The organism is Micromonospora sp. M71_S20, from assembly GCF_003664255.1.
Classification (GTDB): Bacteria; Actinomycetota; Actinomycetes; order Mycobacteriales; family Micromonosporaceae; genus Micromonospora.
Map to the genome: position 1 here is coordinate 4002118 of NZ_RCCV01000001.1, position 226648 is coordinate 4228765.

A 226648-nucleotide genomic window follows, 5' to 3' on the forward strand; every position below is an offset into this window, starting at 1 on the left:
TTCTTCAACGGGCCGCACCCGGCGTGGCACCTGCACGTCGGCGACGTCGCCGGGTGCGCCGAGACCGGCTTCGACCGGATCATCCTCGACATGCTCACCCCGTGGGAGACCCTCGACATGGTCGAGCGGGCACTGGTGCCCGGTGGCGTGTTCATCGGCTACGTCGCCACCACCCCTCAGCTGTCCGAGCTGGTCGAGGCGCTGCGCGAGCGCGGGGGCTGGACCGAGCCGCGGGCCTGGGAGTCGCTGGTGCGCGACTGGCACGCCGAGGGCCTGGCCGTGCGACCGGACCACCGCATGATCGCGCACACCGCGTTCCTCGTCTCCGCGCGTAAGCTCGCCCCCGGCGTCACCGCACCGCCGCGGCGCCGCAAGCCCAGCAAGGGCGCCGAGGCGTACGCCGAACGCCGCCAGGCCCTGCGCGAGGCCGAGGCCGCCAGGCAGGCGGCGGCCGCCTCGGCACAGCAGGCGGCGGCCGAGGACACGGAACGGCCGTGACGGCGCGGCGGGGCGACGAGGAGTGAACGGACGGATCCCGCCCGTCGGCGCGTGCCGGCGGGCCGGGCACGGGGAGGTGGCATGAGCCGGCCCGGCTTCGGCGGGGGTGACCTGCCGGCGGTGTTCCCGGACTGGTCGCCCTACCAGGACCTCGAATCGGCGGCCCGGGCGTACCTGCGCGACCCGGACGTCGCGCTCGAGGCGCTCGGCGGGGTGCTGCGCGGCGCTTCGGTGCTGGGCTTCACCCTGGAACGCTTCGTCAACGAGGTCAACGGGGTGTGGCAGGAGGTCGTGGTCTGCGACGGCAGCCGCCTCGTCCTCTGGCACGGCGAGGACGTGCCGCCGGAGGACGGGCCGCCGGGGTCGATGACCTCGTCGCTGCGGGTGGTGCCGGTCTCCACGGTGACCGAGGTCGGCTGCCGGCGCCGGCTGACCCGCGCCGACGACGGCGGGATCAGGGTCGACAGCATCGACGTCTATCTGCTGCTCACGTCGCTGGACGAGGCGCCGCCCAGCGACGAGGCGGTGGGCGCGCCCCGGCACGACGCCCTGCGCTTCGGCAAGACCCTCGACGACGGCGGCGCCGGACAGATCGCCCGCCTGGAGGAGTTCGCCCGCCTCGTCGCCTCGGTGGTCGGCCGCCCGATGCTCTGAAGCCGTACGCCCGGGTGGGCCGCGCCGAGCGGGGTTCCCGGACGTGTCGGCGCGGACCCGGCGCACGGCGCGGGCCAGCGAGACCGACTCGTCCTCCCGCGCCCGACGGCGCGGGAGGACCGGGCCGTCAGTCCTCCTCGGCCTCCGGGCCGGCCACCTCGACGCCGTCGCTGCCGCGCACCACGTGGATGCACTCGCCCGGGCACTCCTTCGCCGAGTCGATCACCTCGAGGCGCAGGTGCTCCGGCACGTCGACCCGGCTGCCCGGCGCCATCCGCAGCTCGCCGTCGGGGCCCTTGACGTACGCCAGCCCGTCGACGTCGAACTCGAAGACCTCGGGCGCGTACTGCACGCAGAGCCCGTCGCCCGTGCAGAGATCCTGGTCAACCCAGACCTGCAACTCGTCCGTCATGACCTCCGCCACGGCGCACCCCCCATGTTCTCCCGTCCCACGCCCCGACGGTACCCGAACGCCCGTACCGGCCCCCCGGGCCACCCTTCGCGATCAAGGTTCGGTGACGAGCGCGTTGCGTGGGACCGAATCGGCCTCATAGCGGCTAGTGTTAGGGCAGAACGTTCAAGCCCCCCGGGGAGGTGGGACGTGGCACGCAGCGACGACGCGGACTCGCGCGCCGCACGGTGGGAGAAGGAGGCCCACGATCTCTCCACGCAGGTCGCGTTCCTTCAAGAGGAACTCGCTCTGGTGCGGCGCAAGTTGACCGAAAGCCCCCGACACGTCCGGCAGCTCGAAGAGCGGCTGGCGGCCACCCAGGCACAGTTGGCGCGGCTGACCGAGAACAACGACCGGCTCGTGAGCACCCTCAAGGAGGCTCGCGCGCAGATCGTGACGCTCAAGGAGGAGATCGACCGCCTCGCGCAACCGCCGAGTGGTTACGGCGTCTTCCTTGCGCGGCACGACGACGGCACGGTGGACGTCTTCACCGGCGGACGCAAGCTCCGTGTCGCCGTCTCGCCCTCGCTGGACGTCGCCGAACTGCGGCGCGGCCAGGAGGTCCTGCTCAACGATGCGCTCAACATCGTCGACGCGTTCGGTTTCGAGCGGGTCGGCGAGGTGGCGATGCTCAAGGAGATCCTCGCGGGTCCCGACGGCAGCCCGGGCGACCGGGCCCTGGTGGTCTCGCACTCCGACGAGGAGCGCATCGTGCACCTCGCCGACACCCTGATCGGTTCGCCGATCCGGGCCGGCGACTCGCTCATGATCGAGCCCCGCTCGGCGTACGCGTACGAGCGGATCCCGAAGAGCGAGGTCGAGGAGCTGGTCCTGGAGGAGGTGCCCGACGTCGACTACACCGACATCGGTGGCCTCCACTCGCAGATCGAGCAGATCCGCGACGCGGTGGAACTGCCCTTCCTGCACGCCGACCTGTTCCGCGAGCACCAGCTCCGCCCGCCGAAGGGCATCCTGCTCTACGGTCCGCCCGGCTGCGGCAAGACGCTGATCGCCAAGGCGGTGGCCAACTCGCTGGCGAAGAAGATCGCCGAGCGGGAGGGCAAGGAGAAGCACACCAGCTTCTTCCTCAACATCAAGGGCCCGGAGCTGCTCAACAAGTACGTCGGCGAGACCGAGCGGCACATCCGACTGATCTTCCAGCGGGCCCGCGAGAAAGCCGGCGAGGGCACCCCGGTGATCGTGTTCTTCGACGAGATGGACTCGATCTTCCGGACCCGCGGCTCCGGCGTCTCCTCCGACGTGGAGAACACCATCGTCCCGCAGCTGCTCAGCGAGATCGACGGCGTCGAGGGGCTGGAGAACGTCATCGTCATCGGCGCCTCCAACCGGGAAGACATGATCGACCCGGCGATCCTGCGCCCCGGCCGACTCGACGTCAAGATCAAGATCGAGCGGCCGGACGCCGAGGCGGCCAAGGACATCTTCTCCAAGTACATCCTCTCCGGGCTGCCGCTGCACCCGGACGACCTGGCCGAGCACGGCGGCGACCCCCAGGCCACCGTCGCGGCGATGATCGACGCGGTCGTGCTGCGGATGTATTCGGAGACCGAGGAGAACCGCTTCCTCGAGGTCACCTACGCCAACGGCGACAAGGAAGTCCTCTACTTCAAGGACTTCAACTCCGGCGCGATGATCCAGAACATCGTCGACCGGGGCAAGAAGATGGCCATCAAGGAGTTCCTCACCTCCGGACGCAAGGGCCTGCGCCTGCAGCACCTCCTCGACGCCTGCGTCGACGAGTTCCGGGAGAACGAGGACCTGCCCAACACCACCAACCCCGACGACTGGGCCCGGATCTCCGGCAAGAAGGGCGAGCGGATCGTCTACATCCGCACGCTCGTCTCCGGCGGCAAGGGCGCGGAGGCCGGCCGGTCCATCGAGACCGCCAGCAACACCGGCCAGTACCTCTGACGGACACCCGCACGGGGCCCGTGACGCGACGCGTCACGGGCCCCGTCCCGTCCGCGCCCGCCTCTCTGCCCCCGTCGCCCCGGTCCGCCGCGCCCCCTTCCGCCGCGCGGCCGACTACGCTCGACGTGACGGGGGACCGGGTCGGGCGAGCGAAGCGGGTAGGTCGATGAGCGTAAGACGGATCATGGGCACCGAGGTCGAGTACGGCATCTCCGTTCCCGGCCAGGCCGGGGCCAACCCCATGGTCACCTCCTCCCAGGTGGTCAACGCCTACGGGGCGCGCCCGGAACTCAACCGGGGCGGCCGCGCCCGCTGGGACTACGAGGAGGAGTCGCCGCTGCGGGACGCGCGCGGCTTCACCTACTCCGGCGCCGCGTACGACCCGGCCGAGGCACTCGCCGACGAGGACCTCGGGCTGGCCAACGTGATACTCACCAACGGCGCACGCCTCTACGTCGACCACGCCCACCCGGAATACTCCACACCGGAGGTGACCAACCCGCTGGACGTGGTGCGCTGGGACAAGGCGGGGGAGCGGGTGATGGCCGAGGCGGCCCGCCGCGCCGCCACCATCCCCGGCACCCAGCCGATCCACCTCTACAAGAACAACACCGACAACAAGGGCGCCAGCTACGGCTCGCACGAGAACTACCTGATGCGCCGGCAGACGCCGTTCGCCGACATCGTCGCGTACCTGACGCCGTTCTTCGTGACCCGGCAGATCGTCTGCGGCGCCGGCCGGGTCGGCATCGGCCAGGACGGCGGGCAGAGCGGCTTCCAGATCTCCCAGCGTGCGGACTTCTTCGAGGTCGAGGTCGGCCTGGAGACCACCCTCAAGCGGCCGATCATCAACACCCGCGACGAGCCGCACGCCGACGCCGACAAGTACCGCCGGCTGCACGTCATCATCGGCGACGCCAACCTGTCGGAGATCTCCACCTACCTCAAGGTCGGCACCACGGCGCTGATCCTCACGATGATCGAGGAGAAGGCGCTCGGCCCCGACCTCGGCATCGCCGACCCGGTCAGCGAGCTGCGCGCCGTCAGCCACGACCCGAGCCTCACGCACCGGATGCGGCTGCGCGACGGGCGGCGGCTGACCGCCCTGGACGTGCAGTGGGCCTACTACGAGCGGGTCCGGTCCTTCGTGGACGACCGCTACGGCACCGACGCCGACGAGCAGACCCTCGACGTGCTCGCCCGCTGGGAGCGCGTGCTGGACAGGCTGGGCCGCGACGTCATGCTCTGCGCCGACGAGCTGGACTGGGTGGCCAAGCTGCGGCTGCTGGAGGGCTACCGGGAGCGGGAGCAGCTCGGCTGGGGCTCGCACAAGCTGCAACTGGTCGACCTCCAGTACTCCGACGTCCGCCCGGAGAAGGGCCTCTACCACCGGCTGGTCTCCCGGGGCGCGATGAAGACGCTGCTCGACGACGAGCAGACCCGTACCGCGATGACCGAACCGCCGGAGGACACCCGGGCCTACTTCCGCGGCCGCTGCCTGGCCCAGTACGCCTCCGAGGTCGTCGCGGCCAGCTGGGACTCGGTCATCTTCGACGTCGGCCGGGAGTCGCTGGTGCGGGTGCCGATGATGGAACCGGAGCGTGGCACCCGCAAGCACGTGGGCGCCCTCTTCGACCGCTGCCCCAGCGCGAAGGACCTGTTGGAGACCCTCACCGGCGGCTGAGGCGTCGTCGACGGATTCCCGCCGTGCGCCGAAGCCGGCGCGCGGCGGGCTTTTCGTCGCCTCCGCGAGGTAAGTTGATCGCAGGGCGATCGTGGAGGAGGCAGCAATGGCCACTCGTGACAGCGGCGGGCAGTCGCAGTCGGGCAAGTCGCGTCAGGGCGAGGAGATCGAGGACGTCACCACCGAGGCGAATCCGGAGGTGGCGGAGCGGCACGCCGAGATCACCGAGGACGTCGACGACCTGCTCGACGAGATCGACTCCGTCCTCGAGGAGAACGCCGAGGAATTCGTGCGCGGTTACGTCCAGAAAGGGGGGGAGTGATACTTTATGCCCGATTTGCCTCAGGCGTCGGGCAAGGTATGCCCCCAGTGTGACCGATTGCTGCCCGCCGCCGGGTTCCACCGCAACCGGCAACGGGCGGACGGGCTCGCCTACTACTGCAAGTCGTGTGCGGCGGCTCGCTCGACGGCGAGCCGCCGCAGGCGTGGCATCGGGCCGCAGAAGCGGTCGGCCACCCCGGTCGGCGAAGGGCTCAAGTGGCGCCCGGACTGCGACCGGGTCAAGCCGGTCGACGAGTTTCCGCGCACGACCAAGAGTGGCGGCCGGCACAGCTACTGCAAGCCCTGCCACAACGCGCGTGGCAGGGAGACCGCTCAGCGCCTGTACGGCGGCACGCGCGAGTACCACCTGCGGCGGCGCTACGGCATCGGGGAGAAGGAGTTCCAGGAGCTCCTGGCCGAGCAGGGCGGGGTCTGCGCGATCTGTGGCGGTGTGGACCCGCAACATCTCGACCACGACCATCGCACCGGGTGGGTGCGCGGGATATTGTGCTTCAACTGCAACGGTGGTCTCGGTCAGTTCCGTGACGATCAGTCGCGGCTGGCCGGGGCGATCACATATCTGAGAGGAACCACGTGGCAGCGGGTTTTGATCCATCCGGGCGTCTACCAGATGTGTTCACCAACGCGGGGACGTCCTCCTTCACCTCGTTCCTGAGCAAGGTGGCCCCCGAGATGCTGCCCGGCCGCCGGCCTCTGCCGCCGGGCATGGCCGCTGACATGGCGCCGCACGCGACGACCATCGTGGCCATCTCGGCCGCCGGCGGTGTCGTGATGGCCGGCGACCGGCGGGCGACCATGGGCAACCTGATCGCCCAGCGCGACATCGAGAAGGTGCACCCGGCCGACGCGTACTCCCTGGTCGGCATCGCCGGCACGGCGGGGATCGGCATCGAGCTGATGCGACTGTTCCAGGTGGAGCTGGAGCACTACGAGAAGATCGAGGGCGCGATGCTCTCGCTCGACGGCAAGGCCAACCGGCTCGCCTCCATGATCCGTGGCAACCTGGGCGCCGCGATGCAGGGTCTCGCGGTGATTCCGCTCTTCGCCGGCTACGACCTGGCCGCGAAGGACCCGGCGCGGGCGGGCCGCATCTTCAGCTTCGACGTCACCGGTGGCCCCTACGAGGAGACCGGCTACGACGCTATCGGCTCCGGCTCGCTCTTCGCCCGGTCGGCGCTGAAGAAGCGCTTCCAGCCGGGGCTCTCCATCGACGAGGCGGTCCGGCTCGCGGTCGAGGCGCTCTACGACGCGGCCGACGACGACACCGCGACCGGCGGCCCGGACCTGATCCGGCGGATCTACCCGGTGGTGATGACGGCGACGGCGGAGGGCACCCACCGGCTCAACGACGAGGAGATGTCGGCCATCGCCGAGAGCGTGGTCTCCGGCCGGATGGAGAACCCGGGCGGTTGATCCGCTCCCGCCCGCACCAGTCAGCAGCCGTCAGCACAGCGCCCTAAGGAGAACCGCCGCCGTGGCCATGCAGTTCTACGCCTCGCCCGAGCAGATCATGCGCGACCGCTCCGAGCTGGCCCGCAAGGGCATCGCCCGGGGCCGCAGCGCGGTGGTCCTGAGCTACGAAGGCGGGGTGCTCTTCGTCGCCGAGAACCTCTCCAGCGCCCTGCACAAGGTCAGTGAGATCTACGACCGGATCGGCTTCGCCGCCGTCGGCCGCTACAACGAGTTCGAGAACCTGCGCCGCGCCGGCGTGCGGATGGCCGACCTGAACGGCCTCAGCTACGACCGGCGTGACGTTACCGGCCGGGCCCTGGCGAACGCCTTCGCGCAGACCCTGGGTGCCATCTTCACCGAGCAGTCGAAGCCGTTCGAGGTGGAGATCTGCGTGGCCGAGGTCGGCACCACCGCCGAGGACGACGAGCTCTACCGGCTCACCTACGACGGATCCGTCAACGACGAGCCGGGCCGGATGGCGATGGGCGGGCAGGCCGAGGCGATCACCGGCGTGCTGAAGTCCCACCACCGTCCGGACATGTCGCTGGGCGAGGCGGTGAAGGTCGCGATGCAGGCGCTGAGCAGCGTCGGGGGAGAGGGCGGCGCCGCCCGGACCATCGCCGCCAACCAGTTGGAGGTGGCGGTCCTGGACCGTCGCCGGGTGGGGCGGACGTTCCGCCGTATCACCGGGGCCGCGTTGACCGCGCTGCTCGACGGCGACAAGGCCGAGGAGCCGGTGTCGGCCCGCCCGGAGACGCCGACCTCGCCGACCGAGGAGGCGAAGAAGCCCACCACGTCCGCCGGCTCGGCGGACCTGGAGGGCCGGGACACCCCCGAGGCGTAGCGGGGCACGTGCCGGGAGGGCGGTCCGGGCGTGGACGCGCCCGACCGTCCTCCCGGGCGGCTTGCCAGCGGGTCGGGTCCGGCCCGCGCGTCGCAGGGGCCTTCCGACGCCGACGTACGAAGCCCGGCCGGTTGGCGGATCCGCAGCGCCGAGGGTCCAACGGGGACGCTCCGCGCGGTAGGGCGGCGTGGCGGCGCCCCCACCCGGCGGGCGTACGGTGAGCGGCCGTGGCCATCCCGCGCCTCGTGGCCGCCGCGCGCTCGCCGGGCCTGTCGCTGTGGTGTCCCGGGCCGACCGTCGCCGATCCCGTGTGAGACGGGCGCGGTGTGCGCTGCCCATCTGGGGCCTCGGGCGGCTAATGTCTCATCATGGAGCGGCGAATCTTCGGCCTCGAGACCGAGTACGGCGTCACCTGCACCTACCGTGGGCAGCGGCGGCTGTCCCCTGACGAGGTCGCCCGGTACCTCTTCCGCCGTGTGGTGTCGTGGGGCCGGTCGAGCAACGTTTTCCTGCGCAACGGCGCCCGGCTCTACCTGGACGTCGGCTCGCACCCGGAGTACGCCACCCCGGAGTGCGACTCGGTGGTGGACCTGGTCGCGCACGACCGGGCCGGCGAGCGGATCCTGGAGGGTCTGCTCATCGACGCGGAGAAGCGGCTGCACGACGAGGGCATCGCGGGCGAGATCTACCTGTTCAAGAACAACACCGACTCGGCCGGCAACTCGTACGGCTGCCACGAGAACTACCTGGTGTCGCGGCACGGGGAGTTCGGCCGGCTGGCCGACGTGCTGATCCCGTTTCTGGTCACCCGGCAGTTGATCTGCGGCGCGGGCAAGGTCCTACAGACGCCGCGCGGGGCGGTCTACTGCCTCTCGCAGCGGGCCGAGCACATCTGGGAGGGCGTCTCGTCGGCGACGACCCGGAGCCGGCCGATCATCAACACCCGCGACGAGCCGCACGCGGACGCGGAGCGCTACCGCCGGCTGCACGTCATCGTCGGCGACTCCAACATGAACGAGGTCACCACGCTGCTCAAGGTCGGCACCGCCGACATCGTGCTGCGGATGATCGAGGCCGGGGTGGTGATGCGTGACCTGACGCTGGAGAACCCGATCCGGGCGATCCGCGAGGTGTCGCACGACATCACCGGCCGGCGCAAGGTGCGGCTCTCCTCCGGCAAGGAGGTCAGCGCGCTGGAGATCCAGCAGGAATACCTGGCCAAGGCGACCGAGTTCGTGGAGCGGCGCGGCGGCGACCAGACCGCCAAGCGGGTGGTGGAGCTGTGGGGCCGGGTGCTGCGCGCGGTGGAGACCGGCGACCTGGAACCGGTGTCCCGGGAGATCGACTGGGTGACCAAGCTGCGGCTCATCGAGCGCTACCAGCGCAAGCACGACCTGCCGCTGTCGCACCCACGGGTGGCCCAGATGGATCTGGCCTACCACGACCTGCGCCGGGGCCGGGGCCTCTACGGGCTGCTGGAGCGGCGCGGCGAGGTGGACCGGGTGGCGACCGACCCGGAGATCTTCGAGGCCAAGGAGACCCCGCCGCAGACGACCCGGGCCCGGTTGCGCGGGGAGTTCATCCGGCACGCCCAGGAGAAGCGGCGCGACTTCACCGTCGACTGGGTGCACCTGAAGCTCAACGACCAGGCGCAGCGCACTGTGCTCTGCAAGGACCCGTTCCGGGCGTACGACGAGCGGGTGGAGCGGTTGATCGCCAGCATGTGACCGTGCCGCCGGCCCGGTGCGGTGCTGACCGCCGCCCGGGCCGGCCGGGCCGGTAGGCTGACCGCGCCATGACGACTTCCGAACCTCCCGAGAGCGGCCGCCAACGGCAGAACTGGGCCGAGCGCCGCCGCGAGAAGATCCGCGCCGAGATCGAGCGCAACCGGCGCGGCGAGTACACGGTGCCCACCTGGGTGCTGGCGCTCGCGCTGGTGTTGATCGTGGGCGCCTGGCTGGCCCTGATCTTCCTGTCCTGAGCCGCCCCGGCGCCGTTCCCGCCGGCCCGGCAACTCCGCAACATCGAAGTTGTGCCGGCCGCGCGAAGCTGGCACCGTCGTGCCCGTTCGGCATTGTCGGGTGACCGGCCGCGTGCGCTGCGTGGTCGCGGCAGGGAGGGTGACCGCATGGCACACATCGACCTCGGTCTCGACGAGCGGGCGCATCCGGGCATCAGCGGCCCGATGCGGTTCCGCCCCGAGACGGCCAAGCCGCTCAACGAGCTGGCGGAGACGCTGCTGCGCGCCCCGCACCCGACGCTGACCCCGGGGGAGCGGGAGCTCATCGCGGCGTACGTGTCGGGGCTCAACGAGTGCCGGTTCTGCTGCGCGTCGCACTCGGCGTTCGCGGCGGCGCAGCTGCCCACGGGCATGCGGCTCGTCGACCAGGTCCGTGCCGATCCGGCGACCGCCGAGGTCGACGACAAGCTGCGGGCGCTGCTGGAGATCGCCGGTGCCGTGCAGCGCAGCGGCCGGGACGTGACGGCGGAGCTGGTCAAGGCCGCCCGGGGTGCCGGCGCGACGGATCTGGAGATCCACGACACTGTCCTGATCGCGGCCGCGTTCTGCATGTTCAACCGGTACGTCGACGGGCTGGGCACGCTGGCTCCGGAGGACCCGGCGGTGTACGAGCGGACCGCCGAGCACATCGTGCGCTACGGCTACGGCGCGAGCTGACCGGACCGCCGCCGGGCCGGCCTGCGCCCCGCCCGCCTGGAAACCGACCCCACCCCCGTCCGCCGAAGCGTTGACCCCGCCCCGCCGCCGAGGAGCGTCGCGGCGGCACCCGGGGGCAGGGCGGCTCAGGACAGCAGGCGCGCGGCGTGCCGGCCGGCCGCGGCGGCGGCCAGGAAGTAGGCGTGGTCGGCGTCGAGGCCCCGGCCCATGGTGGACAGCGGCACCGGCGCGGCCCGCAGCGCGGCGTCGAGCCCGTCGGTCGGCACCCGGACGACGGTGTGCCGCGCCGTGAGGGGCGCCAGCGCCGCGTCCACCTCGCCGGCCAGCGCCGGCGCCAGGCCGTCGGGCACGACCAGCTCGGCGGGGGCGAGGGCCACCCGGCCGTACGCGGTGAGGCTGTGGTGCGACACGCCGCGGTGGCGGGGGCGGGGGTCCGCGTCGGAGATCCGCAGCGAACCGATCGGGCGCCCGCCCAGCGTGGCGACGGCGTTGACGGCCTCGCCGACGGCCACCCCGGAGAAGCCCCACCGGGTGCCGGTGCCCAGGTTGCCCGGCCCTTGGGCGACGATCGCCACGTCGGCGCGCAGCACGTGCCGGGCGGCCAGCAGCCCGCTGTGCACGGTGCTCGCCTCCAGGTCACCGCCGAACGCCTGGCCGACGGTGACCGTGCCGACGAGGTGGTCGCGCACGGCGGCGAGGGTGCGGGAGAACCAGGCCGGCAGTGCCCCGCCGTCGGTCAACAGGTACGCCACCCGGGCGGCGGGGGCGTCGACGTGGATGCCGGCCAGGACGGCCGGCAGCGCGGAGTGCAGGTCGGCGGTGACGACGGGCAGGCCGGCCAGGTCGTCGGCGGCTGCCATGATCTCCCGGTGCGGGGAGGCCTCCTCGTCGACGCCGAGCAGGATCGGCTGCAACGGGGTGTAGCGGGCCTTGACGAGATGGCCGGCGTCGCGGCTGTCGAGGGCCTGCGGCGGGTCCGGGGGCAGCCGGTCGGGCAACGCCACGACCAGGGCGTACCCGCCGGTGCCGAGGCCCATCAGCAGCGCGCCGGCGTTGAGCAGCACCCGGTCGCCGGGCTCGGGCCGGCCGACGAGCGCGGGGTAGGCCAGGGCGCGTACGGTGCCGCCGTCGGGCAGGTCGACGTCCAGTTCCACCGCCCCGGTCCACTGCCGCCGCAGCGCCGTCACCGTTCCCGACCGCCATCGCACCATGCCCGGCACGCTAGCGTCGCCGCCCGGAGCGGGCGCGCCCGGGGCGGCACGGCCGGACGGCGGTCAGCCGCCGGGGCCGCCGGGTTCCGGGGCGTCGCCGCTGCGGGTGGGGTCGAGGAAGACGTACCGGATCTGCGGGTGACGGGCGGTGAGTCGCCGCTCGGCCTGGTCGGCGGCGGCCTCGATGGTCGCGCCGCTCGCCTCGTCGTCGAAGTCCACCTTCGCGGCGACCAGGACGTCGCTCGGGCCGAGCTGCATGGTCAGCAGGGTGTCGATCCGCCGCACGGCGGGCAGGCCGGCGAGTTCCTCGCTGATCTCGCCGCGCAGCCGTTCGGGCACCGCCCGGCCGACCAGCAGCGAGATGTTGCTGTGGGCCAGGACGGTGGCCACCACGAGCAGCAGCACGCCGATCAGGACGGAGGCGGCGCCGTCCCAGAGCTCGTCACCGGTGAGCTGGGACAGAGCGACCCCGGCGGCGGCCAGCACCAGCCCGATCAGGGCCGCGCTGTCCTCCAGGAACACCGCCTTCAGGGGAGTGTCGGAGGTCAGGTGCAGGAACCGGCGCGGCGTGGTGCGCCAGCGCCGGGACTCGGCGCGGACCTGGCGCACGGCGCGGGCCAGCGAGACCGACTCGATGGCGAACGACACCGCCAGCACGACGTAGGTGATCAGGTAGTCGCCGCTGTGCTCGTGCACCAGGATGGTGGTGACGCCGTGGGTGATGGCGAAGCCGGCGCCGGCGACGAACGTGAACAGCGCCGCGAGGAACGCCCAGACGTAGCTCTCCTTGCCGTACCCGAAGGGGTGGCGGGCGTCGGCGGGCCGCGCCCCGCGGCGCAGCGCGAGGTACAGCAGCACCTCGGTGGTGGTGTCGGCGACGGAGTGCACGGCCTCGGAGAGCATCGCCGCCGACCCGGAGATCACCCCGGCGACGAGCTTGGCCACCGCGATGGCGAGGTTGGCGGCCCCCGCCACCACGACGGTGCCGACGCTCTCGGTCCTGACCTCCGGCTGGGCCACCACGCCACTGTAGGGTCGTCGGCGGCGGGCCGTCCGGCGACCGGTGAACCGGCCGGTCGCGACGCGGGACACGTCCTGCCCGCGTGGGTGCACGGACGCGGCGCGCGGGCTGCTAGCGTCTACCGCGTGTCGCGGACCCGCACCGAACGCCTGGTCAACCTGGTTATCTGCCTACTGTCCACACGACGGTTCCTGACCGCCGCGCAGATCGCCGCGACCGTGCCCGGCTACGAGCACGATCCCGACGACGCCCGCGACCACGAGGCCTTCCAGCGTAAGTTCGAGCGGGACAAGGCCGAGCTGCGTGAGCTGGGCGTGCCGCTGGAGACCGGGACGGCGAGCGTCTTCGACGCGGAGCCCGGCTATCGGATCGCCCACCGGGAGTACGCGCTGCCCGACATCCCCCTCGAACCGGACGAGGCCGCCGCGGTCGGCATCGCCGCCCGGCTGTGGCAGCACGCCGGCCTGGCCGCCGCCGCCTCCTCCGGGCTGGCGAAGCTGCGCGCCGCCGGCGTCGACGTGGACCCGCAGGCCACGCTGGGCCTGGAGCCGATGGTGACGGTGGACCCGGCGTTCGCGCCGCTCACCGCGGCGGCCCGGGACCGGCGCGAGGTCAGCTTCGACTACCGGGTGCCCGACCGCGACGACTCCACCCGCCGCCGCCTCCAGCCGTGGGGCGTGGTCTGCTGGCGGGGCCGCTGGTACGTGGTCGGGCACGACCTCGACCGCGATGCGACCCGCTGCTTCCGGCTGTCCCGGGTGGTCGGCGCGGTCCGGGCGACCGGCGCCCCCGGGGGCTACGAGCCGCCGGCCGGGGTCGACCTGATCAGCCACGTGGCCCGCTGGTCGGGGCCGGCGGAGCGCACCGGGCGGGCCACCGTGCTGGTCGCCGCCGGACGCGCCGCCGGGCTGCGCCGCTGGGCGGTCGACGTCACCGCCTGCCCCGACGGCGACCGGCTCGTCCTGCCCTACGCCGACGCGGACGTCCTCGCGGGCCAGCTCGTCGGCTACGGCCCGGACGTGCGGGTGCTCGATCCGCCGGAGGTGCGCGACGCGGTGATCCAGCGGCTCAAGGAGATCGCCGCCCGGCACGACGATCTCGCGGTCGCCGGGGGTGTCCGGTGACCCGGCCGGCCGCCCGGGGCGGCTCCCGCGCGTCGGCCGACCGGCTGGCCCGGCTGCTGAACCTGGTGCCCTACCTGCTGGCCCGGCCCGGCATCGAGCTCGCCGAGGCGGCCGGGGACCTGGGCGTCACCGAGCGGCAGCTGCGCGAGGACCTGGAACTGCTGTGGGTGTGCGGGTTGCCCGGTTACGGCCCCGGTGACCTGATCGACATGGCCTTCGACGGCGACCGGGTGACGATCACCTACGACGCCGGCATCGACCGGCCGCTGCGGCTCACCCCGGACGAGGCCCTCGCGTTGGTGGTGGCGCTGCGGATGCTCGCCGAGACGCCGGGGGTGACCAACCGGGAGGCCGTCGAGCGGGCGCTGGCCAAGATCGAGCACGCGGCCGGTGACCTGGTGGCGGCGCCGGTCGAGGTCCGGCTGCCCGCCGACACCCGCCGGGTGGCGGAGCTGCGGGCGGCCGTCGAGAGCGGCCGGGCGCTGCGCATCACCTACTACACGGCCGCGCGGGACGAGACCACCGAGCGCGTCGTCGACCCGCTGCGGATGCTTATGGTCGGCGGGCGGGCGTACGTGGAGGCGTGGTGCCGCCGGGCGGAGGCGGTGCGGCTGTTCCGGGCCGACCGCATCGACGCGGTCACCGAGTTGGACGAGCGGGCGGTGGTGCCGCCGCAGGCCCGCCCGCACGACCTCACCGAGGGCGTGTTCCGCCCGTCGCCGGACCTGCCGCTGATCACCCTGCGGATCGGTCGGGGCGAGCGGTGGCTGACCGAGTACTACCCGTGCGAGCGGGTCGAGGCCGGCGGCGGCGACCACTGGCTGGTCTCGCTGCGGGTCACCGACCTGGGCTGGGCCCGCCGGTTCGTGCTGGGCCTGGGCCCGGACGTGGCCGTGGTCGCCCCGGTCGAGCTGGCCGAGCAGGTCCGGGCCGCGGCGGTCGCCGCCCTCGACGCGTACGCGTCGCCGCCGCCCGTGCCGGTCGGCGGGTCGGACACGCCGCGGGCGGTGTCCCCAGCCGACCCGGCGGTGACCGCGGGCACGCAGTAGGCTGGCCGCCGTGGTGAAGTGGATCGTGCTCGCGGTGGTGCTGTTCGCGCTCGTCGTGTTCGCCCTGGCCCTGCGGCCGGTGCTGGCGCGGCTGCCCCGGCTGCGTCGCGCGGCCGTGGCCCTGCAACGCCGGGCGACCGAGGCGGAGGCGCTGCGGGAGACCGCCGAGACCCTCCAGGCGCGGGCGGAGGCTCTCCAGGAGCAGCTCGACACCACCCAGCGGCGGCTGGCCGTGATCAAGGCGAAACGCGGCGGCTGATCGGTCGGTGCCCGGTCCCTGCGCGTTCCGGTCCGGTTGCGCGCAGGAATGATCCTCCGGCAGATGGTTGACGGGACGTCCCGCGTTGGTCAAGACTTCACCGGCCGGGACGAACCACCACCACCCGGCGGGTGGCAGCGGCCGTCGGCGGACGTACGATGGGCTGCGGTACACCCCACACGACGACACAGAGCGACTGGAGCTTCCCATGGGTGCCCTCAAGCCGTGGCACATCGCCGTACTCGTGGTCGTGCTGATCCTGCTCTTCGGCGCGAAGCGGCTCCCTGACGCGGCCCGTTCGCTGGGCCGTTCGCTGCGGATCATCAAGGCCGAGACCAAGAGCCTGCACGACGACGACCGCGACCTCGCCGAGAAGGCCGACGCGCAGTCCGGCTACCAGCCGCTCCCGCCGCAGACCGTTCAGGGCCAGCCGTACGCGCCGCCGCCCGCCGGGCAGCAGCCGCACGTCGCCCCGCAGCAGCAGCCGTACGCACCCCCGGTCAACGACCCGGTGCAGCGCGTCCGCGACAACTGACCGAAGGGCCCGAGACCCGTGGCCTTCGCCCTCAAGAAGCGCGGTCCGAGCAACTTCGAACGGGCCGCCGACGGCTCGATGACGCTCATCGAGCACATCCGCGAGCTGCGCAACCGGTTGTTCCGCGCCTCCCTGGCTATCGCGTTCGGGCTGATCATCGGCTTCCTGCTCGCCCAGCCGGCGTTCGACCTGCTCAAGCAGCCGTACTGCCGGCTTCCCGGCATGATCGTCGACGGTGAGTGCCAGAACTTCCTGCAGCTCGCGCCGACCGACGGCTTCGTCCTCAAGCTGAAACTGGCGCTCTGGATCGGGTTGATCATCGGCGCGCCGGTGTGGCTCTACCAGCTCTGGGCGTTCATCGCGCCCGGCCTGCACCGGCACGAGCGCAAGTGGGCGTACGTCTTCGTGGCGATCGCGGCGCCCCTGTTCGCCGCCGGCGCGGTGCTGGCCTTCTTCGTGGTGGACAAGGGCCTGGCCTTCCTGCTGGAGGCCGGCGTCACCGGCACCGACTCGCAGCTCGAGGTGACCCGGTACATCTCGTTCGTCACCAACATGATCCTGCTCTTCGGAGTGGCGTTCGAGTTCCCCCTCACCCTGCTGATGCTCAACTTCACCGGGGTGGTGAGCGCCCGCCGGTTGCTCAGCTGGTGGCGGGCCGTGGTCTTCATCTGCTTCGCGTTCGCGGCGATCGCCACCCCCGATCCCGGGCCGTTCGGCATGACCCTGCTGGCGCTCTGCCTGTCGCTGCTCTACTTCGTCGCCGTCGGGGTGGCGTTCCTCAACGACAAGCGCAAGGGACGTGGCAAGGAGGTCTACGCGGGCATCGGCGACGACGAGGTGTCGCCGCTGGAGTTCGACCCCGACCCGGTGGAGGCCGGCCAGCGGGTGGACGCCAGCGCGCCGATCGCCGCCCCCGAGCCGGTCGCCGCGCCGGCGCCGATCGAGCGCCGCTACGACGACATGACCTGACCGGCGGGTCGTCCCCGTCGACGCAACGGAACAAGCCCTCCCTCGCCGGGGGGCTTGTTCCGTTGCCGCCCCGGTGCGTACGGCACCGCGAAACGCGCCCCTAACGCACGGCGCGTCAGCCGTCAGCACCCAGTCGGCAATCCGTCACGAGACATCCACGAGCTGCAATCGGGTAAGCAGATCTTTACGATGTGTCGACGTGTCCGACGAGGGAGGTCGCTGTCCAGTGCGTCGCCCGACGTGTCGTCGTCCACCCGTCACCGGCCCGGAGGCCATCTCCCCGCCGCCGCGGCCCGGGGTGCCCGTCGCACGGTTCCTCGTGCGGCAGGGAGCCGCGGTGGGGGCGGGCGTGCTGAGTGCCGCCCTGCCGCGCGAGCCGGCCGCCGCCGCGGACCGGGCCGCCGTCGCCCCGGCAGCGGCGGCCCCGGGTGACCGGTCTCCCGGGGTGAGTGCCCGCCCCGGCTGAGCCCGGGCGGGCCCGCCCGCGCGGTCGTCCGGTCCCTCCGCCCCCACGCCGGGCCACCCGGATGCCCCACCGTCGGTCGTCGTTGTCGCGCTTCATGATCCAGCCGTTTCCGTCCGGCCAGCCTGCGCGGTCCCGTCAACGGGACCGCTCGCCGCCCCGCACCCCCAGATCGGAGCCACGCGTTGATCCGCGTCGTCGTTGTCGAGGAGATGGGCCTGCTGCGTACCGCGCTGTGCGCGGCACTGTCGAGCGAGGAGGACATCGAGGTCGTCGCCGAGGTGACCGGGATGGCGGAGCTGCCCGCCCTGGTGCGTCGGCACCGGCCGGACGTGGTGCTGGTGGACCTGGCGCCGGACGCCCCGGACCCGGTCGAGGTCGTCGCCGAGATCACCGGAGCGGTGCCCGACACCGCCGTGCTGGCCATGGGCCGCCGGTGGAGCCAGCGGATCGTCGGGGACCTGCTGGCCGCCGGCGTACGGGGCCTCGTGGGCAAGGACGCCTCCCTGGAGGCGCTGGTCGGCGCCGTCCGGGAACTCGCCGCCGGCGGCAAGGTCATCGACGCCGACGCCGCCGTGACGGCGCTGCGCCCCACGTCGGGCCCGCTGACGCGCCGGGAGGTGGAGGTGCTGCGGGTGGCCGCGGAGGGCCTGCCGCTCAAGGAGATCGCCCGCCGGCTCTACCTCGCGCACGGGACGGTGCGCAACCACCTGTCGGCGATCATGCGCAAGACCGGCGCCCGCAACCGGATGGAGGCGGTGTGGCGCGCCCGCCGCGACGGCTGGATGTAGCGGGCCGGGCGCCCAACCGGCCGGGAGGTGCCGGTGCCGGCCGCCCCCGTCCGGCCTGGACGGTGCCGGATCGCTCGCCGAGCGGAACCCGGCGGGGCGTGCTTGAATTCTGACGGTCCGTGATCTGTCTGACGACGCTCCGGAGGGGTCAACGTTGATCCGTACCCTGCTCGCTCTCGACGGCGCCCTGGTCCGTGGCGCCCTGTCGCTCGTGCTCGCCGCCGAGGCGGACATCAGCGTGGTGGCGGAACTGGACCGGGGCGACGCCCTGCCGCCGGCGGTCCGGACGCAGCGTCCCGACGTCGCGGTCGTGGACCTCGACCTCATCGGCGAGGCGGGCGTGGCGGGGCAGTGCCCGTTGCTGGTGCTCGCCGACCGGCGCCGGGCGCGCAACCTGCACCGGGTCTTCGTGCCGGGGCGCACCGTCGGGATCCTCGGCAGCGACGTCTCACCGCACCGGGTGCTGGACGGCATCCGGCGCCTCGCCCGCCGCGAGTCGGTGGTCGACGCCGACCTGGTGATGGCGGCACTGAACCGGGACAGCCCGCTCACCTCGCGGGAGACGGAGATCCTCGACCTGACCGCGGCCGGGGCGCCGGTCGTGGAGGTCGCCCGGACGCTCGGGCTCGCCCCGGGGACCGTGCGCAACCACCTCGGCCGGATCGCCCGCAAGGCGGGCGCGCGCACCAGGATCGAGGCCGTGCGGGTCGCCCGCGAGGCCGGCTGGATCTGACGCCCGGCGCCGGGCCCCGCGGCGGTCAGGAGCGGCCGAGTGGTACGCGGTCCGGCGGCGCCACGTCGTCCCAGTGCCCGACCAGCTCGCGGTAGGTGGGCGAGCGGGTCAGCAGGTCGTCGTGGGTGCCGACGAGTGGCCGGTCGCCGTCGAACACCAGCACCCGGCGGGCCCGGGTCGCCGAGCTGATCCGGTGCGCGATCACCACCAGGGTGCCGCCCCGGCGGGCGAAGGCGTGCTCGACGGTCGCCTCCAGGGTCGGATCCAGGTGACACGTCGCCTCGTCGAGGATCACCAGCGGCACCGGGGCGAGGTAGGCCCGGACCGCGGCGACGAGCTGACGCTCCCCGGCGGAGAGGGCGGCCGGGTCGAGTTCGGCGTCGAGCCCCCCGAGACGGGCCACGAGGGGACCGGCGCCGAGGGTGCGCACGGCGGCGTGGACCGTCGCGTCGTCGGCGTCGGGGTGCAGGTAGCGGAGGTTGTCGCCGACGGAACCGGTGCGCACGTACGCCTCCTGCGGCACCAGCACCCGCAGCCGGGCCAGTGCCTCCGGGGGCGTGCCGTCGACCGGTACGCCGGCCAGGTGGACGGTGCCCGACTCCGGTGCCGCCAGCCCGGCGACCAGCGCGGCCAGGGTGGACTTGCCGGCGCCGCTCGGCCCCACCACGGCCAGGTGGTCGCCGGCCGGCACCGTCAGGGTGAGGTCCGCCAGGACGGGTCGGGCGTGCGGGCCGTACCGGAAGGTCAGCCCCCGAAGCGCGACCGCCGGCGGGTCGCCGACGGCAGCGGCGGCCCACGGCGCCGGGCGGACGGCCGGCGGCGACGGGACGGCGGCAGGGTGGGACGGCGGGGTGGCGGGCGGCCGGAGGTCGGGGGGCGGGCTGGTGCGCAGGATCCGGCCCAGGGTGACGGCGTAGCGCAGGCCGCCGCCTCCGACGCCCTGCACGACCGCGTGCAGGGCGGGTTGCAGCCCGGTGGTGACGTAGACCAGCGCCCCCAGCACGGCGCCGGCGCTCAGCCCCTGCCGGACCAGCCACGGCGCGGCCAGCACCAGCACCACCACGGGCAGCCAGCCGCCCACGCCGAGGCTGAGGCTGCGCAGCGCCGCCATCCGCGCGAGGGTCCGCTCCGCGTCGGCCTGCGCCCCGACCCGCCGGCCCACGTCGGACACCACGCGCTCCTGCGCGCCGCAGGCGACGACGTCGCGGTGCCCGGCCAGCGCCGACGCCGCCGACCGACCGAGCCGCTCGCCGGCGGTCACCTGCGCCCGCTGGTGCGCCACCATGGCCGGCAGCGACGCCCCGAACACGGCCAGCCCCACCACCAGCGGGGCGGCCACCGCACCCGCCAGCGGCGGGGCCAGGGCGAGCAGGCCGAGCAGCGCCGCGCCGGCGGTGAACAGGAACCCGCGGACCACCAGCAGCAGCCCGCCGAAGGTGTCCCGGACCACCTCGACCTGGTGGGTCAGCCGGGCCACGGTGGCGCTGTCCGCCCGGCCGCCGGCCCGGGTGGCGTCGCGCAGCGCCCCCTGCACCACCCGGGCGGCCAACTCGTCGCGGAACGGTTCGACCACGGCCCCGAGGCTGCGGTACACCTGGCCGGCGGCCGCCGCGCCGACCAGCACCGCCGCGGCGAGCCCGGCCAGCCAGGCCAGGCCGGTGCCGAACTGGCCGGCCAGGAAACCCCGGTCGACGGCCCGGGCCACGAGCACCCCGGCGAGCAACGCCGGCAGGGCCTCCACCGCCGACCAGGCGGCCAGCCGGCCCAGGGCCCGGCGGCGGGCCCGCAGCGCCGCCCAGGTGGTCCGGCGTACGCCGGGGCCGCTCATCGGGCGTCTCCGCCGGGCGTGAAGACCGCCCGGTAGGCCGGGTCGGACCAGAGCTGCCGGTGCGGTGCCACGGCCCGCAGCCGCCCGCCGTCGAGCCACGCCACCAGGTCGGCCGCCGCCGCCGTCGTCGCGCGGTGGGTCACCACGAGTCGGGTACGCCCGCCGGCGCCGGTCGCCACCGCGCGGGCGATCCGGTGTTCGGTGGCGGTGTCCAGGCTGGACGTGGCGTCGTCGAGGACGAGCAGCCGCTCGGCGGGGAACGCGCGGGCCAGTCCGAGGCGCTGCGTCTCGCCGCCGGAGAACGGCGCGTCGGCCAGCCGGGTGCGGAAGCCCTCGGGCAGCCGGGCGACGACGTCGGCGACCTGCGCCGCCCGTGCCGCGGTCAGCACCGCCGGGGTGGCCGGGGCGGCGCCGGCGGGCGGTCGCGCCGAGTCGGCGGTCAGCCCGAGCCCGATCGCGTCGTGCACCGTCTCGCCGACCAGGACGGGCCGGTCGAAGGCGTGGCCGACGGCCCGGCGCAGCGCGGGCGGGTCGAGCCGGCGCAGCGGCACCCCGTCCAGCAGCACCTCGCCGGTGTCCGGGTCGTGCAGCCGGCCGGCCACCGCGGCGAGGGTCGACTTGCCGGCGCCGGAGCAGCCGACGACGGCCACCGTGGCACCCGCCGGGACGGTCAGGTCGATCCCGTCGAGGACCGGCCGCCCGTCCTCGGCGCGCACCCCGACCCCGCGCAGCCGCAGTTCGCCCCGGCCGGGCGGCAGCGCCTCGGTGCCGTCGGGGCGTACCGGGTGGGCCAGCGGCTCGGCGATCCGGCCGGCCGCCGCGCGGCTGCGGACCAGCCGGTTCAGGGTGGCCAGCACCGCGCCCAGCCCGGCGCCGAGGGCCGCGTACTGCACGGCGGCGACGAGTTGGCCGGGGGTGAGCCAGCCGACGGTCAGCGCGTACCCGCCGACGGCCACGACGGCCACCTGGAGCAGCGGCCCGACGGCGGCGGTGCGGGCGCCCGCCCGGGCCAGCAGCCGCCAGCTGAGCAGTCCGTACCCGCGCAGTTCCGGCAGGGCCGCCAGCACCCGCTCGCGTTCCCGGTCGACGGTCGCGGCGGCGGCGATGGTGCGGGCGCCGCCGAGCGCCTCCAGCAGCCGGCCGGCGATCACGCCCAGCACCCGCTGGTAGCCGGCCACGGCGGCGGAGGCGTCGGTGACGAAGGCGCGCATGAGCAGCGCGAGCAGGGCCAGCCCGGTGAGAAGGGTGACGCCGAGCAGCGGTTCGAGCAGGGTGAGCGCGACGACGCTGCCGACCGGGGGGAGCAGCGCGACGACGCCCAGGACCACGGCGGTGCCGGCCTGCCCGGCGTCGGCGGCCTGCGCGGCGAGGCGGCTGACCAGGTCGCCCACCGGATAGCGGCGGACGGTGCGTACGTCGCAGGCGAACAGGTGGCGCAGCAGGCGTAGGCGCAGCCGCGCGGTGGCCCGGGCCGCGCCGTACCCGCTGGCCACGTCGGTGAGGATGTCGGTGGCCATGAGGACGGCGATCAGGCCGCACGCCGCGGCCGGCCACCGGACGCCCCCGTCGCCGCCGACGGCGGCGTCGACCGCGAGCCCGAGGACGGCGGGCAGGGCGAGTTCGGCGGCCGCGCCGGCGAGCGCCACCGCGCTGAGCAGGACCGTCCAGCCGCCGCCGTCGCGGACCACCCGCCGCAGCAGCTGGTCGGAGCCGGTCGCCGTCCGCATCGGTCCTCCCGCAGAAGACGTGCGGCCCTGGGCGGACACGTCCGTCCGCCCAGGGCCTCGCGTGATGACCTGATCAGTTGCAGGTCGTGACGGACAGCGAGCTGTCGCCGCAGAGCAGCAGGCTCGCCCGGCTGCCACCGCCGGTACGGTCGGCGGGGGCCATCTCCATGCCCTGGAGGTCGAGAAGCGCCATGTCGAGTCATCTCCTTCTGTGCTGGTCTATCGGGTGGTCTTGTCCTGACGTCGCCGGTGAAGGCGAACGGATCAGTTGCAGGTCGTGACGGACAGCGAGCTGTCGCCGCAGAGCAGCAGGCTCGCCCGGCTGCCACCGCCGGTACGGTCGGCGGGGGCCATCTCCATGCCCTGGAGGTCGAGAAGCGCCATGTCGTGTCACCTCCTTCCGTGCTGGTCGGTCGGATCGGTCGCCCTCGCCGAGGCGGGGGAGTCGGGGGCGCCCGCCAGGGGCGCGAGGAACGGCAGGCTCACCGGGGTGTCGGGCCGCGCGGCGGCCAGCGCCAGCAGCACGCCGGCGGTGCCGGTGCCGAGGTCCATGGACAGCCGCAGCAACTGCTCGCCGGGGAAGGCGGTGCCGTCGCGGTAGGGCAGGGCGTGCCAGGCCAGCCGGGCCACCTGGGCTTCGCGTTCGCGGCAGCGCTGCGGATCGTCGGGGTACGCCGCCAGGTAGGCCACGATGCCGGCCCGTCCGGTGAAGAGGCCGGACTGCGCGTAGAACGGGGACCGCGCGGCACGGCGCACGCCGGCGCTGGCCTCGGCGAACCGCTCGTCGGCGCGGTGCCGCAGGTACTGGTCGAGCACCAGCCCGATCCCGACGCTGCCCTGCCCGAGGTAGGGCATGGTGCGCCAGCCCTCGTTGACCTCCAGCGCGCCGTCGGGGCGTACCACGCAGCGGCGCAGGTCCTGGCACAGGGCCGTGGCGGCGTGCTCCAGCAGCGCCTGCTCGCCGGTCAGCTCGTGCAGCCGCACCAGCAGCAGCGCCGGTCCGGTCCGGCCGCGCAGCAGCCCGGCGTACGGGTTGCGCCCGCCGCTGATGTCCGGCCCCGGGTCGTCGGCGAGTTGGTCGACCACCCGGTCGGCGGCCCGCCAGGCCGCGTCGCGCAGGGCCGTCTCGCCGGTGCGCCCGGCCAGGTCGGCCAGGTTGAGCGCGATCCCGGACAGGCCGCCCGAGAGGCTGTGGTCCAAGCCGTCGAGCGGCTGGCGCAGGCAGATGTCGAGCACGTCGAGGGCGTCCTGGCGGCGGCCGAGCGCCTCGAGGGCGTACGCGACGCCGTGCAGGCCGTCGTAGAAGCCGCACCGGGTGCCGGAGGCGGGCGCCGTGGCCCGGCGGACCAGCCACTGCTCGTGCTCCGGCCACCGTCCGGCGCCGCTGACGTGCAGGGCGTACAGGACGCCGGCCGCGCCGTGGGCGAGGTTCAGCCCGCCGCTGCGGAACTGCTCGATGTCGCCGGGGAAGAGCCGGTCGTCCCGCTCGGGTGTCGCGCTGGCGAGGATCGCCCGGGCGAGCCGGTCCCGGTGGGCCGCTCCGACGTCGACGGTGAGGTCGGGTGCCGGCCCGGCGTCCGCCGGGGCGGTGCCGGTGATCTCCTGTACGGCGTCGTCGAGGAGTTCCCTCGGCACCGGGAAGTGCTCGGCGATCACGTCGGCGAGGTGCGCTGCCTTGTCCGGCCCGAGCCGGACGAGCTGGGTCAGCGGCAGGAACAGCGCCAGCCGCAGGCAGGCCAGGGCGTACCGGTCGACGGCGGGACCGGTGCGGTCCCGGGGTGCGGCGAAGCCCTGGTTGCGCAGCCCCGGCCGGCGGTGGCCGTCGATCGGCGCGGCGACCTCGAAGTCGACAAGCGCGATCCGGTCGTCCGGGCGGACCATGACGTTGAACAGGTGCAGGTCGCCGTAGACCAGGCCGCGGTCGTGGATCGCCGTGACGACCTCCTCGACCTGCCGGTGCACGTCCAGCGCCCAGCGGGTGTAGTCGGCGCGGTCGGCGTCGGTGGCGTCGGCGTCGATCAGCGGGTACCGGTCGACGAGGACCTTGTTGAGCGCGCGGCCCTCGATGAACTCCAGCGCGAGGAACCGGTGCTCGCCGAGGGCGAACTCGTCGTGCACCCGGGGCACCTGCGGCAGGTCGGCCAGCCGGCGCAGCGCGTCGGCCTCCCGGGCCAGGCGGGCCACCGCGTCGGTGCCGTCGGCGTCGAGACCGGCGTGCGGCCGGGCCTCCTTCAGCACCACCTGGGTGTCGGTCCGCACGTCCCGACCGACGTAGAGGCCGCCGCCGTTGGAGAAGTGGATGACCTTCTCGATCCGGTACGGCACCTCGTCGGTGCTGGTGGCGTTGCGGGCGGCCAGGTGCGGGCCGAGGAAGTCGGGCAGCGTCACCCAGGACGGCACGTGGAACACCGGGTCGCGGCGGTCGGGCACCAGCGTGCCCGTGTCGTCCTCGATCGCCGGCACGACCTGGCCGTCGGGGGAGTGGCAGTAGCGAGCGGCGAAGCCGCCGTAGCGTACGTGCACCGGGCCAGCGCCGTGGCGCAGGTCGCTGAGGATGTACGGGCCGGGCTCGCCGGCGAGCAGCTCGTCGAGCTCCTTGCAGACCAGCTCCAGCTCCGCGTCGTCGCGGGGGTAGACGGTGACGAACTTGCCGCTGGCCGCCCGGGAGGCGTACTTGGAGTTGCGCAGCAGCAGGGTGCGCGGGCCGCGCAGGAACTTGAAGGACAGTCCACGCGGGACGCAGTAGTCCCAGACGGCGTCCAGCACCCGCTCGGCGTTGTCGAGCGTCGCCGACACGTGGATCTTCCAACCCTGCTGCGGCAGCGTGCCACCCTCGGGAGCGTAGATCAGCCAGTCGTCGAGCGGCTCGGAGCGCCAACCGTCGGGGACGGGCCGCTGGGCCGCGGCGAAGGTGGGTTGCTCGACCGCGCTGCCGAGGGAGTCGTAGAAAAGCCGGTCGGCGGCGCAGTAGCTGTCGTAGCGCTCGTCCACCCTGACCACTCCCTCCGCTGTTCGGTCGGTGCCTTTGCCGATCGGCCGATGCCCCCGGCCTGTCGATGGATACGAGTCTGTCCGTTCGGGCTATGGCGGCTCCAGTGCGTTCAGTCATGACGACGAATGCGTGCCGCACGGGTCGCCGTGACAAATGTCAGTTGCGCCCCGGGGCGCGCGATGCCGCCGGTGGTTCGCCGGCCGTGGGGCCGGGCGGTACGCCCACCCGGGCCGGTGGCGGTACGGTGCTCGCCGTGACCGCAGACGATCACCCCTCCGTCGCCGGCGTCGGGCCCGTCGCCGTGCTGGCCAACCCGACCGCGGGCCGGGGTCGGCACCGAGGGTTGCTGCCGCAGGTCCTGCACCGGCTCGCGGCCGCCGGCCGGCCCGTACGCCCGCTGCACGCGCGCACTGCCGACGAGGCCGAGGCGGCCTGCCGTGCGGCGGTGCGCGACGGCGCCTCGGCCCTGGTCGCGGTCGGCGGCGACGGGACCGTGCACCGCGCGGTGCAGGCCATCGCCGGGACGGGCGTCCCGTTCGGCCCGGTGCCCGCCGGCACCGGCAACGACTTCGCCGCCGACACCGGCTTCCCGGCCGACCCGCTCGCCGCCGTCGACGTGATCGCGGCGGCGCTGCGCGACAACCGCACCCGCCCGGTGGACCTGGCGCGGATGACGGGGGCCGACGGCGGGGACCGGTGGTACGGGGCGGTGCTCGCGGCCGGCTTCGACGCGATCGTCAACGAGCGCGCCAACCGGATGCGCTGGCCGAGCGGTCCGCGCCGCTACGACCTGGCGATCCTGGTGGAACTGGCCCGGCTGCGCCCGCGCCGCTACACGCTGCGCCTCGACGGGGTGGCGCACGAGGTGGACGCCGTGCTGGTGGCGGTGGGCAACTGCGCCAGCTACGGCGGCGGCATGCGGATTTGCCCGGACGCGGACCCGACCGACGGCCTGCTCGACGTGGTGGTGGGCGGCCGGTTCGACCGGCGCACCCTGATGCGGGTCAAGCCGCGCATCTACCGGGGCACCCACGTGACGCATCCGCTGGTACGCAGCTACCGCGCCCGTACCGTCGAGCTGAGCGCCGAGGGCATCACCACGTACGCCGACGGCGAGCGCGCCCTGCCCCTCCCCCTGACGGTCACGGCCACCCCCGCCGCCCTCCACCTCCTCCGCTGACCTTTTCGCCCCCACCCCACCCCGGCGTCGATCATGCAGTCGTGGTGCCCCGCACAAGCCGCGTGAGCGGACGCAACCGGCACCAGAAGTCCATGATCGACCCGCGCGGGGCGGCGCGGGGTGGGTTAGGAGGGGGTGTGGGTGATGCGGTCCAGCCATTCGGCCAGCAGGGCGCGTTCTGCGGGGCTGAGGTCGGTGCTGAGGGTGTCGAGGGCGGCGCGCAGCGCCACCGCGTGCCGGACGGGTCGGTCGGCCCGGGAGGTCGCCCGGGCGGCGGGGGAGTCGGTGACCAGGGCGGCGAGCACCGCCTCGCGGGTGCGGGTCGACAGGGCCGGGTCGCGTTGCGGCGGCGGGGTCCGGATCAGGGTGAGGGTGACCCCGCAGGAGCTGGCGTGCAGCATCTCGGTCGCCTGGTCGACGCCCGTGCGCAGCCGGCCCGCCTCGGCCACCCGGTGCACGAGTTGGCGCAGGATGTCGGCCGCGACCCGGGTCGCCGTCGGGGTCACGCCGGGGCGCGGGTCGCCGTACATGAGGGCGTGGAACGCCGGATTGGCCACGCCGAAGCCGACGTGCAGGTCCCAGCCCCGGCGCAGGTCGTCGACCGGGTCGTCGACGAGGTCGCGGGCCGCCTGGGCGTGCAGGTACGCGGCGAACCCGTAGCTGGCCGCCGCGTCCAGCAGGCCGCGCATGTCGCCGAACTGACGGTAGATCGTGGGCGCCTGCACCCCCGCCGCCCGGCTGACCGCGCGGGTGGAGACGGCCTCCCGGCCACCCTCGGCGAGCAGCGCGGCGGCGGCCCGGACGATTCGGTCCCGGGGCGACGTCTCGGTGATCATGGCAGCGACGATAACGCCTTCGCGTTAGCGCCGCGTGTTAACGGCGCTGTCGGCGTGCCGTTAACTCTGCTTCTCGATGCCGGCCAGGTCCAGCACGGCACCCAGTCCGTTGGCCCGACCCGCCTCGGCGGCCGGCAGCACCAGCACCGCGCACCCGGCCGCGACGGCCCCCGCGTCGGCCGGGGTGTCGCCCACCATCAGCGTCCGCTCCGGGTCGACGCCGAGCATCCCGCAGGCGCGCAGGAAGATCCCCGGGTCCGGCTTGCAGCGCCCCACCTCGTACGAGAGCACGAACGCGTCGACCAGCCCGGCCAGCCCCCAGGCCTCGAAGTGCGGCCGGATGTCGAAGCCGATGTTGCTGACGACGCCCACCCGGACGCCCCCGGCCCGCAGCGCGGCCAGGGTCGGGGCGGTGTCCGGGTAGGGCACCCAGCCCTCGGGCACCAGCACCCGCTCGTAGAGCGCCTCCGCGAAGCCCTCGATGCCCGCGTCCACGGTCTCGGCGAGCCCGGTGTAGGCACCCCGGTGGGCGTGCGGGTAGAGGTCCCGGTCGGCCCAGAGCTCGGTCAGCCGGGGCGGCACCCGGGTCGGCAGCGGCCCGCCCGCCCGGCCGGCGGTCAGCAGCCGGTCGGCCAGCGCGGTGGCCCGCATCCGCTCCAGGGTCACCCCGCAGGCGGCCGCGGCCGCGAGCACCCAGTCCCGGGGCTCCTCCACCTGGGCCAGGGTGCCGTGGAAGTCGAGCAGGACCGCCTCCACCGGCCGGCGGGACGGACCCGGGCGGACGGCGTCGTCGGCGCCGCGCGAGGCGTGGGGCGGTTCGGCATGATCCGGCACGTCGTGCACCCTACCGACCGCCCCCGACCCCGCTGCCGGTCGGCCTTGTCCGGTGGCTGTCGGCGGTACGCATTAATCTTGGAGGTATGTCGAGCCCCGCCGAGCGGTACGCCGCGGCGCGCCGCCGGGCCGCGCAGGCCTCACAGTTCCCGGCACTGGACGAGTTCGCCCTCGATCTGGGGTTCGATCTCGACGACTTCCAGCGGGAGGCGTGCCAGGCTCTGGAACGGGGCAGCGGCGTCCTGGTCTGCGCTCCGACCGGCGCCGGCAAGACCGTGGTCGGCGAGTTCGCCGTGCACCTGGCACTGCGCGGCACGCCGGCCGGCGACGCGACGGCGCCCGCGGCCGGCGACGGGGGCGCCCCGCCCCGCCGGCGCAAGTGCTTCTACACCACTCCGATCAAGGCCCTGTCGAACCAGAAGTACCACGACCTGGTCGACCGCTACGGCGCCGAGCAGGTCGGGCTGCTCACCGGCGACAACGCCATCAACGGCGACGCCCCGGTGGTGGTGATGACCACCGAGGTGCTGCGCAACATGCTCTACGCCGGCTCGGCCACCCTCGACGGCCTGGCCTACGTGGTGATGGACGAGGTGCACTACCTCGCCGACCGGTTCCGCGGCGGCGTGTGGGAAGAGGTGATCATCCATCTGCCCGCCTCGGTCACCCTGGTCTCCCTGTCGGCCACCGTGTCCAACGCCGAGGAGTTCGCCGACTGGCTGGTCACCGTGCGCGGCGAGACGGCCGTGGTGGTCAGCGAGCACCGCCCGGTGCCGCTGTGGCAGCACATGCTGGTCGGCAAGCGGATGTTCGACCTGTTCCACGACGCCGATGCCGCCCGCAAGCACGACGTGCACCCCGAGCTGCTGCGCTACACCCGCGACACCATGCGCCGGCTGGAACTCGGCGAGGGGCGCAGCGCCGGCCCCGGCGGCGGCCGGCGCGGGCCCCGCTGGCGCGGCCCGATGCGCCCCGACATCGTCGACCGGCTCGACCGGGAGGGGCTGCTGCCGGCGATCCTGTTCATCTTCAGCCGCGCCGGCTGCGCCGCGGCCGTGCAGCAGTGCCTCGCCGCGGGCCTGCGGCTCACCTCCCCCGACGAGCGGGCCGAGATCCGTCGCGTCGTCGAGTCGCGGGTCACCGCCATCCCCGGCGAGGACCTGACCGTCCTCGGCTACTGGGAGTGGCTCGACGGCCTCGAACGCGGGCTGGCCGCCCACCACGCCGGCATGCTGCCGGTGTTCAAGGAGGTCGTCGAGGAGCTCTTCGTCCGGGGCCTGGTCAAGGCGGTCTTCGCTACCGAGACGCTCGCCCTGGGCATCAACATGCCGGCGCGCTGCGTCGTGCTGGAGCGGCTGGTCAAGTACAACGGCGAGGCGCACGTCGACCTGACGCCGGGGGAGTACACCCAGCTCACGGGCCGCGCCGGCCGGCGGGGCATCGACGTCGAGGGGCACGCCGTCGTCGTCTGGTCCCCGGAGACCGACCCCCGGCACGTGGCCGGTCTCGCCTCCACCCGCACCTACCCGCTGCGGTCCAGCTTCCGGCCGTCGTACAACATGGCGGTCAACCTGGTCGGCACGGTCGGCGCCGAGCCGGCCCGCGCGCTGCTGGAGTCCTCGTTCGCCCAGTTCCAGGCGGACCGCTCGGTGGTCGGCCTGGCCCGCCAGGTGCAGCGCAACACCGAGACCATCGAGGCGTACGGCGTGGAGGCGGCCTGCCACCACGGCGACTTCGACGAGTACTTCGCGCTGCGGGTGGCGATCGGCGAGCGGGAGCGGGCCATCGCCCGGCAGGGGCAGAGCCAGCGCAAGGCCGCCGCGGTGGCCTCACTGGAGCGGCTACGGGTCGGCGACGTGATCCGGGTGCCGTCGGGCCGGCGGGCCGGCCTGGCCGTCGTGCTCGACCCGGCCACCGGCGGCTTCGGCGAGCCCCGGCCGCTGGTGCTCACCCAGGACCGCTGGGCGGGCCGGGTCAGCCCCGGGGACTTCACCGCCCCGGCCGAGGTGCTGGCGCGCATCCGGGTGCCGAAGCACTTCAACCACCGGTCCCCGGCGGCCCGGCGTGACCTGGCCGCCGAGGTCAGCGGCACCGGGCTGGACCGGCACGGCGGCCGCCGGGGCGGCCGGTCCCGGCAGGCCGTCGGCGAGGACCACCGGCTCAGCCAGCTCCGCACCGAGCTGCGCCGGCATCCCTGCCACGCCTGCCCCGACCGCGAGGAGCACGCCCGCTGGGCGGAGCGGCGCCGCCGCCTGGAGAACGACACCGAGGAGCTGCGGCAGCGGGTGGCCGGCCGGACCGGGTCGCTGGCCCGCACGTTCGACCGGATCGTGGCGCTGCTCACCGCCCGGGGCTACCTGACGCCCGACGGCGCGGTGACCGACGCCGGCCGGATGCTCGGCCGGATCTGGACCGAGGCGGACCTGCTGGTCGCCGAGTGCCTGCGGCGCGGGGTGTGGGACGGGCTCTCCCCGGCGGAGCTGGCGGCGGCGGTCTCCGTGGTGGTCTTCGAGGCCCGCCGCGACGTCGACGAGCGGGCGTCGCTGCCGCGCGGCCCCGTGGCCGAGGCGGTCGACGAGACGCTCAAGCTGTGGAGCGAGATCGAGGCCGACGAGGCGGCCCGCGGCCTCACCGTCACCCGCGAGCCCGACCTCGGCTTCGCCTGGCCGGTCTACCGGTGGGCGCGGGGCGAGGCGCTGGCGAAGGTCCTCGGCAGCGGCCACGAGATCGACGGCGAGATGCCGGCCGGCGACTTCGTCCGCTGGGCGCGGCAGGTGGTCGACCTGCTCGGCCAGCTCGCCGACTCCGGCGGCGCCTCGGCGGAGCTCAGGTCGACCGCCCGGCAGGCGATCGGCGCCGTGAACCGGGGCGTGCTGGCCTACCACACCCCGGCCTGACCGTCACCCTCCGTCACCGGACATCGAAATCGACGCATCGCAAAGTCATCGCGACGGCACCCCCCGAATTCTCCGGGGGGTGCCGTCGTGCCTGGTGGCGGCATCCCTGATCATTGCTCCGGCGCGAGATCGCGCGTCGGTGGATCGATCTGGGAGAAGGCCGCCGTGGCGGAGATCAATCACTTTGAGTACGGGTGGATCACCCCCGCGCTCAGCTACGCGCTGTCGGTGCTGGGTTCGGCCCTGGGCCTGATCTGCGCGATCCGCATCCGCACCGCGGGCAGCGCGGGCCAGCGCGCCTGGTGGGGAACCCTGGCGGCCTGGGCCATCGGCGGCACCGCCATCTGGACCATGCACTTCATGGCGATGCTCGGCTTCGCCGTCCAGGGCACCCGGATCCGGTACGACGTGCCGATCACCGTGGCCAGCGCGATGATCGCGGTGATCGCGGTCGGCATCGGCCTGGCCATCGTCGGCACCGGGCGGTTCTCCGCCGTGCGGCTGCTCGCCGGGGGCCTGTTCACGGGCGCGGGGGTCGCCGCGATGCACTACACCGGCATGGCGGCCATGCGGCTCAACGGCCGGATCGACTACGACACCACCCGGGTCGTGCTCTCGGTCGTGATCGCGGTGGTCGCGGCCACGGTGGCGCTCTGGCTGGCGATGACCGTCCGCCGGGGGCTGGCGATCGTCGGCTCGGCGCTGCTGATGGGCGTCGCCGTCAACGGCATGCACTTCACCGGGATGAGCGCCATGTCGGTGCATCCGCACACCGGGCAGGGCGAGGTGTCCGGCGCCGGCGTCAGCACCCTGCTCGTGCCGATCATCCTCGCGGTGGTGTTCGGCGTGGTCGGGCTGGTCTACGCGCTGCTGGCCGCCCCCACCGCCGAGGACCGGGTCGCCGCCGCGTACTTCGACAACCTGCGGGGCCACGAACCGGCCGAGCCGGCGCCCGCGGCGCCGGACCCGGTGGGGCTGCGGGCCCGGTCCACCCTCGGCCAGCCGGGCACCCCCTTCCCGTCCCGCCGGGGCGACCCGCCGCGCTGACCCGTCCAGCGGGTCGCCGCCGCCCGCCGGGTGCCGGCCCGGTGGGCGGTGTCAGGACCGCTGGGCGAGGGCGTCGACGAGCCGGCGTGCCGAGCCCGCCAGGTTCCACTCGCCGGCCAGCTCCAGCAGCCGGTCGGGATCGGCCGGTGCGGTCGGCAGCTCGGTGGCCAGCTCGGGCAGCGGCACGTCGAGGGCGACCCGGACCACCTGCGGCGCGACGGCCAGGTAGTCGCGCGCGGCGGCGAGCTTGGTGCGCAGCCCGGGGGCGAAGCCGGAGCCCGGCTCGTCCAGGGCGGCCAGGATGCCCGCGATGTCGCCGTACCGCTCGACGAGCCGGGCGGCCGTCTTCTCGCCCACGCCCGCCACGCCGGGCAGTCCGTCGCTGGGATCGCCCCGCAGGGCGGCGAAGTCGGCGTAGCGGTCCGCCGGAACCCCGTAGCGGGCGCGCACCGCGGCGTCGTCGCAGTCGTCCAGCTTGGCCACGCCCCGCCCCACGTAGAGCAGGCGCACGGGGCGTGCGTCGTCGACGAGCTGGAACAGGTCCCGGTCGCCGGAGACCACCTCCACCGGCGCCGGCTGGGTCACCGAGAGGGTGCCGAGCACGTCGTCGGCCTCGTAGCCGGCCGCGCCGACGTGGGCGATCCCGACGGCGTCGAGCACCTCCAGGATCAGCGGGACCTGCGGGCTGAGGGTGTCGGGCACCACCTCGCCGCCCTCGGGGGCCACCCGGTGCGCCTTGTAGGACGGCAGCAGCGCCACCCGCCAGTCGGGCCGCCAGTCGTGGTCCATCGCGCAGACCATCCGGTCGGGCCGGCGGGTGCGGATCAGGCTCGCCAGCATGTCGAGGAAGCCGCGCACCGCGTTGACGGGGCTGCCGTCGGCGGCCCGGGCCGCCGACTCGGGTATGCCGAAGTAGGCCCGGAAGTAGAGACTGGGCGCGTCGATGAGCAGGATGGGGGGTCGCTGTGCCACGCCCGACAGCCTGGCACATGCCACCGACGATCAGGGGGCACGGCGCGGCCGGTCAGGGGCGCTCGTGGTCGCGGTGGAGCGTCTCGCGGCGGACCACGTACTGCAGGCCGTAGCTGATGAGCAGCAGCACGATCGCGACCGTCACCTCGATCCACGCCGCCGTGCCGTCGGCGACGGTCAGGCCGACGGCCAGCAGCACCAGGCCCGCCACGGCGAGGATGCCCGCCCAGAGCAGCCGGCGGCGTCGGGTCGCGGCGCGCTCCCGGTCCGTCGCTGCCACGGCGGTCGGTCCTCTCCGTCGGCGACCCGGACGAGCCGAGCCTATCGGCGCGTACGGCCGCTGGCGGCGGAACCGGGCTGCGGGCCCGCCGCTGCGCGGCGCAGACTTACCGGTGTGACGTTCGTTGCGGGCCTGACGCTCGGCCGCCGGTTCCACGACGAGGTGCTCGCCCCGATCCTGCGTCGCCGCCTTCCCGGTCTGAGCTACGCGGCCGGCCTGCTCGACGGCGGCTCGGAGCTGCTCGGGCTGGACACCACGCGCTCCACCGACCACGACTGGGGGCCGCGTGGGCAGCTCTTCGTCGCCGCGTCCGACGCGGCCCGGATCCCGCACCTGCGCGCGGCGCTGGACGTCGACCTGCCGGCGGAGTTCCTAGGCTGGCCCACCCGCTTCAGCGGGCAGGGCCGGCTGGGGGCCGCCGACCCGGCGGGCAGCCGTCACGGCGTCACGATCGACGAGCTGGGCGGCTGGTGGCGCGATCGGCTGGGCTTCGACCCGGCCGCCGGCGTCAGCACGGCCGACTGGTTGGCCACGCCGACGCAACGGCTGGCCGAGGTGACCGGCGGCGGGGTCTTCCACGACGGCCTCGACGGCGCGCTGACCGGTGCCCGGGCGGCGCTGGCGTGGTACCCGGACGACGTGTGGCGGCACGTGCTCGCCGCCGCGTGGACCCGCGTCGCCCAGGCCGAGCACCTGCCCGGCCGCTGCGCCGAGACCGGCGACGACCTGGGCAGCCGGGTGGTCACCGCCGGGCTGGCCCGCGACCTGATGCGGCTCGGCCTGCTGCTGCACCGCCGCTGGCCCCCGTACGACAAGTGGCTGGGCACGCTGTTCGCCCGGCTGCCCGACGCGGCGCCCCTGGTCGCGGCCCTGGCCGACGCGCTCGGCCCGGGCGACTGGCGCCGGCGGGAGGACGGGCTGGTCCGGGCGCTGGAGGCCCTCGCCGCCCGCACCGACGACACCGGCCTGGCGGCCCCGGTGCGCGCCCGGCCCCGGCCGTTCCACGGACGTCCGTTCCTGGTCCTGGACGCCGGTCGGGTCGCCGCCGCGCTGCGCGCCGCCATCACCGATCCGGCGCTGCGCGCACGCGCGCCCCTCGGCGCGGTCGACCAGTACGTCGACAGCGTGGACGTGCTGACCCACGCGCACCGTGCCCGCCGGCTCGCCGCCGCGCTGCCGGTGGCGGCGCACGGAGCGGGCTGACACCGGACGGGCCGGGCCGAAGACCGGTGGCGGCCGGCGCGCCGGACCGGCGGTGGACGGTGCCGGGGCGGTCGGGCCGGCGTGCGGCTGGTGCCCGAGGGGTCGACCGGCGGCGGGCGGTGTCGGCGCGGGCCCCGCCCCGCCGAGGCGGTGGCGGGGCCCCGTGCCGCTCAGGCGGGCAGTCGCCAGACCTGGTTGGCGCCGCCGAAGCAGTCCCAGATCTGCAGCCGGGTGCCGTCGGCGGAGCTGTTGCCGGTGGCGTCGAGGCACCTGTTGGACGCCGGGTTGCGCAGCGTGCCGTTGGACTGGGCCTGCCAGACCTGCGCGCCGGTGCCGTTGCAGTCCCACAGCTGCACCTTGGCGCCGTTGGCGGTGGAGGCGCTGGTCACGTCGGCGCACTTGCCGAGGGCGCGCAGGGTGCCGTCGGTGCCCACCGTCCAGGTCTGGGCGTTGGTGCCGTTGCAGGCGTAGAGCTGCACGGCGGTGCCGTTGGCGGTGCCGGCGGCGGCCACGTCGACGCATTTGCCGCCGATCCCGGTGATCGGGCCGGTACGCCCGACGGGCGGCGGGGTGGTGCCGCCGGTGGCGGTGTCGTAGATGGCGCTGACCAGGGAGGTGGCCCCGGTGGTGTCCTGGCTGAGTTCCCAGTTCATCATGCCGCCGGCGTTGGCCAGGGCCCACTGGGTCTTGCGCTTCACCGTCGGGATGCCGTTGTAGCACTGCTGGGTCCCGCCGACGGTGGTGCAGTCGCGGTTGGCGTTGGCCGGGTCCATGGCGACCAGCGAGGCGTAGGTGTGGTATCCGGGCCGGCTGTAGAACGGCACGCCGAGCACCGCCTTGCGGGCGGGCAGGCCCCGGGACTTCCAGAAGTTGACGGCGTTGATCGACCAGTCGTAGTTGGCGTGCGGGCTGCCGCCGTCGTACGCCATGATGTTGAGCCAGTCCACGTGGCCGAACACGGCCGGCTGCACGCCCTCGGCGTACCAGCCCTCGGAGACGACAGCGGCGGTGAGCAGCTTGCCCCGGCTGTGCAGGGCGCCGGCCAGCTGCTGCATCAGCGCCGTGTAGTTGGTGGCCGAGGCGCCCGGGTCCGGGTACTCCCAGTCCATGTCGACGCCGTCGAGGTTGTACTGGTTGACGAAGTTGACGACGTTGTTGACGAACGTCGTGCGGGTGCCGGCGTTGGCGGCGAGCGCCTCGAAGGCGGAGTCGTCGCCGTTGTTCCAGCCGCCGATCGCGATCGACACCTTGACGTTGCTGGCGTGGCCACGGGACACCAGTTGGGAGAGCTTGGCGGGGTTCTCCACCGGGCGGAGGCTGCCGTCGCCGTTGGGCAGCACGAACGCGTAGTTGACGTGGGTCAGCTTGGCGTACTGCACCGCGTTGACGTCGCCGGTCCAGGACGGCAGGTAGCCGACGCTGCGGAAGCCGTTGGGCAGCACGGCGGCCTGCGCGGGGGCGGGGACCAGGGTGAGGGTGGTGGCGGCGGTGGCCAGCGTGAGCAGGCCGGCGGCGAGGGCCGACCTGAGGCGGGACAGCGATGAGGGCATCGGGGGCCTTCCCGTGGGCGGTTGGTGGCGGCCGTGCCGCCCGCGTCGGCGGCGTGGCGCCGGTGGCGGGCGTACGGGGGACGGGTCGGGCATCCTAGAGGCAGCCAAATCCTAAGGAGTGTTAACTGTCGCGTCAACGATGATGTTCGATGGATGAGCGACGCTCCCGTCCCCGCCGGGCGGGCTGGGTCCGTCCCCGAACGACCGTTAAGCTGACCGGGTGGGAATCGATGAGCTGTATCCGCCCCGGCGGCTGGCCGAGGCCCGGCGCGCCACCGCCGCCGCGGGCCTGGACGCGCTGCTGCTGACCCCGGGCTCCGACCTGCGGTACCTGACCGGCTACGACGCGCACGAGGGGGAGCGGCTCACCTGCCTGGTGCTGCCCGCGCAGGGCGAGCCCACCCTGATCGTGCCCACGCTGGAGCGGCCGGCCGCCGAGGCGTCCCCGGCGCCGGCCACCGGCGTACGCATCGTCGACCACGCCGACGGCACGGACCCGTACCCGCTGCTCGTCGCCGCGCTCGGCGGGCCGGTGGCGACGGTCGGCCTGGCCGACCGGATGTGGGCCGAGCAGGTCTTGGCCCTGCGCGCGGCGCTGCCCGGCGCCACCCAGCGGCTGGCCTCCGAGGTGCTGCGCGAGATGCGCCTGCGCAAGTCCCCGGCCGAGGTCGCGGCGCTGGCCGAGGCGGGCGCGGCGATCGACGCGGTGCACGAGCGGATGGGGGAGTGGCTGCGGCCGGGACGCACCGAGGCGGAGGTGGGCGCCGACATCGCCGCGGCGATCCGGGCCGCCGGCCACGTGAGCGTGGACTTCGTGATCGTCGCCGCCGGCCCGAACGCCGCCAGCCCGCACCACGGCACCTCCGACCGCCCGATCGGCGCCGGCGAACCGGTCGTCGTGGACATCGGCGGGACGATGCCGTCGGGCTACCGCTCCGACTGCACCCGCACCTACGTCGCGGGCGCCCCGGCGCCGGCCGAGTTCGTCGACTACTACGCCGTGCTGCACGCCGCCCAGCGGGCCGCGGTGGCCGCGGTCCGCCCCGGAGTCGCCGCCTCCGACGTCGACGCGGCGGCCCGGGAGCCGATCGCCGCCGCCGGCTTCGGCGCGGCGTTCCTGCACCGCACCGGCCACGGCATCGGCCTGGACGGCCACGAGGATCCCTACGTGGTGGCCGGCAACGCCCGCCCCCTGGAGCCGGGGATGGCGTTCTCCGTCGAACCGGGCATCTACCTGGCGGGCCGGCACGGCGCCCGCATCGAGGACATCGTCGTCTGCACCACGGACGGCGTGCAACGGCTCAACACCACCCCCACGGAGCTCATCGCGCTATGACTGTCGACCGGATCCTCCCCACCGACGAGGCCCACGACCTGCTGGACCTCGCCACCGAGCTCGCCGACCGGGAGCTGGCGCCGCGAGCCGCCGGGTTCGAGGAACGCGCCGAGTTCCCCCGCGAGGTGCTGCGCACCCTCGGGCGGGCCGGCCTGCTCGGCCTGCCCTACGCCGAGGAGCACGGCGGCGCCGCCCAGCCCTACGAGGTCTACCTCCAGGTGCTGGAGATCCTGGCCAGCCGCTGGCTCGCGGTCGCCGAGGCGGTCAGCGTGCACACCCTGTCCTGCTACCCCCTGGCCCAGTTCGGCACGGACGAGCAGCGCAAGCTGCTGCCCGACATGGTCGGCGGGGAGCTGCTCGGGGCGTACTGCCTGTCGGAGCCGCAGGGCGGGTCGGACGCCGCCGCGCTGACCACGAAGGCCGTGCGCGACGGCGACGACTACGTGGTCGACGGCACCAAGGCGTGGATCACGCACGCGCAGGTGGCGGACTTCTACAACATCTTCTGCCGCACCGGCGGGCCCGGCCCGAAGGGCATCTCCTGCCTGCTGGCCGACCGCGCCACGCCGGGCATCGCGCCGCAGGCGGCCGAGCGCACGATGGGGCTGCGCGCCTCCCCGGTGGCGCAGATCGCCTTCGACTCGGCCCGGGTGCCGGCGGAGCGGCTGATCGGCGGGGAGGGGGCGGGCTTCACCATCGCCATGTCCGCCCTCGACTCGGGGCGGCTCGGCATCGCCGCCTGCGCGGTCGGGCTGGCCCAGGCGGCGCTGGACTACGCGGTCGGCTACGCCCGGGAGCGCCAGCAGTTCGGCAGGGCGATCATCGACTTCCAGGGGCTGGGCTTCACGCTCGCCGACCTGGCCACCCAGATCTCCGCGGCCCGGGCGTTGACGCTGGCCGCCGCCCGGCTGCGCGACGCCGGGCGGCCGTACTCGATCGAGGCGGCGAAGGCGAAGCTCTTCGCCACCGACGTGGCGATGCGGGTGACCACGGACGCCGTGCAGGTGCTCGGCGGGGCCGGCTACGTGGCCGACCACCCGGTGGAGCGGTACATGCGCGAGGCCAAGGTGCTCCAGATCGTCGAGGGCACCAACCAGATCCAGCGGCTGGTCATCTCCCGGGCGCTGGCGAGGGGCTGACGGGCGTCGCCCCGCCGGCGCCGCGTCGCGTCGGCGGGCCGCGTCGTCGCCGCGACGCCGTTTTCCCGGTAGGTTGCACGCCGTGGAGGAGATCGACCGCGCCATCATCGCCGCGCTGACCGCTGACGGTCGGCTGTCGTACACGGATCTGGCGGAGAAGGTGGGCCTGTCGGTCTCCGCCGTGCACCAGCGGGTGCGCCGCCTGGAGCAGCGCGGCGTGATCAAGGGGTATGCCGCCCGGGTCTCCTTCGAGGCCCTCGACCTGCCGCTGACCGCGTTCGTGGCGATCCGGCCCTTCGACCCGTCGCAGCCCGACGACGCGCCGGAGCGGCTGGCCCACCTGCCCGAGATCGACTCGTGCTACTCGGTGGCGGGGGAGGACTTCTATCTCCTGCTGGTGCGGGTGGCCAGCCCGGCCGACCTGGAACGGCTGCTCCAGGAGATCCGTACGGCGGCGAACGTGACCACCCGCACGACGGTGGTGCTGTCGACGCCGTACGAGAACCGGCCGCCGAAGATCAGTGCCGAGCCCCAGACTCGGGTGCGGTCGCGGGCGTCGGGGGAACCGGCTGGTTCCAGCGCAGGATGACCCGCCGGCCGTGCTCGTGGCCGAGCACGCTGACCGTGGCGGTGTCCAGGCGCAGCAGCCCGCCGGCCGACGGCGGCAGGCCGACCCAGCGGGCGCCGAGCACGCGCAGGCTGTGGGCGTGCCCGACGAGGGCGACGGTGCCCCGGTCGAGCAGCGGGTGGACCCGGGCGAGCACCCGGTCGAGGCGCTCGCCGACCTGGTTCGAGGACTCCCCGCCGGGGCAGCCGTCGGCCCAGATGGACCAGCTCGGGTGGTCGTCGCGGATGTCGGCGGTGGTGCGCCCCTCGTACTCGCCGTAGTTCCACTCGGCCAGGTCGCCGACCGTGCCGGTGACCGTGAGACCGGCGAGCCGCGCGGTGTGCAGTGCCCGGGCGCGGGGGCTGGTCAGGACCGCGGCGAAGCGCCGGCCGGCGAGGAAGCGGCCGAGGGCGCGGGCCTGCCGCTCGCCGTCGGGGGTGAGCTGGAGGTCGGTGTACGAGGTGTGCCGGCGGCTGGCGCTCCAGGTGGTCTCGCCGTGCCGGATCAGCAGGAGCTCTCCCATTCGCCCAGTCAACCAGACGACCCGCCTCCCGTCGTTCACCTAGTGTCCTAGGATGCCCTAGCGGGTGTGCGGGCCGCCACAGACCACGAACGGCACACGACCGACAAGGCCCAGAGCCCACAGAACGGGTCGGAGGATTGAGCTGGCCGGAGGACGGCCGCGAGCGACGTGGGTGTGCCCAGAGACGTCGCCGCGCCCGGCGGGGGAGACGTGGCGGGAGTCGCGTGCCGGGGGCGGGTGGTCCGGAAACGCGTCACCCCCGGAGCCGGTGCCGGCTCCGGGGGTGACGGTGCGCTGGTGGTCAGTCGTTGCGGTGCGCGGCCCACCACTGCTGCCCGGTCTCGGGCAGGGTGTCGATCGGGTCGTAGTAGGCGTGGCGCTTGTTGAGCGCCTCGGCGTCGGCGGACTCGATGGAGGTGCGGTAGTTCTTCGTCCAGTACGAGATGCCGCGGTCGCGGTCGTACTCGGTGAGCATGTGCACCCAGCGCTTGCCGACGAAGGGGACGTCGCAGACGATGCGTGGGGTGGCGTAGCCGGGCAGGTAGCCCATGATGTCGTGCTGGAGCTGCTGGGCGTGCCAGACCGGGACCCGCCAGTGCTCGGCGTTGGGGATCATGTCGCACATGTAGAAGTAGTACGGCAGGATGCCCGCCTCGCCCTGGAGGGCGAAGCAGAGGTCGAGCAGGTCGGGGGCGGTGGCGTTGACGCCGCGCATGAGCACGCCCTGGTTGCGCACGTCGCGTACGCCGACGTCGAGGGCGGTCTGGGCGGCCCGGGCGACCAGCGGGGTGAGCGACTGGGCGTGGTTGACGTGGGTGTGGATGGCGAGGTTGACCCCGCGTCGGGCGGCGGTGCGCGCGACCCGTTCGAGGCCCTCGACGACGTCGGGCTGGAGCCAGTGCTGGGGCAGGCCCATGAGGGCCTTGGTGGCGAGCCGGATGTCGCGGATGGTCTCGATCTCCAGCAGCCGCATCAGGTAGGACTCGAGGTTCTTCCACGGGACGTTGGCCACGTCGCCGCCGGAGACGACGACGTCACGGACGCCGGGGTGGGCCTTGAGGTAGCCGATGTGGGCGTCGTAGCGGTCGACGGGCTTGAGGGTCAGCTTGAGCTTGTCGACGGCGGGGGTGGAGTTGCCGACGAGGTCCATGCGGGTGCAGTGCCCGCAGTACTGGGGGCAGGTGGAGAGCAGCTCGGCGAGGACCTTGGTGGGGTAGCGGTGGGTGAGGCCCTCGGCGACCCACATGTCGTGTTCGTGCAGGGAGTCGCGGCTGGCGTACGGGTGGGAGGGCCAGTCGGTGCGCCGGTCGGAGGCGACGGGGATCATGTAGCGCCGGATGGGGTCGGCGAAGAACGCCTCGGTGGTCATCGGGGCGAACGGGACCATGGTGTTGATCATCTGCGGCGGCACCAGCATGGACATGGTGGCCAGGGCCTTCTGGTCGGCCTCGAGGTCGGCGTAGAAGGTCTCGTCGACCGCGTCGCCGAGGACGGTGCGCAGCTGTTTGATGTTCTTGACGCAGTTGACGCGCTGCCACTGTGCGTTCTCCCACTGGTCGCGGGTGACGTGGCGCCAGCCGGGGAAGCGGGTCCAGTCGGGTTCCACGAGGGGCGCGCGGCGGTATTCGTAGGGCTGTCCGGCGGTGGGGACCGCGACCGGCGCCGGGCGGGGCGGGGACAGGGTCTCCACCGGTTGGGTCTGGGTCACGGCCCCTCCTCGATGTGGTGCGGTTGATCAGCGACCCTGAAGGCTACTGGAAAATATTCGGTGAAGAAATTAGTCTGCCGTAAGTTTTCCCGCTACGCGAGCCCTGGTCGGGGCTTCGAGCGGCGTGACAGGGGAGGTCGGCGTGACGTCACCGGTGGGTCTGCACCGCGTTGTCGAACCGGCGGGGGTGCTGCCGCAGGCCGCGTGGCGGCTGGACGCGAGTCCGGAGATCGCGCCGAACGAGGTGCGCATCCGGGTGGAGCGGTTGAACCTGGACGCGGCGAGCTTCCGGCAGCTGTGGGAGAAGCACGGCGGGGACGGCGACGCGGTCCGCGCCGAGGTGCTCCAGATCGTGTCCGCCCGGGGCAAGATGCAGAACCCGGTGACCGGGTCGGGCGGGATGCTGATCGGCACGGTGGAGGAGGCGGGGCGGCGTTCCCCGCTGGGGCTGCGGGCGGGGCAGCGGGTGGCGACCCTGGTGTCGCTGACGCTGACGCCGCTGACGATCCTCGACGGGTTGGCCCGCTGGGACGGGCGCAGCGAGCAGGTGCCGTGCGACGGGTACGCGATCCTGTTCGCCCGGTCGATCGCGGCGGTGCTGCCGGCGGATCTCGATGCGCAGCTGTCCCTGGCGGTGCTGGACGTGTGCGGGGCGCCGGCGCTGACGGCGCGGGTGGTGTCGCGCTACGTGGCGGAGCGGGAGCGGGCGGGGGATGCGACGCCGGTGCGGGTGGCGGTGGTCGGTGGCGCGGGCAAGAGCGGGTCGCTGTCGCTGGCGGCGGCGCGGCGGGCGGGTGCGGCCCGTACGGTCGGGGTGGTGCCGGTGGTGGCGGAGCGCGACGCGCTGGCGGCGGTGGGGCTGGCGGACGCGGTGGCGTTGGCCGACGCCCGGGATCCGGTGGCGTTGTCGACGGCCGTGACGACGGCGCTGGAGGCGCCGGCGGACGTGACGGTGGTCTGCGTGGACGTGCCGGGCTGTGAGCACGGTGCGGTGCTGGCGACGGCGGACGGCGGCACGGTGGTGTTCTTCTCGATGGCGACGAGTTTCGCGGCGGCGGCGTTGGGGGCGGAGGGCCTGGCGGCGGACGTGACGATGCTGGTCGGCAACGGTTACGTGCCGGGGCACGCGGAGTTCGCGTTGGGTCTGCTGCGCGCGGAGTCGGGGGTGCGGGCGTTGTTCGAGGCGCGTCTGGCGGCAGACTGATGGTCATGACGAACCCCTCGACTCTGTACCGCGGCGGGACGCTGCACTGCCCGGCCGATCCGAGCGCGACGGCTCTGCTGGTCACCGACGGCCGGATCTCCTGGTTGGGGGTGGACGCGGACGCGCCGGCCGCCGATCGGGTGGTGGATCTGGACGGGGCGTTGGTGACGCCGGCGTTCGTCGACGCGCACGTGCACGCGACGGACACGGGGTTGGCGTTGTCGGGGCTGGACCTGTCGGGGGTGCGCTCGGCGGCGGAGTTGCTGGACGCGGTGGCGGGGTTCGCGGCGGGGTTGCCGTCGGACGCGGTGGTGCTGGGGCACGGTTGGGACGAGTCGAGCTGGCCGGTGCCGGAGCTGCCGGACGCTGCGGTGTTGGACCGGGCGGCCGGGGGGCGGCGGGCCTATCTGTCGCAGGCGTCGATCCATTCGGCGCTGGTGTCGGCGGCGTTGCTGGCGGCGTGTCCGCAGGTGGTGTCGGCGGCGGGGTACGACGCGTCGGGGTGGTTGCGGCGGGACGCGCACCATGTGGTGCGGGCGGCGGCGTTCGCGTCGGTGACGCGGGCGCAGCGGGCGGCGGCGCAGCGGGCGGCGTTGGCGCATGCGGCGTCGCTGGGTATCGCGGCGGTGCACGAGTGCGGTGGTCCGGAGATCTCCGACGAGGAGGACTTCACGGGTCTGTTGGCGTTGTCGGGCGACGGTGTGGCGGAGGTGTACGGGTACTGGGGTGAGCTGATGGGGGCGGCGCGGGCCCGGGAGTTGGGTGCGGTGGGGGCGGGGGGTGATCTGTTCGCCGACGGGGCGTTGGGGTCGCGTACGGCGCACGTGTCGCGTGACTACCTGGACGGTGACGGGGGTTGCGGGCACGGCTACCTGAGTGCGGAGCAGGTGCGGGAGCATCTGTTGGACTGTGCGGCGCACGGTGTGCAGGGTGGGTTCCATGCGATCGGTGACGCGGCGATCTCGACGGTGCTGGAGGGTTTCGCGGGGGCGGCGGAGAAGCTGGGCACGGACCGGGTGCGGGCGGCGCGGCACCGTATCGAGCACGCGGAGATCATGAACAAGCGGTTGATCGCGGGGTTCGTGGAGTACGGGATCGTGGCGAGCATGCAGCCGGCGTTCGACCGGTTGTGGGGTGGCGCGGGTCGGATGTACGAGTCGCGGCTGGGTTTGCAGCGGTCGTTGGAGTCGAATCCGATGGGGGCGATGCACGGCGTCGGGGTGGCGTTGGCGTTCGGGTCGGATTCGCCGGTGACGCCGCTGGATCCGTGGGGTTCGGTGCGGGCGGCGGTGTGGCACCACAGCCCGACGCAGCGGATGAGTGTGCGGTCGGCGTTCGCGGCGCACACCCGTGGCGGGTGGCGGGCGGTGCGGCTGGACAACGAGGGTGTGCTGGCGTTGGGGGCGCCGGCGACGTTCGCGGTGTGGTCGACGCCGGCGGGGGTGGACCGGGGGTTGCCGGTGTTGTTGGCGGCGGAGGTGGAGGCGCGTGGTCCGCTGGACCCGACGCCGCTGCCGGTGTGTCGGCGCACGGTGTTGCGCGGTGACGTGATCTACGAGGAAGGGTCTTCGTGAGCGAGCGAACGATCGGTACGGCACGGGGGGCGCGTGGCGCCGTCGCCGGGCGGAGCGGGGTGACGGTGTGACGGGCAAGCTTGACCTGGATCCGCGGCTGGTGGCGCGGGCGCGGGAGTTGGCGCGCCGGGCGGGGCAGCCGGTGGTGGATCTGGCGCGCAGCCACACGACGGTGTCGGTGGAGCGTGCGGTGTTGCGGCTGGCCGGGGTGAGTGGTGCCGATCCGGACGGGATTCCGTGGGTGAACCGGCTCGTGGACGCGGTGGTCGCGGACGTGGGGTTGGGGCACGGGGTGGCGTTGCCGGTGTTCGACGCGCTCGCCCGGGAGCAGCTCGGTGACGTGACGTTGCTGGCGCAGAAGGCGGCGGCCGGGTCGGTGCGGTTCGAGGTGCCGACGAGGAAGGCGGCCACGGCGGCGCGCAAGGCGGCGCGGCGGGCGGTGGGTGCGGGGATCCGGGCGATCGACCGGCGGCGGGCGGAGCGGGACCGGCTGGTGAGGCGGTTCGGGGATCCGAAGCAGCGGCCGTGGATCTATCTGATCGTGGCGACGGGGGACATCTACGAGGACATTCCGCAGGCGCAGGCGGCGGCGCGGGCGGGTGCGGACGTCATCGCGGTGATCCGGTCGACGGGGCAGTCGTTGCTGGACTACGTGCCGGAGGGGGCGACGCGGGAGGGCTTCGCGGGCACGTACGCGACGCAGGAGAACTTCCGGTTGATGCGGGCGGCGCTGGACGAGTCGTCGCGGGAGTTGGGCCGGTACGTGCGGCTGACGAACTACGCGTCGGGTCTGTGCATGCCGGAGATGGCGACGTTGGCCGGCCTGGAGCGGCTGGACATGATGTTGAACGACTCGATGTACGGGATCCTGTTCCGGGACATCAACCCGATCCGGACGTTCGTGGACCAGCGGTTCTCGCGTCAGGTGCACGCGCGGGCGGGGATCATCATCAACACCGGTGAGGACAACTACCTGACCACTGCGGACGCGGTGGACGAGGCGCACACGGTGACGGTGTCGCAGTTGCTCAACGAGTTCTTCGCGCACGAGGCGGGGTTGGCGGACTGGCAGTTGGGGTTGGGGCACGCGTTCGAGATCAACCCTGATGTGCCGGAGTCGTTGCGGTTGGAGTTGGCGCACGCGTTGCTGGCGCGGGAGTTGTTCCCGGACGCGCCGTTGAAGTGGATGCCGCCGACGAAGCACATGACCGGCGACGTGTTCCGGGGGAACCTGCTGGACGGGTTCTTCAACCTGGTGGGGACGGTGACCGGTCAGGGGATCCTGCTGGTGGGGATGATGACCGAGGCGGTGGTGACGCCGTGGTTGTCGGATCGGGACATCGCGCTGCAGAACGTGCGGTACGTGCTGGGTGCGGCCGGTGGGTTGCACGAGGACTTCGTGCCGGCGCCGGGCGGGTTCATCCAGCAGCGGGCCAACCGGGTGCTGGGTGAGGCGGTCGAGCTGTTGGAGCGCATCGGTGAGCAGTCGTTGTTGACGGCGATCGCCGAGGGCACGTTCGGGATCATGAAGCGGCCGGCGGACCGGGGCAAGGGGCTGGCGGGGGTGGCCGCGCACGAGGCGGACTACTTCAATCCGGCCACGGAGATCCTGGAGGCGCCGGCGGTGGCGGGTGGAGAGGTGGCACGGGCGTGAGCGCCGTCGAGGCCGGCGGGGACGCCGGGAAGAAGATCGTGCGGCCGTACGGGGACACGACGGGCGACGGCATGGTGCAGGTGTCGTTCACGTTGCCGGTGTCGCACGACAAGCGGGCCGAGGGCGCGGCGGTGCAGTTGGCGAACAAGATGGGCATCGATCCGGCGATGTTGGTGCACGCCAAGCCGATGAGCGACGGGTTCACGTTCTTCGTGGTGTACGGGCGGGTGAACCATCTGGTGGACCTGTCGGCGGTGCAGGTGGTGGAGCGTGACTTTCCGCTGCTGAGCGCCAAGGAGGTCAACGCGGTGGTGAAGCGGCGGTTGCGGCGCAAGTTGTCGGTGGTGGGGGCGTGCATCGGTACGGACGCGCACACGGTCGGCATCGACGCGATCCTCAACGTCAAGGGCATCGCCGGGGAGAAGGGCCTGGAGTACTACCGGGAGTTGAAGGTCACGAACCTGGGTGCGCAGGTGAGCGTGCCGGAGTTGGTGGAGGCGGCGCGGGTGGAGCGCGCGGACGCGGTGCTGGTGTCGCAGGTGGTGACGCAGCGCGACGCGCATCTGCACAACACGCGGGAGATGTCGGCGGCGTTCCGGGAGGCGATGCCGGCGGGGCGTCGGCCGTTGCTGATCGTGGGTGGGCCGCGTTTCGACGAGTCGATGGCCGGCGAGTTGGGTGTGGATCGGATCTTCGGCCGGGGGACCACCCCGGGTGAGGTGGCGAGTTTCCTGGTGCACGCGTTGATCACGGACAAGAGGGCGAAGGCATGAGTGATTCCCGGGTGGGTCTGACGGTCGTGCACCGGCGGTATGTGCCGTATTCGCACGCCCACTACGCCGGCAACCTGGTCGACGGGGCGTACGCGTTGGGGTTGTTCGGGGACGTGGCCACGGAGGTGTGTATCCGCACCGACGGCGACGAGGGGCTGTTCGCGTCGTATTCGGACGTGCAGTTCCGGGCGGCGATGCGGGCGGGTGACGTGTTGGAGGTGACGGCGACGGTGACCCGGGTGGGCACGCGCAGCCGCACGATCGACTTCGCCGCGAGGGTGGTGTGCCGGGGGCGCCCGGATCGGGGTGAGTCGGCGGCGGAGGTGCTCGACGAGCCGATCGTGGCGGTCACCGCGACCGGCACGGTGGTCGTTCCGCCGGTGGCGTGAGGTACGCGGTCTGCGCCGACGTCGGGTCCACGTACACGAAGGTGGCGGTGGTGGATCTCGACGCGGGCGCGTTGGTGGCGTCGGCGTCGGCGCCGACGACGGTGGGCACGGACGTGCTGCACGGCCTGGACGCGGCGGTGGCGGCGGCCACCGCCGGCCTGGCGGTGGGTCGGGTGCCGTGGTACGTGTGCTCGTCGGCCGGTGGTGGGTTGCGCCTGGCGGTCGTGGGCTACGAGCGTCTGGTGACGGCGCAGGCGGGCCGGCGGGTGGGTCTGTCGGCGGGCGCGGACGTGGTGCACGTGGCGGCGGGTCGGCTCGGTGCGGCGGAGCTGGCCGGGTTGCGGGCGGCCCGCCCGGACGTGGTGCTGCTGGTGGGCGGCACCGACGGCGGTGACGCCGAGACGTTGACGCACAACGCGACGCGGCTGGCGAGGGCGCGCTGGCGGGTGCCGGTGGTGTTGGCGGGCAACGCCGACGTCCGCGACGACCTGCACGGGGTGCTGGCGGGGGCGCGGGTGCCGGTGACGGCGGCCGACAACGTGTTGCCGCGCATCGGGGTGTTGGCGCCGGCGTCGGCGCGGGCGGCGATCCGGGAGGTGTTCCTGCGGCACGTGATCGGTGGGAAGCGGCTGTCGCGGGGGTCGCGGTTCGCGCGGCTGGTGCGGGCGGCCACCCCCGACGCGGTGCTGACCGGCGTGGAGGTGCTGGCCGACACGCTGGGTGGTGATCTGGTGGTGGTGGATGTGGGTGGCGCCACCACGGACGTGTATTCGGTGCTCACGCCGGACGAGCGGGCCACCGGGCCGGGGCGGGAGGTGGCGGGGTCGCTGTGGCGGGCCCGTACCGTCGAGGGGGACCTGGGCATGCGGTGGAGCGCGCCGGGGGTGGTGCGGGCGGCCGTCGAGGAGCGGTTGCTGACCGACGGGCAGGGCGACGACCTGGCGGCGGGGGCGGCGGTGCGCGCCGGCGATCCGGGGTTCCTGCCGGCGGGGGCCGCGGAGCGTGCGGTGGACGCCCGGATCGCGGCCCTGGCGGCGACGGTGGCGTTGCGGCGGCACGCGCGGGGGGCGGCCACGGGTGAGCGGGCCGGGCGGGACCTGCGCGACGTGCGGCTGCTGGTGGGTTCCGGTGGGGTGCTGCGGCACGCCGCGCCGGCGGACGCGGCGGGTGTGCTGGGTGCGGTGCTGGCCGATTACGCCGGTGGGTGGCCGTTGCCGCGGGCGGCGCGGCCGGTCGTCGACGTGGACTACGTGTTGGCCGCCGGTGGGTTGCTGGCCGCCGAGCATCCGGCGGCGGCGGGGGCGTTGCTGCGGCGGCACCTCGCCACGGATTGAGACTCGCCGACGCGACACGCCGTGGTGCATCACACGACAGGCCCGGGTGGGTTGACAGCGGCGGGGGTCCACGCCGTACCGTCTTTGAGTCCTACTACGGGAAGCGGCTGTTGTTCGCTTCGTCCCTTCGTCCGCTGGCCGAGCGACATTGTGAGCAGTGCGTCGCGGCGGCCAGGTCCAGCGGGCGGGGGTCGGCGGGGCGGCGCGAACCGGCCGCGGTTACCGGTGTACGGGCAGGGTGAGGTGCACGGCCAGTAGACAACGGCCAGGCGGGGGCAGCCAGTCCGCGTCGGGTCGGTCCGAAGGTCGGCGCAGCTCATTCTCGCCCCACCGGCCGGGAAGGGCCTGGGAGCATCGGGGCGCGGCGCGAGCCGCGCCCCGATTTGTGTCCGAGCCTCCTTCGGTTCGAGGTCGGCGGACGGAATTCGCCCGCAAGGGCCGTGACGGGTCGTGACGTCCGGGCGGGCGGGGCGGCAACGATGCCGGCGGGTAGCCTTCGGCCCGTGATCGTGGGGAAGGTGCCGGCGCCGACCGGGGACGACAGCGGGCCACCTGCCGGGCGGGCGGGTGTGCCACGGGCGCTGCCGTTGCCGGTGGCCGCGCCGATGGCGGTGGTGGCCGGGCTGGCGTTGCTGGCGGCGTTCCCGCCGTACGGGCTGTGGCCGCTCGCGCCGCTGGGGGTGGCGTTGCTGGCCGCGGCGACGCACCGCCGCCGGGTACGCGCGGGCGCCGGGTTGGGTCTGCTGACCGGGGTGGCGTTGTTCGCGCCGCTGCTGAGCTGGACGAATCTGCACACCGGCTACCTGCCGTGGGTGTTGCTGTCGCTGTTGCAGGCCGGCTACCTGGCGTTGCTGGGCGCGGCGGGCGCGTACGCCTCGCCGCTGGTCGACCGGGTGCGGTGGACTTGGCCGGCGGTGACCGGGGTGTTGTGGGTGGGGCAGGAGGCGCTGCGCGACCGCACTCCGTTCGGCGGGTTCCCGTGGGGGCGGCTGGCGTTCAGCCAGGACGGCTCGCCGCTGCTGCGGCTGGCCGCGTGGGGTGGCGCGCCGCTGGTGACGTTCGTGGTGGCGCTGACCGGTGGGCTGCTGGTCGCGGCGCTGTGGCGGCCGTGGGGCGGGCGCCGGCGCTGGTGGGTGCCGGTGGCCGGGTTGGCGGCCGGGGCGGTCGCGGTGCCCGTGGTGGGGCTGCTGGTGCCGGTGTCCGGTGCGGGGGGCGGCGACGCGGTGACGGTGGCGATCGTGCAGGGCAACGTGCCCCGGCTCGGGTTGGACTTCAACGCCCAGCGGCAGGCGGTGCTGAACAACCACGTCGACGCCACGATCGAGCTGGCCGGGCAGGTGTCCGCCGGTGTGCGGCCCCGCCCCGACCTGGTGGTGTGGCCGGAGAACTCCAGCGACATCGACCCGCTGCGCGACACCGACGCCGGGGCGCGCATCTCGCAGGCCGCCGACGCGGTCGGCGCCCCGATCCTGGTCGGTGCGGTGCTGCGCGGCCCCGAGGAGGGGCAGGTGCGCAACGCGGGGATCCTGTGGCGGCCCGGCAGCGGCCCGGACCTGGAGCAGCTGTACACCAAGCGGCATCCGGTGCCGTTCGCCGAGTACGTGCCGATGCGTGATCTGGCCCGGATGGTCAGCAAGCAGGTCGACCGGGTCCGCGCCGACTTCGTGCCGGGCAGCGAGCCGGGGGTGCTGCGTACGGGGGCGGCGGTGCTCGGCGACGTGATCTGTTTCGAGGTCGCCTACGACGAGGTGGTGCGTGACACCGTCACGGGCGGGGCGCAGTTGCTGGTGGTGCAGACCAACAACGCCACGTTCGACGTGGCCGAGGCGCGTCAGCAGTTGGCCATGGTGCGGCTGCGGGCGGTCGAGCACGGCCGGCCGGCGTTGATGGCCTCCACGGTCGGGGTGTCCGGGTTCGTTGCCCCGGACGGGCGGGTAAGCGACGCCACCGGGTTCAACACCCGAGCGGTCGTGGTGCGGCAGCTGCGGCTGGACGACGGGCGCACCCTGGCCACGCGGGTCGGGTTGTGGCCGGAGGTGGCGCTGGCCACCCTGGCCGTGGTGGCCCTGGTCGGCGCGGGCGTGCTGCGCCGCCGGCCGCACGCCGGGTGACACCAGCCGGTACGCCGGCGGAGGGGGAGCGACGGTGGGCGAGACGACCGGCACCCGGACGGAAACCGGTCATCCGGGGGTGGGTCGGGTGCTCGTGGTGATCCCGACCTACAACGAGGCCGACAACGTGGCGCGGATCGTGGCGCGGGTGCGTCGCGCCGCGCCGGCGGTGGAGGTCCTGGTCGCCGACGACAACAGCCCGGACGGCACCGGTGCGGTGGCCGACGCCCTGGCCGGCGACGACCGTCGGGTGCATGTGCTGCATCGCGAGGGCAAGCAGGGCCTCGGCGCGGCCTACCTGGCGGGGTTCGCGTGGGCCCGCGAGCGCGGCTTCGACGCGGTGGTGGAGATGGACGCCGACGGTTCGCACGCCCCGGAGGACCTGCCCGCGTTGCTGTCCGCCGCCCGCGACGCCGACGTGGTGATCGGTTCCCGGTGGATCGCGGGGGCGCGGGTGGTGAACTGGCCGCTGCGGCGGCTGCTGTTGTCGCGCTGCGGCAACCTGTACGCGCGGCTGGTGTTGGGCATGCCGTTGTCCGACGCGACCGGCGGCTACCGGGTGTACCGGCTGGCGGCCCTGGACGAGATCGACCTGGCGTCGGTCTGCTCGCAGGGCTACTCGTTCCAGGTGGAGTTGTCCCGGCTGGCGCACCGGTCCGGGGCGCGCATCGTCGAGGTGCCGATCACGTTCGCCGAGCGGGAGCGCGGCAGCAGCAAGATGAGCCCGCTGATCGTGGCGGAGGCGTTGTGGCGGATCACGGCGTGGGGGGTGCAGGACCGGCGGCTGGCGGTGCGGCGGGGCCTGCACGGTACCCCCACCGGTCAGGTGCGGTGGCCCTGAGCGGCGGCGTGTCATGCTGGACGGGGCGCCGGCGCCCGCGCGGGGTGGCCCCGCCGCAGGCGCCGCTGATGGCGAATGGGGTGAGATGCGCCGAGGACTGAGGTTTGTGCCGTTGGCCCTGTTGGCGGCGACGCTGCTGGAGCTGGTGGTGTTCGTCGTGGTGGGGCGGGCTATCGGGTTCGGCTGGGCGCTGCTGGCGGTGTTCGCGGTGTCGCTGCTGGGGCTGGTGCTGCTGCGTCGGGAGGGGATGCGCGCCTGGCGTGGCTTCAAGGCCTCCGCGCAGGCCGGTCAGCCGCCGGGCCGGCAGGTCACCGACGGTCTCGTCGGGCTGCTCGGCGCGCTGCTGCTGGCGATGCCGGGCCTGCTCAGCGGCCTGGTGGGGGTGTCGTTGCTGGTGCCGCCGGTGCGCCGGCTGGCCCGCAACGGGGTGCAGCGGGCCGCGGAGCGGCGGGTGTCGTCGATGGTCGCCGGTGACCTGTTCGGGCCGCGCCGGGTGCGGGTGCGTCGGGGTGCGCCGCAGCCGGCACAGCCGCAGCCGGCTGCCGAGCCGACCGTCGTTGTCGACGGGGGTCGTGCCATCGAGGGTGAGATCGTCGAGCCCGGCCGGAACTGATCCGGACACGACGGCGCCCCGGGAGCGGATGCTCCCGGGGCGCCGTGGCGTCCCAGGTGCGGCTCAGGCGCGACCGCGACGGGTGCGGACCTCCTGCAGCCGCTCGGCGAGGATGTCCTCCAGCTCGGCGATGGAACGCCGCTCCAGCAGCATGTCCCAGTGGGTGCGCGGCGGCTTGGCCTTCTTCTGCTCCGGCTCGTTGCCGTCGACCAGCCGGGCCACGCTGCCGTCGAACTTGCACTCCCAGGTCGTGGGGACCTCGGCGTCGACGGCGAACGGAACCTCGAACTGGTGGCCCTTGGCGCACAGGTACTCGCGGGTCTGACGCGGCGCGAGCTCCGTGTTGCGGTCGGATTCGTAGCTGACCGCGCCCAGACGGCTGCCACGCAGCATACGCTCGCCCATGATCGACTTCCCCTCGTTCGTGGTGCTGGTCTTCTCGGTGTAACGGTCCGTTCCCGCCGGGCCATTCCCGCCCGGACGCCGGGCGGGCCTGCACAAGGGTAGCCGGCCACGCCAGCCGCCCGACGGGGTCGCCCCGGGCCGGGCCGGGCGGGTGGCGTGTTTCCGCTGTGCCACCGGCGATGGTAGCCGCCCCGAGGCGGCGCAGGTCGCGGCGGCCGGTGACGCGCCGGCCGCGCCGCGTGGATGCGCACCCCGACCGACGCTGCGGCCGCTCACGTGAAAGCCCGGCCCGCTCCTCCGCGCGGCGACGGCACAGCGACTCTCGCGGGGAACGGCACAGCGACGCGGCGGCCGGCTCAGGCCGCCGGGGTCGGTGGCAGCGGCAGCGGCAGGCCCGGCAGCCCGTCGATGCTGCGGGCCACGTGGTCCTTGCCGGCGAAGTAGTCGCTCAGCGACGCGTCGTCCTCCCGGGCGAAGCGCCGGGCGTGCAGGTCGCGGTCGGCGTCGTAGGACATGAACGGCACCGCGTAGCCGCAGGTGTCGCGGATCAGTTCGGCGCGCACGACGATGATCGCCCGCAGGCCGTGGACGCTCGCGTCGATGTCCGGGAAGTAACCCACCAACTCGCCCCAGCGGGGGTCGTCACGGAACACCGGCTCACCGCGCCCGTGCACCCGCACGATGTTCGGCGGCCCGTCGAACGCGCACCACATGAGCGTGATCCGGCCGTTCTCCCGCAGGTGCGCGATCGTCTCGGCGTTGCTGCCCGCGAAGTCCAGGTAGGCCACGGTGTGCGCGTCGACGACCGCCCACGAGCCACGCAGTCCCTTCGGCGACAGGTTGATGGTGCCGTCGCCCGACAGCGGGGCGGTGGCGGTGAAGAACAGCGGCTGGTCCTCGATGAAGCTGCGCAGCCGGCCCTCGATGCGCTCGTATGTCTTTCCCACCTCCGCATCATGGCCCGGTGACGGTCCCTGCGCTGCCCCCGGGTGGTGCGGTGCTCAGGGCGTGGACGCGGCGATGCGTACGCGGTCGCTGTCGTCGTCGGAGAGGAACGACGCCAGCGCCCGCCCCTGCTCGGCCACGGCGGCGCGTTCGGCGCGGGAGAGGCGGCGCAGCGGGGCGACGAGCACGGTGTCGGCCGCGACGCTCCAGGTCGCGGCGACCCGGCCGTCGACCAGGACGACGCGGGCGCCGGCGACGGACAGGCCACGGTGGGCGTCGTCGACGATGCGGCTGCGGTCGTGGTAGCCGAGCAGCGCGTTGTCGAACGCCGGCAGGAACCGCACCGGGGCGGGTGTGTCGGGGTCGGGGCGCGGCGCGTCGGGCAGGTCCCACAGCCGCCGCCCGCGCTCGTCGCGGAAGGCGACGAGTTCGTCGCGGATCGCGGCCACCGTGGCCGGCAGTCCGGCGAGGCCGCACCAGGCGCGCAGGTCGGCTGTCGAGGCCGGACCGAAAGCGGCCAGGTAGCGCCGCACGAGCGCCTCGCCGACCGGGTCGCAGCCGGGCGGGGCCGGCGGGTCGATCTCGCGGCCCAGCCAGGAGGAGAGCAGCACGTTGCGTACGCCCGCGGTCGTGCGCCACAGCCCGCGCGGCGGCAGCTGCACCACCGGGACGAGGGCGGCGAGCAGCATCTCGCCCAGCGCCCTCGGTCCCGGTGCCGGCCACCGGTCGGCCAGCTCCCGCGCGAGCCCGGTCATCGAGCGGGGCTCGCCGTCGGCCAGCACCTCCCGGCCCGCCGTGGCGAGCTCGTCGAGGTCCACGTCGGCGAGTTCGTGACGGTAGACCCCGAGTACCCGCTGGCGCAGCATGCCGTCGTGGCGGGCCCGCCACGCCAGTGCGTCGTCGGCGGTGACGAGGTGCACGGTGCGGCGCATGAGGTGCATCCGCACCACACGCCGGCCGGTCAGCAGGCCCGACAGTGCCGCCGGGTCGAACCCGCGCACCCGGGACCAGAGCCCGACGAACGGCTCCTGCGGTTCCTGCGCCTGTAGGCCGCACAGGTGCGCGACGGCGTCGAGGGCCGGCACGTCGGCGCGGTCGAGCAGCAGCTGCCGGGCCAGGGTGGCGCGGTTGAGCGCCCGGCTGTCGAGAACGGTCATCGGGTGCACGTCTTCCCTGCGGATCCACGGGACGGGTTCGGGCGGGTCCTGCTCAGGTGGTCGGGACGCCGGGCGCTCAGGTGGCCCGCTGCCCGTCGAGGCTCTCGCGCAGGATGTCGGCGTGCCCGGCGTGCTGGGCGGTCTCGGCGATGACGTGCATCAGCACCCCGCGTACGCTGAGCACCCCCGTCACCTCGTGCCACGGCGCCGGCGGCAGCGGGTGGGTCGTCGACAGGTCGGCGACGGCGGCGACGGTCTCCTCGGTGCGGGCGGCGACCTGCGCGTAGTGGTCGAGGATCCCGGCCAGGGTCTCGCCGGGCAGCATCTGGAAGCCGGCCTCGTGCTCGACGAGCCACTGCGGCACCTCGCGGGCCGTACCGGCCGTGATGTCGGCCCAGGTGACCCCCTCGGGCAGGGCGAAGGACATGGCCGAGGGGCCCTCGACCACGAAGCGCAGCCACGACTGCTCCATGGCCGCGACGTGCTTGACCAGCCCGCCCAGGCACAGCGCGCTGACCGTCGGGCGCTGGCCGAGCTGCTCGTCGGTGAGGCCGCGGACGGTGCCGGTCAGGGCGGATCGGGCGGTCGAGAGCGCGGAGAGCAGGTCGGCCCGCTCGGGGTCGAGGGTCGACGGGGGCGTGGCGGTGGCGGTGTCGGTCACGGCGTTCGGGTCCTTCTTGTCGTCGGTGGGCACGTGACCTACGTTCGCAGTCGAAGCGGACAGGATGTGTCCGCTTCTGCGGGCACCATGGGGGAATGCCGAAAACTTCCGCGCGCCTGCTGGCGTTGCTGTCGCTGCTGCAGGCCCGCCGGGACTGGCCGGGGGCGCTGTTGGCGGCGCGGTTGGATGTGAGCGCGCGCACCGTACGGCGCGACGTCGAGCGGCTGCGCGAGCTCGGCTATCCCATCGCGGCCGTCAAGGGACCCGACGGTGGCTACCGCCTCGTCGCCGGTGCGCAGCTGCCGCCGCTGCTGTTCGACGACGAGCAGGCCGTGGCCCTGGCCATCGCGCTGCAGAGCGCCACCACCGCCGGCGCCGGCATCGAGGAGGCCGCGGCGCGCGCACTGCACACGGTCCGGCAGGTCATGCCCGCCCGGCTGCGCCACCGCATCGACGTCCTCCGGGTCACCGCCGTCGAGCGGTCCCCGACGCGAGCGGGCCGGCAGGTCGACAGCGGCGTGCTCATCGCGCTCGGCGCCGCCGTGCACGCCCGCGAGGTGTTGCGCTTCGACTACACCCCCGTGACCCCGCCGGAGGCCGACGGCGACGGTGGGTTGCCTGCGCCGCGCCGGGTGCAGCCGCACCACCTCGTCACGTGGGGCGGACGCTGGTACCTGGTGGCGTGGGACCTCGACCGCGGGGACTGGCGCACCTTCCGCGCCGACCGGATCAGCCCGCGTACCCCCACCGGGCCCCGGTTCACCCCGCGTGAGCTGCCCGGAGGTGACGTGGCGGCCTTCGTGACCAGCCGGTTCCGGGGCTCCGGGGGCGCCGACGGCTGGCCCTGCCGCGGGGAGGTGATCCTCGACCTGCCGGCCGCGGTGGTGTCCGGGTACCTCCACGACGCGCTCGTCGAGGAACTCGGCCCGCACCGCTGCCGGCTCGTCCTGGGTTCGTGGTCGTGGGTGGGTCTGGCCGCCTCCATCGGCCGTTTCGACGTCGACATCGAGGTCGTCGGCCCGGCCGAGCTCAGGGACGCCTTCGCGCGGCTGGCCCGCCGCTACGCCGACGCCGCTGCCCCGTCGTGAGGTGCGCGGCGACGACCACGTGGCCGGCGGGGCAGGTGGCCGACAATGAGCCAACCACAGCGCCAGATTGATAAAATCAAGGTCGACATCTTCAAAATTGAGGTTTTGGCAGATATAACTTTAGGCATGACAGAGCGGGCGATGGACTGGCAGGAACTGACGAACCTGACCCGGGGCCAGCCGTTCGTCGTCGAGCGGGTGCGCCTGGCAGGCAACGGCGTCGCGATCGAGGGCGAGTTCGAGCTACCGCAGCTGGCCCAGCTCAACGTCGAGGACCAGGTCTTCGTCACGGCGTTCGTCCGGTGCCACGGCTCCATCAAGGAGATGGAGCGGATCTTCGGGGTGAGCTACCCGACGGTCAAGTCACGACTCAACCGGATCACGCAGATGCTCGACTTCGTCGAGACCGATCCGGCCCCGTCGCGGGCCGACGTCATCGACCGGCTGCGCCGCGGCGAGATCACCGCGCAGCAGGCGGTCGCCGAACTGGAGGGACGCGCGTGATGCTGCGGTCGGTGACCGTACGGGTGCGCCGCCCGTCCGGCCGTCCCGTCCGGATCCGGGTCCCGGTGCTTCCCGTCGTGCTCGTGTGCGCACCGCTCGTGGTCCTGGTCGTGCTGGTGGCGGCCGTGGCCTGTCTCGCGTACCGCGTCAGCGTGGCGCGCGCGCTCGCCACCACCTGGCACGTCGTGTCCGCGCTGCCCGGCACCCGGGTCGACATCGAGCAGGGCCGCACGGCCGTGCTCGTCGCCATCCAATAGGAGGAGAACCGATGACCGAACAACGCAAGGACATTCTCGACATGCTGGCCGAGGGCAGGATCACCGCGGCGGAGGCCGAGCAGCTCCTCGCTGCGCTCGAACGCGACCACCCGCCGGCGGCCTCAAGAGTCGACGCCCGGCCCAGAAACAAGGCGAAGTACCTGCGGGTGGTGGTGGACACCGTCGAGGACGGCGAGCCAGGCCGGGTCAACGTGCGGGTGCCGCTGCAACTGTTGCGGGCCGGCGTGCGGCTGGCGGCCCTGGTCCCGCCGCAGGCGCTGGGTCAGGCCAACGCCGAGCTGCACAGGTCGGGTGTGCCGCTGGACCTGACGCAGCTCAAGCCGGAACAGCTCGAGACGCTCGTGGAGCACCTCGACGAGATGACCGTGGAGGTCGACCAGCCCGATGCCAAGGTGCGTGTCTTCTGCGAGTAGCCGCCGTCGCAGTGCGACGGACCCTCGGCGAGGGTGCGGGAACACCCTCCCGAGGCCGCGTCCGCTAACGCAGAGCACGGTTGAACTGCGAACCTGAATTTTAGCCGCGCAGCCGGCCGGGTCGACGTCGACACCGGGCGGACCCGCGCCGGTGCGGGGCGTGCGCCTCGCTCACGGCGCCCGCCGGGCGGGGCCGGGGGCGCCGAGGTTGGCCAGGGCGGCGGCGAGGTGGCTGACCTGGTCGGCCAGCTGGGCGGTGCGCCGCTGCGCCTCGTCGCGGTCGGTCTCGGCGGCGCGCAGCCGTACGGTCAGGTCCTCGACGCGGCCCTCGGCGGCCTCGCGGGCGGCGGCCAGGTCGGCGCGCAGCGTGTCGTGCCGGCCGGCGAGGTCGGCCAGCTCCGCGCGGGCCTGCTCGGCGGTCGCCTCGGCGCGCTGACGGGCGGCCTCGGCCTCCCGGTGGGCGGCTGCGGCGCGCTGGCGGGCCGTGTCGGCCTCGGCGGCGGCCGTGCGGGCGGCGTCGGCCTCGACGCGGGCCTGTCCGGCACGCTCGCGGGCCTGCTCGGCCTCGGCGTGCAGGCGCTGCGCGCGGTCGAGGGCCTCGGTGGCGGCGCGCGTCGCCCGGTCGGCGTCGGCGCGGGCGGCGTCGCGTTCGCCGGTGAGTTCGGTGGCGCGGCGGCGTTCGGCGTCGATCTCGGCGCGAAGCGCACGCAGCTCGTGGCGGGCCATGTCGCGGTCGCGTTCGGCCTGGGTGCGCAGGGCCTCCGCGGCGCTGGCCTGCCGGCGGGCGTCGTCGCGGGCGGCCTCCGCGCGGTCGGCGCGTTCGACCGCGGCCGTGGCCCGCTCGGCGGCGCGCCGGGCCTCGTCGTGGGCGGCGTCGCGTTCGGCGGCGGCGGACCGGGCCTCCTCGCGGGCCCGGACGGCGGCCGCGGCGGCGTCCTCGGCGTCGCGGCGGGCCTCGTCGCGCTCGGTCTGGGCCGCCGCGACCTGCGTCGCGGCGTCGGCGCGGGCCTGCGCGAGCTGGCGTTCCACCCCGACCGGGGACAGCTCGGCGTGCAGGGCGTCGGCAAGGGTCTCCGCGACCTGCTCCAGCCGGTCCACCGCCTCCCAGGTGCGGGCCACCTGACCGGGCAGGCCGGGGGCGTTGCGGTGCCGCATCCGGCTGTTGCGCGAGGCCCGTTGGCAGGCGCCGTCGTTGTCGCGGCAGTAGCGGAACGGCCGGCCGGCGCCGACGCGCTGCGGCACCTGGCGTCCGCAGTGGGCGCAGGGGCGGGTCTCGGCGGGGGTGGGCTCGGCGTCCATCGAGGGCGGAGTCTACTGCCGGGCCCGGTGGCCCTCGGCGCAGCGCCCCGCGCCCCCGGGCATGAGCGACCGCCCCCCGGGGCCGGAGCGACCCCGGCCCGCCCGACGCGCGGCGGACCGCCTGCGGCGTGGGCGGTGCGGGCCGGCGCTGCGGGGCGGGCCGCCGGCGGTGCGCACCGCGCGGACTTGTGTGTGGGGATGCTCAGCCGGCCGTGCGGGCCGTGCGGTCCAGGGTGTAGCGGCGTTGCAGCAGCAGCGCGGCGAGCATCGCCGCGGCGGGCAGCAGCCCGAAGCCCCAGCGGATCGCGGTCAGCGCGCCGTCGGGCTGCGTGACGCCCTCGCCGGCGGTGGAGGCGACGAACCCGCCCGCGGCCAGGCACAGCGAGTACGCCCACGGGCCCAGCGCCGCGCCGGTGGCCTCGGTGGCCGTCCAGACCCCGGTGTAGGTGCCGGCGGCGCCGCCGCCCGCCCGGATGACGTCGGGCACCATCGAGAACGGCAGCAGTTGCATGCCGGCGAAGGCGACGCCGAGCACCGCCACGGCGGCCACCAGCACGGGCAGCCCCGCGGGGCGGCCGACGGCGAGGACCAGCGAGCCGGCCGCGAAGGCGCCCTGGGCGCCCAGCAGCGCCCGCTGCTTGCCGACGCGGCGGGCCAGCGTCAGCCAGGCCGGGGTGACCAGCAGCGCCGGGGCGACGAAGGCGGCCACCAGCACGGTGGTCAGCCCGGGGCGGCCCAGCTCGTACTCGGCGTAGTAGGGCACCGCGGCCAGGACCAGGTGGGTGGTGGTGGACATGGCCAGGTACGCGGCGACCAGCCAACGGAACTGCCGGTCGCGCAGCGCCACGACGAGCCCCCGCCAGCCGCCGCCGTGCGGTGCGGGCGTCGCGGCGGCGGCCCGGCGCAGCCGGGCGATGCCGGCCACGCCGACCAGCATGGCGGCCAGCATCCCGACGGCCAGCAGCACGCCCATCCGCTGGTAGCCGGCCCGGGTGGCGTCCTCGCCGCCGGCCAGCAGGGGTGCCAGCAGCCCGGAGGCGAGGATGCCGAGGGTCAGCACCACCATCCGGAAGGCCATCAGCCGGGTCCGCTCGTGGTAGCCGATCCGCAGGTCGGCGGGGGTGGCCAGGTAGGGGACCTGGTAGGCGGCGAAGAGCAGGTTGCCGGCGACGAAGGCGAGCGCCACCCAGGCGGCGGCCGGCGCGCCGGTGAGCGCGCCGGGCACGGCGAACAGGGTGGCGAAGGCCAGCGGCAGGGCGCAGCCGAGCAGCAGCAGCCGACGCCGGTCGCCCCGGCGTGCCTGTTCGACGTCGCAGCGGTGCCCGATCCAGGGGTGCAGCAGCACGTCGGCGACCTTCGGCAGCAGCAGCGCCAGGCCGGCCAGCCAGGGGGCGACGGCCAGCACGTCGGTGAGGAAGTAGAGCAGCAGCAGGCCGGGGACCGTCACCCAGACGCCCATGCCGAGGGAACCGGCGGCGAAGCCGAGCAACGGCCCGCGGGGCAGGGCGGTGGTGGTGTCCGTACCGGCCGGCTGCTGGTCGAGCCCGGTCATGGCGGCCTCCTCGGCGGGCACGCCGCCCGCAATCCAACGGATGCTGGATTGTAGGGGCAGAATGGCGGCCATGACCATGCCCCGCCGTCGACCCGGGCGGCCCCGCCGCGACGAGACCCGACCGACCCGGGAGGTGGTGCTCACCGCCGCGACCGCGCTGTTCGCCCGGCGGGGCTTCGACGCCGTCGGGCTGCGGGAGGTCGCGGCGGCCGCCGGCGTCGACGTGGCCACGGTCTCGCACCACACGGGTACGAAGGCGCAGCTCTACGACGCCTGCTTCGCGCGGGTCTTCGCCGCCGAGCGGGAGGCGCTCGAGGCGGCGGCCGGGCGCGCCCGGCAGGCGCTGGACAGCGGGCCGGCCGAGGTCCGGCGCGCGCTGCACGACCTGGTGGACGTGTTCGTGGACTTCCTGGAGGACCGGCCGGAGACCACCGCGTTGTGGCTGCGCCGCTGGCTGGAGCCGCAACGGCACGCCGAACTCGACGAGCGGTACGCGGCCCCGCTGTACCGGCTCGTCGCCGACCTGCTCGCCGCCGCCGCGGCGGCCGGGGCGCTGGTCGAGCCGACGCCGCACGTGACGGTGCGCAGCCTGGTGTGGGCGGTGCACGGGCACGTGGTGGCCCTGGCCGCCGGCGGGGGGTCGCAGGCGCGCGAGCGGCGGGAGTTCCGCACCTTCGTGCACCGCTTCCTCGACGGGCTGTACGGGCCGGCGACGCCTTGACGTACCGCCCGCACCGGGCCATTATCCAACGCACGTTGGATTAATGGGAAGGAGTCGGCGATGGGTGCGCAGCCGTCCGTGGCGGTCATCGGCGCGGGCGCGGCCGGACTGGCCACCCTCAAGGCGCTCGCCGACGTCGGCGTGCCCGCCGTCGGCTTCGAGGCGGCCGACCGGGTCGGTGGCCTCTGGGTGTACGGGGCGCCCGGCTCGCCCGCGTACCGGACCCTGCACCTGAACACCAGCAAGGCACGCACCGAGTTCGTCGACCACCCGATGCCGGCGCACTGGCCGGACTACCCCGACCACGCCCGCGTCGCCGGCTGGCTCACCGACTACGCCGACCGGTTCGGGCTGCACGACGCGGTGCGGCTGCGGCACACCGTCGACGGGGTCGAGCGCGGCGGCGACGGCCGGTGGACGGTGCACGCCGACGGACCCGACGGCGGCGTCGAGGTCAGCGTCGACGCCGTCGTCGTCGCCAACGGCCACAACCGGGTGCCGAAACCGCCCACTCCCACCCCGCCGGGCGCCTGCACCGCCGAGCAGCTGCACAGCCACGCCTACCGGGGGCCCGAACAGCTCGCCGGCCGGCGGGTCCTGGTCGTCGGCGGCGGCAACTCCGCCATGGACATCGCCGTGGACGCCTCGTACGCGGCCCGGCGCACCCTGCTGTCGCTGCGCCGGGGCGTCTGGGTGGTGCCGAAACACCTCCTGGGCCGCCCGTCGGACACCCTCAACGGCGCCCTGGCCCGGCGGTTGCCGTGGCGGCTGCGTCAGCGCATCACCCAGCGGCTGCTCACCGCGACCGTCGGCGCGCCCACCCGCTACGGCCTGCCCGCCCCCGCGCACGGCTTCCTGCAGGACCACCCGACGCTGTCGGACGGGCTGCTGTCCCGGCTGACCCACGGCGAGATCGAGCCCCGCCCCGGCATCGCCGCCTTCGACGGCGAACGCGTCACCTTCACCGACGGCCGCGTCGACGAGGTCGACCTGGTGATCTGGTGCACCGGCTACCGGGTGGAGATCCCGTTCCTCGACCCCGCGCTGCTCGGCGACGGGGCGGACACCCTGCCGCTGTACCGGCACGTGTTCCACCTCGACGCGCCCGGGCTGGCGTTCGTCGGGCTGATGCAGTCCACCGGCGCCGCGTTCCCGCTCGTCGAGGCGCAGGCCAAGCTGGTCGCGGCGCAGCTGTCCGGCCGCTACGCGCTGCCCGAGCCGCACGCACAGCGCGCCGCCTGCCGGGCCGAGCTGCGCGCCGCCACCGCCCGCTGGGGACAGCGTCGACCCGCCATGCGGGTGGACTTCGACGCGTACCTGGCCGAGCTGAGGCGGGAACTGACCGCCGGCGCCCGCCGCGCCCGCGCCACCGGAGCCACGGCATGAGCGGGCTGGTGCACCGCCGGGTGCTGGTCACCGGGGCCAGCGGCACCTTCGGCCGGCACCTGTGCGCCGCGTTCACCGCCGCCGGGGCGCGGGTCGTCGGCATCGACCGCCGGCCGGGCACCGTCGGCGGCGTGCCGGTGCTCGGCTGCGACCTGACCGACCCGGCCGCCGTGCCGGCCACGGTCGCCGCCGCCGTGGACCGGCTCGGCGGGCTGGACCTGCTGGTCAACAACGCCGGCGTCGGCGGCCCCGCCCCGGCCGAGCTGGCACCGGACGCGGTGGTGCGCCAACAGCTGGAGGTGAACCTGCTCGCCGCCTGGCGGGCCACCGCCGCCGCGCTGCCCGCCCTGGAGGCCGCCCGCGGCCGGGTGGTCTTCGTCGCCAGCCGGATGGCCCTGCTGCCGCTGCCGCTGGCCGCCGCCTACGGGGTCAGCAAGCGGGCCCTGGTCGCCTACGCCGACGCGCTGCGCCACGAGGTGGGCACCCACGTCGGGGTGAGCGTCGTCTACCCGAGCATGGTCGCCTCGCCGATCCACGACAGCACCGCCGACGCCGGCCTGTCCCTGCGGGGCGTGTCCCGCCCGGAACCGGTGCAGGGGGTCGTCGCCGCGATCCTGCGCGCCGCCACCGCCCGGCGGGCGCCCCGGGACGTGGCCACCACCCGGCGCGGACGCCTCGAACTGGCCCTCGCCCGGCACGCTCCGGCGCTGGCCGACCGGCTCGTGCGCCGTACCGTCGCCGCCCGGATCGCAGCCGGCGACCTGGACGCCGCGCCGCTGGCCGCCGGGATGCTGCGCCGGCACCGCGACGCCACCGGCTAGCGTGGCCGGCGTGGCCATCTCCCCGTACGTCGCCCGGCTGCGCGCCCACGTCGGTCACGACCTGCTCCTGCTGCCCGGGGTCAGCGCGGTCGTGCGCGACGACGCCGGGCGGGTGCTGCTGGCCCGACGCGCCGACAACGGCCGCTGGTCGGTGCCCGCCGGCCTCATCGACCCCGGCGAGCAACCCGCCGACGCGGTCGTGCGGGAGGTGTACGAGGAGACCGGCGTGCACGTGCGCGTCGACGGGGTCGCCGGCGTCGCCACCCACCCCGTCGTCTACCCCAACGGCGACGTCTGCGAATACCTGAACGTGTGGTTCCGGTGCCGGGCGGTGGGCGGCGAGCCGCGCGTCAACGACGACGAGTCCACCGAGGTGGCCTGGTTCGACCCGGCCGACCTGCCGGAGATCGACGAGTGGGCGCGGCTGCGCGTCGACACCGCGCTGCGCGAGGACGCCCCCGTCTGGCACGCCGCTCCCGGCGAGCGGCACCCGGCGCTCGACCGGCCCGACGCGCTCTGACCACCCGCCGTCGCAGGGCGTGCGGGCACGGCCCCCGGCCTCGACGTCGAGCGCCGCTCATCCGGGGGCGTCGAAGGCCACCTCCGCCGGCGTCGCCGCGGCCAGGTCCACGTCCCGTCCGCCGTACGGGCTGCGCACGCTGATCCGCTGCGCGACGGGGGAGAGCAGGCGGGCCCGCACCCGCCCCGGCGACCAGGACAGCTCCTCGACGGTGACGCGCCCCCGGCAGGCCACCCCGCGCAGCGCCCCGGCGTCCAGTCCCGGCAGGACGGCCGGCAGCAGCCGCAGCAGCCCCGGGCGGGACTGCACCAGCGACTCGATCAGCACCGTCGGCAGGGCGTGCGCGGCGTCGGCGTTGTACGTCACCAGGCCCGGGTTGTGCGCGCTCATCAGGGACCGGAAGAACATGTCGTTGCCGAGGATCTTCAGCAGGTTCCCGGCGGTCAGCGCCCCGTCGTGCAGCCGGGCGGCGGCCAGCGCCCGGTGCAGGCTGCCGTGCGCGGAGAGGTTCTCGTCGCCGCGGCGCGTCAGCGCCCGGTGCGCGGCCCGGGCCAGCTCGGGGGTGTCGTCCGGGTTGATCTCGTCCAGCGGCCACACCGGGTAGAGGTGGCTGACGTGGCGGTGGTCGTCGTCGCCGTGGTAGCCGGGCCAGGCCCACTCAGCCAGCGCCCCGCGCCCGTCCACCCGGTACGCGGGCAGCCGCGCAAGCAGCCCCGCCCACCGGTCCGAGCCGGTCACCTCGGCGGCGGTACGCAGGGCGTGCCGGGCGGCGGCGATGTCCATCGTGGCGTTCACCGCCACGTGCACCGCCCGCCCCCGCTCGTCGTACGGGCCGGTCTCCGCCGAGTACGACGGCACGACGACCACCGTGCCCGTCTCGTCGGTGACGGTGAGCAGGTCGGCGAAGAAGTCCGCCACCTCCGCCAGCCAGCCGGCCACCTCCCCGAGGGGCGCACCGGTGACCAGGTGGTGCTCGTGCAGCGGGTGCAGCAGCCAGTCCGCGCCGGGCAGCCACGCGGCGAAGGGCCAGTCCTCGTGCAGGTGGAACAGATGGCCGTGCTCGCCGTCGGTGCGGCTGGGCGCCAGCAGGCCCCGGGCCCCGTAGATGGCCCGCGCGTTGCGCCGCCAGTCGTCGACCTGGCCGCGTACCAGGTTCGCGTGCGCGGCGGTCACCTCCGGCAGGGCGCCGAGGTTCGCGCCGGCCAGTTGCAGGTTCAGGTTGGCGTCGGTGGTGAAGTCGCCCGCCCAGGCGGCGTCCCACGAGCCGAGCCACAGCCCGGTCAGCCGGGGCGGCAGCACGCCGCTGGAGCTGAGCAGCAGGTACCGGCCGGCGTGGAACAGCCGCTCCAGCAGCGCCGGCCGCAGCATGCCCGGGTCGGCGTTCTGCGCCGCGACCAGCTCGCCCACGGGCCGCTGCCGCTGCGCGTCCGGCACCCGCAGGTCCAGGCTCACCCGCCGGTAGGCGCGCCCGTGCAGGGCGGCGTGCCGGGCCAGCAGGGTCTCGTAGTCGTCGCCGGCGTGCGCCGCCAGCCGGTCCTCCAGGTCGCCGGTGCGCCACGGCGGCGTGTCGGGGCGGTCGAGCACCGTGGTCAGCAGCGCCGGGCCACGCACCGCCACCCGGTCGTCGCCGACGACCGCCACGTCGCCGCACAGCAGGGTGAGCCCCTCGAAGCCGTACGCGCCGCCCGCGTCGGGGTAGCGGCCCCGCACCCGCAGGAAGACCAGATCCCCCCGGCGGTACGCGGTGGCGCCGTAGCGCACCGACTCCGGCCGGCCGGGCAGGTCCCCGGTGACGCCCACCTCGCAGGGGCCGGTGTCGACGTGAGTGACCACCAGCGCGTCGGCGCGGGAGACGAACGAGCGCCGACGGCCGCCCGACCACTCGACGACGACCTCCCCGGTGGTGAACTCGGTGCGGCGCCGGTAGTCGCCGACCGGGCCGGGCGCGACGGCGTCGACGGTGAGGGCGAAGCCGGGGTGGAACGACTGCGTCCAGCGCAGCACGCCGTCGCCGGCGAGCAGCCGGCTGGCCTCGGCGCGCCGGCCGGCGAGGATCAGCTCACGGATGCGCGGCAGCAGGGCGGCCAGCTCGGGCGGCCGGGCGTCGCGGGTGCCGTTGGGCAGGACGAAGCGGTGGTGGTTGACGATGATGCGTTCGGCGTGCGGCCGGCCGTACACCATGATCCCGGCCTCGCCGTTGCCGGAGAGGAACGCGTCCTCCCAGCGGGCGGCGGGGGCGGTGTCGACGATGCGGTGCGCGGCGAGGGACGGCCCGGCCGTCACCGGCCGGCCCTCGCCGTCGGGGCGGGGGCGGCGGTGCTGTCGCGTACGGTCAGCCGGGGTGGCAGCAGGGTGACCTCCGGCACGGCCTCGCCGTCGAGCTTGCGCATCAGCAGCGAGACGGCCTGCGTGCCGATCTCCTCGGCGGGGACGGGTACTGCGGTGAGCATCGGGCTGGCCTGCTCGGCGAAGCGGTCGGGGCAGACGGCCACCACCGACACGTCCTGCGGCACCCGCCGGCCGAGGGCGGGCAGCGTGGCCAGCACCGGGTCGACGGCGGCCTCGTTCTGCACGATCAGCCCCGACACGTCCCGGTGGCGCTCCAGCAGGTCGGTGAGGCTGCGGCGCACGGCCACGGCCCCCTCCTCGCAGGGCAGCGTCACCGCGTCGACGCCGTGCCCGGCGGCGGCCTCGACCACGCCGGCGCGGGTGCGGTGCGCGAAGCCGGTGCCCCGGTCGTAGACGGCGGCGGGCGCGCCGAGCAGGGCGACGCGCCGGTGTCCCAGCCCGGCCAGGTGCGCGACGCAGGCCCACCCGGCCCGGTGGAAGTCCAGGTCCACGCAGGTCAGGCCGGTGGCGTCGGCGGGCAGGCCGATGAGCACGCTGGGCCGGGCCAGCTCCCGCAGCAGCGGCACCCGCGGGTCGTCCAGCTCCACGTCCATGACCAGGACGCCGTCGACCAGGGCGGTGGCGGCGACGCGCCGCAGGCCGGCGGGCCCCTCGTCGGAGGTCACCAGCAGCACGTCGTGGTCGAAGCGGCGGGCGGTGGTGACCACGGCCATGGCGAACTGCATCACCACGGGCACCTGCATCCCCGCGCGCAGCGGCAGGACCAGCGCGATCACGTTGGCCCGCCGGCTGGCCAGGGCCCGCGCGCCGGCGTGCGGGTGGTAGCCGAGCAGGCGGATGCTGGCCAGCACCCGGTTGCGGGTGACCTCGGAGATGGCGCGCTTGCCGCTGAGCACGTACGACACGGTGCTCACCGCGACCCCGGCGTGCCGGGCGACGTCGGCGATGGTCGGCTGCTCCGGCGACGGGCGCCCGCGCGACCCGCTCACCGCGCCCGCCCCGACGCCGGCACGGCCGCCCGGCCGTCGGTCGCCTCGTCGCCGCGTACGGCGAGGGCGCCGACCAGCCGCACGTCGCGCGCGGAGCGTCCGACGAGCACGGTGTGCGTGGCGTCCTCCACCACGCGGCGGCCCCGGGTCTCGTCCCACCAGCTCAGCTCGGCGGTACGCAGCCGCAGCCGGACCACCTGCCGCTGCCCCGGCGCGAGGCTGATCCGGGCGGAGTCCCGCAGCTGGCGCAGCGGCTGCTTGACGCGGGAGCGGCGCTGGCGCGTGTAGAGCTGGACCACCTCCTCGCCGTGCCGGTCGCCGGCGTTGGTGACCTCGACGCTCACTTCGACCTCCTCGCCCGCGCGGGCCTCGGCGACGCTCAACCGCAGGCCGGCGTAGTCGAAGCGGGTGTAGCTGAGCCCGTGGCCGAACGGGTACAACGGATCGCCCCGGTGGTACAGGTAGGTCGCGTCGGAGCCGATCACGTCGTAGTCGAGCAGGTCGGGCAGCTCGGCGGCGTCGGCGTACCAGGTCTGGGTGAGCCGGCCGCCGGGCTCGGCGTCGCCCAGCAGCACGTCGCCCAGCGCGGTGCCGTGCTCCTGGCCGCCGTGCGCGGACCACAGCACCGCCGGCAGGTGCGTGCCGGCCTCCCCGACGGCGTACGGGTAGCTGCTGGTCAGCACCAGCACGGTGCGCGGGTTGGCGGCGTGCACCGCCCGCAGCAGCGCCTCCTGGCCGGTGGGCAGGGCCAGGTCGACGCGGTCCTCGGTCTCCCGGCCGTTGACCATCGGGTGGTTGCCCAGCGCCACCACCGCCACGTCGGCGGCGGCGGCCAGGGCGGCGGCCTCGGCGGCCCCGTCGACCAGCAGTTCCACCGTGAACCGGGCCGCGTCGCCCGGGGTCGGGGCATCGGCGCGCAGCCGCCCGTGCGCGTCGACGGCGACGTACCGGTCGGTGGCGAGGTGGTGCAGCAGCACCGTGCCGTCGAGGCCGTCGTGGAAGCGGAAGGTCTCGCGCACCACCCAGCCGCCCGGTCCCGGGCGGTCGTTGGCGAGGGTGCCGGCCTCGTCGGCTCCGACGTGCCGGCCGTTGCCCGCGGCGCGCAGCGCCACCACATCGCGTCCCCAGTCGAACACGTCGAACCCGGTGGCGTCGGCGCCGACGGTCAGCGGGCCGCCGTCGGGGCTGTCCGGGCAGCCGACGTACTTCCCGCCGACGCGCAGCGCGATCCGGTCGGTGCCGGGGTGGGTGGTGACCGTGGACAGCCGCTCGGCCAATCCCTGGTACGCGGTCACCGCGTACGGCAGGGTGCCGCTGTACCAGTCGGTGTGCACGGCGTCGGCCAGCGGGCCGAGCACGGCCACCCGCAGCCCCGTGTCGGTCAGCGGGAGCAGCCCGTCGTTGCGCAGCAGCACGATCGACTGGCGGGCGGCCTCGCGGGCCAGGTCCCGGTGCGCGGGGCGGTCGACGACGTCCGGCGCGACGCCGGCGAAGGGGTCGTCGCGCGGCGGGTCCAGGTCGCCGAGGCGGACCCGGACGGTGAGGATCCGCCGGACCGAGCGGTCCACGTCGGACACGCTGATCAGTCCCCGGTCCAGCGCCTCGGTGAGTCGCGCGATGGTCGGGGCGCTGTCGGCGTCGTCCTCGGTGAAGCTGTCGATCCCGGCGCGCAGGGCGGCGGCGAAGCCGCTGACGTGGTCGGGCAGGTGGCCCTGCACCCCGGCGATGTTGGTCACCGCGCCGGCGTCCCCGACCACCATCAGCTCCTCGGGCGTCCAGCGGCGCAGTTCGTTCTCGATGAGCGGGCTCAGGTGCGCCGGCACCCCGTCGACCAGGTTGTAGGAGGCCATCACGGCGACGGCCGCGCCGGCAGCGAGGGGGGCGCGGAAGGCGGGCAGCTCGTACTCGTGCAGCACCCGGGGGGACAGGTCGCTGGAGGTGGTGGCCCGGTCGGTCTCGTTGTTGTAGGCGAGGAAGTGCTTGACCGTCGGCGCCGTACGCAGCCGCTGCGGGTGGTCGCCGCGCAGTCCCTGGGCGTACGCGGTGGCGAGCCGGCCGGTCAGCCACGGGTCCTCGGACCAGCCCTCCTCGTTGCGTCCCCAGCGGGGGTCGCGCAGCGGGTTGACCACCGGCGCCCAGACGTTGAGGCCGACCCGTTCGGGGTCGGCGTGGTGCTTGGCGCGGACCTCGTCGCCGACGGCGGCGCCGACGGCCCGGACCAGCTCGGGGTTCCAGCTGCTGGCGAGCCCGACGGCCTGCGGGAAGACGGTGGCCTTCCCGAGCCACGCCACGCCGTGCAGCGCCTCGGTGCCGGTGCGGAACGGGGGCAGGCCGAGCCGGGGCACGGGCGCCTGCCACTGGTGCAGCAGGCCGAGCTTCTCCGGCAGGGTGAGCCGGCCCAGCAGGTCGTCGACGAGGGCTTGCGGGGAGGGGGCGGGGTGGTCGGTCATGGTCGGTGTCGCCTTCCGTGGGTCCGCGTCGCGACCGTGTCGAAGCGCTTCGACGAACGGTGGCGCGAGCGGCGTCGCGGTGGAGGATGGCGGTCGCCGGCCCGGAAGCGTTGAAGCGCTTCGACGACTGCGCGAGACATGCCGCCCCGGGTGCCCGAGCCACAGGGCGGCGGTTCGAGGTTGGCACCACCGGGCCGGTCCGGTCAAGGCCCGGCGGCCCCGGGTCACGCCGCGGGAAGCCGGCCCGACTCGACGGCGGCGAGCGCCGCGGTGGCGCCACCGAGCGCGGTGGCCGCCGAGTCCAGGGTGGAGGCGTCGAGCCGGCAGCCGCCGGCACTCGGGGCGTGGGTGCGCGCGGCGAACTCCGTGCGGGCCGCCGGCAGCAGCCACGGGGCCAGGGTCGCGAAGTGCCCGCCGACCACCACGGCCTGGGGGTTGAGCAGGTTGGCCAGGACGGAAGCGGCGTGCCCAAGCCGGCACCCGAGGTCGGCCAGTCCGGCCAGGACGCCGGGGTCGCCCTGGCGGGCCAGCGCCTGGATCCGTTCGATCTCCGGCAGGAAGTCGGTGACCGGCCCGTCCTGCTGCGTGTCGGGCAGCAGGACGCCGACCACCGCCGGCAACCCGGCGTACGCGGCCAGGCAGCCGCGCCGCCCGCACGCGCAGGCGGGGCCGGCCGGGTCGAGCGTCAGGTGCCCGATCTCGCCCGCGAATCCCAGTCCGCCGCGCAGCAGCCGGCCGCCGGCGACGATCCCCGCGCCGACGCAGGCCCCGCCGGTGAGGTGGACCAGGTGGGCGGCCCCGGCGTACGCGCCGTGGCGGTGCTCGGCCAGGACGGCGAGGTTGGCGTCGGTGTCGACGTCGACGGTGAGGCCGGGCTCGCGCAGTGCGGCGCGCAGGTCGGCGGCGAGGGCCACGTCTCGCCAGCTGAGCGCGGTGGCCCGGGGGACGGCGCCGTCGGCGTCGACGAGGCCGGGCACGCCCACGGTCAGGCCCAGGACGCGACGGTCCTGCCCGGTCAGCCGGGTGATCGCCCGCCGGGCCAGGGCCGCCAGCGCGCGGACCGTCTCGGCGGGGGAGGACGACGGCGCGGCGAAGGCACGCCGCCAGGTGAGCAGCCGGGTGCCGGCCAGGTCGACGGCGACCACCACCAGTTCGTCGGCGGCGATCTGCATGCCCAGGGCCGCGTACGGGGCGCCGTCGAGGACGAGCATGGTCGCGGGGCGCCCGACCCGGTTCTCGGTCAGCCCGGTCTCGCGCAGCAGCCGCCGCTCGATCAGCTCGCCGACCAGGCTGGACACCGTGGCCTTGTTCAACCCGGTGTGCGCCGCGATGTCGGCCCGGGAGCAGGGGGCGTGCCGGCGGACGTGCCGCAGCACGACGGCCCGGTTGGCCGTCCGGACGTCGCCGAGGTCGCTCGGCCGCGGTTCGTTGTGGCTGCTGATCACGATCTGTCCGCTCCCTGGGCGACGGTGCGCGATCCCGGTGGTGCCGCGCGCCCCATCATCGCGTACGTCGCCGGGGCCGCTGTCTTGTGGGACGGATCACCGTCGGTTAGTTTGTTCGGCTAGAACCCAAACTAATTCTAGCCGGACACGCGCGGTCCGCGAAACCGCCACCGAAGACGAAGGGAGTGCGCCGTGAAGCCGTCCCTGCCGGGCGCATCCACCGACCGCCGGTCCCTGCTGCGCCTGCTCGGCCTCGGCGCCGCCGCGACCATGGGCGGCACCACCCTGGCCGGTTGCAGCAAGCAGGCCGGGAGCAAGGGCAGCGCCACGAAGGCCGACGCCATCCGTGCGGTGCTGCCCACCCACAAGCCGGCCGAGCTGCTCGCGCCGGACATCCCCGGCGAGGGGCCGATCCCCGACGGCTACCTCAGCTACCCGCGCAGCCTCGTCGACGCGGTCACCGAGCAGCCCGGCCGGGGCGGCCCGCCGATCCGCACCATGAGCCCGTGGTGGGGCCCCGCCCCGCCGACGGCGGGCCGCAACTCCTACCTCGCGGCGGTCAACGCCAGGCTGGGCGTCGAGGTGCACCCGAGCCTGCAGGACGGCACCACGTACGCCGACAAGCTCAACGCGATGCTCGGCGCCCGCGACGTGCCGGAGCTGCTCAGCGCCCCCAACTGGGAGGTCGACAAGGTCGCCCGGTTCTCCGACGCGGTCAAGGCGCTGTTCGAGGACCTCACCGACCACCTCAAGGGCGACGCCGCCGCGAAGTACCCCTACCTGGCCGCGCTGCCCACCGGCGCCTGGGAGTACTCGGTCTGGGGCGGACGGTTGTACGCCGTGCCGTTCCCGACCGACGGGCCGTTCGGGTACGCCCTGTTCCACCGCGCCGACCTGCTCGCCCAGGCCAGCCTGGCGGCGCCGACGTCGCCGGAGGAGCTGCACGAGTTCGGCCGCAAGGTCACCGACCCCGCCAAGGGGGTGTGGGCCTTCGGCAGCGTCTTCGAGATGGTGCAGCAGTTCTTCGGCTGCCAGCAGTACTGGCGCAAGAAGCCCGACGGCGGCCTGGAGCACAAGTTCGAGAACCCCGCCTTCGCCGCCGCCCTGGAGTTCACCGCCAAGCTGTTCGCCGACGGGCTCGTGCACCCCGACACCGTGGCCAGCAAGGGCGCCGACGAGAAGCAGCTGTTCAAGGCCGGCAAGGTCCTGATGTACCAGGACGGCCTCGGCGCCTGGCAGGGCATGCAGGGCGAGCGGGTCAAGGAACTGCCGAGCTTCGACATGCAGCCGCTGCCGGTCTTCGGCGTGGCCGGGGCCCAGCCGGTCATCTGGGGCAGCGAGAAGCCCATCTTCTACACCTTCCTCAAGAAGGGCCTGGGCGCCGAGCGCGTCGACGAGCTGCTGCGGGTGCTGAACTGGTGCGCCGCACCCTTCGGCAGCCGGGAGTTCGAGCTGCGCGAGTACGGCGTGGAAGGCAAGCACTTCACCCGCTCGGCCGACGGCAGCCCCATCCCCACCGAGCTGGGCCGCAAGGAACTGGGCGCGCAGTACACGCACATCGGCGGCCGGGTCCCGGTCAAGGTGCGCAGCGGGGACACCCCTGACTACGTGCGCGACTACCTGGGCTACTACCAGAAGAACATCGCACTCATGGAGAAGGACCTCTTCGCCGGCATCAAGCTGGAGCTCCCGGCCAACTGGTCGAAGATCATCCAGCCGACCGACGACAAGATCCGCGACATCCTGCGGGGCCGCCGCCCCGTCAGCGACCTGGACCAGGTCCGCAAGGAGTTCCTCGCCTCCGGAGGTGAGGAGGGGCGCGCGTTCCACGAGAAGGCGCTCGCCGACAACGGCCGATGAGCGGCCCGGGCACCGCGGGCTCGGTCGACGCGGCGGCGGCCACCGGCCAGGCCACAGCCGTCGGGCAGGACACGTCTGCCGGCCGCCGGCCGCCCGTGCGGCCCCGACGCACCCTGCGGGACCGGCTGCGCCGGGACTGGCCGCTGCTGGTCATGACGGCGCCAGCCGCCGCGCTGCTGCTGGTCTTCCACTACCTGCCGACGCTGGGCAACGTCATCGCCTTCCAGGACTACAACCCGTTCGTCGGCGACGACCCCGTCGAGGCGTTCTGGTACAGCGAGTGGATCGGCTTCGGCAACTTCGAGGCGCTCTTCGGCGACCCGCTGTTCTGGGACGCGGTCCGCAACACCCTGAGCATCACCGCGTTCCAGCTCGTCTTCTTCTTCCCGCTGCCGATCCTGCTGGCCGTCCTGCTCAACAGCCTGGTCTCCGGGCGGGTGCGGGGTTTCGTGCAGAGCGTGGTCTACCTGCCGCACTTCTTCAGCTGGGTGCTGGTGGTCACGTTCTTCGTGCAGATGCTCGGCGGGGCCGGGCTGCTGGCCCAGGAGATGCGCGAGGCCGGCCTGCAGCCGTTCGACGTAATGACCAACCCGGACACCTTCATCGTGCTGGTTACCGCCGAGGCGGTGTGGAAGGACATCGGCTGGGGCGCCATCGTCTTCCTGGCCGCGCTGTCCGCGATCGACCCCAATCTCTACGAGGCGGCGGCGGCCGACGGGGCCGGGCGGTGGCGGCGGCTGTGGCACATCACCCTGCCGGGCCTGCGCCCGGTGATCGTGCTGCTGCTCATCATGCGCCTCGGCGACGCGCTGTCGGTCGGCTTCGAGCAGTTCATCCTGCAACGCGAGGCGGTCGGCCGGGAGGCCGCGGAGGTGCTGGACACGTTCGTCTACCACCAGGCCATCAGCACCCAGCAGTGGGGCCTCGGCGCCGCCGCCGGACTGTTCAAGGCCGTGGTCGGGCTGGTGCTCATCCTCACCGCCAACAAGGTGGCGCACCGCCTCGGCGAGCAGGGGGTGTACGCAAAATCATGACCGCGCAGCTCAGCGGTGCCGGACCGGTGCCGGCCCGCCCGAAACCCGACCCGCCGCCGCCGCGACGGCGACGGTCCCGGCGACCCCCCTGGGAGGAGCCGCCCACGGTGCCGGGCACCGTGGCCAAGGGCGCGGTGCTCACGCTGCTCGTCGCGGCCGTGCTCGTGCCGCTGTGGGCGGTGCTGGTGACCAGCCTCGCCTCGCGGGACACGATCGACGCCGCCGGCGGAATGGTGATGGTGCCCCGCGAGATCGACCCGTCGGCGTACGTCACCATCTTCAGCGGCGGGCAGATCACCCAGGCGGTGTGGATCAGCACGCTCGTCACGGTGCTCGGCACCACCGTGAGCCTGGTGCTCACCGTCCTCGCCGCGTACGGGCTGTCCCGGCCCGGGTCGGTGGGGCACCGGGGACTGCTCTTCTTCTTCCTGCTGACCTTCCTGATCTTCCCCGGCCTGGTGCCCAGCTACCTCGTGGTCACCGGCCTCGGGCTCAAGGACAGCATCTGGTCGCTGATCCTGCCGAGCGCGATCAGCGTGTTCAACCTGGTGGTGATCCGGGCGTTCTTCATGAACGTCCCCGGTGAGCTGCTCGACAGTGCCCGCATCGACGGCGCCGGGGAGTTCCACATCCTGGTGCGCATCGTGCTGCCGCTGTCCAGGGCGGTGATCGCCGTCGTCGGCCTCTTCTACGCCGTCGGCTACTGGAACGCCTACTTCAACGCGGTGCTCTACATCGACGACAACGACAAGTTCCCGATCCAGCGGGTGTTGCAGAGCTACATCCTCGCCGGACAGTCGCCGAACGTGTCCGGGGCGGCGGTCAGCCTGCCCGGCGTCACCGCGTACCCGCCGACGCTGGCGGTGAAGATGGCGGTGGTGGTGGTGACCGTGATCCCCGCGGTGATCGTCTACCCGTTCGTGCAGCGGCACTTCACCAAGGGCGTCATCACCGGCGCGGTGAAGGGCTGAGCGGACCCGTGCGGCGCCCGACCCGTCGCGGGTCGGGCGCCGCGGCGCGTCAGGCCGGGTCGGGCAGCCATCCGGCGAAGGGCGCCGGGGCCACCGGCTCGCCGTTGAACAGCAGCCGGGCGGGGGAGTCCGCGCCGACGACGCTGACGTGCGTCACCCGCAGCGGCCCGTCGGTGTCCACGCGCAGGGTGTCGCCGTCGCGGACGGCTGCCACGACCGTGTCGCCGTCGACGTCGTGCAGCACCCTGCGGGCGTCGGTCCCGCCCCAGCTCACCAGCGTCACGTCGCGGAACGGCCCGTCGCCCACCGTGTCGCCGGGCGCGACCACCGGCACGAGCGCGCCGTGCCGGACGTAGAGCGGCAGCCGGTGCGGCGGCACGTGGACCCGCAGGTGCCGCCCGCCGGGGTGCCGCTCGCCGGTGGCGGCGTCGATCCAGTCGTCGCCGACCGGCAGGTAGACGTCGCGCCGCCCGGACGGGTCGGTGACGGGGGCGACCAGCAGGTCGGTGCCGAGGCGGTACTGCAGGTCCGTGGTCCAGGCCGTCGGGTCGTCGGGGGTGTCCACCAGCAGCGCGCGCATCATCGGCGCCCCGCCGGCGGCCGACTGCACCGCCGCCGACCACAGGTACGGCATCAGCCGGTAGCGCAGCCGCAGGGCGGCCACGGCGTCGCGTTCGGTCTCGGCGGGGAAGTCCCACGGCAGCCGGCTGGTGGTGCCGTGCAGGCGCACCAGCGGCGACAGCGCGCCGAACTGGGTCCAGCGGACGTAGAGCTCGGGCGTCGGGGTGCCGTGGAAGCCGCCGGTGTCGTGGCTCCAGAACGGCACGCCGGACAGCCCGTGCGACAGCCCGCCGCGCAGGGTGCTGGCCAGCCCCGGCCAGGTGGCGTTGACGTCGCCGCTCCACTGGGCGCTGTGCCGCTGCCCGCCCAGGTACGACGAGCGCGCCCACACGGTGCGGTGCCCGGTCACCTCCTCGGTCACCTGGGCGACCACGTCGTTGAACAGCAGCGCGTACACGTTGTGCAGCTCGACGCCGGTCATCCCGTTGTGGGCGACGGCGTCGACGGGCACGCCCTCGGCGAAGTCGGTCTTGAACACCGCCACCCCCTGCTCCAGCAGGGGGCGCAGCAGCCCGGTGAACCACTCGACGGCCGCCGGGTTGGTGAAGTCCACGATGGCGCTGGCGGGGTGGCTGCCGTGCCAGACGTCGGCGACGTACGGGCTGCCGTCGGCGTGGCGCAGGAAGTAGCCGGCCTCGGCCGCCCGGGCGTAGAGCGGGCTGCCGGTCATCAGGTACGGGTTCATCCAGAGGCAGACCCGGAACCCCTGCGCGGCGAGGGTACGCAGCATCGCGGCGGGGTCGGGGAACGCCTCGTCGTCCCACCGCAGGTCCGACCAGCGCCCGGCGACCTGCCAGTAGCAGTCCAGGTGCAGCACGTCGCAGGGGATGCCGCGCTCGCGCAGCAGGCGCCCCCGCTCGAGCACCCGCTCCTGCGAGTCGGGGAAGAAGCCGGAGGAGACCCAGGCCCCGAACGCCCACTTCGGCGGCAGGTACGGCCGGCCGGTGAGCCGGTCGAAGCGGTCGAGCACCTCGGCCGGTGTCGGGCCGGCCAGCACGTAGTAGTCGAGCAGGTCGTCGGGGACCAGGAGCTGCACGCTGCTGTGGGTGGACTGGCAGACGTCGAACTGCATCGGCAGCCCGCTGTCGACCAGCACGCCGTAGCCGCGGTCCGACAGGTAGAACGGCACGTTCTTGTGGGAGCGGTCCGACTCGCCGCCGAAGGCGTCGAAGTTCCACATCAGCGGCCGCTGCCCCCGCTTGTCCAGCGCGGTGAACTTCTCGCCGAAGCCGACGAAGCGTTCGTCGCCGGGTGCGACGAAGCTCTCGTGCCAGGCGACGGGCGCGCCGTCGACGGTGGAGCGGCCGAACGGCAGGGTGCGCCGCCGGCCGCTGATGTCGCGGGTGCCCGGGTCCTGGTCGAGCAGCAGCCGCCCGTCCGCGCCGAGGAAGCGCAGGTGCCACGGGTCCAGCCGGATCTCGGCGACCACCGCGCCGGCGGAGACCCGGACGCGGGCGTCGTCGACGGTGACGGTGGCCGGGTGGGCGCCGGGGTGCACCAGCGGCAGCGCCCGGGCGGAGCGGCTGCGGGCCTGCGGGTCGTCGGACAGGCGTACCCGGATCACCCCCTCGCCGGCGGCATCGACGCGTACCACCATGCTCGCGCCGTCGGAGAGGGCGGCCTTGAACGTCACCCCGTGCGGGTCGGTCGCGACGACCTCGGCCCGGCCGACGACGGCGGCACCGTCCTCGCCGGGGCCGCGCACCGGCAGGTCGGGTGGGTCGGCCACGAAGGTCTCGTACGGGACCAACGGCGGTCGGTAGGGCATCGGCGTCTCCTCCGGGATGGTTCCGACGGTCCCGTCAGTTTCTTTGCCTTCCCAACTAACTGTCAACGACAACCTTCACTGGGTCGGCGCGACATCGGCGTTGACAGGCGGAAACCTGATCAATATTTTGGACGCCTCCCCAACAAACTGGCGGTGGACGATGTGGGGCGACGGCGCGGGACTCCGCTACGGCGGCGACTACAACCCCGAACAGTGGCCGGCCGAGGTGTGGCGCGAGGACGTCGCCCTCATGCGTCGCGCCCGGGTCAACCTGGTCACCGTCGGCGTGTTCGCCTGGTCGCGACTCGAACCGGAGCCCGGCCGGTACACCTTCGACTGGCTGGACCGGGTGCTGGACCTGCTGCACCGGGGCGGCATCGGCGTCGCCCTGGCCACCCCGACGGCGTCGCCCCCGCCCTGGTTCTCGCTGGCGCACCCCGACGCGCTGCCGGTGACCGCCGACGGCGTCCGCCTGCACCACGGCAGCCGGGACACGTACTGCGCCGCCGCGCCCGCCTACCGGGCCGCCGCCCGGCGCATCGCCGCCGCCCTCGCCGACCGCTACGCCCACCACCCGGCCCTCGCGCTGTGGCACGTGCACAACGAGTACGGCACCACCTGCCACTGCGCGCACACCGCGCGGGCGTTCCGACGTTGGCTGGCCGACCGGCACGGCGACCTCGACGGGCTCAACGCCGCCTGGGCCACCAGCTTCTGGAGCCAGCACTACACCGACTGGACGCAGATCGACACGCCCCGCGCCACGCAGTACCTGGCCAACCCGGGGCACCTGCTGGACTTCCGGCGCTTCTGGTCGGACACCCTGCTCGCCGCGTACGTCGAGCAGCGCGACCTGCTGCGGACGGTCAACCCGGCGGTCCCGGTCACCACCAACCACGTCCTCGCGGACTGGGTGCCCGTCGACCACGCCCGCTGGGCCGCCGAGGTGGACGTGGTGGCGATCGACCACTACCCGGACGCGATCGACGTCGGTGCCGAGGAACAGACCGCCCTCGCCGCCGACCTGGCCCGGGGCTGGGCCCGCCACGGCGCGGCTCGCCGCACCGGCGACGGCGACCGGCCGGCGTCGTGGCTGCTGATGGAGAGCGCCCCCAACCAGATCCACAGCGGCGGGCGGATGCACGCCAAGGAACCCGGCCGGATGACCCGGCACAGCCTCTCCCACGTCGCCCGAGGCTCGCGGGGCGCCATGTTCTTCCAGTGGCGGGCCCCGGCGGGCGGGGCGGAACGCTTCCACTCCGCGCTGGTGCCGCACGCCGGCCCCGACACCCGCGTGTTCCGGGAGGCCGTCGACCTCGGCGCGGCGCTGGAGCGGATCTCGGAGGTCGACGACGGCACGGTCGACGCCGCCGTCGCCATCGCCTGGGACGCCGCCAGCGGCTGGGCCCTGGGCCACCCGGGGATGCCGTCGCCGCACCTGCGCCACGGCGACGAGGTGGCCGCGGCGCACCGGGCGCTGTGGCACGCCGGGTTCGGCACCGACATGGTGCTGCCCGGCGACCGGATCGACGGGTACCGGCTGCTGGTGCTGCCCGCCCTCTACCTGGCCTCCGACGCCACCGCCGACTGGGTGGGCGGGTACGTCCACGGCGGCGGTCACCTGCTGGTGACCTGGCTCAGCGGAGTCGCCGACGAGCACGCCCGGGTCCGGCTCGGCGGTCACCCCGGGGCGTTCCGCGACGTGCTGGGCGTACGCGTCGAGGAGTTCCACCCGCTCGCCGACGGCGAGACGGTGCCCCTGTCCGACGGCGGGACCGGTCGCCTCTGGGCCGAGACGGTACGCCTCGCCGGCGCGGAGCCGGTGGCCTCGTACGCCGGTGGCACGCTCGCCGGGCTGCCGGCGGTCACCCGCCACCGCAGCGGCGCCGGCACGGCCTGGTACCTGTCCACCCGGCCCGACGACGCCACCTACCGGCGGCTGGTGACGGACGCGGCGCGGGCGGCCGGCGCGACAGCCGTCTGCCCGGCGGCGCCGGCCGGGGTCGAGGCGATCCGGCGACGCGCCGCCGGGGCGAGCTGGCTGTTCCTGCTCAACCACACCGACCGGCCGCAGCGGGTCCCGGCGGCCGGGGTCGACCTGCTCACCGGCACGACGGCCGCCACGGAGGTGCACCTGCCCGCCGGCGGAGCCGCCGTGCTCCGGGAGAACTGTGCCGCCGGCCGCCGGGGCGCCCCGGATCGCGCCGACGGCTGACCCGCCGCCCGGCGAACCCCGACGCCGCTCGCCGCCGGCGTCCGGCCCGCGGGCTTCGGGCGCGCCGTCGCCGGCGGGCTCGCGGTCAGGGCATGGCGACGGCGGCGCGCGACCGGTCGGCGGCGATGCGCACCGCCAGCCCCGCCAGCACCGTGCCCATCACCAGGCGCTGCACCCGCAGCCAGAGCGGCCGGCAAGCGAAGAACCCGGCGAGCGCGCCGGCGCTGAGCACGATCAGCGCGTTCACCGTCAGCGCCACCGCGATCTGGGTCAGCCCCAGCAGCAGGCTCTGCGCGGCCACGTGCCCACGGGCCGGGTCGATGAACTGCGGCAGCAACGACACGTAGAGAATCGCGATCTTGGGGTTCAGCAGGTTGGTGACCAGCCCCATGGTGAACAGCCGCCGGGCCGGGTCCGGCGGCAGCGGCACCGGGGCGAACGGCGACTGCCCGCCCGGTCGCAGCGCCTGCCACGCCAGCCACAGCAGGTACGCCGCGCCGGCCAGCTTGACCGCCGTGTACAGGGCGGGCACCAGCACGAACACCGTCGCGATGCCGGCGACTGCGGCGGCCAGGTAGACACCGAATCCGGCGGCGACGCCGAGCAGCGACACCAGCCTCGCCCGCCGGCCCTGTGTCACCGACCGGGACACCAGATAGACCATGTTCGGGCCGGGGGTCAACACCATCCCCAGCGCCACCAGCGCGATGCCCACCAGCGCACCCGTACCGACCATGCCGTCCCCCCGTTGCACCCGACTCGCGCCGACCCTACGCCGTACGCCACCGCGCCGCCGACCCGTTTCGGCGTGCCCCGCGCCGCCGCTCGCCCCCACCGCCGACGCGGCGACGGGCACACTGTGCCGATGCTGCACGCCCCGGCCACCCCGACCCTGCCGGAACTCCTGCTGCGCCCGTGGCGCGACGACGACGCCGACGCCCTGATCGCCGCGTACCGCGACCCGGTGCTGCGGCGCTGGACCCGGGCGCCGGTGACCACGGCCGCCGAGGCGCGCCGGTTCCTGGCCGCGGCACACCGGGACTGGGACGACGGCAACCGGTTCAGCTTCGCCGTGCTGGAGCCGCACCCGGCCGGCGAGACCCTGGTGGCACAGGTGATCCTCAAGAACGTCACCGAGGGCGGCGGGGACGCCGAGGTCGGCTACTGGACCGCCGCGCCCGTGCGGGGCAGGGGCATCGCCCCGCACGCCCTGACCGCTGTCACCGACTGGGCATTCGCCCGGTTCGCCGGCCTGCGGCGGTTGGACCTGCTGCACCAGGTCGACAACCCCGCGTCCTGCCGCGTCGCGGAGAAGGCCGGCTACCTCTTCCAGGAGGTGCTGCCGGCCCGACCGCCGTTCCCCCGCAACGGCCACCGGCACGCCCGGGAATGCCCGGCCCGGTCGGGGCGCTGACTTCTCCCGTCGGCCACGACGCGGTGGCCGCGTTACCGTGGGGCCGGGGGAGGTGTCGGCAGGTGGACAGCTGGGAAGCGACGGTCGAGGCGCGCATCCGCGCGGCGCAGGAGCAGGGGGAGTTCGACAACCTGCCCGGCATGGGCAAGCCCATCCCCGGTCGCGGCCAGCCGTACGACGAGTCGTGGTGGATCAAGAGCTTCCTGGAGCGGGAGAAGCTCCCCACCGACCTGCTGCTGCCGACGCCACTGCAACTGCGCCGCCGCATCGAACAGGTGCCCGACGAGGTGCGGGACCTGCCGACCGAGGAGTCCGTGCGCGCGTTCGTCGCCGACCTCAACGCCCAGATCCTGTCCTGGCTGCGTACGCCCACCGGCCCCCGGGTCGCGGTGCGCCCGGTCAACGCCGACGAGGTGGTCCGCCGCTGGCGGACCGAGCGGGAGGCCACCGCCGCCGCCACCCCGCCCCCGGCGCCGGCGGCTGCACCGCGCCGGCGGGGCTGGCGACCGCCCTGGCGGCGCCGGGCGGCGTAGTCGCCGTCAGTCCACCGCCGCCCGCCACGACCAGGACGTGCGCCGGGCGCGGCCGGGCAGCTCGCCACGGCCGGTCAGCCACCGCAGCACCTGCGGCGCGGGCCCGGCGGGCGCGTCCGGGAACAGCCGCCGCACCACGGCGGCGCTGAGCCGCTGCGGCGGCTGCCAGGGCACCCCGAGCCCGCGGGCGATGTCGTCGGTGTGCAGCAGCGTCTCCGCCACCCCCATCGCCGCGAAGCCCGCCGGGTCGCAGGGACCGTAGTGCCACGCCCGCGTGTCCGGCCCGGCGGCGTCGACGGCCGCCCGCAGCAGGCCACCGCAGGCGACGACGACCCGCAGCACCTCGGCCGGGCCGGCGGCGGGGGAGACGACCAGGTCGAACGGCAGGTAGCCGTCGTCGGGCCGCCCGCTGACCTGGCCGGCGTACGCCAGCAGGTCGTGCGCGACGTGCGCGGCGGTGGTCCAGCAGCTCCACTCCAGCCCGCCGGCCGGCACGCCCCAGTCCCGCCCGGTGTGCGGGCCGAGGACGGCGGTCATCTCGGTCACCGCGCGGTCCACGTCGACGCCGGTCAGCTCGGGCATCTCCCGACCGTGCCATCCGCACCGGCTGCGGCAACCGGATGACGCTTGCCCGCCGTGACCCCCCGGCACTAGGGTCGGATCCGTGACTGCCGGGTCGGCCATGGGCCACGAGCGGACAGGGCACCCGGCCGCCAGGTGAGCCGGGGGCGGGCCCGCGGCCCGCCGACGCCCCGCACCTGCCGGTGTCGACGCCACGTCCACCGCGTCACGCTTTCCCTCACCGTCCACGCCGCCGGTCGTCCGCCGGCGTATCCGCATCCTCGCCGCCACCGGTCGCCGGGCGGGCGATCCACCGTGGCCGCACCCTCCTGCCCGAGCAGAGAGCAGAGCATTGCCCAACGACTTCAACCAGCAGATCATCGACGAGTTCCGCGCCAACTCCGGCCGGGTCGGCGGCCCCTTCGAGGGGGCCCGGCTGATCCTGCTCACCACCACCGGGGCCCGCTCCGGCGCCCCGCACACCACCCCGGTCGGCTACCTGCCCGACGGCGAGGAACGCATCCTCGTCATCGCCTCGGCCGGGGGCGGCCCGAAGCACCCGGACTGGTACCACAACCTGCTCGCCGACCCGCTCGCCACCGTCGAGGACGGGGTCTTCACCTACCAGGCCCGCGCGGTCGTGCTGATCGGCGCCGAACGCGACGAGATCTTCGCCCGGGCCGTGGAGGCCGACCCCGGTTGGGCCGCGTACCAGGCGAAGACGACACGGGTGATCCCCGTGGTGGCCCTGCACCAGGTGGCGGGCGGGCCACCGGAGGCGGCGTCCTGGGGCGCGGCGCTCAAGCTGGTCCACGACGCGTTCCGTCGGGAGCTGGCGTTGATCCGCGACGAGGTCGCCCGTTCCGGTCCAGGTCTGGGCGCGCAGTTGCGGGTCAACTGCCTGACCTTCTGCCACGGCCTGCACCACCATCACCGCAACGAGGACGACGGCATGCTCACCGGGTTGGAGGGGCAACGTCCGGACCTCGCCCCGACGCTGGCACGGCTGCGCGAGGAACACCGTCGCATCGCGGCGCTCGTCGAACGCCTCCAGCAGGTCGTCGCTGACCCCGACGCCGACCCGGCCCAGGCCCGCCGGGAGGTCGAGCGTCTCACCACCGAACTGGAGGCCCACCTGACGTACGAGGAGGAGCAGCTCATCCCCGTCCTCGACGGCACCGGCTGACGGCGGCGCCCGCGACCGGATCCGGCGTGAGCCGGACCCGGTCGCGGGCGGAGCCCGGCGCGGGTGGTGGTACCCCGATTTGAGGGCTCATGGCGCATGGTTAGTGGAGATCGGGCGTAAGCCTCAAGAAGCACTTCAATGAAAAACTTGAGGCATGGACGTTGAGGACATGAGGCGGTACGTCCGCGAGACCTTCGACGGGGTGAACGCCGTGCAGGCGAACGGGGACACCTTCTACATCTACGACCCGGGTCGGGACCTGCCTGCCGAGCGACAGCTGCCGTTCGCGACGATCGTGACCGGCGACCACTACGACGACGCCTCCGCCCTGGACAGGCCAGGTACGTGGCGGCTCAACATCGGGTTGACCCGCTCGACGTACGGGGCGCTGTTCGCGCAGCGGCACGGGCCGGACGTCGACCACACGGTGCCGGACACCGTGCTGCCGCATCCGGTCTACGCCCCGCAGCACTGGGTGTGTGTCGTGAATCCCGGCGAGGCGAGCGTGGACACGGTGCGACAACTACTGGCCGAGGCGTACGACTTCGCGGCCCGCAAGCACGCCAACCACCGGTCCCGGCGGGCCCCGTCCTGACGTGCGTGACGGCCGGCGCGTCCCACGGGCCGGCCGTCACACCACGGGGTTAGCGTCGGCAGGTCTGCCATCGGGCAGGCCCGCCGAGACGAGGGGACACCACCTGATGTCGCGCAACACCAAGACCGTCGAGACCTACCTGGACGGCTTCCGGAAGAACGACCACGCGCAAATCCTGTCCTGCCTCACCGACGACATCGAGTGGACGGTGTTCGGCGCCTTCCATCTCAAGGGCAAGCAGGCGTACGACGCCGCGATCGAGGGGCCGGGTTTCGTGCCGCCCCCCCCACCTGGAGGTCGTACGCATGGTGGAGCAGGGCGACACCGTCATGGCGGAACTCGTCGGCTCGGTGCGACGCGACACCGGCGAGGAGATGCGCATGTCGATGGCCGAGGTGTTCGTCATGCGCGACGGCAGGATCGCCGAGCGGCGCGCCTGGGTCATCGAGCTGAAGGAGAACGACCACCGCTGACGCGCGACGGGGCGGGTGCGGTCTCGCGCAGCACCACGCGGAACTTGCTAGAGGCCGAGTTGGACCGGCTGGTCCGGCGTCCCCGCTGTGAGAAGCGCTGTCAAGGGTGTGGTGAGGTCGCGGGGCGAGAACAGCTCAGGTCCCTTATAGCCAGCGATCTCCGAGAGCTGCCACCACCGGAACGCGGCGAGGTTCTCCTCCGCAGCGAGTTGGTCGTCTGTCAGCTCGCCGCGGGGCTGGAAGTGGTTCGCGCGGATGAGGAAGTAGTCGTTGATGATGCCGTCGAAGCCCGGGGCATGGTCGGCGGCCACGACTTCCTGGTGCCAGACATGCGGTGGATCGGCGGTGATCGCCAGACCGGTCTCCTCACGCAGTTCACGGCGCAAAGCCGTCAGCCGGTCCTCACCGGGCTCGATGCCGCCGCCCGGGGCCGCCCAGACGGCCTTCGCCTGCTCTGGCACAACCGGGTGAGGAAGGACGAACCGGCAGAGCAGGATGCGGTCGTCCTCATCAAGGATGATCGCGCGGACGGAGTGGCGCAGGTTCGGCGTCATGGCATGCCGGACGTGGCGGCGAGGCGGATGATGACCGGCACCGCCGCAGACTATCAACCGCCCGCTGGCACCTCGGTCAGCTCTGCTGGTAGTTCACCGCCGCGACGCCGCAGGGCGCGTGCAGGTGCAGGTAGTAGGCGCCCTCACCGAAGTCCACGTCGGCTCCGCCGACCAGGCCAAGGTAGTCCATCGGCTGCCGGCAGGCGGGGCAGTCGACGTGCTCGGCGTCCTGGATCCAGTCGGGATGGCCGCCCAGGGTGGAGCCGCCTTCGTCCCACGCGCTGGCCTCGAACGGTGAGGCCCGGCGAGGGCCGACGGCCGGAAGCACGGCCGGCGGGTCCTCCGGTTCGGTGGTGACCGGCGCGTAGTCCGGGCGGTAGTTGTCCGCCCACCAGACGGCGTCGCCGTCGGGCGTGACCTCGCAGCACAGCGTCGTGTAGCAGGCGCAGATGTGGCAGGTCACGATCCTCAGCCGGCCGGCCCAGCCGGTGTGGGCCAGGACCTCACCCACCTCCGGGGTGTCGGTGTCGAGGTCGGCGACGGTCCACAGCGGGGAGGCGCACCACGGGCAGGCAGGGCCGTCGGCGGGCCTTGGCACCTCGTTCGGAATCAGCCGGTACGCCGTAGGTGCGCACAGCTCCCGGCGGCTGCCGTCGGGAGCGACCGTCCAACCTGCCTGGTGGGCGTAGGTCAGCGCCCCGACGTGCAGTTTGTCCGCACCGGCCGGCGGCTGCTCCTGCCATCTCCGCAGGGCCTGTTCAGCGCGCGGGTCGGAGGCGTGCGCGAGGATGAGCAACAGATGGTTGAGCCGGTGCGGCGCCCGGCCGGCATCGACGTCGTCGACGATCCGGCAGACCACGTCTCCGGTCGCGCCGCGATACAAGGTCGGCGGCCAGAGTACGCCCGCGTCGAGCAGTTGACTCAGGTGTCCGACGAGGCGTGCCGGCTTGGCGGCAGCGATCTCGATCAGTTCCTCGAGCGCGGCGTCGTCGCCGGCTCCGGCCGCCCGGACCAGTTCCTCGATCATCGCAGCATGGTAGCCAGGCGGTCCGTCGACCAGGCGTGGTGACCATCGGGCCGCCGCAGGTCGGGTTCAGGTCCGCCAGCCGACCCACTGCCTACGCGGGCAATCCCCGGCTCAGCGGTTGTCGCCGCTGCCACCCAGCACGCCACGGCCCTGGCGGCTGGCCAGCTTGGCCAGGTTGGCGGTCGCGATGTCGTCCAGCGTGAGATCGAGGTAGTCGGCAAGAACTGCCACGTACCAGAGGACGTCACCGAGTTCCTTGGCGATGTCGGCCCGGTCGATGCGTGACTCGTCGCTGTCGAGGTCCCGGACCCACTTCTTGAACTTCTCGGCGATCTCACCAGATTCGCCGACCAGTCCGAGTACGAGGTGGAGCAGTTCGTTCTTCTTGTCACGCGGGGCGGCCGTGCGAAGGGCCCCGCGCTGGTACTCGTCCAGGTCCATGGCGGACCAGTATGGACGAGCCCTCTCCCACTCGCCCAGTCGGATCCCCGACGACAGCGGCAAGGGCGCCGCCTCAGCTCCCTGAGACGAGACGGCGCCCCCGTCGCGGATTATCGGATTACCGGTAATGACAAACCAGTAAAGAGCCTGCACGAAAGCCGCAAATCGGCCGCACATCATAATGACTGTTATGCGCGGCGCGGCTGCTCGGCGGGGTGCGAACATGGATCAGGCGCCGGAGCACCACGAACTCGCCGGCGGAGTTCCGCACCCGGGACGCGAGGCGAGTCCGGTATCGGACCCCACCCCATTACGCTCACGTCCATGACCGTGGCCATGATCGAGTTGGATGACGGTGCACAGCTACGCACCTGGACCACAGGCTCGGCGATCCCGCAGACGTTTCCTCTGGTTCTGGTGCACGGCGGTCCGGGGGTCCCCGACTATCTGGCCCCGGTCGCCGACATCATCGACGACCTGTGCCTGATCCATCGCTACGACCAGCGCGGCACCGGCGGATCCTGGTGGGAGGGAGAGCACACGATCGCCCGCCACGTTCACGACCTGGCGCTGTTGCTCGATGCGTGGGGACACGACCGGGTTGTTCTGGTGGGGCACTCGTTCGGAACCAATCTGGCCAGCTACTTCCTGCTGGCCCATCCCGAGCGCGTGGCCGGACTGATTCAGCTCGCCGGGCCCTTCCTTATTCCTTGGCGGGAAGCCGACCGAGCAGCACAGCGGGCCCGACGCACCGACGAGCAGCAGGCCAGACTCGATGAACTCGATGCGATCGAATCCCGCACCGACGCCGAAGAAATCGAGTACCTCACGCTGTCGTGGTTCACCGACCACGCCGACCAAGCCAGAGCATGGGAATGGGCGCTGGCGTCAGCCCGTGCGCTGCGGCCCATCAACTACGCGATGAACCGCCAGCTCAACGCCGCGAAGAAGACCGACCCCCTCGAATCACACGTGGACGAACTCCGCGAGAACCTACCGGCAGGCGCGATGATCATCGGCGGGGCCGGCGACAGTCGCCCTGCCGGTGCCCTGCGGCGTCTCGGAACACGCCTCAACTGCGAGGTCGTCATCGTCCCGAACGCGGGTCACTATCCATGGCTGGAAGCACCAGACCTCTTCACTGCGGCGTTCCGCGCCGCAGTGAAGAGGCAGATTCATTGGGGTCAGCTGACGAGTTGACGGTTCCCTGAACCGGACGCGGTTCGAGGGCCCCGCGCAAAGTCCGGACGGTGCCGCCGCGCTGAGAGCGCCGCTGTCACCCAGGATCGTGCCGTTCCCGTCCCACACGATGTGCTGCATCCGCGGGCCCACAACCCGGCTGCGGTCATCGGTGATCTCCCGCGATCGGACTGGTCGTCGCAGTCGAGCGACACGAAAACGCCTGGAGATAGTCGTCGATCTCAGCCAGCACGGCGGCCTTGTCCGCAGCGACGAGAAACGAGTACCGCACGGCCTGGCGGGCCAACTCGGCGACGCCGCGCTCGTCGAGGTCGAGCAGATCCGCGGCCACCTGGTATTCCCTGTTGAGAGTGGTGGAGAACATGGGCGGGTCGTCGGAGTTTACGGTGACCGGCACACCGGCGGCCACCAACTGCGGCAGCGGATGCTCGGCCAGCGACGGCACCGAGCGGGTACAGGCGTTGGAGGTCGGGCACACCTCCAGGGCGATGTCGTGCTCGCGCAGGTAAGCCATCAACTCGGGGTCACGGGCGGCGGCTATGCCGTGGCCGATGCGTTCCGCGCCGAGATGGCGTACCGCGTCCCACACGGTCTGCGGGCCGGTCGACTCACCGGCGTGCGGAACGCTGCGCAGCCCGGCTGCCCGCGCGGCGGCGAAATGCCCGGCGTACCGGGCGCGGGGGATTCCGGACTCTGGGCCGCCCAGCCCGAAGCTGACCAGCCCGTCCGGGCGCTGCTTGAGCGCCACCTCCAGGGTGACGTCGGCGCCGGTCATCGTGGGCTCGCCTGGGATGTCGAAGCACCAGCGCAGCTGGATGCCGTGGTCGCGGGCGGCCCGCAGCCGTGCGTCCTCCACCGCCTCGCAGTACGCCTCGGCCGGGATACCACGCACGATCGAGGAGTACGGGGTCAGCGTCAGCTCGGCGTACCGCACCGACTGGGCGGCCAGGCCGGCGCCGATGTCGTAGGTGAGCGTGGCCAGGTCCTCGGCGTCGCGGATCAGGTCCACCACCGACAGGTACACCTCGACGAAGTGCGCGAAGTCAGTGAACGTGAAGTACTCGGCCAGCAGCGCCGAGTCGGCCGGCACCGCGGTGGTCCCGGAGTGCCGTTCGGCCAGCCGAGCCACGGTCTGCGGTGTCGCCGACCCGACGTGGTGAACGTGCAGTTCCACCTTGGGCAGGCCGGCGATGAAGTCAGTCAGGTCCGTTGCCATATGAACAACCCTCACCGTGCGAGTGATCCGCCGGAAGGACGGCAACCTCCCAGCGGGAGGCGCCCTTGGACCAAGGGACGGGCCGAGCGTGGCGGATAGTCATCCGTCGCAGCGCCTCTCGACCCGCATCGGCACGCTAACAAGACCGCTCGGTGACGACAACCCTCCGCGACGCGCCAAGATCGCCCTTAGCGGGACTCTCTCGAGCATTGGTCCCCGAGCGCCTACCCTGGCGGTGCCGCGCCTGGGGTACGGGTGCCGGACGGCGAACGGTCGGTCGTCGTGGCGAGCGCTGCGACCCGTTGTGAGAAGGGAGCTGGAGTGGTCGCGCAACGGCTGCGGGTCGCCGCGTACGGCGTGTGTCTGCGGGACGGACATCTGCTGCTTGCCCGGTACGTGTCGCCCGACGGATCCCAGCGACACTGGACGCTGCCCGGCGGGAAGGTCGAGCACGCCGAGGATCCGTTCGACGCGGTCGTCCGCGAGGTGGCCGAGGAGACGGGCTACGAGGTTCAGGTCGAGCGGTTGCTCGGTGTGGACTCGCGGGCGAGGCACGTCGAGTGGGGCGGCCCCGACGGCGCCGAGTTGCACAGCGTGGGCGTCTTCTATGGAGTGCGCGTCATCGGCGGCGAGCTTCGTGATGAGACGGGCGGTTCGACCGATCTGGCGCGGTGGGTCCCGATGACGCGGGTCAGTGCCCTGGACCGCTCCGTCGTCATCGACGTCGGGCTCGAGTTGCACCGTCGGGCGCCGCTCACCGGGCACGTGGAGCCGATCGAGGTCACGGGACCGCTGCGGCATTGACCGCGGCCGTGCCGAGGAATCCGCCGGACTGCCGCGACCACAGGTCCGCGTAGAGCCCGCCGCGTTCCAGCAGCTCCGCATGGGTGCCCTGCTCGGCGATCCGGCCGGCGTCGAGGACCACGATCCGGTCCATGCGGGCGATGGTGGAGAGCCGGTGGGCGATCGCGATCACCGTACGGCCGGTCATCACCTCGCTGAGCGTGTCGTGGATGGCGGCCTCCGCCTCGGAGTCGAGCGCGGACGTGGCCTCGTCCAGGACCAGGATCGGCGCGTCGCGGTAGAACGCGCGGGCCAGCGCGATCCGCTGCCGCTGGCCACCGGACAGGCGTACGCCGCGTTCGCCGACGTGTGCGTCCAGGCCGGTCCGGCCGTCCGCGTCCCTGAGCGTGGCGACGAACCGGTCGGCGGACGCCCGGCGTAGCGCTGCTTCGATCCGCGCGTCGTCGGCGTCACCGGGGCCGGCGATGTTCTCCCGGACCGAGCGGTGCAGCAGGGTGGCCTCCTGTGCGACCATGGCGATCCGACGCGCTCACCGGCGGCGACGTCGAGGCTGAGCCGGTCGAGCCCGCCCCCGCCGCGGCCGTAGTGGTGGCTGACCTGTGCGAAGGTGATCGCTCCACCGTGTACCCGCAGCTCGGTCGCCCCGGGTTTGTCCGCGACCGCGAGCGGTTGCGCGACGGTCCGCAGGGCCCGCCGCAGCGTGCCGACGGACCCGAACAGCGACGACACGGCGTCCAGGAGCCACTCCGCCATCGCGGTGATCCGGAAGCTGAGCGCCAGCGCGGCCGCGACGAGACCCAGGGGCGCGGCATCGGTACGCCACAGCACGATCCCGTATCCGACGAGTCCGACGAGCAGCGCGCTGCTCAGCGCCATCATGGTGCCGTTGATCGTCACCTCGACCCGCTGCAGGTCCAGATGCGCGCGCCGGGACAGCGCGAACACCCGGCGGTCGTGCTCGGTGCGGGTGTCCCGGCCGCCGAGCAACGCGAGCGTGTCGACGTTGCCGTACGAGTCGACGAGCAGGCCGGTCAGCGTGGACTCCGCGTCCTGCAGGCGCTCCGACGCGCGCCGGTAGCGCGGCACCACCCACCGCATGAGCGTCGCGTACGCCAGAATCCAGGCGCCCAGCGGGAGCAGCAGGCGCACGTCGATCGTGGACATCAGCCACACCGAGCCGGCTGTGTAGGCGATCACGAACACCAGCGTGTGGACGACCGAGTACGCGGCGGTGCTGGCGGCATCGCCACCGTCGCGGACCGAGGTGGCGATGCGTCCGGCGAGGTCGTCGCGGAACCAGCCGACGGACTGCCGGGACACGTGCCGGTGTGCCCGCCAGCGGGCGAGGGGGCGGGCGTTGGCGCGGAACGCGATGTCGTCGAGCGCCTCGCCGACCACGTGGATCAGCGGCCTGACCAGCAGCACGAACAGGGCGACGGTGAGCAGCCCGGTGCCGTGGTCGGCCCAGAGCCGCTGCGGACTCGCGGCGGCGAGCGTGTCGACGAGGCGCCCGGCGTACCCGATGAGCCAGACCTCGATCGCGGCCGCCAGGACGGTGGTGGCGACGGCCGCCGTCACGACCGGTCGTAGCGGTCGCAGCTCCTCCAGGAGGAACCGGCGGGCGCCGGCGGCCGGGGTGCGGTCGTCGCCGGTCGGGAAGGGATCAACAGGGTTTTCGAACAGACCGAACACGAAGTGCCTTTCCGGCGGGGGAGACGGACGGGGAGCCGGGGAAACCGCCGGACGTCCTCATGATCGATCTCCTCTTCGTGTCGGTGGGTGTCGTCGCGAGGCTAGGCGACATCGCGGGGCGCCGCCTTCCATTTAGCGGCGGGGGCCCGCCGAAGAGCCGCCCGGGTCAGGGCGCCTCGGTGCGGGTGCGGCGGGCGTAGGCGCGGGCCGCGCGGGCGCGATCGCCGCAGCGGACCGAGCACCAGTGCCGGCGGGCGTGGGTGCGCAGCAGGTAGCGGGTGCAGGGGGCGGAGCCGCAGGCGGCGAGGCGGTCGGCGTGGGGGCCGCTGAGCACGTCGGCCGCGTCGGCCGCCAGGACCGCCATGGCGTGGTCGACGATCTGCGTGACGGGGTGCGCCGGGGCGCGGTGCAGGCCGCGCGCCTCGTCCCAGTGCAGCAGGTCGGCGGCGGGAGCCATGGTCAGGGCGTCGTTGACCGCGCGCAGGGCGCCGACGGGGGCGGGTCGCGCGTCGATCCGGGAGGCGATCAGGGCTCGGATCTGATCGCGCAGCGCGCGCAACCGCTGCGCGCACACCTCCCGCAGCTCCGCCTCGGGCGGGGCGAGGTGGCGTTCGGCCAGCCATCGCGCTGCGGCCTCGGGGGTGCCGAGGAGGTCGAGAGACTGGCCGCCGGGCAGCGTCGGGGCGCTGTTGGCGAAGTCCAGCGCGACGTGCCGCTCCGCTCCCGGCGCCGGTAGCAGCGCGGGAGGGCCGCTGGCCTCGGTGGTCGCGGACTCCGTCACGGTTCTCATGGTACATCTTGCGTTTATCCGTGAGAGTCGATTACGGTTCCTCACGGCAAAGCCATTCCCCAACCGTGAGGAACAGTGGTGACCGACACCAGCACGACGACCGTCCCCGTCCGCGTCTTCGGCGGCCCGACCGCCCTCATCGAGTACGGCGGGCTCAGGTTCCTGACCGACCCGACCTTCGACGCCCCCGGCGACTATCCCCTGGGTCCCGGCATGGTCCTCACCAAGACGGCCCCCGCCACCGCCGGCCCGGCCGACCTCGGCCCCGTCGACGCGGTGCTGCTCTCCCACGACCAGCACCCCGACAACCTCGACCACGCCGGTCGGGCCCTGCTGGCCGCCGTCGCCCTGACCGTCACGACCCCCAGCGGGGCGGGTCGCCTCGGCGGCACCGCCCGGGGCCTGGCGGCGTGGGCGTCCGTCGAGCTGGACCGCCCCGGCGGTGGCACCGTGACCGTGACGGGCGTGCCCGCCCGGCACGGCCCGGAGGGCTGCGAGCCGCTCACCGGCGAGGTCGTCGGGTTCGTCCTGACCGCCGCCGACCTGCCCACCGTCTACGTCAGCGGCGACAACGCCTCGCTGGATCTGGTCCGGCAGATCGCCGAGCGCTTCGGGCCGGTCGACACCGCCGTGCTGTTCGCCGGGGCCGTGCGTACCCCCATGTTCGACGGCGCGCTGCTCACCCTCGACGGCGCCCAGGCCGCCGAGGCGGCCCGCATCCTGGGCGCGCGGCGGGTCGTGCCCGTGCACGTGGACAGCTGGGCCCACTTCACCGAGGGGCGCGACGACGTGGTCGACGCGTTCACCCGGGCCGGCCTGGCCGACCGTCTCCAGCTCGGCTGAGCTGAGAGCCGCCGGCGTCCGCCCGGAGGACGGCCCGGGGCAGGTCAGGTCCGCGCGCCGCCGAGACCGAGCAGGACGGCGAGGCCCAGGGCGCTGCGCGGGGCGTACGGCACCCGCCACAGTCCACCGTGCGCGGCGCCGTACGCCTCGTCCTGCCACGGGTGCGGCAGTGCCGGGCCGCCCGTACGCAGGTGGTGCACCAGGAGCGCGGCCATCAGCGTGTTGCTGGTCGCCGGGTCGAACACCTCGATGCCGAAGCGGTGCGCGCCGGCGTACGCGGCGGCCAGCGCCCGGTTGCGCAGCACCGAGCGGGTGCGGGTGGGCGGGGCGACGGTGAACGACACGGTCGCCCCGGCGTCGCGGGCCACCGTCGCCCGCCACCGTTGCAGGCGTTTCGCCAGCGCGTAGTTGGGGCCCTGCTGGGGGACGAGGCTGTCGTTGACGCCCGGGTCGACGCCCGGCGGGTAGTTGCGGTGCAGGAGCCTGCCGCCGGAGGCGACCCGCAGCGACCGGCGGAGGATGCCGCGCGCCGCGTAGCCGCGTTCGGCGTCGCGCACCGCGTCGCCGGGGACGGCGAAGACGTCGGTGGGGGTGGCCAGGAACGCGAGCGCCACGTCGTCGCGGCGCTCCTGCAACCGAAGGGTGAGGGCGTCGACCGCCGTGGCGACCCGGACGTTGGTCGCGCCATCGGCGTAGACGTAGTTGCCCAGCACGAGCCGACCGTCGACGCCGAGCAGCCAGTCGGCCACCTGCGGAAGGTTGTGCAGCAGGTCGGCGCCGGCGCGGGCGGCCAACGCGCCGTCGTCGGGGTCGGTGCCGGCGGGGACGGGCAGGTGGAGCCGGCCGCCGGAGCGGCGCGTGGTGTCCAGCAGCCGCCGCCAGATCTCCGGGCGTGGCAGGTCGACCGCGACGACGTCGCCGCCCCAGCGCAGCACGGACGGCAGTGGGCCCATCTCCGCGCCCGCGCCGAGCACCACGATGCGCTGGTCGCGCAGGTCGAGCCAGTCCGGGTTGGCCATGACGGCGCGTACCGCGTCGGCGCAGGACGGCTCGACGACACCGGCGCCCACCCACGCGTCGAGCCGGCGATGCAGGCCGTCGCCGCGCAGCCGCCGGCCCCGGTACGGCAGGGACAGCTCCCGGTCGACCTCGCCGGTGCCGGCGACGGTCGCCGTCCGCAGCGGCGCGACCTCGGCGGGCGTGCCGAACGCGTCGGCGAGGCCGATCTCGGTGCCGTCGGCGCGCAGCACGGTCATCCGGCGGTGCAGCGAGGCGAGCCCGTCGCGGGCGATCGTCACCGCGGCCTCGCGGGAGAGCAGGCCGGCCTCGACGAGCCGTCGGAAGTGCCCGAGGTATCCGTGGCGCCAATTCGTCTCGTGTTCCGCCGAGCGCGCGCCGACCGGATCGACGGCGCGCAGGGCGTCGGCGACGACCGCCCGCCCGAGCGCGGACGTACTGCGTCCCGCGTCGGTCTTCGGAAACACCACCCCGGTCGGACCCTCCACGCGCACCGCCCTCCCTCGCCTGCCGCCAACGGTGTCACTCTGCCGCACCGGGCGACGCCGTGCAGCGCTGGCCCTCGGGCATGACGGGTGGTGGCGCGCGGTCGCGGCCCCGCCCGGGCCAAATGGGCGCTGGGCACACAATTGGTCCTGTGACGATGCCGTTTCCCTCGCCAACCGTCCCGGCCGCCAACCGCGCCGAGGTGGTCCTGGGCTACCTCGACTTCTTCCGTGACAGCGTGCTGGCCAAGGTGTCGGCGCTGCCGGAGGAGGAGCTGCGCCGCACTCGCCGGGGGCCCGGTCGGGAGGTGACCCGGGCTCCTACCCGGGCCGGGCGGCCGATCTCGCCGGGAGCGGCCGTGGAGGCGGTCAGCCTCGGTGGCGTACCTCGGTGTCCCAGATCTCGACCCACGGACGTCGCAGGCCACGGCAGACCCAGATCGGGCCGCCGTTCTCGTCGTTGTCGACAGCGACGCGCTGGTCCACCCGCCCGGCGAGGGTGACCTCGGTGAACCAGCCCCGCAGCCGGTCCGGCCGCGCGAACCCGACCGCGATCACCACGTCCGCGTCCTGCGGCGGACGGCCGAAGTCGACCATGCTGTTGTGGCCGGAGTACGCGCGCGGCAGTCCACGCGCCGGACCGAACCGCGCCACGGCGCCGGCCTCGCCGTAGTTGCCGGCGAGGATCACGGCGCGCTGCCGCTGGTCGACGGGCAGAGCACGATGGACGGCGGCGAGCGAGTCCGCGAAGGCGGGCCAGCCGATGGTCTCGCCGGCGTCGTAGTTGGCGGCGACGACGAAGCCGGGAAGCCGGTCGGCCGGCAGCACGGGCAGCAGCAGCACCATGCTGCTGGCGGCGGTGAGCACGGCGCCGACCACCAGCAGGCCTCGGCGGGCGACGGCGCGACCTCGCGACGCCCAGCCTGAGGCGACGACGGCTCCGGCGGCGGTGAGCACCAGCAGCAGCGGGGCGTCGTAGTAGCCCTTGCCGCCGGCGAGCAGCACGATGCCGAACACCACCAGCCAAGCCCATCCGACGGACCGCCAGGCGCGCCAGGCCGGCCGCCGCAGCAACGCCACCAGCCCGGCGACCCAGATCGGGACCGTGAACGGGCTGATGATGACGAACTGGAGGACGAGCGCGTCGAGCCGGCCACTGTAGGAGCTGTCGCCGTCGGCGATCGCGGCGGCCACCGACAGCTGCGGGAAGTCGTGCGTTGCCTGCCAGATCAGGCTCGGCGCGGCGAGCAGCAGGAAGACGGCGGCGGCCACGAGCACCCACCGGTCGCGCAGCAGCCGCCTCGGTCCGGCGATGGTGATGCCGGCCAGCAGGCCCACGGCGAGCAGTGCCGGCAGCAGTTTGTTGAGCATCCCGACGCCGAGCGCGAGCCCGACGCCGAGCGCCCACCGGCTGTCGGCGGTGCGCAGCAGCCGCACCACGCAGAATGCGGCCGTCAGCCAGACCAGCAGGTCGACGGTGGTGGTGCTGAGCAGGTGCCCGCCGGCGAGCACGATGCCGGCGGTGGCCGCGAGGAAGGCGGCCCAGGTCTGCGCGCCGCGACCGGCGCCGAACTCGCGGGCGATCGCGGCGACCAGCAGAACCGCCACGCCGCCGACCACCGCCGACGGGGTGCGCAGCGCCACCAGGCTGCCCGGGGCGATCGTGTCGGCCAGCCGGGCCAGCGCCGGCACCAGGGGGCCCTGGTCCACGTAGCCCCAGTCGAGGTGCTGGCCGCAGAGCAGGAAGTACAGCTCGTCGCGGTGATGACCGTAGCGGCCGGAGAGCAGGAGCAGCACCGCCGTCGTCGTCGCGGCGACCGCCCACGGGCCGGTGGCGCGGGGGCCGGCGGCGGTGGGTCGCCCATCCGTGGGCGTCGCACGCCGCCGCGCCGGCGCGGCGAGGTCGGCGACGGGTTCGGTCACCTCTCCATCATCGCCCGTGAAGGCCGGCCACACCGCCCCGTCGTCCGGTGCACTTTCCGGCGCACCCCGCCGCCGGCCGCACGTGAACAGCCGCCGACGCGTGTTCAGGCCGCCACGGTCAAGACGCACCTGGTACACGTCTACGGCAAGCTCGGCGTCGATTCCCGTACCGCCGCTGTCGCCGCCGCCAGGGCCGGCGGGCTGATCCGTCTGTGAGGGGGCCGTGCCGGCCGGTCACGCGCTCGCTGCGTTCACCGCGCGGCGGATCGCCTCGTCGGCGGGCGGCACCGGTGACGAGGTGAGCCGCCGCACGCCGGGCACGGCGGCGGTGCCGGCGCAGGCGACGAGGACCAGAGCGCCCGCCGTGAGCAGCGGCACGGACTCGCCCCAGGCCCGGGCGGCCATCGGCGCGAGGGCGTAACCCAGCGGCATCGCGCCGAGGGAGACCAGCCAGTCGTACGAGGTGACCCGGGCGAGGACGTGCGGCGGGAACTGTCCCTGCACGACGGTCTCCCACACGGGGTTGAGGTAGCCGAGGGCGGTCAGCGCGACCCCGTAGGCGGTGACGACCAGCGGGGCGGGCGCGGCGACGGCGAGCAGGGCCAGCGGCGCGGCGTAGCTGGCCAGCCCGAGATTGGCCGTCAGCACCGGTCGGCGGGGGCGGATCCGGGCGGCGAGCAGCGAGCCGGCGAGCATGCCGACCGCGCCGGCCTGGAGCATCAGCACCCAGACGCCCTCGCCGCCGAGGCGACGCACGGCGACCGCCGGGCCGAGGGTCATGAGGACGGCGGCGGCGCCGTTCCACACGCCGTGGCCGAGCAGGCTGGTCCAGAACCAGTCGCGGCTGCGGACCTCCCGCCAGCCGTGTGCGAGGTCGGCCAGGACGCTCCGTCTCGGCATCGGGACGTGGCGGACCCGGACGAGCGCGAGCAGCAGCGCGCTGAGCGCGAACGTCGCGGCGTCGAGGACGAACGCCCAGCCGGGCCCGGCGGCCCAGATCAGCGCGCCGGCGAGGGCGGGGCCGGCGAGGCGGCTGGTGTTGGCGGTGACGCCCATCAGGGCGTTGGCCTGCTGCCGTTGGGCCGGCTCGACCGTGCCGGCGACCAGGGGCGAGGCGGTGGGCAGGGCGAACGCGCCGGCGGCGCCGCCGGCGGCGGCGGCCACCGCGATCACGTCGAGCGACGCGGCGCCGAGGAGTTCGACGCCGACGGCGAGTTGCGCGAGGCAGCGTACGAGGTCGGCGAGGATCGCGACGCGGCGGGCGTCGAGGCGGTCGGCGAGCACGCCGCCGAGGGGCAGCAGGAGCAGGCGGGGCACCAACGCGCAGGCCAGCACGAGGGCGAGGGCGCCTGTGGAGCCGGTGGCCCGCAGCACGGCCAGGGCGAGCGCGGCGGGCACGACCGCGTCGCCGACGGTGGAGACGGTGCGGCCGAGGAAGAGCAGCCGGAACTCGCGTACGCGGAGGGGATGGGTCACCCGGGCAATGTACTTCGACGTCGAACTTTTCGACAACGAATAGTTTGACGTCGCATAGGCTGGGCCGCATGAGCGACCGCGACCACGTCGACCGGCACGTCGAGCGCTGGCTGCCGATCCTGCCGACGCTCGACCCCGAGGTCGAAGGAGCGGTGACCCGGATCCAGTTCCTCACCCGCCACCTGCGCGAGGTCAAGGAGCGGACCCTGCTCGCCCTCGACCTGCACGGCCACGAGTACGACACCCTGCACGCCCTGGCCGGGCGGGGCGGCCGGGCGGCCCCCTCGGACCTGGCCCGCGACCTGGCGATGGCCCCCGCCTCCGTCACCGCCCGCGTCGACGCGCTGCTGCGGCGCGGCTTCGTGCGCCGGATCCCGTCCACCACCGACCGGCGGCGCGTCGACGTGGAGCTGACCGAGGCGGGGCAGGCGGCCTGGCACGGGGCCATGGACGTCCGGGGCGCCGAGGAGCACCGGCTGCTGGCCGCGCTCGCCCCGCACGAGCGGCGGCAGCTGTCCGACCTGCTGCGCCGCGTGGTGCTGCGCGCCGAGGCGGCCGGCGAGTAGCACCACCGGGCTCGCGGCGGCGTACCTCTGCCGGGGCGGAAATGGGGGTGCGGCCCGCGTACGGCGGCTGGCAGGGTGGCCGCATGACAGCGCAGGCTCTGGCGGGGGCACTCGCCGACGACGTACGGCGGCAGGTCTTCGCGGCGATCGCGCTGGGCGACGCCGACGCCCCGGCGGTGGCCGACCGGACGGGCCTGCCGGCGCGGCAGGTGCTGACCGCGATCCGCCGGCTCGTCGACGCGGGCCTGGTCGCCGGCGGCGACGGCGACCTGCGGGTCGACGTCGAGCGGCTGCGGGAGGCGGCCCGGACGCCGGCGGCGCCCCGTCCGGCCGGCGACGCCACGGACCGCGTGCTGCGCACCTTCGTGCGCGACGACAGGCTGACCGGCCTGCCGGCGCAGCGCGGCCGGCGACGGGTGGTCCTGGCGCACGTGGCGAAGTCCTTCGAGCCGGGGGTGCGCTATCCGGAGCGGGAGGTGGACGAGGTGTTGCGGCGCTGGTGCGAGCGCGGCGGCTCCGACCACGCGGCGCTGCGCCGGTACCTGATCGACGAGCAGCTGCTGGCCCGTGAGCAGGGCGTCTACTGGCGCATCGGCGACTGACCGGCCGCGCCGGGCTCGCCCCCGTCGTGACCGGCGGATATCCCGTTGACCCGACGGCGAGGATCGACGGGTGAGCGAGACAGCCTGGACGACTGCCCCGACCCATCCCGACCGGCCCGAGGCGACGGCCCTGCTCGAGGAGTACTTCGAGGAGATGGTCCGCCGCTACCACGGCCGCCCGGTCAGGCCGGGTGAGGTCGCGGCGGCGATGGCCGACGACCCGAGCGACGACCTGGCCGCACCCACCGGGATCCTCCTGGTCGCGCACCTCGACGGTCGTCCGGCCGGCTGCGCCGGGCTGCGGTACCGGCCGGGCTGGGCGGAACTGACCCGGGTGTACGTGCGCCCCGCGCACCGCGGCCACGGCGGCGGGGCGGTCCTGCTCGCCGCCGTGGCGGAGCGGGCCCGCGCCGCCGGCGTCGACCGGATCCGGCTGGACACCCGCGGCGACCTGGTCGAGGCCCGCGCCCTGTACGCCCGGCACGGCTACCGGGAGATCCCGGCGTACAACGACGGCCTCTACGCCGAGCACTGGTTCGAGAAGGTCCTGAGTTGACGACGCGGCGGAAACGCGCTAAATACAGAGGAGGAAGTTGAGTCGCCTCGGCTCAACTCAAGGACCTTCGGCCAGGAGAACCGAGGAGGCAGGCCATGTTGATGCGTACCGACCCGTTCCGTGAGTTCGACCGGATCACCGAGCAGTTCTTCGGCACCGCCGCGCGCCCCGCGGTCATGCCCCTGGACGCCTACCGCGACGGCGACTGGTTCTACGCGGCGTTCGACCTGCCCGGCGTCGACCCGGACAGCATCGACTGCACCGTCGAGCGCAACGTGCTGACCGTGCGCGCCGAGCGCCGCCGGCCCGCCGGCGACAACGTCGAACTCGTCGCCGCCGAACGCCCGATGGGCACCTTCACCCGGCGGCTCTTCCTCGGCGACACCCTCGACACCGACAAGCTCGAGGCCGGCTACGACAACGGCGTGCTGACCCTGCGGATCCCCGTCGCGGAGCGGGCCAAGCCCCGCCGGGTCACCGTTACGGCCACCGCCAACGGCAACGGCCGCAAGGAGATCAACGCCTGATCCCGGCGGACGGGGGCGGGACGGCCGGTGCGGCCGCCCGCCCCCGTGGCGTTTGCGGGGGCGCGGCCGAGAGCCGGCGGCGACGACGGGGGTGTACGCGGCGTCGCGCCGGGAGGGGCAAATCGGTGGCGGGGGCCGTGGGCCGGTGCCACACTCGACGCGGTCCCACAGCCGAACCGTCAGGAGTCGACCGGACGATGTGATCCCGCAGGACGCGGCAGGGCAGCGCCCCGCCGCCGCCGGTTCCGGCCGTCCGCCCGCCCGGGCGTCGACGGCCCCGCCCGTCGTCCCGCGGAGGAGCACCCCGTGTTGAAGGTCGCGTCCGTCAGCAAGCACTACGACACCGAGCCGCTGTTCACCGACGTCGAGCTGGTCCTGAACGCCGGCGACCGGGTCGGCCTCGTGGGCCCGAACGGCGTGGGCAAGTCCACCCTGTTGCGGGTGCTCACCGGCGAGGAACCACCGTCGGGCGGGCACGTCGCCCTGGCTCCCGGCGTGCGGGTCGGCTACTTCGCCCAGCAGGTGCCGGACCCGGACGCCACCGTCGGGCAGTTCCTCGCCGCCGGGCTCGGCGAGCTGCAACCCCTGGCCGAACTGCTGCGTGATCTGGAACGGCGGATGGCCGACGGCGACGGCACGGCACTCGCCGAGTACGGCGACGCACAGGAACGGTGGGCGGCGCTGGACGGCTGGCGGGCGCAGGCCCGGCTGACGGAGGTCCGCCAGCGCCTCGACATCGACCATCTGCGCGACGACACCCCGCTGCGCCGGGTCAGCGGCGGCGAGCAGGCCCGGCTCACCCTCGCCCGGGTGCTGCTGCACGCCCCGGACCTGCTGGTGCTCGACGAGCCGACCAACCACCTCGACGCCGACGGGATCGCCTGGCTCGGCGACTGGCTGGCGGCCTTTCCAGGCGCGGTGCTGGTGGTCAGCCACGACCGGGCGTTCCTGGACCGCACGGTGACCAGGATCGTCGAGCTGGACGGCATCCACGAGGCGCCGCAGACCTACACCGGCGGCTACAGCGACTACCGGGCGGAGAAGACGCGCCGCTGGCAGCGGCTGCTGCTGGACTACGAGGCACAGCAGAAGGACCACCGGCGCTGGCTTGCCGACATCGACCGCACCAAGGAGCAGGCCCGCGGAGTCGAGGAGACCGTGCGCAGCGGCCTCGGCGCCGACCAGCAGCGCCGCTACGCCAAGAAGGTGGCGAAGAAGGCCAAGGCCCGCGAGCGGCGGCTGCGCCGGCAGATGGACTCGATCCGTTGGCTCGCCGAGCCCCGTACCCGGCCGCCGCTGACGCTGGCGTTCCCCCAGCAGGGCACCGGCGGGCGGGAGGTGCTGCGGTCGCGGGGCCTGACGCTGCGCGCCGGCGGCCGGGTGCTGCTCGACCGCGTCGACCTGAGCGTCCGCGCCAGCGACCGGATCCTGCTCACCGGCGCGAACGGCGCTGGCAAGACCACCCTGCTGCGGGCCCTCGCCGCCGAGGACCACCCCGCCGGGGGCGAGGTCGTCGCCGACGAGCCGGTCGCCGTGCTGCCGCAGACCCACGACGCACTGCGTACCGACGTCACCGTGCGCGACTACTTCCGCTCCCGGGTGCCCGTGTACGTCGACGACGCCGAACGGCTGCTCGACGCCCACCTGTTCGGCCCGGAGCGGTGGGACGTGCCGCTGCGGATGCTCTCCGCGGGTGAGCTGCGCCGGCTGCTGCTCGCGGTGCTGGTGAACAGCCCAGCCGAGGTGCTGCTGCTCGACGAGCCGACGAACTATCTCGACTTCGACGCACTCGACGTGGTGGAGGAGGCGCTGCGGCAGTTCCGGGGCACCCTGGTGATGGTCAGCCACGACGCCTGGTTCGCCGAGGCGGTCGGGGTCGACCGGCGCTGGCGGCTGGCCGACCGGCGGATCGTCGAGGAGCCGGCGGTGGCCACGATCGCGTAGGGCGCGCCTCCTCCCGTTCCCGACCCGAAGCTGAGAACCTTTTTCACATGCTCTCCCCGAACGCTCCGGCGCGGCCAAGCCGGCCCACCCCGCTGGCCCTGCCCGGGGGACCCGCCGACTTCACCGAGGCGTGGCTGCGCAACCGGCGGCTGTCCGAGCACACCCGCGACGCGTACCGGCGCGACGTCGCCGGCTGGCTCGCGTGGTGCGCCGCCCGCGGACTGGACCCGTTGCAGGCGAACTTCCTGCACGTCAACGAGTACGGCCGGGCGCTGGAGGCCACGCTCGGCGCGCGTACCGGCAAGCCGCTCACCCCCGCCACCGTCGCCCGCCGGCTCTCCGCCCTGTCCAGCTGGTACGACTTCCTGGTCAAGCTGCGCGCGGTCGAGGCCAACCCGGTCGCCGGCGCCGACCGCCCCCGCATCGACCGGGACCACTCCGCGACGGTCGGGCTCACCCCCGAGGAGGTCGACGCGCTGCTCGCCGCCGCCGAGGCCGACACCGGGCCGACCGCCGCGCGCAACCGGGCCGCGCTCGCGTTGCTGGCCGACCTCGGACTGCGCGTGGGGGAGCTGGTCTCGCTCGACCTGGCCGACCTGGGCGCCGAGCGGGGCCACCGCAGCGTGCGGTTCGTCGGCAAGGGCGGCAAGTCGCGCCGCCGCGCCCTGACCCCCGGCACTGCGTACGCGGTCGACGCGTACCTGGCCCAGCGGGCCGCCGCGCAGGGCGTGGCGGTGCACGAGCTGACCGGCCCGCTGCTGGTCACCGCCAGCGGGGCCCGGCTGGACCGGCACGCGATGTTCCGGCTGGTGCGCCGGCTGGCCCGCACGGCCGGCATCCCGGCCTGGGCGAGGCTGTCGCCGCACTCGCTGCGGCACGCGTTCGCCACCACCGCCCGCGCCGAGGGCGTACCCCTGGAGGACGTGCAGGACGCGATGGGCCACGCCGACCCGCGCACCACCCGCCGCTACGACCGGGACCGGCACAACCTCGACCGCGATCCCGCGTACGCCATCTGGGCCGCCCGGGCCCGCCGCCGCGGCTGAGGTGCGCTGGCCGGTGGACGCCGCACGTACGTGGCATCCACCGGCCGGTGACCCGCGGCCTACGGGTCCGTGTGGATCAGCGCCCGGCTCAGCGCCTCGATGCTCTGCTGGCCCCCGGCGACGATCAGGACGTCGCCGTGGGCGAGGACGTGCCCCAGCCCCGGTGCGGTGATCGTCCGTCCGTCGCGCACGACGGCGACGACGCTCACGCCGTGGATGCGCGCGACCGCCTCGGCCAGGGTCCGGCCGTCGTACGGCGAGGCGGCCGTGACCGGCAGCTCGACGACGCTGATCGCCTCCCGGTGCCGTTCCAGGTGCGTGACGTGGTCGATGGTGGCGACGGGGTGCAGCAGTTCGGCCACCTCCTGCGCCTCGGTCGCGCTGAGGGTCACGGACCGCTCCACGGTGTCCGGGTCACCGGGCGCGTAGACGACGACGTCGCGCCGGCCGCCGCGGTGGCAGACGACCCCGATCACCTGTCCCTCCCCGGTGTGCAGGGTGTAGCCGACACCGATACCGGGCAGCGGCACGCGTTCTATCTGCATCATTGCCTCCTGTCGTCAGGTGGAGCGAAATGGCCGGCCTCGCCGAACCAGGTGGCCAGCCGCCCGGCGCGGGAAACGGCCCGCAGACGCCGTTCGGTGGCGTCGCGTACGGGTGGGGTGGTGAGCACGACCAGTTGGTCACCGACGCGCAGCCGGGTGTGCTCATCGGGCACGAACGAGTCGTCGCCACGCACGACGAGGGTGGTCGCCGCCGGCGGCGGCAGCCGCAGCTCGGGCAGGTAGACCCCGTGCAGGCGGGAACCGGGTTCGACGGTGACGTGGATGAGGTCGGCGTCCATGGCGTCCAGCGGCGCCAGCTCGATCTGCAGGTCGGGTCCCAGGTCGTGCGAGTCGAGGCGTAGCCGCCGTGCCAGCCAGGGCAGGGTCGGGGCCTGGATGAGGGTGAACACCACGACGAGCACGAAGACGATGTTGAAGACCTGTTCGCTGCCCGGCGCCCCGCCGACGACCGGGATGGTGGCCAGCACGATCGGCACGGCACCGCGCAGTCCGGCCCACGACAGGAACGCCTGTTCGCGCAGTGGAATCCGGAACGCGGCCAGCGCCACCAGCACGGAGGCGGGCCGGGCGAGCAGCAGCAGTGCCGTACCGACCACGATCGCGGGAACGATCGCGGCGGGCAGTTCGCTGGGCGTGGCCAGCAGGCCGAGCATGACGAACAGGCCGATCTGGGCGATCCAGCCCAGCCCTTCGGCGACCGAGTGGGTGGCCCGGCGGTGCGGCAGGCCGGCGTTGCCGAGCACCAGTGCGGCCAGGTACGCGGCCAGGAACCCGCTGGTCTGGGCCAGGCCGGCGACGGCGAACGCCAGCACCCCGCAGGCGACCGTCGCGATGGGGTACAGGCCGGAGGTGGGCAGGGTCAGCCGCCGCAGCAGCCACACGCCGGTAGCGCCGGTCACCACGCCGATCGCGCCCCCGGCGATCAACTGGTAGGCCATCGTGGCGACCAGCGGCAGGGGCTCGACCGCGTCGAGGGTGGCGGCGCTGAAGGTGAGCACCAGGATCAACGTGGGAGCGTCGTTGAGTCCGGACTCGGCCTCCACCAGGCTCGTCAGCCGCCGGGGCAGCGGCACCGCCCGCAGCACGGAGAACACCGCCGCGGCGTCGGTGGACGACACGACGGCTCCCAGCAGCAGCGCCATCTGCCAGCCGATGTCCAGCAGCAGGTACGCCGCCGCGGCGGTGACGGCGACGCTGACGAACACGCCGACGGTGGCCAGCACCGACGCGGGCGCCAGCACCTCGCGTACGTCGCTGAACTTGGTGGTCAGGCCGCCCTCGACCAGGATGACCGCCAGCGCGGCCAGGCCCAGGGCCTGGGCCAGGGCCGCGTCGTCGAACGGGAAACCGGCCAGGTCCTGGCCCAGCAGCAGGCCGACGGCCAGGTACGCCAGCAACACCGGCATGCCCAGCCGGGTGGCCAGCCGGGCCGCGCCGACGCTGGCCAGGACCACGCCGGCGCCGACGGCCAGCGTCACGTACAGCTCACCGAGATCCACGGCGGCCCCCTGACCCGCGGTTTCCGGCTACGCCGCGACGAGGCGCGGCCACACGTACACCCGGGCGTTCACCGTGGTCAGAGACATCGTGAAGGCGACGGCTACCGGCGAGATGACGATCGCGGCGGGGGCGGGCCGCGCGCTCACGGGCATCCGCCCGGCGGGCCGTTCTCCGCGTTGGTGGGCCGGTAGGCGCAGGCGGGCGTGTCGGTCTCGGGTGGTGTGGGCTCGACCACCATCAGGTGACGGTTCACAAGATCCTCCGGGGTCTCGGCGTGACGGGCGACGTCCGCGCGGGCGGCGACAGGTGGAGCCGGGCAGCAGGAAGCGGAGCCGCAGGGGCTCCCTGGCCCGGGCTCGCCTTCATGGTCATCGGAGCGGGCCGGGTCGACATCGGGGCTGACACCCATTTGGCGCCGCCGCTGCCGCAGGGGCTCTGCGCCGGCTGCCCGGCGCGGTGCGCCCGCGTCCCCGCCCCGACTGCGGGCGCGACGGATAATGGGTGCGCGCACGCATTTACAGGACGCACCCGGGCCGACAGGCTGACCATGATGAGGGTGATCACCGCCGCGGGACGGGCCGGCCTGGCCCCTGGCGGGCCGCAGAGAACGGCCGACGCCGGGCGGAGTCGGGCAGCGAGGGGAGGAACCGTCGTGTCGCTGTTCTGGCGGATCTTCCTGCTCAACGCCGCCGTACTCGTCGCCGCCACGCTGCTGCTGCTCGGCCCGGTCACGGTGTCCACCCCCGTGCTGCTCACCGAGGCCGTCGTGCTGACCGTGGGCCTCGCCGCGATGCTGGTCGCCAACGCCGCGCTGCTGCGCGTCGGCCTCGCGCCGCTGCACCGGCTGACGCGGGCCATGACCACCATCGACCTGCTGCAGCCCGAACCCCGGCCGGTCCCGGCCGGGCAGGCCGGCATCGCGGACCTGATCCGCGCCTTCAACGCCATGATCGACCGGCTGGAGGCGGAGCGGGCCTCCAGCGCGGCCAGCGCCCTGTCCGCCCAGGAGGCCGAGCGCCGGCGCGTCGCCCAGGAACTGCACGACGAGGTCGGCCAGACGCTGACCGCGGTCCTGCTCGAACTCAAGCAGGTCGCCCGGCACGCGCCCGAGCCGGTCCGCGCCCAACTCGCCCAGGTGCAGGAGACCACCCGCGACAGCCTCGACGAGATCCGCCGCATCGCCCGCCGGCTGCGCCCCGGCGTACTGGAGGAACTCGGCCTGACCAGCGCCCTCAAGGCGCTCGTCACGGAGGTCACCGGGCACACGGACCTGTCGGTGCGCCAGCACCTCGACGCGGACCTGCCCGCCCTCGACGGCGAGGCCGAACTGGTGATCTACCGGGTGGCGCAGGAGGCCCTCACCAACACCGTCCGGCACGCGCGGGCCACCACCGTCGAGCTGTCGCTGACCCGCCGACCGGGCCACGTGCAACTGCGGATCCGCGACGACGGCCGGGGCATCGGCGACGCCGCCGAAGGCGCCGGCGTACGCGGCATGCGGGAGCGCGCCCTGCTCATCGGCGCCCAGCTCAGCGTGGGGCCCGGCCCGGACGGCGGCACCGAGGTGCGGCTGCGGGTGCCCGTCGGCGACTCCGAGGCCCGGCCGTGACCACCCGCATCCTGCTCGCCGACGACCACGCCCTCGTGCGCCGTGGCGTGCGCCTCATCCTCGACAGCGAACCGGACCTGACCGTCGTGGCCGAGGCCGGCGACGGCGCGGAGGCCATCGGCCTGGCCCAGACCGAGCGCCCCGACCTTGCCATCCTCGACATCGCCATGCCGCGGCTGACCGGCCTCCAGGCGGCCCGGGAGCTGTCCCGGCAGCAACCGGGCCTGCGCATCCTCATCCTGACGATGTACGACAACGAGCAGTACTTCTTCGAGGCCCTCAAGGTCGGCGCCAACGGCTACGTGCTCAAGTCCGTCGCCGACCGCGACCTGGTGGAGGCCTGCCGCGCCGCCGTACGCGACGAGCCGTTCCTCTATCCCGGCGCCATCAACGCCCTCATCCGCACCTACCTGGAGCGCAGCGCCCGGGGCGAGAGCCTGCCGGCCAGGGCCATCACCGAGCGCGAGGAGGAGATCCTCAAGCTCGTCGCCGAGGGCCACTCCTCCAAGGAGATCGCCCGCCTGCTGTTCATCAGCGTCAAGACCGTCGAACGGCACCGGGCCAACCTGCTGCAGAAGCTCGGCCTCAGGGACCGGCTGGAACTGACCCGCTACGCCATCCGGGCCGGGCTCATCGAGCCGTGACCGCGCGCGGCGGGGGTGACGGGCGCCGGCGGCGACCGCGGCCCGGACAGCCGGTACGGGGACGACAGGGCCGACTTTCCTGCGGGCGGGCCCGCCGGTTCTCTACGGTCGACGGGTGGGCGCTGAGCAGCCGTGGAGCCGGCCGGCCCGTCGGGGCCGCCCGGTGCGTACCGGGTTGGTGTTCGCGGGCGTGACCGTGCTGCTGTGCTGCGTCGGGGTGGCCGGGCTGGGCGCCTGGAACGTGCAGGTGGTCACGCAGGCCAGCGGTCCGGTGCGGGAGACCGCCGACGGCTTCCTGCGGTCGGTGGCGGCGGGCGACACCGACGGCGCGTACGAGCGGCTCTGCGCCGACACGCGCAGCCGGTGGAGCCCCATCGGGTTCACCAGCTGGCTGCGCACCCCGCCGGTGGTCGACGGCTACGAGATCGTCGACGTGTCGGTGGCGACCCGGGGTGGCAGCCCGCGCGGCACCGTGACGGTCCGGCTGACCCGCGACAGCGGCCTCACCGAGGAGCGGAAGCTGTCGGTGGTGCGCGAGGACGGCGACTGGCGGGTGTGCGGTGACCCGTACTGAGGCGTCAGCGGCGGGGGCCGAGTTCGCCCGCGCGGTAGTGCCGGCGGCAGAGCACCTGGTAGCGCACCTCGGCGCTGTCCACGGTGTCGCCGATGACGACCTGCAGGCCCTCGCGGACCACCCGACCGTCGACGACGCGGGCGTTGAGCAGCCCTTCCCGGCCGCACCAGCAGAGCACCTCGACCTGGATGCGGGCCACCTCGTCGGCGAGTTCGAACAGCCGCTGCGCGGCCGGGAACAGGCACGAGCGGAAGTCGGTGGCCAGCCCGAACGCGTACACGTCGACGTCGTAGCTGTCGACCAGCTCGGCCATCTGCTCGATGTGCTCCAGGTTGTAGAACGACGCCTCGTCGCAGATCAGGTAGTCGACGCGGACGCCCTCGGCCCAGGTGTCGCGCACGAGGGTGCGCAGGTCCAGCTCGTCGGTGACCTCGACGGCCTCGTGCGCCAGGCCGATGCGGGTGGTGACCTGCGGGCCCAGCGAGCGGTCGATGCGGGTGGTGACGAGGCCGCGGCGGCCCTGCCGGGAGTGGTTGTGGTTCATCTGCAACGCCATCGTGGACTTGCCGCAGTCCATCGGCCCCCAGAAGAACTTCAACGCCGCCGCGTGCAGCGGACGCCCGTCCACGCCCCGCGCCGCGGCGCACCCGGCGGGGGAGTCGTCGGGGCCCAGCGGCGGGCGCGCCAGGCAGGTCGGGGCGGCGGCGTGGTCGGTCACGGTCGGGCAGCCTAGCCGATCGACGTCGGCTGATCCGGCCGGTGCGGACGGGCGCGCGTCGCTCAGAGCACCCGGGGCGGGGTGTTGCCGGCGGCGACGATCGCCCGGCGGATCGGCACGGCCAGCAGCAGCAGGAACCCGACGACGAAGAAGATCAGCAGGGAGACCAGGCCCACCCGGTAGGAGTTGGTGAGCTGGAACACGATGCCGAAGGCCAGCGGGCCGAGCCAGCTGGTGCCCTTGTCGCTGATCTCGTAGAAGCCGTAGTACTCGCCCTCCTTGCCGGCGGGGATGAGCTGGCTGAACAGCGACCGGCTCAACGCCTGGCTGCCGCCGAGCACCAGGCCGATGGCGGCGCCGAGGATCATGAACGGCAGCGGCGCCTCGGCGGGCAGCCGGAACGCGCCGAGGATCACCCCGGTCCACAGCACCAGGCTGATCAGCACGGTCTTCCAGGCGCCGATGCGCTTGGCGAGGGCGCCGAGCAGCAGCGCGCCGCCGAAGGCGAGGAACTGCACCAGCAGGATGGTGACGATCAGGGTGCTCTGCCCGAGCTTCAGCTCCTCGGTGCCGTACTGGCTGGCCAGGGCGATGACGGTCTGGATGCCGTCGTTGTAGACCAGGAACGCCAGCAGGAAGAACAGCGTCAGCGGGTACGCCTTGATCTCGCGCAGGGTGCGGCCGAGCTGCCGGAACCCGTCGGTGAGCGGGTTGCCGCCGGCCAGCGCGGCGGCCGTGGGGTGCTCGCGCAGCCAGCGCAGCGGGATCAGGGTGAACACCGCCCACCACACGCCGGCGGACACGATCGACCAGCGGGCCAGGTCGAGGGTGCGCTGGTGGTTGCCCTCCTCGCCGAGCATGCTGACCGCGACGAGGTTGAGCGCCAGCAGCAGGCCGCCGCCCAGGTAGCCCAGCGCCCAGCCGCGGCTGGAGATGCCGTCGCGTTCGTCGGGGCCGCCGAGCCGCGGCAGGAACGAGTTGTAGACCACGACGCCGGCGCCGAAGGCGATGTTGGCGACCATGAACAGCGCCCCGCCGAGCAGGTACCGGTCGCCGGTGACGAAGAGCATGCCGACGGTGGCGCCGGCGCCGGTGAAGGCGGCGGCGGCGAGCAGCCGCTTCTTGTGCGCCGAGCGGTCGGCGATCGCCCCGACGACCGGCAGCGCGAACACGGTGAGGAACACCGACAGCGACACCAGGTACGGGAAGTACGAGCCGGCGGCGACCTTGACGCCCAGCGGGTAGACGTACCCGGAGCAGGTGTCGGCGCCGAGTTCACAGCCGGCGGCGAGTTCGGTGACGGTGGTCAGGAACGGGCCGAGGAAGACGGTGATGACGGTGGTGGAGAAGGCGGACATCGCCCAGTCGTAGAAGTACCAGCCGCTGCGTTCGCGGCGGGTGCTCGCCGGGGCGGGGGTGTCGTCCACGGCGGGGGTGACGGTCTCGGCCATCGGGGTCCTTCGAACGGGTTCAGGCGGCCCAGTGGCCGCGGCTGCGGTAGACGTCGCGCAGCACGCCGACGTGATCGGTCATGATGCCATCCACTCCGAGGTCGAGTAACTCGTGCATCTCGGCAGGTTCGTCGATCGTCCAGACATGCACGTGCAGTCCGAGTCGGTGGGCGTGGCGCAGGAACCTGCGGTCCACCACCCGCACCCGCCCGTAGCGCACCGGCACCTGCGCGGCGACCACCGACGGGGGCAGCCGCAGCGCCCGCCCGGTCAGCGACGCCATCCGCAGCCGGGCCACCCCGCGCATGCCGAGGCTGCTGGCGACGCGCCCCTGGGTGAGGGCGCGCAGCCGGGCCAGCCGGGCGTCGCTGAACGAGGCCAGCAGCACCCGGTCGCCGGCCCCGACGCGTGCGACGGTGGCCACGGTCGGCTCGACGCCGCCGTCGGCCTTGACGTCGATGTTGAACCGCACCTGCGGCCAGGCGTCGAGGACCTCGTCGAGGCGGGGGACGACGGCGGCGCCGCCGACGCGTACCGAGGCCAGGTCGGCCCAGCGCAGGTCGGCGATGCGCCCCGGCTCGCCCGTGACCCGGGTCAGCGTGGCGTCGTGGAAGACCACCGCGACGCCGTCGGCGGTGCCGTGCACGTCGGTCTCGACGTACCGGTAGCCGAGCCCGATGGCCCGGGCGAACGCCGCGGCGGTGTTCTCGTCGCCCTCGGCGGCGCCGCCCCGGTGGGCGAAGGCCAGCGGTGTGGGGCCGTCGAGGTAGGCGTGGGTCACGCGGGGAGTATGCCCGGCGCCGTTGGCCGCCGGGTGGCCGCCCGGTTGCCACCGCGACGCCGTGCGGCTGGCGGATGTCGGACAGTGACGACGGTGTCGCGCTGCGGTGCGGTGAAGATGTCCGGGTGATGCCATGGATGCCTTCTCCCCGGCCGGGAGGGGCCGAGGAGCCGCCGGCGTCCGCGCCGGGGGTGGCGGCCCGGGCGTTGGACCCGCTGCCGGCCCGCATCGCGCTGCCGCCGTCGCAGCGCCCGCACCGGCGCGTCCCGCCGCAGGCCCGGCCGCTGCTCTGGCTGGTCCTGCTGGTCGGTAACCCGTGGGCCGCCCGGCTGCTCATCGAGTGGCGCTATCGACTGCCCCGGGGCGACGGACTGCCGGGGCTGGTGGGGGCGCTGGGCGAGGCGATGCTGGCGGGGCTGGGCTGGCCGAGGTGGGACGTGCGGCCGCTGCGGGCCGACCATGTCGCCTGGTGGCTGGCGGAGAACGCCCGCACCGTGCTGTTCGTCGTGATCGCGGTGGCGCTGCTGCGTCGGCTTGCCACTCCGGCGTTCGCGCCGCGGCGTACGCACCGGGTGCTCGCGGTGATCGGCGCGAGCGTGACGGCGGCGGTGCTCGCGGCGGTGGGCGGCGTGACGATGCACGTCCTCACCGACAGCGGCATGCTGCGCGGCGTGGACCTGACCTCGGCGGTGCTCGGCGCGATCTCCGGGGCGCTGTACTGCGGATTCGTCGTGGGTGTCCTGCTGGCCTGGGCGGCGGTGCGCGGACCGGGGCCGCGCCGTGGGGGGTTCCCGGCGACCCGGCACGGAGGTGGCTGACATGGTGGTACGGCAGCACAGCGGCCCGCGCGACGAGGCGCCGTCGGCACGCTCGCACCCGGACGCCGGCAGCGAGGCCACCCGCTACCTGTGCGCGGCCGCCCACACCGACGACGCGTTCACCGAACGGGTGCTGGCCGAGGTGTTCGACGACGACCTGCGCGCGGTCGCCCCGTCGGTGGGCTTCGACCTGGGCACGGTGCTGCGGCACTGCCTGTCCGCCCGCCGCCGGCGCCGTCTGCGGGACGTCGGGCTGCTGGTCGCCGGCGGCCTGGCGGTGCTGCTCGCCCCGCTGGCGACGGTGCTGGTCGGGGTCACGATGGCGGTGGGCAGCTCACTGGCCCCGCTGCGGCCCGGCCGCAGCGGCCCGGTGGGCCCGTTCCTGTCGATGATCGCGATCGCGACGGTCTCGCTCGTGCTGGTCTTCCAGCTCGGCGCGGCCACGCCCGGCGACGACCCGGCGGGCCTGCCCGGTTGGGTCGTCGGCCGGCCGTGGCTGGCGCTGCCGGCCGGCCTGGTCGCCTACCTGGTGCTCGTGGGGCACCTGCTGGGCACCCGGCGGCTGCTGGTGACCCGGTTGCGCCGGGCCCGGTTCCGGCCGGAGCCACCCGACGTGGCGTCGCTGCCGGCGCGCGACGCCGAGCGGCTCGCCGCCGTCGACCGCGCCCAGGGCGGCAACGTGACGGTCTACGGCGGCTACACCCCGTTCGTCGGGCACGGCACGCCGGTGGCGGGGTGGTCGTTCGCCCTGCCGATCCTGGCCGACGCCCACGGGCCGGCCGGGACCGCCCCCACGGGCGACGTGTCCGCCCCCGCGCCGTTCACCGTCGTGGAGCTCATCGACCACGTGCGGGCCCGGCTGGCGGCGATCCGGCTGGACCAGGCCGGCGATCCCACCCCGGCGCGGCTCGCGGGGCTGCTGCTCGAGGACCGGGTGTTCGTCTGCGGCGACCGGCTCACCGGCGACACGCGGTTGCTGCCGCACCGGGAGCGGATGCCGCGCCAGCGGTGGTCCGACGACGAGGTACGCGAGGTCGCCGGCCGCCCGCAGGGCGCGGCGCGGCACTACCTGTGCGCCCTGGTGCCGTCCTGGGGCGGGGAGGTCGTCGCCTCCACGTTCCTGCACTTCTCCACCGACGGCCAGGTGCTCTACCTGGAGTGTGCCCGCACGGTGCTGGAGCCGCCGCGGCAGGGGTACCACGACGTGGACCGGCTGACCGAGTGGCTGCCGGTGAGTCAGCTCGCGCAGGCGCTGGCCACCGGCACCGAGCGGTTGCTGCCCACCGCGCTGGGCGCGCCGGTGCGGCTGCTGCGGGACCTGGTGCGGGGCGTCGCGCGTGGGCGGCGTCAGGCGCGGCTGCGGCAACTGGCCCGCGAGGACCTGGGCTACGACTACGGTGCCCGGGTCGGCGTGCGGGAGGTCGCCTCCGGCGCCGAGTACCACAACTACTTCCAGGTGCTCGACGCCGCCAAGCACCTGAAGGTCGTCGAGCGGCACGTGCTGGCCGCCATCATGGACTTCCTGGACGCCCGTGGGGTGGACACGGCCGAGTTCCGCAACCGGCAGACGACGATCCTCAACCAGGGCGTCATCCAGACCGGCGGCCTGAGTGTGGTCGGCAACCAGGCGGTGGGCCAGGGCGCCCGGGCCGAGCAGCAGGCCGAGGGGGCGCCGCCGCGCAGCCGTCGGCCGCGTGACGACTGAATCGCAGGGGAGGACGGGCATGCCCGAGGGGACCAACTACGGCATCCAGCAGTTCGGCGGGGTGAGCCAGGTGGGAAACCAGGCGGTGGGTCCGGGCGCGTACGCCAGCGGCGGCAGCCTGTGGGCCGCCGCGCCCGCCGGTGTCGACGCCCCGGCGCTGGTCCGGCAGCTGCTCGAGGTGCTCGACCGGCACCGGGGCGAGCTGTCGGAGCCGGCCCGGGTGACGGCCGCGCAGTTGCGTGCGGAGCTGACCCGTCCGGACGCCGAACCGGGCCGGGTCACCGGGTTGTTGCAGCGGCTGGCGGTGGTGGCGGCTCCGGTGACGCCGGTCGCGACGGCGGTCGGCGAGCTGCTGCGCCTGGCGCAGGCGCTCTGACGGCGCGCGCGGGCACCGGCGGTCCGGCGGGTCAGCCGGGCGAGCGGTGCCGGCGGTGCGCGCGGCTGGTGTCGCTCGGGCGGCCGGGGTCGACGTGGCGGGGGCGCTGCGGTTCGTCGGGGCGCAGCGGCACGAGGGCGTCGGTGATGGCGTCGATGATCCGGTCGGTGGCCTGCCGGGCGGCGCCGGGCGCGCCGTGGGCGAGGTCGGTCAGGTCGACGGGCTCGCCGAAGTGCACGCGCAGCACCGGGCGGCGCCACACGGCGCGGGCGACCCCGCGCAGCAGCCCCTTCGGGGCGCGGTAGGGCAGCACCTCGTGGGAGCCCCACTGGGCGACCGGGATCACCGGCGCGCCGCAGGTGAGGGCGAGGCGGGCGGTGCCGGTCTTGCCGCGTTCGGGCCAGATGCCGGGGTCCAGGCCGATGCGGCCCTCCGGGTAGACCAGGATCACCGAGCCGCCGGAGACCGCCGCGGCGGCGGCGTCGAGGGCGCGGCCGACGGCGGCGGTGCCCCGGTCGACACGCAGGTGCCCGGCGCGGCGCATCGCGGCGCCGAGGACGGGGGTGCGGAACAGCCCGCCGGTGGCCATGATCCGGGGGGCGACGCCCCGGGCGCGGCAGGCGGCGGCGAGCACGACGGGGTCGAACGGGCTGATGTGGTTGGCGGCCAGGATCAGCGGGCCCCGGCGCAGCGCCTCGGGTACGTCGCCGCTGACCTCCAGGCGGGCCAGGAGCGCGACGACGACGCGGGCGAGCAGTTGCGCGGCACGCCAGATCAGCGGTGGCTGCCAGGTCGGGCGGGTGGTGTCCATCAGCGCGCAATGGTCGCACGCGCAGGCCGGTCGGCGTGGCGCGGGGCGCGCGGCGGCGGGCCGTCCGGCAGAGGTGATCAGGGTCATTGGTCCCGGGCCGCTTCGGGCCCCCCGCCCCTGCCGCATTCTCTACGACGCGCAGTAGTATTTACTACGTCTCGTAGTATGCACAGCCTGGGGGTTACTGGTGGACGCGTTGGACGTCGCCCGCTGGCAGTTCGGTGTCACCACCGTCTACCACTTTCTCTTCGTACCGCTGACCATCGGCCTGTCCGTGCTGGTGGCGATCCTCCAGACGATGTGGCACCGCACCGGCGACGAGAAGTACCTGAAGCTCACCAAGTTCTACGGCAAGCTCTTCCTCATCAACTTCGCGATGGGCGTGGTGACCGGCATCGTGCAGGAGTTCCAGTTCGGCATGAACTGGAGCGACTACTCCCGCTTCGTCGGCGACATCTTCGGCGCCCCCCTGGCGATCGAGGCGCTGGTCGCGTTCTTCCTGGAATCCACCTTCATCGGCCTGTGGATCTTCGGCTGGGACCGGCTGCCCAAGCGGCTGCACCTGGCCAGCATCTGGGCCGCCGCGATCGGCAGCAACCTCAGCGCGTACTTCATCCTCGCGGCGAACTCGTTCATGCAGAACCCGGTCGGCTACCGGATCAACCCCGACACCGGCCGCGCCGAACTCACCGACTTCGTGGCCGTGCTGACCAACAAGGTCGCGATGATCACCTTCCCGCACACCATCGCCGGCGCGTTCCTGGTGGCCGGCTCGCTGCTGGTCGCCGTCGCCATGTGGCACCTGGTGCGCAACCGCGACTCCGCCGACACCCCCGCCTACCGCTTCGCCGCGAAGTTCGGCTCCTGGGTCACCCTGGTCTCCGCCGCCGCCGTCGCCATCACCGGCGACATCCAGGGCAAGATCATGACCCAGGTGCAGCCGATGAAGATGGCCGCCGCCGAGGGCCTCTACACCACCGAGAGCCCCGCCTCGTTCTCCGTACTCACCGTCGGCAGCCTCGACGGCAGCCGCGAGCTGTTCGCCCTCAAGATCCCGCACCTGCTGTCCTGGCTGGGCACCGGCGACCCGAACGGCACCGTGCAGGGCATCAACGACCTGCAGGCCCAGTACGCCGCCCAGTACGGCGCCGGCAGCTACACCCCGATCATCCCGGTCACCTACTGGAGCTTCCGCTTCATGATCGGCTTCGGGATGGCCGCCGCCGCCATCGCCCTGCTGGTGCTCTGGAGCCAGCGCAAGGGCCGCACCCCCACCAGCAAGTGGCTGCTGCGCGCCGGCCTGGTCATGCCCCTGCTGCCCCTCGCGGCGAACTCCTTCGGCTGGATCTTCACCGAGATGGGCCGCCAGCCGTGGATCGTCTTCGGCGAGATGCTCACCCGCGACGGCGTCTCCCGCAGCGTCTCGCTGACCGAGGTGCTCACCTCCTTCACCGCCTTCACCCTCATCTACGCCGCCCTCGCCGTCGTCGAGGTCAAGCTGCTGTTGCGCTACGCCAAGGCCGGCGTGCCCGACCTGACCCCGAACCCCGACATCGACGACACCCACGACGACGCCGAGCGCCCGCTCGCGTTCGCCTACTGAACACCGGAGACACACCGTGGAACTCACCACCATCTGGTTCCTGCTCGTCGCGGTCCTGTTCACCGGGTACTTCATCCTCGAGGGCTTCGACTTCGGCGTCGGCATGCTGCTGCCCGTGCTCGGCCGCGACGACCGGGAACGCCGCGTCCTGATCAACACCATCGGCCCCGTCTGGGACGGCAACGAGGTCTGGCTCATCACCGCCGGCGGCGCCATGTTCGCCGCGTTCCCCGAGTGGTACGCCACCCTGTTCTCCGGCTTCTACCTGCCGCTGCTGCTGATCCTGCTCGCCCTGATCATCCGCGGCGTCGCCTTCGAGTACCGCCACAAGCGCCCCGAGGCGACCTGGAAACGCCGCTGGGACACCGCCATCTTCGTCGGCTCGGTGGTGCCGGCGGTGCTGTGGGGCGTGGCGTTCGCCAACATCCTGCGCGGCGTGCCGCTCGACGCCGACCACGAGTACGTCGGCGGCCTGCTCGACCTGCTCAACCCGTATGCCCTGCTCGGCGGCGCGACCACCGCGGCGCTGTTCCTCACCCACGGCGCCGTGTTCATCGCCCTCAAGACCGTCGGCGAGGTACGCGAGCGCGCCGCCGCCCTCGCGGTGCGCGTGGGCGTGGCCGCCGCCGCCCTCGCGGTGGCGTTCCTGACCTGGACGCTGAACATCCGCTCCAGCACCGCCGCCGTCGTCTTCGCCATCGGCGCGGCCCTGGCGCTGCTCGGCGGCCTCGCCGCCGCCCGCGCCCGCCGGGAGGGCTGGGCGTTCACCGGCACCGCCGTGGCGATCGCGCTGGCCGTGGCGACGCTGTTCGCGGCACTGTTTCCGAACGTGCTGCCCTCCACCGGTGACATCGCCGGCACGCTGACCGCCACCAACGCCGCCTCCACCCCCTACACCCTGAAGATCATGACCTGGGTGGCGGTGGTGTTCACCCCGATCGTGCTGGCCTACCAGGGCTGGACGTACTGGGTGTTCCGCAAGCGCATCGGGGTGGCCCACATCCCGCGGCACTGACCAACCCCGCCGGGTGGCCGCGGGCCCCGCCGCCGCCACCGGCACCCACCACGGGGCCGACGCGACACACCTGCCGCGCCGGCCCCGTGGCCGTGCCCACCGCCCGCGTCAGTGCGCCTCGCGCAGCTCCGCCAGGCGCGCCTCGATCTCCGCCAGCTCCGCGCGCAGCTTCTCCGCCTGCTGCTCCGCCTCGGCCCGCTCGGCGGCCATGATCTGCTCCACCGCCTCCTGCACCCCCGGCACGTCCACCAGCGCCACCATCCGCAGCGCCTCCGCCGGCTTCACCACGTACGGCTTCGCCAGGGACTTGCTGCCCTGCTGCGCGGCGACCGTCCACTCGCCGTCGGCGTACGCCAGCGTCACCGTCAGCCCCGCCGGGCCCTTCGGCTTCACCGCCTTCACCGGCCGCCGCGCCGGCGCCGGCTTCGCCTCCACCGTCTCCACCTTCGGCTCCTCCCGCCGCTGCTGCGGCACCCGGTCCAGCACGAACTCCGGCTCCGCTGGCGCCGCCTCCACCTGCTCCTGCGGCTCCGGCTGCGGCTCCGGGGCCTTGCGCCCGGCGCCGCGCGGCGCCACCGCCACGTCGGCGGGGGAGAAGGGCAACTCGTCGCGACCGAAGCGGACCACCACGAACTCGTCCGACACGGCCGGATCGGTCAGCTCCACCACCTGCCCCACCTGCCCGGCGATCTGACCCGCCGAGGCGGTGAACACCACCTTCGGCTTGCGGCCCGCCGCCAGCGCCTCCCGGATGCTCTGCACCTCGTCAGTGGACAAACCCTGGCCAGCGGCACCCATCAGCAACCTCTTCCGTCGTACACCTGTTCAGATGCCTGCCTTGATACCAGCCCACGCCGACAAGCGGAAGATCAACCCCCCAGCGCCCGCAACGCCGCGTCCGCGTGGTCGTTCATGTTCAGCTCGCTGTGGACGACCTCCACCACCCGCCGGTCGGTGTCGATCACGAACGTCATCCGCCGCGTGCTCAGCGCGCCCAACGGCAGCCGCCGCCGCACCCCGAACAGGTCCGCCACGACCCCGTCCACGTCCGACAGCAACGGATAGTCGAACCCGTGCCGCCGGGAGAACTCCGCCTGCTTCGCCACCGGATCCCGGCTGATCCCCACCCGGGTCGCGCCCACCGCCGCGAACTCCGCCGCCAGGTCCCGGAAGTGGCAGCTCTCCGCCGTGCACCCCCGCGTCATCGCCGCCGGATAGAAGAACAACACCACCGGACCGCCGGCCAGGAACTCCGACAGCCGCCGCGGCGTACCCGTCTCGTCAGGCAGCTCGAAGTCCTCCACCACGTCGCCGACACCCACACCCGCCACCGCGCACCTCCACGTCACCGTCCACCGACGCGCCCGAGCCTATGCGCCGGCCCACGAGCCCGCCCCGGTAGCGTCGGCTGCGCAGCCACGACAGGGGAGAGGCACATGCGACCGGTCACCGTGATCACCGGCGGCAGCCGCGGCATCGGCGCCGCCACCGCCCGCCGCCTCGCCCACGCCGGCCACCACGTCGCCTTCAGCTACCGCCGCGACCGCGCCGCCGCCACCGCCGTGCTCGCCGACATCGACGCCACCGGCGTACGCGGCCTCGCCGTGCCCGCCGACACCCGCGACCCCGACCAGGTCACCGCCCTGTTCGACGCCGCCGCCGACCTCGGCGCGATCACCGGCCTGGTCAACAACGCCGGCGTCACCAGCCCCATCGGCGCCTTCGTCGACCTCGACCCGGCCGACCTGCGCCACGTCGTCGACGTCAACCTCATCGGCTACGTCCTCTGCGCCCAGCAGGCCGCCCGCCGCATGGACCGCGGCGGCGCCATCGTCAACGTCTCCTCCGTCGCCGCCACCCTCGGCAGCCCCGGCGAGTACGTCCACTACGCCGCCGTCAAGGCCGCCACCGACACCCTCACCACCGGCCTCGCCAAGGAACTCGCCCCGCGCGGCATCCGCGTCAACGCCGTCGCCCCCGGCATCATCCGCACCGACATCCACGCCCTCTCCGGCCAACCCGACCGACCCGACCGGGCCGCCGCCCGCATCCCACTGGGCCGCCCCGGCGAACCCGACGAGGTCGCCGGCGCCATCGCCTGGCTGCTCGGCCCCGACGCCAGCTACACCACCGGCACCGTCCTGCGCGTCGCCGGCGGCCTCTGACCCCCGTCCACCGCGCCCCGAACCGTCGCCGTCCGTGCGACGATGCGCGCTGTGACCGGTGTCTTCGGCGACGTCGCCGACCTCTACGACGACGCACGTCCCGACTACCCGAGCGCCCTCGCCGACCTCATCCGCGACTACCACGGCGGCACCCCCACCGCGGTCACCGAGATCGGCGCCGGCACCGGCAAGGGCACCGCCGTGCTGCTGCGCCTCGGCGCGCCCGTCACCTGCGTCGAACCCGACCCCCGCATGACCGCCCGACTCACCGCCACCTTCCCGCAGATCCACCCCGTCACCGACACCTTCGAACGGTGGCAGCCACCCACCGGCGGCGTACCCCTGCTCGCCTGCGCGTTGGCCTGGCACTGGCTCGACCCGGCCACCCGCAACCCACGCGCCCACGACGCGCTCACCCCCGGCGGCACCCTCGCCGTCTTCGGCCACGAGTACGGCTACGCCGACCCCGAACAGGCCCGCGCCGTCGACACCACGCTGCGCGGCGTCGACCCCACCGCCACCCGCCGCCGCACCGACTGGTTCCACCAGGACATCACCGACAGTGGCCTGTTCACCGACGTACGCGCCCACACCCTGCACCGCGACCTCACCCTGACCACCGACGGCTACCTGCGCCTGCTGCGGACCTTCGGCCCGTACCGGCAGCGCAGCGCCGAACAGCAGACCCGGGCGGCCACCGCGATGCGCACCCTCGTGGACGGCTTCGGCGGCAGCGTCGTGCTGCGCCTGCGCACCACCCTCGTCCTCGCCCGCCGCCCCCACCGGCCCTGATGCCACCGACCGTCCACCCGGCACCCCAACGGCGATCCCGCCGGCCACGCCCGCACGCCGGATTGCTGTCGGTGGGCTCCTCTACCGTCCGCGAACGTGAGCGCAACGCAGACGTACCGGTACCTCGGATCCTCCACCCTCGCACGCGGCGGCCTCGGCCTGCAGACCAGCGGCGGGCCCGCACCCCACCCCCGGTTCTTCACCGGGTTCCTCACCACCCCACCGGCGGCGGCCGTCGGCCTGCTCGCCGTCGCCGAGGTCGCCCGGACCCGCTACCACCGACCCGTCAGCGCCGCCAGCCTCGACCCGGTGGTCACCGGCAGCCGCGACCGGCTCCGGTTCGAATCCTTCTCCGGCTGCTGCGGCGTCTACGCCCGCCTCGACACCCTGCCCGCCGGCCTCGACGGCGACATCGTCGAGCACGGCACCACCAACGTCGACGTCAACAACCCGCTGCGCGAGGCACTGGCCCGCGTCGGCGGCCTCGACCCGCTGCACCTGTCCGTCGGCCCCGACGACCTGACCGTCTCCACCATGGACGGCCCGATCGTGGAGAAGAAGGTCCCCCTCCCGGCGCGCTGGCTGCGCGGCTTCGCCGAGGTGCAGATCCTCTCCGCCGCCTTCGAACCCCGCGCCGAGATCCCCGCCACCGAGGCGGCCACGTTCCTGCGCCGGCTACCCACCACCAGCGACCGGTCGGTCCTCTGGGCGGTGCCGGCCGGCCGGTCCCTGCGACTGACCTCCCGACCCGTCCCCGGCGCCGTCTGCCTGGCCGGAGCGAGCCGACTGACCGCCCTACGCGGCATGCTGCGCTTCGCCGAGTCCCTGCGCGTGTACGGACCGACCGTCGCCGCCGGCTCGGCACCCGTGCCGAGCACCTGGGAACTGGACACCGGCGCCCTGCGCCTCTCCCTCACCCTCTCACCCGAGCCGTACCGCGGATTCTCCGGCGAAGGCGCCGCCCTCACCGCACTGGCCGGCGACGACGTCGTCGACGACGCCGACCTCGTCGCCGCCGTACTCTCCTGGGACCCCACCATCGACGTCGACCGGCTGGCCACCGACACCGGCCTCGACCCGACCCGCGTCCGCGCCGCGCTCGCCCAACTCGGCACCGCCGGCCGCGTCGGCTACGACGTCTCCGAGGCCGCGTACTTCCACCGGGTCATGCCCTACGACGCGGGCCGCGCCGAACGCGACAACCCCCGCCTGGTCGGCGCCCGGGCGCTGCTCGACGCCGGAGCCGTCGAACTCGACGCCACGACCGCCACCGTCCGCAGCGGCGACCAGGTCTACCGGGTCCGCCGACTGCCCGACGGCGACTTCACCTGCACCTGCCCCTGGTGGGCCAAGCACCGCGGCCAACGGGGACCGTGCCGGCACGCGCTGGCCACCCGGATGCTGACCGTCGACCGGGCGCAGGAGCGGGTGTGAGACACGCACAGCAGGTGTTCATGAAGAGCGCCGCACGGCGGCAACGGGAACTGGCCGCCGGCGGCACCAGCGACCTGTTCGACCTCATCCAGAACGCCTCCGCCGGCCTGATCGTGGCGGCTCTGGCCGGGCTGCCGGAGCAGCGCCGCCGGGAGATCGGCGCCGAGGTGACGACCTGGTTCAAGCAGCGGCAACGCACCACCTGGTGGACGGCCGGCTCCGGCACCGCCCTGGCCGTCGCCGTGGTCGGCTGCCTACCCACCGCCGCGCAGGCCGCGACGATCCTCGCCCGCAACACGGTCAACCCCGACGGCGAACGCGCCGCCGCCCTGATGTCCACGGTCGCCGAGGAACGCGGCATCACCTGGCTCGGCGACCTGGCGCACCGGCTGACCACGAAGATCAACCAGCAGACGGGGATCGAACACTGGGGGTTCGTCGCCGCACTGCTGCGCGTCACCGGGACGACACCACCGGCCAACGACCGGTTCGTCGAACTGTGGCTGGACTCGGTGCAACTGCCCGACCGGCGACGCGCCGGCCGACCGGCACCCCTGATCGAACGGCTCCGCGACGACCCGTTCCTCGACGCCATGCTGCCCCGACTGTTCGAGATCGACGGCCTCGGCCTGCGCATGACGTTCGACGAGGTCACCACGACCTGGGACGAACGACGACGCCACGTCCTGCCCACCGCGCTGGCCCGGCTCGCCACCGAGGCGACCATCGACCGGACCACCCTGATCGACGGCGCGATCCGCCGGCTGCTGCGCGGCGACCGGGCGGCCGCCCTGCGCGCCTTCACCATCCTGCTCACCGAACTCCAACCCACCACCACCGAGGTCGCCACCCGCGCCACCGACTACCTCCGCCTGCTCACCGACGCGCCGGCCCCGGCCGCCACCATGGCGCAGAAGGCACTACGAGACCTGCCCGACCTCGAGATCGACACCGTCCTCGACACCTCCCGCGACGTGCTGCTGCGACCAGACAAGGCACTCGTCAAGGCCCAGCTCACCTGGCTCGACCGCCTCGCCCGCCAACACCGCGACCGGGCGGCCCAGGTCGCCGAGGTCATCGCCGTCGCCGCCGAACACCCCGCCGTCGAGCTACGCGACCGCGCCAACACCCTCGCCACCCGCCACGGACACGACCCGACACCGGGCGGCACCGGCCAGGCGTTCGCCGGGCCACGCGGCGACGACCTGCCCCCGCCCGCACCACCGGCACCGGCACCCACCCCCATCACCGACGTCGACGAACTCGCCGAGGAGGTCGCCGCCCTGCTCGGCACCCCGTCGCAGGGCACACCGCTGGACCGCATCCTCGACGCGCTGGTCCGGCTCACCGCCACCGACGGCGCACGGGTGCACACCGCCCTCGCCCCCGTCATCGAACGCCGGCACTGGTCCTGGGGCAACGAACACCGCCACGACCCCCTCTGCCTGTGCAAGATGGTCGTCGACATCCTCACCACCGCCGCAACCACCGACCAGCAGGCCCGCCGACGCAGCCGGTGGGACACACTGCTCGCCGCGCTGCGCCGCACCGACCGGCAGACACCGCAGTCGGAACTGGTCACCACCGACCCCCGCGTGCCCGCACCGCACCGGCTGCTCCGAGCCCGCCTCGCCGAGATCGGCGCCCACCTCAACGAACCCGGACACCCCGGCCTGCTCGCCACCCCCACCCACGCCAACGGCGCCCTCGACCCGCTCGCCCTGATCGAGCGCCTCGCGGCCCTCGGCGACCGCACGCCCTGGCACTGGGACCTCACCCAGGCACTGCTGCGCCTGCCCGGCGACACCGACGAGGCGGTCGCCGGCAAGGCGGCGGCGCTGGGCACCCCGGCGGGGGAGCGGCTCGCCACCTGGCTCCGCGCCGGCGGACTGCCACCACCCGTCATGCGCGTCACCACCCTCACCCGGCGGCCCCGCAGGAACGGCTACGACTGGGAGCACGACCAACTACCGCCGAAACGCATCGCGGTCGAACTGCGCCCACCCGACGGCTACGACGACCGGTACGGACTACTGACCGCCGACCCCGCACCGATCGGCGTCGAACACTCCGCCTGGGCGAACCTGTGGCCGTCGATCCTGCCAGGGCACAGGGCGGTGGTCGCCGCGTACGCCCTGCCGAACGTGGCCGCCACCGCGGACATGGACCAACGCGGCGGCACGACCATGCTGCCGCTGCTCGCCGAGAGCACCGGCCCCGGCGCAGCGGCCCTCGACCTCGCCCTGTCCTACGGTCTCGCGGCCCGCCACGGCACCGACCGGATCGCCGCCCTGGACGCCCTGCTCACCCTCGCCGCAGCCGGGCAGCTCGACGCCACCGCGACCGGCGGACACCTGGGCCGACTCGTCGCCGGGCAGCTGGTGAAGCTGTCCAGGGCACTCGAACCCCTACGCGACGCCGCCCTGGCCGGAGCACCGCTGACCGTGTGGCGACTGATCGCCGCCGCACTGCCCCCGGTACTCGCCGCGCCCAGACCCCCACGCGGCCTGCCGGACCTGCTGAGCCTGGCGGCCGAGACGGCCGGCACGACCGGCGTCCGCATCGAGGTGCCCGGCCTGGCCGACGTCGCCGGCCGGGGCGGATCGAGCCGCCTCGTCACCGAGGCCCGACGCCTACGCCGCGCGCTCGACACGGCCTGACCCGTCGCTCGTCCCCAGCACGCGGGAACCACCCGCCGCAGCCGCTCGGGGCGTACGGCGTGCCGTCGCGGCGGCACGCCGTACGGTCCTGCTGGGCAACCCCGCCGCCACGTGGCACGATCTTGCAGGTGACCAGCAGAGACGCCGCCGAACAGCACCTACGCGACCTCGCCCGGCTGCGCCGCGTCCGCGACCGCATCGACCGGGAGTACGCGCAGCCACTGGACGTCGAGGCACTCGCCCGGGGCGCCAACATGTCGGCCGGACACCTCAGCCGCCAGTTCCGGCAGGCCTACGGCGAGTCGCCGTACGCCTATCTCATGACCCGGCGCATCGAACGCGCCATGGCACTGCTGCGCCGCGGCGACCTCAGCGTCACCGAAGTCTGCTTCGCGGTCGGCTGCTCCTCGCTGGGCACCTTCAGCACCCGCTTCACCGAACTGGTCGGCGTGCCGCCGAGCACCTACCGCGCCCGGACAGCCCAGGCGACGGCGGAGATGCCACCGTGCATCGCGAAACAGGTGACCCGACCGATCAGGAATCGAGAAGCACGCCGCACGCGGCCGCAACTAGCCTGACCGGCATGGACATCACCATCCACTACGCCTTCCTCCCGCACACCGACGCGGACGCCGCCCTGAACTTCTACCGCGACACCCTCGGCTTCGAGGTCCGCAACGACGTCGGATACGACGGCATGCGCTGGCTCACCGTCGGCCCCGCCAACCAGCCCGGCACCTCCATCGTCCTGCACCCGCCGGCCGCCGAACCCGGCATCACCGACGACGAGCGCCGCACCATCCTCGAACTGATCGCCAAGGGCAGCTACGGCGCCGTCACCCTGGCCACCGACGACCTCGACGGCCTCTTCGACCGGCTGCAGGCCAGCGGCGCCGACGTCGTCCAGGAGCCGACCGAGCAGCCGTACGGCGTGCGCGACTGCGCCTTCCGCGACCCCACGGGCAACCTCATCCGCATCAACGAACTGCGCTGAACCCACCGGCGCACCCAGACACCGACCAGGCAACACCGCGACGCCGGCCCCCGCGCCACAGACGATGGAGACACGATGAGCACCGCCACGAGGACGGACACCCAGGCACCCGCGCACGTCGCCGACAGCCACGACCTGATCCGCGTGCAGGGCGCGCGCGTGAACAACCTCAAGGACGTCAGCGTCGAGATCCCCAAGCGCCGCCTGACGGTCTTCACCGGCGTCTCCGGCTCGGGCAAGAGCTCGCTGGTGTTCGGCACCATCGCCGCCGAGTCACAGCGGATGATCAACGAAACCTACAGCGCCTTCCTGCAGGGCTTCATGCCGTCGCTCACCCGACCGGAGGTCGACCTGCTGGAAGGGCTGACCACCGCGATCATCGTCGACCAGGAACGGATGGGCGCCAACCCCCGATCCACCGTCGGCACCGCCACCGACGCCAACGCCATGCTGCGCATCCTGTTCAGCCGCCTCGGCCAACCCCACATCGGCTCGCCCAACGCGTACTCCTTCAACATCCCCACCGTCCGGGCCAGCGGCGCGATCACCGTCGAGCGCGGCAACAAGACCAAGGCCGAGAAGGCGACGTTCCACCGCCTCGGCGGCATGTGCCCCCGCTGCGAGGGCATGGGCACCGTCAACGACATCGACCTGACCGCCCTCTACGACGCCAGCAAGTCACTCAACGAGGGCGCGCTCACCATCCCCGGCTACAGCATGGACGGCTGGTACGGCCGCATCTTCCGCGGCTGCGGCTACTTCGACCCCGACAAGCCGATCAGCAAGTTCACCAAGAAGGAACTGCACGACCTGCTCTACCGCGAACCCACCAAGATCAAAATCGACGGCATCAACCTGACCTACGTCGGAATCATCCCGCAGATCCAGAAGTCCTTCCTCGCCAAGGACGTCGACGCCCTCCAGCCCCACATCCGGGCCTTCGTCGAGCGGGCCGTGACCTTCCAGACCTGCCCGGACTGCGACGGAACCCGACTCAGCCCGGAAGCCCGCTCGTCGAAGATCAACGGCAAGAGCATCGCCGACGTCTGCGCCATGCAGATCAGCGACCTCGCCGAATGGGTACGCGACCTCGACGAACCCTCGGTGGCCCCCCTACTCAAGGGGCTGCAACACCTCCTCGACTCGTTCACCCAGATCGGCCTGGGCTACCTCTCACTCGACCGGCCCTCGGGCACCCTGTCCGGGGGAGAGGCACAACGCACCAAGATGATCCGCCACCTCGGCTCATCCCTCACCGACGTCACCTACGTCTTCGACGAGCCCACCATCGGCCTGCACCCCCACGACATCGAGCGGATGAACACCCTGCTGCTGCAACTACGCAACAAGGGCAACACCGTCCTCGTCGTCGAACACAAACCCGAAACCATCACCATCGCCGACCACGTCGTCGACCTCGGCCCCGGCGCCGGCACCCACGGCGGCACGGTCTGCTTCGAAGGCACCGTGGAAGAACTGCGGGACAGCGACACCGTCACCGGTCGCCACCTCGACGACCGGGCCGCCGTCAAGAAGACCGTACGCACGCCCACCGCCGCACTCGAGATCCGCGGCGCGACCGAACACAACCTGCGCGACGTCGACGTCGACATCCCGCTCGGCGTACTCTGCGCCATCACCGGCGTCGCCGGCTCCGGCAAGAGCTCACTGATCCACGGCTCCGTCGCCGGCCGCGACGGCGTCGTCGTCATCGACCAGGGCGCCATCCGCGGCTCACGACGGAGCAACCCGGCGACGTACACCGGCCTGCTCGACCCGATCCGCAAGGCGTTCGCGAAGGCCAACGGCGTCAAGCCCGCACTGTTCAGCGCCAACTCCGAAGGCGCCTGCCCCACCTGCAACGGCGCCGGCGTCATCTACACCGACCTCGGCGTCATGGCGACCGTCGAGACCATCTGCGAGGAATGCGGCGGCAAACGCTTCCAGGCGGCAGTCCTGGAGTACACGCTGGGCGACCGCAACATCGCCGAGGTGCTCGCCATGTCCGTCGCCGAGGCCGAGGAGTTCTTCGGCGCCGGCGACGCCCGCATCCCCGCCGCCCACACCATCCTGAACCGCCTCGCCGACGTCGGACTGGGCTACCTCAGCCTCGGCCAGCCACTCACCACGCTCTCCGGCGGCGAACGGCAACGCCTCAAGCTCGCCACCCACATGGCCGAGAAGGGCGGCGTCTACGTCCTCGACGAACCGACCACCGGCCTGCACCTCGCCGACGTCGAACAACTGCTCGCCCTGCTCGACCGCCTCGTCGACTCCGGCAAGTCGGTCATCGTCATCGAGCACCACCAGGCGGTCATGGCACACGCCGACTGGATCATCGACCTCGGCCCCGGCGCCGGCCACGACGGCGGCCGGATCGTCTTCGAGGGCACACCCGCCGACCTCGTCGCCACGCGCTCCACCCTCACCGGCGAGCACCTCGCGGCCTACGTCGGCACCTGACCGGAGGCGGCCCGGTCGGTACCGCGGCGGGTGCCCGGCGCTCGCCACGGTACCGACTCGGCCGCACGTTCCGGCGCACGGCAGGAAGACAGGCCAGGGGAGTGCGCCGTCGTGCCCCATCACGCAATGGGATGCGGCCATCATCCTGAGTTGCCATCGACACAGATCGACTGGATTGACTCATCGTGACCGCGCCGACACGGTGAGTCCACGAGACTGCGACTCTTCCTTACCGCCGCGTTCGCCGCCGCCGCCACGCTGGCGGCGCCCGCAGCCGCCCACGCCGGCCCCAACGACAACCTCAACGCCAGCGTCTCCGGAGTCTCCTCGCAGGCCGCCGGCACCTCCTTCTGCCTCTACAGCGACACCTACTTTCAGGGGCGGATGTCGTGATGTACGCATGCGGCGACTACGCGCTGTTCAACTGGAACGGGCACGGGTCCGTCGTCAACAACCAGACTCCGGGCACCTGGGCCGACCTGCTGGACCAGAACCGCAACCCGATCCACGGCTTCGCCTACCGGAGCGACGCCCCGTACGTGGACTTCGATCCGTACTGGTACGCCCAGCCGTGTTAGGGGAGTGCTGAGGCGCCCTGACTGCTCCGTGTGCGCCCGATTCAGGCGAGCACCAGCTTCTTCAGGCGAGCGCCAGCTTCGGCCGCGACGGCCCCGGACCGCCGCCCGCAGAACTCACCGGCTCGGGCGGCGGTCTTACGGTGGAGTCGACCGCAACGAGCCGAGTCCACTCAGGCGTAAAGAGCACTACGGGTCGGACCGCCATCACGACGGCGACCGCGCGGGCCCGCCACCGCGCAGGCATGCGTCGCCGATCGCCCAGAACCCCAACTTGTCGCCACGCGAGTCCATCCTTGGGCCGCCACCAGCGCGACGCTACAGGTTCGATAATTGACATTATGTCAAGTAGACCGGATCGGGCATTCCCTCGGCCCGCTCGGACGGCAGGTCGCCGAGGCGCCGTAGGTGCGCCTCCACCAGCGCGACCCGTGCCCGCACCGGCGCGGGCGGCACCGCGATCAGACGATGGCCGTGCGCCCGGTAGACCTCCACGTGCATGCGGGCGAATGCCAGCGACTCCGCGTAGCCGATCCGGCGGGCAGCGCTGGGCGTCACGAAGCCCAACGGCTCGACCAGGAACACCTGCCGCTGGTAGGCGCCGTCGCGGAGCACCCGCCGCACCTCTTCGGTGAGCACGCGCCCCGGCGGGCGTCCCAGGTACCGCGCGAGCGCCAGCGTGCACAGGGGCGACCGGTCGTGGACCTGCACCGACCCGTGCAATCCGTGCGCCTCGCGGCGCTCCCGCTGGAGCCCTGCCACCGCGTCGACGAAGCCCGCCTCCTGCCACGGTTCGGCCACTCCCCGCTCCTGCCCCGCCGCGATGACGTCGGTGGCCGCCTCGGCCACGACGTCCCATCCGCGCCAGCGCAGCGCGTCGGCGAGTGTCGTCTTGCCCGCCCCCGGCGCACCCGTCAGTACGTACCGCCGCATGCTCTCCCCCTTCCTCCACGGTTGGCTGCCAACCCGAAATTCATGCATAATATCCCTTATGCATGACAAACAGGACGAATCGGTACAGCGGCTAATCGAGGAGTTCCTGACGGCCCGCGCGACCCGCAAGCCCTCCCCCCACACGCTGGAGGCGTACCGGCGGGACCTGCGCGCCGTCGCCACGCTGGCGGCCGAGGAGAGCACCCCTCCCCTCCCCCTCGACGCGCTGCCCGTCGCCTCCCTCACCGCCCGCGTCATGCGCGCGGCATTCGCCCGGTTCGCCGCTCCCCGCGCGGCCGCGTCGGTGCACCGGGCGTGGTCCACCTGGAACAGTTTCTTCTCCTTCCTGGTCGCCGACGGGGTGGTCGCCGGCAACCCGATGCCGGCGGTCGGCCGCCCCCGGGCACCTCTCCCCCAGCCCAAGCCGCTACGCGGCGCGGACACCCCCGAGCAGTTGCTCGCCTCGGTGGCCCGGCAGGAGGGCCGGCAGCGCGACCCGTGGCCCGAACGCGACCTGGCGGTGCTGGCGTTGGCGCTCTGCGCGGGGTTGCGACTGTCGGAGCTGCTGGCGCTGCGGGTGGGGTCGTTGACGGGCCGCGCGGGCGAGCGGCGGGTCGACGTGGCGGGCAAGGGCGGGCGGCCGCGGGTGGTGCCGATCGAGCCGGAACTCGACGGGGTGCTGGTGGGCTACCTGGACAGCCGGGTGCGCCGGTTCGGATCGCGCACGGTGCGGCCGGACGCGCCGCTGCTGGTGGACCGGCAGGGTGAGCCGCTGCGTCGGGGTGGGTTGCAGTACCTGGTGGAGTCCTGCTACCGGCGGGCGGGCATCACCGACCGGGTGCCGCGTGGGGCGCGGTTGCACGCGCTGCGGCACACCTTCGCGACCCGGTTGGCGGAGGACGGGGCGAGTGCGGCGGAGATCATGCGGTTGCTGGGTCACGCGTCGTTGGCGTCGTCGCAGACGTACATCGAGGTGACGGCCGGGCAGCAGCGCGCGGCGGTGCGGTCCAACCGCACCAATCGGGCGTTGGCGGGGTTGGTGGCGGCGGAGGGCGACGCGCGGTCGTGAGGCGGTACGCGGCGGGCGTCGCGGTGCCGGCCGGCGGGCTCGTCGGACCGCGCGCCGATGGCCCGCGCGGGTGTCGGCGTGGCCGCCCGAGGGGCGGTCGGCCCGGCGTCGGGGTCCCCGACGCCGGGCCGGGGGCGGTCAGGCGTGGCCGGTGGCGCGGCGGGCGGCGTCGAGGGCGTTGCGGAAGAGCATGGCGACGGTGGTGGGGCCGACTCCGCCGACACGGGGGGTGATGGCGCCGGCGACGTCGGCGCAGGTCTCGGCGACGTCGGGTAGGAGGCGTCGGCCTTCGTAGCGGACGCCGCCGCCGATGACGACGGCGCCGGGGCGGACGTGTTCGGGTTGGATGATGCCGGGGACGCCGGCGGCGGCGATGAGGATGTCGGCGCGTCGGGTGTGGGTGGCCCAGTCGGGGACGCCGGTGTGCACGACGGTGACGGCGGCGTTGGCGGTGGGTCGCTTCTGGGTGAGCAGCAGGGCGAGGGGGCGGCCGAGGGTGGCGCCGCGGCCGAGGATGACGACGTCGCGGCCGGCGACGGGGATGTCGTGGAAGGCGAGCAGGGCTTCGATGCCGGCGGGTGTGCAGGGCAGGGGTCCGGGCAGGCCGAGGGCGAGGCGTCCCATGTTGAGCGGGTGCATGCCGTCGACGTCGAGGTCGGGGTCCATGGTCTGCAGGGCCCGGTCGTAGTCGAGGTGCGCGGGGATGGGGTGCTGGATGAGCAGGCCGTGCACGTCGGGTGCGGTGTTGAAGTCGGCGATGGCGCGGTGCAGGTCGGCCTGGGTGGCGGTGGCGGGCAGGTGTACGTGGGGTGAGGCGAAGCCGAGTTCGCTGGCCTGGCGTTGCTTGATGCGGATGTAGCCGGCGCTGGCGTCGTCGTCGCCGACGAGGATGGTGGCGAGGCCGGGGGTGGTGCCGGCGGCGCGCAGTGCGGTGACGCCGGCGGCGACGTCGGTGAGGATGCGTTCGGCGACGGGGGTGCCGGGCAGGAGTCGGGCGGTGGGCATGGTGCTCCTCTGCCGGCGGGGCCCAGGCGGTCGACCTCCGCGCGTGGAGCTCCCCGATGGTTTGGTGCCCATCCTCTGGCCGCCAGTCGCGTCTGGGTTCAGCTTGCCACAGGGGTCGGGTGCGGTGTGTCCCGGTGCGGTCGGGCTGGCGGGTCGGCGTACTGACTGTGGGTGTCCCGTTGGTCACTGGTTAGGGCTACCCTGTCGGCCTGTCCGTGTCGGGCGGTCGCCCGGGGTGTCGTGAATGGAGGCCATGGTGCCGGTGCAGGTCGGCGGGGATGGTGTGGCGTCGGGTCCGCGGTTGGGGGTGGAGGAGGAGTTCCTGCTGGTCGATCCGGTGAGTCGGTGTGTGGTGCCGGGTGCGGGTGCGGTGGTGGATCGGGCGGTGGCGCGGTTGGGTGCGCGGGTGTCGGGTGAGATCACGACGCTGCACGTGGAGACGAGGACGGATCCGACGTCGTCGGTGCGGGGGTTGTTGGCGCAGTTGGTGCAGGCTCGTCGGGTGGTGGCGGAGTGTGCGGCGGTCGACGGGTTGCGGATCGTGGCCACCGGTACGCCGGTGTTGCCGGGTGCGACGGCGCCGCCGGTGACGCGGGGGCCGCGGCAGGATCGGGGTACGGCGACGTTTCGGGGGTTGCACGACGAGTTGGCGATCTGTGCGTTGCACGTGCACGTGGAGTTGCCGGATCGGGAGCGGGCGTTGCTGGTGAGCAATCATCTGCGGGCGTATCTGCCGCTGTTGATCGCGTTGACGGCGAATTCGCCGTTCTGGGAGGGGCGGGATTCGGGTTATGCGAGTTGGCGGTCGATGATCTGGCCGCGGTGGCCGGTGGCGGGGCCGCCGCCGCGGTTCACGTCGCTGGCTCACTACGAGCGGGTGGTGGAGATGTTGTCGGCGGCGGGGGCGGTCGTGGATCCGGGGACGTTGTTCTGGGACATCCGGCCGTCGGTGACGCATCCGACGTTGGAGGTGCGGGTGTCGGACGTGCCGGTGTCGGCGCAGGAGTCGGCGTTGGTGGCGGCGTTGGTGCGGGCGTTGGTGGTGCGGGGGTTGGAGGCGGTGGATCGGGGTGATCACGGTCCGGAGGTTGCCGGGGAGTGGTTGCGGGCGGCGTACTGGCGGGCGGCGCGTGACGGGTTGGAGGGGTCGCTGCCGGAGGTCGGTTCGGGTCGGTTGCGTCCGGTGCGGGAGGTGTTGGGTGAGGTGGTGGGGTGGTTGGCGCCGGTGTTGCGGGCGTGTGGGGACGAGGCTCTGGTGCGGGGCTGGTCGGAGCGGTTGTTGGCGGTGGGTGGTGGTGCGGTGCGGCAGCGGGCGGCGGCGGGTCGTCGGGGTCGGTTGACGGATGTGGTGGATTTTCTGGTGGCGCAGACGGTGGTGGATGAGCGACTGCCGGTGTAGGTGGTGCGGGGTGGTCCGGTTCGTCCGGTCAGCGGTCGCGGTGCAGTTCGCGGGCGAAGTAGTCGCGCAGGGGTGTCACGTGGCGGTCGGGGCGGCGCCATTCGGCGAGCAGGTCTTCGAGCAGGTGGAGTTCGTCGACGAGGGTGTCGCCGTGGTAGCGGCGGATGACGGGGTGGATGAAGGCGCTTTCGGCGGCGCGGTCGGGTTGGGGGTGGCGTTCGATGGCGAAGACGTCGCCGTAGTCGTCGCGGCCCCAGCGCAGGCTGACGGTGTAGTAGTGCGGGTGGTCGTGGAAGCGGGCGCGGACGTGGTCTTCGGGCAGGTCGGTGTAGTGGCGTAGCTGTCCGTGGGGGTCGACGACGAGGGCGTCGCAGAGGAATTCGAACTGGGTCCACAGGGCGGAGCTCCAGTTGACCCGGTCGAGGACGAGGGTGGTGAGGGTGTCGGCGTCGCGGTCGACGGGGGTGTGTGGCAGGGGTACGCCGTCGTAGCGTTCGCGTAGCAGGGCGGTGAGGGTGCGCAGGTTGTAGCGGAATCCGTCGATGAAGGCGGAGGAGGCTTTCTTGAGGTCGCGGTCCTGGGCGAGGGTGCCGGCGAAGTAGAGGCCGTCGACGTTGGTGGACTGCCAGTCGCCGGTGGTGGTGGGCATGCGGCCGCTGGGGACCATGTCGGGTCGGCAGGTGGGGTCGAAGGGGGTGGTGTCCATGGTGAAGCCGGTGCAGCGCAGGAGGGTTTCGTATTCCATGACGGCGGTTTCGCCGTCGGCGTGGGTGTAGGTGAGGTGTACCTGGTAGCGGTTGTCGAGGGGGCGGATCTCGTCGATGACGCAGTCGAGGACGGAGTGCAGGGTCTTGAACTGGTAGCTGTCGAGGACGGCGCCGTGGTGGCCGCGGACGTCTCCGGGGTGTTTGGTGTTCCAGGCCAGGCGCAGTGGGCGGGGGCTGGCGAGGTGGATCATGGCGGCGTGGCCGAGGATCGCGGAGGCGGTTTCGAACGCGGAGTTGCCCTTGCCGAGGATGAGGACGCGGTGGCCGGCGTAGGCGGCGGGGTCGGTGTGCATGTCCTCGTAGCCGGTGGCGTGTTCGATGCCGGGGATGTCGGGGATGTTGGGTCGGCCCCAGCCGGTGGCGACGATGAGGCAGCGGCAGTGCAGGACGCGGTCGGGGGTGTGGACGAGGAAGCCGTCGTCGAGGCGTTCGATCCGGTCGGCGGGGGTGTCGAAGCGTACGGCGAGTTGGTGGTAGCGCTGGAAGTCGGTGAGGTAGCGCACCATGTCGTCGGCGTGGGGGAAGTATTCGCTGCTGTACTTGGCGAAGGGCAGGTCGGCTGGTTCGTGCAGCAGGGAGTTCCAGTCCCAGCGCAGGCGGATCTCGGGGTCGGTGCTGGTGGTGTGGACCTTGTTGAGGGAGATGAGCCGGCGGTGCCGGGGGAAGTGGCGGAAGAACTCGGCGGGTGCGGGGGCGCGTTCGAGGGTGACGTAGTCGCAGCCGGCCTGTTGGAGGTAGTAGCTGAGTTGGAGGCCGGCTGGTCCGGCTCCGATGATGACGTACCGGTGGTGTTCGGTGGTGGCGTCGTGGTGGCTCGTCGGGCCTGGGGTGGGTGCCGTCACGCCAGAGACCTTCGCCGATGCGGCGGGGTGGTGTCAACGCTGGGTGGGGTGATGGTGACGCCACCGGTGGTGAGGTGTCCTCTCCCCCGCCGGTGTGTCAGCCGAGGTCGACCAGGAGGGGGCGGTGGTCGGAGATGGTGGACACGGGGGTGTGCACGGCGGTGACGGGTGGCAGCTGGTCGAGGCCGTGGCGGTCGGCGAGGATGTGGTCGAGTTGGACGCGGGGTTGCCCGGCGGGGTAGGTGGGGCGGCGGCCGAGGGGGCGCCAGCCGGTGAGGAGTCGGGCGGGGCCGGCGGGCAGGTTGAGGTCGCCGAGGAGGATGCGCGGGGCGGGCAGGGTGCGTAGGGCGCGGACGGTCTGGCGGAGTTGGTGGGCGTTCCAGCCGGGGACGAAGGACAGGTGGGTGGCGGCGACGGTGATGCGGCCGTGTGGGGTGTCGAGGACGGCGGCGAGGACGACGCGGGGTTCGTCGCGCAGGAGGATGAGTCCGCCGCGGGGGCCGGGGACGTAGACGGGTGAGCGTACGGGGGCGGGGCGTAGTCGGGTTACCTGCCAGGTGTGGACGCGGTGGCGGGTGACGAGGCCGACGCCGTAGCAGGGTTCGCCGTGTCCGTCGTCGTCGTGGGTGAGGGGGCGGAACTGTTCGCCGGGGGTGCCGACGACGGCGGCGGCGAAGCGGTGTTCGTCGGCGTCGAGGGCGCGGGCGGCGATGGCGGTGAGGTCGAGTTTGCCGCTGCGGCTCTGGTCGCGGTCGACCTCTTGCAGGGCGAGGACGTCGGCGTCGAGGGCGGTGACGGCGGCGGTGAGCCGGTCGGGGTCGACGAGTCCGTCGGCGAGGGACCGGCCGTGCAGCAGGTTGAAGGTGGCCAGGCGCACGCTTGCACCCTACGTGGCCGTGGGAGGGTTGCCCGGTGTTGAAGGTGTTGTTGTGTTCGGTGCTGTTGTTCGTGGCGTTGGCGGCGGTGGGGGTGTGGCTGCGTCGGGCGCGGGGTCGGTGATGCGGTGGCGCCGGTGAGGCTGGCCACAGGGCGGGTCGTGGGGCGGGTGGTGGTGGGCAGAATGGCGGCCCGTGGATGTGGATCCCCTGTCGTTGACGACCCTGCTCGCCGCGGCCGCGATGGCCGGTTGGATCGACGCGGTGGTGGGTGGTGGTGGGCTGCTGTTGTTGCCGGCGTTGCTGGTGGCGGCCCCCGGGATGCCGGTGGCGTCGGCGTTGGGCACGAACAAGTTGACGGCGATCGCGGGTACGGCGACGGCGGCGGTGACGTACGCGCGGCGTACGAAGATCGACTGGGCGGTGGCGGGGCCGGCGGCGGGGTTGGCGATGTGTTGCGCGGGGGTGGGTGCGGCGTTGGCGGGGGCGGTGCCGGCGTCGGCGTACCGGCCGGTGGTGCTGGTGGTGCTGGTGTCGGTGGCGGCGTTCGTGGTGTTGCGGCCGCGGTTGGGGGTGGTGGCGCAGCCGCATCGGCGTACGCGGGTGCGGGTGGGTGTGGCGGTCGCGGTGGCCGGGGTGGGCATCGCGTTGTACGACGGGCTGGTGGGTCCGGGTACGGGGACGTTTCTGGTGGTGGCGTTCACGGCGCTGGTGGGGGCGGACTTCGTGCACGGCTCGGCGATGGCGAAGGTCGTGAACGTGGGCACGAACCTGGGGGCGTTGGCGGTGTTCGCGGCGACGGGGCATGTGTGGTGGTTGCTGGGGGCGGCGATGGCGGTGTGCAACATCGCCGGGGCGGCGTTGGGGGCGCGGATGGCGTTGCGGCGTGGTTCGGGTTTCGTGCGGGTGGTGCTGTTGGTGGTGGTGTTGGCGTTGGTCGGCAAGTTGGGTTTCGACCAGTGGGTGGCGGCCTGACGGGTCGCCACCCACTGGTCGTGGGTGGGTCAGGCGTGCCGGACGACGTCGGTGTAGTCGAGGCGGGGCAGGCGGGGGAACCAGGCGTTCTCGCCGGGGCGGCCGATGTTGACCACGAGCAGGGTCTTCCAGGTGGTGTCGGCGAAGAACTCGCGGTCGATGGCGGCGGCGTCGAAGCCGGCCATGGGTCCGGCGGCGAGGCCGGCGGCGCGTACGGCGAGCAGGTAGTAGCCGATCTGGAGGGTGGCGTTGAAGCGGGCCATGCGCTCGCGTGCCTCGGGGTTGCCGGCGAGGCTGTCGCGCATCTGGGGTCGGACGGGGAAGATCTGCGGGATGAACTCGTGGAAGTCGGTGTCGGCGGCGAGCACGGCGACCATGGGGGCGGTGGCGGTCTTGGCCTGGTTGCCTTCGTTCATGTGGGTGACCAGGCGGGTGCGGGCCTCGCCGGGGCGTACGTAGAGGATGCGCAGGGGCTGGGTGTTGGCGGCGGTGGGCGGGAACTTGGCGAGTTCGAAGATCGCCCGGAGTTGTTCGTCGGTGACCGGCTCGTCGGTGAAGGTGTTGGCGGTGCGGGCGTCGGTGAACAGCAGCGCCTGGGCCTCGGGGTCGAGGTTGATCAGGGGCGAGTGGACGTCGTTCATCGGGGCGTCTCCATCGAATCGGCTGGTCTGCTTCGCTAACGGTAGCAGCTAGGTTTTTAGTAGTCCCTTGTTCGGGGGATGTCCCCCGTATCCTGGGGTCATGACGGTCAGGCCGCAGGTGGGCGACACGCCCCGCACGTGTGACGGGGGCGTCGCCCGGGCCTTCGCGTTTCTCGGCAAGCGGTGGAACGGCATGCTCCTGAGCACCCTCGCCGACGGGCCGGCCGGGTTCGCGGAGCTGACCCGCGCCCTGCCCGGCATCAGCGAGTCGGTGCTGTCGGACCGGCTGGGCGAGCTCGTGCGGCTCGGGCTGGTCACCCGGACGGTCCGGCAGGGTCCCCCGGTGGGGGTGAGCTACGAGCTGACCGGGGCGGGCGCGGCACTGCTGCCGGTGCTCGAGGCGTTGGGCCGGTGGGCACACGAGAACCTTCCCGCCGAGCCGGAGACGGCCGCGCCGCCGGGCTGCTGAGGGGCGCCGGCGCCGGGCGGAGCGTTTCGCGCCGGGCGGATGTGTGATTATCGGCGGATGCCGGTGCGCGCCGAACACGACCGGACCGTCCTGGCCGCGCTGCTCGGGCGGGACCCGGTGCTGCACGCGTACCAGCTGGGTGACCTGGATGACTTCTTCTGGCCGTACACCTCCTGGTTCCGCCGCGACGAGGAGGTCGCGTTGCTCTACCACGGCGCGGACCCGCCCACGCTGCTGGCGTTCGCGGCCCCGTCACGGGTGGACCGGCTGGAGGCGCTGCTGCGTCAGCTCGCACCGGTGCTGCCGGCCCGCCTGTGGGCGCACCTGTCCCCCGGCCTGGAGCCGGGGCTGGCCGGGGCGTTCCGGATGGACGCGGCCGGCCCGCACCACCGCATGGCGCTGACCGATCCGGCGCGGCTGGACACGGTGGCCCCGGCGGGAACCGTGCTGGACGCCGCCGACCTGCCGGCGCTGCGCCGGCTGTACGACGTCGCCTACCCGGGCAACTGGTTCGACCCGCGGATGCTGGACACCGGCCAGTACGTGGGCGTGCGCGACGGCGGTGAGCTGGTGGCGGTCGCCGGGGTGCACGTGTTCTCCCCGGCGTACCGGGTGGCGGCGCTGGGCAACGTGAGCACCCATCCCAGGCTGCGCGGGCGGGGGCTGGCCGGCGCGGTGGTGGCCGCGCTGTGCCGGCGGCTGCGCGAGCACGTCACGCACGTCACGCTCAACGTCAAGGCGGACAACGCGGCGGCGTTGCGGCTCTACGGGCGGCTGGGCTTCACCCGGGTGGCCGACTACGGCGAGTACGCGCTGAGCGCCCACGGTCGGTGAGCGCCCGTGCCGGCCGGGTGCCGCGGGCGACGTCCCGGCCGGCGGCCCGCGCGTGCGCGGTGCGATCAACTGCGGGTTGGCCGCGTCGGCGCCGACCGCCGGGATGACGTTGTCTCAGCCGCGGCGGCTGGGTGAGTCGAAGCGGCCGGCGCGGATCTCCCGCAGCGCCCTGCGGCGGGTGTCGCCGCGCAGGGTGTCGACGTAGAGACGGCCGGCGAGGTGGTCGGTCTCGTGTTGCAGGGCGCGGGCGAGGAATCCGCTGCCCGAGATGGTCAGCGGCTCGCCGTGCTGGTCGAAGCCGTGGGCGGTGGCGTGCAGGGCGCGCGGCGTCGGGAAGTAGAGGCCGGGGATGGACAGGCAGCCCTCGTCGTCGTCCTGCAGTTCCTCCGACACCTCCAGCGTCGGGTTGACCAGGTGGCCGCGGTGCCCGTCGGCGTCGTAGACGAACACCTGGGCGTTGACGCCGATCTGGGGGGCCGCGACGCCGGCGCGGCCGGGGGCGCCGAGCAGGGTGTCCATCAGGTCGGTGACCAGGGCGCGAAGCTCGGCGTCGAAGCTGGTGACGGGCTCGCTGGGGGTGCGCAGCACGGGGTCACCGATGATCCTGATGGGGCGCATCGTCATGCCGGCAAGGTTATCGGTCGCCGGTGGTGCCGGCGGCGTCCGGGCGGGCGGCGACGAGGACCTCGATGCCGTCGAGGATGCGGGCCAGGCCGAACTCGAAGGCGCCGTGGGGGTCGGCGGCGGCCTGGTACTCCTGGCCGGCGGCGGTGCCGACGCGGGCGGCGAGGGGGTAGCGGCGCGGGTCGAGGGCCTTCTCCAGGTAGGGGGCGTGGGCCTGCCACCACTGTTGCTCGGTCATGCCGGTGCGCGCGGCGGCCTGGGCGGCCTCCACGGCGCTGCGTACGGCGCCGTGGACGTAGCCGGAGAGGAGGGTGACGACGGCGTCCATCTCCAGGTCGGTCAGGCCGATGCCGTCGACGGCACGCAGTTCGTACTCGTAGCGGGCGATGACGTTGGGGCCCAGCGGGGGGCGGGTGGTGGCGACCTGCAGCAGCCAGGGGTGGCGCAGGTAGAGCGCCCAGGTCTCGCGGGCGATGTGGGTGAGCCGGCCGCGCCAGCCGCCGGGCACGTCGTCGGGGCGGGCGGTCTCGCCGTAGACGGTGTCGAGCATGACGTCGAGCAGTTCGCCCTTGCCGGGGACGTAGGTGTAGAGGGACATGGTGCCCACGCCGAGCCGCTCGGCGACGCGGCGCATGGACAGGGCGGCGAGGCCCTCGGCGTCGGCCACGTCGATGGCGGCGCGCACGATGCGGTCCACGGACAGGTCGGGCCGGCCCTTGCGGCTGGTGCGTTCGCGGGTGCGCCAGAGCAGGGCGAGGCTGCGCGCGGGGTCGCCGGTGCCGCTGTACTCGGTCGTCATCCCGGCACTGTAGCGTGCGCCGTACCGTATGCTGTACGGTACGGCGTACGACACGAGTGGGACGGGGGCGCCGATGCACGACGACGGACCGGCCATCGAGGCCGAGGGCCTGCGCAAGCGCTACGGCGGCACCCAGGCCCTCGCCGGCCTGGACCTCGTGGTGCCCGCCGGCACCGTGTGCGGCCTGCTCGGCCCGAACGGGGCGGGCAAGACCACGGTGGTACGGGTGCTGAGCACCCTGCTGCGGCCCGACGCCGGCACGGCCCGGGTGGCCGGCGCCGACGTGCTGCGCCACCCGGAGCGGGTCCGCGCCCGCATCGGCCTGGTCGGCCAGCACGCCGCGCTCGACGAGGTGCTCAGCGGCCGGCAGAACCTGGTGCTGTTCGGCCGGCTGCACCACCTCGGGAGCGCGCGGGCCCGTGCCCGGGCCGCCGACCTGCTCGCCCGCTTCGACCTGAGCGACGCCGCCGACCGGCCGGTCGGCACGTACTCCGGCGGGATGCGCCGCCGCCTCGACCTCGCGGCGAGCCTGCTCCTCGACCCGCCGGTGCTCTTCCTCGACGAGCCCACCACCGGCCTCGACCCGCGCGCCCGCGCTCAGGTGTGGGACGCGGTGCGTCGGCTCGTCACCGACGGCACCACCGTGCTGCTGACCACGCAGTACCTGGAGGAGGCCGACCAGCTCGCCCACACCGTCCGGGTCGTCGACGCCGGCCGGGTGATCGCCGACGGCACCCCGGAGCAGCTGAAGTCCGCGCTCGGCGGCGACCGCGTCGAGGTCGTGCTGACCCGCGCCGACGACCTGGCGAAGGCGGTACGCGTCGTCGGCGCCGCCGTCACCGCGACCCCGCTCGTCGACGCGGCGGGCCTGCGCCTGAGCGTCCCCGTCACCGGGCGGGTGACTGCGCTGGCCGCCGTGCTGCGGGCCCTGGACGACGCCGGGCTGACGGCCGCCGACGTCGCGGTGCGCCGCCCCACCCTCGACGAGGTGTTCCTGCGGCTCACCGCCGACCACTGCCCCACCCGCCCCGACCGGGACAGGGTGGGCGCATGAGCACGACGGGCGTGCACCCCGCGCCGCGCCGCCTGCGCTGGGCCGTCGCCGACGGCGTCACCCTCACCGGCCGGGCGCTGGCGCACTGGCGGCGCCAACCCGGGCAGTTCGTCGTCGGGCTGCTCTTCCCGGTGCTGATGGTGCTGATGTTCGGCTACCTGTTCGGCGGCGCGATGAGCGTGCCCGGCGGCGGCGACTACCGCGAGTTCCTGCTGCCCGGCATGTTCGCCATGACGGTGCTCTTCGGCATCGAGTCGACGTACGCGGCCGTGGCCACCGACACCGCGCGCGGCGTCACCGACCGGTTCCGGTCGCTGCCGATGACGTCCTCGGCGGTGCTCACCGGCCGCGCCGCCGCCGATCTGCTGCACTGCGCCGCCGGCCTGGCCGTCATGCTCGCCTGCGGCGTCGCCGTCGGCTGGCAGTGGCGGGCCGGGGCCCCGGCGGCGCTGGCCGCCGTCGGGCTGCTCCTGCTGCTGCGCTTCGCCCTGATCTGGGTCGGCATCCACCTGGCGCTGGTGCTGCGCAGACCCGAGTCGGTGGTGATGCTGCAGATCCTGGTCTGGCCGGTCGGGTTCACCTCCAACGCGTTCGTCTCCCCCGACACCATGCCCGGCTGGCTCGCCACGATCGCCGGGTGGAACCCGCTGTCGGCGACCGCCGGGGCCTGCCGGCAACTGTTCGGCAACCCCGGCTGGGGCGGCGAGTCGTTCGCCGCGCAGCACGCCGTCGTGCTCGCCGTGGCGTGGCCGCTGCTGCTGATCGCCGTGTTCGGGCCCCTGGCGGTACGCCGGTACCGCAGGCTCGGCCGGTGACCCCTGCCGCCGACCCCCGGGACGAACGCCACCGGCTTTCGCCACGCCCCCGCGCCCGCCGAGGACCGACCACCCACCCGGAAGGACGCCCGTGACGATCGGCTTCCACGCCGTCACGTTCACCCTCGCCGACCCGCCCCGCGCCGGGACGCTGCTCGTCTGGTCCCCCGACGGCGACGCCCCGCCCGACGGACCCGGCGACGCCGTGCGGGTGACCCTGGCGACGCCGCCGGCCGGGCACCCGGCGCCGGTTCCCGCCCGGCGGATGAGCGTCGCCGCCGGCGTACCGCTGCTGCTGGCCGGGCAGGCCACGGACCCGGCGGCGGCGTTCTGGGCCGCGGCGGCCCGCGAGGCCCTGCACCTGGCCGCCCGTGGCCTGCTGCTGCCCGCGGTGACCCCCGCCGGGTACGACACCTGGCAGGTCGGGCCCCTCACCGCCGACGACGAGGCCCGCCAGGCGCGCCTGGCCGCTGCGATGCCCGCCACCGCGCGCGCCACGCCGGTACCCGGGCGCACCCCGCCGTGGCTGCCCGACCCGACGCGGCTGCTGCGCGACTTCCTCGACGCGGTCGCCGACACCCTGCCGCGCGACGACGCGGCCGGCGGGGCATGGTCGGCGCTGCCACCCACCCCGGTCGGGCGGCTACGCGACTGGGCCGCCCGGGTCGCCGCCGACGCCGACGCGGCGGTACGACTGTCGCTGCGCCTGGAGCACCGAGACACCACGGACGAACCGTGGCGGCTGGTGGCGCAGGTGCACCGCCGTGCCACGCCGGGGTTGCTCACCGACACCGCCGCGCTGTGGGGCGCCCCGGTCCCCGGATTCCCACCCTGGTCCCGCGACGCCACCCTGCTGGCCCTACGCCACGCCGCGCGGGTGTGGCCGCCCCTGGCGCGACTGCTCGACACGGCGGTGCCCGACGCGCTCACGCTGACCGACGCGCAGGTCGTCGAGCTGGCCACCGGCGAGGCGGCCCGGCTCGGTGTCGACGGCGTCGACGTGCACTGGCCGGCCGGAATCGATCGCGGCCTCACCGCCTCGGCGGTGCTGCGCGCCCCGGCCCGCCGCGCCGGCGGCGCCGGGCTGCTCGCCGAGCCGGGCGAGTTGGCGCTGCACTGGCGGCTGGACCTGCACGGCACTCCCCTCACCCCCGCCGAGCTGGCCCGGCTCGCCGACGCGCACCGGCCCGTGGTGCGACTGCGCGAGCGGTGGGTCCTGGTGCCTGCGGAACTGGCCCGTCGCGCCCGCGAACCGCGCGCCGGGTCGCTGGCCGCGATGCCCGCCCTGCGTGCGGCGTTGACCGGCGCGACGTACGTCGATGGCGAACGCGTCGACGTGCACGCCGAGGGCTGGCTGGCCGAGGCCGCCCGGCGGCTCACCGACGGCGACGCCATGCCCCCGGTGGACGTACCGGCCGCGCTGGCCGCGACCCTGCGCGACTACCAGCGCCACGGGCTGCGCTGGCTGGCCGGGCTGACCGCCCTCGGCCTCGGCGGCTGCCTCGCCGACGACATGGGGCTGGGCAAGACCGTCACGCTGATCGCCCTGCACCTGCACCGCCAGGGCGACCCGGCCACCGCCGGCGCGACCCTGGTGCTGTGCCCGGCGTCGCTGCTGGGCAACTGGGAACGGGAGATCCGACGCTTCGCCCCCGGCACCGACGTACGCCGCTTCCACGGCCCCGAGCGCACCCTCGACGGGCTCGACGACGGGTTCGTGCTCACCACCTGGGCCACTCTGCGCCGCGACGCCGCCCGGCTCGCCGCCCGACGGTGGGCGCTGCTCGTCGCCGACGAGGCCCAACACGTCAAGAACCCGCACTCGGACTCACCACCTGGGCCACTCTGCGCCGCGACGCCGCCCGGCTCGCCGCCCGACGGTGGGCGCTGCTCGTCGCCGACGAGGCCCAACACGTCAAGAACCCGCACTCGGAGACCGTCACGGCACTACGCACGATCCCCGCCACCGCCCGGGTCGCCCTGACCGGCACTCCCGTGGAGAACGACCTCACCGACCTGTGGGCGATCCTGGACTGGACCACTCCCGGGCTGCTCGGCACCCTCGGCGAGTTCCGGGCCCGCTGGGTCAAGCCGGTGCAGACCGACCGCGACCCCGAGGCGGGGCGGGACCTGGCCCGTCTCGTCGGGCCGTTCCTGTTGCGCCGGCGCAAGAGCGACCCCGGCGTCGCCCCCGAGTTGCCGGCCAAGACCGAGACCGACCAGCCGGTCGCGCTCACCGCCGAACAGGCCGCCCTCTACCAGGCGTGCGTCGCCGAACTGCTCGACACGATCGCCGGCGCCGACGGTCTCGCCCGGCACGGGCTGGTGGTCAAGCTGCTCACCGCGCTCAAGCAGATCTGCAACCATCCCGCCCAGTACCTGCGGGAGAGCGCGCCGCGGCTGGCCGGCCGCTCCGGCAAGCTGGACCTGCTCGACGAACTGCTCGAGGCGATCCTGCCCGCCGGCGGCGCGGTGCTGGTCTTCACCCAGTACGTGGCGATGGCTCGGCTGCTGCACCGGCACCTGAGCGACCGGGGCGTCGGGGCGCTGCTGCTGCACGGCGGGCTGCCCGTCGCCGCCCGCGACGACCTGGTCCGCCGCTTCGACGCCGGCGAGGCGCCGGTGTTCCTGCTGTCGCTGCGCGCCGCCGGCACCGGCCTGAACCTCACCCGCGCCGACCACGTCGTGCACTACGACCGGTGGTGGAATCCGGCCGTGGAGGACCAGGCCACCGACCGGGCGTACCGGATCGGGCAGACCCGGCCCGTGCAGGTGCACCGGCTCATCGCCGAGGGCACCGTCGAGGACCGCGTCGCCGCGCTGCTCGCCGGCAAGCGGGATCTCGCCGAGGCCGTCCTCGACGCCGGGCCGGCGGCACTTGCCGCGCTCAGCGACACCGCACTGGCCGATCTGGTGACCCTCGGAGGCGACCGATGACTCCGCGCGGCTTTCCCGCCTTCCCGCCCGGCCGGGCGCGGCGGTCCCGTAGCTGGTGGGGCACGGCCTGGAACCGGGCATGGGAGGCCGACGCCCTGGACGCCCGGCCGCTGCGCGCCGGGCGTCGGCTGGCCGCCGCCGGGCACGTCGGTGCGATCACCGTCAGCCCCGGCCGGCTCGCCGCGGCCGTGCACGACGGCGACACCGAGCAGGCGTACGCCACCCGGGTGCGCGTCGCGACCCTGGCCGACGACGACTGGGACCGGCTGGCTGGCGAGGTGGCCGCCCGCGCCGGGCACCAGGCGGCGCTGCTGGCCGGGCAGCTGCCCCGGGACCTGGCCGAGGTGACCGGGGTGCCGCTGCTACCGGGGCTGGGCGAGGTCGCCCCGGAGTGCGACTGCCCGGAATGGGACCACCCGTGCCGGCATGCCGCCGCGCTGTGCCACCAGGTGTCCTGGCTGCTGGACGCCGACCCGGCCCTGCTGCTGCTGGTCCGGGGCCGCGACGCCCGCACGCTCGTGCCGGCCGCCGCGCCCCACGGCGAGGTGCCGGCACCGGCGACCGCCGCCGTGCGGGCCGCCGAGGCGGGCACGGCCGCCGCCGAGGCGTACGCCCGGGCGGTGCCGCCGCTGCCGCCCGGGCCCGAACCGGTGCCGGGCGCGCCCACGCTGCCGCTGCTGCCGCCCGCCCCCGACGTGGACGTCGACGCGCTGCGTGCGGCGGTGGCCGTGGCGGCCGGCCGGGCGGCGGCCCTGCTGAAGCCACGATGAGGTCCCAGCAGCTGCTCCGCGCCGCGTCGCCGTCATGCGCCGGCCCGGCGGGCGCGGGGCGGGGCCGTCAGGGCGGCGGCAGGCCCGCGTCGGCGATGCGTTGACGCAACGGCCGCCGGCGCAGCGCGGCGAGCACCTCGTGCAGCAGGTCGGCCAGCGGCACCGCCAGCTCCGCGTCCAGCTCGCGGATCGCGGCGGTCGTCGCCGCCCACTCCGCCTCGATCAGCGGTTGCAGCTCACGGGCGCGGCCGCTCAGGCGCACGATGCGCTGCCGGGCGTCCGCCCCGGGGGTCAGCTCGACCAGGCTGGCACGGGCCATCTGCGCGACGGTCTGGCTGGCCGCCGAGTGGGTGACCCCGACCCGGCGGGCCAGGTCGCGGATGGGCAGCGGACCGTCGGCGAGCAGCACCCGCAGCGGCGGTGAGAACCGGGGCCGGTAGTCGGCCAGGTCCCGTTCGGCGTAGACCGCGGCGACGTCGCCGTCGAGCACGTCGAGGACGTGCCGTAGCAGCGTCCCCAGGGCCTCACGTTCCGGCGCGTCACTCACCCCGCTAATGTAACAGCGCTGTTGCATCTGACTGGTGAGAGGGAGGAGTGGGTGATGGCCGAGCGATATCCCCTGGTCGAGCCGTACGCGCACGGGATGCTCGACGTGGGTGACGGTCAACGCGTGTACTGGGAGACCTGCGGCAACCCTGACGGCAAGCCCGCCGTGGTGCTGCACGGCGGGCCCGGCTCCGGCTGCTCGCCCGGCTGGCGGACGCTGTTCGACCCGGCCCGCTACCGGGTGACGCTGTTCGACCAGCGCGGCTGCGAACGCAGCACCCCGCACGCCGCCGACCCGGGCGTGGACCTGTCCACCAACACCACCGAGCACCTGATCGCCGACATCGAACTGCTGCGCGAACACCTCGGCGTGCGCCGCTGGCTGGTGCTCGGCGCCTCCTGGGGCTCCTGCCTCGCCCTGGCGTACGCGCAGCGGCACCCGGAGCGGGTCAGTGAGCTGGTGCTGTTCAGCGTGACCGCCGGCACCCGGCGGGAGATCGAGTGGATCACCCGGGACATGGGGCGGGTCTTCCCGGCCGAGTGGGCGCGTTTCCGCGACGGGGTGCCGCCGGCCGAGCGCGACGGCGACCTGGCCGACGCGTACGCCCGGCTGCTGGCCGACGCGGACCCGGCGGTGCGCGCGCGGGCGGCGCGGCAGTGGTGCGCGTGGGAGGACACCCACGTCGGCACCGTCCCCGGGCACCGGCCCGACCCCCGCTACGACGACCCGGTGTTCCGGATGGCGTTCGCCCGGCTGGTCACCCACTACTGGCGGCACGGGTGCTTCCTGCCCGAGGGGCAGCTGCTGCGCGAGGCGGGGCGGCTGGCCGGCATTCCCGGCGTGCTGCTGCACGGCAGGCTCGACATCAGCAGTCCGCCGGACGTGCCGTGGCAGCTGGCGCAGGCCTGGCCCGACGCCCGGCTGGAGCTGCTGGAGGACGCCGGGCACGGGGCGGGCAACGGCATGGCGCAGCGGGTCGTGGCGGCGTTGGACGACTTCGCCGCGCGCCGCTGACGAGTCGACGCCGCTACGCCACGGCCTCCTTGCCGTCGCGCACCACGAACTCGCCGGCGGCGGTGGCCCCGAAACCGGTCCGGCGCAGGGTGAGCGCGACGGCCCCCGCACCGCCGCCGGCCACCGTCGAGTCGGTGATCCGGTAGGACGCCGGGGCCGCGCCGTCGGCGAACAGTCGCTTGCCCTCGCCGACGACGACGGGGAACTGCAGCAGCCGGTAGGTGTCGACGAGCCCCGCGTCGTGCAGGGCGCGCGCCAGCTGCCAGCTGCCGTGCACCTGGAGTTCGCCGCCCGGCTGCTCCCTGAGCCGCCGCACCCGCGCGACGATGTCGCCGCCGCGCAGCACGGTGGTCTTCCCCCAGGCCGCGTCGGCGTCGGAGAGGGTGTTGCTGACGACGTACTTCGACCCCGTGTTGAGGGCGGTGGCCACCAGGTTGTCGGGGTCGGTGACCTGCGGCCAGTAGCCGCGCATCATCTCGAAGGTGCGGCGTCCCAGCAGGAAGGCGTCGGCCTGCCGGAACCACCCGTCCACGACGTCGAGCTGACCGTCGCCGCTGTGCGGCACGAGCCAGCCCCCGCGCGTGAAGCCGTTGCTGGTGTCCTCCTCGGCCCCACCCGGGCCCTGCATGACGCCGTCGAGGCTGACGAAGGTGTGGACGCTGATCTGCATGCGGTGTCTCCCTGGCAGGGGCCTGCGGGACGCGCAGGCTGCGGATGCGGTGTGTTCCTCCGGCGAAGCACCGCCCACCCGAAGCCTGCCGCCGACGACAGGAACTGTCAAGACAAAAAATGTTGTCGGCAGGGCGCGACAGGACCCCCGGGAGGGCAGCCGCGCCGGCTACGGCACCATCCAGGACAGCACGGGCGTCGCCTGCAACCCGACCAGCACACACATCAGGGCGAGCAGCAGCACGCTCGGACCGAACATCCGCCGGAACAGGTCGCCCTCCCGGCCGGTGAGTCCGACCGCCGCGGCCGCGATCGTGAGGTTCTGCAGGCTGATCATCTTGCCGAGCGTGCCGCCGGAGGCGTTGGCCGCGGCCAACAGGACCGGATCGAGGCCGGCCCGCTGCGCCGCAGCCACCTGGAGCGCGCCGAACAGGGAGTTGGACGACGTGTCCGAGCCGGTCAGAGCGACACCGAGCCAGCCGAGGACCGGCGCCAGCACGGCGAAGAGGCCGCCCGCGCCGGCCATCCAGACGCCCAGCGTGGCGACCTGCCCGGCGGCGTTCATGGTGAACGACAGCGCCAGCAGCCCGACCACCGTCAGCACGGCCCACCGCAACTCGAACAGGGTGCGCCCGTAGAGCCCGACGGCCTCGCGCGGCGCCACCCGCAGCAGCGCCACCGTGATCAGGCCGGCCACCAGCAGCAACGACCCGGGCGCGGCGAGCCAGGCGAACCGGAACGTCGTCAGGGGCGACGGGTCACCGGACGCGGTGACGACGTGCAGTCCGGGCCAGGAGACCGCGAGCGTGCCGGCGTCGAGCAGCCGCTTGACGACCGGCACCTGGGAGATGGCGAACACCACCACGATCGTCAGGTACGGCGCGTACGCCCGCCACCGCGACCCCGCCGGCGCCGGCGCGTCGGGCTCCGGCGGCCCCCCGCCGACCGGCACGGCAGCCGTGCGGCGCACCACGTCGCGGCGGACGACGAGCAGCAGGACGCCCATCCCCGCGAACGCGGCGGTGATGTCGGCCAGGGCGGCCGACAGCCAGTTCGCCGTGGCGAACTGGGCCACCGCGAACGCGCCGCCGCACGCCAGCGCCGGACGCCACAGTTCGCGTACGCCGCGCCGGCCGTCGGCGGCGGCGAGCACGACCAGCGGGACGACGACCGCGACCACCGGCACCTGCCGGCCGGCCATCATGCCCAGTTCCGTGGCGGGCAGCCCGGTCACGCCGGCCAGCGTGGTGATCGGCAGGCCGAGCGGTCCGAAGGCCGCCGGCACCGTGTTGCCGACCAACGCCACGGCGGCCGCGCGCAGCGGGGTGAAGCCGAGGGCCAGCAGCATGACCGTGGTGACGGCGACCGGCGTGCCCTGCCCGGCCAGGGCCTCGAGCAGCGAGCCGAAGCAGAACGCGATCACCATGGCCTGCACGCGGCGGTCGTCGCTGACCCGGGCGAAACCCTGCCGCAGCGTGTCGAAGTGCCCCGTGTGCACGGTCAGGCGGTGGATCCAGATCGCCGTACCGAACGTCCAGGCGAGCGGGAAGAGGGCGAAGGTGGCGCCCTGGGCGGCGGCCAGCAGCGTCTGCGGCAGCGGCATCCGCCACAGCCCCCAGGCCAGTACGACCGCCACGGACAACGCGCCGAACGCCGCCACCCAGGCCCGCGTACGCACCACTCCGAGCAGCACGAACAGGGTCAGCAGCGGCAGCGCGGCGCAGGCGGCGCTGAGCGCGAGCGACCCGCCGACGGGTTGCAGGGGTTGCTGGTACATCGGGACCGCCTCGGCTGCCGACGCCCTGGCCCGGGTGGCGGGCAGTACGGCTCATCTCATCCGACGCGGCCGGCGCGACGCCTCTTCCACCGTGCGCAGACCGCAGCGCCGGTGCATGCGGGACCGGCGCGGTGACGGCCGGGGCCCGGCGCGCGGCCCCTCAGCCGCCGGCGAGCGCGGTGATGGCCGGGTCCCGGCCCGCGCCGCTCAGCCGCCGGCGAGCGCGGCGCGCACCGGGGCGGCCTTCGCGGCGGCCTCGGCGACCTCGGCGTCGGGATCGCTGCCCCACGTGATGCCCCCACCGGCCCACACGTGCACCCGCTCGGCGTCCACGGCGGCGGTGCGGATGGTCAGGCCCAGGTCGATGCGGCCCGGGGCGACCCAGCCGAGCGCGCCCATGCTGGCACCCCGGCCGACCGGCTCCAGCGCGGCGACGTGGTCCAGGGCGGCGCGCTTCGGTGCGCCGGTGACCGAGCCGCCGGGGCAGACCGCGCGCAGCAGGTCCGCCAGGCCGAGCCCGTCGGCGACCGCCGCGGACACCGTGGACTCCGCCTGCCACAGGTCGCACCACCGGCGTACGGCGAACAGCTCGTCGACGCGCACGCTGCCGGTGCGGGCGACGCGGGCCAGGTCGTTGCGTTCCAGGTCGACGATCATCACGTGCTCGGCGCGTTCCTTGGCCGAGGCGAGCAACTCGGCGCGGCCGGCGGCGGTGGCCGGCCGCGTGCCCTTGATCGGCCTGGTGATCAACCGGCCGTCGGCCAGCTCCACCAGGGTCTCGGGGCTGGCGCAGCCGATCGCCCAGCCCGCCCCGGCGAGGGTGCCGCCGTAGCGGGCGCCGGGCAGCGTGGCGAGCCGGCGCAGGGCCGGCAGCGGGTCGCCGGTGTAGCGGGCGGCGGCGTGGCCGACGAGGTTGACCTGGTAGACGTCGCCGCGGCCGATCGCCGCGCGGACCGCCGTCACGGCGTCGGCGTGCTGGCGGGGCGTCCAGCTCTCGGCCCAGTCGCCGCGCCACCAGTGCGTGTCGGGTGCCGCGGTGGGTCGCGGTGCGGCCGGTGCGTGGCCGTAGACGACCACGGCTACCTCCGGCAGCGCGGGGACGGGGTTGGCCGCGCCGGTGGGCGCGCCGACGAGGGCCGCGCCGGCGGCGGCGGAGACGTAGAGGGCGGCCCCGCACACCCCGGCCGGGTCGTGGCGCCCGGCGGGGCGGGCCAGCTCGTGCAGCGGCAGGCCATGCGCGGCGAGGAACTCCTCGGCCCGCACCGCCGGGTCCCCGCCGTCGGCGGGCCGCCACTGCCACCGGGCCCGCTCGACGAGCGTACGGCGGCAGCGGGCCGGCGCCCCCGGTGTATCGACCCCTAGCCCTGGGAGCGTTTCCACGCCGTCCGGCCCATCATCCCTCATCCGTTCAGTGGATTTCGGAGAAACCACGCGCATACGTGCTCGATGTTGGCCGGTTTTGCTTGGTACTGTGCGTCACTGGTCATGTGAACCATGACACAGTGCCCCCACAGTCCGGAGATCCCGATGTGCCAGCACCAACCCACCTGCCCCTCCGCCGAAGCGACCGACCGGGAAGCCGCCCGAGTCCTCGCCTGCTTCCCTGAGCAGGGCTGGAGCCTGCTCTGCAACGGTGTCATCGTCTTCGAGGACACCGGCGAACTCCTCCCCGACGGCAGCAGCATCGCCCCGCACCGCGGCCCGGCCCGACACGCCCTCGTCGCCTGAACTTCACGCTGCGTCACGCATTCCAGACGCGTCGATCAAGGCTAGTCCCCCGGTCGGGACACCCCCCGCCCAGGTCGGCGTACCCGCCGGGGCGGCACCACGACCGCCCCGGCGTCACGCGTCGTCAGCTCTCGAACGCCTCCGGCGCCGGGCAGGAACACACCAGGTTCCGGTCGCCGTACGCGCCGTCGATGCGCCGCACCGGCGGCCAGTACTTCCCGGCCCGCTGCACCCCGGCCGGGTACGCGCCCACCGACCGCGGGTACGGGTGCGGCCACTCGTCCGCGGACACCATCGCCGCGGTGTGCGGGGCGTTGGCGAGAGGGTTGTCGCCGGCCGGCCACTCCCCCGAGGCCACCCTGTCGATCTCCGCCCGGATGGCGATCATCGCGTCGCAGAACCGGTCCAGCTCGGCCAGGTCCTCACTCTCGGTGGGCTCCACCATCAGCGTCCCCGCCACCGGGAACGACATCGTGGGCGCGTGGAACCCGTAGTCGATCAGCCGCTTCGCCACGTCGTCCACGCTCACCCCGGTCGCCTTCGTCAGCGGCCGCAGATCCAGGATGCACTCGTGCGCCACCAGGCCCTTGTTGCCCGCGTACAGCACCGGGAAGTGCCCGCGCAGCCGCGCCGCCACGTAGTTCGCCGCCAGCACCGCCACGCCGGTGGCCCGCACCAGCCCCGCCGCGCCCATCATCCGCAGGTACGCCCACGGGATCGGCAGGATCCCCGCCGACCCGTGACGGGCCGCCGAGATCGCCGGGCGGCCGTCGACGTGCACGCCCAGCGGGTCACCCGGCAGGAACGGCGCCAGGTGCGCCCGCACCGCCACCGGACCCACCCCGGGACCGCCGCCGCCGTGCGGGATGCAGAACGTCTTGTGCAGGTTCAGGTGCGACACGTCCGCCCCGAACTTCCCCGGCTTGGCGAACCCGACCAGCGCGTTGAGGTTCGCCCCGTCGACGTACACCTGACCGCCGGCGTCGTGGACCTTCGCGCACAGCGACGCGATGCCCGTCTCGTACACCCCGTGCGTCGACGGATACGTCACCATGATCGCCGCAAGGGCGTCCCGATGCTTGTCGATCTTCGCGTCGAGGTCCACCAGATCGATGTTGCCCCCGTCGTCGCAGCCCACCACGACGACCCGCATGCCGGCCATCACCGCGCTGGCGGCGTTGGTGCCGTGCGCCGACGACGGGATCAGGCACACGTCCCGGTGCGCCTCGCCCCGCTGCCGGTGGTACGCCCGGATCGCCAGCAGACCCGCCAGCTCACCCTGCGAACCGGCGTTGGGCTGCACGCTGACCGCGTCGTAGCCGGTGACCTCCGCCAGCCACCCCTCCAGCTGGGAGATCATCTCCCGGTAGCCGGCGGTCTGCGCGTCCGGCGCCAACGGGTGGATGTGGGCGAACTCCGGCCAGCTCACCGGCTCCATCTCGGTGGTGGCGTTGAGCTTCATCGTGCACGACCCGAGCGGGATCATGCCCCGGTCCAGGGCGTAGTCGAAATCCGACAGCCGCCGCAGGTAGCGCAGCATCGCCGTCTCCGAGTGGTGACTGCGGAACACCGCGTGGGTGAGGAAGTCCGACGTGCGGGCCAGCCCCGCCGGCAACGCGCCCTCGGCCGGCGCGTCCGCGAGGGCCACCGGCCGACCGACGACGGTGGCCCCGAACGCGTCGCACACCTTCCGCAGGTGCGCGAGGGTGGTCGTCTCGTCGCAGGACACCCCCACGTGGTCGGCGTCGACCAGCCGCAGGTTCACGCCCCGGGCGGCGGCGTCGGCGACGACCGCCTCGGCGCCGCCGGGCACCCGCACCAGGACGGTGTCGAAGAACGTCTCGTGCACCACCTCGACGGCGTCCACGCCCCGCAGCGCCGCCGCCAGCCGGGCCGCCATGTCGTGGGTACGGCGGGCGATCTCCCGCAGCCCGTCCGGGCCGTGGTAGACGGCGTACATGCCGGCCATCACCGCCAGCAGCACCTGCGCGGTGCAGATGTTGCTGGTCGCCTTCTCCCGCCGGATGTGCTGCTCCCGGGTCTGCAACGCCAACCGGTACGCCGGGTTGCCGTCCGCGTCGCGCGACACCCCCACCAGCCGGCCGGGAAGCATCCGCTCCAGCCCCGCCCGTACCGCCAGGTAGCCGGCGTGCGGCCCACCGAAGCCCATCGGTACGCCGAAACGTTGGGTGGTGCCGGCGGCGATGTCGGCGCCGATCTCCCCCGGCGCACGCAGCAGCGTCAGGGCCAGCAGGTCCGCCGCCACGGTGACCAACGCCCCGACGGCGTGCGCGGCCTCGACCAGACCCGCCTGGTCACGCACCGCCCCGGACGCCCCCGGGTACTGCAGGTGCAGCCCGAAGAACTCCGCCGGCAACTCGTCGCGCCCGGTGTCGACGATCCGCACGTCGATGCCGAGAGGCTCGGCCCGGCTGGTGATGACCGCGATGGTCTGCGGCAGGGTGTCGGCGTCGACCACGTACACCGGGCTCCTGCTCTTCGACGCGCGGCGCGCGAGCGTCATCGCCTCGGCCGCGGCGGTGCCCTCGTCGAGCATCGACGCGTTCGCCGTGGCCAGCCCGGTCAGGTCGGTGACCATGGTCTGGAAGTTCAGCAGCGCCTCCAGCCGCCCCTGGCTGATCTCCGGCTGGTACGGCGTGTACGCGGTGTACCAGGCCGGGTCCTCCAGCACGTTGCGGCGGATCACCGCCGGGGTGTGCGTGCCGTGGTAGCCCAGACCGATCATCGACGCCACGACCGTGTTGCGGGCCGCCAGGGCCCGCAGCTCGGCGAGGGCGTCGTGCTCGCTGGCCGGCTCCGGCAGGTCCAGGGTGCCGTGCCAACGGATCACCTCGGGAATCGCCGCGTCCATCAGCTCGTCGATCGAGCCGTAGCCGACGGCCTCCAACATCCGGCGCTCGTCGTCCGGATCGGGGCCGATGTGGCGGGCGGCGAACTGCTCTACGGTCATGGGTGGCGCTCCCGGGGGCGAGGTCGACAGGTCGGCCTCCCCCTCTGTCGCGCCCGCGAGGCGCTCCACAGTGCCTGCCCACGAGGTCCTTTTGCCTGAGAGGTTCCGGGGAGGATTTGCCCCTTCGGCGCCGCCCGGGGTGCTGCTGGGCGGTCTCTCCCACGTGGGTGCTGCCGGCATGGTCAACGCTACCAGCGCCGCATCACCCACCGGAGGTCGTACCCCCGCCGGGCGCGGGCGACGGTGGATCACCCACCAGCCCCGCGACCCCGCCGGGACCGCTACCGGCCGACGCCCGTCAGCCCCACCGGCACCGCAGCGCCGGCCGTCCGGTCGGCCAGCGCCGGCAGCAGCCGGCCCAGCGGCGCGTCGACGGTCAACGCCGCATACCCGTCGCCCCGCGTCGGCCCCTGGTTGACGATCACCACCGGAACGCCCAGCTTCGCCGCGCGCACCACGAACCGGCGACCCGACATCACCGTCAACGACGAGCCCAGCACCAGCAGCAGCCGCGCCCGCGCCACCAGCGCGAAACAGCGGGCCACCCGGGCCGCCGGCACCGTCTCCCCGAAGAACACCACGTCCGGCTTCAGCATGCCGCCACGGCAGAACGTGCAGTCCACCGTACGGAAGCCGGCTGCCTCGTCGTCGGCGAGATCCACGTCACCGTCCGGGTTGACCGCCGCGACCCGCGCGTCGAAGTCCGGGTTCGCCTCCCGCAGCCGCCGGTCCAACTCCTCCCGCGAGGTCTGGTTGCCGCAGTCCAGGCACACCACCTCGTCGAGGCGGCCGTGCAGCTCCACCACCTGCGGGCTGCCCGCAGCGGTGTGCAGCCCGTCCACGTTCTGCGTGATGATCCCCTCGATGAGCCCGCCGCGTTGCAGCCGCGCCACCGCCCGGTGCCCCTCGTTCGGGGCCGCCCGCGCGATCGTGCGCCACCCCAGGTGGCTGCGCGCCCAGTAGCGCCGCCGCGCCTGCGCGTCGCGCGTGAACGCCTGGTACGTCATCGGGGTGTGCCGCCGCGCCGCGCCACTGGGCCCCCGGTAGTCCGGGATGCCCGACTCGGTGGACAGCCCCGCCCCGCTCAACACCACGACACCACCGCCGGCCACCAGGCCGGCCAGCGCGTCGATCGTCTCCGTCACCCGTCCATGCTGCCTCAGGCAACCACCCTCCGGCGAACGCCCGGGCCCCGTCGACCGGCCACGCCGTGGCGGAACGGCGGCTAGGTTGGCGGTATGCGCGTCGTCATAGCCGGAGGACACGGCAAGATCGCCCAACTGACCCACCGCGAACTCGCCGGACGCGGCGACACCGCCGTCGGCCTGATCCGCAACCCCGACCACGCCGCCGCGCTGCGTGCCGCCGGCGCCCAGCCCGTCGTGGCCGACCTCGAACACATCGGCGTCGACGACCTCGCCGCACACCTGCGGGGCGCCGACGCCGTCCTCTTCGCCGCCGGCGCCGGCCCCGGCAGCGGCGCCGACCGCAAGGACACCGTCGACCGGGCGGGCGCCGTCCTGCTCGCCGACGCCGCGCAACGCGCCGACGTGCGCCGCTACCTGCTGGTCTCCTCGGTGGGCGTGGAAGGCGAACCACCCGCCGGCACCGACGAGGTGTTCGCGGCGTACCTGCGGGCCAAGAAGGCCGCCGAGGACGACCTCACCGGCCGCGACCTCGACTGGACGATCCTGCGACCCGGCCGGCTCACCGACGACGCGCCCACCGGGCGGATCACCCTCGCCCGACACGCCCCCTCGGGCGCCGTGACCCGCACCGACGTCGCCCGGGTGCTGGTCGCCCTGCTCTACCACCCGCACAGCGCCGGCGCGATCCTGGAAGTCGTCGCCGGCGACACCCCCATCGCCGACGCCGTCGCCGCCGTCGACCGGCACTGACCCGACGCCGCTACTCGCCGACCACCGCACGCAGCTGCGCGCTGAGGGCCCCGGCAGCCGCCGCATCGGTACGCAACTGCTCCGACTGCTCCGACAGGTACGCCTGCCACCGGCTCAGGTGCTGCTGCGCCGCCGCCACCGCCGCGACCAACGCCACCTGTCGGCCCTCCAACTCCCGCACCTGCCGCGGCAACCCCTCGTTCCCCGCCAGGCCGGCAGCATCCCCGGCCAACACGTGCGCCTCCGCGATGATCTCCTCGGCTTGCCGCCGCGCGTCGGCGATGATCTCCGCGCCCTCCGCGCTGGCCTCACTGATCGTCCGGTTCGCCTCGTCCTGCGCCCGCACCGCCAACTCGATCACCATCGGGTCCGGGCCCTGCGGGGCGGTGCTGGGCAACGCGCCGTGGCGCAACATCTCCACCTGCCGCGCCAGAGCCTCGTTCTCCCGCCGCAGCCGGTCCACCTCACCACCCAGCAACGCCACCCGCTCGTCCGCTGACCGGGCCAGGTCGGCGACCTCGTCGGCCGGCAGCCACCGGCTGCCCCGGAACCGACGCGCCTCCAGCGCGGCCACGGACCGGGTCAGCTCACCGTGCGGATCGGCGACCACCCGGTCACCGTGGTCGATGCTCATCGCGCACCTGTCCAACTCAAGTCGCGCGGTGTGGCGGGAGCCGCACCGGTCCAGATCACATCGGACGGCGCGGCGGCAGCCGCGCTCGCCAGAGGTGGGTAGAGGGAGTGATCGTAACTTTCGGTCAGGATCCGCTCTGGCGTCACCCCCGCCGTGGCCAGGGCGCTGATCGTCTCCCGGGTCATCTCCGGGCTGCCGCACACCAGCACCTCGGTGTCCCGCCACGGACCCAACCGCGCCGCCGTGTGACCGGCCGTACCGATCGCACCCTGCCACTGCCAGCCGCTCTCGACCGTCGGCACGTATCGGAGCCACCCACCGACCTCACCGGAACGCCACGACCCCGCCGGCGGCATCGCCGCCAACTCCCGCAACGCCCGGTCGTCATACAGGTCGTCGGGCGTCTTGCCGCCCACCACCAGAGTCGTCGGACGTCCCGGTCCCCGCTGCAACGCCTCCACCACCGCCCGCAACGGCGCCAGCCCGGTGCCCCCGGCCACCAGCAGCAGCGGCAGATGCGGTGACCGGTCGTACGACGCCAACGCCTCACCCACCGGCAACCCCAACAGCAACTGGTCGCCCTCGCGCACCTTGCGCACCAGATGGGTGGAGAACCGACCCGTGGCGCGGACGTGGAACTCGATCGTCCCGTCCGGGCGTGGCGCGTTCGCCGGTGACAGATAGCGCCACGTCCGCAACTGCGGCACCTGCACCGGCAACGACTGCCCCGGCAGGTACTCGCACAGATAGTTCGGGCGGACCGTGAACACACACACGTCGGACCGCCGCCGCTGCACCCTCAGCACCTCCGCCTCCCAGTACGGCGGCGACGACCGCACCGCCTCCGCCGCCCCGGTCAGCATCAACCGCGCCACCAACTCGTACGCCGCGGCCCACTCCGCGCGCAGCGCCGGCGTCCACCGTGGCCCGAGGAACCGCTCCAACGTCAACAGCAACGCCTGCCCGACCTGGCTGTAGTGCCACTCCGCCATCGGCACCGGCCGACCCTGCCGGTCCTCCCCCCGGAACCGGCGGTGGTCAGCCCCCAACCGCTGCGCGAACGACGTCACCACCCGCTCGTCGTCGATGTGGGTGATGACGTGCCCCAACGCCGCCAGCAACTTGTCCTGCTGATACTCCATGTTGGTCGGGAACATCGTGCGGACCTCGGGCGCGATCACGAACAACGTCGCGTAGAAGTGCTTCGCCGCCTCCGGACCGGCCACGCAGAACTGGGCCCAACTCTGGCGTAACGCCGCGACATCCATGCCTCAGCCCTCCTGCCGGCGAGCGACGTCATGACGCTGCCGCAGGGTCGACTGCAACACGCCCGACGGCCCGTACGCACGGTCCGCCTGCCACAGGTTCGGGTTCGGGATCCTCTCGTCGTAGTAGCGGTGGTGCACGGCATGCAACGCCGCCCACCCCACACTGCCGTTGAGCCACGACCAGTCACCATGCACCGGCCGACCCGCCCGCTCCTCGAACTCGCAGAACCTCATGAACTGCTCCGACTCGGTGTGCGGATCCGACACCCGCACACCGGCCAACCGGAACGAGTGCAACACCGCCTGATTGATCACCAGCACGGCGTGCTCGCGCCACAAGTTGTCCTCACGGGAGGTGTCCAACCCCAGCCCCCGGGCCACCGGCAGCAACTGGTCGTAGCGGCTCCGGTCCCCCATGTTGCGCGTACCGATCTCGTCACTCAGATAGTGACCGTTGAAGGGAGCACAGCTGTAGTCCACCCCACCGATCCGCAAGCGCATGTTGCTGATCACCGGCAGGGCATGCCAACGCAGCCGCAAATCCTCGAACCACGGATACTCCGGATGCACCAGGGCGACCTCCCGAACGAGGTCCCGGGACACCTCCACCACCGTCGGGTCCTCGTACGCCGTCTCGATCACCCATGGCAACAGGTCGAACCGGCCCGGTACCACCGGCGGACGCCACCCCAGACGCCGCGCCGCATCGGTCATCGCCACCTGCGCCGGATCACCCCGCACCGACCCGTCGTCCGTCCGATGCCCGCAGTACCGGATCAACTGGTCGTTCCAGATCCGCGCCCGCGGCCCCACCCCCGGCCGGTCGGGCGCGAACACGGTCATCACCGACTGGATCCGCCCCCCGTTGTCCGCCACCGCCAGGTGCTGCGCCAACTCCTGCGAGATGCCCGCCACCGTCGTCACCCCGCGCCGGTCACGGACCTTCAGCCCTGCCCACCGGACCCGCCCCACGCAACGCACCGACTGCCGCCAGGCGACCTTCGCCCCGTACGCCAACTCCTCCGTGGTGTGCCGGTACGTGCCGGTCAGCGCGATCTCCTCCCGGACCTCCGCGATCCGTCCGATCAGGCCCGGCAGCCGTCGCTCCGCGTGATAGAGCTGCAAGAACTCGACGGCCTCCGCCGCGACGTCCTCCACCAGGGGATCCTGTGTCCGGGAGGCATGAGCCACCGGACAGCCCGACGCGTTGCCGTCCGCGGCACGCTCACTGGCATCCAAGATCATTGCGTTGACGTGATAGTCAGTCTGCACTCTCGTTCAAATCCGATCGTCGGGCCGGCGTCACCGCCGCCTTCTGCGTCGTCCCGTACAGGTTCGCCGAACCGACACGGCACATCACGAACGGTGATATGCGCCCGAAGGCCGCGAACGCCGCACACAGGATTCACGGCGACGCAATGACTGTCAACAAGGCGACTCCTGCCCAAGGTGTCCACAGTCGGCATTTGCCCACAGGCGGACCACATTGGACATCACGGCGGCGGCTCCTGGCCCTCCCGGAACACCACCGAAGGGCACCCGGCCAGCCGCCGGAGATCAACCCGCCCGACGACGCGCCCGACGCGCCGCCAACTCGTCACCCACCGGCTCCGCCGCCACCTGCGGCTCCACCGACGTTGCCGGCTCCGACGGCAGGTGCGACAGGGAACCCTGGATCTCCTTGAACGCCCCACCGATCGCGATACCGAACACGCCCTGGCCACCCTGCAACAGGTCGACCACCTCCTCCGGCGACCGGCACTCGTACACGGTCGTGCCATCGGAGATCAACGTGATGCCCGCCAGGTCCTCCACCCCACGGGAGCGCAGCGCCTCGATCGCCTTCCGGATGTTCTGCAACGACACCCCGGCGTCCAGCAGCCGCTTCACCACCTTCAGGACCACCAGGTCCCGGAACGAATACAACCGCTGCGTGCCCGAACCCGAAGCGTCGCGCACACTCGGCACCACCAAACCCGTACGGGCCCAGTAGTCCAACTGCCGGTAGCTGATCCCCACCGCGTGGCAGGCCGTCACGCCCCGGTACCCCACGGCACCGTCACCCTCGGTCGCCCACCCCGGCGGCGCCACACCCGGCTCGTCCAGCTCCGTACCCGGATCGGAATCTCGCGGCTCGTGCATCCGGACAACCTCCCCGCCAGTGCGGTGACACGTCGTTTCCGGGACGTGCACCCCTCGACACGGCAACCCTATAGCCGCCTTGAGGAATTGCCCCGCAGGAGCCGCCGCGACACGCCGCGACACGACAACGAAGATCACCCACAGCACCGGAACATCACTGAACGTGACACCCCGCAGAAGACCGGACTCAGCCGGCGAAGTCCTCCGGACGCACCTGGTCCAGGAACTCGCGGAACTTCTCCACCTCGTCCTCCTGCTCGTCCGGGATCACGATCCCCGCCTCGCTGAGGACCTCCTCGGCACAACGAATCGGCGCACCGACCCGCAACGCCAACGCGATGGAATCACTCGGCCGGGCCGACACCCGCACCCCGTCCCCGAGCAACAGATCCGCGTAGAAGACGTTCTCCTTCAACTCGGTGATCTCCACCGCCCGCAACGGCGCCTTCAACGCCGCCAACACGTCCCGCAGAAGATCATGGGTCAGCGGCCGGGCCGGCTTGACCCCCTGCTGCTCGTAGGCGATCGCCGTCGCCTCGACCGCACCGATCCAGATCGGCAGATAGCGGTCCCCCTCGACCTCCCTGAGCAGGACGATCGGCTGGTTGCTGGGCAGCTCCACCCGAACTCCGACCACGCTCAGCTCGCGCACCGCCGCCTCCGTGTCGTTGTCACCTACGCCGCACCGCGCCCTTCCCTGCACGGTACACGGACCGCGACACGGCCGTCCCACGCGCTACCCGCACACGCCCGCGCCAGAAAGGGGTTACCCCGGCAAGCCTACGGCACGCTTCCCGGGGAAGATCTTTCCGCACGGCCCCCGCCGGATCACCGACCCAACGTCGACCGCAACCCCACCCGCACCAACGCCGCATGCAACTGCTGCGACAGCGCCACCAACTCCCGCGCCGTCTCCGCCGCCCGCGCCCGCGCCGCCGGATCACTCTGCCGCGCCAACGGCGCCACCAACTGCGCGAACAGACCAACCTCCCGATCCGCCGCCGTCCGGAACGCCCGCAGATGCCGCGGCTCCAACCCGTACGCCGCCAAACCCGCCACCGCCCGCGCGATGATCAACGCATCGTCGTCATACCAACCCGGCGGATCCGACACCACCACACCGAGGCGCTCCAACTCGCCCAGCGTCGACTCGTCGATCCCGCTACGCGCCACCAGATCCAACCGGCCGAGCCGCACCTGCGGCGACCCGACCGGCTCCTCCGGCACCCGCCCCGGAACCTCACCGTCCGGACCCACCGCCACCAACGTCGGCCGCTGCCGACCCGGCGACTCCCCGGACGCGTCCCACTGCGCCAACTGGTCACGGATCACCCGCAAAGGCAGATACTGGTCCCGCTGCGCGGTCAGCACGAACCGCAACCGCGCCACATCGTCCCAGCTGTACTTCCGGTAACCCGCCGCCGTCCGCTGCGGCTCCACCAGGCCCTCGGCCTCGAGAAACCGCAACTTCGAAATGGTCACGTCCGGGAAATCGACCCGCAGCTGACCCAGCACCTCGCCGATGCTCATCAGCGGACGGGCGCGGGCCGCCTCGGGCGGCGTGGAGGCCGCAGGCTCGTTCACCCCCGGCCGGCCCCCTCCTCGGGACGCGGACCGGCGATGAACACCACCCGGAACTTGCCGATCTGCACCTCGTCACCATTGCTCAACGTGGCCGCCTCGACCCGCTCCCGATTCACGTACGTGCCGTTCAGGCTTCCCACGTCCCGCACCGTGAACGTCCCACCGTCACGGTGGAACTCGGCGTGCCGTCGCGACACCGTCACGTCGTCGAGGAAGATGTCACTGTCCGGGTGACGACCGCTGGTCGTCACGTCGTGATCCAACAGGAACCGGGCACCCGCATTCGGACCCCGGCGAACCACCAGCAGCGCCATACCCGGCGGCAACGAACCGGACATCCGGCTCGGCACCACATCGGTGTCCGGCCCCTCCAGCACTTCGTCGAGCGAACCGAGATTGAGCGTCGAAGTGACGTCGAGTGGGGGGAACTCGTCGTCTGGGCGCGTCATGGGACCACCTCACGGATCTGTTCGGTCGGCGTCGGGTAATGGCGGGTCTGGCCGCCGGGCACTCCAACACCCGGCGGCTGGCTCCCCGTGCCCGGAAAGGCAATTCCGCAACGCTGAACTATTTGGTTCTCGGTCGACTGGGCGAGCCTAGCCAGCGCCGAAATGCAGGGCAACCGGACGCGCGGAACACCCGCCACGCCCGGAGGGGGACGCACTCAGCTCTCGGTGAGCTCACGATACGCGTCCGCGGACAGCAGACCGTCGACCGCCGCCGGATCGTCCGGGGTGATCTCCAGCAACCAACCCGCACCGTACGGATCGGTGTTGACCACCTCAGGGGTGTCGCCGAGCGCCTCGTTGCGCGCCGCCACCGTACCGCTCAACGGGGCGTAGATCTCCGACACGCTCTTCGTCGACTCGATCTCACCCAACGACTCACCGGCCGCCACCACCGCACCCGCATCGGGCAGCTGGACGAACACGATGTCACCCAGGGCGTCCTGCGCGAAGTGCGTGATGCCGACCCGGACAGTGCCGCCGCCGTCACCCGCCACCCACTCGTGCTCGGCGGTATACCGCAGATCCTCAGGAATCACCAGACGCGTCCTTCATCCATCGGCGCACCGGAAACCCGGTGCGAGCCGCGCCGGTCAGGAGACCGGACGGGCGTGTTCCAGCTTGATCGGCGCGTGCAGCGCCGAAACCTCGGCAGCCTCACGATCCTCAACGATCAACTTACCGCCGTCACCCGTCACCGACGCCACCACCCCGCCGGGAATGTTCAAGGCCGTACGCATCGTCGCCGGATCACCGATCACCGTGATCGTGAACGGACCCGTCAACCGACGCCCGTCCACCACCAACGACCCGCCCTCCCCGTCCAGGAAGAACGTCGACGCGATGATCCGCACCGTCGCCCGGTCACCACCCGAGATCTGCATCGCCTCCGCGCCCGCACCCCGCAACTCCTGCACCGCGTCCAACACCCGCGACGCCGAGATCGGCTTCTCACCCGCCTCGAACCGCACCGACAACCCCGGCCCCGTCGCCGGCAACGTCCCCGCCAGGATCCCCAACTCGTCGGCCCGCCGCGTCGCCTCCTCCAACGCCGCCTGCCGCCCCTGCTGACCCGAACGCAACTGCCGCTGACTCTCCTCCAGCGTCGCGATGTCCTGCCGCAGCCGGACCTCCCGCGAATTCAGGTCGTACAGGATCCGCACCAGGTCCTCCTGCCGCGTCGCCGCCACCGTCGGATCCGTCGACGTCGACTTGAACTGCACCACCAGGGTGAACCCCAGCAACGCCAGCAGCGCCGCGATCATCACCCCGGCCGAACTCACCCGCCGCCGCGGCGCCCCGCCATCCCCGGACACCGCCGGCACGACCCCACCCGCCTCGGCGGCCCGGCTCAGATCCACCGTCGCGCCGTCGTCGGGCTCCACCACCGCAGGCTCCTGCACGGGAGGCTCCACCGCCGGCGCCGACCGCTCCGGCGCCAACGGGCTCAACTCGTCCGGATCCGGCGCGTCCGGCCGCGGATCGGGCTCCCCCGCCGGACCCGACGGCCGCCCCGGACCCGCCGGCTGCGGCCAACCCGTGCCCGTCTCGGTGTGCTCGTCGCTGCTCATCGCCACCAACCTACGCCCGGAACAGGTGCCGGCGGATCGCCGCCACGTTCCCGAAGATCCGCACCCCGAGCACGACCACCACGCCGGTGGAGAGCTGACCGCCCACCCCCAACTGGTCACCCAGATACACGATCAGACCCGCCACCAGCACGTTCGAAATGAACGACACCACGAACTGCTTGTCGTCGAAGATCCGGTCGAGCTTCGCCCGCACCCCGCCGAACACCGCGTCCAACGCGGCAACCACCGCGATCGGCAGGTACGGCTGCAACGCCGTGGGCACCGTGGGGTCGAGCCACACCCCGAGGACCACACCGGCGAGCAACGCCAGCACCGCGATCATCGACCACCTCCGGAGGGGCTGGGAGACGTCCTCGAACCGGTCGGCCCAGGACTGACGGAACGGTCGGCCCCCGACGGCGACGGCGTCGGGCTCACCGAGGGCTGCGCGTAGCGTAGCCGCGGGTCCGGAGCCGCCGGCAGGGTGAGGTCCTCCGCCTCGCGCACCCCGAACGACAACCCGGTGTCCTCAGCCACCTTCCGCATCGTCAACGCGCTGCGGCTGTCCTCGTACCGGTCCCGCATCGACCCCGGACCGATCGCCGACACCTCGTACGGCCCCGTCACCGGCCGGAAGTCCACCAGGATCGCCTGCCCCGCCGAACGGATCGTCGACATCGCCGTCAACCGCTGACCGTTGATCGCGATCGCCTCCGCCCCCGCCGCCCACAGGTCGTTGGCCACACCCTGCAGATCGCTGTAGATCACCCGGGACGGCCCCACGTCCGCGCCGGTCACCGCGTCCTGGTTCTGCGGCGCGTCCGCCAGGCGCACCACCACGCCGTCACCGCGCACCCGCCCCAGGCCGGTGCCCGCCTCCAGGTTGTGCAACCGCGCCGCCTCCGAACCACCCAGCGCCGCCGCCCGCTGCCGCGCCACCTCCGCCCGCAGCTCGTCGGCCCGCACCGACAACCGGTCCGTCTCGGTCTCCCGCTGCTTGATCTGCTCGACCAGGCCGGACCGGGCCTGGCTGCGCCCCGGCTCGGCCTCCAGCGTCTGTCGGTACGCCACCGCGAACAGGAAACCCAGCAGCAGCGCCACCACCAGGGTCACGGAGCGTGCCGACCAGCGCCGCCACCCCGGGTACGGCGTCTGCCGCTCCCGACGCCGGGCCGCCGCGTCGGCGTACCCGGGATCCAGCGGGTTGCGGAACAGCTCGGTGAGGAAGTCCGGGGCGTACACCCGGTCGCCGCGTCCCCGACCGTCGCCCGGCGCGCCCGTCATGCCGGCGCTCCCCCCGCCCGGACCGCCCTGACCAGCCGGCCGGCCTGCACGACGTAGAGCGCGCCGGCCACCCAGTAGAGCACCAGGCCCCACCAGGCCAGGCCCCAGCCGACCGCCCCGGCCACGGTCGCGGCGCCCGGCACCGCCGCGGCGAGCAGCAGGACCGGGAAGGCGGCCAGCAACAGGAAGGTCGCGGTCTTGCCCACGTAGTGCACCGGCGGCGGGCCGTACCCGTGCCGACGCAGCACCGCCAGCGAACCGAGCAGGAGCAGCTCCCGGGCCAGCAGCGCCGCGGTGAACTGCCAGGGCACCACGTCGCGCGCGGTGAAGCCGAGCAGCGTGGCCAGGATGTAGAGCCGGTCGGCGAGCGGGTCGAGCAGCTCCCCCAGCCGGCTGACCTGACGCATCCGGCGCGCAACCCAGCCGTCCACCCAGTCCGTGGTGCCGCCGATGGCCAGCACCACGACCGCCGCGACGTCGGCGTGCGCCACGAGCAGCAGGTAGAGGAAGAGCGGCACGCCGAGCAACCGGACGAAGCTGATGACGTTCGGCAGCGTGAGGATCCGGTCGCCCACGGCCGATCCGCTCGTGCCGGCGGTGGCCTCCGGGTGCTCTTCCCGAGCCGGCGGACGCGACACCGAACCTCCTCCGCGACACGCTCCGCCGCCCGGCCGAGGACCGGCGGCACGGAGAACGTGGGCGCTGTCGGGCCGGCTGCCGCCGGCGTCCCCTGCGGCCCCCCGTACGGGACCTTCGCCTGACATCGGCCCGCGATCGCGACGATCACGGGCCGGTTGCGCTGCCACTATATCGGGCTCTCGGCGCCCCCTTCGGCCTCAGGCGTCCGGTCCCGCCTGCGGCGGGACCGTCGGGTGTGGTGCGTCACCACCCGTAAAGCATCCTAGGACACTAGTGGAGCGATGGAAGCGCGTGCACCAGGGGGACGATCCGTCAGGCGGTGCGGGCCCGGGAGTCCGCCGGCGACTCGGTCGGGGCGGCGGTGGCCGCGCGCTCGAAGGCCACCAACGCCAGCCACAGCTCGTGCTGCGCCCGACCGGGCATCCGGTCCAGCACGGCCTGCACCGCCCGGTGCCGGCGCTCCTGCAGCTCGCGTAGCAGCGTCTCGGCGGCTGCCGTCGGCATCAGCCGCACCTCCCGCCGGTCGCGGGGATCGGGCACCCGGCGCAGCAGCCCGGTGGCCTCCAACCGGTCGCAGAGCCGGCTCGCCGAGGACGGCACGACGTCCAACAACTCGGCCAGGCCGTTGACGTTGGTCTCCGGCCGGCTGCTGATCAGCGACAGCACGCGCAGCTGCGTCGGGGAGACGGCCATCTGGTGGCGGGACGCCGCCGAGTCGAGCACACCGACGAGCGCCTCGGCGGCGGCGTCGATCGCCGCGGCGAGATTCGGAGGTCGCTCCACCCGGTGTCCCCTGCGATCGTCCCGCTCGTGTCCTGCCGGTGCGACGACGGCTCTCACCCGTCGCCCCGCCCGGCGGAACCGCGCCAGTCCAGGCAGACGACGACCGCGTCGTCGCGCAGGTCGGCGTCCGCGTGCCAGGCGTGCAGTTCGCGCATCACCGTACCAACCGCTTCCGCCGGCGGTTGCAGCCGCGTGGACCGCATCGCCCGCGCCATCGTCCGCTCGCCGTACGCCCCGCGGTCACCGGGGTCGGCGGCCCACACCCCGTCGCTGACCACGAAGAGCCGGTCCCCCGGTTCCAGCTCGAACTCCTGGACGTCGTAGCGGGCCTCGGCGAACATGCCCAGCGGCAGCTGCTGCTCCAGCTGGATGGGGGTCACCGTGCCGCCGCGCACCCGCAGAAGGTGCGGGGATCCGGCGTCCACCGCCCGCACCCGGCCCGTGACGGTGTCCAGTTCGAGCAGCAGCGTGGCCACGTACCGGCGACCGCGGTGCTGGTAGAAGACCGTGTCGGAGGCCAACTCGGCCTGCTCGACGAGGCTGCCTCCGGAGCGCCGGGCGTTGCGCAGCGCGTTCACGGTCACGGCGGTCAGCAGCGCCGCCGCCAGCCCGATGCCGGCGCCGTTGAGCACCGTCACGGTGAGCCGGTCGTCGTCCACGGACCAGTCGAAGTGGTCACCACCGACCGTGTACGCCGGCTCCAGCTGGCCGGCGAGCTCGAACGCCGCGTGGCTCACGCCGCGTCCCGGCAGCAGTTCCCACTGCATCTCGGCGGCCATGCTGAGCCGCTCCCGCCGGCGGACCCGGCGGTAGCGGTCGGTCTCCCGGTCCGCCGCGCGCAGCACGACCGCCAACTCACCGGCGATGTCCACGGCCCGCTCGACGACGTCCGGGTCGGGCGGAGCGGGCAGCTCGACCAGGAGCACGCCCAGCCGCTCCCCCCACACCGACAGCGGCAGGTAGAGCCGGCACCGGCCCTCGTCGTCGGCGTCGGTCATCGGCTGCTGGCTGCTGAAGCAGCGCTGCGCCGCGTCGTGACAGGCGAGGAAGCCGCCGTCGGAGAGGTCCGCGTCGAGCACCGGCCAGAGCCCGGTGATCCGGTAGTCGGCGATGAACACGTCCGTACGCGAGGCGCCCAGGACGGACCGGATGGCCCGGTCCGCCGCCTCCACCACCTGGTCGGGCGGGGCCGCACGAAGCGCACGCGAGACCTGGCCCGGTGCCTCCAACATGATCATCCTCCGGAAGCTTGCCGTAGGGCAAGCATCATACGGAGGCCCCTCCCCCGCCCTCCGGGCGGGCGGGCGCACGGCAGGGGCCCGGCCGCCGCACCCCGGGTGAGCACGGACGCACGGTGCGGCAGCCCCACGTCGCCTCGGGCGGCGCCGGCGCGGCGACCGAGGGCTGCGGCGGCGACCGGGCGCTCGGGAGGCGGCCGGTTGCCGCGGCAGCGGCCGGGGCTCGGGCGTCGGCGGGGTGCTGCGGTGGTGCCGGTCAGGCCGGCGAGCGGACGGCGAGCCCGCCGTGGAAGGCGTCCGGCAGCTGGGCCGGCGGGCCGTCCGGACGCCACCGGGCGATCGGGACGATGCCGTCCTCGGTGGGCGTCCAGCGGCCCAGCAGCGGCACGAACGCGGCCGGCGGGCGCATCCGGAACGCCGGGCCCATCATCGCGAGGGCCTCCGGGAAGCCGGCCAGTTCCTCCGTGTCGAAGTCGACGGCGAGCAGGCTGCCGGGCGCGGTGGCCTCGTGGAGCTCGTCGAGGGTGCGGGCCAGCGTCTCGTCGTCGAGGAACGCGGCCAGACCGAGGAAGACCACGCCGACCGGTCTCCTCCCCCACCCCGGCACGAACCGGTGCAGCTGGGCGCGGTCGACCGTGCCGATGTCAGTGGCGTCGCCGTAGCCGTAGCCGGCCCGGTCGCTGCCGGCCAGCAGGCGCTGACCGAGGCGGATGGTGACCGGGTCGACGTCGGTGTAGAGAACGGTGGCCTCCGGGGCGGCCTCGTGCACGTTGCCCATCGTGGGCACCCCGGCGCCGAAGACGAGGAAGCTGTCCACCCCCCGGGCGGTCATCGCCCGGACCGCCCGGCCGAGAAAGGCGCGCAGCTCGCGGAAGACCGGCGCGCACGGCCCGTACGCCCGCTCGAAGTCGCGGGCGGCCGCCACGTCGACCGGGTAGTGGTGCTCCCCGCCGAGCCAGAAGTCGATCATCCGCGCGGTGCTCGGCTGGTCCGGCTCAACCATCGACGACGCTCCCTCCCCGGTGGGCGTGGACAGCGTACCCACCGGTCGGGCTGCGCGGTATCGGCCCGCCGACAGGTTCCCGGCCGCGATACTGGCCGGGAACCGGCGGGAGGTGGGCGGTGAACTCGGCGAACGGCGCGGCGGTGGTCGTCGGCGTGGACGGCTCGGACTCGGCGCTGCGCGCCGTGCGGCTCGCCGCCGTCGAGGCCGCCCGCCGGCACCGGCCGCTGCGGATCGTGCACGCCTTCATCTGGCCCCTGCTGCGCGTGCCGGTCGACCCCCCCGCCGCCGGCCCGCCCGGTGCCGGCCTGCGGCACCAGGCGGAGCAGGTTGTCGCCGCCGCCACGGACGAGGCCGAGGCGACGGTTCCCGGGCTGCGGATCTCCGGCGAGATCATCGACGGCGAGGCCGCCGCGGTGCTGCTCGGCGAGTCGCCGGCCGCCGCGATGATCGTGCTCGGCGACCGGGGGCTCGGCGGCTTCTCCGCCCTGGTGGTCGGGTCCGTCGCGGTGCAGGTCGCCGCGTATGCCGACTGTCCCGTGCTGGTCGCCCGGGGCACCGACCACCCCGACGGGCCCGTGGTCGTCGGCGTGGACGGCTCCGAGACGGCCCGGCTCGCCGCGGAGTTCGCCGTGGAGGAGGCGTCGGTACGCGGCGCGGCGCTGGTCGCGGTGCACGCCTACCGGCATCCGACCTCCACCGGCCCCGGGGACATGCGACCACTGGTGTACGACGACACCGAGCTGCGTTCCGAGGAGGAGCGGGTGGTCGCCGAGTCGCTGGCGGGGCTCACCCAGCGGTGGCCGGACGTGCCGGTCAGCCGGGAGACCACGCGGGGCCGCCCCACCACCGTGCTCGCCGAGGCGTCCCGGCGGGCCCAACTGCTGGTGGTCGGCCGGCAGGGGCGCGGGGAGCTGACCGGGCTGCTGCTGGGCTCGGTGAGCCAGTCGCTGCTGCACCACGCCGACTGCCCGGTCGCGGTGATCCGCGCGCCACGCTGAACGGGGCGCCGTGCCTCATGGCGATTCACCCAGGGGCGTGGCGGCGCCCGCGCCTCGGCCGGGGCGCGTCGCACTGCCTGGTGTTGGTTCCGCGGATGACTGGCGGCTAGGGCCAGCCGCCCGCCGCGGCCCGGGTGACGTCTCAGCGCCAATCTGGCACTGGCGCCGACAGGTTTGTTGTGGAAACCTATTGGCATGACTACTGAGTCGATATCCGCCGGCGGCGATCCCCGCCGGCTGCTGTCCGAGGTTCGCTCCCTGGCGCACCGGGTACGTCTCGACCAACGGATGACCTGGGTCGCGCTGCTTGTGCTGGCCGGCGTGACGTTCGTCGGGATCCCGTTCGACTGGCTCGGCATGACGGTGCACTGTCACCCCGACACCAGCTGCGAATTCGCCCGGCGGGGCGTGCTGTACTACTGGCCGCCGGCGCTCCTGCTCGCCTACGCGGCGATCGCCGTCTCCTATGTGCGGGCTGCCCGGGCACGCGGGCTGGGTGCCCGGGTCTTGCCGTACGTGATCGCTGGCGCCGCGACGACCGTCGTGTTCACCACCGCTTGGGTAGCCGCGGCCCTGTATTTTCCGAGCCACCCGGAGTCGATGCAGCGACTCTCGTACTGGTGGCTGGTGCTGGACCGGCTGGTCTCACCCTGGAGCATGATCGGTATCGCGCTGGTGGTGCTGGCCCGGATCGAGCGCAACATCGGGCTGCTGCTGTTCACCCTCGCCTACCTGGCCCTGGTGCTGCTGGTGCTGCCGATGAACGAGGGCTGGGGACTGGCAGGCTGGGGAATTCAGGCCCGATTCGCGGTGCCGCAAGCCATCAGCGGCGCGGTGCTGCTGCTCGGCGCGGTCGGGTTCTTCACGTCGGCCCGCAGGCGGCAGCGGTGACAGCCGCGCCCGGCACCCCGGGCCCGGATGCCGGGCACCCGGTCACCGGGCTGGACGAGGTGGTGCACCAGCGGGCACGGCTGGGCATCCTGACCATCGCGCACGAGGCCCACCGGGTCGAGTTCGGCTACCTTCGCACCCACCTCGAGCTGACCGCCGGCAACCTCTCCAAGCACCTCAGCGTGCTGGAATCGGCCGGCCTGATCGAGGTCGAGAAGGGCTACGAGGGCCGGCGCGGCCGCACCTGGATCACCCTCACCGCCGCCGGCACCACCGCGCTCGCCAACGAGATCGGGCGACTCAAGCAGCTCATCGCCCGCGTCGAGACGACCAACGGGCAGTAGCGACGACCGTCGGCCGACCAGCCATCCCCGTCACCCCGGCGCACGGCATCAACAGCGACAGGGCATCCCCAGCCCGGCGCGATTCCTCGACCGGCTTGTTGCCGGTTTCCGGCGTACTCCGGTCGGCCCCCTCCGGGCGCCCACGCCGGACCGGGCGCCCCCGCGCGCCGCGCCGAACGGGCGCTGCGGCGAACCGGTCGCGGGGTTGGTCCCCGCGCAGACGGGTAGACGACCGCGGTACGCCAACGGCGACGACGACCGGAGGAGGCAGTGATGCCAGGACCACGGCCGGGCAGCAACGCGTACGACAAGCAGCGGGCACGCATCCGGAACGCGATCGACGATTCGGGACGGCGGGTGCCGGACGACAAGGCCAACGACGTGGCCAACCGGATCCTGCAGTCCGACCGCGGGCAGCGGGGGGTCGTCCGCGGCGAGCGGGCCTACGGCCCCAAGGGCGAGCGCGAACCTGGCGACCCGAAGTGAAGGCGACGAACCTGGCCGACGGGGCGATCGCCGGCGCGGTCGGCAGCACCGCCCTGAACGTGGTCAGCTACCTCGACATGGTGCTCCGGGCGCGGCCGGCGAGCAGCACCCCGGAGGAGAGCGCCGGGCGGGTGGCCCAGGTGGCGCACGTGGACCTGGGGCCCGAGGACCGGGCGGCGAACCGCCGCTCGGGCCTCGGGCCCCTGCTCGGCTACGGGATCGGCGTCGCCGCGGGAGTCGGGTACGCCCTGCTCGCCCGGGGCCGGCGGATGCCGCTGCCGCTGGCCGCCGGGGTGCTCGGCGGCGGTGTGATGACGATGTCCGACGGGTCCATGACCCTGCTGGGGGTGACCGATCCGCGCACGTGGCGTCGGTCGGACTGGCTGGCCGACCTCGTGCCGCACCTCGCGTACGGCGTGGCGGCCGCAGCCACCTGGAACCGGCTGCGGCCGCCCGCTTCGGGCCGGGGCTGTTAGCCCCCGGCGCTCTCGTCGTCGGCGACGGGTTCGGTGGCCGGGCCGTACGGGGACACCTGCCCCCGCGGCACCGGCCGCCCCTCGTCGCCGTGGGACGAGCCGCGGTTGAGCGGGTGCCCGGTCGGGCGCGGGCCCTTGCTGTCCTGGCTGGTGGCGCCCTTGTTGTTGCGGCGGAACTCCTCCTGCTGCGGGTTCACCACTGGTCTCTCCTTCCGGGGTCCGACCGTGTCCGACGTCGGTTACCCGCCCGTCCCGGCCGCATACCCGCCGGGAAGCACGCTCGCAGGGGTGGCCGGGCGCAGGGCGGGTACACCCCGAGGATGGGCGACGACCGGAAGGTGGCGCGGGTCCTGCTGGACCGGCGGGGCCGCACGTACGCCGAGGAGGCGGGCATCACGCTCGCCGACCGGCCCGCCCCGCTCTACCAGCTGCTGGTGCTCGCCACCCTGCTGAGCACCCGGATCCGGGCGGGGGTGGCCGTGGCGGCCGCGCGGGAACTCTTCGCCGCCGGCTACCGGACCCCGCAGGCCATGGAGGCGGCGAGCTGGCAGGACCGGGTCGACGCGCTGGGCCGGGGCCACTACCGCCGCTACGACGAGCGGACCTCGACGATGCTCGGCACCGGCGCCCGGCTGTGCCTGGACCGCTGGCGGGGCGACCTGCGCCGGCTGCACCGCGACGCCGGCGGTGAACCGGCCGGGCTGCGCCGGCTGCTGACGGAGTTCCCCGGCATCGGCCCCACCGGCGCCGACATCTTCCTGCGCGAGGCGCAGGTGGCCTGGCCCGACCTGCGCCCGTACGCCGACCGGCGCGCCCTGGCCGGCGCGAAACGCCTCGGCCTGCCCGGCTCCGCGGAGCGGCTGGCCGGGCTGGTCGACCCGGCCGACTTCGGCCGGCTCGCCTCGGCGCTGGTCCGGGTGGCCCTCGGCGAGGAGTCCGCCGGTGAGGTCACCCGCGCCGCCGCCACCTGACCGGCCTACTTGGCCGTCTTGTCGCCCGGTTTCGTCAGGTGCCACACCAGCAGCGCCGCCAGCAGCGCGAGCACGACGAGGCCGCCCGACACGCCGCGGCCGTCCTCCTCGCTGCGGCCGGTGGTGCCGAAGTAGATCACCGCGAGCCCGGCCAGCACGGTGACGAACGTCCGCATCCCTCGGTCCTTCACGTACCGGACGGTACGTCCGGCTCCGCGCCGTTCGTGGTGGTTCGGCCCGCCGTCACCCGACCGGGTCGGGGCCGGCGGAGAAGCCGCGCAGCCGGACCCGGCGGATTGTGCGGCCGGACACCTCCACCACCTCGACCGTCAGCCCCGGCAGGTGCACGGTCTCCCCCGGTCCGGTCGGCAGGTGCCCCAGCCCGGCCAGGACCAGCCCGGCCACCGTCGTGTACTCCCGCGACGGCCGGAAGTGCAGGCGCACGCCGACGTCGGCCAGGTCGTGCAGCGGGAAGTCGCCGGGCACCAGCAGCGAGCCGTCCGGTTCCCGGGTCACCCCGGTCACGTCCCGGTCGGTCTCGTCGTACAGCTCCCCGACGACCTCCGCCAACAGGTCTTCCAAGGTGATCATGCCGTCGACCCCGCCGTGCTCGTCGACGACGAGGGCCAGCTGCTGGTGGCACAGCCGCAGCTCGCGCAGCGCGTCGGAGACGGGCAGGGTGCCGGGCAGCAGCAGCGGCGGACGGGCCCGGTCGGCGACCGTCGCCACGTCCGCCCCGACGAGTTCACGGATGTGCACCACGCCCCGCACCTCGTCGAGCCCACCCGGCCCGACGACCGGGGCGCGGGAGCGGCCGGCGGCGGCGAGCCGGCGCAGCCCGTCGGCGGCGGGCATCGTCGCGGGGAGCACCGTCACGTCCAGCCGGGGCACCAGGATGTCCCGCAGCGTGCGGCCGGCGATGTCGAACGCGCCGGTGAGGATCTCCCGCTGCTGCGCGGACAGGCCCCGCTGGCTGACCAGGATCTCCCGCAGCTCGTCCTCGGTCATCTCCGTCCGGCTGGCGCGCGGGTCCCCGCCGGCGAGCCGCACCACCGCGTCGGTGGCCTTGCTGAGCAGCCAGACCGCCGGCCGGGACAGCCGGGCCAGCAGGTCCAGCGGGCCGGCGCTGACCAGCCCCCAGCGTTCCGCGCGCTGCATCGCCAACCGTTTGGGGGCCAGCTCGCCGACGACCAGGGTGACGAACGTCAGCAGCACGGTGACCAGGACGACCGCGACGCCGCGCGCGGCCCCGCCCAGGAAGCCCAGCGGCCCCACCAGCGGCTCGGCCAGGGAGATCGCGGCGGCGGCGGAGGCGAGGAACCCGGCGAGGGTGATGCCGAGCTGGATGGTCGCCAGGTACCGGTTGGGGTCGCGGACCAGCCGGGCCAGCCGCTCCCCCGACCCGCTGCGCCGGCCCAACTGCCGCACCTGCCCCTCGCGCAGCGTCACCAACGCCATCTCGCTACCCGACAGGGCCGCATTGACCAGCACCAGCACCGCCACCAACGCCAGCTGACCGAGCTGCGCCCCCATGTCAGTCGACCTCCAGGTCGTCGAGGGAGATCTTGTGCGTCATCAGCCACCGGGCCAGCGCCGACATCCCGAACAGCCACAGCGGCGCGGACTCGGTGGTGCCGTTGGTGGCGAAGATCGCGAAACGCAGGTCCGGCGCCCGGTACGCCTCGATCCGCCATTTGTGCTGCCTGTCCCGCCAGACCGCGGAAGGGTCCATGGCGCCACGCTAGGCGACCACCGGCCCCGCCGGGGCGGCTTCAGGACCCGGCCGTCACCACGACCCGCGCGTCGTCGGGCAGCCGCCGGGTGGCGCCGCGGCGGTCCAGCATCTCCAGCAGCGGCACCGCGACCCGGCGGGTGGTGTCCAACGCCCGCCGCGCGGCGCTGAGCGTGAACGGCTGGGGCAGCCCGGCCAGCACCCGCACGGCGTCGTCGGCCGCGCCGGGCAGCAGCACCACGTTCTCGGCGAGCCGCAGCAGCGCCCCCGCCCGTACGGCGGCGCCGATCTCCCGGGGACCCAGCCCCAGGTCGGCGAGGTGCTCGGCCTCGGGGGCGCGGAACGGGCGGTCGGCGTACTCGGCGCGCACCCGGGCCACGGCCCGGGCCACCGCCTCCGGCAGCGCGTCGACCGCCGACGCGCTGACCCGACCGGCGCGCAGCCGCAGCGGCGGCCGGACCAGCGCCTCGACCAGCGCCCGCTCGGGCAGGTCGAGGCGCTGGCGCAGCAGCCCGACCGGGGCCCCCGGCTCCAGCGGGTGCTCCCGGGCGTGCCGGGCGACCTCCTCGACCAGCCGGGCGCCGAGGCTGCGCCAGTGCTCCGGGTCGGCCAGCCAGTCGCCGGCGACCGGCCGGCCGGTGACCTCGACGCCGGTGCGGATCAGGTCGGCGGCCCGGGCCAGCCGCCGCCGGCGCAGCTCGCCGGCCAGATCGGGGCGGCCGTCCACGGTCGCCAGCACGGCCGCGCGGGCCACCGCCGCGCCCCGGCGGTTCAGCGGCGGCGGCGCCACGTCCAGCACGGTCACCCCGCCGGCGACGTGGTGCCGGCCCGGGTCACGCAGCAGCGCCCGGTCCCCGACCAGCAGCGGCAGCGGCCGGGCCAGCCGCAGCCGGGCCGTGTCCGGGCCGAGCGGCCGGACCCGGGCCGGCACCGCCGCCGCGCCGATGTGCAGGGTGAGGGTGGCCGGCAGTTCCCCGGTCGGGTCGCCGGCCAGCCGGACGTCCAGCAGGTCCGTGCGGTGGAACCGGCCCGGGGTCAGCAGCGCGTCGCCGCGCCCCAGGCGGTCTCGGGGCGTGCCGCGCAGGTTCACCGCCACCCGGGCGACCGGGTCGACCTCGGGCCGGGCCACGCCGACGGAGTGCAGGCCGCGGACCCGCACCGCCTCCGCACTGCCGGCCAGCTCCAGCTCGTCGCCCACCCGCAGCCGGCCGGCGCCGAGGGTGCCGGTCACCACGGTGCCGGCGCCGCGCACGGTGAAGGCGCGGTCCACCCACAGCCGCACCGGGGCGTCGGCCCGTGGGGCGGGCAGCCGGGCGGCCAGCCGGTCCAGCGCCGCACGCAGCTGCGGCAGGCCGGCGCCGGTCACCGCGCTGACGGCGACCGCGTCGACCGCGCCCAGGGAGGTGGCGGCCAGCTCCGCCCGGGCGCGGGCCGTCGCCGGCCCCGGATCCGCCAGGTCCGCGCGGGTCACCACCAGCAGGCCGTACGACACCCCGAGCGCGTCCAGTGCCGCCAGGTGCTCGGCCGACTGCGGCATCCAGCCCTCGTCGGCGGCGACGACGACCAGCGCGGCGGGCACCGGACCGACGCCGGCGAGCATGTTCGGCACGAACCGCTCGTGCCCCGGCACGTCGACGAACGCGACCGTCCCGCCCGAGGGCAGCGTGCTCCAGGCGAAGCCGAGGTCGATGGTCATGCCCCGGCGGCGTTCCTCGGCCCACCGGTCGGGCTCCATCCCGGTCAGCACCCGGACCAGGGTCGACTTGCCGTGGTCGACGTGCCCGGCGGTGGCCACCACGAACACGCCTCAGCCCTCCCCGGGTACGCGCAGCACGGCGGCGCGCAGCGCCGCGTCGGCGTCGGCGGGGACGCAGCGCAGGTCCAGCAGCAGCCGCCCGCGTACCACCCGGCCCAGCACCGGCGGGTCGCCGACGCGCAGCGGAGACGCGTACCGCTCGGGCAGGCTGAGCGCCCACGAGGCCAGCTCGACGCCGGGGGCTCCACCGCCGCCGACGACCGCCCCGGCGGGCACCACCCGCGCCTCGCACCCGTCGGCGGCGAGCGCGTCGCGCAGCCGCTCGGTGCGCGCCCGCAGCGCGCCCGGGTCGGCGTGCAGCGCGGCCCGGGTGGGGGTGGCCGGATCGCCGAGGGTGGCGGCGAGCGCGGCGAGGGTCAGCTTGTCCACCCGCAACGCCCGGGCCAGGGGGTGCCGGCGCAGCCGTGCGACGAGGTCGGCGGCACCGAGCAGCAGCCCGGCCTGCGGGCCGCCGAGCAGCTTGTCGCCGCTGGCGGTGACCAGCGCCGCCCCGGCCCGCAGGGTGCTGGCGGCGTCCGGCTCGGCGGGCAGCAGCGGATCGGGCGCGAGCAGCCCGGAGCCGATGTCGGCGACCACGGGGACGCCGAGGGTGGCCAGCCGCCGCACCGGCACGGCGGAGGTGAAGCCGGTGACCTGGAAGTTCGACGGGTGCACCTTGAGCACGAAGCCGGTACGGGGACCGATCGCGGCGGCGTAGTCGTCGAGCGTGCTGCGGTTGGTGGTGCCGACCTCGCGCAGCCGGGCGCCGGTGCTCTCCAGCAGGTCGGGCAGGCGGAACCCGTCGCCGATCTCCACCAGCTCGCCCCGGCTGACGACGATCTCGGCGTCGGCGGCCAGCGCGGTGGCGGCGAGCACCAGCGCGGCGGCGCCGTTGTTGACCACGTGCACCGCGCCGGCGTCGGGCACCGCCGCCGCGAGGGCGTCGAGGGCGTCGCGTCCGCGCCGGGCCCGCCGCCCGGTGCGCAGGTCCAGCTCGACGTCGGTGTGCCCGGTGGCGGCGACGACCGCCGCCACGGCGGCGGGCGACAGCGCGGCGCGACCCAGGTTGGTGTGCAGCACCACCCCGGTGGCGTTGAGCACCGCCCGGGGCGCCGGCGCGGGCAGGGCGGCCAGCGCGGCGTCGCGTACCGCCTCGGGGGTGATCTCGCCCCGGCGGGCGCGCTCCTGGGCGCGGTGGACGGCGGCCTTGACCCGCTCCCGTCCCAGGGTGCCCGCCGCCGCGGTCAGCCGGGGGTCGGCGAGCAGTGCGTCGGTGCGCGGCACCCGCCGGCGCGGATCGGCCGCGACGTCCCCCATGGTCCTCACTTCCGCAGCATGGCGGAGACGGACGGGAATCGAACCCGCCTGGCCCGGATCCCGGACCACACCGGTTTTGAAGACCGGGAGGGGCACCAGCCGCCTGAACGCCTCCACGCAGCAGTGAACCACAGGCCCGGCGGGCGTGCGCGGGAGGGCGTCAGCCCTCGGCGGCGCGGCGCCGCTCGAGGCGCTCCCGCTGCGGCACCACCGTGTACTTCGGATCCTTCGCCGAGGCCACGCCACCCTCGAAGATGCCGAACCGGGTCGCCACCGAGGCGCCCAGCAGAGCCACCCCGGACAGCGCGGAGAGCGTCCGGCTGCGCCGGCCCAGCAGCGCGCCGGCCACCCCGACCGCCGTCAGGGCCCGCCCGGCGCGCAGCAGTCGACCGGCCCGACCGGTGCGGTAGGGCTCACTGAGCAGCCCGAGGCGGGTCTCCACCTGGTGTGCGCCGTACAGCTCCAGGGCCGCGCCCGCCACCGCCATCCGGCGGGCGGGCCCGGCCTGCGCGGCGGGCGCGGCGATCAGTCCCACTCCCGCGCCGCTGGCCAGGGCGCTGCCCGCGAAGATGGTCGGCAGTTGCGGGTACGCCTCGTGCCAGGACGGCACCGCCGTGTCGGCCAGCAGCACCCCGGTGTACGTGGCCAGCGCCGGCGCGGTCGCCGCGGCGGCCAGCCCGGCGGCGTGCCCGACCGGCGGCAGCGCCCGGCGGACGAGCCCCGGCAGGCCGCGCCCGGGCAGCCACGACGCGCCCTCGGCGACCGCCGCGATCCCGGCGGCCGGGCCGAAGACGCTGAGGATCCAGGTGCCCACGGACATGGGCGAGGTGGGCTTGGCCACCCGCAGCATGTGGTGGAACCGGGCGGGCCGCCCCAGGTCCTTGATCAGGAAGACGGTGCTGGCGGTGACCGCCGCCAGGGAGGCGACCCGGCCGGCGCGGCGCAACGCGGGACGGCCGGTGAGCTGCCCGCCCGCCGCGAGCAGCGACGAACCGGCCGCCAGCCCGCCGGTGAACAGGTACGCGGCGATGTCCCACTTCCAGACCGGCGCCTTGAGGATGGGACGGCCGTAGTAGGAGGTGAACTCGGCCTCCGGGACGGCCAGCTCCTCGCCGCCACGCCGGCCCCGCCGCCGCCCGCGGCTGGCGGGCGCCGCGGGCGCCGGCGCGTCGCCCCGCGGCGCGACCGCCCCGGGGGCGTCGCCCCCGGCCGGGCGGCCCACGCCCGGCGCGTCCGTCCCATCGCCGGCCAGCCGGGGGCCACCCGCCCCGGTGCCGGCGTCGAGGCGGTCGCGGAAGCGGCGGAACAGGTCGCCGACCGGGCGATCCGCGGTCACGAGGAACCTCCCACGAACGCGGCCACGGCCGCCGCCGCCATCGCGAGCGCGGCCAGGCCCGCCCGCTTCCACATCTTCGGCAGGTCCCGGGTGGTGACCACCGGGTCCGGGGGCAGCCCGTACACCTCGGGCTCGTCGAGCAGCAGGAAGAACGCGCCGTCGCCGCCGACCCCGTCGCCCGGGTCGTGCCCGTAGAGCCGCGCCTCGGGCACGCCCCGCTCGTGCAGCGTCGCCACCCGGGCCGCGGCCCGCTCCCGCAGCTCGTCGAGGGGGCCGTACTGGATGGACTCGGTGGGGCACGCCTGCGCGCAGGCGGGGGTGTTGCCCGCGCCGATCCGGTCGTAGCACAGCGTGCACTTCCACGCCCGGCCGTCGCCCTTGCGCTGGTCGATCACGCCGTACGGGCAGGCGGAGATGCAGTAGCCGCAGCCGTTGCAGATGTCCTCCTGCACCACCACCGTGCCGAACTCGGTGCGGAACAACGAGCCGGTCGGGCAGACGTCGAGGCAGGCCGCGTGGGTGCAGTGCTTGCAGACGTCGGACATCATCAGCCAGCGGAAGTCGGTGCGCCCCTCCGCGCCCCCCGCGCGCCCCGGCGGCTGCGCCCCGGGCATCCCCAGGAACTCCGGCCCGCCGGTCCGGTCGGCCGTGCCCGTGGCGGCGGGGCCCGTGCCCGCGCCGGTGCTGCTCGCGCCGCCGGCGCCGGTCCCCGAGCCGGTGCCGTCGACCATCCGTGCGGCCGCGTCCGCCGCGCCCGGCGGCACCCCCGGCTCGGTGCCGGTCGGATTGCCCACGCCGGCGGCCACGGCCGCCGACGAGGCGCTGACCGAGCCGCCCGTCGGCGTACCGGCGAACGGCGGGCTGCGGTGCCCGGCCGGGCGGGGCTGCTCGACGAACGCGACGTGCCGCCACGAGTTCGCGGTCAGCGCGCCGGTGTTGTCGTACGACATGCCGAGCAGGTCCAGCCCCGAGCCGGGGACGTCGTTCCACTCCTTGCAGGCCACCTCGCACGCCTTGCAGCCGATGCAGACGCTGGTGTCGGTGAAGAAGCCCATCCGGGGCGGGGCGTCGGTCCAGCCGGCCTCCGGGGCGGGATCCAGCGGCCCGGACAGGCTGTGCGGGTCAGGAAGCATCGCGGCCCTCCCCGGCGCCGTCGGCGGGAGCCGGCGGGGGAACCGCCCCCGGGGTGAGCGTCGGGGCCGGGTGGCCGGGGACGATGCCCGCCCGCCGCTGGTAGTCCGCCACCAGGTCCAGCAGGGCCGGGCCGGTGGGCCGCCGACCGGGCCGCACGTCACAGGTACCGATCTTGCTCTCCTGGATCAGCACGTTGGGGTCCAGGGTGATCCCGAACAGGTCGTTGGCCGAGTCGCCGGTCACCAGGCCCTCGAACCCGAAGTGGTACGGCAGCCACACCTGGTGGATCACCCGACCGTCCACGCGCAGCGGGCTGAGCCGGTCGGTGACCAGCACCTTCGCCTCGATGACCGCCCGCCCGCTGACCAGGTGCGCCCAGCCCAGGTGCGCCAGGTCCGCCTCCGCGGCCAACTCCGGGGACACCTCGACGAACATCTCCGGTTGCAGCTCCGCCAGGGGCCGCACCGTACGGCTCATCCCGCCCGCCGTGTGGTGCTCGGTGAGCCGGCTGACCGTGAACACGTACGGGAAGACCTGACTGTGCTCCTGCGGCGGGCTCGGGTTCACCGAGTTCACCGGGTGCGCGTACACCTTGCGGGTCGGATTGGCCTGCTGCCGGTAGAACGGGTTGCGCACCGGCGACTCGGCCGGCTCGTAGTGCGTCGGCAGCGGGCCGTCCAACACGCCGCTGGGCGCGTACAGCCAGCCCTTGCCGTCGCCCTGCATGACGAACGGGTCGTCGCCGGCGATCCCCTCCGGGCCAGACGCGCCCTCCGGCGGCCGGTACGTCGGCGGCTTGGTCCGCTCGAAGTCCGGCACGTCGTAGCCGGTCCACTCCCCGGCGTCCGGGTCCCACCAGACGTAGCGCTTGCGTTCGCTCCACGGCCGGCCCTGCGGGTCCGCCGAGGCCCGGTTGTACAGGGTGCGCCGGTTCGCCGGCCACGCCCAGCCCCACTCGGCGGCCACCCAGTCCTGCTCGTGGCGCGACCTGCGCCGCGCCGCCTGGTTGACGCCGCCGGCGTACACCCCGGAGTAGATCCAGCAGCCGACGGCGGTGGAGCCGTCGTCGCGGGCCTCGGCGAACGCGGACAGCGGGCGGCCGGTCGCCACCTCGTAGCCGTTGATCTCGCGCAGCACCGCCTCGGCGCTCGGCTCGGCGTGCGGGCCGTGCGTGGGATAGTCCCAGGCCAGGTCGAGCAGCGCCCGGTCGCGCGGCAGGTCGGAGCCGGCCAGCTTCTCCCGCAGCCGGCGCCCGAGATGGTAGAAGAACCACAGCTCGGAGCGGGCGTCGCCCGGCGGGTCGACGGCCTTCTCCCGCCACTGCAGCAGCCGCTGGGTCTGGGTGAAGGTGCCCTCCTTCTCCACGTGCGAGGCGGCCGGCAGGAAGAACACCTCCGTCTTGCACTGCTCCGGCACGATCTCGCCGGTGGCGACCTCGGGACTGTTGCGCCAGAACGTGGCGCTCTCGATCATGAACAGATCGCGGACCACCAGCCAGTCCAGGTTCGCCATGCCCAGGCGCTGCGCCCGGCCGTGCGCCGAGCCGACCGCCGGGTTCTGGCCGAGCAGGAAGTAGCCCCGCACCTTCCCGTCGATCATGTTCAGCACCTGCTGGTACGTCCCGTGGTCGCCGGTCATCCGGGGCATGTACCCGTAGCAGAAGTCGTTCTCGGGCGTCGCCGCGTCGCCCCAGTACGCCTTGAGCAGGCTCGCCGCGTAGGCGCGGGCGTTGCCCCAGAAGCCCTTCTGGCCCGGGTGGCGGATGCTGTCCACCCACTCGTCGAAGGTGGGGTGGTCGGCGTGGTGCGGCATCGGCAGGTAGCCGGGGAGCAGGTTGAACAGCGTCGGGATGTCAGTGGAGCCCTGGATGCTGGCGTGCCCGCGCAGCGCCAGGATGCCCCCGCCGGGGCGGCCCATGTTGCCCAGCAGCAGCTGGATGATCGCGCCGGTACGGATGTACTGCACGCCGACGCTGTGCTGCGTCCACCCCACGGAGTAGATCAGCACGCCGGTGCGCTCCCGACCCGAGTTCTGCGTCCAGGCCCGCGCCAGCTCCAGGAACTTCTCCCGGGGGATGCCGCAGACCCGCTCCACCATCTCCGGGGTGTAGCGGGCGAAGTGCCGCCTGAGGATCTGGTAGACGCAGCGCGGGTGCTGCAACGACTCGTCCCGCTCGACCTGCCCGCCCACCTCGGCGCCGTGCGACTCGTGGCGCAGCCCGGCGGCGGTGTCCCGCTCCTTCGCGGTGTGCCCGCTGCCGGAGTCGGACTCGTGGCCCGCGTACTGCCAGGAGTCCTGGACGTAGCTGCCCGTCTCCGGGTCGAACCCCGAGAAGAAGCCGTCGCCGTCCTCGGTGTCGACGAAGCGCTCGCTGACGATCGTCGCGGCGTTGGTGTACGCCAGCACGTACTCCCGGAAGTCCAGCTCGTTCTCCAGGATGTAGCGCACCACGCCACCGAGCAGCGCGATGTCGGAGCCCGCACGGATCGGCAGGTACGTGTCGGCCACCGCGCTGGTACGGGTGAACCGCGGATCGACGTGGAACACCTTGGCGCCGCGCCGCTTGGCCTCCATCACCCACTGGAAGCCCACCGGGTGGGCCTCGGCCATGTTCGAGCCCTGGATGACGATGACGTCAGCGTTGGCGACGTCCTGCTGGAAGTCCGTCGCGCCACCGCGACCGAAGCTGGCCCCCAGACCGGGGACGGTGGCGGAGTGTCAAATGCGCGCCTGGTTCTCGATCTGGAGCGCCCCCATCGCCGTGAACAGCTTCTTGATGAGGTAGTTCTCCTCGTTGTCGAGCGTCGCCCCGCCCAGGCTGGAGATGCCGAGCGTGCGGTTGAGCGGCCGGCCCTGCGCGTCGACGTCCTCCCAGGTCTCCGCGCGCGCTGCGAGGATCCGGTCGGCGATCATGTCGAGCGCGACGTCGAGCTCCAGATCCTCCCACTCGGTGGCGTAGGGCCGCCGGTAGCGGACCTTCGTCTGCCGCAGAGGGCTGGTGACGAGGCTCTTGCTGGCCGATCCCTTCGGACACAGCCGGCCCCGGGAGATCGGGCTGTCCGGGTCGCCCTCGATCTGGGTGACCTCGTTGTCCTTGACGAAGACGCGCTGGCCGCAGCCGACCGCGCAGTAGGGGCACACCGAACGCGCCACGCTGTCGGCGGTCTCGGTGCGGGCGGTCAACTCCGCCGAGCGGCCGGACTGCGCCGCGGCGCCCCGGCCCAGCGGGTCGGTGCCGGTGAGTTGCCGATAGACCGGCCAGCCCTGGATGAAGGTCCGCAGGCCCACGCGCGGCACCCCCTCTCCCGGCCCGTCTGACACCGCCAACATGAACATAGGCCAGGCCGCGCGGGACCGCGACCCGGGCCGCGGATCGCCACCCCGGCGGTCGCCCCCCGCTCCCCCGCGCTACGTGCGCGCCATGACCGGGACCGGCGGGAAGACAGCGCCACCCCCGGGCCCGGAGGCTCGGGGGTGGCGCCGGTGTCGGTGTGCAGGTCGCCTCTCGGCGAGTGGCGCGACGCGGCTCCAGCCGGACGGTATTCCGCGAAGGCAATTTAGGTGAGGCCCGGGGACACTGGACACACCGACACCTCATTCAACCAGCCGACGGCCTGCGATGTTCCACCGGCGGCGGATGTGCCGCCGGCCGGCACCCCGGGTTCGGGTGCCGGCCGGCGATCCCCCTTGTGGTGGAAAGTCTGTGTCAGTCGTGTCCGTGTCCGGGTCAGCTGTTCCAGTGTTCGGCGACGAGGTCGGCGGCCTGCTGCTCCCACTGGGCGTAGTGGTCGGGGTACGCCGACACCTGCACCGTCTGCGCCGCCTTCGTCAGGGGCATGTCCTGCCACCCGTCGACCTGCTTGAGGCCCTTCAGGAACGCCGTCGTCGAGTACTCCGGGTCGGTGATCTGCTCGACGGTGCCCCACCCGCTGGAGGGGCGCTGCTGGAACAGGCCCTGCGAGTCGTGGTCGTTGCGGTCACCCAGATGACCCAGGTTCTCCAGCTTCGACTCCTGCAACGCGGTCGCGATCGACACCACGGCGGCCCGCTCGTTCATGCCGGCCTTCTTCGTCGCGGCGATGATGGCCTTGACGTTGGCGACCTGCTCGTCGGACAGGTCGACACGCGACTGCGCACCCTGCACACCATGCGGCACCAGCGTGCCCATGTCCGGCTTGTCGGCGCGCACGGCGACGGCGACGGCGGTGGTGTCCACGCTCGGGGCGCTGGTGTGGGTGGTGTCGGTCATCGGGCCGGCGGCCACACCACCGGCGAACGCCAGACCGGCGATACCGAGCACGCTGTTACGAATGATCGTGTTCATCAGAGATGCTCCATTCGGGGGTTGGCACCCGCACCGAGGGGGATCGGCTACGCGGATGCAAGCACCGTCCGGCGCTCATGAACTTGAAGAGGGAAACTTCAGCACGAACTGGAGGGGGATCTCCGGCGTCGCACCGGAGGAAAGATCAGATCAGCCGTACCGGCTGCGTGTCCGACCTGTGCTAGTCGCAAGGTCGCGGGCGGGAGATGCCCTCAGGTCGGCTGCGCGGGCGGGGGTTGCCCTCACGTCGGCCGGACCATGTGTAACGACCGCCGGCCCGCCATCATTCCGGGGCCCCGGCCCACCATCCCATCGGGCGGCGCGGCCTTGGGCCGAGGTCGCCCGGCGGCTCACCGACGGCGACGCTTGCCTTGCTCGGTCGTACGCAGGGTGTAACGACCCCACCCCCGCCACGATTCCGCCCCCACGATGCCCCCGATCACACGCCGAAACCCGGCACCCGCGTCGTCCCGCGACGCGATCACGATCCGGGCGCCTGCTCGGCCAAGCCCGCACGGGACAGCCGTCACGAAACCGGACACCGGTCACAGGTGGGTCGGTGGGTGAACGGTGGAGATCTTGGTAGGAAACGGCCCCTGGAGGGGCCGCTTCTCGCCAAGATCTGGAAGGAGGCCGGCGGGCGGGCGCAAGAGTGGGCACCGACGGGGTGTGGCCCGCCGTGCCCGGCGCAGGGATCAAGCCTGACCGCCCGGAGCCGGGCACGGCGGGCCACACCCCCACCCCGACGCAACCGCAACCACCCCACGTGCGCGCAACCACCCAGGTCCGCACAACCACCCCACCCGCGCACAACCACCCCACGTGTGGGCAACCACTCCCACGCTCCGCAACCAACCCGAAGCCGCACACCGGCCGGACACGGTGCGGGCGCAATCACCCGGCACCGAGCGCGCACCCGACCCGCGCAACCATGGGAGTTGCCACGCAACCACCGAACCGCAAAGCCAACCCACGCCCGCAACCACCCGACACCGCGCAGCCACCACGACGACCACGTCGAACCCAGCCACGGCGACCTGCACGAACCGAAGCCGAGGAACGCGAAAACCGTCCCGACCGCGCCCGCCACGCCGCGACACCGGCGAAACCGCGATCCCCAGCGGCCCGACCTGGGGTTACCCTGACAGCATGCAGGCCCTCTCCCCCGCTCCGACCCGCGCGGCCCACCTGGCCCGTCCGGGCCGGCCCGCCGTGGTGGCCCGCACCCTCACCGAGCTGACCGGCCCCACCCGTGGCGTGGTGGAACTGCCGGTGCGGCTGATGTGGAACGCCGACCGCACCTTCGACCTGGGCGACCCGGACGAGCTGCTCTGGATGTACGAGAACGTGCTGCGGGAGACCACCCGCGCGGAGGATCTCCGGCTGCTCATCAACGGGCGCACGCTGCGCCGGGTGTGGCGACTGCTCAACCTGCCCCGGGGCGTACGCCAGGCGTGGGAGAGCCGCCACCGGGGGCTGCGTACGGCGTGAGCACCGCACACCCGCACGAGTTCTATCGCGAGGTGGCCCGGGTGGCCCTGTCGGCTGCCGGGCCGTACCGGTTCGTGCTCGGCGGCGGGGTGGCCTGGGCCGCGCACGGGCTCGTGACCCGCCCGACGGAGGACGTGGACCTGTTCGCGGACGTGGAGGGGGCTGCCGCCGCGGCGGCGGACGGGGTGCGGACGGCGCTGGAGCGGGCCGGGTTCGAGGTGACCGACGCCGATCCCGACAGCGAACTGGCTGAGCTGTTCGACGGCTTCGACCGGGATTTGAGGGACTTCGTGGTGAGCCGGGACGGGCGGCTCATCCGGCTCAGTCTGGCCCGCCTCGACCGGCACCGTAGCCCCGTGGTGATGGACCTCGGCCCGGTGATGGACGTGCGGGACCTGATGGCGAACAAGACCGCCGCCCTGGTCAACCGGCGGGAGGTCCGGGACTACATCGACGTCGCGGCGGCCCTGGAGCACCACGACGTGGCGGAGCTGCTGGAACTGGCCCGCCAGCTCGACCCGGCCCTGGACGAGGACGACGTCCGCGCCGCCGGACGCTACCTGGACCGGCTGCCCGACCGCCGGTTCGCCCGCTACGGCCTGGACCCCGCCGCCATCGCCCAGGTCCGCACCCGCCTGACCCCCTGGCCCCGCTGACCACCCCACCCGCCCACCCCAGCCCCACACCCGCATCTCCCGCGTCGATCATGCACTTTCGGTGGGCGAAAAGTGGCCGATCCTTCCCTTTCGCGGGGCACCGGAAGTGCATGATCGACGCGGGCCAGGGGCGCGGGGCCAAGGCGCGGGGGCGGGTCACTTTGTGGGGCGGCCGCCCGTGACGCCGAGGATCTCGCCGGTGACGTAGCTGGACTCCTGGGAGGCGAAGAAGACGTACGCCGGGGCCAGCTCGGCCGGCTGGCCGGGGCGTCCCTCCGGGGTGTCCTGGCCGAACTTCTCGACCTTCTCGTTCGGCATCGTCGCCGGGATCAGCGGCGTCCAGATCGGGCCCGGCGCCACCGCGTTCACCCGGATCCCCCGCTCGGCCAGGTCGGCGGCGAGCGCCTTGGTAAAGTTGGCGATCCCCGCCTTGGTGGTGGCGTAGTCCAGCAGCTGCGGCGACGGGTCGAACGCCTGGATCGACGAGGTGTTGATGATCGCCGAACCCTCGGCCATGTGCGGCACGGCCGCCCGGCAGAGCCAGAACATCGCGTACAGGTTGGTCTTCAGCACCCGGTCGAACTGCTCGTCGCTGATGCCGAGGATGCCCTTGTCCTGTGCCATCTGGTAGGCCGCGTTGTTGACCAGGACGTCGATCCCGCCGAGGTCACGCACGGCCCGATCGATCAGCTCCTGGCAGTGCCCCTCGTCGGTGATGTCCCCGCGTACCGCGATGCCCTTGCGGCCGGCCTCCTCGACCAGCCGGACGGTCTCGCGGGCGTCGGCGTCCTCCTCCTCGCTGAGGTAGGAGATCAGCACGTCGGCGCCCTCCCGGGCGTACGCGATGGCGATCGCGCGGCCGATGCCGGAGTCACCACCGGTGATCACCGCCCGCCGGCCGTCGAGCTTGCCGCTGCCGCGGTACGACTCCTCGCCGTGGTCCGGCTTCGGGGTCATCTCCTGAGTCGAGCCGGGCGGCGTCTGCTGCTGCTTCGGTTGTCCCTCCTGCTGGCCGTACTGGCTGGTGGGGTCCTGCTGGGTGTGCTGGTCCTCGCTCACCGACGTCTCCTCGCGCACCGGTCGGGTCTGGGTCTCCAACGCCGTACCCTGCGGCGGCAAGCGGAAACGGCCGGCGCGGTGTTACACGGACAGGTCCGGGTGGGCCGGTGTGATGAAACACCTCGGGCTGCTGTGGCAGGAGTGACCGCCGCTCGTTTATGGTGCGCTCGGCGCTCATCGGGCGCCCAGAACCCCATGGAAGGGCACCTCATGACCTCTCCCTCCGGCCCGTCGCGTCGGACGGTGCTCGCCGCCGCGGCCGCGGCGGCGAGCGTCCCGCTGATCGCCGCCACCCCCGCCCAGGCGGCCGGCGCGGCCCGGTCGCGGACCTGGGACCTCACGATCCTCGGCACCTCGGACACCCACGGCAACGTCTACAACTGGGACTACTACTCCGACGCCGAGTACGACGACAGCAAGCACAACGACGTGGGCGTCGCCAAGCTGGCCGCGCTGGTCAAGCAGATCCGCGCCGAGCGGCGGGGCCGGGCGACGCTGGTGCTGGACGCCGGCGACACGATCCAGGGCACGCCGCTGGCCACCTTCTACGCCAAGCAGGAACCCATCACCACCACCGGTGCGACGCACCCGATGGCCAACGCGATGAACGTGCTCGGCTACGACGCCGTGACGCTGGGCAATCACGAGTTCAACTACGGCCTGCCGCTGCTGGCGAAGTGGATCTCGCAGCTGGGCTTCCCGGCGCTGGCCGCGAACGCCGTCAACGTCGCCACCGGCAAGCCGGCCTTCCTGCCGTTCATCATCAAGAAGGTCTCCGTCGGCTTCGCCGCACCGCCGCTGCGGGTCGGCATCCTCGGCCTGACCAACCCGGGCAGCGCGATCTGGGACAGGGCCAACGTCGAGGGCAAGCTGCGGTTCGACGACATGATCGCCACCGCCGCGAAGTACGTGCCGATCATGCGGGCGCGCGGCGCCGACATCGTGCTGATCTCCGCCCACGGCGGCGACAGCGGTACCTCCAGCTACGGCCCGGAGCTGCCGATCGAGAACCCGACGGCGCTGATCGCCCAGCAGGTCCCCGGCATCGACGCGATCCTGTTCGGCCACGCCCACGCCGAGGTCGCGGAGAAGTTCGTGACCAACGAGCGGACCGGCGAGCAGGTGCTGCTCACCGAGCCGTCGAAGTGGGGCCAGCGGCTGAGCCGGATGGACTTCAGCCTGGCCCGCGAGCGCGGCCGCTGGAAGATCACCAAGAAGACCGCCGCCCTGTTGAACACCAACACCGTGGCCGAGGACCCGAAGGTCCTCGCCGCCGTACGGGCGCAGCACCAGAAGACCGTGGCGTACGTCAACCAGGTCGTGGCCCGCTCCACCGTGGAGCTCTCGGCGGCGGAGAGCCGCTACCGGGACACCCCGATCCTTGACTTCATCAACCACGTGCAGACCGAGGTCGTCGGTCAGGCGCTGGCCGGCACCTCGTACGCGGACCTGCCGGTGCTGTCGATCGCGGCGCCGTTCAGCCGGACCGCGGTCTTCCCCGCCGGCGACGTGAAGATCCGCGACGTGGCCGGGCTGTACGTCTTCGACAACACCCTCGAGGCGGTCGTGCTCAGCGGCGCCGAGGTGCGCGCCTACCTGGAGTACTCGGCGAAGTACTTCCGGACCCTCGCCCCCGGCGCCCCGGTCGACCCGGCCGCGATCAGCGACCCGGCCGTGCCGGACTACAACTACGACGTCTTCTCCGGCCTGGAGTACGACATCGACATCTCCAAGCCGGTGGGGCAGCGCGTCACCCGCCTGGTGCTGCCCGGCACCGACACGCCGGTGGCGGACAACGCGCAGTTCGTGGTGGCGGTGAACAACTACCGGCGCAGCGGCGGCGGCAACTTCCCCGGCATCGTGAAGACCCAGGTCTACAACGAGCAGCAGGAGATCCGTCAGCTGCTGATCGACTGGGCGCAGGCCAAGGGCACCATCGACCCGGCGGACTTCTACCAGCCGAACTGGCGGCTCGTACGCGAGGGCGTGCCGGTCTTCTGATCCCGATCACCGGGTGGGCCGTGGACGATCCGCCCACGGCCCACCCGGTGCCCGCCGCGGCCGCGCCGGCCCGGCCCGTACGCGACGTGGCGGCGGGCCGGGCCGGCGCGGCGAGCTGGGTCACCGTCGTTCGTGGCCGGCGACCCGACCCCCGATCTCCAGACGCGGCCAGTCGGCGAGGTCCCGCAGCAGTTGCCGGTCGTGGGTGGCGACCACGACGGCGGCGCTCGTGGCACGGATCGCGTCGGTCAGCTCGTCGACCAGCGCCGACGACAGGTGGTTGGTCGGCTCGTCGAGCAGGATCAGCCCGGGCCGCCCGGCCAGCGCCAACGCCAGGTCGAGGCGCCGCTGCTGCCCCTGCGACATCCGCCCGACCGGCGTGCGCATCGCGTCGGAGTCCAGCAGCCCGAGCGCCCCGAGCGGGACGGCGTCGGCGTCGCGGAGCACCCCGCCGGCCACCAGCCGCCCCACGTGACGGGCGTGGACCTCCCGGGCGGTGAGGCCGGGGTCGTGCCCGGCGGTCTCCTGGTCGATCCGGGCGATCCGGGCCTCCTTCGCCGTCCAGACGCGTCCCTGCGTGGGCCGGAGCGCGCCGGCCAGCACCGCGAGCAGCGTGGACTTCCCGGCACCGTTCGCCCCGGTGACCAGCAGCCGGTCGCCGCCGTCGAGGGTGAGGTCGACCGTTCCGGCCAGGCGCCCGTCGACGGCGACGCCGTACGCCCGCAACTGTGGCGCACCCGGCCGGACGCTCAGGTCGGGCCACCGCAGGGTCGGCGGCGGCTCGGGCACGTCGATCCGGTGCGCCCGCAGGGCGTCCTGCTGCCGGTGCAGCGCCTGCACGACGCCCGGCGCGCGGGACTGGCGCTGGTGTTTACCGGTCCCCTTGTCCGGCCGCCAGCCGGTGGAGAGCCGGTCGCGAGCCTTGGACACCGCGCTCTGCAGCCGCTGGTGCTCGGCCTGCTGCTCCTCGTAGTCCTGCTCCCAGGCCTCACGTTCGCGGCGCCGGGCGTCCTGCCAGGCGTCATAGCCGCCGGCGTACAGGCGCGGCGTCCCGTCGCGGGTCGGGTCGAGGTCGAGGAACCGGTCCGCGACGTCGCGTAGCAGCGCCCGGTCGTGGCTGACGACGGCGAGGCCGCCCTCGTGCTCACGCAGCCGGCGGGTCAGGAAGTCCAGCCCGTCGGCGTCGAGGTGGTTGGTCGGCTCGTCGAGCAGCAGCACGTCGTGCCGCGCGCCGAGCAGGCAGGCCAGCCGTACCCGGTAGCGCTGCCCGACCGAGAGCTGCGACAACGCGCAGTCGCGGTCCGTGCACGCGCCGAGGGCCTCGAGGGCGACATCGAGGCGGCGCTCGGCGTCCCACGCGTCGAGCCCGGTGGCGGCCTCGAGCGCGGCGGCATAGCGGTCGTCGGCACCGGGATCGCCCGCGGCCACGGCGAGCGACGCCTCGTCCAGCGCGGCGAGGGCCGCGAGCGACGCGGCCAGCGCCGCCGACGTCAGGGTGCCGACGGTCTCACCGTCACGCGCGGACAACTCCTGACGGGCCAGGCCGATCGTGCCGGCCCGGTGCACGGTGCCCTCGTCGGGCGAGATCAGGCCGGCGAGGACGTGCAGCAGCGTCGTCTTGCCGCGGCCGTTCTCGCCGACGACGGCGACCCGGGACCGGGTGGAGACGGTCACCGACACGTCGTTCAGGACGCGCCGGGAGCCGCGGACGACGGTGACGCCGTGGGCGCGGACGTGCGCGGCATCGCCCGCCGTGGCGGGCAGGGACATGGTTTCGGAGGTCGGGGTGAGGCTCAAGGGTGCTCCGCAGCTCGTGGTGGAGCCGGGCAGCAGCAAGCGGCCGCCCGGCGGGAACCGGGACGGCGAGCGCGGATTCAGCAGAGAGCAGGCGCCGCCGTCAGCGGGCGGAGCGGACCTTCTGCGACCAGATACCTCGTGCCATGACGGCAAGGTTAACAGCGCCGGCGCGCCCGCTCCTCCGGATTTCGCTCCGTCGGGCGCGCCGCACGAAGAGCGGGCGGAACCGTCGGGGAGCTGCGCCGCAACTCCCCGAGCACGGCGTCAGGCCCCGTGCCGCAGGTCCCACCGGTCCCGCTCGTCGCCCGGATCCGGCTGGTCCCGCCGCGGATCGGTCTCGGTCAGCGCGGTCCGCTCCTCCGGGCGGACCGCGGGCGGCATCTCGCCGAAGCGCACGTGGCGCAGGAAGCGGTACTCATCGTCGGTGAACGACGGTCCGGACCGGTCCTCTGCCATCACTTCTCTCCCTCGGCGTCCATCATTCTCCGCTCTGGTGACGGCGAACACCACCGCTAAGGCATCCTAGGATCCTGGGCGGAAGACGGAGCGCGCCGCCTGCGTCGAGGGAGACCTCCTTCGACGCACCGGCCGGGGCTCAGCCGCCCGGCGGCCGGTCCAGCAGCGCCAGCGCCGCCCGCACGGGAGCGCGGCGCAACGTCTCGTCGAAGCTCGCCCGGCCCTGGCAGAACCGCACGAACATCCGCCAGCCCGGCGGCGTGGCCAACAACGCATGGAAGACTCCCGGCCGCCGGGCGAACACGTCGAGCAGCCGGTGCCCGGCACGCATCGACGGCACCAGGTCCCGCGCGACCGCGCCGTCGTAGCCCGCCAGGTCACCCGCGGCGACCGCCGCGCCCGCCAGCTCCCCGGACCGCAGCGCGTAGCTGATCCCCTCCCGGCTCCACGGCTCCAGCAGCCCCGCCGCGTCGCCCGTGACCAGCACCCGGCCCCGACGCAGCGGCGAATCCTCGGCCCGGCAGCGGGTCAGATGGCCGGAGTCGTGCGCCGGCTCCACCCCGGACAGGCCCAGCCGGTCGACGAACCCGCGCAGATAGGCCCTGGTCCGCTCCCCCTCACCCCGGGCGGCAATCACCCCGACCGTCAGCCGGTCGCCCTTCGGGAAGACCCAGGCGTACGAGCCGGGCAGCGGACCCCAGTCCAGCAGGAGGCGGCCCCGCCAGCGGGCCTGCTCCTCCGGCGGCACGGGCAGCTCCAGTTCCAGCCCCAGGTCCACCTGCCGGTGGCGCACCCCCACGTGCCGGGCGGTCACTCCCGAGGAGCCGTCCGCCCCGACCACCGCCCGCGCATGGACGGTGTCCCCGTCGGCGAGTCTGAGGCGTACGACGTCGGGGTCCTGCTCGACCGCGCGGACCGCGACGCGCTCGCGCACCTCGGCACCCGCGGCGACCGCGGCGGCACGCAGCCGGTCGTCGAACTCCTCCCGGCGCACCATGCTCACCAGCGGACCGCTCCGATGGCGGCGGGTGAACCGGCGTCGCCCGTCGCGCGTGAACGTCACCCGGTCGACCCGGTCGTGCGCGGGCACCTCGATCCGACCGGCCACCGCCGCGAGCGAGGTGCCGATCAGACCGCCCCCGCAGGTCTTGTAACGCGGGTGCGCGGCGCGCTCCACGACCAGCGTGCGCACGCCCGCGCGGGCGGCGGCGTGGGCGGCGGAGAGCCCGGCGGGGCCGGCGCCGACGACGGCGAGATCCCAGACGATCACTGGTGCAGCCTAGGGCAAGCCGCGGCGTCCGGCGCCGACGGCGCGGCCACGCGGCACCGCCCGATCGGGTGGGCATCTTCCCCCGTCCACCGGGTAACCGCGCGGCGCGACCGCCCGCGCAGGGGCGGGACAGGCGAAGGAGGAAAGGCCATGCGGCAGGTGCAACTGTCGGATGTCGAGGAGAAGGTGTACGACGCGGTCGCGGCGCTGGAGGCCCGGGGACAGGTGCCGTACCCCGACCTGATCGCCGAGGAGGCCGGGCTCACCGAGGAGCAGTTGCGGGCGCCGCTGCGCCAGCTCACCGAAAAGAACCTGTTGCACCGGGAGGACTCGCCGATGGCCGGGCTCGACTTCGGGCCCCGGTTCTGCGCCCGCCAGATGGCGTGAGCCGCCGGGCGCCTCGCGATGGTTCGCCTCCCGGGGACCGGGGTAGCGCTCGGCGATGCCCGATCACCGGTCCACGGGAGGCACGATGAGCCCGGCGGGTGCGCCGCCACCGGCCGACGCCACCGCGTCGGCGGACGACCGGCGCCGCTGGCAGGCCCTCGGGGTCGGGCTGGTCGCCGCCTTCATGACGCTGCTCGACGTGAGCATCGTCAACGTCGCCGTCCCGTCGATCGACCGCGCCCTCGGGGCCTCCCCCAGCGACCTGCAGTGGGTGCTCTCCGGGTACGCCCTGACGTTCGGGCTGGTGCTGGTCTCCGCCGGCCGCTTCGGCGACGCGCGCGGCCGGCGAAGCGCGTTCGTCTTCGGGATCGGCCTGTTCACGCTGTCCAGCGCGCTGGCCGGGCTGGCCGCCTCGCCCGGGTGGCTGATCGCGGCCCGGCTGCTCCAGGGTGCCGCCGCCGGGGTGGTCAACCCGCAGGTCACCGGGCTGATCCAGGAACTCTTCCAGGGGCCGGAGCGGGGTCGCCCGTTCGGGCTGCTCGGCGCCACCATCGGCATCTCCACGGCCGTCGGCCCGCTGCTCGGCGGCCTGCTGATCGCCATCGGCGGCGAGGCGCACGGCTGGCGGTGGGTGTTCTTCGTCAACGTGCCGGTCGGCGTTCTCGCGGTGGTCCTCGGCTGGCGGCTGCTCCCCGGCCGACCGGCCGGCCCACGGGACCACCGGCGGCTGGACCCCGTCGGGGTGCTGCTGCTCGGCGTCGGAGTGCTGCTCGTGCTGTTGCCGCTGGTGCAGCAGGAGTGGCGGGGCCCGGCGAAGTGGCTGCTCGTTCCGGCGGGGCTGCTCACCCTGGCCGGCTTCGGGGCGTGGGAACGGTGGTACGGCCGGCGCCAGGAACCGCTGTTCGACCTGCGGCTGTTCGGCTTCCGGTCGTACACCCTCGGGTCGCTGATCGCGCTCGTCTACTTCGGCGGGTTCACCGCGATCTTCTTCATCTTCACGCTCTATCTGCAGAACGGCCTCGGCTACAGCGCGCTGGTCGCCGGCCTGGCCATCACCCCGTTCGCGCTGGGCTCGGCCGCGGCGTCCGCGCTCGGTGGTCGCATCGTCAACCGCTTCGGGCGCCCCCTGGTCGCGGTCGGGCTGCTCACCGTGGTGGTCGGGCTCGTCGCGGTGGTCGTCGTACTCGACCTGGCCCCGAGAGGCGCCGCCGTGCCGTGGCTGACCGCGGCCCCCCTGCTGGTGGCCGGGCTGGGCAGCGGCCTGGTGATCGCGCCGAACCAGACGCTGACCCTGTCCCAGGTGCCGGTGCGGCAGGCGGGCAGCGGAGCGGGCATGCTCCAGACCGGCCAGCGGATCGGTTCCGCCGCCGGGATCGCCGCCGTCGGCTCGCTCTTCTTCTCCTCGCTGGCCGCCAGCGGTGGGAACTTCTCGCTCGCCTTCCGGCACTCGCTGCTGCTGGCCGCCGGCGTGATCGCGCTCGCGCTGGTCGCGGCCCTGGTCGACGTCGCCCTCGGCCACCGGCGGTGATGTCAGCGCTCGCCGTGCTGGTCGAAGCCGCGACGGTCGCCGTCCCCGGTCCGCCCGGCTCCGCCACTCGACATGCGGCTGGCCGGCACCCCGGGGTGGGGTGCCGGCCAGCGGCGTTTCGTTCACTGTTGTCAGCTGTTCCAGTGCTCGGCGACGAGGTCGGCGGCCTGCTGCTCCCACTGGGCGTAGTGGTCGGGGTACGCCGACACCTGCACCGTCTGCGCCGCCTCGGTCAGCGGCATGTCCTGCCAGCCGTCGACCTGCTTGAGGCCCTTCAGGAACGCCGTCGTCGAGTACTCCGGGTCGGTGATCTGCTCGACCGTGCCCCACCCGCTGGAGGGGCGCTGCTGGAACAGGCCCTGCGAGTCGTGGTCGTTGCGGTCACCCAGATGACCCAGGTTCTCCAGCTTCGACTCCTGCAACGCGGTCGCGATCGACACCACGGCGGCCCGCTCGTTCATGCCAGCCTTCTTCGTCGCGGCGATGATGGCCTTGACGTTGGCGACCTGCTCGTCGGACAGGTCGACACGCGACTGCGCACCCTGCACACCATGCGGCACCAACACGCCCATGTCCGGCTTGTCCACCGCCACGGCAGTGATCGGGGCCGCCGACTGCACCACGGCGGCGCCGTCACTGTGGTTCAGCGGACCGGCAGCCAGACCACCGGCAAACGCCAGACCCGCAACACCAAGAACGCTCTTACGCAGGATCGTGTTCATCGAAGATGCTCCATTCGGGGGTTGGCACCCACACCGAGGGGGATCGGCTACGCGGATGCATGCAAGCACCGTCCGGCGCCCATGAACTTCAAGAGGGAAACTCCAGCACGAACTGGAGGGATCTCCGGCGTCACACCGAAGGAAGATCAGATCGGCCCTACCGGCCACTGTCCGAGCCGTAGAGGCCGGCACCGGGGCTGTCTCGCGGGGGCGGGGGATGCCCTCACGTCGGCCGGACCATGTGTAACGACCGCCGGCCCGCCATCATTCCGGGGCCCCGGCCCACCATCCCATCGGGCGGCGCGGCCTTGCCTTGCTCGGTCGTACGCAGGGTGTAACGACCCCACCCCCGCCACGATTCCGCCCCCACGATGCCCCCGATCACACCCCGAAACCGGACAACCGTCACCGGATGACCTGACGGGACACGAGCCAACCCCGCCTCTCTTGAACACCCACACCCAACCGGACACCTCACGCACACGACTCATCGGTGAGCCGCGGAGATCTTGGCAAACGGCGGCCCTCGGAGGGGGCACCTTCCTGCCAAGATCGCTCTCCACCGTCCCTGAAGCCGGTATGGACGGGACCGGCCGGCCCCCGATGCGGGGACCGGCCGGTGTCGCGGTGTCGTCACCAGAGCTCAGAGACGATGTCCGCCGCCTGCTCCTCCCACTGCGCGTACGCGAAGGGGTAGGCCGAGACCTGTACGGTCTGCGCGGCGGAGGTCAGCGGCAGGTCCTGCCAGCCGCCCACGTTCTTGAGCGCGCGGAAGAACGCCTGCGAGGCGTACTCGGGGTCGGTGATCTGGTCCGGCGAACCCCAACCCGACGACGGACGCTGCTGGAACAGTCCCTGCGAGTCGTGGTCGTTGTACGCGCCCAGGTGGCCGAGGTTGTAGAGCTTCGACTCCTGTAGCGAGGTGGCGATCCCGATGACGGCGCCCCGCTCACCCACGCCGGTCTCCTTGGCCTCCTCGATGATGGCCTTGGCGTTGGCGAGCTGCGCGTCGTCGAGCGGGACGCGGGACTGGGCGCCCTGCACGCCGTGCGGAATGAGTTCCTCGCGGCTGGGCTTGTCGGCGGACGGCTTGGTGGTGGTACCGCCGGTGGTCAGGGCCGACTCCTCGGCCGCGCCCGGCCTGCCCTTGCCGGTGGCCTGCTGGATCGCCGCCACGGCGCCCTCGTGGGGCGTGGTGGTGATAGGGGCGGCCACGGCCGTCGGCCCGAAGGCGAGGCCACCGAGGGCGGCGACACCCACCACGCTCAGCGCGATCTTGCGGTTCGAGTCTTTCGAGTCCTTCGCGATGGCCGGGAGCCATCGAGTGAAGTCGTACTTCACGATGGTTGCCCTTTCGGTCAGGCGAAGCGCTCCCTGGATGAGCACTCCTTCGGGGGAAACTTCCGCGCCGGACGGGGTTTCGGTTCCGGCGGTACGGGGGACACAACCAGCCTGGCCTGTCGGGCATTCCGGATATGAACCGGTGCCGGTCGGCTGCGACCCGCGTCACTCGGCGCTCGGGACGGGCGGGCACGCGCGGTCGCGTCCCGGAATCTGCCGGCGGAACCGGACGGCCGGCACGGTCCGCCCGGTCGTGTCCGGACGGCTCACCGACCCGCCCGCGCTCCCCCCGAGGGGCCCGCGGGCCGCGGGGCCCGGTCGTCCTGGGCGGCGTACGGGGCACCGAAGCGGACGAGGACGTGCCAGAGCTGCTTGAGGTGTTGGCGGGTGACCTCCGTCGGCCCACGGTCGGCCCAGCGGGACGGCTCCCTGACCAGCGAGGCCGCCGCGCGGCCGATCAGGGCGGCGTCGACCGGTTCGCCCGGCCGGGCGAACTCGGCGTGCACCCGGGCGGCCAACGGCGGGATGGCCGGCCCTCGGAACTCGGCGTCGATCCGGTCGACGGGCAGCGCGAAGCCGGCGTGCCAGCGCAGGGCGAAGCCGTGCCGCCCGGCGATCGCAGCGAGCGTCGCCCCGGCTTCGGTGCCTTTGAAGGACGGGTCGACCACCATCGCCTCCACGTCCCGGGCGAGGCTCAGCTCGCCGTGGACCTGCGCCTCGATGTAGTCGTCGAGCGCGCGACCGGCCGCGCCGGGGGCCCACACGGCGTCCTCGCGCCGGCGCAGCAGCGCCCGGGTCAGGGTCACCACGTCGCCCGGGACGCCGAGGCTGATCCCGGTGCCGTCGGTCGCGGCCAGCAGGGCCGCCAGCACCGGTTCGAAGACGTCCACGGTGCCCAGGTCACGGGGCCCGAGGTGGCTGTCGCCGAAGCAGAACGTGGTCCGCGCCAGCACCTGCGGGCGCAGCCGCAGGTGGCAGGAGCCGAACCGGGGGCACGCGCCGTCCGGATGGTCGAGCAGGTTCAGGCCGCCGTACTTGGGCCGGTCGGCGGGGCGCACGCCGGCCGTCTGGTAGGCGCCGCCGAAGAGCGTCTCCTCCCAGCGGTCCCGGTCGCCCCCGGGGTAGGCGAACAGGCCGCCGTTGGAGATGCCGGTCTCGAACTGGCTGCGGTAAACGCCCTCGGCGGCGAGGGCGTCGGCGACCGTACGCCCGTCGGCGAGCAGCCGGTCGGGGTGGAAGTTCAGGGTGAGCCGCCCGTTCCCGCCGACCGCCGCGATCAGGCGCTCCGGCCCGTGGGTGACGCCCGAGGGGGCTAGCGCGCGGGCGATGGCGGCCAGGGCGGCGGGACGCTCGCGCAGCGCCGCCTCGCGTACGTGCGCGAGGGCGGCGCGTTGGGCGGGGGTGAGTGCCGGCGCCGCGTGCGTGGCCGCCGGTTCCGTGGGGGGTCGCACGCCGAGGAATCTCCCTCACGAGCGGGCCGGGACGCACCCCGTTTTCGGTGCGCGCGCAACTCCTCGAAGAGGGTGGTCCGGAGGCCGGCCGGGGCGTCGGGGCGCGCGCGGGCGCGACCCGGATCACGCCTGTGGGCGGGCGGTGCCCGGCCCGTGCCGGCCGGATGGGCGGCAGAACGGGCGCCGACGTTTCACCCGGTGGGCCGGCACCGGGACCGGCCACTACAGTGGGAACGCGAAGTGGAAGCCGACGGATGACTGGTGGTGCGGTGGTCGAGCAGGTGCCCCGCCGAGTGGCCGCGCTGTGCCGCTACGACCGGCGGTTGCGCGGGACCCGGTTCGCCCCCAGCCTGGGACAGCCGGCATGACCGGGGTGTGGGACCCGGAGGCGGCGGGCGCCTTCGTGCACGAGGGGCTCTTCTACCGCGACCCGGAGGGTCTCCTCGCCGGCACGGTGCCCTTCGTCACCGACGGGCTCGCCGCCGGGGAGCCGGTGCTGGTCGCGATGCCCGGCGCCAACCTGCGACTGGTCCGCGCCGCCGTCGGCCCCACGGACTCGGTGCGCTGGGCGGACATGTCGGAGGCCGGCCGGAATCCGGGCCGGATCATCCCCTGGGTGTTGCAGGCGTTCATCGAGCAGCATGCCGGCCGCCGCGTGCGGATCATCGGCGAGCCGATCTGGGCCGGGCGCAGCGACACGGAGTATCCGGCGTGCGCCCAGCACGAGGCGCTGATCAACGCGGCGTTCGCGGGCCGCGAGGCGACCATCCTCTGCCCGTACGACGTCGCCGGGCTCGACGCCGACGTGCTGGCCGACGCGTACGCCACGCACCCGATCCTCGTCGACGACGCCGGGCGACGGCCGAGCGTGGAGTACGCCCCGGCGGACGTGGTCGCCCGCTACAACAAGCCCCTGTCGAGCCCGCCGGAGCCGGTTTCGGCGCTGGTCTACGAGTTCGACACGCTGTCCGCCGTGCGCCGGTTCGTGGCCGGGCACGGCGAGGCCGTGGGGCTGGACGAGGACCGGCTGGCCGACCTGCAGATCGCGGTGACCGAGCTGGCGACGAACAGCGTCGCGCACGCCGGTGGCACCGGCGTGCTGCGCGTGTGGCGCACCGCCGAGCACCTGGTCTGCGAGATCCGCGACGACGGCTGGCTGGCCGATCCGCTGGCCGGGCGGCTGACCCCGGCCGCGGACGGCATCGGCGGCCGGGGGCTGGTGATCGTGCAGGCGCTGTGCGACCTGGTCCGCGTGCACACCACCGCCGCCGGGACGACCGTCCGGATGTACGTGCGGCACCCGGCGTGACGTCGGTCCCGCCGGCCGGCAGCGACTCCCCGTGACCGGCACGCACGACCGCCGCCAGGCCGTCCCGGACAGTCGCTGAGCGGCTGCCCGGGACCGCCTGGCGGCCGGTGTGGGTCAGTGCCCGCGGGCCAGCCACTCGTCGAGGTGGGGAGCCTCCGCACCGACGGTGGTGCTCTCCCCGTGCCCGGTGTGCACCACCGTGTCCGCCGGGAGGGTGAGCAGCCGGTCCCGGATCGAGGCGACGATCGTGCCGAAGTCGCTGTACGAGCGTCCCGTCGCCCCCGGCCCGCCGGCGAAGAGCGTGTCGCCGGTGAACACGACGCCGAGCTGCGGCGCGTGGAAGCTGCACGCGCCGGGGCTGTGGCCCGGCGTGTGCAGCACGGTCAGCGCGGTGCCGGCCACCTCGACGGTCTGCCCGTCGCGCAGGTCCCCGCCCGGCGCCTCGTCGGGGTGCACCATGTCCCACAGCACCCGGTCGGCGGGGTGCAGCAGCACCGGGGCGCCGGTGGCCCGGGCCAGCGCCGGGGCCACCCGGACGTGGTCGTCGTGCGCGTGGGTGGCGAGGATCGCCCGGACCCGTCGGTCGCCGACGGCGGCCAGGATCGCGTCGACGTCGTGCGGGGCGTCGACGACGACGCACTCGGTGTCGTCGCCGACCACCCACACGTTGTTGTCCACGTCGAAGGTCTGACCGTCGAGGGAGAAGGTGCCGGAGGTGACGGCGTGGTCGACGCGGGCCGCCATCAGAGGACCACCACCGAGCGCAGCACGTCGCCGCGGTGCATCCGGGCGAACGCCTCCTCGACCTGGTCCAGGGCGATCTCCTCGGTGACGAAGGCGTCCAGGTCGAGCCGGCCCTGCAGGTAGAGCTCGGTGAGCACGGGGAAGTCCCGGCTGGGCAGGCAGTCGCCGTACCAGCTCGACTTGAGCGCGCCGCCGCGGCCGAAGACGTCGAGCAGCGGCAGGTCGACGGTCATCTCCGGGGTCGGCACGCCGACCAGCACGACGGTGCCGGCCAGGTCACGGGCGTAGAAGGCCTGCTTCCAGGTCTCGGGGCGGCCGACCGCGTCGATCACCACGTCGGCGCCGAAGCCGCCGGTGGCGGCGCGGATCGCCTCGACCGGGTCGTCGTCGCGGGCGTTCACCGTGTGGGTGGCGCCGAACTTGCGGGCCCAGTCGAGCTTGCGGGGATCGGTGTCCACCGCGACGATCGTCGTCGCGCCGGCCAGCGCGGCGCCGGCCACCGCCGCGTCCCCGACGCCGCCGCAGCCGATGACGGCCACCGAGTCGCCCCGGGTGACCCCGCCGGTGTTCATGGCGGCCCCGAGACCGGCCATCACGCCGCAGCCGAGCAGCCCGACGGCGGCGGGCCGGGCCGCCGGGTCGACCTTGGTGCACTGACCGGCGTGGACCAGGGTCTTCTCCGCGAAGGCGCCGATGCCCAGCGCGGGCGTGAGCTCGGTGCCGTCGGTGAGGGTCATCTTCTGCGCCGCGTTGTGGGTGGCGAAGCAGTACCACGGGCGGCCCCGGCGGCAGGCCCGGCACATCCCGCAGACGGCCCGCCAGTTGAGCACCACGAAGTCGCCCGGCGCGACGCCGTCGACGCCCGGCCCGACCTGCTCGACGACGCCGGCGGCCTCGTGGCCCAGTAGGAACGGGTAGTCGTCGTTGATGCCGCCCTCCCGGTAGTGCAGGTCGGTGTGGCAGACCCCGCAGGACTGGATCCGCACGATCGCCTCGCCCGGCCCCGGGTCGGGCAGCACGATCGTGGTCACCTCGACCGGCGCGCCCTTGCTGCGGGAGATGACTCCCCTGACCTCCTGGCTCACGCTTCCTCCTGCTCCACGACGACGCGTCGCGCCGCCGTCCGTCGGTGCGCTGACGCGGCACCTCGATCACGTTCCTCGGGCCGAAACTACCCCCGATCGTCGCGGACGACCGGGGCCGCCGGGCGGTTATCGCGGGCGGCGAGGGGTAGGCGGGGGGCACGGTTCGACAGTCGGACGGGAGTTCGCCATGAGGGTCAGCCATCTGCCGCTGCGGGTCAGCATCGGCGCGTTCGTCCTCAACTCGGGGATGGGCAAGCGGTCGCTGGAGGGGGAAGCCGCGCAGGGCGTGCACGGGATGGCCGTCGGCGCCGTCCCGCAGCTCGGCAGGCTCGACCCGGACCGGTTCGCCCGGCTGCTCTCCCGGGCCGAGATCGCCCTGGGCGCCGCGCTGCTCGCGCCCTTCGTGCCGTCGGCGCTGGCCGGTCTGGGGCTGGCCGCGTTCGGCGCGGGGCTGGTGCAGCTCTACCTGAGGACCCCGGGCATGCGCGAGCCGGGCAGCCTCCGGCCCACCCAGGACGGCATCGGCCTGGCCAAGGACGTCTGGCTGCTCGGGGCCGGCCTGACCCTGGTGCTGGACGACCTCACCCACGGCCGCCGGCGCCGCTGAGGTCCCGCGCCGCGCCGGAGCTCAGGTCGGAGTCGCGGCGGGTGTCCGCGCGGCGAGTTCCCGGCGGGCCGCGTTGCGGTAGCGCAGCACCTGGACCGCGCCGAGCGCCCAGAGGACGTACTGCACGGCGAAGGCCCACCGGAAGGCGGCCAGGTCCGGGGCGGCCCGACCGGCCGGGGTGGCCAGGTCGAGCACCACGCCGACGGCCAGCACCAGCACGATCGAGGCGACGAAGCCGCCGACGTTGACGACCCCGGTGGCGCTGCCGATCCGGTTGACCGGGTTGAAGCTACGCGCGTAGTCGAAGCCGATGAGGGAGGCCGGGCCGTTGACCGCGAGCACCAGCACCAGGGTGACCAGCAGCCAGCCCGGCGCGCGTCCCGGCCAGGCGAGCACGACGGCCCAGACCGCGGCGGTGGCGCCGGTGATCGCGAAGACCAGCACCGAGCGGTGGAACGGGTGCCGGGCGCAGAGGTGCGCGACCACCGGCCCGGTCAGCAGCATGGCGGCGGTCATCAGGGTGAGCAGCGACGCCGCCGTGGTCGGGCTGAGCCCCTGCCCCTGCACCAGGAACGGGTACCCCCAGAGCAGGGCGAACACGGCGCCGGAGAACTGGGTGACGAAGTGCGTCCAGAGCCCCAGCCGCGTGCCCGGCTGGGCCCACGCGGCGGCGAGTTCCCGTCGGACGTCGGTGAGGGTGGGCCCCGCGCCGGCCGCAACCGGCCCGCCCGGGGTGTCCCGCACGGCGACGACGACCATCAGCAGCACGGTCGCCCCGACCGCCCCCGCGGTGAGGAAGGCGGGGGTCCAGCCCGCCGCGTGCAGCAGGAACACCAGCGGTACGGCGCCGAGGATCGCCCCGAGCTGGCCGAGCGTGCCGGTGAGCTGGGTCATCATCGGGTAGCGCCGCCCCGGGAACCACAGCGCCACGATGCGCAGCACGCTGATGAACGTCATCGCGTCGCCGAGCCCGATCAGCACGCGGGCGGCGATCGCCAGGGGCACGTCGGTGGCGAGGGCGAAGCAGAGCTGGCCGGCGACCATCAGCGCGCCGCCGGCGATGAGCAGCCGGCGGGACCCGAACCGGTCGAGCAGCACGCCGACCGGGACCTGCATCGCCGCGTACACGGCGAGCTGGGCGACGGAGAAGGTGGCCAGCGCCGAGGCGCTGACCTCGAAGCGGTGCGCCGCGTCGACGCCGGTGACGCCGAGCGAGCTGCGGTGGAACACGGCGGCCACGTACGCGGCCACGGCCACGCCCCAGACGAGGCCGCCCGCCGACCGGAGCGGGGCGACCCGCGCGGTCGGCACCCTCACCGCAGGGCCCGCAGCACGGCCGCGGCGTTGTCGATGTGCGCGGCGACGGCGGCGAGCCAGCGCCCGGGGTCGTCGGAGTCGAGCGCGGCGAGCTGGTCGGCGTGCTCGGTCAGTGCCGTCTCGGCCCAGCCGGGCGAGAGCCGGAAGCTGGCCTCCCCCATCCGCAGCTGCCGGTCGCGCAGCCGCTGGTACAGCTCGGCGAGGATCTCGTTGCCGGCGGCGTCCACGACGGTGGCGTGGAACGCCCGGTCGGCCTGCATCAGCGCGGCCAGGTCACCGGCGGCGTGCGCGTCGCGCATGTCGGCCAGCCGGGCGGCGAGGTCGCCCCGCAGCGCCGCCCGCCGGGGCCAGATCCGCTCGGCGGCGTGCAGCTCGACCAGCCGCCGCGCCTCGATCACGTCGGTGATCTCGCGGGCGGAGACCGGGCGGATCAGGGCACCCCGCTTGGGATAGAGCCGGACCAGTCCCTCCGCCTCCAGGCGCAGCAGCGCCTCCCGGACCGGGGTGCGGGAGACCCCGGTGGCCTCGGCGATCTCCCCCTCGCTGACCAGCGACCCGCCCGGATGGATCTGCTCCAGGATCTCGCGCTTGAGGTGCCGGTAGGCGCGTTCGGCGGCCGAGGGCGCGGCCGTCCGGCCCGGCGGGGAGAGATGCGTCATGTATCTATGGTGGGCCCCGCCTCCTCGGCGCGCCCCGCGCCCCCGCCGGGGGTGGTGCGGGCCACCGTCAGCGGGGGTGCAACGTCAGCAGCCCGTCGCCGTCGACGGCGAACCCGCGCGCGAACGGTGGGCCGAAGCCGCCGAGCAGCCCGGCCAGCCAGCGCGCCTCGTCGGGCGCGGCCCGCTCCAGCCGCATCCGGCGCATCCGCACCGGGGCCGCCCGCAGCCGCCGCAGCGCCCCGGTGGCCGCGTCGAGGGTCGGCAGCCAGAGCAGCCGCAGCTCCGGCCGGTACGCCTCCCGCCCGCCGATGCCCTCGTAGTCGTCGACCAGGTCGCCGCAGCCGTAGAGGACCAGCCGGTCGCGGTACACCTCGACGGGCCGGGGATGGTGCGACGAGTGGCCGTGCACCACGTCCACGCCGGCGTCGACCAGCCGATGGGCGAAGTCGACGTGCGCGGGCGGCACCTCGTACCCCCAGTTGGTGCCCCAGTGCACGGAGACCAGCACCCGGTCCCCCGGCCCGGCCACGGCGGCGATCCGTTTGGCCAGCGCGTCCGCCGAGGCGACCGAGACCTCCGGCAGGTACGCCACCCCGGGAGCCCCGGCGGTGGCCGCCCAGGTCGGAGGCACCCCGCTGGACGGGGCGGCCACCGACCAGACGAGCAGCCGGCCGCCCGGGCCGAGCGGCACCCGGGCGGGTCGCCAGGCCGACGCCGCGTCCCGGCCGGCGCCGGCGGTGGCGATGCCGGCGTCGGCCAGCGCGTCGAGGGTGTCGGTGAGCCCGACCGGGCCGAAGTCGAGGCTGTGGTTGTTGGCCAGGGCGCAGACGTCGAGCCGGGCCGCGGCGAGGCAGGCCAGGTTTCCCGGGTGCATCCGGTAGTGGATCGCCTTGGCCGGGGTGTGCCCGCCACGGCCGGTCACCGCGGTCTCCAGGTTGACCACGCGCGCGTCGGGCCGCAGCTCGTCGAGCAGGTGGAGCGCCTCTCCCCACGGCCAGGCCGGCGGCGCCGGGCGCGGGACCGGCCCGCCGGCGGCCCGGGCCAGGTCGACGTAGTCGCCGGCGTCGCGTACCGCCGGTTCCCGCAGCTCGGGCGGGCCGGGCGTGGGCAGGATCGCGTCCACGCCCCGGCCGGTCATCACGTCACCGCCGAGAAACAGCGTCAGTTCGGGCACCGGGCCCGCTTTCCCCGTCCCGCCGCCCGCTCACCTGCCGACGCCCGGGCGCCGGCGACCGGCCGTGCAGTGCCGGGGCGTCGGCGTCGGTCAGCCGGTTCCGGCGACCGCCGGCCGGTCGCCGGGGTCGCCGGCGGTGGCCTTCTCGGGCGGAGCGGCGGCGTCCGGGCCCGCTGCGGCCCAGAAGTCGACGAGCAGGCGGTGGAACTCCTCGGCGCACTCGATCTGCGGCATGTGCCCGCAGTCGGCGAACAGGTGGGTGCGGGCGCCCGGCAGCCGGGACCGGGCGGCGTCGAGGTGCGCCGCCGGCAGGATCAGGTCCCGGTCGCCCCAGACGACGAAGGTGGGGACGTCGAGCCGCTCCACCTCGGCCAGCAGCTCCTCGCGCCACTGCGGGCTCACCCCCCGGAAGGTGCCGAGGCTGCGCGCGGTCTCCAGCATCACCCGGGCGGCGTACGGCTGGCGGGCGACCGCCAGGGCGTGGGCGACGCGTTCGGCGGTGGCGAAGGCCGGGTCGTGGAAGAGGGACCGCTCGGCGCGACGGGCCGCCCACCGGGTGGGCCGCAGCAGCAGCCGGCCCAGCGGGCGCAGCGCCAGCAGCCGCAGCGCGACGGTCACCTCCCGGCCGAAGCCGGCGCTGTTGACCAGCGTCAGGCTGGCCAGCCGGGCCGGCTCGGACGCCGCGAGGCGCATGGCGACCGCGCCGCCGAGGGAGTTGCCGACCACGTGCGCCGGCCGGTCGACGCCGACGGCGTCGAGGTAGTGGGCGGCGAACTCACCCAGCGCCGGCAGGGTGCAGGGGCGGGCCATCGGCAGCGAACCGCCGTAGCCGGGCAGGTCGACGCTGTGCACCCGGAACCGCTCGGCGAGCAGCTCGTGCAGCTCGGTGAAGTCGCGCAGGGTGCGGCCGATGCCGTGCAGCAGCAGCACCGGCGGCCCGTCGCCGTCGACGCGGTGGCACACCCGGCGGCCGTCCACGCTCACGTGCCGGCGTCCGGCCGGGGCGCTCACGCCGGCTCCCCGGCCGGGTCGGCCGCCGGGGCCGCCTCGGGCTGCCGCTGCGCAGGGACGGACGACCCGGTGGTGAGCCGGCGCGTGGACTCGCCGCCGACGCGGTCGAGCGCGAAGGCGACGACCCGCTGGTACGACACGGGCGCCACCCGGGCCAGCAGGTCGGGCAGCTTCGCCGACCAGCCGATCAGCACCCGGCCCCGGCGGCGGTGCACGCCGCGCAGGATCACCTCGGCGGCCCTCGCGGGGTCGATGGTCAGCAGTTTCTCGAACTGCCGGCGGCCGGTCTCGAACTCCTCGGCGGGCACGCCGCTGCCCACCCGGGCGTTCCGGGCGATCCGGGTGCGGATGCCGCCCGGATGCACGCAGGTCACCCCGATCCCGTCGCCGGCCAGCTCCTGGCGCAGCGCCTCGGTGAAGCCGCGGACGGCGAACTTGCTGGCCGAGTAGGCGGTCTGCCCGGCCGGGGCGATGATCCCGAAGAGGCTGGAGACGTTGACCAGGTGCGCGCCCGGCTCGACCCGCAGGGTGGGCAGCAGCGCGTGGGTCAGCTGCGCCACGGCCCGGAAGTTGACGTCGACGACCCAGCTGAACTCGTCCAGGCTCACCTGGTCGAACCGGCCGCCCAGCGCCACCCCCGCGTTGTTGACCAGCAGCCGCAGCGCCGGGTGCCGCCGCCGGATCTCCTCGGCCACCCGCGCGGTGGCGGCGGCGTCGGCCAGGTCGACCACGTAGGCGGTGAGCTGCCGGTCGGGGTGCGCGGCGCGGACCGCCGCGACGACGGCGTCGAGGCGGCCGGCGTCGCGGTCGACCAGCACCAGGTCGCTGCCCCGGCGGGCCAGCCCGTGCACGAGGGCCTCCCCGATCCCGCTGGCGGCGCCGGTCACCACGGCCGTGCCGCCGGTGAAGACGAACCTACGCACGGATGGTCCTCCTTTCCGCTGTGCCGGCGCGGGAGAACCGCACGCCGGGGTCGGTGAGCCGGCCGTGCCGCATCAGCAGGACGTCCCGGGGATAGTTCTGGTGCAGCCGCCACGGCGCCCGGGCGCCCTGCTTGGGCAGGGCGTCGACGCTGCGCAGCACGTAGCCGGCCGTCAGGTCGATGATCGGCTCCAGCTCGCCGTCGGGCGGCGGCAGCGGGGTGACGACCTGCTGGCCGGTGCGGTCCAGGTGCCGCAGCAGCCGGCAGACGTAGGTGGCGACCAGGTCGGCCTTCAGCGTCCACGAGGCGTTGGTGTAGCCGAGCGTCATCGCGAAGTTCGGCACCCCGGAGAGCATCATCCCCTTGTAGGCGACGGTGCCGGGCAGCTCCACCTCGGCGCCGTCCACGGTCAGCGTCATGCCGCCGAGGGCGAGCAGGTTGAGCCCGGTGGCGGTGACGACGACGTCCGCGGCCAACTCCTCACCGGAGGCGAGCCGGACGCCCCGCTCGGTGAGGGTGTCGATGGTGTCGGTGACCACCGACGCCCTCCCCCGCGCCAACGCGGTGAACAGGTCGCCGTCGGGCACCACGCACAGCCGCTGGTCCCAGGGGTCGTAGCGGGGCGAGAAGTGCCGGTCGACGTCGTAGCCGGCCGGCAGCCGGCCCCGGGCGGCGCGCAGCAGCAGCTTCCTGACCAGGGCGGGGGCGCGCCGGCTGAGCTGGAAGTTGGCGGTGGAGAGCAGGACGTTCTTCCAGCGCACCACCGGATACGCGGCCTTCGCCGGCAGCCAGCGCCGCAGCGCGTCGGCGAGCACGTCGCGCGAGGGCAGCGCGATGACGTACGTGGGTGAGCGCTGGAGCATGGTGACGTGGGCGGCGCGCTCGGCCATCGCCGGCACCAGGGTCACGGCGGTGGCGCCGCTGCCGATCACCACCACCCGCTTGCCGGTGTGGTCGAGGTCCTGCGGCCAGTGCTGCGGGTGCACGATCCGCCCGGCGAACCGGTCGGCGCCCGGGATGTGGGGCGTGTAGCCGGCGTCGTAGCGGTAGTAGCCCGCGCAGGTGAACAGGAAGGAGCAGGTCAGCGCCACCGTCTCGCCGGTGTCGTCGCGGTGGGCGTGCACCGTCCAGCGGGCGCTCGCGCTGTCCCAGTCGGCCCGCAGCACCCGGTGCCGGAAACGGATGTGGTCGGTGACGCCGTACTCGTCGGCGGTGCGGCGGACGTAGTCGCGGATCGAGTCGCCGTCGGCGATGGCCTTCGGGTCGGTCCACGGCTTGAAGGAGTAGCCGAGGGTGAACATGTCGGAGTCCGACCGGACGCCGGGATAGCGGAACAGGTCCCAGGTGCCGCCGATCGCGTCGCGGGACTCCAGCACCGCGTACGTCTTCTCCGGGCAGTGACGGCGCAGGTGGCAGGCGGCGCCGACGCCGGACAGGCCGGCGCCGACGATGAGCACGTCGACGTGGTCGGTGGCCATCTCGTCTCCCGTCCGCGGGTGAGACACCGGACACTAGCCACGGCTGTCGAGGCTAGTCAACACCCTGTCGAGTTCGATCGACACGGTGTTGACCCGGTGTAGAGTCACCGGGCATGACACCCGCCCGTACGGCCACCGGCAGCGCGACCGGGCGCGGACGGCGCGCGGCGCGCTCCGTCGGCGACGAGCGGGAGCTGGCCATCCTGGCGACCGCCGAGCGGCTGCTGGGGCAGCGGGCCTTCGCCGACATCTCGATCGACGACCTGGCACGCGGGGCCGGCATCTCCCGGCCCACCTTCTACTTCTACTTCCCGTCCAAGGACGCGGTGCTGCTGACGCTGCTGGACCGGGTCATCGAGGAGGCCGACGCCGCCGCCGGGGACGTGCTGGAGCGGCTGGCCGAGGACCCGCCGGCGCGCTGGCGGGAGCTGATCGACCGGTTCCACGAGACGTTCGGCGCACACCGCGCGGTGGTGTTGGCCTGCGCCCAGGTGCGCGGCACCAACGCCGAGGTGCGCCGGCTCTGGGCGAGGGTGCTGGAGCGCTGGGTGCACGCGATCGAGACCGCCATCGTGGCCGAGCGGCGGCGCGGGGCGGCCCCCGACGGCGTGCCGGCCCGCGACCTCGCCATCGCGCTCAACTCGATGAACGAGCGCGTCTGGTACGCCACCTTCGCCGGCGACGGGCCGGCGGTGGCCGAGCGCGACGTGGTCGACGTGCTGCGCGACGTGTGGCTGGCGGCGATCTACCGCACCACCGCTCCCCCGCCGGCCTGACCGCGCCGGGCGGCGGCCAGCTCGGCGTCGAGCCGGGCGACCATCCGGTCGAAGTCCTCCGTACGCAGCACCGGGCCGATGTCCTTGCGCCAGCCCGCCGTCCGGGACCGCCGCTGCACCGGCGTCTCGACCACGCCGTCGGACGTGCGCACCCAGCAGGCGTCCCGGGCGGTCGGCTCCCCGAGGAGCTCGGCTGGCCGCACGACGAAGCCGGTCACCCGCGACCACGGCAGGGTCCGGGTGGAAAACGTGTAGCGCAACCGCAGGCCAGTGTCGTTGACGTACACACCGACCAGGAAGTACCGGGCGACCAGCGTCATCCACAGCGCGAGGAAGGCCGCCGCGCCGGCGAGGCCGAAGGCGTCACGGACGTCGAGCCGGCCCACCGCCAGCGAAGCCAGGACGACGACCGCCATCGCGGAAGCGACGGCGAGCAGGAAACCACTCAACACCTGCCGCGCGCCCAGAGGATCGATCCGCCACCATCTCCGCACGGCCAGGACGGTAGCGGCGGACGGCAACCGCACGGGGCCGCCTCGACGGCGCGCTCGTGCCCCACCACGCATCCGGCTAACGTTTGGTCGTTCCCCGACGGCGACGAACCATCCGGCCCTCCGTCACCCTGGAGGAGACATGAGCCCGACCAGCACCCCGTTCTCGGCCGAACTGCGGGCCGCCAGCCAAGAGGCCCACCAGGGCGCCGAGTCCCAGCGGTACGTCTCCGCCCTGGTCGCCGGCGACCTGGACCGCGCCGGCTACACCGCGCTGGTGGTGCAGCACCACATGATCTACGAGGCGCTGGAGGGCGCCGCCGAGGCGATGCGCCACGACCCGCTCGCCGGCCCGTTCGTCGACGACGCGCTGACCCGGCTGCCCGCCCTCGCCGCGGACCTGAAGTTCCTGCTCGGTCCCGACTGGCGCCGACGGATCGACCCGACCCCGGCGACGGTCGCCTACGCCGCGCGCCTCGGCGCGGTCTGTGCCAGCTCGCCGGAGCGGTTCGTCGCGCACCACTACACCCGCTACCTCGGCGACCTCTCCGGCGGCCTGCACATCGGACGCTCGCTCGCCCGGCACTACGGGGTGACCGGGGATGCCGGGGCGGCGTTCTACCGGTTCGACGGGATCCCCAGCCCGAAGGCGTACAAGGACGCCTACCGGGCCAGGCTCGACGCCCTCCCGCTCGACGAGGAGGGTCGGGCCGCGCTGCGGGCCGAGGTGCTCGTGGCGTACCGGCACAACACCGAGGTCCTCGCCGCCCTGTCGCACCTCGTGCCGACCACGGACGCGGAGGTGGCCGCGTGAGCGCCCCGTTCGGCGCCGACGTGGTCGCCGCCGTCTGCCAGCACATGAACGACGACCACGCCGGGGACTCGGTGCTCATCTGCCGCACGCTCGGCGGGCAGCCGGCGGCCACCCGGGCCCGCGCCACCGGGCTGGACGCCGAGGGGATGGAGTTCGCCGTGACCGTGGACGACATCGAGGTGCCGGTGCGGGTGCCGTTCGCCCACCGGCTGACCGAACGCGCCCAGATCCGGCAGGAGGTGGTGCGGATGTACCGGGAGGCGTGCGAGCGACTCGGGCTGCCGCCCCGCCAGTCCGGCTGACCGGACGGCGGTCGCGCCGGCGCGATGCGACGCGGCGGCGCGCCGCCGCCAGCACCGACCGGCCGCCGCACCCGGTGGGCGGTCCCGACCCGGGACCCCACGCCGCCGCTCCACAGGCGACGGTGACGGGGGCGCGGGTTGTCGCCCGGTTGTGCGACCCTGGGACCGACTGCCCCGGTCACCGGAGGTGATGGCCACGTTACGTCTGTGCGAGCTCGTCGCCGTGCCCGGCGCCGCCGCGGTGACCCTCGACATTGCCGCCGGCGCCACGGCCGCCCTGGTCGCCGCCCCGCCCGTCGGCACCGCCGTCGCCCGGGTGGTCAGCGGGCTGGCCGCGCCGGTCGCCGGCCGGGTCCTGGTCGGCGACCGGGAGGTGACCGCCCTGCCGCCGCCGCACCGCCGCATCGCCTACGTGCCGGCCGGCGGCGCGCTGCTGCCCCACCTGACCGTGCGCCGCAACATCGCCTACGGCCAGCGCCGGCGGGAACGGGTGCGGGAGATGGCCGACGCGTGGACGGCGACGGTGGTCGACCGGCTGGAGCTGGCCCCGACGCTGGGGCTGCGACCGCACCTGCTGTCGGACGCGCAGCGGTTCCGGGTGGCGCTCGCCCGGGCGGTGGTCTGCCTGCCCGAGGTGCTGGTGATCGACCTGCCGACCGGGCCGACCGGCGGTGGGCGGCTGACCGACCTGGTCGGCCGCCTCTCCCCGCCGGACACCCCGGGGGTCGCGGTGCTGGTGTGCACGGCCGACCCGGGCGCGCTGGCCGACGTGCCGGTCGCCGCCGAGGTGGGCGGGTGACGCCGGTGGGCCGGGCCGCGCCGGCGGCACGGCTGAGCCGCCGTGCCCTGCTGCGGGCCGCCGCCGCGGCCAGTGCGGCCACCGTCGCGGGCTGCGCCACCACGCCGCCGGCGGTCCAGGTCGCGGTCGTGTGGAGCGGCGGCGAGCTGGCCCGTTTCCGCGAGGTCGTGGGCAACTACGGCGCCGACGTGCAGGTGATCAGCGCCGGCAACGACATCGACGCGTTCCTGCGCGCCCGCCAGCTGGCCGGCACCAGCCCCGACGTGGCGATCCTGCCCCGGTCGGGGCTGGTCGTCGAGTACGCCCGGCGCGGCTGGCTGCGCGAGCTGACCCCCGCCACCAGCTACGCCCTCCCGCCCGGCATGGCCGACCTGCTCTCCGCCGACGGGCGCCGCTACGGCGTCTGGGTCAAGGCGGCCCACAAGTCGCTGTTCTGGTACTTCCCGTCGATGCTCCCCGCGCCCCCGCGCACCTGGGACCAGCTCGTGACGCTCACCCGGCGGCTCGGCGCGCGGGCCCTCTCGGGCGACGGCCCGGCACCGCTGGCCATCGGCGCGGCCGACGGCTGGGTGCTCACCGACTGGTTCGAGAACGTGCTCGCCGACGTGGCCCCGCCCGGCTACTACGAGGCGCTGGCGCGCGGCGAGGCCGACTGGCGGAGCCCGTCGGTGCACACGGCGCTGGACCGGCTCGCCGAGCTGTGGGGCGTCGACGGCGCGTTCCCCGGCGGCGGCCGCCGGGCCCTGCTGACCCAGTACGAGGAGTCGGTGATCCAGGTGGTGCACCACCGGCGCGCGACGATGCTCTTCGAGGCCGACTTCGTCGACGACGTCAGCCGCCGGTTCCGCCGGGGCCCGGAGCAGCCGGAGACCTTCCGCTTCCCCGGCGCCCGGGTGGCCGACAGACCGCTGATCGTCGGCGGTGACGCCGCCGTGGCGTTCGCCGGCTCGGCCCGCGGGGCGGAGCTGGTGCGCTGGCTCAGCGGCGGCTCCGCGTTCCAGCCGTGGCTGCGCGCCGGCGGCTACCTCTCCCCCAACGTGTCCGTGCCGTTGGACGACTACCGCGACCCCGTGCGCCGCCGCCTCGCCGCAGAGCTCCGCACGGCCGAGGCGGTGCGCTTCGACCTCTCCGACCGGCTGCCGGGCCCGTTCACCGGCTCCGACGGGGTGGGCATGTGGCGGATCATGCAGGACTTCTTCGCCGACGTCGTCGACGGGGTCCCCGCCGGCAGCGCGACCCGCCGGGCCGTCGGGCAACTGGCGGCGGCGGCCCGGTCGGCGGGCGGCGGCCGGTGAGCCGGGTCCTGGGCGAGCTGGCGGTCCTCGACGACGTCGGGCCGCCCCGACGCGGGCGCGCCTACCCGGCGGCGGGGGCCACCTCGGCGCTGCTGCTGCCCGCCCTGCTGCTGCTCGGCGGACTGGTGGCGTGGCCGGTGCTGCGTACGCTGCACGCCAGCGTCACCACCGACGGCCGGTGGGTGGGCGCGGAGCACTTCCGCACCGCGCTGTCCGCGCCCGGCACCGGCGCCGTGGTGGGGCGCACGCTGCTCTGGGCGCTGCTGGTGCCGGCGGTGGTCACCGTGCTGGGCTACCTGCTCGCCGCCGCCTCGCGTCGCTCGCAGGAGGGCGGGCTGGTCCGCCTCATCCTGGTGGTGCCCACCGCGCTGCCGCTGGTGGTCACCGGGGTCACCTTCCGGCTGATGTACGACCCGGACCCGGAACGCGGGCTGGCCACCCTGGTCGCCGCGACGCTGACCGGCCGCTCGGCGGCCGACGCCCCGCAACTGCTCGGCCCCCGCCTGGTCACCGTGGCGCTGATGTCGGCGTTCGTGTGGGCGTGGGTCGGGCTGGCCGTGCTGGTGTTCCGGGCCGCCCTCGACGCGGTGCCGCCCAGCCTCGCCGACGCGGTGCGCGCCTACGGCGGCAACCGCCGCGACGTGCTCTGGGACGCGCAGTGGCGGCCGCTGCTGCTGCGCACCGTGGCGGTGGTGTTCACCCTGGCGGCGCTCGGCACCGCCAGGACGTTCGACCTGATCCTGGTCATGGCGCCCGGCTCGGTACGCGACGAGGCGTCGGTGCTCGCGCTGCGGGTCTGGCAGACCTCCAACGGCGCCACCACCGGCGAGGGCGCCGCGCTCGGCGTGGTCTGGCTGGTGGCGGTGGCCGCCGGCATGCTGGTCGCGGCGCTGTTCGTGCGGCAGGCGTGGCCGCCGCCCCGGGACCCGGTGCCCGTCGCGCCCGAGCCGGTGACGCCGGCGCCGCGGCGGACGACCCGGCTGCTGGTGGCGGGCGCGGCGGTCGCCTGGCTGGTGCCGCTCGGGGTGCTGCTCGCCACCTCGCTGCACGGCGCGGTGGACGCGGCGGCCCGGGGCTGGTGGTGGAGCCCGCCCGGCCTCGACTCCTACCGGGACCTGCTGACCGGCACCGAGCTGTGGCGCACGCTGGGCTTCACGCTGGTGCTGGCGACCGTGGTCACCGCCGTGGTGCTGGGCGTCGCGCTGCTCGCCGCGTACCCGCTGGCCTGGTTGAGCGGGCCACCCGCCCAGGCCACCGGGCTGCTGCTGATGGCCGCCAGCATCGTGCCGGTGCAGGTGATCGCCGGGCCGGTCAACGAGGTGCTCGGCGTGGTGCTCTCCTCGGGCACGGCGCGCGGCCTGGCGCTGGTGCACGTCGCGCTGGGCGTGCCGTTCGCCGTGCTGGTGCTGCGCAACGCGTTCGCGGACCTGCCCGCCGAGCAGGTGCGGGCGGCCCGGGTGGGCGGGCGGCACTGGTGGGGCACCCTGCGGCTGCTCGCCCGGCACAACCGCCCGGCCGTGGTGGCGGTCGCGGTGCTGGAGTTCGTGCAGGTGTGGAACGACCTGGTGGTGGGTCTGCTGTTCAGCGGGCCGGGCGCGCTGCCGCTGGGGCTGTTCCTCGCCGGCCAGACCCGGGGCTTCGCGGCCAACAGCGGGGCGCTCGCCGCCGGGTCGGTCATCGCCTCCATCCTTCCGGTGCTGCTGGTGGTGCTGGCCCGCCGCCAGCTCGTCGCCGGTCTGGTCGCCGGAGGCGTGCGGTGACGCCGCCGGGGCCGGTCCGCCGCTCGCGGCGGCCCCGGCGGCTGAGCCTGCTGCTCGCGATCGGCGGCGTGGTCGGCGGCACGGTCAGCGCGGTGCTCGGCAACGTCACCGGCAACCTGCTCTCCGAGCTCTCCGTCGCCCAGCTCGGCTCCGCCAGCGCCGGGGTGATCGTGCTCGGCCTCGCCGCCGCGATGATCGTGGAGTGGCGCCGCCAGCGGCAGCAGGCCGCGACGCCGGACGACGTCGAGGCCACACCCGCCGCCGGCGCGCCCACCCTGCCGTGGCCGGCCGGGTTCACCGGGCGGGACGGGCACGTCGACGCGATCATCGGCCTGCTGGAGAAGGAGCACGCGGTGGCGGTAGTCGGCCGGCGGGCCGTCGGCACCTCGGCCTGCGCGATCCAGGCCGCCAACCTGTGCCGGGACGACTTCCCCGACGGCCAGTACTACCTGGACCTGCGCCGGGGCGGCCGGCGGCACGACGCCCGGCAGGTGCTGACCGCGCTGGCCCGGATCCTCGGCACCCGGCCGCCGGCCTCGGGACGCGCCGACGACCTCGCCGACGCCGTCGACGAGCTGAGCGGCCAGCTCGACGGCCGGGCGATCCTCGTGGTGCTGGACAACGTGGACGACCCGGCCCAGGTCCGGCCGCTGCTGCCGCCGACCGCGCGGACGTGCCGCCTCCTGCTGGCCGGCACGGGAGCGCTGGCCGCGCTGGACGGGGTGGTGGCGCACGGGCTCGCCGAGCCGGACGCCGACGACGCCGTCGAGCTGTTCGCCGCCGCGGGCGCCACCGCGCCCGTCGCCCGGCCGCACCGCCCGGACCCGCGCACCGACCCGGCGGTACGCGCCCTCGTCGAACTCTGCGGGCGGCAGCCCCGCACGGTCGCGGAGCTGGGTCGACGTACGGCACAGCACGGGTGGCGGCACACCGACGTGCTCGACGCGCTGCGCCGCGCCGTCGACACGCCCCCGCACCAGCACGTCGCCGCCTCCCCGGCGACCCTGCTGGTGACCGCGCGGGACACCGCGTACCACGCGCTCGGCGGCGAGGCGGGGCGACTGTGGCGGCTGATGTCGCTCAGCCCGGTGCCGCTGGACCGGCCGACACTCGCGGCGCTCGCCGGTCGTCGCCCGGACCGGGTGGCCGCCCTGCTGCACGAGCTGGCCACCGGCGGGTTCGTCACCGGCGCGCCCGGCGACCGCTACGAGGTGCGCCCGCTGCTGGCCCCGTACGCCCGGATGCACCTGCGCGACGCGGAGCCGGCGCGGCGGCGGGTCGCCGCCCAGGCCCGGCTCACCCGGCACCTGGCCCGGCGGGCCGAGCGGCACGCCGCGAGCCTCGCCGTGGTCGGCTCGCCCCCGGACCGGGAGCCGACGCTGGCGCTGGACGACGACCCGTACGGCTGGTTCGACCTGCACCAGGAGCTGCTGCTGGCCGTGGTCCGGGTGCCGGCTGGCGCGGCGGAGACCCTGCCGCGCCGGGTACGCCGCTGGTGGTTCCGCCTGGCCGTGGCGCTGTGCGGCTGGCTCGCCCACGCCGAGCGGCTCGACGAGTGGGCGGAGGTGTGCCGCACGGTGCTCGCCACGCCCACGGCCGACGACCGGCCGGAGATCGCCGGCTGGGCGCACAACGAGCTGGGGGTGCTGCGCCGCCGCCGGCACGACCCGCAGGGGGCGGCGACGGCGCTCAGCCTCGCGGTGGCGGAGCGGGGCCGGCGCGGCACCGCGCAGGCGCGGATGAACCTGGGCCTGGTGCTACTGGACCTGGGGCAGTTCGACGACGCGGTGGAGCACCTGGAGCTGTCGCGGCGGCACCGCTCCGCGGCGGACCGGGCCGGGCACGCGCTGACCGATCTGGGCCTGGGCGCCGCCCGGCTGGCCCGGGGGGAGCTGGAGGTCGCGCACCGCCACCTGGTCCGCGCGGCGAACGCCTTCCGCGCGCTCGGCGACGCCCGGGGCTACGCGGCGGCGCTGACCAACCTGGTGCTGGTGCACGCCGGGCTCGGCGAGCACCTCGACGCGGCGCAGTCGTGGCGGGCGGCGCTGCGCGAGTACGACTCCGTGGCCGATCCGACCAACCGGGCCGCCGCGCTGCTCAACGCGGGTGCCGCGCTGTTGGCCGCCACGCCGGCCCAGGCCCGGCAGGCGTACGAGATGCTGGCGGAGAGCCTGCGGCTGCGCGACGGGCGGCCCACGGCCGGCCTGGGGCGGACCCTGCTGCACCTGGGCGACGCCGCGGCGGCCCTCGACGACGCCGACGAGGCCCGGCGGCACTGGGCGGACGCGGCGGGCGTCTGCGAGGAGGCGGGAGACGTCGACGGTCAGGCCGCGGCCGACGCCCGCCTGGTGGGCAGCGACGCGCCGGCCTGAGCAGGGCCCCCGGTTGAGAGCCCCCGCCCGCGCGGCGGCGCGGCTCACCCGTCCAGGCGGCGCACCATGTTCATGATCGTCTCCAGCTGGGCGCCGCCCTTGATCGGGTAGTTGGTCGCGCCCAGGTAACCCCACCAGTCCCAGCAGCCGTTCGGGTTCGTGGCGGCGGTGCTCGCCTGGGGGTACAGCACGATCAGGTCGTTGGTGTCGGCGTACTGGTTGAGGTTCGCCCGGTCCACGAAGGCGGTGCCGACCGCGCCGTGGCCCTGGAGGCAGCCGTGCAGGGCGACGAGCAGCCGGCACGACCGTCCGGCGGCGCAGGAGGCCGGCACGTAGGCGAATCCGTCGGCGCCCATGCTCAGCCCGGGTGCCCAGCCGTTGACCGCGTACGTGTGCTGGCTGAACCGGATCAGGCTGCCGCCCAGCGGGCCGGTGTTCGGCGCCCGCACGCTGCCGAGGAGCTTGCGCAGCAGGGCGTTCTGCGGGTCGGTGCCACAGTCGGCCAGGAACGGCGACGCGGTGACGGCGCACCCGAGGGTCCCGTACGGGGTGACCCAGGCGTGGCCGGCCGGCGATCCGCTGTCGTACTGCACGCTGGCACCGAAGTGCTGGTAGTAGCGGACCAGGTCGTCGGTGACGGACTTCCTGACCACGGTGTCGCCGTTGCCGTGGAAGACGTACACGGGATCGCCGGAAAGGTTGCCCACCGGGTCGACCCAGCCGTACGAGGCCCACGTCCGGGTGTACGCCTGGAGGGCGGGGACGTTCGTCGGGTACACGTTGTCGCCGCAGCCGTCGAGCGCCTGGGCGACGTTGTTCTGCGCGCAGTAGTACGGCCCCGCGGCGAAGACCGCCGCGCCCCGGATCCGGGACGAGTAGGCGACGTGGAGCTGGGTGGCCATGTAGCCACCGGAGGAGACGCCGGCGACGTACACGCCGGAGACGTCGTAGGGGCGCAGGGTGCCGGCGACCGGCGCCTTGGTGGCCGGGGTGGCGGCCTGGGCGGGGGCCGCGGTGGTGAGGACGAGCAGCAGGGCGGTGACGAGGGCGGCGGTGGCCTTCAGCGGTGCGGTCATGGCGCTCTCCTGTCCGCCAGCGGGGGCGTCGTGCCGGCGTACGCAGAAGCTAACGTGACGCCGGGCACAGTGGACATGAGTGCCGTCGACACCTCGGGCGACGCCGGAGTGTCCGGGACCGACACACGGCCTACTCGGCGCGCCAGACGGCCTCGCGGGGCGGGCCGGGTTCGGCCCAGCACAGCCCGCCCTTCGCCTCCACGCCCGGCAGCCCGTCGACCATCCGGCTGATGTCCACGAGCGACGCCAGCGACACCACGACGTCGTTGCGCAGGTCCGCCACCGCCGTTTCGAGGTCGTCCCCCTCCGCCGACCAGTCGATGTCCGCGGCCCGCAGGTCCGCCACCGCGTGGTCGGTGAGCACCTGCGGATCGGTCACGGCCACCGTGAGCCGGCAGTACACGTTGAGGGTGAGTGGTTCCGGGGCGCCGGCGTCGGTCATGCCCCCAGCATGACCGACGCGGACGGATCGGGACCAGACGGCTTCACTTAGGGCTTGACCTAAGTGTGGAGCACGGGCATACTTAGGTTCATGCCTAAGCAATCGGGCGCCGGAGACCGAAGCGACGACGGGACCCTGGACGGCGTGTTCCACGCGCTGTCGGACCCGACCCGCCGCCGGGTCGTCGAGCTCCTCGGCCGAGGGCCCGCGACAACCAGCGAGCTCGCTCGTCCGTTTGACATGGCACTGCCGTCGTTCACCCAGCACCTGGGCGTCCTCGAGCGCTCCGGCCTGGTGACGTCGGAGAAGAAGGGGCGGGTGCGGACCTACCGGCTCGCCCCCCAGCCGCTCGAGCACGTCGACACCTGGCTCGCCGGTCAGCGCGCGACGTGGTCCCGGCGCCTCGACCAGCTCGACTCGTTTCTCCACGACCTGAAGGAGCAGCAGACATGACCGCCTACCCGAGCGTGAACCCGAGTCTCGACCTCGTCCTGGAGCGCACCGTCGACGTGGCGCCCGAGCTGGTCTGGAAGGCCTGGACCACGCCCGAGCTGGTCGTGCAGTGGTTCGCCCCGCGGCCCTGGTCGACCTCGTCCTGCGAGATCGACCTCCAGCCCGGCGGCAGGTTCAACACGGTGATGCGCTCGCCCGAGGGCGAGGAGTACCCGAGCACCGGCTGCATCCTGGTCGTCGAGGAGGGCTCGACGCTGATCTTCACCTCAGGGCTGGGCCCGGGCTTCCGCCCCCAGGTCAGCGACGGCTTCCCGTTCACCGCGATCATCAGGCTCGAGCCCACCGGCAACGGCACGAAGTACACGGCCACCGCGATCCACGCCGACGCCTCGGCGAAGAAGTCGCACGAGGAGATGGGCTTCATCGAGGGCTGGAGCGCCGCGCTGGACCAGCTGGTCGAGGTCGTCAAGGGCCGCTGACGGACGCGGCGGCGGATGAGGGCCCAGCCGTGCGGACCGGTCGCCGAGCCGGCGCCCACGACCGGCTGAACCCTCGTCCCGCCGCCCCGCTCGGGACGGCCGGAAAAGCCGACAGGCGGCGGCCCACAGCGGCGGCGGCCGGACGGTGGCCGTCAGATGTTGGAGGAGTCGATCGGCACGTCGGTCGGCAGTGCGGGTGCGCCGGCCAGCGGGGCCTCGGCACGGCAGGACGACCCCACCGTGTAGGCGGTCATCGACAGCGACCCGTACGCGTACCCGTCCACCAGCACCTGCGCGCCGTCGCCGGCGGCGCCGGCCAGGCCGGCGAGGTAGAGCAGCGGGACGAAGTGGTCCGGCGTCGGCACGGCCCGGCCGAAGTCACGGTGGGCGTCCAGCGTGGCCGCCTCGGTCGGCTCGCCGAGCATGACGTCCTTCGCCGCCTCGTCGAACCGCCGCGCCCAGTCGAAGCCCTCGTCGACCATGCGCGGGTCCACCCCCCGCAGGTTGTGCACCACGTTGCCGCTGGTCACGACGAGCACTCCGCGCTCGCGCAGCGGGGCGAGCCGCGCGCCCAGGTCCAGGTGGTAGTCCAGTCCCTTGAACGCGTTGATGCTCAACTGGACGACGGGGACGTCCGCGTCGGGAAACGCGTGGGTGAGCACCGACCAGGTGCCGTGGTCGATCCCCCACGAGTCGACGTCCGCCCCCACCCAGGTGGGACGGACCACGTCGGCGATCTCCTCCGCCAGCTCCGGCAGGCCGGGCGCCGGGTAGTCGACGTCGAACAGCTCCGGCGGGAAGCCGTAGAAGTCGTGGATCGTCCTCGGCCGGGGCATCGCGGTGACGGCGGTGGCGCCGATGTACCAGTGGGCCGACACGACCAGGATCGCCCGGGGCCGCGGGACCGCCCGCCCGAAGGCGCGCCACGCCTGCGTGTAGCGGTTGAGTTCCAGCGCGTTCATCGGGCTGCCGTGACCGATGAACGCGGCCGGCATCACCGCCGGAACGGTTCCGCCGCTCATGCTGCTCCCCCCGCCGTGGTCACCCGAGCGTAACCAACGTCGGAGGGAGCAGCCCGGTCAACGCCGGCCGCGACCGGTTGTCACCGCCCGAGGCCGGCGGTCGCCGTCAGTCGGACACCTCGCGCCAGGCGGGATGATTGCCGCGCCACGCCCCGGCCAGAATGACCGCCGACGTCCGACCGGGGCACTCCTGCACCCGGGAGCGGCCTGACTCGCCGCCGATCCGTACCTGTACGTCCCATCGCTGCCCGTCGGTACGGATGTACACGTCCCGACGCCCACGCTGCGACGTGTCGCCGTTCCACCAGTGTTCTTCGACCCTCACCCCGCGACCGTATAGCAGTTCGTCCGTGGACGACACGGCCGGTCTCGGTGGAGACCACCCCTGGGTGGGATCACCGGTCAGGCGGACTCCCCCGGCGCCAGGTGGCGGTAGCCGGGCACGGTCTCGGCGAATTAGCCGTTCACGCTGGTCAGGCCGCGCTCGTTGAGCTGCGCGTCGTGGATCGGGAACACCCGCTCGGCCCCGACGGCGGTGGCGAAGTCGATCGCCTCGGTGAGCTTCAGCCAGGATGCCTGTGCCGGGACCAGCAGCGTCTCGACCGGCCGGTCCGGCCGGTGCAGGGAGTCGCCCGGGTGGTAGACCGCGTCGCCGACGAGGTAGCCCAGGTTGGCGCAGTCGGGCTGGCCGCCGTGGATGGTGGCGTGCCGACCGCCGAGCGCGGTCACGGTGAGGCCGGCGGCGGCGAACCGCTGACCGGCGCCGACCCTGGTCACGGACAGCGGCGCCAGGTCGGGCAGGACGGCGCCCTCCGGCGCGAAGACCGGCACGCCGAGACCCGCCAGCCGGAGCACGTCGACGTGGTCGGTGTGCTCGTGGGTGACCAGCACGGCGTCCGCGCCGGCCAGGGCCCGTGACTCGCTCCAGGTGCCGGGGTCGATGACCAGCACGCCGCCGTCGTGCTCCAGCCGGACGCAGGAGTGGGTGAACTTCACGATCCGCATCCGCCGACCGTACGCCGGGTGGTGGCGCCCGGAGTGCCCGGCGGCGGGCGGCACGGGCCGCGCGGAGCGCGGTGCCGGCCGGCGTTCCCGGCCCGATTCGCCGGACGGCTCAGGGACCGCCCCGAGCCGCGTGAGAGGCTGCGGGGCGGAAGGGAGTACCGACATGGGCGACTACGGCCATCCGCTGGCCTTCGGGGCGTTCCTGACACCCGGCAACGCCGAGCCGGGGCGGGTGGTGGGCCTCGCCGTGCTGGCCGAGCAGGTCGGGTTCGACCTGGTCACCTTCCAGGACCACCCGTACCAGCCCGCGTTCCTCGACACGTGGACGCTGATGAGCTTCGTGGCCGCCCGGACCGGCACGGTGCGGCTGGCCGCCAACGTGACCAACCTGCCGCTGCGCCCGCCGGCCGTCCTGGCCCGCAGTGTGGCGAGTCTCGACCTGCTCAGCGGTGGCCGGGTGGAGCTCGGCCTGGGCGCCGGCGCGTTCTGGGAGGCCATCGAGGCGATGGGCGGGCGCCGGCTCTCCCCCGGGCAGGGCGTGCGGGCCCTCGCCGAGGCGATCGACGTCGTCCGCCAGGTCTGGGACGTCGAGGCGCGCGGCGGCGTCCGGGTCGACGGCGAGTTCCACCGGGTGCTCGGCGCGAAGCGGGGCCCCGCCCCCGCCCACGACGTGGGCATCTGGCTCGGCGCGTACAAGCCGCGGATGCTGGCCTTGACCGGCAGTCGGGCCGACGGGTGGCTGCCGTCGCTGGGCTACCTGCAACCCGGCGACCTCGGCAGGGGCAACACGATCATCGACGACTCCGCCCGGGAGGCCGGCCGCGACCCGGCCGACGTGCGCCGCCTGCTCAACGTCACCGGCCGCTTCGCCCCCGTCGGCCGGGGACCGCTCGACGGCCCCGCCGAGCAGTGGGCCGAGGAGCTGGCGGACCTGGCGCTCAGCGACGGGATCAGCACCTTCATCCTGGGCAGCGACGATCCCGAGGACCTGCGGCGCTTCGCCGCCGAGGTCGCCCCCGCCGTACGCGAACTCGTGGCCGGCGAGCGCGCGGCCGGCACCCCGCCCGCCGCGGCCCCGGCGGCGCCCGGGCCGGCCCCGGCGGAGGCGCCGGCCGTTCCCCGCCCGCCCGCCGGCGCCGGATCCTTCGCCGTCGTCCCGACGCCCGACGACGGCGTGCGCCGCAGCGCGATCCGGGTCTGGGACGAGACCACGCGGCCCACCGGCCCCACGCCGGACCCGGCACGCACCTACACCCCGCACGACCAGGCCGGCGCCCAGCACCTGATCGACGTGCACGACGGGTTGCGCGCCGAGCTGACCCGGCTGTACGACCTGGTGGAGCAGGTGGGCGCCGGGCTGCTCGACGCGGGCACGGCCCGCTCGCACATCAACACGATGACCATCCGGCAGAACAAGTGGACCCTGGGCACGTACTGCGAGTCGTACTGCCGGGTGGTCACCACCCACCACACGCTGGAGGACCGGGGCATCTTCCCGCACCTGCGCGGGGGCGACGCCCGCCTCGCCCCGGTGCTGGACCGGCTGGAGCAGGAGCACCACGCGATCCACGACGTGCTGGAGCGGGTGGACCGGGCGCTGGTCGCGTTCGTCTCCGTCGCCGACGGGATGGCCGAGCTCCGCGCGGCGGTCGACCTGCTCAGCGACACGCTGCTGTCCCACCTCGCGTACGAGGAACGCGAGCTCGTCGAGCCGATCGCCCGGCTCGGGCTGAACTGAACCGGCCGTCGCGCGGCGCCCGCGTGGCGGAGGATCGGGGCATGCAGCGACGACCCGGGCGGGGGCACCGCCGCCTGCCGCACACCGCCGACGTCCGCATCGAGGCGTGGGCGCCGAGCCGGGAGGAGTGCGTCGCCGAGGCGGTCGCCGCGCTGGTCGACACGTTCGTCGACCCCGCCGGGGCGCGGCCGGGTCCGCAGCGGGAGTTCCGCGCGCCGCCCGGCGACGACGACGCGGACCTGCTGGTGGGCGTACTCGACGAGGTGATCTTCCGGATGGAGACGGCGGGTGAGCTGCCGCTGCGCACCGACGTGGCCGACGACGGCGCCGGCGGCCTGGTGGTGCGCTGGCGCACGGCGGACACCGACGCCGTCGAGCTGGTCGGCGCGGTGCCGAAGGCCGTCTCCCTGCACGCGCTGCGCTTCGGCCCCGACGTCGAGGGCTGGTGCTGCGCGGTGACGCTGGACGTGTGAGCCGCCCGCTCGGCCCCGCACCACGCCGCCTGCCGCTCAGCCCTGCACCACGCCGCGTGCCGCTCAGCCCTTCACCACGCCGAGCGGGACCAGCCGGGCCACCTTCCGGCAGAGCCCGGCGCCCTCGGCGGCCGCCACCACCGCCGAGACGTCCTTGTACGCCGTCGGCATCTCCTCGGCCAGACCGCGCCGGGACGCCCCGCGCACCGCGATCTCCTGCGCCTCCAACTGGGCACGCGGGTCCAGCCCGCGCTCCGACCTCACGGCCTGCTTGCGGCTCTGCACCCGGCCGGCCCCGTGGCAGGTGGACGCGAAGGCCGGCGACCCCGGCACGCCGGTGAGCACGTACGAGCCGGTGCCCATGGAGCCGGGGATCAGCACCGGCTGGCCCACGTCCCGCAGGTCGCCGGGCAGGTCGTCGTGGCCGGGCGGCAGCGCGCGCGTGGCCCCCTTGCGGTGTACGCACAGCGCGCGCCGCGCGCCGTCGACGCCGTGCGTCTCGATCTTCGCGAGGTTGTGCGAGATGTCGTAGACCAGGTCGAGCCGGCTGCCGGTGACCCGGGCGAAGACCTTCCGGGCGGCGTCGGTCAGCAGTTGCCGGTTGGCCCGGGCGTAGTTGGCGGCGGCGGCCATCGCGCCCAGGTAGGCGCGGCCCTCGTCGGAGGTGACCGGGGCGCAGGCGAGCTGGCGGTCCGGCACCTCGATGCCGTGGCGGGCCATCACCTTCTCCATCTTCCGCACGTAGTCGGTGCAGATCTGGTGGCCCAGCCCCCGGGAGCCGCAGTGGATCATCACGCAGACCTGGCCGGGGCGCAGCCCGAAGGCGGTGGCGGCGGTGTCGTCGTACACCTCCTCGACGGCCTGCACCTCCAGGAAGTGGTTGCCGGAGCCGAGGCTGCCGACCTGGCGCGCGCCGCGCTCGATCGCCCGCTCGCTGACCCGCGCCGGATCGGCGTCACCGACGGCGCCGGCGTCCTCGCAGCGGTACAGGTCCCGCTCGACGCCGAAGCCGCGCTCCACCGCGTAGCGGGAGCCGCCGCGCAGCACCGCGTCGAGTTCCGCGCGCGTCGACAGCTGCCACACCGCGCCCTTGCCCATGCCGCGCGGGGTCGCCTCGCCCAGCCCGTCCATCAGCGCGTCCAGTCGGGGCCGCAGCCCGTCGCGGTCGAGGTCGGCGGCGAGCAGCCGGACGCCGCAGGAGATGTCGAAGCCCACCCCGCCGGGCGAGACCACGCCGCCGTTCGCGACGTCGGTGGCGGCCACCCCGCCGATCGGGAACCCGTAGCCCCAGTGCACGTCGGGCATGGCGTACGAGGCGTCGACGATGCCGGGCAGCGTGGCGACGTTCGCGACCTGCTCCAGCGACCTGTCCTCCCCGGCGTCGGGCAGCAGGGACCGGGACGCGAAGACCACCCCCGGCACCCGCATCGGGTCGTGCCGGTCGATCCGGAAGCGGTACGGCGACTCCTCGACCAGCTCCATTCCCGGCGGCTACCCGGGCGGGCCGCCCTTACACCCGCTCGCCGGCGGCCGGCCGCCGCATCGCCCAGACGTCGGGTCCGCCGTCGGGCACCCGGGCCTGGCCGGTGACCGCGAAGCCCAGCCGCCGGTAGAACCGCACGTTCGGCTCCGACGAGGTCTCCAACACGGCGGGCAGGCCGGCGCGGTCGGCCTCGGCCAGGCCGGGCCGCAGCACCCGGGCGCCCAGCCCCCGGCCCTGGTCGGTCCGGCGCACGCCGACGGTGGCGAGCAGGAACGCCGGCTCGGCCGACCGCAGCGAGGCGCAGGCCGCGTCGGCGGCGTGCAGCGCCGACTGCCGGTCGCCGGCCAACTCGGCGTTGCGCGCCGCGACACCGGCCCAGGCCTCATCCGGCACCGGCCGGTCCGGGCGCAGCCAGACCGCCACCGCCGCCGGCCGGCCGTCGGCGTCCACCGCCGCCCAGACGTCGCCGTAGGGCAGCCCGACGGCGGCGACGGTGCCGGCGAACATCGCCCCCAACCGCTCCCGGTGCCGGTCGGCCGCCACCGTCCAGGCCATCCAGGGGTACCCGTTGAAGGCGTCGGCGAGCACGTCGGCCGCCTCGGCGGTCGACTCCGGCCCGATCCGGCGTACCTCGAACTCCATGCCGTCCCTCCCCACGCTCCTCGGCCGGCGACCCGGCACGCGGTGCGTGATCATGCCACGGTACCCGCGCCGGCGTCCCCGGAATATCGGGTCGGGCCGGCCCACCCGGTCGACGGCCACGGTCTGGGCCGGACCGGTGTCGCCGCAGGCGGCGAACCGGGTGGCGGCGCGGCGGGCACGGTCACTACTCCTGTCCGGTCCTCGCCGGATCTGCTCCCGACCCGTCCTCGGTCCCCGGCCGCTCCGCGGGCGTGGACCGGCTGGCGGCTGCCGGGCGGTCGGCCCGACGTGAAGGCGGAGCCACCGATCGCCGGGCCCGGTGGATCCGGTGCAGCACCCCGTGCCAGGCCGGCGCCTCGCGGGCGTCGTCGAAGGCCCGGGCGATCACGACGTCGGTGGAGGAGTGCGCCAGGATCGAGATGACGATCGTCAGGGCGACCAGGTGGAACACCTCGTCGCCGGCCGCGATGCCGGACTCGAGCACCAGCAGCCCGTAGACCACGGAGGCGAAGCCCTTCGGCCCGAACCACATGGCGGCGGCCTGCTCCCGCAGGCCCAGTCCCGAGCGCAGGAACGAGATCCACAACGCGACCGGCCGAGCCACCACGATTGCCAGCACGGCGAAGACCCAGCCGGTCCAGGAGATCTCGCCGAGGAACTCCACCGAGATCAGCGCCCCGAACACCAGCAGTGCGGCCAGCTTCAGCAGCTCCGCCACGTTCTCCCCGAAGTGCTCGAACGCCGCCCGCTGCCGCGGCCCGAAGGTGGCCACGGTGATCCCGGCGGCGAACGCCGCCAGGAACAGGTTGCCGTGGGTGGCCTTGCCCAGCGCCAGCACCAGCAGGCCGATCGCCATCCCGTTCAACGGGGCG

219 protein-coding genes, 1 tRNA gene, 4 pseudogenes and 2 riboswitches (2 of these 226 running past the window's edge) are annotated in these 226648 nt (G+C 74.1%); of the genes and pseudogenes, 114 read left to right on the plus strand and 110 right to left on the minus strand.

The window, feature by feature from the left end:
• Together DER29_RS17105 and DER29_RS17110 are read left to right on the plus strand one after the other, a co-directional pair.
• Window positions 1-498, plus strand: partial view of a tRNA (adenine-N1)-methyltransferase gene (locus tag DER29_RS17105; RefSeq protein WP_121399290.1) — the 3' portion only. Its footprint begins 468 nt before the window's first position; 498 of the gene's 966 nt are visible here — the last part of the coding sequence; its start codon lies beyond the left edge, outside the window; the stop codon is at window positions 496-498.
• A gap of 81 nt (window positions 499-579) precedes the next feature.
• A complete protein-coding gene (locus DER29_RS17110; RefSeq protein ID WP_121398234.1) occupies window positions 580-1152 on the plus strand; it encodes a hypothetical protein in 573 nt (190 codons plus the stop codon).
• Between the two features lie 127 nt (window positions 1153-1279).
• Here the strand turns inward: DER29_RS17110 and DER29_RS17115 are convergent, their stop codons facing one another.
• On the minus strand, window positions 1280-1576 hold the full coding sequence (locus DER29_RS17115) for a ferredoxin (RefSeq protein ID WP_121398235.1): 297 nt from the start codon (window positions 1574-1576) through the stop codon (window positions 1280-1282).
• Window positions 1577-1753: 177 nt separating this feature from the next.
• Here DER29_RS17115 and arc point away from each other — a divergent pair, with 177 nt between their 5' ends.
• The 9 genes from arc to DER29_RS17160 all read left to right on the plus strand — a co-directional run bounded on the left by arc (window position 1754) and on the right by DER29_RS17160 (window position 10534).
• Complete coding sequence (gene arc, locus DER29_RS17120) at window positions 1754-3535, plus strand: proteasome ATPase (protein ID WP_121398236.1); 1782 nt, start codon at window positions 1754-1756, stop codon at window positions 3533-3535.
• Between the two features lie 166 nt (window positions 3536-3701).
• The gene (gene dop / locus DER29_RS17125; protein WP_121398237.1) at window positions 3702-5219 is read left to right on the plus strand and encodes a depupylase/deamidase Dop; all 1518 of its coding nucleotides are present in this window, start codon (window positions 3702-3704) and stop codon (window positions 5217-5219) included.
• 106 nt (window positions 5220-5325) lie between these two features.
• Window positions 5326-5541: a ubiquitin-like protein Pup gene (locus tag DER29_RS17130; RefSeq protein ID WP_088993750.1), complete on the plus strand. Its 216-nt coding sequence runs from the start codon at window positions 5326-5328 to the stop codon at window positions 5539-5541.
• Window positions 5542-5598: 57 nt separating this feature from the next.
• Window positions 5599-6216, plus strand: coding sequence for an endonuclease VII domain-containing protein (locus tag DER29_RS17135; RefSeq protein ID WP_233599872.1), 618 nt, complete (start codon window positions 5599-5601; stop codon window positions 6214-6216).
• On the plus strand, window positions 6135-6974 hold the full coding sequence (prcB, locus tag DER29_RS17140) for a proteasome subunit beta (protein WP_199729334.1): 840 nt from the start codon (window positions 6135-6137) through the stop codon (window positions 6972-6974). The genes DER29_RS17135 and prcB overlap by 82 nt, the downstream gene beginning before the upstream one ends.
• 61 nt (window positions 6975-7035) lie before the next feature.
• Window positions 7036-7857, plus strand: coding sequence for a proteasome subunit alpha (gene prcA, locus DER29_RS17145; protein ID WP_121398240.1), 822 nt, complete (start codon window positions 7036-7038; stop codon window positions 7855-7857).
• 368 nt (window positions 7858-8225) lie between these two features.
• A complete protein-coding gene (pafA, locus tag DER29_RS17150) occupies window positions 8226-9584 on the plus strand; it encodes a Pup--protein ligase (RefSeq protein WP_121398241.1) in 1359 nt (452 codons plus the stop codon).
• A 68-nt stretch (window positions 9585-9652) separates the two neighbouring features.
• Entirely contained in the window at window positions 9653-9838 is a 186-nt protein-coding gene (locus DER29_RS17155) for a hypothetical protein (protein ID WP_121398242.1), read from the plus strand.
• A gap of 147 nt (window positions 9839-9985) precedes the next feature.
• Entirely contained in the window at window positions 9986-10534 is a 549-nt protein-coding gene (locus DER29_RS17160; protein ID WP_121398243.1) for a carboxymuconolactone decarboxylase family protein, read from the plus strand.
• Window positions 10535-10659: 125 nt separating this feature from the next.
• Here DER29_RS17160 and DER29_RS17165 read toward each other — a convergent pair whose 3' ends face one another.
• Both DER29_RS17165 and DER29_RS17170 read right to left on the minus strand, forming a co-directional pair.
• Window positions 10660-11745, minus strand: a complete 1086-nt coding sequence (locus DER29_RS17165; RefSeq protein WP_121399292.1) for a DUF3866 family protein — start codon at window positions 11743-11745, stop codon at window positions 10660-10662.
• Window positions 11746-11808: 63 nt separating this feature from the next.
• Window positions 11809-12765 carry a cation diffusion facilitator family transporter gene (locus tag DER29_RS17170; protein ID WP_121399291.1) on the minus strand — a complete coding sequence of 319 codons (957 nt, stop codon included), beginning with the start codon at window positions 12763-12765 and terminating at the stop codon, window positions 11809-11811.
• Between the two features lie 126 nt (window positions 12766-12891).
• Here DER29_RS17170 and DER29_RS17175 point away from each other — a divergent pair, with 126 nt between their 5' ends.
• From DER29_RS17175 to DER29_RS17205, 7 genes are all read left to right on the plus strand, one after another.
• Window positions 12892-13890 (plus strand): YafY family protein, encoded by a 999-nt coding sequence (locus DER29_RS17175; protein ID WP_121398244.1) that lies wholly within the window; start codon window positions 12892-12894, stop codon window positions 13888-13890.
• The gene (locus DER29_RS17180) at window positions 13887-14939 is read left to right on the plus strand and encodes a YafY family protein (protein WP_121398245.1); all 1053 of its coding nucleotides are present in this window, start codon (window positions 13887-13889) and stop codon (window positions 14937-14939) included. The genes DER29_RS17175 and DER29_RS17180 overlap by 4 nt, the downstream gene beginning before the upstream one ends.
• A 10-nt stretch (window positions 14940-14949) precedes the next feature.
• Window positions 14950-15198: a DUF5320 domain-containing protein gene (locus DER29_RS17185; RefSeq protein ID WP_121398246.1), complete on the plus strand. Its 249-nt coding sequence runs from the start codon at window positions 14950-14952 to the stop codon at window positions 15196-15198.
• Window positions 15199-15406: 208 nt separating this feature from the next.
• Window positions 15407-15733: a Sec-independent protein translocase subunit TatA gene (gene tatA, locus DER29_RS17190; RefSeq protein ID WP_121398247.1), complete on the plus strand. Its 327-nt coding sequence runs from the start codon at window positions 15407-15409 to the stop codon at window positions 15731-15733.
• A gap of 18 nt (window positions 15734-15751) precedes the next feature.
• Complete coding sequence (gene tatC, locus DER29_RS17195; protein ID WP_121398248.1) at window positions 15752-16702, plus strand: twin-arginine translocase subunit TatC; 951 nt, start codon at window positions 15752-15754, stop codon at window positions 16700-16702.
• Between the two features lie 648 nt (window positions 16703-17350).
• Window positions 17351-17956 carry a response regulator transcription factor gene (locus tag DER29_RS17200; RefSeq protein ID WP_233599873.1) on the plus strand — a complete coding sequence of 202 codons (606 nt, stop codon included), beginning with the start codon at window positions 17351-17353 and terminating at the stop codon, window positions 17954-17956.
• 154 nt (window positions 17957-18110) lie between these two features.
• Window positions 18111-18689: a response regulator transcription factor gene (locus tag DER29_RS17205; protein WP_121398250.1), complete on the plus strand. Its 579-nt coding sequence runs from the start codon at window positions 18111-18113 to the stop codon at window positions 18687-18689.
• 25 nt (window positions 18690-18714) lie between these two features.
• On the opposite strand, the gene DER29_RS36095 is transcribed toward DER29_RS17205, so the two are convergent.
• The 5 genes from DER29_RS36095 to lanKC form a co-directional block, all read right to left on the minus strand.
• Window positions 18715-20517 carry an ABC transporter ATP-binding protein gene (locus DER29_RS36095; RefSeq protein ID WP_121398251.1) on the minus strand — a complete coding sequence of 601 codons (1803 nt, stop codon included), beginning with the start codon at window positions 20515-20517 and terminating at the stop codon, window positions 18715-18717.
• Entirely contained in the window at window positions 20514-22244 is a 1731-nt protein-coding gene (locus DER29_RS17215) for an ABC transporter ATP-binding protein (RefSeq protein ID WP_121398252.1), read from the minus strand. Before DER29_RS17215 ends, DER29_RS36095 begins: the two co-directional genes overlap by 4 nt.
• A 73-nt stretch (window positions 22245-22317) precedes the next feature.
• Window positions 22318-22437, minus strand: coding sequence for a SapB/AmfS family lanthipeptide (locus DER29_RS17220; RefSeq protein WP_089003486.1), 120 nt, complete (start codon window positions 22435-22437; stop codon window positions 22318-22320).
• Window positions 22438-22508: 71 nt separating this feature from the next.
• Entirely contained in the window at window positions 22509-22628 is a 120-nt protein-coding gene (locus tag DER29_RS17225; RefSeq protein ID WP_089003486.1) for a SapB/AmfS family lanthipeptide, read from the minus strand.
• A 6-nt stretch (window positions 22629-22634) separates the two neighbouring features.
• Window positions 22635-25235: a class III lanthionine synthetase LanKC gene (gene lanKC, locus DER29_RS17230; RefSeq protein ID WP_121398253.1), complete on the minus strand. Its 2601-nt coding sequence runs from the start codon at window positions 25233-25235 to the stop codon at window positions 22635-22637.
• Between the two features lie 245 nt (window positions 25236-25480).
• Here lanKC and DER29_RS17235 point away from each other — a divergent pair, with 245 nt between their 5' ends.
• On the plus strand, window positions 25481-26416 hold the full coding sequence (locus DER29_RS17235) for a diacylglycerol kinase (protein WP_233599874.1): 936 nt from the start codon (window positions 25481-25483) through the stop codon (window positions 26414-26416).
• Between the two features lie 125 nt (window positions 26417-26541).
• Here the strand turns inward: DER29_RS17235 and DER29_RS17240 are convergent, their stop codons facing one another.
• Both DER29_RS17240 and DER29_RS17245 read right to left on the minus strand, forming a co-directional pair.
• Window positions 26542-27252: a TetR/AcrR family transcriptional regulator gene (locus DER29_RS17240; RefSeq protein ID WP_121398255.1), complete on the minus strand. Its 711-nt coding sequence runs from the start codon at window positions 27250-27252 to the stop codon at window positions 26542-26544.
• 60 nt (window positions 27253-27312) lie between these two features.
• Window positions 27313-28086, minus strand: a complete 774-nt coding sequence (locus DER29_RS17245) for an HAD family hydrolase (RefSeq protein WP_121399293.1) — start codon at window positions 28084-28086, stop codon at window positions 27313-27315.
• A gap of 86 nt (window positions 28087-28172) precedes the next feature.
• On the opposite strand from DER29_RS17245, the gene DER29_RS17250 reads away from it, so the two are divergent.
• Window positions 28173-30983: an RNA helicase gene (locus tag DER29_RS17250; RefSeq protein ID WP_121398256.1), complete on the plus strand. Its 2811-nt coding sequence runs from the start codon at window positions 28173-28175 to the stop codon at window positions 30981-30983.
• A 165-nt stretch (window positions 30984-31148) separates the two neighbouring features.
• The gene (locus DER29_RS17255) at window positions 31149-32030 is read left to right on the plus strand and encodes an MHYT domain-containing protein (RefSeq protein WP_121398257.1); all 882 of its coding nucleotides are present in this window, start codon (window positions 31149-31151) and stop codon (window positions 32028-32030) included.
• A gap of 51 nt (window positions 32031-32081) precedes the next feature.
• On the opposite strand, the gene DER29_RS17260 is transcribed toward DER29_RS17255, so the two are convergent.
• Window positions 32082-33002: a 5'-3' exonuclease gene (locus DER29_RS17260; RefSeq protein ID WP_121398258.1), complete on the minus strand. Its 921-nt coding sequence runs from the start codon at window positions 33000-33002 to the stop codon at window positions 32082-32084.
• 52 nt (window positions 33003-33054) lie between these two features.
• On the minus strand, window positions 33055-33282 hold the full coding sequence (locus DER29_RS17265) for a hypothetical protein (RefSeq protein ID WP_121398259.1): 228 nt from the start codon (window positions 33280-33282) through the stop codon (window positions 33055-33057).
• 114 nt (window positions 33283-33396) lie between these two features.
• Here DER29_RS17265 and DER29_RS17270 point away from each other — a divergent pair, with 114 nt between their 5' ends.
• Complete coding sequence (locus tag DER29_RS17270) at window positions 33397-34485, plus strand: DUF4037 domain-containing protein (protein ID WP_121398260.1); 1089 nt, start codon at window positions 33397-33399, stop codon at window positions 34483-34485.
• Between the two features lie 170 nt (window positions 34486-34655).
• Here DER29_RS17270 and DER29_RS17275 read toward each other — a convergent pair whose 3' ends face one another.
• The gene (locus DER29_RS17275) at window positions 34656-36035 is read right to left on the minus strand and encodes a glycosyl hydrolase family 18 protein (protein ID WP_121398261.1); all 1380 of its coding nucleotides are present in this window, start codon (window positions 36033-36035) and stop codon (window positions 34656-34658) included.
• 220 nt (window positions 36036-36255) lie between these two features.
• Here DER29_RS17275 and DER29_RS17280 point away from each other — a divergent pair, with 220 nt between their 5' ends.
• The 3 genes from DER29_RS17280 to DER29_RS17290 all read left to right on the plus strand — a co-directional run bounded on the left by DER29_RS17280 (window position 36256) and on the right by DER29_RS17290 (window position 39099).
• Window positions 36256-37371, plus strand: coding sequence for a Xaa-Pro peptidase family protein (locus DER29_RS17280; RefSeq protein WP_121398262.1), 1116 nt, complete (start codon window positions 36256-36258; stop codon window positions 37369-37371).
• Window positions 37368-38510 carry an acyl-CoA dehydrogenase family protein gene (locus DER29_RS17285; protein WP_121398263.1) on the plus strand — a complete coding sequence of 381 codons (1143 nt, stop codon included), beginning with the start codon at window positions 37368-37370 and terminating at the stop codon, window positions 38508-38510. Before DER29_RS17280 ends, DER29_RS17285 begins: the two co-directional genes overlap by 4 nt.
• A gap of 82 nt (window positions 38511-38592) precedes the next feature.
• On the plus strand, window positions 38593-39099 hold the full coding sequence (locus DER29_RS17290; RefSeq protein WP_121398264.1) for an Lrp/AsnC family transcriptional regulator: 507 nt from the start codon (window positions 38593-38595) through the stop codon (window positions 39097-39099).
• Here DER29_RS17290 and DER29_RS17295 read toward each other — a convergent pair.
• Window positions 39029-39640, minus strand: coding sequence for a histidine phosphatase family protein (locus DER29_RS17295; RefSeq protein WP_121398265.1), 612 nt, complete (start codon window positions 39638-39640; stop codon window positions 39029-39031). The two genes, DER29_RS17290 and DER29_RS17295, sit on opposite strands and share 71 nt — an antisense overlap.
• A gap of 301 nt (window positions 39641-39941) precedes the next feature.
• Window positions 39942-41348 carry a KamA family radical SAM protein gene (locus DER29_RS17300; protein WP_121398266.1) on the minus strand — a complete coding sequence of 469 codons (1407 nt, stop codon included), beginning with the start codon at window positions 41346-41348 and terminating at the stop codon, window positions 39942-39944.
• Window positions 41349-41502: 154 nt separating this feature from the next.
• Between DER29_RS17300 and DER29_RS17305 the strand changes: the two genes are divergently transcribed.
• From DER29_RS17305 to DER29_RS17345, 9 genes and pseudogenes are all read left to right on the plus strand, one after another.
• Window positions 41503-42552, plus strand: a complete 1050-nt coding sequence (locus DER29_RS17305) for a zinc-binding alcohol dehydrogenase (protein ID WP_199729463.1) — start codon at window positions 41503-41505, stop codon at window positions 42550-42552.
• A 5-nt stretch (window positions 42553-42557) separates the two neighbouring features.
• Window positions 42558-44126 carry an amidohydrolase gene (locus DER29_RS17310; protein ID WP_121399294.1) on the plus strand — a complete coding sequence of 523 codons (1569 nt, stop codon included), beginning with the start codon at window positions 42558-42560 and terminating at the stop codon, window positions 44124-44126.
• A 67-nt stretch (window positions 44127-44193) separates the two neighbouring features.
• Entirely contained in the window at window positions 44194-45780 is a 1587-nt protein-coding gene (locus DER29_RS17315) for a lysine 5,6-aminomutase subunit alpha (protein ID WP_121398268.1), read from the plus strand.
• Entirely contained in the window at window positions 45777-46553 is a 777-nt protein-coding gene (locus DER29_RS17320; RefSeq protein WP_121398269.1) for an OAM dimerization domain-containing protein, read from the plus strand. Before DER29_RS17315 ends, DER29_RS17320 begins: the two co-directional genes overlap by 4 nt.
• Window positions 46550-46942, plus strand: a complete 393-nt coding sequence (locus DER29_RS17325) for a hotdog domain-containing protein (RefSeq protein ID WP_121398270.1) — start codon at window positions 46550-46552, stop codon at window positions 46940-46942. Before DER29_RS17320 ends, DER29_RS17325 begins: the two co-directional genes overlap by 4 nt.
• Window positions 46939-48276, plus strand: a complete 1338-nt coding sequence (locus tag DER29_RS17330) for a glutamate mutase L (RefSeq protein WP_121398271.1) — start codon at window positions 46939-46941, stop codon at window positions 48274-48276. Before DER29_RS17325 ends, DER29_RS17330 begins: the two co-directional genes overlap by 4 nt.
• Window positions 48277-48755: 479 nt before the next feature.
• Window positions 48756-50413, plus strand: a pseudogene (gene lnt, locus DER29_RS17335) (apolipoprotein N-acyltransferase); the annotation flags it as partial.
• 8 nt (window positions 50414-50421) lie between these two features.
• A complete protein-coding gene (locus DER29_RS17340; protein ID WP_121398273.1) occupies window positions 50422-51228 on the plus strand; it encodes a polyprenol monophosphomannose synthase in 807 nt (268 codons plus the stop codon).
• An 85-nt stretch (window positions 51229-51313) separates the two neighbouring features.
• A complete protein-coding gene (locus DER29_RS17345) occupies window positions 51314-51841 on the plus strand; it encodes an FxsA family protein (RefSeq protein ID WP_121398274.1) in 528 nt (175 codons plus the stop codon).
• Between the two features lie 63 nt (window positions 51842-51904).
• On the opposite strand, the gene DER29_RS17350 is transcribed toward DER29_RS17345, so the two are convergent.
• The 4 genes from DER29_RS17350 to DER29_RS17365 form a co-directional block, all read right to left on the minus strand.
• Window positions 51905-52246 (minus strand): RNA polymerase-binding protein RbpA, encoded by a 342-nt coding sequence (locus DER29_RS17350; RefSeq protein WP_007460094.1) that lies wholly within the window; start codon window positions 52244-52246, stop codon window positions 51905-51907.
• Between the two features lie 356 nt (window positions 52247-52602).
• Entirely contained in the window at window positions 52603-53193 is a 591-nt protein-coding gene (locus tag DER29_RS17355; protein WP_121398275.1) for a pyridoxamine 5'-phosphate oxidase family protein, read from the minus strand.
• 54 nt (window positions 53194-53247) lie between these two features.
• Window positions 53248-54348, minus strand: coding sequence for a winged helix DNA-binding domain-containing protein (locus tag DER29_RS17360; protein WP_121398276.1), 1101 nt, complete (start codon window positions 54346-54348; stop codon window positions 53248-53250).
• Between the two features lie 76 nt (window positions 54349-54424).
• Window positions 54425-55042 (minus strand): DinB family protein, encoded by a 618-nt coding sequence (locus DER29_RS17365; protein ID WP_121398277.1) that lies wholly within the window; start codon window positions 55040-55042, stop codon window positions 54425-54427.
• Window positions 55043-55104: 62 nt separating this feature from the next.
• Between DER29_RS17365 and DER29_RS17370 the strand changes: the two genes are divergently transcribed.
• From DER29_RS17370 to DER29_RS17385, 4 genes are read left to right on the plus strand one after another with little or no spacing between them, the layout of a single operon-like run.
• A complete protein-coding gene (locus tag DER29_RS17370) occupies window positions 55105-56097 on the plus strand; it encodes a YafY family protein (RefSeq protein WP_121398278.1) in 993 nt (330 codons plus the stop codon).
• 45 nt (window positions 56098-56142) lie between these two features.
• Window positions 56143-56601, plus strand: a complete 459-nt coding sequence (locus DER29_RS17375; RefSeq protein ID WP_233599876.1) for a DUF2089 domain-containing protein — start codon at window positions 56143-56145, stop codon at window positions 56599-56601.
• A complete protein-coding gene (locus tag DER29_RS17380) occupies window positions 56601-56858 on the plus strand; it encodes a hypothetical protein (protein ID WP_199729336.1) in 258 nt (85 codons plus the stop codon). The genes DER29_RS17375 and DER29_RS17380 overlap by 1 nt, the downstream gene beginning before the upstream one ends.
• An 11-nt stretch (window positions 56859-56869) precedes the next feature.
• Window positions 56870-57292, plus strand: coding sequence for a hypothetical protein (locus DER29_RS17385; RefSeq protein ID WP_121398281.1), 423 nt, complete (start codon window positions 56870-56872; stop codon window positions 57290-57292).
• A gap of 171 nt (window positions 57293-57463) precedes the next feature.
• On the opposite strand, the gene DER29_RS17390 is transcribed toward DER29_RS17385, so the two are convergent.
• Window positions 57464-58591: a hypothetical protein gene (locus tag DER29_RS17390; RefSeq protein ID WP_121398282.1), complete on the minus strand. Its 1128-nt coding sequence runs from the start codon at window positions 58589-58591 to the stop codon at window positions 57464-57466.
• A gap of 202 nt (window positions 58592-58793) precedes the next feature.
• The gene (locus tag DER29_RS17395) at window positions 58794-60143 is read right to left on the minus strand and encodes an MFS transporter (RefSeq protein WP_121399295.1); all 1350 of its coding nucleotides are present in this window, start codon (window positions 60141-60143) and stop codon (window positions 58794-58796) included.
• Window positions 60144-60213: 70 nt separating this feature from the next.
• Between DER29_RS17395 and DER29_RS17400 the strand changes: the two genes are divergently transcribed.
• The 4 genes from DER29_RS17400 to DER29_RS17415 are packed head-to-tail and all read left to right on the plus strand — an operon-like array spanning window position 60214 to window position 63591.
• A complete protein-coding gene (locus DER29_RS17400) occupies window positions 60214-60864 on the plus strand; it encodes a TetR/AcrR family transcriptional regulator (RefSeq protein WP_233599878.1) in 651 nt (216 codons plus the stop codon).
• A gap of 60 nt (window positions 60865-60924) precedes the next feature.
• Window positions 60925-62250 (plus strand): NAD(P)/FAD-dependent oxidoreductase, encoded by a 1326-nt coding sequence (locus tag DER29_RS17405; RefSeq protein WP_121398283.1) that lies wholly within the window; start codon window positions 60925-60927, stop codon window positions 62248-62250.
• Window positions 62247-63071 (plus strand): SDR family oxidoreductase, encoded by an 825-nt coding sequence (locus DER29_RS17410; RefSeq protein ID WP_121398284.1) that lies wholly within the window; start codon window positions 62247-62249, stop codon window positions 63069-63071. Before DER29_RS17405 ends, DER29_RS17410 begins: the two co-directional genes overlap by 4 nt.
• A gap of 10 nt (window positions 63072-63081) precedes the next feature.
• On the plus strand, window positions 63082-63591 hold the full coding sequence (locus DER29_RS17415; RefSeq protein ID WP_121399297.1) for an NUDIX domain-containing protein: 510 nt from the start codon (window positions 63082-63084) through the stop codon (window positions 63589-63591).
• Window positions 63592-63648: 57 nt separating this feature from the next.
• Here DER29_RS17415 and DER29_RS17420 read toward each other — a convergent pair whose 3' ends face one another.
• From DER29_RS17420 to DER29_RS17435, 4 genes are all read right to left on the minus strand, one after another.
• Window positions 63649-65874, minus strand: coding sequence for a glycoside hydrolase N-terminal domain-containing protein (locus DER29_RS17420; protein ID WP_121398285.1), 2226 nt, complete (start codon window positions 65872-65874; stop codon window positions 63649-63651).
• Window positions 65871-66929 (minus strand): LacI family DNA-binding transcriptional regulator, encoded by a 1059-nt coding sequence (locus tag DER29_RS17425; protein ID WP_121398286.1) that lies wholly within the window; start codon window positions 66927-66929, stop codon window positions 65871-65873. Before DER29_RS17425 ends, DER29_RS17420 begins: the two co-directional genes overlap by 4 nt.
• On the minus strand, window positions 66926-69379 hold the full coding sequence (locus tag DER29_RS17430) for a glycoside hydrolase family 3 C-terminal domain-containing protein (RefSeq protein ID WP_121398287.1): 2454 nt from the start codon (window positions 69377-69379) through the stop codon (window positions 66926-66928). Before DER29_RS17430 ends, DER29_RS17425 begins: the two co-directional genes overlap by 4 nt.
• Before the next feature lie 224 nt (window positions 69380-69603).
• The gene (locus DER29_RS17435; RefSeq protein ID WP_121398288.1) at window positions 69604-70824 is read right to left on the minus strand and encodes an ROK family transcriptional regulator; all 1221 of its coding nucleotides are present in this window, start codon (window positions 70822-70824) and stop codon (window positions 69604-69606) included.
• A 192-nt stretch (window positions 70825-71016) separates the two neighbouring features.
• On the opposite strand from DER29_RS17435, the gene DER29_RS17440 reads away from it, so the two are divergent.
• From DER29_RS17440 to DER29_RS17450, 3 genes are all read left to right on the plus strand, one after another.
• Window positions 71017-72684, plus strand: a complete 1668-nt coding sequence (locus DER29_RS17440; RefSeq protein WP_121398289.1) for an extracellular solute-binding protein — start codon at window positions 71017-71019, stop codon at window positions 72682-72684.
• Entirely contained in the window at window positions 72681-73718 is a 1038-nt protein-coding gene (locus DER29_RS17445; RefSeq protein ID WP_121398290.1) for a sugar ABC transporter permease, read from the plus strand. The genes DER29_RS17440 and DER29_RS17445 overlap by 4 nt, the downstream gene beginning before the upstream one ends.
• A gap of 107 nt (window positions 73719-73825) precedes the next feature.
• A complete protein-coding gene (locus tag DER29_RS17450; RefSeq protein WP_233599879.1) occupies window positions 73826-74689 on the plus strand; it encodes a carbohydrate ABC transporter permease in 864 nt (287 codons plus the stop codon).
• 49 nt (window positions 74690-74738) lie between these two features.
• On the opposite strand, the gene DER29_RS17455 is transcribed toward DER29_RS17450, so the two are convergent.
• Window positions 74739-77078, minus strand: coding sequence for a TIM-barrel domain-containing protein (locus tag DER29_RS17455; protein ID WP_121398292.1), 2340 nt, complete (start codon window positions 77076-77078; stop codon window positions 74739-74741).
• A 160-nt stretch (window positions 77079-77238) separates the two neighbouring features.
• Here DER29_RS17455 and DER29_RS17460 point away from each other — a divergent pair, with 160 nt between their 5' ends.
• The gene (locus DER29_RS17460) at window positions 77239-79293 is read left to right on the plus strand and encodes a beta-galactosidase (RefSeq protein ID WP_121398293.1); all 2055 of its coding nucleotides are present in this window, start codon (window positions 77239-77241) and stop codon (window positions 79291-79293) included.
• A gap of 85 nt (window positions 79294-79378) precedes the next feature.
• Here the strand turns inward: DER29_RS17460 and DER29_RS17465 are convergent, their stop codons facing one another.
• Window positions 79379-80029 (minus strand): LysE family translocator, encoded by a 651-nt coding sequence (locus DER29_RS17465; RefSeq protein ID WP_121398294.1) that lies wholly within the window; start codon window positions 80027-80029, stop codon window positions 79379-79381.
• 129 nt (window positions 80030-80158) lie between these two features.
• Between DER29_RS17465 and DER29_RS17470 the strand changes: the two genes are divergently transcribed.
• Together DER29_RS17470 and DER29_RS17475 are read left to right on the plus strand one after the other, a co-directional pair.
• A complete protein-coding gene (locus DER29_RS17470) occupies window positions 80159-80707 on the plus strand; it encodes a GNAT family N-acetyltransferase (RefSeq protein ID WP_121398295.1) in 549 nt (182 codons plus the stop codon).
• 62 nt (window positions 80708-80769) lie between these two features.
• On the plus strand, window positions 80770-81240 hold the full coding sequence (locus DER29_RS17475; protein WP_233599883.1) for a DUF1992 domain-containing protein: 471 nt from the start codon (window positions 80770-80772) through the stop codon (window positions 81238-81240).
• Between the two features lie 6 nt (window positions 81241-81246).
• Here the strand turns inward: DER29_RS17475 and DER29_RS17480 are convergent, their stop codons facing one another.
• The gene (locus DER29_RS17480) at window positions 81247-81822 is read right to left on the minus strand and encodes a maleylpyruvate isomerase N-terminal domain-containing protein (protein ID WP_121398297.1); all 576 of its coding nucleotides are present in this window, start codon (window positions 81820-81822) and stop codon (window positions 81247-81249) included.
• A gap of 331 nt (window positions 81823-82153) precedes the next feature.
• On the opposite strand from DER29_RS17480, the gene DER29_RS17485 reads away from it, so the two are divergent.
• From DER29_RS17485 to DER29_RS34640, 3 genes are all read left to right on the plus strand, one after another.
• Window positions 82154-82987: a nitroreductase/quinone reductase family protein gene (locus tag DER29_RS17485; RefSeq protein ID WP_121398298.1), complete on the plus strand. Its 834-nt coding sequence runs from the start codon at window positions 82154-82156 to the stop codon at window positions 82985-82987.
• Between the two features lie 154 nt (window positions 82988-83141).
• On the plus strand, window positions 83142-83582 hold the full coding sequence (locus tag DER29_RS17490) for a DUF6194 family protein (RefSeq protein ID WP_121398299.1): 441 nt from the start codon (window positions 83142-83144) through the stop codon (window positions 83580-83582).
• Window positions 83583-83887: 305 nt separating this feature from the next.
• Window positions 83888-84055: a hypothetical protein gene (locus DER29_RS34640; RefSeq protein WP_199729337.1), complete on the plus strand. Its 168-nt coding sequence runs from the start codon at window positions 83888-83890 to the stop codon at window positions 84053-84055.
• A gap of 47 nt (window positions 84056-84102) precedes the next feature.
• On the opposite strand, the gene DER29_RS17500 is transcribed toward DER29_RS34640, so the two are convergent.
• From DER29_RS17500 to DER29_RS17510, 3 genes are all read right to left on the minus strand, one after another.
• A complete protein-coding gene (locus DER29_RS17500) occupies window positions 84103-84609 on the minus strand; it encodes an NUDIX domain-containing protein (RefSeq protein WP_121398300.1) in 507 nt (168 codons plus the stop codon).
• 76 nt (window positions 84610-84685) lie between these two features.
• The gene (locus tag DER29_RS17505; protein WP_121398301.1) at window positions 84686-85636 is read right to left on the minus strand and encodes a hypothetical protein; all 951 of its coding nucleotides are present in this window, start codon (window positions 85634-85636) and stop codon (window positions 84686-84688) included.
• Between the two features lie 111 nt (window positions 85637-85747).
• A complete protein-coding gene (locus tag DER29_RS17510) occupies window positions 85748-86077 on the minus strand; it encodes a nucleoside triphosphate pyrophosphohydrolase family protein (protein ID WP_121398302.1) in 330 nt (109 codons plus the stop codon).
• 324 nt (window positions 86078-86401) lie between these two features.
• On the opposite strand from DER29_RS17510, the gene DER29_RS17515 reads away from it, so the two are divergent.
• On the plus strand, window positions 86402-87277 hold the full coding sequence (locus tag DER29_RS17515) for an alpha/beta fold hydrolase (RefSeq protein ID WP_121398303.1): 876 nt from the start codon (window positions 86402-86404) through the stop codon (window positions 87275-87277).
• Window positions 87278-87422: 145 nt separating this feature from the next.
• On the opposite strand, the gene DER29_RS17520 is transcribed toward DER29_RS17515, so the two are convergent.
• Entirely contained in the window at window positions 87423-88493 is a 1071-nt protein-coding gene (locus DER29_RS17520) for an adenosine deaminase (protein WP_121398304.1), read from the minus strand.
• A gap of 51 nt (window positions 88494-88544) precedes the next feature.
• Window positions 88545-88619, minus strand: a riboswitch (S-adenosyl-L-homocysteine riboswitch).
• Between the two features lie 195 nt (window positions 88620-88814).
• Between DER29_RS17520 and DER29_RS17525 the strand changes: the two genes are divergently transcribed.
• Window positions 88815-89297 (plus strand): NUDIX hydrolase, encoded by a 483-nt coding sequence (locus DER29_RS17525; protein WP_199729338.1) that lies wholly within the window; start codon window positions 88815-88817, stop codon window positions 89295-89297.
• Here the strand turns inward: DER29_RS17525 and DER29_RS35425 are convergent.
• From DER29_RS35425 to DER29_RS17535, 4 genes and pseudogenes are all read right to left on the minus strand, one after another.
• Complete coding sequence (locus DER29_RS35425; protein ID WP_233600090.1) at window positions 89275-89484, minus strand: hypothetical protein; 210 nt, start codon at window positions 89482-89484, stop codon at window positions 89275-89277. The two genes, DER29_RS17525 and DER29_RS35425, sit on opposite strands and share 23 nt — an antisense overlap.
• Before the next feature lie 111 nt (window positions 89485-89595).
• A pseudogene (locus DER29_RS35430) lies at window positions 89596-89811 on the minus strand (ABC transporter ATP-binding protein); the annotation flags it as partial.
• Between the two features lie 317 nt (window positions 89812-90128).
• Window positions 90129-90989: pseudogene (locus DER29_RS35435) on the minus strand (ABC transporter transmembrane domain-containing protein); the annotation flags it as partial.
• Between the two features lie 166 nt (window positions 90990-91155).
• Entirely contained in the window at window positions 91156-91779 is a 624-nt protein-coding gene (locus DER29_RS17535; protein WP_121398305.1) for an ABATE domain-containing protein, read from the minus strand.
• Window positions 91780-91854: 75 nt separating this feature from the next.
• On the opposite strand from DER29_RS17535, the gene DER29_RS17540 reads away from it, so the two are divergent.
• The gene (locus DER29_RS17540) at window positions 91855-92622 is read left to right on the plus strand and encodes an MBL fold metallo-hydrolase (protein ID WP_199729339.1); all 768 of its coding nucleotides are present in this window, start codon (window positions 91855-91857) and stop codon (window positions 92620-92622) included.
• 44 nt (window positions 92623-92666) lie between these two features.
• Here DER29_RS17540 and DER29_RS17545 read toward each other — a convergent pair whose 3' ends face one another.
• From DER29_RS17545 to DER29_RS17560, 3 genes are all read right to left on the minus strand, one after another.
• On the minus strand, window positions 92667-94127 hold the full coding sequence (locus tag DER29_RS17545) for a hypothetical protein (protein WP_121399299.1): 1461 nt from the start codon (window positions 94125-94127) through the stop codon (window positions 92667-92669).
• Between the two features lie 366 nt (window positions 94128-94493).
• The gene (locus DER29_RS17550) at window positions 94494-96047 is read right to left on the minus strand and encodes a glycosyltransferase family 39 protein (RefSeq protein ID WP_199729340.1); all 1554 of its coding nucleotides are present in this window, start codon (window positions 96045-96047) and stop codon (window positions 94494-94496) included.
• A 234-nt stretch (window positions 96048-96281) separates the two neighbouring features.
• A complete protein-coding gene (locus DER29_RS17560) occupies window positions 96282-97523 on the minus strand; it encodes an MFS transporter (protein ID WP_121398308.1) in 1242 nt (413 codons plus the stop codon).
• Between the two features lie 68 nt (window positions 97524-97591).
• On the opposite strand from DER29_RS17560, the gene DER29_RS17565 reads away from it, so the two are divergent.
• The 6 genes from DER29_RS17565 (at window position 97592) to DER29_RS17590 (ending at window position 102764) form a co-directional block, all read left to right on the plus strand.
• A complete protein-coding gene (locus DER29_RS17565) occupies window positions 97592-98089 on the plus strand; it encodes a MarR family winged helix-turn-helix transcriptional regulator (RefSeq protein ID WP_121398309.1) in 498 nt (165 codons plus the stop codon).
• Between the two features lie 83 nt (window positions 98090-98172).
• Window positions 98173-98691, plus strand: a complete 519-nt coding sequence (locus tag DER29_RS17570) for a DUF2087 domain-containing protein (RefSeq protein ID WP_121399300.1) — start codon at window positions 98173-98175, stop codon at window positions 98689-98691.
• 70 nt (window positions 98692-98761) lie between these two features.
• The gene (locus tag DER29_RS17575) at window positions 98762-99247 is read left to right on the plus strand and encodes a GNAT family N-acetyltransferase (protein ID WP_121398310.1); all 486 of its coding nucleotides are present in this window, start codon (window positions 98762-98764) and stop codon (window positions 99245-99247) included.
• Between the two features lie 95 nt (window positions 99248-99342).
• Complete coding sequence (locus tag DER29_RS17580; protein ID WP_121398311.1) at window positions 99343-99774, plus strand: Hsp20/alpha crystallin family protein; 432 nt, start codon at window positions 99343-99345, stop codon at window positions 99772-99774.
• A 306-nt stretch (window positions 99775-100080) separates the two neighbouring features.
• A complete protein-coding gene (gene abc-f, locus DER29_RS17585; protein ID WP_121398312.1) occupies window positions 100081-101718 on the plus strand; it encodes a ribosomal protection-like ABC-F family protein in 1638 nt (545 codons plus the stop codon).
• 47 nt (window positions 101719-101765) lie between these two features.
• The gene (locus DER29_RS17590) at window positions 101766-102764 is read left to right on the plus strand and encodes a tyrosine-type recombinase/integrase (RefSeq protein WP_121398313.1); all 999 of its coding nucleotides are present in this window, start codon (window positions 101766-101768) and stop codon (window positions 102762-102764) included.
• A 59-nt stretch (window positions 102765-102823) separates the two neighbouring features.
• On the opposite strand, the gene DER29_RS17595 is transcribed toward DER29_RS17590, so the two are convergent.
• Entirely contained in the window at window positions 102824-103309 is a 486-nt protein-coding gene (locus tag DER29_RS17595) for a cation:proton antiporter regulatory subunit (RefSeq protein ID WP_158619048.1), read from the minus strand.
• A complete protein-coding gene (locus DER29_RS17600; RefSeq protein ID WP_121398315.1) occupies window positions 103309-104829 on the minus strand; it encodes a potassium/proton antiporter in 1521 nt (506 codons plus the stop codon). Before DER29_RS17600 ends, DER29_RS17595 begins: the two co-directional genes overlap by 1 nt.
• Window positions 104830-105482: 653 nt before the next feature.
• Between DER29_RS17600 and DER29_RS17605 the strand changes: the two genes are divergently transcribed.
• From DER29_RS17605 to DER29_RS17615, 3 genes are all read left to right on the plus strand, one after another.
• The gene (locus DER29_RS17605) at window positions 105483-106439 is read left to right on the plus strand and encodes a HAMP domain-containing sensor histidine kinase (RefSeq protein ID WP_121398316.1); all 957 of its coding nucleotides are present in this window, start codon (window positions 105483-105485) and stop codon (window positions 106437-106439) included.
• A complete protein-coding gene (locus tag DER29_RS17610; protein WP_121398317.1) occupies window positions 106436-107083 on the plus strand; it encodes a response regulator transcription factor in 648 nt (215 codons plus the stop codon). The genes DER29_RS17605 and DER29_RS17610 overlap by 4 nt, the downstream gene beginning before the upstream one ends.
• Before the next feature lie 115 nt (window positions 107084-107198).
• Entirely contained in the window at window positions 107199-107657 is a 459-nt protein-coding gene (locus tag DER29_RS17615; protein WP_121398318.1) for a hypothetical protein, read from the plus strand.
• A gap of 4 nt (window positions 107658-107661) precedes the next feature.
• On the opposite strand, the gene DER29_RS17620 is transcribed toward DER29_RS17615, so the two are convergent.
• The 3 genes from DER29_RS17620 to DER29_RS17630 all read right to left on the minus strand — a co-directional run bounded on the left by DER29_RS17620 (window position 107662) and on the right by DER29_RS17630 (window position 110607).
• On the minus strand, window positions 107662-108375 hold the full coding sequence (locus tag DER29_RS17620) for a thymidine kinase (RefSeq protein ID WP_121398319.1): 714 nt from the start codon (window positions 108373-108375) through the stop codon (window positions 107662-107664).
• A gap of 62 nt (window positions 108376-108437) precedes the next feature.
• On the minus strand, window positions 108438-109826 hold the full coding sequence (locus tag DER29_RS17625) for an MFS transporter (protein ID WP_121398320.1): 1389 nt from the start codon (window positions 109824-109826) through the stop codon (window positions 108438-108440).
• 19 nt (window positions 109827-109845) lie between these two features.
• Window positions 109846-110607 carry a glycerophosphodiester phosphodiesterase gene (locus DER29_RS17630; protein ID WP_233599885.1) on the minus strand — a complete coding sequence of 254 codons (762 nt, stop codon included), beginning with the start codon at window positions 110605-110607 and terminating at the stop codon, window positions 109846-109848.
• 137 nt (window positions 110608-110744) lie between these two features.
• Between DER29_RS17630 and DER29_RS17635 the strand changes: the two genes are divergently transcribed.
• Genes DER29_RS17635 through DER29_RS17645 form a run of 3 tightly spaced genes read left to right on the plus strand, consistent with a single transcriptional unit; the run spans window position 110745 to window position 113506 of the window.
• Window positions 110745-111425, plus strand: coding sequence for a hypothetical protein (locus tag DER29_RS17635; protein WP_148710078.1), 681 nt, complete (start codon window positions 110745-110747; stop codon window positions 111423-111425).
• A gap of 1 nt (window position 111426) precedes the next feature.
• Window positions 111427-113130, plus strand: a complete 1704-nt coding sequence (locus DER29_RS17640) for a tripartite tricarboxylate transporter TctB family protein (RefSeq protein WP_121398323.1) — start codon at window positions 111427-111429, stop codon at window positions 113128-113130.
• Window positions 113131-113149: 19 nt separating this feature from the next.
• Window positions 113150-113506: a hypothetical protein gene (locus DER29_RS17645; RefSeq protein WP_121398324.1), complete on the plus strand. Its 357-nt coding sequence runs from the start codon at window positions 113150-113152 to the stop codon at window positions 113504-113506.
• A 31-nt stretch (window positions 113507-113537) separates the two neighbouring features.
• Here the strand turns inward: DER29_RS17645 and DER29_RS17650 are convergent, their stop codons facing one another.
• Window positions 113538-114317, minus strand: coding sequence for a 1-acyl-sn-glycerol-3-phosphate acyltransferase (locus DER29_RS17650; protein WP_121398325.1), 780 nt, complete (start codon window positions 114315-114317; stop codon window positions 113538-113540).
• A gap of 187 nt (window positions 114318-114504) precedes the next feature.
• Here DER29_RS17650 and DER29_RS17655 point away from each other — a divergent pair, with 187 nt between their 5' ends.
• Both DER29_RS17655 and cydB read left to right on the plus strand, forming a co-directional pair.
• On the plus strand, window positions 114505-115920 hold the full coding sequence (locus DER29_RS17655) for a cytochrome ubiquinol oxidase subunit I (RefSeq protein ID WP_121398326.1): 1416 nt from the start codon (window positions 114505-114507) through the stop codon (window positions 115918-115920).
• 16 nt (window positions 115921-115936) lie between these two features.
• Entirely contained in the window at window positions 115937-116935 is a 999-nt protein-coding gene (gene cydB, locus DER29_RS17660) for a cytochrome d ubiquinol oxidase subunit II (RefSeq protein WP_121398327.1), read from the plus strand.
• A 108-nt stretch (window positions 116936-117043) separates the two neighbouring features.
• On the opposite strand, the gene DER29_RS17665 is transcribed toward cydB, so the two are convergent.
• Both DER29_RS17665 and DER29_RS17670 read right to left on the minus strand, forming a co-directional pair.
• A complete protein-coding gene (locus tag DER29_RS17665; protein WP_121398328.1) occupies window positions 117044-117733 on the minus strand; it encodes a hypothetical protein in 690 nt (229 codons plus the stop codon).
• Between the two features lie 71 nt (window positions 117734-117804).
• On the minus strand, window positions 117805-118266 hold the full coding sequence (locus DER29_RS17670; RefSeq protein WP_305036124.1) for a peroxiredoxin: 462 nt from the start codon (window positions 118264-118266) through the stop codon (window positions 117805-117807).
• A 105-nt stretch (window positions 118267-118371) separates the two neighbouring features.
• On the opposite strand from DER29_RS17670, the gene DER29_RS17675 reads away from it, so the two are divergent.
• The 8 genes from DER29_RS17675 to DER29_RS17710 all read left to right on the plus strand — a co-directional run bounded on the left by DER29_RS17675 (window position 118372) and on the right by DER29_RS17710 (window position 128021).
• Complete coding sequence (locus DER29_RS17675) at window positions 118372-119100, plus strand: SDR family oxidoreductase (RefSeq protein ID WP_121398330.1); 729 nt, start codon at window positions 118372-118374, stop codon at window positions 119098-119100.
• Window positions 119101-119151: 51 nt separating this feature from the next.
• On the plus strand, window positions 119152-119892 hold the full coding sequence (locus DER29_RS17680; protein WP_158619049.1) for a trans-aconitate 2-methyltransferase: 741 nt from the start codon (window positions 119152-119154) through the stop codon (window positions 119890-119892).
• Window positions 119893-119988: 96 nt separating this feature from the next.
• On the plus strand, window positions 119989-121326 hold the full coding sequence (locus tag DER29_RS17685; protein ID WP_121398332.1) for an SWIM zinc finger family protein: 1338 nt from the start codon (window positions 119989-119991) through the stop codon (window positions 121324-121326).
• Window positions 121323-123986, plus strand: a complete 2664-nt coding sequence (locus DER29_RS36100; RefSeq protein ID WP_305036125.1) for a DUF6493 family protein — start codon at window positions 121323-121325, stop codon at window positions 123984-123986. Before DER29_RS17685 ends, DER29_RS36100 begins: the two co-directional genes overlap by 4 nt.
• A gap of 128 nt (window positions 123987-124114) precedes the next feature.
• Window positions 124115-124564, plus strand: coding sequence for a helix-turn-helix transcriptional regulator (locus DER29_RS17695; RefSeq protein ID WP_121398333.1), 450 nt, complete (start codon window positions 124115-124117; stop codon window positions 124562-124564).
• A 5-nt stretch (window positions 124565-124569) separates the two neighbouring features.
• Window positions 124570-124980, plus strand: coding sequence for a VOC family protein (locus tag DER29_RS17700; protein ID WP_121398334.1), 411 nt, complete (start codon window positions 124570-124572; stop codon window positions 124978-124980).
• A gap of 75 nt (window positions 124981-125055) precedes the next feature.
• Window positions 125056-127443 carry an excinuclease ABC subunit UvrA gene (locus DER29_RS17705; protein ID WP_121398335.1) on the plus strand — a complete coding sequence of 796 codons (2388 nt, stop codon included), beginning with the start codon at window positions 125056-125058 and terminating at the stop codon, window positions 127441-127443.
• A gap of 392 nt (window positions 127444-127835) precedes the next feature.
• Entirely contained in the window at window positions 127836-128021 is a 186-nt protein-coding gene (locus tag DER29_RS17710; protein ID WP_121398336.1) for a hypothetical protein, read from the plus strand.
• A 336-nt stretch (window positions 128022-128357) separates the two neighbouring features.
• Here DER29_RS17710 and DER29_RS17715 read toward each other — a convergent pair whose 3' ends face one another.
• A complete protein-coding gene (locus DER29_RS17715; protein WP_121398337.1) occupies window positions 128358-128951 on the minus strand; it encodes an AAA family ATPase in 594 nt (197 codons plus the stop codon).
• 58 nt (window positions 128952-129009) lie between these two features.
• On the opposite strand from DER29_RS17715, the gene DER29_RS17720 reads away from it, so the two are divergent.
• Window positions 129010-130020 (plus strand): tyrosine-type recombinase/integrase, encoded by a 1011-nt coding sequence (locus DER29_RS17720; protein ID WP_121398338.1) that lies wholly within the window; start codon window positions 129010-129012, stop codon window positions 130018-130020.
• 138 nt (window positions 130021-130158) lie between these two features.
• Here the strand turns inward: DER29_RS17720 and DER29_RS17725 are convergent, their stop codons facing one another.
• Window positions 130159-131025 carry a bifunctional 5,10-methylenetetrahydrofolate dehydrogenase/5,10-methenyltetrahydrofolate cyclohydrolase gene (locus tag DER29_RS17725; protein ID WP_121398339.1) on the minus strand — a complete coding sequence of 289 codons (867 nt, stop codon included), beginning with the start codon at window positions 131023-131025 and terminating at the stop codon, window positions 130159-130161.
• Between the two features lie 244 nt (window positions 131026-131269).
• Here DER29_RS17725 and DER29_RS17730 point away from each other — a divergent pair, with 244 nt between their 5' ends.
• Complete coding sequence (locus DER29_RS17730; protein ID WP_233599887.1) at window positions 131270-132424, plus strand: glutamate--cysteine ligase; 1155 nt, start codon at window positions 131270-131272, stop codon at window positions 132422-132424.
• A gap of 28 nt (window positions 132425-132452) precedes the next feature.
• Here the strand turns inward: DER29_RS17730 and DER29_RS17735 are convergent, their stop codons facing one another.
• Complete coding sequence (locus DER29_RS17735) at window positions 132453-134033, minus strand: NAD(P)-binding domain-containing protein (protein ID WP_121398340.1); 1581 nt, start codon at window positions 134031-134033, stop codon at window positions 132453-132455.
• A gap of 97 nt (window positions 134034-134130) precedes the next feature.
• Window positions 134131-134910 carry an endonuclease/exonuclease/phosphatase family protein gene (locus tag DER29_RS17740; protein ID WP_121398341.1) on the minus strand — a complete coding sequence of 260 codons (780 nt, stop codon included), beginning with the start codon at window positions 134908-134910 and terminating at the stop codon, window positions 134131-134133.
• 199 nt (window positions 134911-135109) lie between these two features.
• On the opposite strand from DER29_RS17740, the gene DER29_RS17745 reads away from it, so the two are divergent.
• The gene (locus tag DER29_RS17745) at window positions 135110-135883 is read left to right on the plus strand and encodes a sulfite exporter TauE/SafE family protein (protein WP_370040308.1); all 774 of its coding nucleotides are present in this window, start codon (window positions 135110-135112) and stop codon (window positions 135881-135883) included.
• A gap of 29 nt (window positions 135884-135912) precedes the next feature.
• Here DER29_RS17745 and DER29_RS17750 read toward each other — a convergent pair whose 3' ends face one another.
• A complete protein-coding gene (locus tag DER29_RS17750; protein WP_121398342.1) occupies window positions 135913-136524 on the minus strand; it encodes a malonic semialdehyde reductase in 612 nt (203 codons plus the stop codon).
• A gap of 100 nt (window positions 136525-136624) precedes the next feature.
• On the opposite strand from DER29_RS17750, the gene DER29_RS17755 reads away from it, so the two are divergent.
• Complete coding sequence (locus DER29_RS17755) at window positions 136625-136993, plus strand: helix-turn-helix domain-containing protein (RefSeq protein WP_121398343.1); 369 nt, start codon at window positions 136625-136627, stop codon at window positions 136991-136993.
• Between the two features lie 57 nt (window positions 136994-137050).
• A complete protein-coding gene (locus tag DER29_RS36105) occupies window positions 137051-137827 on the plus strand; it encodes a GNAT family N-acetyltransferase (protein WP_121398344.1) in 777 nt (258 codons plus the stop codon).
• 114 nt (window positions 137828-137941) lie between these two features.
• On the opposite strand, the gene def is transcribed toward DER29_RS36105, so the two are convergent.
• Window positions 137942-138451, minus strand: coding sequence for a peptide deformylase (gene def / locus DER29_RS17765; RefSeq protein ID WP_121398345.1), 510 nt, complete (start codon window positions 138449-138451; stop codon window positions 137942-137944).
• Window positions 138452-138461: 10 nt separating this feature from the next.
• Window positions 138462-139250, minus strand: coding sequence for a TetR/AcrR family transcriptional regulator (locus DER29_RS17770; protein WP_121398346.1), 789 nt, complete (start codon window positions 139248-139250; stop codon window positions 138462-138464).
• Window positions 139251-139323: 73 nt separating this feature from the next.
• On the opposite strand from DER29_RS17770, the gene DER29_RS17775 reads away from it, so the two are divergent.
• The 6 genes and pseudogenes from DER29_RS17775 to DER29_RS17795 all read left to right on the plus strand — a co-directional run bounded on the left by DER29_RS17775 (window position 139324) and on the right by DER29_RS17795 (window position 144826).
• Window positions 139324-140304 (plus strand): ATP-binding cassette domain-containing protein, encoded by a 981-nt coding sequence (locus DER29_RS17775; protein ID WP_121398347.1) that lies wholly within the window; start codon window positions 139324-139326, stop codon window positions 140302-140304.
• Window positions 140301-141119, plus strand: coding sequence for an ABC transporter permease (locus DER29_RS17780; protein ID WP_121398348.1), 819 nt, complete (start codon window positions 140301-140303; stop codon window positions 141117-141119). Before DER29_RS17775 ends, DER29_RS17780 begins: the two co-directional genes overlap by 4 nt.
• A 475-nt stretch (window positions 141120-141594) precedes the next feature.
• Window positions 141595-143103 (plus strand): SNF2-related protein, encoded by a 1509-nt coding sequence (locus tag DER29_RS17785; protein WP_370040310.1) that lies wholly within the window; start codon window positions 141595-141597, stop codon window positions 143101-143103.
• A pseudogene (locus DER29_RS36295) lies at window positions 143004-143432 on the plus strand (SNF2-related protein); the annotation flags it as partial. The gene DER29_RS17785 and the pseudogene DER29_RS36295, both read left to right, overlap by 100 nt.
• 159 nt (window positions 143433-143591) lie before the next feature.
• Window positions 143592-144056 (plus strand): DEAD/DEAH box helicase, encoded by a 465-nt coding sequence (locus tag DER29_RS36300; RefSeq protein WP_370040312.1) that lies wholly within the window; start codon window positions 143592-143594, stop codon window positions 144054-144056.
• The gene (locus tag DER29_RS17795) at window positions 144053-144826 is read left to right on the plus strand and encodes an SWIM zinc finger family protein (RefSeq protein ID WP_121398349.1); all 774 of its coding nucleotides are present in this window, start codon (window positions 144053-144055) and stop codon (window positions 144824-144826) included. The genes DER29_RS36300 and DER29_RS17795 overlap by 4 nt, the downstream gene beginning before the upstream one ends.
• A 67-nt stretch (window positions 144827-144893) precedes the next feature.
• Here the strand turns inward: DER29_RS17795 and DER29_RS17800 are convergent, their stop codons facing one another.
• Entirely contained in the window at window positions 144894-145373 is a 480-nt protein-coding gene (locus DER29_RS17800; RefSeq protein WP_199729342.1) for a helix-turn-helix domain-containing protein, read from the minus strand.
• Window positions 145374-145427: 54 nt separating this feature from the next.
• Between DER29_RS17800 and pip the strand changes: the two genes are divergently transcribed.
• On the plus strand, window positions 145428-146387 hold the full coding sequence (pip, locus tag DER29_RS17805) for a prolyl aminopeptidase (RefSeq protein ID WP_121398351.1): 960 nt from the start codon (window positions 145428-145430) through the stop codon (window positions 146385-146387).
• A 13-nt stretch (window positions 146388-146400) separates the two neighbouring features.
• Here pip and DER29_RS17810 read toward each other — a convergent pair whose 3' ends face one another.
• The 3 genes from DER29_RS17810 to DER29_RS17820 form a co-directional block, all read right to left on the minus strand.
• Complete coding sequence (locus tag DER29_RS17810) at window positions 146401-147057, minus strand: dihydrofolate reductase family protein (RefSeq protein WP_121398352.1); 657 nt, start codon at window positions 147055-147057, stop codon at window positions 146401-146403.
• A gap of 168 nt (window positions 147058-147225) precedes the next feature.
• Window positions 147226-148833: an L-lactate permease gene (locus tag DER29_RS17815; RefSeq protein WP_121398353.1), complete on the minus strand. Its 1608-nt coding sequence runs from the start codon at window positions 148831-148833 to the stop codon at window positions 147226-147228.
• A 207-nt stretch (window positions 148834-149040) separates the two neighbouring features.
• Window positions 149041-150237 (minus strand): chorismate-binding protein, encoded by a 1197-nt coding sequence (locus tag DER29_RS17820; RefSeq protein WP_370040129.1) that lies wholly within the window; start codon window positions 150235-150237, stop codon window positions 149041-149043.
• A 123-nt stretch (window positions 150238-150360) separates the two neighbouring features.
• On the opposite strand from DER29_RS17820, the gene DER29_RS17825 reads away from it, so the two are divergent.
• Window positions 150361-150561, plus strand: coding sequence for a DUF5999 family protein (locus tag DER29_RS17825; RefSeq protein WP_089000314.1), 201 nt, complete (start codon window positions 150361-150363; stop codon window positions 150559-150561).
• A 124-nt stretch (window positions 150562-150685) separates the two neighbouring features.
• Here the strand turns inward: DER29_RS17825 and gcvP are convergent, their stop codons facing one another.
• Both gcvP and DER29_RS17835 read right to left on the minus strand, forming a co-directional pair.
• Entirely contained in the window at window positions 150686-153532 is a 2847-nt protein-coding gene (gene gcvP / locus DER29_RS17830) for an aminomethyl-transferring glycine dehydrogenase (protein ID WP_121398355.1), read from the minus strand.
• A 73-nt stretch (window positions 153533-153605) separates the two neighbouring features.
• Window positions 153606-153704, minus strand: a riboswitch (glycine riboswitch).
• 109 nt (window positions 153705-153813) lie between these two features.
• Window positions 153814-154677 (minus strand): NAD-dependent protein deacetylase, encoded by an 864-nt coding sequence (locus DER29_RS17835; protein ID WP_121398356.1) that lies wholly within the window; start codon window positions 154675-154677, stop codon window positions 153814-153816.
• Between the two features lie 93 nt (window positions 154678-154770).
• On the opposite strand from DER29_RS17835, the gene DER29_RS17840 reads away from it, so the two are divergent.
• Complete coding sequence (locus tag DER29_RS17840; protein WP_121398357.1) at window positions 154771-155430, plus strand: SDR family oxidoreductase; 660 nt, start codon at window positions 154771-154773, stop codon at window positions 155428-155430.
• A 10-nt stretch (window positions 155431-155440) separates the two neighbouring features.
• On the opposite strand, the gene DER29_RS17845 is transcribed toward DER29_RS17840, so the two are convergent.
• From DER29_RS17845 to DER29_RS17915, 15 genes are all read right to left on the minus strand, one after another.
• Window positions 155441-156064: a hypothetical protein gene (locus DER29_RS17845; protein ID WP_121398358.1), complete on the minus strand. Its 624-nt coding sequence runs from the start codon at window positions 156062-156064 to the stop codon at window positions 155441-155443.
• The gene (locus DER29_RS17850) at window positions 156061-157332 is read right to left on the minus strand and encodes a globin domain-containing protein (protein WP_121398359.1); all 1272 of its coding nucleotides are present in this window, start codon (window positions 157330-157332) and stop codon (window positions 156061-156063) included. The genes DER29_RS17845 and DER29_RS17850 overlap by 4 nt, the downstream gene beginning before the upstream one ends.
• A gap of 3 nt (window positions 157333-157335) precedes the next feature.
• Window positions 157336-158577, minus strand: a complete 1242-nt coding sequence (locus tag DER29_RS17855; RefSeq protein WP_121399305.1) for a nitric oxide synthase oxygenase — start codon at window positions 158575-158577, stop codon at window positions 157336-157338.
• 312 nt (window positions 158578-158889) lie between these two features.
• Window positions 158890-159474, minus strand: a complete 585-nt coding sequence (locus DER29_RS17860; RefSeq protein WP_121398360.1) for a MerR family transcriptional regulator — start codon at window positions 159472-159474, stop codon at window positions 158890-158892.
• 187 nt (window positions 159475-159661) lie between these two features.
• Window positions 159662-160126, minus strand: a complete 465-nt coding sequence (locus DER29_RS17865) for a bifunctional nuclease family protein (RefSeq protein WP_101409915.1) — start codon at window positions 160124-160126, stop codon at window positions 159662-159664.
• Window positions 160127-160302: 176 nt separating this feature from the next.
• Complete coding sequence (locus DER29_RS17870) at window positions 160303-161004, minus strand: MerR family transcriptional regulator (RefSeq protein WP_199729468.1); 702 nt, start codon at window positions 161002-161004, stop codon at window positions 160303-160305.
• A gap of 50 nt (window positions 161005-161054) precedes the next feature.
• A complete protein-coding gene (locus DER29_RS17875; protein ID WP_089000305.1) occupies window positions 161055-161507 on the minus strand; it encodes an FHA domain-containing protein in 453 nt (150 codons plus the stop codon).
• Between the two features lie 215 nt (window positions 161508-161722).
• On the minus strand, window positions 161723-162103 hold the full coding sequence (gene gcvH, locus DER29_RS17880) for a glycine cleavage system protein GcvH (protein ID WP_121398362.1): 381 nt from the start codon (window positions 162101-162103) through the stop codon (window positions 161723-161725).
• 54 nt (window positions 162104-162157) lie between these two features.
• Window positions 162158-163135, minus strand: a complete 978-nt coding sequence (locus DER29_RS17885; protein ID WP_121399306.1) for a DUF881 domain-containing protein — start codon at window positions 163133-163135, stop codon at window positions 162158-162160.
• Between the two features lie 10 nt (window positions 163136-163145).
• Window positions 163146-163478 carry a small basic family protein gene (locus tag DER29_RS17890; RefSeq protein ID WP_089000302.1) on the minus strand — a complete coding sequence of 111 codons (333 nt, stop codon included), beginning with the start codon at window positions 163476-163478 and terminating at the stop codon, window positions 163146-163148.
• A complete protein-coding gene (locus DER29_RS17895; protein ID WP_121398363.1) occupies window positions 163475-164419 on the minus strand; it encodes a DUF881 domain-containing protein in 945 nt (314 codons plus the stop codon). The genes DER29_RS17890 and DER29_RS17895 overlap by 4 nt, the downstream gene beginning before the upstream one ends.
• The gene (locus DER29_RS17900) at window positions 164416-165057 is read right to left on the minus strand and encodes a CDP-alcohol phosphatidyltransferase family protein (RefSeq protein ID WP_121398364.1); all 642 of its coding nucleotides are present in this window, start codon (window positions 165055-165057) and stop codon (window positions 164416-164418) included. The genes DER29_RS17895 and DER29_RS17900 overlap by 4 nt, the downstream gene beginning before the upstream one ends.
• A 313-nt stretch (window positions 165058-165370) precedes the next feature.
• Window positions 165371-165841, minus strand: a complete 471-nt coding sequence (locus DER29_RS17905; RefSeq protein ID WP_121398365.1) for a MarR family transcriptional regulator — start codon at window positions 165839-165841, stop codon at window positions 165371-165373.
• Window positions 165842-165894: 53 nt separating this feature from the next.
• A complete protein-coding gene (locus DER29_RS17910; RefSeq protein ID WP_121398366.1) occupies window positions 165895-167073 on the minus strand; it encodes a PP2C family protein-serine/threonine phosphatase in 1179 nt (392 codons plus the stop codon).
• A gap of 262 nt (window positions 167074-167335) precedes the next feature.
• Window positions 167336-168082: an SAM-dependent methyltransferase gene (locus DER29_RS17915; protein WP_121398367.1), complete on the minus strand. Its 747-nt coding sequence runs from the start codon at window positions 168080-168082 to the stop codon at window positions 167336-167338.
• Between the two features lie 119 nt (window positions 168083-168201).
• Here DER29_RS17915 and DER29_RS17920 point away from each other — a divergent pair, with 119 nt between their 5' ends.
• The 5 genes from DER29_RS17920 to DER29_RS17940 all read left to right on the plus strand — a co-directional run bounded on the left by DER29_RS17920 (window position 168202) and on the right by DER29_RS17940 (window position 171280).
• Window positions 168202-169083, plus strand: a complete 882-nt coding sequence (locus tag DER29_RS17920) for a universal stress protein (RefSeq protein WP_121398368.1) — start codon at window positions 168202-168204, stop codon at window positions 169081-169083.
• A 195-nt stretch (window positions 169084-169278) separates the two neighbouring features.
• A complete protein-coding gene (locus tag DER29_RS17925) occupies window positions 169279-169974 on the plus strand; it encodes a hypothetical protein (protein ID WP_121398369.1) in 696 nt (231 codons plus the stop codon).
• Complete coding sequence (locus DER29_RS17930; protein ID WP_121398370.1) at window positions 169971-170318, plus strand: transcriptional regulator; 348 nt, start codon at window positions 169971-169973, stop codon at window positions 170316-170318. The genes DER29_RS17925 and DER29_RS17930 overlap by 4 nt, the downstream gene beginning before the upstream one ends.
• Window positions 170319-170591: 273 nt before the next feature.
• Window positions 170592-170804, plus strand: a complete 213-nt coding sequence (locus DER29_RS17935; RefSeq protein WP_121398371.1) for a phosphatidylethanolamine-binding protein — start codon at window positions 170592-170594, stop codon at window positions 170802-170804.
• Window positions 170801-171280, plus strand: a complete 480-nt coding sequence (locus DER29_RS17940) for a hypothetical protein (RefSeq protein ID WP_121398372.1) — start codon at window positions 170801-170803, stop codon at window positions 171278-171280. Before DER29_RS17935 ends, DER29_RS17940 begins: the two co-directional genes overlap by 4 nt.
• Here the strand turns inward: DER29_RS17940 and DER29_RS17945 are convergent.
• On the minus strand, window positions 171277-171480 hold the full coding sequence (locus DER29_RS17945; protein WP_121398373.1) for a hypothetical protein: 204 nt from the start codon (window positions 171478-171480) through the stop codon (window positions 171277-171279). The two genes, DER29_RS17940 and DER29_RS17945, sit on opposite strands and share 4 nt — an antisense overlap.
• A gap of 120 nt (window positions 171481-171600) precedes the next feature.
• On the opposite strand from DER29_RS17945, the gene DER29_RS17950 reads away from it, so the two are divergent.
• Entirely contained in the window at window positions 171601-172251 is a 651-nt protein-coding gene (locus tag DER29_RS17950; protein WP_121398374.1) for a hypothetical protein, read from the plus strand.
• Window positions 172252-172256: 5 nt separating this feature from the next.
• On the opposite strand, the gene DER29_RS34645 is transcribed toward DER29_RS17950, so the two are convergent.
• The 10 genes from DER29_RS34645 to DER29_RS17995 form a co-directional block, all read right to left on the minus strand.
• Window positions 172257-172427 carry a hypothetical protein gene (locus DER29_RS34645; protein WP_165947846.1) on the minus strand — a complete coding sequence of 57 codons (171 nt, stop codon included), beginning with the start codon at window positions 172425-172427 and terminating at the stop codon, window positions 172257-172259.
• A 67-nt stretch (window positions 172428-172494) separates the two neighbouring features.
• Window positions 172495-173784, minus strand: coding sequence for a hemolysin family protein (locus tag DER29_RS17955; protein ID WP_121398375.1), 1290 nt, complete (start codon window positions 173782-173784; stop codon window positions 172495-172497).
• Between the two features lies 1 nt (window position 173785).
• A complete protein-coding gene (locus DER29_RS17960; RefSeq protein ID WP_089000292.1) occupies window positions 173786-173983 on the minus strand; it encodes a hypothetical protein in 198 nt (65 codons plus the stop codon).
• 40 nt (window positions 173984-174023) lie between these two features.
• Window positions 174024-175787 (minus strand): selenocysteine-specific translation elongation factor, encoded by a 1764-nt coding sequence (gene selB / locus DER29_RS17965; protein WP_121398376.1) that lies wholly within the window; start codon window positions 175785-175787, stop codon window positions 174024-174026.
• 3 nt (window positions 175788-175790) lie between these two features.
• Window positions 175791-177095: an L-seryl-tRNA(Sec) selenium transferase gene (selA, locus tag DER29_RS17970; RefSeq protein WP_121398377.1), complete on the minus strand. Its 1305-nt coding sequence runs from the start codon at window positions 177093-177095 to the stop codon at window positions 175791-175793.
• A 19-nt stretch (window positions 177096-177114) separates the two neighbouring features.
• Window positions 177115-177210: transfer RNA gene (locus tag DER29_RS33935), tRNA-Sec, on the minus strand.
• A 45-nt stretch (window positions 177211-177255) separates the two neighbouring features.
• On the minus strand, window positions 177256-178431 hold the full coding sequence (gene nrfD / locus DER29_RS17975) for an NrfD/PsrC family molybdoenzyme membrane anchor subunit (protein ID WP_121398378.1): 1176 nt from the start codon (window positions 178429-178431) through the stop codon (window positions 177256-177258).
• Window positions 178428-179564 carry a 4Fe-4S dicluster domain-containing protein gene (locus DER29_RS17980; RefSeq protein ID WP_121398379.1) on the minus strand — a complete coding sequence of 379 codons (1137 nt, stop codon included), beginning with the start codon at window positions 179562-179564 and terminating at the stop codon, window positions 178428-178430. The genes nrfD and DER29_RS17980 overlap by 4 nt, the downstream gene beginning before the upstream one ends.
• Window positions 179554-182853, minus strand: a complete 3300-nt coding sequence (gene fdh / locus DER29_RS17985; protein WP_255421044.1) for a formate dehydrogenase — start codon at window positions 182851-182853, stop codon at window positions 179554-179556. The genes DER29_RS17980 and fdh overlap by 11 nt, the downstream gene beginning before the upstream one ends.
• 439 nt (window positions 182854-183292) lie before the next feature.
• Window positions 183293-183889, minus strand: coding sequence for a hypothetical protein (locus DER29_RS17995; protein ID WP_121398381.1), 597 nt, complete (start codon window positions 183887-183889; stop codon window positions 183293-183295).
• A gap of 1149 nt (window positions 183890-185038) precedes the next feature.
• Between DER29_RS17995 and DER29_RS18000 the strand changes: the two genes are divergently transcribed.
• Together DER29_RS18000 and DER29_RS18005 are read left to right on the plus strand one after the other, a co-directional pair.
• Window positions 185039-185380, plus strand: a complete 342-nt coding sequence (locus DER29_RS18000; protein ID WP_121398382.1) for a hypothetical protein — start codon at window positions 185039-185041, stop codon at window positions 185378-185380.
• On the plus strand, window positions 185377-186036 hold the full coding sequence (locus DER29_RS18005) for a nucleotidyl transferase AbiEii/AbiGii toxin family protein (protein ID WP_233599890.1): 660 nt from the start codon (window positions 185377-185379) through the stop codon (window positions 186034-186036). Before DER29_RS18000 ends, DER29_RS18005 begins: the two co-directional genes overlap by 4 nt.
• A 156-nt stretch (window positions 186037-186192) precedes the next feature.
• On the opposite strand, the gene DER29_RS18010 is transcribed toward DER29_RS18005, so the two are convergent.
• Window positions 186193-187095 (minus strand): SDR family oxidoreductase, encoded by a 903-nt coding sequence (locus DER29_RS18010; protein ID WP_121398384.1) that lies wholly within the window; start codon window positions 187093-187095, stop codon window positions 186193-186195.
• Between the two features lie 210 nt (window positions 187096-187305).
• Between DER29_RS18010 and DER29_RS18015 the strand changes: the two genes are divergently transcribed.
• On the plus strand, window positions 187306-189096 hold the full coding sequence (locus DER29_RS18015; protein ID WP_121398385.1) for a bifunctional UDP-sugar hydrolase/5'-nucleotidase: 1791 nt from the start codon (window positions 187306-187308) through the stop codon (window positions 189094-189096).
• Between the two features lie 120 nt (window positions 189097-189216).
• On the opposite strand, the gene DER29_RS18020 is transcribed toward DER29_RS18015, so the two are convergent.
• The 3 genes from DER29_RS18020 to DER29_RS18030 all read right to left on the minus strand — a co-directional run bounded on the left by DER29_RS18020 (window position 189217) and on the right by DER29_RS18030 (window position 192619).
• Entirely contained in the window at window positions 189217-190893 is a 1677-nt protein-coding gene (locus tag DER29_RS18020) for an ABC-F family ATP-binding cassette domain-containing protein (protein WP_121398386.1), read from the minus strand.
• 264 nt (window positions 190894-191157) lie between these two features.
• On the minus strand, window positions 191158-191349 hold the full coding sequence (locus tag DER29_RS18025; RefSeq protein WP_121398387.1) for a hypothetical protein: 192 nt from the start codon (window positions 191347-191349) through the stop codon (window positions 191158-191160).
• Between the two features lie 139 nt (window positions 191350-191488).
• Window positions 191489-192619: a geranylgeranyl reductase family protein gene (locus DER29_RS18030; protein WP_121398388.1), complete on the minus strand. Its 1131-nt coding sequence runs from the start codon at window positions 192617-192619 to the stop codon at window positions 191489-191491.
• A gap of 150 nt (window positions 192620-192769) precedes the next feature.
• Between DER29_RS18030 and DER29_RS18035 the strand changes: the two genes are divergently transcribed.
• Together DER29_RS18035 and DER29_RS18040 are read left to right on the plus strand one after the other, a co-directional pair.
• Complete coding sequence (locus DER29_RS18035; RefSeq protein WP_121398389.1) at window positions 192770-193006, plus strand: hypothetical protein; 237 nt, start codon at window positions 192770-192772, stop codon at window positions 193004-193006.
• Between the two features lie 85 nt (window positions 193007-193091).
• On the plus strand, window positions 193092-194534 hold the full coding sequence (locus DER29_RS18040; protein WP_121398390.1) for an MFS transporter: 1443 nt from the start codon (window positions 193092-193094) through the stop codon (window positions 194532-194534).
• Window positions 194535-194665: 131 nt separating this feature from the next.
• Here DER29_RS18040 and DER29_RS18045 read toward each other — a convergent pair whose 3' ends face one another.
• The 3 genes from DER29_RS18045 to DER29_RS18060 all read right to left on the minus strand — a co-directional run bounded on the left by DER29_RS18045 (window position 194666) and on the right by DER29_RS18060 (window position 198048).
• On the minus strand, window positions 194666-195256 hold the full coding sequence (locus DER29_RS18045) for a hypothetical protein (protein ID WP_121398391.1): 591 nt from the start codon (window positions 195254-195256) through the stop codon (window positions 194666-194668).
• Between the two features lie 633 nt (window positions 195257-195889).
• The gene (locus DER29_RS18055) at window positions 195890-196597 is read right to left on the minus strand and encodes a hypothetical protein (protein ID WP_121398393.1); all 708 of its coding nucleotides are present in this window, start codon (window positions 196595-196597) and stop codon (window positions 195890-195892) included.
• 266 nt (window positions 196598-196863) lie between these two features.
• Window positions 196864-198048 (minus strand): DUF3626 domain-containing protein, encoded by a 1185-nt coding sequence (locus DER29_RS18060; RefSeq protein ID WP_121398394.1) that lies wholly within the window; start codon window positions 198046-198048, stop codon window positions 196864-196866.
• 364 nt (window positions 198049-198412) lie between these two features.
• Here DER29_RS18060 and DER29_RS18065 point away from each other — a divergent pair, with 364 nt between their 5' ends.
• Window positions 198413-199357, plus strand: coding sequence for a sensor histidine kinase (locus DER29_RS18065; protein ID WP_121398395.1), 945 nt, complete (start codon window positions 198413-198415; stop codon window positions 199355-199357).
• A gap of 114 nt (window positions 199358-199471) precedes the next feature.
• On the opposite strand, the gene DER29_RS18070 is transcribed toward DER29_RS18065, so the two are convergent.
• Both DER29_RS18070 and DER29_RS18075 read right to left on the minus strand, forming a co-directional pair.
• Window positions 199472-200101: an MBL fold metallo-hydrolase gene (locus tag DER29_RS18070; RefSeq protein ID WP_121398396.1), complete on the minus strand. Its 630-nt coding sequence runs from the start codon at window positions 200099-200101 to the stop codon at window positions 199472-199474.
• Window positions 200101-201186, minus strand: a complete 1086-nt coding sequence (locus DER29_RS18075; RefSeq protein WP_121398397.1) for an S-(hydroxymethyl)mycothiol dehydrogenase — start codon at window positions 201184-201186, stop codon at window positions 200101-200103. The genes DER29_RS18070 and DER29_RS18075 overlap by 1 nt, the downstream gene beginning before the upstream one ends.
• A gap of 187 nt (window positions 201187-201373) precedes the next feature.
• Between DER29_RS18075 and DER29_RS18080 the strand changes: the two genes are divergently transcribed.
• Window positions 201374-201793, plus strand: a complete 420-nt coding sequence (locus DER29_RS18080) for a hypothetical protein (protein WP_121398398.1) — start codon at window positions 201374-201376, stop codon at window positions 201791-201793.
• Between the two features lie 21 nt (window positions 201794-201814).
• Here DER29_RS18080 and DER29_RS18085 read toward each other — a convergent pair whose 3' ends face one another.
• From DER29_RS18085 to DER29_RS18110, 6 genes are all read right to left on the minus strand, one after another.
• A complete protein-coding gene (locus tag DER29_RS18085) occupies window positions 201815-203110 on the minus strand; it encodes a nitrate/nitrite transporter (RefSeq protein WP_233599891.1) in 1296 nt (431 codons plus the stop codon).
• Window positions 203107-203769 (minus strand): GntR family transcriptional regulator, encoded by a 663-nt coding sequence (locus tag DER29_RS18090; protein ID WP_121398400.1) that lies wholly within the window; start codon window positions 203767-203769, stop codon window positions 203107-203109. Before DER29_RS18090 ends, DER29_RS18085 begins: the two co-directional genes overlap by 4 nt.
• 67 nt (window positions 203770-203836) lie before the next feature.
• Complete coding sequence (locus DER29_RS18095; RefSeq protein WP_199729344.1) at window positions 203837-204943, minus strand: CapA family protein; 1107 nt, start codon at window positions 204941-204943, stop codon at window positions 203837-203839.
• Between the two features lie 90 nt (window positions 204944-205033).
• A complete protein-coding gene (locus DER29_RS18100; protein ID WP_121398401.1) occupies window positions 205034-205954 on the minus strand; it encodes an alpha/beta fold hydrolase in 921 nt (306 codons plus the stop codon).
• Window positions 205951-206877, minus strand: coding sequence for an SDR family oxidoreductase (locus tag DER29_RS18105; RefSeq protein ID WP_121398402.1), 927 nt, complete (start codon window positions 206875-206877; stop codon window positions 205951-205953). Before DER29_RS18105 ends, DER29_RS18100 begins: the two co-directional genes overlap by 4 nt.
• Window positions 206870-208354, minus strand: coding sequence for an NAD(P)/FAD-dependent oxidoreductase (locus DER29_RS18110; RefSeq protein ID WP_121398403.1), 1485 nt, complete (start codon window positions 208352-208354; stop codon window positions 206870-206872). The genes DER29_RS18105 and DER29_RS18110 overlap by 8 nt, the downstream gene beginning before the upstream one ends.
• 113 nt (window positions 208355-208467) lie before the next feature.
• Between DER29_RS18110 and DER29_RS18115 the strand changes: the two genes are divergently transcribed.
• Window positions 208468-209130, plus strand: coding sequence for a TetR/AcrR family transcriptional regulator (locus DER29_RS18115; protein ID WP_121398404.1), 663 nt, complete (start codon window positions 208468-208470; stop codon window positions 209128-209130).
• Here DER29_RS18115 and DER29_RS18120 read toward each other — a convergent pair.
• Entirely contained in the window at window positions 209100-209624 is a 525-nt protein-coding gene (locus tag DER29_RS18120; RefSeq protein WP_148710080.1) for a hypothetical protein, read from the minus strand. The genes DER29_RS18115 and DER29_RS18120 overlap by 31 nt on opposite strands.
• Before the next feature lie 139 nt (window positions 209625-209763).
• On the opposite strand from DER29_RS18120, the gene DER29_RS18125 reads away from it, so the two are divergent.
• The 6 genes from DER29_RS18125 to DER29_RS18150 all read left to right on the plus strand — a co-directional run bounded on the left by DER29_RS18125 (window position 209764) and on the right by DER29_RS18150 (window position 216963).
• Window positions 209764-210435, plus strand: coding sequence for a heme oxygenase (biliverdin-producing) (locus DER29_RS18125; RefSeq protein WP_121398406.1), 672 nt, complete (start codon window positions 209764-209766; stop codon window positions 210433-210435).
• Complete coding sequence (locus DER29_RS18130) at window positions 210432-210737, plus strand: DUF2470 domain-containing protein (protein WP_121398407.1); 306 nt, start codon at window positions 210432-210434, stop codon at window positions 210735-210737. The genes DER29_RS18125 and DER29_RS18130 overlap by 4 nt, the downstream gene beginning before the upstream one ends.
• Before the next feature lie 190 nt (window positions 210738-210927).
• Window positions 210928-211536 (plus strand): ATP-binding cassette domain-containing protein, encoded by a 609-nt coding sequence (locus DER29_RS18135; RefSeq protein ID WP_121398408.1) that lies wholly within the window; start codon window positions 210928-210930, stop codon window positions 211534-211536.
• Entirely contained in the window at window positions 211533-212831 is a 1299-nt protein-coding gene (locus DER29_RS18140; protein WP_121398409.1) for an ABC transporter substrate-binding protein, read from the plus strand. The genes DER29_RS18135 and DER29_RS18140 overlap by 4 nt, the downstream gene beginning before the upstream one ends.
• Window positions 212828-214591, plus strand: a complete 1764-nt coding sequence (locus tag DER29_RS18145) for an ABC transporter permease subunit (protein WP_148710081.1) — start codon at window positions 212828-212830, stop codon at window positions 214589-214591. The genes DER29_RS18140 and DER29_RS18145 overlap by 4 nt, the downstream gene beginning before the upstream one ends.
• Complete coding sequence (locus DER29_RS18150; RefSeq protein ID WP_121398411.1) at window positions 214588-216963, plus strand: tetratricopeptide repeat protein; 2376 nt, start codon at window positions 214588-214590, stop codon at window positions 216961-216963. Before DER29_RS18145 ends, DER29_RS18150 begins: the two co-directional genes overlap by 4 nt.
• Window positions 216964-217007: 44 nt before the next feature.
• On the opposite strand, the gene DER29_RS18155 is transcribed toward DER29_RS18150, so the two are convergent.
• Both DER29_RS18155 and DER29_RS18160 read right to left on the minus strand, forming a co-directional pair.
• Window positions 217008-218039, minus strand: a complete 1032-nt coding sequence (locus DER29_RS18155) for a PHB depolymerase family esterase (RefSeq protein ID WP_121398412.1) — start codon at window positions 218037-218039, stop codon at window positions 217008-217010.
• A gap of 130 nt (window positions 218040-218169) precedes the next feature.
• Window positions 218170-218481: a hypothetical protein gene (locus DER29_RS18160; protein WP_121398413.1), complete on the minus strand. Its 312-nt coding sequence runs from the start codon at window positions 218479-218481 to the stop codon at window positions 218170-218172.
• A 90-nt stretch (window positions 218482-218571) separates the two neighbouring features.
• Between DER29_RS18160 and DER29_RS18165 the strand changes: the two genes are divergently transcribed.
• Both DER29_RS18165 and DER29_RS18170 read left to right on the plus strand, forming a co-directional pair.
• Window positions 218572-218934 carry a helix-turn-helix transcriptional regulator gene (locus DER29_RS18165; RefSeq protein ID WP_121399309.1) on the plus strand — a complete coding sequence of 121 codons (363 nt, stop codon included), beginning with the start codon at window positions 218572-218574 and terminating at the stop codon, window positions 218932-218934.
• Window positions 218931-219413 carry an SRPBCC family protein gene (locus DER29_RS18170; protein WP_121398414.1) on the plus strand — a complete coding sequence of 161 codons (483 nt, stop codon included), beginning with the start codon at window positions 218931-218933 and terminating at the stop codon, window positions 219411-219413. Before DER29_RS18165 ends, DER29_RS18170 begins: the two co-directional genes overlap by 4 nt.
• Window positions 219414-219565: 152 nt before the next feature.
• Here the strand turns inward: DER29_RS18170 and ygiD are convergent, their stop codons facing one another.
• The 3 genes from ygiD to DER29_RS18185 all read right to left on the minus strand — a co-directional run bounded on the left by ygiD (window position 219566) and on the right by DER29_RS18185 (window position 221440).
• On the minus strand, window positions 219566-220435 hold the full coding sequence (gene ygiD, locus DER29_RS18175) for a 4,5-DOPA dioxygenase extradiol (RefSeq protein ID WP_233599892.1): 870 nt from the start codon (window positions 220433-220435) through the stop codon (window positions 219566-219568).
• A 106-nt stretch (window positions 220436-220541) separates the two neighbouring features.
• Window positions 220542-220760 carry a hypothetical protein gene (locus DER29_RS18180; protein ID WP_089000245.1) on the minus strand — a complete coding sequence of 73 codons (219 nt, stop codon included), beginning with the start codon at window positions 220758-220760 and terminating at the stop codon, window positions 220542-220544.
• Between the two features lie 131 nt (window positions 220761-220891).
• Entirely contained in the window at window positions 220892-221440 is a 549-nt protein-coding gene (locus DER29_RS18185; protein ID WP_121399311.1) for an MBL fold metallo-hydrolase, read from the minus strand.
• Window positions 221441-221603: 163 nt separating this feature from the next.
• On the opposite strand from DER29_RS18185, the gene DER29_RS18190 reads away from it, so the two are divergent.
• Both DER29_RS18190 and DER29_RS18195 read left to right on the plus strand, forming a co-directional pair.
• Window positions 221604-223178: an LLM class flavin-dependent oxidoreductase gene (locus DER29_RS18190; protein ID WP_121398415.1), complete on the plus strand. Its 1575-nt coding sequence runs from the start codon at window positions 221604-221606 to the stop codon at window positions 223176-223178.
• A gap of 41 nt (window positions 223179-223219) precedes the next feature.
• Complete coding sequence (locus DER29_RS18195) at window positions 223220-223651, plus strand: archease (RefSeq protein ID WP_121398416.1); 432 nt, start codon at window positions 223220-223222, stop codon at window positions 223649-223651.
• Window positions 223652-223714: 63 nt separating this feature from the next.
• On the opposite strand, the gene DER29_RS18200 is transcribed toward DER29_RS18195, so the two are convergent.
• From DER29_RS18200 to DER29_RS18210, 3 genes are all read right to left on the minus strand, one after another.
• Window positions 223715-225133, minus strand: coding sequence for an RtcB family protein (locus DER29_RS18200; RefSeq protein ID WP_121398417.1), 1419 nt, complete (start codon window positions 225131-225133; stop codon window positions 223715-223717).
• A 28-nt stretch (window positions 225134-225161) separates the two neighbouring features.
• Entirely contained in the window at window positions 225162-225776 is a 615-nt protein-coding gene (locus DER29_RS18205; protein WP_121398418.1) for a GNAT family N-acetyltransferase, read from the minus strand.
• Between the two features lie 184 nt (window positions 225777-225960).
• A protein-coding gene (locus DER29_RS18210) for a sodium:proton antiporter (RefSeq protein ID WP_233600079.1) crosses the window boundary here: on the minus strand, window positions 225961-226648 show its 3' portion. The gene runs 668 nt beyond the window's last position; the window shows 688 of its 1356 coding nt (coding positions 669-1356); its start codon lies beyond the right edge, outside the window — the gene reads right to left on this strand; it ends in the stop codon at window positions 225961-225963.

Excerpts from the sequence above, each read along its gene's own strand:
- DER29_RS17110 (WP_121398234.1), top strand. The coding sequence starts at position 580 with ATGAGCCGGCCCGGCTTCGGCGGGGGTGACCTGCCGGCGGTGTTCCCG.
- dop (WP_121398237.1), top strand. The coding sequence starts at position 3,702 with ATGAGCGTAAGACGGATCATGGGCACCGAGGTCGAGTACGGCATCTCC.
- DER29_RS17130 (WP_088993750.1), top strand. The coding sequence starts at position 5,326 with ATGGCCACTCGTGACAGCGGCGGGCAGTCGCAGTCGGGCAAGTCGCGT.
- pafA (WP_121398241.1), top strand. The coding sequence starts at position 8,226 with ATGGAGCGGCGAATCTTCGGCCTCGAGACCGAGTACGGCGTCACCTGC.
- DER29_RS17155 (WP_121398242.1), top strand. The coding sequence starts at position 9,653 with ATGACGACTTCCGAACCTCCCGAGAGCGGCCGCCAACGGCAGAACTGG.
- DER29_RS17160 (WP_121398243.1), top strand. The coding sequence starts at position 9,986 with ATGGCACACATCGACCTCGGTCTCGACGAGCGGGCGCATCCGGGCATC.
- DER29_RS17165 (WP_121399292.1), bottom strand. The coding sequence starts at position 11,745 with ATGGTGCGATGGCGGTCGGGAACGGTGACGGCGCTGCGGCGGCAGTGG.
- tatA (WP_121398247.1), top strand. The coding sequence starts at position 15,407 with ATGGGTGCCCTCAAGCCGTGGCACATCGCCGTACTCGTGGTCGTGCTG.
- DER29_RS36095 (WP_121398251.1), bottom strand. The coding sequence starts at position 20,517 with ATGAGCGGCCCCGGCGTACGCCGGACCACCTGGGCGGCGCTGCGGGCC.
- DER29_RS17215 (WP_121398252.1), bottom strand. The coding sequence starts at position 22,244 with ATGCGGACGGCGACCGGCTCCGACCAGCTGCTGCGGCGGGTGGTCCGC.
- DER29_RS17220 (WP_089003486.1), bottom strand. The coding sequence starts at position 22,437 with ATGGCGCTTCTCGACCTCCAGGGCATGGAGATGGCCCCCGCCGACCGT.
- DER29_RS17225 (WP_089003486.1), bottom strand. The coding sequence starts at position 22,628 with ATGGCGCTTCTCGACCTCCAGGGCATGGAGATGGCCCCCGCCGACCGT.
- DER29_RS17240 (WP_121398255.1), bottom strand. The coding sequence starts at position 27,252 with ATGATCACCGAGACGTCGCCCCGGGACCGAATCGTCCGGGCCGCCGCC.
- DER29_RS17250 (WP_121398256.1), top strand. The coding sequence starts at position 28,173 with ATGTCGAGCCCCGCCGAGCGGTACGCCGCGGCGCGCCGCCGGGCCGCG.
- DER29_RS17275 (WP_121398261.1), bottom strand. The coding sequence starts at position 36,035 with ATGCCCTCATCGCTGTCCCGCCTCAGGTCGGCCCTCGCCGCCGGCCTG.
- DER29_RS17285 (WP_121398263.1), top strand. The coding sequence starts at position 37,368 with ATGACTGTCGACCGGATCCTCCCCACCGACGAGGCCCACGACCTGCTG.
- DER29_RS17295 (WP_121398265.1), bottom strand. The coding sequence starts at position 39,640 with ATGGGAGAGCTCCTGCTGATCCGGCACGGCGAGACCACCTGGAGCGCC.
- DER29_RS17310 (WP_121399294.1), top strand. The coding sequence starts at position 42,558 with ATGACGAACCCCTCGACTCTGTACCGCGGCGGGACGCTGCACTGCCCG.
- DER29_RS17325 (WP_121398270.1), top strand. The coding sequence starts at position 46,550 with ATGAGTGATTCCCGGGTGGGTCTGACGGTCGTGCACCGGCGGTATGTG.
- DER29_RS17345 (WP_121398274.1), top strand. The coding sequence starts at position 51,314 with ATGCGCCGAGGACTGAGGTTTGTGCCGTTGGCCCTGTTGGCGGCGACG.
- DER29_RS17350 (WP_007460094.1), bottom strand. The coding sequence starts at position 52,246 with ATGGGCGAGCGTATGCTGCGTGGCAGCCGTCTGGGCGCGGTCAGCTAC.
- DER29_RS17360 (WP_121398276.1), bottom strand. The coding sequence starts at position 54,348 with ATGACCGTTCTCGACAGCCGGGCGCTCAACCGCGCCACCCTGGCCCGG.
- DER29_RS17370 (WP_121398278.1), top strand. The coding sequence starts at position 55,105 with ATGCCGAAAACTTCCGCGCGCCTGCTGGCGTTGCTGTCGCTGCTGCAG.
- DER29_RS17375 (WP_233599876.1), top strand. The coding sequence starts at position 56,143 with ATGAGCCAACCACAGCGCCAGATTGATAAAATCAAGGTCGACATCTTC.
- DER29_RS17380 (WP_199729336.1), top strand. The coding sequence starts at position 56,601 with ATGCTGCGGTCGGTGACCGTACGGGTGCGCCGCCCGTCCGGCCGTCCC.
- DER29_RS17385 (WP_121398281.1), top strand. The coding sequence starts at position 56,870 with ATGACCGAACAACGCAAGGACATTCTCGACATGCTGGCCGAGGGCAGG.
- DER29_RS17390 (WP_121398282.1), bottom strand. The coding sequence starts at position 58,591 with ATGGACGCCGAGCCCACCCCCGCCGAGACCCGCCCCTGCGCCCACTGC.
- DER29_RS17395 (WP_121399295.1), bottom strand. The coding sequence starts at position 60,143 with ATGACCGGGCTCGACCAGCAGCCGGCCGGTACGGACACCACCACCGCC.
- DER29_RS17400 (WP_233599878.1), top strand. The coding sequence starts at position 60,214 with ATGACCATGCCCCGCCGTCGACCCGGGCGGCCCCGCCGCGACGAGACC.
- DER29_RS17405 (WP_121398283.1), top strand. The coding sequence starts at position 60,925 with ATGGGTGCGCAGCCGTCCGTGGCGGTCATCGGCGCGGGCGCGGCCGGA.
- DER29_RS17410 (WP_121398284.1), top strand. The coding sequence starts at position 62,247 with ATGAGCGGGCTGGTGCACCGCCGGGTGCTGGTCACCGGGGCCAGCGGC.
- DER29_RS17430 (WP_121398287.1), bottom strand. The coding sequence starts at position 69,379 with ATGACCGACCACCCCGCCCCCTCCCCGCAAGCCCTCGTCGACGACCTG.
- DER29_RS17445 (WP_121398290.1), top strand. The coding sequence starts at position 72,681 with ATGAGCGGCCCGGGCACCGCGGGCTCGGTCGACGCGGCGGCGGCCACC.
- DER29_RS17455 (WP_121398292.1), bottom strand. The coding sequence starts at position 77,078 with ATGCCCTACCGACCGCCGTTGGTCCCGTACGAGACCTTCGTGGCCGAC.
- DER29_RS17460 (WP_121398293.1), top strand. The coding sequence starts at position 77,239 with ATGTGGGGCGACGGCGCGGGACTCCGCTACGGCGGCGACTACAACCCC.
- DER29_RS17465 (WP_121398294.1), bottom strand. The coding sequence starts at position 80,029 with ATGGTCGGTACGGGTGCGCTGGTGGGCATCGCGCTGGTGGCGCTGGGG.
- DER29_RS17470 (WP_121398295.1), top strand. The coding sequence starts at position 80,159 with ATGCTGCACGCCCCGGCCACCCCGACCCTGCCGGAACTCCTGCTGCGC.
- DER29_RS17480 (WP_121398297.1), bottom strand. The coding sequence starts at position 81,822 with ATGCCCGAGCTGACCGGCGTCGACGTGGACCGCGCGGTGACCGAGATG.
- DER29_RS17490 (WP_121398299.1), top strand. The coding sequence starts at position 83,142 with ATGGACGTTGAGGACATGAGGCGGTACGTCCGCGAGACCTTCGACGGG.
- DER29_RS34640 (WP_199729337.1), top strand. The coding sequence starts at position 83,888 with ATGGTGGAGCAGGGCGACACCGTCATGGCGGAACTCGTCGGCTCGGTG.
- DER29_RS17500 (WP_121398300.1), bottom strand. The coding sequence starts at position 84,609 with ATGACGCCGAACCTGCGCCACTCCGTCCGCGCGATCATCCTTGATGAG.
- DER29_RS17505 (WP_121398301.1), bottom strand. The coding sequence starts at position 85,636 with ATGATCGAGGAACTGGTCCGGGCGGCCGGAGCCGGCGACGACGCCGCG.
- DER29_RS17510 (WP_121398302.1), bottom strand. The coding sequence starts at position 86,077 with ATGGACCTGGACGAGTACCAGCGCGGGGCCCTTCGCACGGCCGCCCCG.
- DER29_RS17515 (WP_121398303.1), top strand. The coding sequence starts at position 86,402 with ATGACCGTGGCCATGATCGAGTTGGATGACGGTGCACAGCTACGCACC.
- DER29_RS17520 (WP_121398304.1), bottom strand. The coding sequence starts at position 88,493 with ATGGCAACGGACCTGACTGACTTCATCGCCGGCCTGCCCAAGGTGGAA.
- DER29_RS35425 (WP_233600090.1), bottom strand. The coding sequence starts at position 89,484 with ATGACCGGCCGTACGGTGATCGCGATCGCCCACCGGCTCTCCACCATC.
- DER29_RS17535 (WP_121398305.1), bottom strand. The coding sequence starts at position 91,779 with ATGAGAACCGTGACGGAGTCCGCGACCACCGAGGCCAGCGGCCCTCCC.
- DER29_RS17565 (WP_121398309.1), top strand. The coding sequence starts at position 97,592 with ATGAGCGACCGCGACCACGTCGACCGGCACGTCGAGCGCTGGCTGCCG.
- DER29_RS17570 (WP_121399300.1), top strand. The coding sequence starts at position 98,173 with ATGACAGCGCAGGCTCTGGCGGGGGCACTCGCCGACGACGTACGGCGG.
- DER29_RS17580 (WP_121398311.1), top strand. The coding sequence starts at position 99,343 with ATGTTGATGCGTACCGACCCGTTCCGTGAGTTCGACCGGATCACCGAG.
- DER29_RS17590 (WP_121398313.1), top strand. The coding sequence starts at position 101,766 with ATGCTCTCCCCGAACGCTCCGGCGCGGCCAAGCCGGCCCACCCCGCTG.
- DER29_RS17595 (WP_158619048.1), bottom strand. The coding sequence starts at position 103,309 with ATGCAGATAGAACGCGTGCCGCTGCCCGGTATCGGTGTCGGCTACACC.
- DER29_RS17625 (WP_121398320.1), bottom strand. The coding sequence starts at position 109,826 with ATGGCCGAGACCGTCACCCCCGCCGTGGACGACACCCCCGCCCCGGCG.
- DER29_RS17635 (WP_148710078.1), top strand. The coding sequence starts at position 110,745 with ATGCCTTCTCCCCGGCCGGGAGGGGCCGAGGAGCCGCCGGCGTCCGCG.
- DER29_RS17640 (WP_121398323.1), top strand. The coding sequence starts at position 111,427 with ATGGTGGTACGGCAGCACAGCGGCCCGCGCGACGAGGCGCCGTCGGCA.
- DER29_RS17645 (WP_121398324.1), top strand. The coding sequence starts at position 113,150 with ATGCCCGAGGGGACCAACTACGGCATCCAGCAGTTCGGCGGGGTGAGC.
- DER29_RS17650 (WP_121398325.1), bottom strand. The coding sequence starts at position 114,317 with ATGGACACCACCCGCCCGACCTGGCAGCCACCGCTGATCTGGCGTGCC.
- DER29_RS17665 (WP_121398328.1), bottom strand. The coding sequence starts at position 117,733 with ATGGGTGCCGCTGGCCAGGGTTTGTCCACTGACGAGGTGCAGAGCATC.
- DER29_RS17675 (WP_121398330.1), top strand. The coding sequence starts at position 118,372 with ATGCGACCGGTCACCGTGATCACCGGCGGCAGCCGCGGCATCGGCGCC.
- DER29_RS17700 (WP_121398334.1), top strand. The coding sequence starts at position 124,570 with ATGGACATCACCATCCACTACGCCTTCCTCCCGCACACCGACGCGGAC.
- DER29_RS17705 (WP_121398335.1), top strand. The coding sequence starts at position 125,056 with ATGAGCACCGCCACGAGGACGGACACCCAGGCACCCGCGCACGTCGCC.
- DER29_RS17710 (WP_121398336.1), top strand. The coding sequence starts at position 127,836 with ATGTACGCATGCGGCGACTACGCGCTGTTCAACTGGAACGGGCACGGG.
- DER29_RS17715 (WP_121398337.1), bottom strand. The coding sequence starts at position 128,951 with ATGCGGCGGTACGTACTGACGGGTGCGCCGGGGGCGGGCAAGACGACA.
- DER29_RS17720 (WP_121398338.1), top strand. The coding sequence starts at position 129,010 with ATGCATGACAAACAGGACGAATCGGTACAGCGGCTAATCGAGGAGTTC.
- DER29_RS17725 (WP_121398339.1), bottom strand. The coding sequence starts at position 131,025 with ATGCCCACCGCCCGACTCCTGCCCGGCACCCCCGTCGCCGAACGCATC.
- DER29_RS17730 (WP_233599887.1), top strand. The coding sequence starts at position 131,270 with ATGGAGGCCATGGTGCCGGTGCAGGTCGGCGGGGATGGTGTGGCGTCG.
- DER29_RS17750 (WP_121398342.1), bottom strand. The coding sequence starts at position 136,524 with ATGAACGACGTCCACTCGCCCCTGATCAACCTCGACCCCGAGGCCCAG.
- DER29_RS17755 (WP_121398343.1), top strand. The coding sequence starts at position 136,625 with ATGACGGTCAGGCCGCAGGTGGGCGACACGCCCCGCACGTGTGACGGG.
- DER29_RS36105 (WP_121398344.1), top strand. The coding sequence starts at position 137,051 with ATGCCGGTGCGCGCCGAACACGACCGGACCGTCCTGGCCGCGCTGCTC.
- def (WP_121398345.1), bottom strand. The coding sequence starts at position 138,451 with ATGACGATGCGCCCCATCAGGATCATCGGTGACCCCGTGCTGCGCACC.
- DER29_RS17770 (WP_121398346.1), bottom strand. The coding sequence starts at position 139,250 with ATGACGACCGAGTACAGCGGCACCGGCGACCCCGCGCGCAGCCTCGCC.
- DER29_RS17775 (WP_121398347.1), top strand. The coding sequence starts at position 139,324 with ATGCACGACGACGGACCGGCCATCGAGGCCGAGGGCCTGCGCAAGCGC.
- DER29_RS17780 (WP_121398348.1), top strand. The coding sequence starts at position 140,301 with ATGAGCACGACGGGCGTGCACCCCGCGCCGCGCCGCCTGCGCTGGGCC.
- DER29_RS17785 (WP_370040310.1), top strand. The coding sequence starts at position 141,595 with ATGCCCGCCACCGCGCGCGCCACGCCGGTACCCGGGCGCACCCCGCCG.
- DER29_RS17795 (WP_121398349.1), top strand. The coding sequence starts at position 144,053 with ATGACTCCGCGCGGCTTTCCCGCCTTCCCGCCCGGCCGGGCGCGGCGG.
- pip (WP_121398351.1), top strand. The coding sequence starts at position 145,428 with ATGGCCGAGCGATATCCCCTGGTCGAGCCGTACGCGCACGGGATGCTC.
- DER29_RS17810 (WP_121398352.1), bottom strand. The coding sequence starts at position 147,057 with ATGCAGATCAGCGTCCACACCTTCGTCAGCCTCGACGGCGTCATGCAG.
- DER29_RS17815 (WP_121398353.1), bottom strand. The coding sequence starts at position 148,833 with ATGTACCAGCAACCCCTGCAACCCGTCGGCGGGTCGCTCGCGCTCAGC.
- DER29_RS17820 (WP_370040129.1), bottom strand. The coding sequence starts at position 150,237 with ATGAGGGATGATGGGCCGGACGGCGTGGAAACGCTCCCAGGGCTAGGG.
- DER29_RS17825 (WP_089000314.1), top strand. The coding sequence starts at position 150,361 with ATGTGCCAGCACCAACCCACCTGCCCCTCCGCCGAAGCGACCGACCGG.
- gcvP (WP_121398355.1), bottom strand. The coding sequence starts at position 153,532 with ATGACCGTAGAGCAGTTCGCCGCCCGCCACATCGGCCCCGATCCGGAC.
- DER29_RS17840 (WP_121398357.1), top strand. The coding sequence starts at position 154,771 with ATGCGCGTCGTCATAGCCGGAGGACACGGCAAGATCGCCCAACTGACC.
- DER29_RS17845 (WP_121398358.1), bottom strand. The coding sequence starts at position 156,064 with ATGAGCATCGACCACGGTGACCGGGTGGTCGCCGATCCGCACGGTGAG.
- DER29_RS17850 (WP_121398359.1), bottom strand. The coding sequence starts at position 157,332 with ATGGATGTCGCGGCGTTACGCCAGAGTTGGGCCCAGTTCTGCGTGGCC.
- DER29_RS17855 (WP_121399305.1), bottom strand. The coding sequence starts at position 158,577 with ATGATCTTGGATGCCAGTGAGCGTGCCGCGGACGGCAACGCGTCGGGC.
- DER29_RS17860 (WP_121398360.1), bottom strand. The coding sequence starts at position 159,474 with ATGCACGAGCCGCGAGATTCCGATCCGGGTACGGAGCTGGACGAGCCG.
- DER29_RS17870 (WP_199729468.1), bottom strand. The coding sequence starts at position 161,004 with ATGAGCATCGGCGAGGTGCTGGGTCAGCTGCGGGTCGATTTCCCGGAC.
- DER29_RS17875 (WP_089000305.1), bottom strand. The coding sequence starts at position 161,507 with ATGACGCGCCCAGACGACGAGTTCCCCCCACTCGACGTCACTTCGACG.
- DER29_RS17885 (WP_121399306.1), bottom strand. The coding sequence starts at position 163,135 with ATGAGCAGCGACGAGCACACCGAGACGGGCACGGGTTGGCCGCAGCCG.
- DER29_RS17890 (WP_089000302.1), bottom strand. The coding sequence starts at position 163,478 with ATGATCGCGGTGCTGGCGTTGCTCGCCGGTGTGGTCCTCGGGGTGTGG.
- DER29_RS17895 (WP_121398363.1), bottom strand. The coding sequence starts at position 164,419 with ATGACGGGCGCGCCGGGCGACGGTCGGGGACGCGGCGACCGGGTGTAC.
- DER29_RS17910 (WP_121398366.1), bottom strand. The coding sequence starts at position 167,073 with ATGTTGGAGGCACCGGGCCAGGTCTCGCGTGCGCTTCGTGCGGCCCCG.
- DER29_RS17915 (WP_121398367.1), bottom strand. The coding sequence starts at position 168,082 with ATGGTTGAGCCGGACCAGCCGAGCACCGCGCGGATGATCGACTTCTGG.
- DER29_RS17925 (WP_121398369.1), top strand. The coding sequence starts at position 169,279 with ATGACTACTGAGTCGATATCCGCCGGCGGCGATCCCCGCCGGCTGCTG.
- DER29_RS17935 (WP_121398371.1), top strand. The coding sequence starts at position 170,592 with ATGCCAGGACCACGGCCGGGCAGCAACGCGTACGACAAGCAGCGGGCA.
- DER29_RS17950 (WP_121398374.1), top strand. The coding sequence starts at position 171,601 with ATGGGCGACGACCGGAAGGTGGCGCGGGTCCTGCTGGACCGGCGGGGC.
- DER29_RS34645 (WP_165947846.1), bottom strand. The coding sequence starts at position 172,427 with ATGCGGACGTTCGTCACCGTGCTGGCCGGGCTCGCGGTGATCTACTTC.
- DER29_RS17955 (WP_121398375.1), bottom strand. The coding sequence starts at position 173,784 with ATGGGGGCGCAGCTCGGTCAGCTGGCGTTGGTGGCGGTGCTGGTGCTG.
- DER29_RS17960 (WP_089000292.1), bottom strand. The coding sequence starts at position 173,983 with ATGGACCCTTCCGCGGTCTGGCGGGACAGGCAGCACAAATGGCGGATC.
- selA (WP_121398377.1), bottom strand. The coding sequence starts at position 177,095 with ATGGGGGACGTCGCGGCCGATCCGCGCCGGCGGGTGCCGCGCACCGAC.
- DER29_RS17980 (WP_121398379.1), bottom strand. The coding sequence starts at position 179,564 with ATGCTTCCTGACCCGCACAGCCTGTCCGGGCCGCTGGATCCCGCCCCG.
- DER29_RS17995 (WP_121398381.1), bottom strand. The coding sequence starts at position 183,889 with ATGAACACGATCATTCGTAACAGCGTGCTCGGTATCGCCGGTCTGGCG.
- DER29_RS18000 (WP_121398382.1), top strand. The coding sequence starts at position 185,039 with ATGCAGGCCCTCTCCCCCGCTCCGACCCGCGCGGCCCACCTGGCCCGT.
- DER29_RS18015 (WP_121398385.1), top strand. The coding sequence starts at position 187,306 with ATGACCTCTCCCTCCGGCCCGTCGCGTCGGACGGTGCTCGCCGCCGCG.
- DER29_RS18025 (WP_121398387.1), bottom strand. The coding sequence starts at position 191,349 with ATGGCAGAGGACCGGTCCGGACCGTCGTTCACCGACGATGAGTACCGC.
- DER29_RS18035 (WP_121398389.1), top strand. The coding sequence starts at position 192,770 with ATGCGGCAGGTGCAACTGTCGGATGTCGAGGAGAAGGTGTACGACGCG.
- DER29_RS18040 (WP_121398390.1), top strand. The coding sequence starts at position 193,092 with ATGAGCCCGGCGGGTGCGCCGCCACCGGCCGACGCCACCGCGTCGGCG.
- DER29_RS18045 (WP_121398391.1), bottom strand. The coding sequence starts at position 195,256 with ATGAACACGATCCTGCGTAAGAGCGTTCTTGGTGTTGCGGGTCTGGCG.
- DER29_RS18065 (WP_121398395.1), top strand. The coding sequence starts at position 198,413 with ATGACCGGGGTGTGGGACCCGGAGGCGGCGGGCGCCTTCGTGCACGAG.
- DER29_RS18070 (WP_121398396.1), bottom strand. The coding sequence starts at position 200,101 with ATGGCGGCCCGCGTCGACCACGCCGTCACCTCCGGCACCTTCTCCCTC.
- DER29_RS18080 (WP_121398398.1), top strand. The coding sequence starts at position 201,374 with ATGAGGGTCAGCCATCTGCCGCTGCGGGTCAGCATCGGCGCGTTCGTC.
- DER29_RS18090 (WP_121398400.1), bottom strand. The coding sequence starts at position 203,769 with ATGACGCATCTCTCCCCGCCGGGCCGGACGGCCGCGCCCTCGGCCGCC.
- DER29_RS18110 (WP_121398403.1), bottom strand. The coding sequence starts at position 208,354 with ATGGCCACCGACCACGTCGACGTGCTCATCGTCGGCGCCGGCCTGTCC.
- DER29_RS18115 (WP_121398404.1), top strand. The coding sequence starts at position 208,468 with ATGACACCCGCCCGTACGGCCACCGGCAGCGCGACCGGGCGCGGACGG.
- DER29_RS18125 (WP_121398406.1), top strand. The coding sequence starts at position 209,764 with ATGAGCCCGACCAGCACCCCGTTCTCGGCCGAACTGCGGGCCGCCAGC.
- DER29_RS18135 (WP_121398408.1), top strand. The coding sequence starts at position 210,928 with ATGGCCACGTTACGTCTGTGCGAGCTCGTCGCCGTGCCCGGCGCCGCC.
- DER29_RS18155 (WP_121398412.1), bottom strand. The coding sequence starts at position 218,039 with ATGACCGCACCGCTGAAGGCCACCGCCGCCCTCGTCACCGCCCTGCTG.
- DER29_RS18160 (WP_121398413.1), bottom strand. The coding sequence starts at position 218,481 with ATGACCGACGCCGGCGCCCCGGAACCACTCACCCTCAACGTGTACTGC.
- DER29_RS18165 (WP_121399309.1), top strand. The coding sequence starts at position 218,572 with ATGCCTAAGCAATCGGGCGCCGGAGACCGAAGCGACGACGGGACCCTG.
- DER29_RS18170 (WP_121398414.1), top strand. The coding sequence starts at position 218,931 with ATGACCGCCTACCCGAGCGTGAACCCGAGTCTCGACCTCGTCCTGGAG.
- ygiD (WP_233599892.1), bottom strand. The coding sequence starts at position 220,435 with ATGAGCGGCGGAACCGTTCCGGCGGTGATGCCGGCCGCGTTCATCGGT.
- DER29_RS18185 (WP_121399311.1), bottom strand. The coding sequence starts at position 221,440 with ATGCGGATCGTGAAGTTCACCCACTCCTGCGTCCGGCTGGAGCACGAC.
- DER29_RS18190 (WP_121398415.1), top strand. The coding sequence starts at position 221,604 with ATGGGCGACTACGGCCATCCGCTGGCCTTCGGGGCGTTCCTGACACCC.
- DER29_RS18195 (WP_121398416.1), top strand. The coding sequence starts at position 223,220 with ATGCAGCGACGACCCGGGCGGGGGCACCGCCGCCTGCCGCACACCGCC.
- DER29_RS18200 (WP_121398417.1), bottom strand. The coding sequence starts at position 225,133 with ATGGAGCTGGTCGAGGAGTCGCCGTACCGCTTCCGGATCGACCGGCAC.
- DER29_RS18205 (WP_121398418.1), bottom strand. The coding sequence starts at position 225,776 with ATGGAGTTCGAGGTACGCCGGATCGGGCCGGAGTCGACCGCCGAGGCG.